Source organism: Nocardia sp. NPDC047038, assembly GCF_040644075.1.
Lineage (GTDB): Bacteria > Actinomycetota > Actinomycetes > Mycobacteriales > Mycobacteriaceae > Nocardia > Nocardia sichangensis.
In genome coordinates, this window is record NZ_JBEYVQ010000009.1 from 57,672 (window position 1) to 288,357 (window position 230,686).

Consider the following 230,686-nt stretch of genomic DNA (forward strand, 5'->3'; position numbering starts at 1 on the left):
CCGCCTTCGTCGACACCCAGCCCCGTCTCCGCAAACGGCTCGAGGATCAGCTCGGCCGTCCACGAACCGATCTGGTGCTGACCACGGCGAACGCGATCGGCAACGCCCTGGGCAACAGTGCGGCGGCGGGCACGGCGAATCTGGTGATCGACGCGGTGCACCGCGGTTTCACGCTGACCGAATCGCTCACCCGCTACGTGCAATGGCAGGACTGGGAGGCCGAGATCGACCGCCGCCCAGCGGAAGTGTGCGACCCGCTGACCCCGCCCGACCGTGTGGTCCAGATGCCGCAGGGCCCGATCGAACGGGTTGCCGACGAAACGGCCGCGGGTGCGCTGGCGGGCGCGGTCACCTCCGTCCTCGGCGGACGTGGCCTGTTCGGCGCGGCCGACGCACTGGAACTCGGAGCGCCCAAGGCGGCGCGGGCCAGCCGCGAGGCCTACGGCGCGCTGGTCTCCACGATGCTGGGCCGCGCGGGTGTGCTGACGCTGCACCCGCGGGTGTGGCGGCGGCTGGACCGCCTGTCGGCGCTGGTCATCGATGGAGAATCGCTGCTGACCACACGGCGTCTGGTCCTCGAGGCCGAAGCGACCGACCCGAGATGGTCGGTCGCCGAGGTATGGAGCGCGAGCCAGCGACTGCTGTGGGAGCACGAGACCGGCGAAAGCCGCGACGACGCGCAGCCCGACCACACCGGCCGCTACCTGTCGGCCGGCGGCCACCGCAGACTGGTGCACCCCGCGACCGGAAAACCCGACGACGGTGTGACGCGCCGCCCAGTGTGGCGCGAATTCCACGACAACGGCACATCGGTCGGGCGGGTCCTGGTCGGCCGGGAACTCGACCGGCGGGCATACGCGCTGCTGGGCCGGGCGCGCAGCGCGGGCCTGCGCGTGACGCTCGCCGCGAGCGCCGACGCCGCCGAGTTGCGGTCCATGGCCGACGAATTCGTCTCCCCGTCCACGTCGATGAGCGGGCTGGTGCGCTCTCTGCAGCAGGACGGTCACGTCGTCGCCGTGTTGAGTCCCCGCGCGCACAAGGCGCTGGCCCACGCCGACGTCGCGATCGGTCTGGCCGTGCGGGAAGACAACGCGCTGCAGATGCCGTGGACCGCCGACGCAGTCTGCCGCGACCTCGCACAGGCCGACCGCGTCCTCGCCGCCGTCGCTCCGGCCCGTCAGGTGAGCGAACGCGGCCGCTCACTGGCCCTGTCCGGCGCGGCGCTGGGCGGTCTACTGCTCGCGGTCGCCCCGGACAGCGCGGGCCGCTCGTCGCCCATGACCGCCGCCCACTACACCGGTCTGCTCACCGGCGCCTACACCGGATGGCGTTCGGCGCGCACCGCCCCACCGGCCACGCTCGCACCGTTGCTGCCCTGGCACGCCCTCGAACCCCAAGAGGTGCTGAGCCGGTTGCCGCGGCCGCTCGCGGTGCCCGAGCGCGCCCGGCCCGGCGCGGTCGCCCGCATCCCCGGCGTGAGCGTCATCGCGGCGGCGGCGTCGTTCGCCGGTCAGTTGCGCCGGGAACTCGCCGATCCGCTCACCCCGATCCTCGGCGTCGGCGCGGTCGCCACCGCGGTGCTCGGCGCGCCGTCGGACGCGGTGCTGCTGTCGTCGGTGCTCGGCGTCAACGCGCTGGTCTCCGCCTGGCAGCGCCAGCGCGCGGAGAACGCGCTGTTCCGCCTGTTCGAAGGCGAGCAGCTCAGCGCCCGCGTGATCGACCGCGCCGACCTCGACACCGCCGAACCGCGCGAGCACCTGGTGCCCGCCGACGTCCTCGAACTCGGCGACGTGATCGTGCTGCGAGCCGGGGAAGTGGTCCCCGCCGATGCCCGGCTGCTGCGCGCGGACGATCTGGAAATGGACGAATCCGGCCTCACCGGCGAATCGATCACCGTCGAGAAACAGGTCGCGGCGACCCCGGGCCGGGCGCTGGCCGAGCGCGCCTGCATGGTCTTCGAAGGCAGCACCGTGGTCAACGGCACCGGGCGAGCGATCGTCGTGGCCGTCGGTCACGACACCCAGGCCGGCCGCGCCGCCGCCGGTGCCATCCCGCCGGAAAAGGCCGGTGTGCAGGCGCAATTGCGCCGCCTGACCGACCGGGCCCTGCCGTTGACGCTCAGCGGCGGCGGCATCGTCACCGGACTGGGCATGCTGCGCGGCAGGCCGCTGCGCACCGCGATCGCCGACGGCGTGGCGGTCGCGGTCGCCGCGGTCCCCGAAGGACTGCCGCTGGTGGCCACGGTCGCTCAGCTCGCCGCCGCCCGCAGGCTGTCGCGACACGGCGTGCTGGTGCGCGCCAGCCGCACCGTCGAGGCACTGGGGCGGGTGGACACCCTGTGCTTCGACAAGACCGGCACCCTCACCGAGGGGCGGCTGCGCCTGACCACACTCGCCGATCTCGACGAGCAGTGGCCCGCCGACGCCGACTGCGAGCACGCGCACCGCCTGCTGCGGGCCGCGACCCGCGCCTGCCCCGATCCCGCCGAGGGCCCGATCGTGCACGCCACCGACCGCGCGGTGGTCGAGGCCGCGGCCGAGGCGCTCGGCGACGACCCCCGCCGCTGGGACGCGATCGAGGAGATCCCGTTCGAATCCAACCGCGGCTACGCCGCCACCCTCGGCCACACCTCCCGCAAACTGCGGCTGATCGTGAAGGGCGCCCCCGAAGTGGTGCTCTCGCGCTGCACCGGCGTGCGGATCGACGAGACCGACCATCCCTTCGACGACCGCCTGCGTCAACGCGCCGAACAGGTGGTTCGCGATCTGGCCGAGCAGGGCTTGCGGGTGCTGGTGGTGGCCCGGCGCGACCTGCCGACCGAACCCGACGACGTCGAGGCGGCGGTCGCCGAACTGAGTCTGCTCGGCTTCATCGGCCTCGCCGACGCCCCGCGCCCGCAGACGGTGCCGCTGGTCACCGCGTTGCAGCGCAACGGAATCAGCGTCCGCATGATCACCGGCGACCACCCGGTGACCGCGGCGGCGGTGGCCCGCCAGCTCGGCATCGAGGCGGGGGAGGTGGTGACCGGCGCGGATCTCGACCGTCTGGACGAGACCGCGCGTGCGGAACTGATCGAGCAGAGCACGGTGTTCGCTCGCGTCAGCCCGGAACACAAGGTGCGCATCGTGGCGGCGCTGCGCCGCGCGGGACATGTGGTCGGGATGACCGGCGACGGCAGCAACGACGCCGCCGCGATCCGCACCGCCGACGTCGGAATCGGTTTGGCCGCACAGGGTTCGGTCGCCGCCCGCAACGCCGCCGACATGGTGCTCACCCATCCCGACCCCCTGGTGCTGTTGCACGCCCTCGTCGAAGGCCGCGGCATGTGGCAGCGGGTCACCGACGCCGTCGGCGTGCTGGTCGGCGGCAACGCAGGCGAGGTCGCCTTCACGCTGTACGGCACCGCCGTCAGCGGCCAGGCGCCGCTGGGCACCCGGCAGTTCCTGCTGGTGAACATGCTCACCGACATGTTCCCCGCCATGGCGCTGGCGCTGTCGCGGGAACGGGACGCGGTCGATCCCGACGACACCGACGACCCGCAGGCCCAAGCGCAGCGCGCGGCGGAGCGGCTGGCCGAGCTGCCGCCCGCGCGCCTGGGCCCCGACCTGCTGCACACGCTCGGCGTCCGCGGCGTCGCCACGGCCACCAGCGCCTCGGTCGCCTGGACCCTCGGCCGGATGACCGGCACGCAGCGCCGCGCCGCCACCATCGGCCTGGTCGCGCTCATCGGCACACAGCTGGGTCAGACGCTGGTCTCCGGTTACCGCAGCCCGTTGGTGTGGCTCACCACGGCCGCCAGCGGTGCGGTGCTCGGCGCGGTGGTGATGACACCGGGACTGTGCGGCTACTTCGGTTGCCGCCCGCTGGATCCGGTCGGCTGGGGGATCGCGACCACCTGCGCGACCACCGCCACCGTCGCCGCGGTGCTGGTTCCGCGGCTGCTGCCCCCACCGGAATCGGAGTAGCAGCGGCGCGCTGATTGGCGTCCGTCCGCCCGGGTACCCGCCGGGCGACGGACCTCGCCACGGGCACATGATCCCCGGTCCGCGCGGCGACCCGGCGGCCGGTCGCCCAGGGCACGAAAACCTGAGCCCACGAACGCATTCCACAGCGACAGAAACGAGTGTTGCGATGACCGACCAGGATGTCGTCGACCTGCTCACCGCCCAGCACGAGGAGATCCGCACGCTGCTGGCGCGACTGAAGTCGGGTAACGACGGGAAACAGGACTTGTTCACCGAGTTGGTGCGGTTGCTGGCCGTGCACGAGAGCGCCGAGGAGGAGGTCGTGCATCCGGTCGCCGGACGGGCCCGGTTCGGCGCCGACGCCGACATCGTGCAACCGCGGCTGGAGGAGGAGAACGCGGCCAAACGCGCGCTGGCCGACCTCTACGACCTCGGGGTGGACCATCCCGAGTTCGATGCCCGGCTCGCCGAATTCGCCGACGCGGTGGACGAGCACGCCGCGCACGAGGAGGCCGAGGAATTCGCTCTGCTGCGCGCCCAGTTCTCCAGCAGCCAGCTCCAGCGGATGGCCGGATCGCTGCGGGCCGCCGAGGCCGTGGCGCCCACCCGGCCGCACCCGCACGCGGGGGAGTCCGCGCTCGCGAACCTGGCGGCGGGCCCGCCGCTGGCGCTGTTCGACCGCGCCCGCGACGCGGTGCGCGACTGGCGCCGCCAGCACGACAGCTGAACCACCCACAGCCCCGAAACGCCAGAAGGAGGACCGACATGGGGTTTCCCGAGCAGCAGCAGAAAGTCCCCGGTATCCAGGCCAAGATGACTCCGGTGCCGGATTGCGGTGAGGACAGCTACCGCGGTTCCGGCAAACTGACCGGCAAGGCCGCCGTCGTCACCGGCGCCGACAGCGGCATCGGGCGGGCGGTGGCGATCGCCTACGCGCGTGAAGGCGCGGACGTATTGATCTCCTACCTCGACGAGGACGAGGACGCGAAGGAAGTCGCCGATCTGGTGACGCAGGCCGGACGCAAAGCCGTGCTCGTGCCCGGCGACCTGTCCGAAGCCGCCCACTGCCGCGCCGTCATCGACCGGGCAGTACGGGAATTCGGCAAGATCGACGTCCTGGTGAGCAACGCGGCGTTCCAGATGACGCACGAGACCCTGGAAGAGATCAGCGACGAGGAGTTCGAGCACACCGTCAAGCTGAACATCAACGCCTACTTCTACCTGGTGAAGGCGGCGCTGCCGCACATGCCGCCGGGGTCGTCGATCATCGGCAGTTCTTCGGTGAATTCCGACATGCCCTCGCCCACCCTGGCTCCGTACGCGGCGACCAAAGCCGCCATCGCGAACTTCTCCGCCAGCCTCGCGCAGCTACTGGGTGAGCGCGGGATCCGGGTCAACAGCGTTGCGCCGGGACCGATCTGGACTCCGTTGATCCCGTCCACCATGCCGGTGGAGAAGGTCACCCACTTCGGGGACGACACCCCGCTGGGCCGCGCCGGTCAACCGGCCGAACTGGCGCCCACCTACGTCATGCTGGCCTCCGACGACGGCAGCTATGTCTCGGGCGCTCGGATCGCCGTCACCGGCGGCAGGCCGATCCTGTGACCCTCGGCGCGCGATAGCCCCACGGTCGGCCGATCTCCCGGATCGGCCGACCGCCGGTGGCGGCGGGTCACAGCATCGTCACCACGAGCCCGACCGCGACGGCGACGAACAGCAGGATCACCAGCGCCCCGATGAGCATCGCCAGCACGCCGGTGACCGGGAAGTGGTGTCGGGTGCTCGGCTCCGGCGCGGACAGACCGGACGTCTGCGGGGTGTCCGGTGGTGTGGCGCCGGGCGACACCCCGCCGCCGGGTTCCAGGTCGGGAGTTTTCGCGGGGTCGGGGTCCATCGCGTTCATAGCCGCTCCCTACTCGCCGTCGTTTCCGGGTGCCTCGGGTGCGTCGGGCCGTTTGCCGGACCTCTTGCGATACAGGATCACCGCGCCGACCAGCACCGCGAGTCCGAGAATCACCAACAGTTCCATGGCAGGGGCCTACCCGGTATCCGCGTGCCCAATCGAGAGGGGCTGCCGGTCACCTGCCGATGATCACGTAGTGACCGGCGGTCTCCTGGAACTCGACGGCGTCGGCGATCGCCGCGTCGTCGAGCGCGGGGCTACCGTCCGCGACGACGAGCAGCTTGTCGTCATCGTCGTAGAACCGGTGGATGATCCCCACACAGCGTCCGCGGGCGAAGACCAGAGGTTCGGACGGTCCGAGGAAGTAGCCGTCGAGTTCTTGTCCGTCGGGGGCGCGGGTGAGCGGAACGTATCCGTAGTTGACGAGATAGCGGAATCCGCATCGCGGATGGTGGCTGCCGTACGGGCGGTCGATGACCAGATCCACTGTGCGGCCGAGGAATAGACGCGCCAACCGCAGCGATTCGGAGTCCTCGAGTTTCACCGGATCGGTCACCCGCCCCAGGCTACGGCAGATCGATCATGCCGTGGCGCGCGAGCCACGGGCGGCGGCAGGCCGGTCGATCGGGCGCTCCGCTTCGCCCTTCCCGCCCGGCCGCCACACCTGTACGCTATGACCGACCGGTCGGTCATAGCGTGTTCAGTGAAGGAGTAGCAGGTGCGAACCTTGCTTCGATTTGCCGCATCGACGGCCACCGCCGCGGTGTGCCTCCTGGGAGCCGCGCCCGTCGCCGGGGCGCAGGAGCCCGCGAGCGTTCCCTACAGCTATCTGGCGGGGTTGGCCGCGCAGCTGGCGGCGCCGGGGGCGCCCCCGCCGGGAGCCAACGATTGGACCTGCCACCCGGGTGCCGCACATCCGAATCCCGTGGTGTTGCTGCACGGCCTGGGCAACGAGACGGTGAGCTGGCAGACCCTGTCGCCGTTGCTGGCGGCCGCCGGATACTGCGTGTACACCACCACCTACGGCACCGGTGCGTTCGGTCCGGCGCTGGGCGCGGTGGCGCCGGTCCCCGAGAGCGCCCGCCAGATCGGAGCGTTCATCGACCGCGTCCTGGCCGCCACCGGCGCGGCGAAGGTCGATGTCGTGGGGCATTCGATGGGCGGTGCGGTGCCGTTCTACTACTTCCACCACCTCGGCGGCGCCGGAAAGGTCGCACGCCACATCGGGCTGGGCGCTCCTTATCACGGGTCGACGCTCAGCGGCGCCGACACCGCGGCGAAGCCCCTGCGGGATCTGCCGGGCACCGCGGACGCCATCGCCGACTGCGGCCCCTGCCAGATGTCGCCGGACTCGCCGTTTCTGCGGGAGTTGAAAGCTGACGCCCGGCTGGTGCCCGATGTGCAGTTCGTCAGCATCGTCAGCCGCTACGACGAGATCGCCACGCCCTACACCACCGGCATGCTCGACGGGCCGAACGCCCGCAACATCGTGCTGCAGGACGTGTGCGCCACCGACTACTCCGAACACTACGGGCTCACCTCCGATCCGGTCGCGGTGCGCGAAGTGCTCGACGCGCTGGATCCCGAGCACGCCCGGTCGGTGGAATGCCCGGTGGTCGCGCCGATCGTGGGACCGCTCACCTCGGTGGCCGGGTCGTGAGGTCGGCCGAGCCCGGCCGCAAGGCACTGCTGCACGCGGGCCGCACCCTGCTGGGGGAGGCGGATCTGGCCAAACTGTCGGTGAACGCGATCGTCGCGCAGGCGAACATGGCCAAAGGCAGCTTCTATCAGCACTGGTCCAGCCGCGGCGACTACATCCGAGCGCTGCACCACGCTTTCCACGAGGACTTGTTCGCCCAGGTGCTGGACACCGTCTCCGGCACGCCGCCGGGTATCGAGCGGCTGACCGCGGGTATGCACGCCTACCTCGACGGCTGCCTGGCCCAGCCGGCGACGAAGGCGCTGCTGATCCAGGCGCGCTCCGAAGCGGGCCTCGGTGAGCAGGTCGCGGCGCGCAATCGGCAAGCCGCGCTGGTCATCACGGACGATCTCGCCGCCGCCGGGTGGGCGGACCCGGAACCGGTCGCGACGCTGATCGTGGCCGCGATCGCCGATATCGCGCTCGCGGAGCTGACCGCCTCGCGGACCCGCCCGGACCTGCGTGCGGCCTTGGTACGCCTGGCCACCGGACACCGCGGCAACGGGGTAGCCGAACGGTAGCCGAGGCATTGCGTGTGGGCGTGGGCTGGAGGAAGGTGAGTATGTCCGGTGGCGCCACCGGGGCGCCGCCATGAGCAGTCGGGAGGTGGCCCGTGTACGCACGTTCCAGCACAATCGCGGCCCAGCCGTCATCGATGGACGACGGGATCGCATACCTCCGCGATGAAGTGATGTCGAATCTGCCGGAGCTGCAGGGGTGGGTCGGCATGTCGTTGCTGGTGAACCGGTCGACGGGACGTTGCATCGCTACGACCTCGTGGGAATCGCGGGAGGCATTGCATGCCAGCAGAGGACGGGCCCAGCAACTGCGCGACGGCCTGGCCCGCCGACTCGGCGGCGGGGTGGAGCGCGTCGAGGAATGGGACATCGCGGCGATGCACCGCGACCATCCCGCCGGCGACGCCGCCTGCGCCAGGTGCAGTTGGGTGCAGGTCGACCCGGGGCAGGTCGAGCGCCTGATCGACACGTTCCGGATGGAAGTGCTGCCGCAGATCGAGACGCTCGACGGATTCTGCAGCGCCAGCCTGTTCGTCGACCGGGACAGCGGCCGAGGGGTGGGCGCGATGGTGTGGGCGACTCGCGAGGCGATGGACGCCACCCGCGAGCACAGCACTCGGATCAGGAGCGCGGCGACTCAGCGAGTCGGCGCCAACGTGCTCGAGGTGGGGGAGTTCGAGCTGGCGTTCGCGCATCTGCGCGTCCCCGAAATGGCCTGACAGCGCCCGAGTTCCGGCCGGAGCACACGCTTCCGGCCGGACATTCGTGTTCCCGCGCGGGCACGGCGACCGGAACGGCCAGGACGCCGCAGGTATCGGCGGCCCTTACCCGAGAGGTAATGGCCGCGACGGCCGGCCGTTCGTAGGATCGGGGCGTGACTACCCCAACGGCAGGTGACCTGCTGCGACATTGGCGCCTGGAACGCAGGCTGAGCCAGCTGGAGCTGGCCGGACGGGCCGACACCTCGGCGCGGCACCTGAGCTTCATCGAAACCGGGCGCGCCACCCCGAGCCGCACCATGATCGTGCACCTGTCGGAGCATCTGGAGATCCCGTTGCGCGAACGCAACCGCGTCCTGCTGGCCGCGGGCTACGCGCCCGCCTACGCGCAGCCCGGTCTGGACACTCCGGCCATGAACGCCGTCCGCGGCGCCATGCGCCAGATCCTCGCGGGCCACGAGCCCTACCCCGCGCTGGCCATCGATCAGAACTGGACGATGATCGACGCCAACAGCGGCGTGGCCGTGCTCATCGCGGACATCGATCCGGCACTGACGAAACCGCCGGTGAACGCGCTGCGGCTGAGCCTGCACCCCGACGGCATGGCCGGCCGCATCCGCAACCTCGCCGAATGGCGTGGCCACATCCTCGCCCGTCTGGCGCGCCAAGTAGAGGTCACCGGCGCCAGGGACCTGGCCGACCTGCTCGAGGAGCTGCGGTCCTACCCCGGTGGCGAAGTGGAGCTCACCGTGCCCGAACCCGACCAGGCGGTGGTGCCGCTGCGGATCGAGCACGACGGCAACGAGTTGTCCTTCCTCAGCGTCACGACGGTGTTCGGCACCCCGATGAACGTCACCGTCGCCGAACTGGCCATCGAGTCGTTCTTCCCCGCCGACGAGGACACCATGAAACGGCTCACCGCGGGCGCCCGGTGAGCCGCGCGGCCCAGCTGTCGGCCCTGCTGGACGCGCCCGTCCGCGCCGTCACCGATCTCGGCGCCCGCCATGCGTGGACGCTGCACCGCGCCGAAACAGCCGACGGCAGAACGGTTTTCGTGAAGGCTTCGGCCGCGCCGACATCCGTCTTCTCGGCCGAAGCTGCGGGCCTGTCCTGGCTGCGCGCCACCGCGCCCGACCCGGCCGGGGCCTTGCTGCCGCAGGTCCTGGCCGCCGACGACCGGACACTGGTGCTGCCCTGGCTGGAGGAGACCGGACCCACCCCAGCGGCCGCCGAGCGATTCGGCCGTGAACTGGCCGCGCTGCACGCCGCCCGCGCCGAGCAGTTCGGGGCCCCGTGGGAAGGCTGGATCGCCAGCCTGCCGCTGCCCAACACCCCGACCGACGGCCCGTGGTCGCGGTGGTACGCCGAGCAGCGCCTCGCGCCCTACCTCGCCCGGGCGGCGGCGGCGCTCGGCTCCGACGGCACCCGCCTGATCGAACGCGTCATCGATCGCATCGATGAGCTGGCCGGCCCCGCCGAACCACCGATCCGCATCCACGGCGATCTCTGGTCGGGCAACATCGTGTGGACGCGGGAACGGGCGATGCTCGTCGACCCCGCCGCGCACGCGGGCCACCGCGAGACCGACCTGGCCATGCTCGCCCTCTTCGGCGCTCCACACCTGGACCGTATCCGCGCCGCCTACCACGAAACCCACCCGCCGGCCGACGGATGGCGCACCCGCACGCCGCTGCACCAGCTGCATCCGCTGCTGGTGCACGTCGCGCTGTTCGGCGCGGGCTACCGAGCGCGGACCCTCGCCGCGGCCGCCGCCGCGCTCGGGTCCTGACCCGCGCCCGGCGTCACCCGTTGACCCGGGCGATGACCTTCTCCGCGAAGCGGGACAGGCTGGCGATCTTGGTCTCCAGCGGCTCGGTGTCCTGCTCGGTGGTGTAGGGGAGCCGGAAGCCGACGATCACATCGGTGACCCCTTTGTCCTCGAGACGTTTGATCCCGTCGACAGTGAAACCGTCCAGCGAGATGACGTGCACCTCGAAGTCCTTGCGGGTGCCGTACTCCGCGCGCAACGTGTCCAATTCGCCCAGCAGCCGGTCCAATTCGGCGCCCTCGCCACCGGCGTGCATCCACCCGTCGCCGCGCTGCGCGGCCCGGCGCAACGCGGGCCTGCTGTGGCCGCCGATCAGGATCGGCACCGGTTCGGTCGGCACCGGGCTGATCTTGATCGGCGGAATGTCGTAGAACTGCCCGTGGTATTCGAAGTACCCGCCTGCCGAAAGTCCGCGCACGATGTCGATGCATTCGTCCATCCGCGCGCCGCGCTTGTCGAACGGCACCCCCATGATCTCGAAATCGTCCGGCCACGGGCTGATGCCGACACCGAGCCCGAACCGGTTGCCGCTCAGCGCGGCCACCGACGCGGCCTGCTTGGCCACCAGCACGGGCGGGCGAATCGGCAGCTTCAGCACGAACGGCGTGAACCGCAGCGTGGTGGTCACCGCCGCCATCGCCGCGCTGAGCACGAATGCCTCGACGAACGGCTTGTCCTCCAGGAACTCCCGGTTCCCGTCGGGGGTGTAGGGATATTTCGCGTCGGACTCCTTCGGGTACGCCACACTGTCGGCGACCGCCATGGAGGTGTAGCCCGCCTCCTCGGCGGCCTTGGCCAGAGCGAGGTAATACGACGGGTCGGTCATCGTCTCGGCGTAGGTGAAACGCATGGTGCCTGCCTTCCTGGCGCGTCGAGCGCGCCGCGCGGGTCCCGGGCGGTTGCCGAGACGTGAGGGGAACTGCCGCAGGCGCGACCGTGCCGCCGCGACGGCATCGCGGACTGCCGTGGGCCGCCGCCTACTGCCATGGGTTGGTGAATCCTTCCGGAATCAAATGGTCGAACAGCGCTCGCATCTGCGGTGACAACCGCAGCAGTTCGATGTGCGAGCCGATCGGCCCGCCCTCGAGATAGGCGAACTCCATCCCGACGCCGTCGAACCGGCCGCGCGCGGTGATCTCGATACCGGTCGCGGCGGCCTCGGCGAGCGCGGCGTCGTAGTCCTCGGGCACCCAGGCGGCGTGATGCAGTCCGGGGCCGACCCGATCGAGATGCTCGGCGTACAGGCTCACCCCGCCACGCGGCTCGATCAGCTCCAACTGCTGGCCACCCGCATAGCCGAGCGCCACACCGATCGTGTAATCGGCCGGGGCCCCGCGCAATTCGGCCGCATCGGGCCCGAAGTGGACCTCCGGAATGGTGAACCATTCACCGACTCCGTACCGGGTGGTGAACGTCTCACGAGCCGAAGCCAGATCACCCACCACCCAGCACAATTGGAAGATCGGGCCGCCTGTGATCATCGGCGGCCTCCGAGACGGCTCAGCAGACCCGGACACCACCGGTGTGCGGCGACCACCGCCCTGTTGTAATGCGGAAACACGATGTAGGGCCGGTTCTTCCGCATGCCACGCAGGATGTGCCGCGCGGCCCGTTCGGAGCCGGTCATCCCGATCGGCGTCCGGCGCAACGGTTCGCGATAGGAGTACCCGGGCAGGTCGATCCCGGAATCGACGATGTCGGTCGCGACCCCGCCGGGCACGGCCAGGCTCACGCGGACACCGGCGGCGGCCGCTTCGACGCGCAGCGCGGTGCTGAGCCCGACCACCGCGTGCTCGGTCATCGCGTACGCGGCCGACGGCGCCACCGGTGTCAATCCGGCCAGCGACGCCACGTTGACGATGTGGCCGGAGCCCTGCGCGCGCATCAGTGGATAGGCGTGGCGCGTCGCGTGCACCACGCCCCACAGGTTCACGTCCACGAGCCGCTGCCACTGCGGCAACGGCATGTGCTCGGCGGCGCCGCCCACACGGATGCCCGCGTTGTTGAACAGGAAGTCGATGCGCCCCAGCTCGGCCACGGCGCCGTGCACCAAGCGGCGCATCTGGTCGTCGTCGGAGACGTCGACGACCTGGGTGTGGATCGCGGTATCGGCGGCCAGCCCGACCAGCCCGGCGGCGTCGATGTCAGCGGCCACCACCGCGACGCCCCGCGCGGCCAACAGGCGGCACAGCGCGGCGCCGAGGCCGGACGCGGCACCGGTGACCACCGCCACATTATCCACGCCGTTTAATTAATCATCTGTGTTTAACATCGTCAATACTCGTGTTTAGTAGAGTGCGTGCATGCCGAGCGACGAATCGCGCACCGCCTTGCTCGACGCCGGAGAACGCCTCATCGCCGAACGCGGCCTCGACGTGCCGCTGCGCGACATCGCCGCCGCCGCGGGCCAGCGCAACAACTCCGCCGTGCACTACTACTTCGATTCGCGCACCGGACTGATCGAGGCCATCGTCGAGCGCCGGATGAACTGGCTCGAACAGCGGCGCATGCAGCTGCTGGCCGCCCACGAGGCCGACGGCCGCACCAACGACGTGCACACCCTCGTCGCCATGCTCGCGACCCCGATCCTCGAACTGCTCGGCCACGACCGGGTGACCCATCTGGGCCGGTTCCTGGAAGTGGTACGCACCCATCCCGTCGTGGCGGACGCGCACCGTCTCGCCGACGCCGACCGCGCTGCCGTCCGCATCATCGCCACCCGCCTCGACGCCGCGCTGACCGCTCTGCCGCGGCGGCTGCGCAGGCAACGCCTGGAAACCATGGCCACCGTCATGTTCGCGTTGATCGCCGACTACGAACGCACCCTGGAAGCGGGGGTGCGCACCGCCCACCCCGGGGACGCCGCGGAGATCGTGGACATGATCGTCGCCATGCTCACCGTGCCCGTCCCCGAGCGCACGGCCACCGCGCCGGGGCACTGACAACGGCACCCCTCAACCCAGCACCGGCCGTGTACCCGGGGCGACGGCCAGCTGCCGACGCACTTGCGGCCCCGCGGTATCGGGGAACCGTCGGTGCAGTCGGTCGATATAGCGGCGCACCACGCACAATTCGCTGTACAGCTCGTGCCGCGCGGCGGGATCGTGGCGGTAAGTGGATTCGATTTCCCGCGCCAACGTCCGGGCCTGCCGGGTCAGCAACTCCAAGAAGACCCGAGCCTGGGCGAGGTCGGCGTCGTATTCCATTCGGTAGGCCGATCTGTCGTTCGATTCCTGTATCGGTCGCCCAGCGCTCCCCGTGCCGCGGTCCTCGGCCGATCGGAGCAGAACATGATGCTAACCGAGCCCCAGCCCCTCGGTCGCCGAAACGGAACCGTTCGACCGCTATCGCCTGGCGATCACGTCCGCACTCGTCGACCGAACGCCGTCGGCGGGGATGCGCCGTGCCGGACTCGGTCGGATACCGCTCGCGCGTATGGTGATCGTATGGGCGTCATCGGGGAGCTGTTTCCTGGCAAGAAGCTGAACCATCAGGGAAGCGAGGACAGCGACGGGCAGACCCATACACCGCGGTTCGACATCGATCTCGACACCGGAGTGGTACGGGTGCCGCGCGCGGACCGGACCCCTGCCGAGGACCACGGCGACGGGCGAGAACAGGCCTAGGATCGGCCCCGGTGTACGAAGCCATGCCACATCACCTCTGTGGCACCGCCCCGCAAATTCCGCTCGGACAGAAAACATCTCGCTGATCGCAACCCGTTACGACAGCGGTGCGCACCGGTAGCGTCGCCGCAATGGGCAAAGTTGGTGGGCGACGACGGCCCCTGAAGACCGTCACGGGAGTCAGCGGTGCGGTCAGCGTGTACGCGGCGGCCATCGATCCGTCCGCCACGACGATCGCGTCATCGATCGATATCGCGAAAATCGCCGAACAACACAAATTCGACGCCCTCTTCGCCGCCGACCTGCTCAGTTTCGGCGCACAAGGCGCCATCGGCGCCCAGGAACCGTTGATCTTCCTGTCCGCGCTGAGCGCCGTCACCTCGCACGTCGGCCTCATCGCCACGGTGACCACCACCTTCCACCACCCCTACAACCTCGCCCGGCTCTTCGGCACCCTCGACCACATCAGCAACGGCCGCGCGGCATGGAACGCGGTGACTTCCTCGGTGGGGGAGGAGAACTACGGCGACCAGGATCTGCCGAGTCCCGAAGACCGGTATGCCCGCGCCACCGAATCCCTCGAGGTGGTCAACGCCCTGTTCGACAGCTGGCAGTCCGGCGCGCTGACTCCCGACGGGCACGGCGGCGCGATCCTGGACGCCACCCGCGTGCGGCCCATCGATCACGCCGGGCGGTACTTCACCGTCCGTGGACCGCTGAACATCCCGCCCCTACCGCAGCGCAGACCCGTGCAATTCCAGGCCGGGCAATCGGCGGGCGGCATCGAACTGGGCGCGCGATTCGCCGAGGTCGTGTTCACCTCACTGCCGACCCTCGAAGACGCGGTCACCTACACCAAACGCATTCGCGCACGCGCGAGCGAACTCGGCCGCGCCGAAGGCCTGCCGCTGATCATGAGCTCGTTCCACGCCACCTACGGCGCCACCGAAGCCGAAGCGAAGCGCCTCGCGCGGGAACAGGCCGAGGCGACCGACTTCGAAGCGGGACGCGCCGCCCTCGCCGACATGCTCGGCGGCGGCGTCGACCTGTCCGGCCTGCCGCTGGACAAGCCCCTCCCGGACAACGTGCTCCCCGATGTGGCCTCCGTGCACCGCCGACGCGGCCGCGTGGAGATCTTCAGCAACTTCGCACGGTCGGGAAAGACACTGCGAGAGCTGATCATCGCCGCCAAAGACACCGGCCACTGGGCCGTCGCGGGCACCCCCGAACAACTCGCCGACGCGATCGAAGAACGCTACGACGCAGGCGTTCTCGATGTGATCTCCCTCGGCGGACTCGCCGACGAACGCACCCGCGACTTCGTCGTCAACGGACTGCTGCCCGAACTACGCCGCCGCGGCATCACCGGCTCCGACTACGTCGGCGCGACCTTCCGCGAAAACCTCGAACTACCCCCGCTACCGGACTGACACGTGCGGCACGCAGCCGCTGTCACATCAACTCGGCGAGATGGGCGCGCGACCACGCGCACATACCGTGCACCAGCCGCAGCAACTCGTCTCCCGCAGGGGTGAGGGAATACTCCACCCGAGGATTGGCCGTGTGGTGATCGCGCCGCGCGACCAAACCCTCCCGTTCCAGCGAACGCAGTGTCTCGGTCAGCATCTTGTAGCTCACGCCCTCGATCGACCGATGCAACTCGCCGAAACGGCGTTCGCCGTCCCCGATCTCCTCGAGCACCCGCAACGCCCACTTCGTCGACAGCGCCGCGAAAACACGCCGGGCGACCGCCCTGGCCTGCTGCTCCTCGGTCTCGGACATCCTCACCACTCACCTTCGAGTGCGTACTGCCGGTCGTGCCGATCCGCGCCTAGCGTCGGACCGGTGCGCATCCTGAAAACCTATGCCAGAGTCTTCGTCACCGACCTCGACACCGCCCTGCCGACCTACGAACGGCTGGCCGGAGCGAAGGCCGATCTCCGTTTCGGCTTCGAGCGCGCCGAACTCGCCGCCGTCGGCGACTTCCTGCTCATCGCGGGCCACCCGGACGATGTCGAGCGCTACCGGACCACCGTCGGCCCGATCATCGTCGATGATCTCGACGCTCTGCTGCGGACGGTGACCGACTACGGCGCTGAACTCATCGCAGGACCACTCACCAGCGCCACCGGGACATTCGTCTACGTCCGGCATGCCGACGGAGCCGAGCTGGAATATGTGCAGTGGTCGCCCGAGACACGAACGCGCGTACTGGGACCGGACCACACCATCGGACGCTAGCGGGTGAGGACCGGCGTCGACCGATGCCCTGAGGTTTCCGGCCGCGGCGGGTTCGTGTTCCGCACCCACGTGACGTTGGCGACCAAGTCGTCATCGAAGACCAGTTCGTCCCACAGCAGCCGCTCGGCGGCGTCCGGCGTCGGCTGTACCGCCGGACGCGGCGCCACCGCGACGGCCGCGGGCTGCTCGGGCTCGGCGGGCGGCGGCGTCACCAACCACGACAGGGCCCGCATCGGGCTGAGGCCGTAGCGGCGAGCGCCCTGCGCGATCGCGGCCACCGCGGCGGCGCAGCTCAGCACGCCGGCGACCAACGCCACGGGCGTGAGTCCGGCGCTGGCCATACGCCGTTCGCCGCTGCCCGACCCGCCCTCGCCGAAGATACGGTGCAGCAACCCCGCGCCGAGACCTTCACCCGGATCGACCAGGATCCGCAATTCCGGCCCCCTGGCATCCAGGTACAGCAAGGCGCTCAGCACCACGATCGCCGCCAGCACACTGGAGCCGACCACCAGGTGCGCGAACCCGCGGGTCCGCAACCGCAGCTGCGCCACCACCGCGAACACGGTGACGACCATCGCTGCCGCGGCCAGCAGACCCCAGGCGCCGCTGATGTTCACGTCACGGAACTTCGACACCGACCACTCGTCGAAACCATTGGTCGCCCCGGTCACCCGGCCGAACGCGTCGGAGCGCGCCTCGCCACCCGAACCCGACGCCGAAAGCCACGGCTGGAACAGCAAGGCGAAGCCGACCGCGCTCGCGGTCGCGGCGAACAAGAAGCCCCAATCCACACCCCGTGGTGGCGTCGCCCCGCGTCCGGTGCCTCCGGAGCCACGGCTCCGACGGTCGCGCGTTTTGCTTGCCTGCCAAGGGGTTGGTTGTACCATTGCTCCAGTTTCGCCGGTGCCGCATGAATAACCTTGCCGCCCAGAGCAATAACAGTGGAATTGCCCCAGAAGCCGAATATCGCGGCACATCGATAAAGATGTAATTCGATCGGGCATCATCGGCCATCGACGAAAATCACCGTAAGCAGCTGCGCGACAGCAGGCAAGCGTGATCGATCTCCCACGCATCGCCGCAGCTCCCACGGCCTACCGACGAAGAGCGACCCAACCGGCGAGTAACTTTTCGCGCACGGCGTTGAACTCGACATTCGCAGATTTCACCGCAACGATGCCCAACGCTGCGCGCCCCGATTGCTGTGACACGCTTAACAAGACAGCACTAGGACGTCGGTCACAAAATTCACGCGGCACGAACTCGACACGGCCGGAAATTCGCGAATCCCCGCCGCCCGAACGCATTCCCAGCAACACCGCCCGAAGCGGACATCCCGCCGCTAGCGCCCCTCCGCGGCCGCACGCGCATCCGCCACCGCCCGGGCGATCCGCGCCAGACGCTCCTCCGGCACCTCCACCGCGCCGTCGGCATCGACCAGCACCGCGGTCGGATAGATGTCGCGCAACAGATCCGGGCCACCCGTCGCGGTATCGTCATCGGCCGCGTCGAACAGCGCCTGCACCGCCAGACGCAACGCCGCCTCCGCATCGATCGCACGGTGATAGGTCTTCTTCAACGACGACTTCGCGAACACCGACCCCGAACCGACCGCCGTGTAACCGAAACGCTCCTCCTGCCGACCACCCACCGCGTCATACGACACGATCCGCCCCGCCCGCTCCGGCTCTACAGCGTCCGGGTCGTAGCCGACCAGCACCGGGATCACCGCCATATCCTGCAGCGCCGCAGGCAGATTCGCCCGCACCATCGCCGACAACTTCGTGGCCTTGCCGTCGAACGTCAGCGACGCTCCCTCGATCTTCTCGTAATGCTCGAGCTCCACCGCGAACAACCGGATCATCTCCACCGCCATCCCGACCGTGCCCGCGAAACCCGCCGCCGAATACGTGTCGGTGACGAACACCTTCTGCATATCGCGCGTCGACACCAGATGCGCCATCGTGCCCCGCCGATCACCCGCCACCAGCACACCACCGCGATAACCGATCGCGACGATCGTCGTCCCGTGCGGCGCGACACCACTCGCGCCACCGCCGAAATCCGGATCCGGCAACAACCGCGGCGCATACCGGCGCAGATACTCCGAAAAGGACGCCGCCGGGTACCGCAAGCCGAGCGGCAGGTGACTATCGGTCGTCATGAATCACCTCTCCGGGCGGAGCGTGCCCCACCCGCGAACGCGTGCACTTCCGCCCGACGTTACCGGAACCCCACCACCACCCGGCGACAACCGCGCTAGGCCGGATCCTCCCCGACACAGGTCTCCGCCGCATCGATGTGGACACAGGGAACCGGAGCCCGCGTCGGCCGATAATCCGGCGCCACACCACCCGCGCGGATCAGCCGGGCATACGCGTCGACCCCATCGGTCGGGCGGCGCGCCAACGTCGGATCGGTCAGCACATCGACCGTATAGAGCCCGAACCGCGGCGCATAGGAACCCCACTCATAGTTGTCCGTCAGACTCCAATAGTTGTAGCCGACCACATTCATCCCATCGGCCTTCGCCCGCTGCAGCCAATACACCGTGTCCCGCAGATGATCGGCGCGGGTATACCCATCCGGGCGCACCTGCCCGTTCTCCGTCGGAAGCCCGTTCTCCACCACATACAGCGGCCGCCCCGGAAACTGGCGCGCGTAATGCCGCAACGCGTAGTAGATACCCTCCGGATGCACCGGCAGCTCCCACATCGGCGGACCCCCCTCCACACCGCCCTGCGCCGCCTCCCCGGTCTGCGGCAACGGAGCGAAGTAATAGTCCAGACCGATGAAGTCCAACTTCGCCGAAATCCGGTCCACGATCGGCTGATTCACCTCCGTCTCCGCACCCGCCACATACCCCAGATTGCTGGTCACCTGAGCACCCGGCCGATAACCGTGGATGACGTCGTAGATCTCGTTGTGCGCCTGCGCGATCCGATCCAGCATCACCGGCGCCTCATCGACACCGATCCCGCCCGTGCGCAACTCGGTGCCGACATACGCCACAGGCTCGTTGAACGTCACCCACAGCGGATCACGCGAGGCATACCGCTGCACCACCTTGCGCATATTCGCCAGCCAATCCTCCACCATGCCCGGATCGCGCCACCCGCCCCGATCCACCGCCCACCCCGGATACACCCAGTGATCCAACGTCAGCATCGGCCGCATCCCCGCCCCGACGATCCGGGCGATCACATCGTCGTAGAACCCGAACGCCGCCTCATCCCAGGCATGCGGCGCCGGCTGCAACCGCGCCCACTCGATACCCACCCGATACACCCGCACACCCAGCCGCGCCGCCAGATCGATATCGGTGAGATAGCGGCGAGCGAAGTCCACCGAATCCAGATACGGATCCGCCGTCCCACCCGACGCGATGAAACGCGACCAGTTGCTGTCCGGCGCATGACCCTCGGACTGAAACCCCGACGACGCCACGCCCCACAAGAAATCCCTACCGAACGCGGGCAACTCCCGGCCCGGCTGAGCAGCGGAAACCCCCGAAGCCATCAGCATCGCCGCAGCGGCCGACAACGCGGCGAACCCGCGCCGGTGAGTGCGTGTACGCATCGCCGTAGCGTAACTGTGAGATTGCTGGTGACCGGGGGAAGAACTCGCGTGTCGTAGATCCCACAACCGTCACAATCCGGGCCCACCCCAACCCCGACCGCCGCGCCAACTCCACGCCCACGGCGAACCATCCTCCGCCGCACTCGCCGACCTCGCGGTATTCGACCCGGCCGCAATAGTTCTCGCCTCCTCCGCTGCCGAAGGCCCGCCCCCAGGATCACCATGACCGACAGTCATAGCCCCATCCTCCCAGCGCGTCCCCAGGAAACGCCGCACAACATCACACAAGCGAATCAATTGACCGAGCGCATCCGCCGCCGATCGACCAGACTTGCCCAGGTGACCAGATACGCATTCGATGCCGACCGCGCCGCCCTCGTCGCCACCTGGGCGACCGGACGAGGCGACCTCGCCCAGACGGTGGCCACCCTGCCCCCGCAGGTGACCACGGACCAGGCAACCGATCTGGCGTCGAACCTCACCACCCTCTCGCGGTTCCAATGGCGCACCTACACCCACCCCGCCAGCGCCGCAGGCGACCCCGACGTCCCCAACAGCGAAGCATGGCGCCGCGCCGAAGAACGCCGCAACTTCAAAGAAGTCGAAGCCGGACTGCGCAATCCCCACCTGCCCACCGACGAAGGACTGCTCGTCTCCTACAGCGGCGTCGTCGAATCCGCCCACCGCATCGGCCGCACCCTGCACGACATCGACCACGCCGCCCTGCTCGAAACCGTCGCCGCCGAGGTACGCACCGAACAGGAAGCCATCGAATCCGCCGAACGCGGCGACCTCTCCGGCCGCGCCCGCCAAGCCGTCGAACTGTCCCGCCCCGACGTATCCCCGGCCCAGGTCCACGCCGCCGACGCACTCCTGCGCAACGACCCACTCGGCAGCATCGAACTGTTCACCGAACTCGACCCCGCCTCCGCCTCCGTCGCCGCGGCACACTGGCTCTACGCCGCCGCCGAAGTCGCAGGCGAGGCCGCGAACGTAGCCACCACCGACGTCGTCGCCGAAGCCGACGACATCGAAGCACTCCAAGTCGAGACACCCACCCTCGTCCTCGAACGACTCGCCGCAGGCGACACCCCGACCGAAGTCGTCCTCGACCTGATCGCCGAAGCGATGGCCGTCCACGAAGGCCGCGTCCCGGCCCCCTGGAGCCTCGTCGCCCGCGTCGCCGACATCGAAGCCCAAGCCCACCGATTCGGCGTCGACGCCGACACCCGCGAAGCAATGCTCACCAGCTTCCGCATCAGCCGACTCGACCCCGCCCGCCCCGCTCTCGACCTCTTGGAAGACCTCCTCGACGGCATCCGCGGCTGCCTGCTGCTCTACGCCGCCCACACCGAGCACGACGACGCCGAAACCGAAACCCGCTTCGCCGAAGACGTGCGCCTCGAAGCCGACGCCGACCCCGAAGACCTTCTCTGAACGCCGAGGCGGGGCACGGCCACGCCCTGCCCCGCCGGGAGTTCAGCGAGAAACTTCTTCGGACCCAGCCGATTCCGAGGCCAACCAGGTACGCAACGCGCGGTAGACCGCCGCGTGATTGAGCAACGTGAAGTGATGCGCCGACGCGACATGCATACCTTTGTCGACATCGAACCCGATGCGCCGGGTCCGAGCCCGGCCCGAGCCACTCGGTGTGAGAACCAGCCCGTCACCGATCACACGCCCCAGCGGATGCCGCGAATTCCGCGTGACCGCGGCGGTAACGAAATAATGCTCCGCGTCCCGCAGCAGCGGAACCTCCCGAACCACCCGGCGACGCAGCGCATCGGCGTCCAGATCACGCCAATCCTCGTCCACCAGGGAGCCGTCCCGAAGGTCCCGGATACCCGCGCTGCGGCGACGCAACAGCCGCCCGAACGGACGAGTTTCCGGAAACCGCACCAGCGCCGCCGACGCGTAATGCACCAACTGCTCCAGCGGCGCGCCCATATGCGGTGAACCCAGGCACACCACGTGGCGCACCCGCCGCACCCACGGCACCCCGGCTTCACTCGCCACAAAGCACGCACCCCGGGCGACCAACCCACCCATCGAATGACCTACCAGCGACACTCGCTCGATCGGCACCGGCCACCCGTCGACCAAGCCCTGCATCAGCTCGCTGAACTGCGCCGCGTTCTCCGAGATGTGCAGACCGGTGTTGTACCGGACCTGCAACGACGTACATCCCGTATCGGACTCCAGACGCTCGGCATAGGTCGGCCCGCCGCCCAAACCCCACGCGTGCTCGGTTTCCACCAAGCCGTGCAAGAACACCACGACGTGCGCGGCGGGCCGTTGAACGCGCGCACCGACGAGCTCCGCGGGCACGGGAGCGCCGTCGATCCGGAACGTCATCGGCCCGGCCAGAATCGGCCGCGTCCGTTCGAGATCATCACCGATCAAACCCTGCAGCGCGGCCAGCAATCCCGAGCCGTACACCGTGCGTGACGGTGCGACGCCGGGCAGATCCGCTGCCCGTTCCGCGACCATGCCCGCCGCCACCCCGGATCCACCGACCGCGCGGTAGACGCTCTCCGCGATCGCATCGTGCATCAACTCGACCGGAGCCGCCGCAGGCCCCACGCCCCACCGCACCGCCGCGAACACGCGGTGCGCGATCGCCCGGTGCACGGCCGCGATCCCGTCGACCGCACCGCCGAGTTCGTCACCGGCCAGCCGGGCCAGCGCCCTGACCTCCGCTTGCCGCTGCGGCACATCCTTCGTCACAACCTCAGTGTACAAGTGTGCACTGAAAGTGAACCCTACGGCACCCGCGACACAGCCACCGCCGCCTCGGTGAGACTGCCCAGATACAGCACGCCGTCCTGCTCGACCACGCCGGTCACCATCGAATAGTCGGTGCCCTCGACCTGAAGGTCGTGCACGACGTTGCCGTCGAAATCGACCGCCAGCACCCACACCGTCCGCGCAGGCTTCGGCTGCACCCACTTCGGCAGCGTCCACACGATGCGCCGCAGAATGCCAGGCAGCGGAAGCAGGCGATCCAGCAACGGATTACGCGGCGAAGGAAGCGTGATCCAGATCAGGCCGTCGCTGCCGAGGCCCAGGTTGTCCGGGAATCCGGGCAGATTCTCGATCAACCGTTCCTGCGTTCCCGCCTTCGGGCCGGTCAGCCAATAGCGCGTGAGACGGTAGCCGCCGGTCTCCGCGACGACCACGCTGGAGCGATCGGGCGCCAGGACGACACCGTTGGCGAATTGCAGATCGTCGATGAGCGTCTCCACGTTGCCCGCGGGGTCCCGGCGGAACAGGCGACCCGTGCCGGAGTGCTCCAGGATGTCACCCATGTACTCGTCGAGCGAGTACCGGCGCGACGACGCCGAGAAGTAGATCGTGCCGTCGGCATCGCGCACCACATTGCTGGCGAACCGTAGTCGCTCGCCGTCGATTTCGTCGACCAGGACGTTCAGCCCGCCCTCGGCGTCCAGCTCCAGCAGTCCACGTTCGAAATCGCAGATCAGCACGCGCCCGTCGGCGTCGGCGTGCAGACCGAGCGGGCGGCCTCCGGTGTTCGCGAGTTCGCGGACGTCGCCGGTCGCCGGATCGATGCTGAGGACCGCACCGCCTTCGACGCCCGCGATGATCCTGCCGTCGGGGGAGAGGACGACATCTTCCGGGCCGGCACCAGGCAGCTCGAGGCGCCGGATGTCGGGAAGAGGTGGAGCACTACGAGTTCGATGCGCTCGTGCGGGGGAGCGCGGTGGTGTCCAGCGTTGCGGCTGCATGGTCGAGGCGAGCATGGCATCAGGGTAGCCGGGGGAGTGCGGAGGTCTCGGGAGAAATGGTGCGCGGTCGGGGACCGCTTATGGGCGGAGGCGGAGGTGCCAAGGACGGATGCGTGCGGACTGCGAGTAAAAACATGTCGCTACGTAGATATGCGCATCTACTAATGTTACCCGATCATTCCAGCCAAACTCACTCAACCCGAACAGGCCAAAGCAGCATTGAAGAGGGAGGGGAGCGCGCGAGATCGGCGACGACTACGCGGAGCGGAACGAACGGCCTCTCACGCTGCTGCGCAGGCCGCCTGTCGCGGCAATCGCGCCGCCGGGAGCGCGGCGGCCTGGGCAGCGGCATCGAGACGTCAGGGCTGGTGGGTGATGGTGTACCAGAGAATTGCCAGGGTACCGACCGTGAAAAGCGGTGCGATGATGAAGGTTTCGACCTTGTTCCCGGTGCGCTCGATGACGGGAAGGCTGACTCGTAGGCCGAAAGGCCAGAACAGGCGGCAGCCGCGCTCGGTGAGGCAGTCGCCGAGCAGGTGGGCCAGTGCGCCGAGTCCGACCGCGAACGGCAGCCAGACCGGCTTGTCGGCGATCCAATGTTCCATGGCGAACGTGCCCGCGGAGGCGAGTACGACGATCGGTCCCCATGCCTTGAAGTTGTTGCCGGACGGGCACAGATGCAGTGCGCGCACAGCCAGGGCGAGGAGGAAGAAGACCAGGCTCAGGGTGAACCAGTGCCCGAGCCAGTGCTCGCCGGCCCACGTGCCGTAGGCGGCGGCCGCGACGAAGGCCAGGGAGTGCGTGGCGCCGCGATGGCCGCCGGAGGCCCAGGAGATGAGCTTGCATGCGGTGTGCGTGATCGGACCCAAAGTGTGCGAGATGGTCCCGTCGGGGTGGTCCGCGTCTGGCAGCAGTGCGGCCCCGGCCGTGAGAAAGACGCCGAGCAACAGGTCGACGGTACCGAGGTGTCCCGTCGCATCCTGGAGAGCCGGAAACGTCAAGATCGTGACCGGTAGCGTCGCCGCTGCCGCCGACCAGGCCAACGCGCCACTGGTCGCATGTGAATGTCCAAGCACGATTCGAACGTTAGTTCAGCTTGCTATCGGTTCGCGAATGCCGCTGTGCGAGGTCGGAAGTCGTGCGTGAAGCGTGTCCTGCGTTCGGGCTTGCGCGGAAATGAGGTGGGGGAGTGCTGGTAAGAGTCGTGGCGATGCGTAAAACGTTCTGTAGGTGGACAATCCGGTTCAGCGCGGGATGCTGGCGTGAGAACTGTTCATGCATACCTCGCGACATCATGAGCGTCGCTTGAAGCGATCCGTGGTGCACGTGCATTAGCGCGCGAAGGAAAAATTGCGATACGTTCCTTTGCGTATATATGCATGATTCCCACCTACCGTCGAAGTTCCGACCCAGCCGGACTCAAACCAAAGCAGCATCGAGGCCGGGGGACCAGGCGTGATGTGAATCCAGTGCTAGAGGACGTCGCCGATGGCAACAGTCGCTGCGGCCATGATCCGGCGCGCGAGGTCGGATCCGTCGACCGGGCCGGTGGTGTCGACGGCGACGACCGGCGTGAGCGCGAGCGGTTCGGCCAGGCGCGCCCAGTGGTCCCAGTCGTGCGCGAGGTGCGCGTCGTCGTGGTACAGGGCGGCACGTGTACGGCCGCGGTATCGGTCGCGGGCGAGCTCCGGCGGAACCGAGCACCAGACCTCCACTGCTCGCGTCGCGCCCGACTTCACGATGCCGTTGGCGGCGTAGCGCGCATCTCGGGGTTTGAACCACCACGAGTCGATCAGCGCGACACCGGGAAGCGCGGCGGCCAGCGCCCAGGCGGCCTCTGTCGCGATCGCCCCGATATTCGGTAGTACCGCGGTGTGATCGAGCCCTGAGCCCAGCGCCTCTTTGATGGCGTCCCGCGTGATCAAGTGCGCACCGAGTTCGAGCGCCAGCGCCGGAGCCAAGGTGGACTTCCCGGAGCCTGGTAGTCCGTTGACGAGAACGAGTAGTTCGCAGATGGCGACGAACCTCCGGGGCGATCGAGAAGAACAAGTCGGCGGGCCTGATTCTCGTTGCGCATCGCCATGACCGGCAAGCCGGAAGGGAGGAGTGTTCGGCCAGTGAACCTTTCGCCGATGGTTCCCAGACCTGGGGATCTCACTTCGCACTCCGCGCATACGCTGCATCGCATAGCGCTAGATGATCGATAGCTGTATCTCGATCCGGACGTCTGGACGGAGCGTGGCAAATGTCTGGTTTCGATCAGATCGGCTCAACCAGTGGTAGGCCCTGCGGAGGAGGTTGTGGTGGGTGAGGGGCGCGGAGTTCATCTGTGCGGCAGTGTGCCGTTGGCGGATGCGGAAACAGTCTTCACCGAGGCGGCGCGGCGAATCGGCAAGCACTTGAAGCGCATTCCGGATGGGGAGACCGGAGTTCGGGACAACTGGGTAGTGTGGCAGTTGCCCAAGATGCAGGCGCATCCGGACCTGGAAACCATTCCGCCGCCGAGCCCCGAGTACGGGCCGAGCGAGCGGGTGCGGCCCAAGCCCGGCATGGACCCGGCGTCGATCGACTTCGGTCCCTTGGGTTACGCGGAGGCGGCGCTGGAATCCTGGCGAGTCTTCCACCGGCTGCGTGAGGACGGGACGATCCCCGCGGGCATTCGGTTCCAGGTGAGCTTGCCAACGCCTATCGCGGTGATCGGTGCGTTCGTCGCGGGTCCGCAGGGCGAGTTGGAGCGCAGGTACGAGGCGCGGCTGCTCGACGAACTCGCCGTCATCCTCGGCACGATCCCGGCGGAAGACCTTGCGGTGCAGTGGGATGCCGCGGTGGAGTTCGCGATCTTCGAGGGCGTCTTCCCGTCGTGGTTCGGCTCCGACTATCCGACGCAGCTCGAGGAAGTGGGGCGGCGGCTCGTTCGGTTGGGCGGTGCTGTGCCCGAGTCGGTGGATCTTGGTTATCACCTCTGCTACGGCGATTTCGGTCACCGGCACTTCGCCGAACCCGCCGATACCGGCAAGCTGGCTGCGGTCGCCGGCCGTATCCTGGGCGGGCTGGAGCGGCGGGTCGACTGGATTCACCTGCCGGTTCCGCGCTCGCGTACCGATGCCGACTATTTCAAGCCTCTCGCCGATCTTGTTTTGCCATCTGGAACGGACTTGCACCTCGGGCTGGTGCACGCCACCGACGGCCGTGCCGGCGCGCTGGCGCGGATCGAAGCTGCCCGCTCGGTGGTCGGCGAGTTCGGCATCGCCACCGAGTGCGGTATGGGCCGCCGTCCGGCCGGTCAGATTTCCACGTTGCTGGATCTGCACGCGGAACTCGCGGACTTGCTGGCTTGAATCCGCCTCCTCGACGCCGGGCCATATTTCAGGGTTGGGCCCGGCGCCGAGCCGCGAACCGGCGCGGACACCGACCACGACCACATCGTCGTAACGCACGGCTACGCGCTGACATTCGTCATCACCACGTGGATGATGCTGCCGGTGGAGGCTGGCGGTTTCGTGTCGTTCGCAATCGCGCGATGCTCAGCCTCGCCGATACGTCTCACTTGGACGCGCCGGGAGATGAGGCTTCTTCGAACCGGAGGAGCGGTTACCAGTCCTCTAGTTGACATAATGTTGATTATCGGCGCAATTTTGGGGCGGTTCGCAGCAGTGATTGTGCAGCGTATTCGTTGTCTGTCTGTCCGATCCGGTAAGGCGAGAGTGATTCGGTGAGTTCGAGGGCTGTCGGGCTTCTGCTGCGATTCCGGGAGTGACCTGATTGCGTAACCTGCTGCATGCAGATTGTGCATCGCCATTTTGTCACTGTGACGTATTGCGTGGCCAGGTGCGCGCCGATACGAAGAACTTGGCAAATATGCCGTCGACGTATGACGCTGTGCGGCAGTGGATGATTGGTCGGCGACGTCGTGGAACGAACGGTTGGGCGACGTCGCCCGCATCGTTGCGGACCTGCCCCCTACCCCAGGATGGCAGCTCTGCCCTCGGGCAAGGTGGTAGAGACGAACGAATCCGGTCTCGACAAACAAGAGGGCACCCATGCACTGGGCTGTAGAACGGCTGAGCCGAATCATGCCGCCGCCCCCGGATGGCGGCGACCTGGTCGACTGGGACGCGCTGCGTGTCGAGACCGGATGGGAACTGCCAGCTGACTATCGCGGCTTCGTCGCGGTGTATGGGATGGGGGCGATCAGTGACTCGATCGGCATCAGCGCGCCCCACTTCGAGGGCTCTCCGTATGAGGACCAGATGTTGTTCCGCGCCGAGCAGCGGGTCGCGGACGGGGAGCTGACCTGGGCGTCGAACGAGGCAGGTGACGACTTCCTGTGGCGATGCGTCGGCGAGCCAGAGCGGTGGGAGGTGATCTTCCGGCCCAGGAGCCGTGGCCAGGACCACAGATACGACATGGGAATGGCCGAGTTCCTGCTGCGCCTGGTGCGGGGCGAGATTTATCCGCCGCTGGAGGCCGAACTCGCGATGCCGGCCACGTTCGAGTCGTGGCGGGAAGAAGAAAGGCGTCTACTCGACGTCGATGGCAACCTTGAAGGCTTCTGATCGCCTTGCAAGGCCTTTCGTACCGTGATGTCGAGCGCTCGGGTGCGGAGGTGCGACGACCGCTGTTGGAGTGGGTTGGTTGACGAGTCTTGGAATTTTCCTAGATCGGGCTCGTTGGGGCTAGCGGCGGGCTCGGTGGATCGGGATGGCGAGGAAGTGCGGCGGGTGTAACCGCATGGTGTTGCTGGATGGCTGTCGTCGCACAGTCCAGTGTTCGGTGATTGGCTCTGGCTGTGGGGGCCAGTTGCGGGCACGCTGGGTCGGTGCTGGTTCGTCGGTTGGTCGCGTTGTATGTCGGTTTGTGGTTGTACGGGTTCTCGATGGCGGTGATGGTGCGGGCGGGGCTCGGGCTGGATCCGTGGGATGTGTTTCATCAGGGTGTGGCGCGGCATGTGCCGATCAGTTTCGGTGCCGTCACGGCACTGACCGGTGTCGCGGTGCTGTTGGCTTGGATTCCGCTGCGACAGTTGCCGGGTCTGGGCACGGTGAGCAATGTCGTGGTGATCGCCGTGTCGGTCGATGCCGGGCTCGCCTGGCTGCCGTCGTGGGATGCGCTGGCGGTGCGGGCCGGTGCCATGGGGGCCGCTGTCGTGTTGAACGCGGTGGCGAGTGTGTTGTACATCGGCGCGGGTATGGGTCCGGGCCCGCGGGATGGACTGATGACTGGACTGGTCCGGTGCACCGGGCGATCGGTGTGGGTGGTGCGCACGGCGATCGAGGTGACGGTGTTGACGACGGGATTGGTTCTCGGCGGCAGCGTCGGTGTGGGGACCTTGGTCTACGCCTTCGGGATCGGGCCGCTGATCCACCTGATGATCCCTGCGGTGAACCGATTCCTGCCGGGGTTTTCGCCGTCGAAGCCGGTGCTTGCCGTCGGCGGTGAAGTGGTGGAAGTTCCGGCCGGGTAGCTCGACTCCCCTACTCCCCTTCGAAGCGTCTTCGAATCGTCACGGTGACGAAAGGGTGTGACTTCGATGTCGGGTCAGCGGTGTGGTCCGAAGCTCACCTCGGCGAGCCGGTCCAACTCGTGAAGCGCCGCATCGTGTGGCAGAACTGGAACGATGCCCAGCAATGTGCGGTGAATTCCCAACTCCGCCAGGTATTCCAGTTGGTGGCGCTGTGGTTGGAACAGTGTCGCGATCACCGGCACCGGCGCTCGACCGTGACGGTCGGCGAGGGCCTGTAGTTCGCGGATCCCCCTCGCCAGCTCGTCGAGTGGCAGGCCGACGGGGGCCAACCATCCGTCGGCGTGGTCGAGGATGCGTTGGTGTGTGGATGGTCCCCAGCCGCCGAGCCACACCGGGGGGCGCGGCTGCTGGACTGGCTTCGGCCACGAGTACAGCGGGTCGAAATCGACGAAGTCGCCGTGGAATTCGGCTTGTCGGTGGGTCCAGATGTTTGTCATCGCAAGGAGTCGTTCGCGCTGTAGCGCAACTCGTGTTCTGGGATCGGTGCCGTGGTTGCGCATCTCTTCACGCAGCCAGCCGACGCCGACGCCGAGTTCGAACCGTCCTCCCGAGGCCAGGTCCAGGCTCGCCACCTCCTTGGCGAGAATGATCGGATCGCGTTGGACGACCAGCGTTACGGCCGTGCCGATCCGTAACCGTTGTGTCGCGGCGGCTGCGAACGACAATGTGACGAACGGGTCGAGATTGCGGTGGTAGTCGTGTGGGATCTCGTCGCCACCGGGGTATGGCGTGGTGACCGTGACCGGTATGTGCGTGTGCTCGGCGACGAACAGCGACTCGAAGCCGCGGTCTTCCACTGCCCGGGCGAGGTCGGCCGGGCCGATGCTTTCGTCGGTCACGCCGGTGAAGATTCCGATCTGCATTGGGCTACGGTAAACATTGACGCCAGCGTTAAGGTCAAGGTCGGGGTGAGTGGAATGCGGATCGGTGAACTAGCGCAGCGCACTGGTTGCAGCACGAGGGCATTGCGCTATTACGAGCGGCAGGGTTTGCTGACGGCAGCGCGTGGCGGCAACGGCTACCGCAGATTCGACGACTCCACCGTCGAGACCGTTCTTCGTATCCGTGCCCTTCTGGCAGCGGGGTTGCCCACCGATGTCATCCGTCGGGTACTGCCATGCGCCCGCGACACCGTTCCGCGGTTCGAGCCGTGTGCCGAGGTGGTAGCGATCTTGAAGTCGGAGATCGACCGAATGGACGCGCTTGCCGCGGATCTGGCGCGCTCCCGCCACCTGCTCGCCTCGATTCTGCTCGACTCCGGTGTACCGGTAGCGAGCGACCGCGCCGCGCAGAGCACGACGTAGCAACCGCGCGGTGCTGCGGATCCGGCACGACGTCCCGCGTCGTCTCACTGCGTGGGGCGCACCGAGTGGCCACGGCCGGGCACGATGGGAAACGAGACGCTGTCCGTCGGGGTGCTCGGGTCGATATGAGCACGTTTCGGGCGCAGGGGTGCGGCTGGCCGTACCTCGCCTGGTGACGGCGCATATCCTGCCGGTGGGTACTGTGGGCGGCCGCGCGGCGTGGTCACGTGCGAAACAGGTTGGTGCGAATAGTCTTCGGCGATTCGGTCGACGAAATGCGTGGCGGTGGAGCGCGCGTGTGAGTGACAATCCGGATGTGTCCGCTCTGATGCCCGATGTGGTCGCCGCCGAAGTGTTCGCAGCCGGGACGCAGCCCGCTTTGCGGGGTGAGACAGTGTTGTTGCGGCCTTGGACGAATGCCGACGCGGCGGTGATCCGGGCCGTCTACCAGGATCCGGATATCCAACGCTGGCATGTTCGCGATGTCGTCTCCGAGGCCGAGGCGCGGGAGTTGATCGCCCGCTGGCAGGCGGGGTGGAGCAATGGTGACGGCCCGCAGTGGGCTGTTGTCGTCGGTGACGTGGTGGCGGGCAGGGTCGGGTTGCGGCATATGGCACCGGCGGATGGCGTGGCGGGGATCGCGTACTGGACGGCTCCGGGATGGCGGGGCCGCGGCGTGACGCCCGCCGCGGTCGAGACGGTGACTCGGTGGGCGTTCGAGGTGGGTTTCCATCGGCTGGAGGTGTCGCACTCGGTGCGTAATGCCGCGTCCTGCCGGGCGGCGGTGAAGGCGGGATTCGCGCCGGAGGGTGTTCGGCGCAGTGCTGGGTTGCACGCGGACGGTTGGCACGACATGCATTTGCATGCCCGCCTCCGCCCGGCATAGATCCCTGTACGGAAGCAGCTGTCCCAGATAGCCTGTGGGAAGCGATCCGGCAGAAGGTGAAGATTCATGAGTGCTACCACCATTGCCCGGCAGTGCACGTTGTGTGAGGCGCACTGCGGAATTCTCGTCACGGTCTCCGGTGACCAGGTGACGCGGATCGAGGGCAATCCGCAGGACGTGCTGTCGAAGGGGTACATCTGCCCGAAGGCGACGGCGATGGGCGGGTTGCACCATGACCCGGATCGGTTGCGGACGCCGGTGCGGCGGGTGGGTTCGTCGTTCGAGCCGATCGGCTGGGACGAGGCATTCGACGAGATCGGTCGACGGTTGCGCGAGGTGCGTCGCGAGCACGGCAACAGCGCGATCGGCATGTATCTGGGGAATCCGGCCGCGCACAGCTCGTCGGTGCTGTACGCGGTGTTGCTGCGGTCGGTGCTGCTGACGCGGAACTTCTTCTCGGCGTCGTCGATCGATCAGTTCCCGCAGGAGTTCGTCGCGTGGCGGATGTTCGGCTCGAATGTGCTGATGCCGGTGACCGATATCGATCGGACCGACCGCCTGGTGATCCTGGGGGCGAATCCGGCGGTGTCGAACGGGTCGGTGACGACCATGCCGAATGCGAAGCAGCGGATCCGGGACGTGCGGCGGCGTGGTGGGAAGGTCGTGGTGATCGACCCTCGGCGGACCGAGACGGCGCGGCTGGCCGATCAGCATGTCGCGGTGGCTGCGGGCGGTGATGTGTATCTGCTGCTGGCGATGTTGCATGTGCTGGTCGCCGAGGGTCTGTGTGACGAGAAGGCGATTCGCGCGTCGAGTACCGGTTGGGAGCGGTTGCGTGCGCTGGTGGCCGAGGCGTCGCCGGAGCAGATGGCGCAGTACGCGGGCGTGGACGCGGAGACGATTCGCGGGCTGGCTCGGGAGCACGCGGCGGCGCCCTCGGCGGTGCTGTACGCGCGGATCGGGGTGTGCCAGCAGGTGACCGGCACGTTGACGCATTGGCTGGTGAACACGATCAACGCGGTGACGGGCAACTTGGATCGGGCGGGTGGGCAGATGTTCGCGACGCCGCCGATCGATGCGCCGCGGTATGCGAAGTACCTGCCGATGGGGTATGGGGCGTGGACCGACAGCTCCGGGACCTACAAGTCGTTCCGCTCGGAGTTGCCGGTGGCGGCGCTGGCGCAGGAGATGTCGGCCGAGGGGCCGGGCCGGATCCGCGCGATGATCACGTATGCGGGCAATCCGGTGTTGTCCACGCCGCAGCGCGGCCGGTTGGGGGCGGCGCTGGACGGGCTGGATTTCTATGTGGCCGTGGACATGTACGTCACGGAGACGACGCGGCACGCGGACATCATCCTGCCGCCGATCTCGCCGTTGGAGCGCGAGGATGTCAACATCCTGTTCCCGGTGTTCAGTGTGCGCAACAATCTGCGTTTCGACGCGCGCGTGTTCGAGCCGCCCGCCGATGGGCTGGAGGATTGGCAGATCATGGCGCGGTTGGTCACCGAGATGGTGCCGTTGCCCGCGCGGCGGCTCACCGCGCGGGTGCTCAACGCGGTGTTCGATCGGGTCAGCCCCGTGCGGATCGCCACGCTGGGGGTGGCGGCGGGGCCGTACGGGGTGTTGCGGCGGGGTCGCAAGGGTTTGACGGTGGGTAAGGCGCGTGCGGCGGCGGGCGGTATCGATCTGGGTCCGTTGCGGCCGAGGCTGCGGTCGCTGCTCGGGACGAAGGATCGGAAGGTGCATGTGGCGCCGGAGGATTTCGTGGCGGCCGCGCGTGAAGTTCTCGCGGCCGCGCAGCGGGGTGAGGCGGTGACCGCGCCTGCCGACGGCTACGACTTGAAGTTGATCGGTCGCCGTCATCTGCGCAGCAACAATTCGTGGCTGCACAATGTGCCGTCGATGGTGAAGGGGCGCGATCGTTGCACGGCGCTGATGCATCCGCAGGATGCGGCGGCGCGCGGGTTGCGCGACGGTGAGCCGGTGACGGTGCGTTCGCGCACCGGGGCGATCGTGGTGCCGTTGGAGGTCAGTGACGACATCCGGGCTGGGACGGTGGCGATCCCGCACGGGTGGGGACATCAGGAGCCGGGTGTCGGGTGGACGGTGGCGGCGTCGCTGCCGGGCGCGAATGTGAACCTGCTGCACGATCCGGCGGTGACCGACACGTTCTCGGGGACGGCGGCGGTGAACAACACGTGGGTGACGGTGACGCGGGCGTCGGTCGACTCGGGGGAGCGTGTGGACCTCAGCGAGCGCGAACCCGCGCCGACCGTTTGACGAGTGTGGACCGTCTGCTCGGCAGCGTGATCGCAATGGGATGGTCTGGCACTGTTACTTCCCGGCGCTGCCGAGGCAGAACCGATGCCGGTCACCGTCCAGGTGATGGAATGTGCCATATGCGGGCGGGGCGGCGGTGAGCTAGGCAAACCCTCCGCCCCCGCTCGAGCAGTATCTGCCCGCTATGGGGCTGGTCGTGCGGCACTTTCTATGCGGTAGAGCCCGAGCAGTCGCCGCTTTTCCGGTCGACCGGTGTGGTGTTCCCTCTGCGCACGGGAGGCGACCTGCGCGAGGTGGGTCATTTGCTCACCTGGTCGACGCGGGTGCCGTCCAGCCAGGGTTGGGGGTCGGCCAGGAACGGGGTGTCGGCGAGGCGGTCGAGGTCTTCGAAGAAGGCTTTGGTGGTGCGGGCGGCCGCGGTGGTGGTGCCGACGGAGACGAATCCGGCTTGTTCGGCGTCGAGGCCGCGGGAGAGGGATTTGTCGGAGCCGAAGTAGACGGCGCGTTTGAGTTCGGCGACGACGACCGGGTTGCGGGCGGCCAGCCGGGCCGCGGTGGCCTGGGTTTCGGTGAGCAGGTCCTCGGCCGGCAGTACGCGGTTCACCAGGCCGAGACGCAGCGCTTCCTGGGCGGTGAACGGCGTGCCTTCGAGGGTGACCTCGATGGCTTTGGCGGCGCCGAGCAGGCGGGTGAGGCGTTGGGTCGCGCCGCCGCCGGGAATGAGGTTGGCCAGCGTCTCGATCTGGCCCAAGCGCACGTGGTCGGCGTCGGCGGCGTAGCGCAGATCGCAGGCCAGCGCGATCTCGTGCCCGCCGCCGAGTGCGGGTCCGTTGATGGCGGCGAGGTAGGCGACGCCGGAGCGGTTCATCCGCAAGGTGGTGCGTTTCCAGCGGTAACCCCAGACCAGGCCCGCACCGAGACCGCCGCCGTGGCGTTCGACCAGGTCGGTGGCGCCGGGAACGTGCAGGACGGCAGCGGCGGCGCGCAGGAACGGTGCGGCGGCGCGAGCGGGGACGAAGGGGCGTGGTTTCTCGATCATGCCGCCGAGGGCGGCGGGGTCGGCATGGGTGAGGAAGCGGCCGGGCAGTCCTCCGGTGAGCACGACCGCGCCCACGGTGTCGTCGATATCGACCGCGGCGGTGAGAAGGTCCAGGTCGCGGACGACCGCGGTGGTGACGAAGTTCCACGGGGGCGCGACCACACGCGCGGTGAGTACCCGCCCGGACTGGTCGAGTTCGATGGTTTCCAGGGGCAGGTCGGCGGCGGACATCGGCGGCTCCTTCGGTGCGCATGTCAGCGGTCGGTACGCGAGAACGGTTCCACGCGAACGCGTTTCGGAAGCGGTCCAGCGCGGTCGTGGACTACACCCTGATGTTGCGGACCGGCCGGGCCGGTCCGCAACATCGGTCAGGCCGTGGGCTTGTGGACGCGGGTGTCGTGGAATTCCAGGAATGCCGTGAGGGTCTGCTCGGGTGCCTCCAGTTGCGGGTAGTGGCCGATTCGCGACAGTTCCACGACATCGGGGTCGGTGATCAGTTCGCGGTAGCGGTGCACCATGTGGCCGCCGGAGACGGGATCGGACAGGCCGTCGACGAGCCGGACGGGGACCTGGGCCTGCTGCAGTGCGCCCACCCAGCGCTTGCGCTGCTTGCGGCGTTCGGCCATGTAGCGGATGAGTTTGTGGCCGTTGCTCTTGCCGTGCCTGCTGCACCACAGCAGCCAGAACTGGTGCAGTTCGATGTCGGTGGGTTTGGTGTCGGGCCCGAATACCGCGGCCAAGCTGTGGTGGAAGGTGCGTTCGCTGCCCAGGACGCCGACCAGCGGGCCGAGCGGGCTCGCCAGCAGCCGCTGCACCGGGCGGGGGCGGTGTGTTTCGGGGAACAAGCCGCCGTTGAGCAGGCACACCGACTCGATCACCAGGGATTCGTCGCCGGCGGCGCGGCGTTCGGCGTCGCGGGCCACAAGCTCCTGGGCGACGGTGTCGCCGTAGTCGTGGGCGAGGATGTGGTATCGGCTGATGCCCTGTTCCCGCAGCAGGTTCTCGTGGATGTCGGCTTGGTCGGTGATGCGGTAGTCGTAGTGGCGGGGTTTGGCCGACCAGCCGAAGCCGATCATGTCGGGGGCGATGACCCTGGCGAATCGTTCGCACAGGCCCGGCCAGATCCGATGCCAGTCCCAGGACGCGGTGGGAAATCCGTGGATGCACACCAGCGTCCCGTGGGTGCCTGCGCCTCCGTCGCGCCAGAAGATCTGGTGGCCGCGATGAGTGTGGCGTCGTCCGTTCGCCCGCCAGGACGCGAACTCCTCCATGTCTACCTCCTTGTCGTCGACAAGCATGGCGCGTGTGTGCGCCCGGGCACAGTAGTTCGGTCGGCCGTGCACGTGTCATCTACCGCGCCGGCCGATAGCCGATCGTGCGCTCTGCGAGAATTTCACCGTGCATGTCGCGATCGGCCTGGTTGTTCTCGTCGCGTCGGCGGCCGCGTTGGCGGCGCTGGCGCGACGGTTCGGGATCTCCGAACCGCTGGTACTGACGGTGGGCGGGGTGGCGGCGTCGTATCTGCCGTTCGTGCCGGAGATCCATTTGGAGCCGGAGATCATTCTGCTCGGTTTCCTGCCTCCTTTGCTGTATACCGCCGCGATCCGCACGTCGCTGGTGGATTTCCGGGCGAATGCGCGCACGATCGGGTTGTTGTCGGTGGGGTTGGTGTTGTTCACGACCTTCGCCGTGGCGGTGGTGGTGTGGTGGTTGCTGCCGGTGCCGTTCGCGGTCGCTGTCGCGCTGGGTGCGGTGGTGGCTCCGCCGGATGCGGTGGCCGCCACGGCGGTGGCGCGGCGGATCGGGATGCCGCGGCGGATCGTGACGATCCTGGAGGACGAGTCGCTGTTCAACGACGCGACCGCGCTGGTGGCGTTGCGGACGGCGCTGGCGGCGATGGTGGGCACGGTGTCGGTGTGGGCGGCGGGCGCCGATTTCGCGCTGGCGGCCGGTGGCGGCGCGGCGGTGGGAGTGGTGGTGGCCTATCTGCTGGCGATGTTGCGGCGGCGGATCACCGACCCGGTGATGGACACGACGTTGTCGTTCCTGGCGCCGTTCGCGGCGTATCTGCCCGCCGAGGGCATTCACGCCTCGGGGGTGATCGCGGTGGTCGTGTGCGGGATGATCCTCGGGCACAATGCGCCGGTGTGGCAGAGCGCCGCGTCGCGGATCGCCGAGCGCATCAATTGGCGCACGATCCAGTTCATCCTGGAGAGCGCGGTGTTCGTGCTGATCGGGTTGCAGGTGCGCGGCATCGTGGAGGGTGCTTGGCACAGCGAGCTCGACCACGCCACCCTGCTGTGGTCGGCGGTGGCGGTGCTGGCCGCGACGATGTTGGCGCGTCCGGTCTGGGTGTTCGGGTCGTCGTTGTTGTCGCGCAGTCTCGGTGGTGGCGAGGCGGTGCCGGTGAGTCATCTGGTGGTGGTGTCGTGGGCGGGGATGCGGGGGGTGGTGACGTTGGCGGCGGTGCTGCTGCTGCCGCAGGACACTCCGTTGCTGGCCGTGCTGCGGCTGCTGGCGCTGGTGGTGGTGGCGGGAACGCTGCTGGTGCAAGGCACGTCGTTGCCGTGGCTGGTGCGGTGGCTGCGGTTGCGCGCGCCCAGTCGCGCCGAGGACGCGTTGCAGAAGGCCAACGTGTTGCAGCAGGCGACCGCGGCCGGTTTGGCCGCTCTCGAGCGGGAAGTCACGCCGGACACGCCGCCGGGGGTGGTGCAGACGTTGCGTGATCGCGTCCTGTGGAAGGCCAACGCCGCCTGGGAGCGGTTGGGGCGGGCGGAGTCGGAGCTGGTGACACCCACCGCGGAGTACCGGCGGCTGCGGTTGGCGATGTTGCAGGCCGAACGCGAAACCGTCTTGCGCGTACGGGATTCGGGCGCCGTCGACTACGAGATCCTGCAGCATGTGCTGGCGCAGTTGGATCTCGAGGAGTCGATCATCGATCGCTACGACGAGACCGAGGAAGAACGGGTCGAACCGCTGGCGGCGGCGGGGGCCGACGACGCTTGCGCGCATCTGCGGGACGCGCCGCTGGTGCGTGCGCACGGCGGGCCGGACGAATGCGGCGAATGTCTCGCGGAGGGACTGGCGTGGGTGCATCTGCGGATGTGCTTGTCGTGCGGGCACATTGCCTGCTGCGACTCTTCTCCGGGCAATCACGCGACCAAGCACTACGGCGCCAGCGGGCATCCGGTGATGCGCAGTGTGGAGCCGGGAGAGGCGTGGCGCTGGTGCTATGTCGACGAGCTGCTCGGTTAGCCGGAGTGGGTCAGCGCTGCGCGTGGGAGTAGATCAGGCGCGCGTATTCGGCCAGCAGCTGGTCCAGTGACAGGTTCTCCCCGCCCGCGGCGATCTGCTGGTAGCCGACGAGCATCGCCATGCCCAGTGAGGTGACCACGGCGGCGGTGTCGTCGTCGCCGACGACCCCCTTGATCGCTTTGTGCACGGTGCGCCTGCGGGATTCGTCGACGCGCTTGAGTGCGAGGTTGACCGATTCGTCGTTGGCCGCCCAGGCGCGGATGGCGGCTTCGGCGGAATGGTGCAGTCCGGCGGCGAGGTCGGACATGGCGCGGATGTCGTCATCGGGGTTGCCCTGGTTGAACGGCATGGTGCCCAGGATGCGCACCTGGCGGTTCTCCCAGTGTTCGAGCAGGGCGTCGACGAATCCTTGCCAACTGCCGAAGTGGTGGTAGAACGATCCGCTGGTGACGCCGAGCTGCCGGCACAGGACGCCGATGTTGAGACCTTTGAAGCCGAGTTCGGCGAGCACTTCCAAGCCGGTGTCGAAGTACTGCTCCTTGGTGACCACTCGTGACATACGCGCGCCGTTCTCTTCGTTCGGTCAGGGGGAGGGACCGAACAGTACCCCATCGTAGCGTCGGCTGGACCGACCTCGGGAAGTACCGATGCGTACGCCGAGAAGACGCTTCGGTACCTGTTACCTGCTGAAATATTTAGCGCGCGTGGGTGGATCGCGCGCGGAGCTGCTCAGCGAGGTGCCCGAAGGTGTCGCCGCCGAGCTGGCCGCCACCGACGCGGTGCTTGTCGAGTCGCTGGTGCGGCTGTCGCGGCAGTTGTGGCAGCGCAGCGCTGCGGCCACCGTGCGGGGCGCACTCGAAATTGCTGCGTCGCAAGAATTCCCCCTCTTTCCGTGGGTTGGTAATTCCTGATGGATTGCTGTGTTGCGCCTTTTCCTCGGCTTCACGGTGAAGTCGTCGGCGGAATGCGGCACGGTGGGAGCGGGAATCTTTTCATCGGACCGGGTGATGGCCGAAGCCGGAGAGATGGCGATGAACCCCAGCTCAGCGCGTATCAGAGGTGGAACACCGGCGGTTACCCCGTCCGGTGCAGGCCGGTTTCTGTTTATTCATTCCTTGTTCACGAGAAAGACGATCGCGTCATACACGCTGCTGACTTCGTGTTTTCTACCGAAAGGGAGCGATCGTGGAATTGCTGACAGTTCTCGCCGACCTCATGACCGCCGTGTTCCAAGCCGGTAGCGGCAGCGCGGCCTGACCCGCCCCGCCGCGGCGGTCGGTCCGCGACCCCATCGCCCGGCGCGGCGGAATCCGCACGGCCGGAATCACCGATCCCGTTGCCGGAGAAGTGGTTCGGTCGTGCGCGGACGAACCGGTCGTGGATCCGGAAACGGGCGAAAACGCCCCGCCGAGCACGGTCGGACACCTACGGTCTGGGAAAGCCGGGTGTACCGAACGGGGTTGTGCGATGACCGAACCGAACACGTCCTGCGCCGCGTTCCAGCACAGCGCCGCGATCGATCCGGACGCGGTGGCCGTCCGGTCCATCGGCGGCGGACGAACGCTCACCTGGCGCGTGTACGCCGAAGAAGTGCGCGCGGTCGCGGCGGGCCTGGCCGCGCTGGGTGTCGGCCGCGGCGACACGGTGGCGTTGATGATGGGCAACCGGGTGGAGTTCTATCCCCTGGAAGTCGGCGCGCAGCACACCGGCGCGACCTCGTTCTCGGTGTACAACACCCTCTCGCCCGAACAACTGACCTACGTGTTCGCCAACGCGGGCAATCGGGTGGTGATCTGCGAGCAGCAGTACCTCGAGCGGATCCGTGCCTGCGGCACGCCGATCGAGACCATCGTCTGCATCGACGCCACGCCCGAGGGCGCCGTGGGGCTCGATGAACTGAAAGCCATGGGCCGCCCCGATTTCGACTTCGAGGCGACCTGGCGGGCCGTGCGGCCCGACGACGTGCTCACCCTCGTCTACACCTCCGGCACCACCGGCAACCCCAAGGGTGTGGAGATCACCCACGCCAATCTGCTGGCCGAAGCGCGAGCGTTCCACGCGGTGCTGCCGGTGGAGTTCGGCGACCGGCAGACCTCCTACCTGCCTTCGGCGCACATGGCCGACCGGTTCTGCTCGCTGTATCTGCAGCAGGTGTACGGCACGCAGATCACCGTGGTGCCCGACCGGTCGCTGCTGCCGGCCGCGTTGGCCGACGTGCACCCCACCATCTGGGGCGCGGTGCCGCGGGTGTGGGAGAAACTGAAGGCCGCTATCGAGTTCTCCGTCACCGCCGAACCCGACGACGCCCGGCGCGGGGCGCTGCGGTGGGCGCTGGACGTGGCGGCGCGCAAGGCCGACGCCCAGCTGCGCGGCGAACCGATCGATGACCAGCTGGCGGCCGAATGGGCGCGGGCCGACGAGCAGGTGCTGTCGGCGTTGCGCGCCGGAATCGGCCTGGACCGACTGAAGTGGGCGATGTCGGGCGCCGCGCCGATTCCACCGCAGACCCTCGGGTTCTTCTTCGGCATCGGCATCCCGATCTCGGAGATCTGGGGCATGTCCGAACTGACCTGCGTGGCCAGCGCCTGCTCGCCGGAGCAGGCGCGGCTGGGTTCGGTGGGCCGGATGCTGCCGGGAATGCAGTGGCGGATCGCCGAGGACGGGGAATTCCTGGTGCGCGGGCCACTGGTGATGAAGGGCTACCGCAAACAGCCGCGGCAGACCGCCGAAGCGCTCGACCCGGACGGGTGGCTGCACACCGGCGACATCATGTCCGTCGACGCCGAGGGGTATCTGCGGGTGGTCGACCGCAAGAAAGAGCTGATCATCAACTCGGCGGGCAAGAACATGTCCCCGGCCAACATCGAGAACGCGATCAAGGCCTCGACGCCGCTGGTGGGCGCCATCGCCACCATCGGGGACGCGCGCCCGTACAACACGGCGCTGATCGTCATCGACGCCGAGACCGCGGCACTGTATGCCGCCGAGCACGCGCTGCCGGATGCCTCGGCGGCGGCGTTGGCGGCCGAGGACGGGGTGATCGCCGCGATCGCGCGCGGCGTGGCGGCGGGCAACGCCACGTTGTCGCGGGTCGAGCAGATCAAACGGTTCACCGTGCTGCCGGTGTTCTGGGAGCCCGGCGGCGACGAGGTCACCTTGACGATGAAGTTGCGGCGCAAGCCGATCGCCGACAAGTACGCCGAGCAGATCGCACAGCTCTACGCCGAAGACCTCGCCGCGACCGTGCACGAACCCGACGGGCAGCGATCCCGCGCCGGCGGCGCGGACACGCTCACAGCTGGAAGGTGAGCCGCTGCGGGCGCACGTAGTCGGCCGGATCGTGCAGGGTGCGCAGTTCCGGTCGCCGTGGCGCGGTGATCCGTTCCAGTTCCGCGCGCAACGGTGCGTCGTAGGTCGCCGCGCTCGCGGTGAGTCCGGGCAGCCAGTTGTCGTGATGGCTCGGCACGAACAGCGCGGGGGTGAGGGCTTCGATGTAGGTGCGGGGATCGCGCAGCCCGTTGCTGATCTGGTTGTAGCCCTGCACCGCGCCGATCTGCACGTCGGTGGCCGGGAGCGCGGCGAGGGTGTCGAAGACCTGCGGGGCGCGTTCGGTGAGCGGTCCGGTCGAGTCGTGCCACACCAGGCACAAGCCCGGCACCCGGAACTGGTACAGCAGCACCCCTCCTTCGGGGTCGCGCAGCCGCGGCACACCTTGCAGCAGACCGCTCAGCGTCGGCGGGTGGGTCAGCACGATGCCCGGTTGCGGGCGGGGAAAGAAGCGCGGTGATCCGCCGACGGGATCGGGCGGGGTGCGTGCGGAGTGCAGGTGCCGCACGACGGTCACCTCGACCGCGCCCACAGCGAAATCCTCCCGGGTGCCGATCGCGGTGCCCGCGTCACCGTGCACGGCGGTGGGGAACGCTGGATCGGTGACCTGTGCGGCGATGCTCGCGCAGTGCTCGGCGGTGCCGTGTACGACCGCGCCGCTGGCCTGGGCGATGCGTCCGGCGTCGGCGGCGTGGTCGAAGTGGCCGTGGCCGATGAAGATCGCCGCAGGTGCCAGGTCCACCAGGTCCTGCGGGGTGGCGGGGACGTAACCGGTGCTGGTCAGCCGGGGCACCCACGCGTCGAGCAGGAACACCGAACCGCCGATGGCCAGGGCGAAGGTGGTGCAGCCGACCCACGACAGCACGACCCGGTCGGTGCGCAGGGCGCCGGTCTGCGGGTCGACGGTGTCGGCGCCGAAGAAGCGGGCGCGCGCGGCGATCGTGCGCGGGTCGGCGGGATCGGCCGCCGGCCGCAAGACGCCTGCGCTGAGGGAGGTCAGTTTGCCGCCAGGGCCGAACAGGCCGAGGCCGGGAAGCTTGCACACCCCCGTACCCCATCACGTGCGGGGGATGCGGGCAAGAGACCGGCTACAGGCGTACGCCCAGCAGGGCGTCGACGGCGGTGGTGATCAGCGTGGGGGCGTCGGTGTCCTGGCCGCCGTAGTCCAGTGCCTGGCGGGCCCAGTTGTCGAGGGCGTCGAGCGCCTTGGGGGTGTCCAGATCGTCGGCCAGGTGCTGGCGCAGGCGGGCGACGGTGTCGGTGGCCGACGGGCCCGCGGGCAACGCGGTGGCTTCGCGCCACAGCTCCAAGCGCTGCTGCGCCCGCTCGAGCAGGGCGTCGGTCCACATCCGGTCTTGCCGGTAGTGGCCGGCCAGCAGGCCGAGGCGGATGGCGGCCGGGTCGACGCCGCCGCGGCGCAGCGTGGACACCAGCACGAGGTTGCCGCGGGACTTCGACATCTTCTCCCCGTCCAGCCCGATCAGGCCGGCGTGCACGTAGTGGCGGGCGAAGCGGCGGCCGGCGATGAGCGACTCGGCGTGCGCGGCGGAGTATTCGTGGTGGGGGTAGATCAGGTCACTGCCGCCGCCCTGGATGTCGAATTCCGGGCCGATGCGGTTCAACGCGATCGCCGAACACTCGATGTGCCAGCCGGGTCGGCCCGGGCCGAACGGGGCGGGCCAGGACGGCTCGCCGGGCCGCGCCGAGCGCCACAGCAGCGCGTCGATGGTGTCGCGTTTACCGGGACGGTCCGGGTCGCCGCCGCGTTCGGCGAACAGCCGCTGCATGGTGGCGCGGTCGTAGCCGGATTCGTAACCGAACTGGTCGGTGGCGTCGGCGCGGAAGTAGATGTCGGGGTACTCGGCGTCGTCGACGACGTAGGCGGCGCCGGAAGCCAGCAGTTTCTGCACGAATTCGACGACCTCGTCGACGGATTCGACGGCGCCGACGTAGTCGCGGGGCGGCACGATCCGCAGCGCGGCCATGTCCTCACGGAACAGGTCGGTCTCCGCCGCGCCGAGGTCGCGCCAGTCCACGCCGTCGCGGGCGGCGCGTTCGAACAGCGGGTCGTCGACGTCGGTGACGTTCTGCACGTAGTGCACGTCGTGGCCCGCGTCGCGCCACAGCCGGTTGACCAGGTCGAAGGTCAGGTAGGTGGCGGCGTGCCCGAGGTGGGTGGCGTCGTAGGGGGTGATGCCGCAGACGTACATGGTGGCGGTGGGGCCGGGGGTGACCGGGCGCACCAGACGGTCGGCGGTGTCGTACAACCGCAACGGCGGTCCTGCTCCAGGGACGGTGGGGAGGGCGGTATCGGACCAGGACTGCATGCTTACGAGGGTAAAGGTGTGGTGGAGATCATCGGCCCCCGGCCCGGTCGCCGCGCCCATGCGGCCGGTAGGGTCGCCTGCCGCGACCTGCGTCTTCCAGCAAATCGTGGGATGTCAATAATTACGGTTTCGCTGAATCAGCTGTCGGTGCCGCGGGTGGGATCGGTGACGGTGTTGGGGCCGATCGCGAACGTCCCGTCCAGTTCGGGGATGTCGGGATCGGTGTCGGCGAGTGCGAGCTGAGTGAATTCGCCGCGCGCGACGTCGAACTCGAGTTCGTGATAAGCGACCGTATCGCCCCAGTCCGCGGAAGGCAACGAGATGAACCGCATGGTGAACCGCCCGGAGTCCACCGAACCCTCGGTCATGACGTAGACGCCGAAGTGGTTCTCCCCCGCCGAGCTCAGCCAGTAGACGCCGTTGTCGTAGAGGTGCAGGTCGGTGTCGGGGTAGGGCTTCTTGTCGTAGAGGTGCACGTAGTGCAATGCGATGCGGTAGGTCGGCGCGCCGACGGCGACCCGCACCACCGGCGCCGCGCGATCGGGAGTGGAGTGGGGCATCGCGTCCTCCTCGTCGTCGCGCCGAGCGCTCGAAGCTTCAACTGTGCCAGGAAACCCCGCGCACGGCAGCGGTGGCGATCAGAACGCCGGCCACGGAATGGGCCGGGAGGTGCGCGGCAGCGGCATCACCGGGTCGTCGAGCACCTGCTGGGTGCGTTCGATCAACGCGTCGATCTCGGCGTCGGTGATGTGCTCGCCGAGCGTGTCGGCGAACGCGCCCGGCAACTGCTTGGCGAAGGCGGTGATGTCGGCGATCAGCCCGTCGTCGATGGGCTGCCCGGCCCAGCCCCACAGCACCGTGCGCAGTTTGTGGTCGGTGTGCAAGCAGATGCCGTGGTCGACGCCGTAGACCTGCCCGTCCACCCCTTCCAGCGCGTGCCCGCCCTTGCGGTCGGCGTTGTTGAGCAGGACGTCCAGCACCGCCATGCGCTGTAACCGCGGATCGTCGGCGTGGATCAGCGACACTTCGTTGCCGACGTCGTCCACCGCGCGCAGCACCTCGCGGAAGCCGTCGGGCACCGCGCCCGCGGGGCACAGGTCGATCAGGTCGAGGCGGTCGCCGCGGTCGGTGTGGTTGTCGACGCCCACGACCCAGCGTTGCACCATGCCGAAGCCGAAAGGGCCGTCGCGCAAGATGGTTTCGGGGATCACGCCCCAGCCGATCGCCTCGGAGATCAGATACGAGGCCACCTCGCGCCCGGCCAGGGTGCCGTCGGGGAAATCCCACAGCGGTCGTTCGCCGCGGATCGGTTTGTAGACCACCCGCAGGGGTGTCTCGCCGGTGGCGGTGTCGTTCACGTCGCAGACCAGGGTGACGTTGCTGGCGGTGCTGACCCGCCCGATCACGGTCAGTTCACCGTTGTGGAATCCGTCCCCGGCCTCGGCCACCGAATCACTCCTCCATTTCGGCCGCGCCGAAGATCTCACCGCGTTTGTAGCCGTTGGTGCGCACGCACATGTGCCCGCGCGCCGACAGCGGCTCACCGCACAGCGGGCACGGCGGGCGGCCCGCCGCGATCACCCGGGTGGAGCGCAGCGCGAATTCGCGGGCTTGGATCGGGGTGAGGAACACCCGCACCGCGTCGGGCCCCTCTTCGGTGTCGTCGAGGACCACCGACTCGTCGACCTCGGTCTCGGTGATCGCCAGCAGTTCCACCACCACCGCGCCCGCGTCGGCGTCCCAGCCCAGGCCCATGGTGCCGACACGGAACTCGGCGTCGATGGGGGTGACCAGCGGTGCGTTGTCGGCGACGTCCTCGGCCTGCGGGGGCACTTCGGCGCCGAAGCGGCGCGCGACCTCGTCCAGCAGCAGACCCATCCGGTCGGCGAGCACCTTGACCTGCTGCTTTTCCAGCAGCACGCTGACCACGCGCGGTTCCTGCACGGCCTGCAGATAGAACGCGCGATCGCCCGGCTCACCGACGGTCCCGGCGACGAAACGATCGGGGGTGCGGAATACATGGATTGCGCGTGACACATGCACCTCCTGATATGACCCTGATCGACTACCCGCGGCGCGGGGATTCCATACAACGACCGCTCGGTTGTTTACAAGGAATCTCGACGCTCCGCATTCCCATTATCCGCACTTGCGCTATTGCCGAGCTCGCCACCGGGGACTGGTCCGGAGACGTCGGGTCCCGGCGTCGACGACGACGCCGCTTGCTGTTGAGCGCCGGAGGCGGCGAGGGCCGACAGGTCGGCGCCGGTGTCGTTGAGCCGCCACACGTACGGGGCGGTCGGGGTGTAGCGCACGACGCTGAGCGAGGCCGGTTCGACGAGGATCCGCTGGAAGCCGTCGAGGTGGATGCCCAGGGCGTCGGCGAGTACCGACTTGATCACGTCGCCGTGGGTGCACGCCACCCACAGTGCGTCGCGGCCGTGCTGGGTGGCCAGGGCGCGGTCGTGTTCGCGGATCGCGGCGACCGCGCGGGCTTGTACTTGCGCCAGCCCTTCTCCGCCGGGGAACACCGCGCCGGAGGCGTGCCGTTGCACGACCTTCCACAGCGGTTCCTCCAGGAGTTCGGCGATGGGCCGCCCGGTCCACTCGCCGTAGTCCACCTCGAGCAGCCGGTCGTCGAATACCGGTTCCAGCCCGAACTTTTCCGCCAGCGGCGCGACCGTGCGCTGGCAGCGCAGCAGCGGGGAGTGCACGATTCGTTCGATCGGCAGCCCGGCCAGTCGTTCGGCCACGGCCCTCGCCTGCTCCTCGCCGCGCTCGGTGAGCTCGACGCCGGTGCTGCGACCGGCCAGGGTGCGGGCGGTGTTCGAGGTCGACACACCGTGCCGCAACAGGATCACCGTCATGCGGTCAGCCTAGCGATCATGTCGCCGAGACCACCCCGCCCGCCAGCAGACCCATGAGGATCGCGCCCAGCACGATGCGGTAGCCGACGAACCAGTACAGCGAGTGGCGTGCCACGAAACGCAGCAGCCACGCCACCGACGCGTAGCCGACCGCGAACGCCAGCACGGTGGCCACCAGCAGTTGCGGTCCGCTGGCGTTGAGGCCCTCACCAGCGGGTTCGAACGCGTCCGGCAGGCTGAACAGGCCCGAGGCGGTCACGGCCGGGATGGCCAGCAGGAACGAAAACCGTACGGCCGCTTCGCGCTCCAAGCCCAAAAACAGGCCCGCGGTGGAGGTGGCGCCCGAGCGCGAGACACCGGGGATCAGCGCCAGGCACTGCGCGAAACCCATGGCCAGCCCGTCACGGGTGGTCAGTTGCTCGATCGGGCGATCCTTGCGGCCGAAGTGTTCACCGGCGGCGATGACCAGGGCGAAGAAGATCAGCATGAACGACACCAGCCACAGATTGCGGGCGCCGGTGCGGATCTCGTCTTTGAGCAAGAATCCCAGCACACCGATCGGGATGGTGGCGATGATCACATACCAGCCGATGCGGTAGTCGAGTTCGCGCTGGGCCTGTTCGTCGAAGACGCGCTTGTGGTCGGCGGTGATGACCGGAAGTCTCGTCGTGGGCTGATCGTGCAGCGGGATCTGCTGGCGGCCGCGCGTGGTCAGTTGCTCGCGCAGACCCGCGAACCAGGCCAACAGGATCCGCCAGATGTCCTTGGCGAAGTACACCAGCACCGCGGCCTCGGTGCCCAGCTGGGTGACCGCGGTGAACGAGGCGCCCGCGTCGTCGCCGAAGAAGACCGACGAGACGATGCGCAGATGCGCCGAGGAGGAGATCGGCAGGAACTCCGTCAGTCCCTGCACCAGACCCAGCACCAAGGCCTGCACCCAGGTCATCGACTCGCCTACCACGAACCATCCTCCACTTCCGCGCGGAATACGCGTCGCTACCTGGGCATTGGTGCGGCGATCGGTCGATTCTTCCTGACCACCGCGCCAATCACGCAGCGACAGTACAGTGTCGAGGCCGCGGCGGCGTGCCCGGCCGTGGCGCTGCCGCCGCCGCGCGGGTCGCGGGTGTGCTCGCCGCACCCGAGCGCGACCCACTGTGCTGGTGGCCGCCGAGTCGCGTATCCACACTCTAGGCTTGGCGCCGTGACGAATGCGCGGACACGGTGATGGAACAGCGGACGGTGGGCCGCAGCGGCCTGCGGGTGTCGCGGATGGGCCTGGCGACCCATACCTGGGGTGCGCACACCGACGCCGAGGACGCGGCGGGGCAACTGGTGGCGTTCGTGGAGGCGGGCGGCACACTGGTGGACACCTCCCCCGCCTACGCGGGCGGGGCCGCGCAGCGGATCCTGGCCGAATTGCTCGGTGACCTGGTCTCCCGCGACGAGCTGGTGCTCAGCGGTTGCGCCGGGATCGCGCCGTGGGGATTCGCCGCGGCGGGGATGCCGGAGGCGGCGCAGGTCACCGTGGACACCTCGCGGCGGGCGCTGCTGCGGCAGCTGGACCGCACGCTGCTGGAGTTCGGCACCGACCATCTCGACATCTGGAATGTCGCGGTGTGGGATCCGCGGACGCCGTTGGAGGAGGTCGCCTCCACGTTGGAGCAGGTGGTGCGCTCGGGCCGGGTGCGTTACGCGGGGGTGCGCGGGTTCGGGGCCTGGCAGCTGGCCAGTCTGGCCGCGGTGGCGCCGGTGACCGCGGCGCAGACGCCGTATTCGCTGCTGGCGCGGGGGGCGGAGACCGATGTCGTGCCCGCCGCGCGGTTCCACGGTGTCGGGGTGATCGCCTCGGCGCCGTTGGCGGGCGGCATCCTCACCGGCAAGTATCGCGACGGTGTTCCCGCTGATTCGCGCGGCGCCGACGAGGCGACCGCGGCGGAGATCCGCAGTGGTCTCGACGACCGCGCCACCCGGGTGGTGGATGCGCTGGTGACCGCCGCGGACGGGTTGGGCACCTCGCCGCTGGCGGTGGCGCTGGCCTGGATCCGGGACCGGCCGGGTGTGGCGAGCATGATCGTCGGCGCCCGCGATATCGGGCAGCTCACCGGCGTGCTGGCCGCCGAGACCCTGGAGTTGCCGCGGGCGATCGCCGCGGCCCTGGACGACGTCAGTGCACGCGCGGAGTGACACAGATTAGCCTTGCCTGCATGAGCACTGCAGCGGCCAGGGGTGGGAGTCGGATCCGAACCGGATGGCGGCGCGCCCTGCCGATGTTGTTCGCGGTGAGCTTGCTGGCGGTGGTGGTCGCGTGTGGCACCGACGCCGGGTCCTCGCACGGCGGGCACGGGCCGACGACGGCGACGCTGACCGATCTGGATCCGGTGCCCATCGGGCCGGAGCCAACGCCCACGCTGCCGGTGACGGTGCGTTCGTTCGACGGCGCCGAGGTGACCGTCACCGACGCCTCCCGGATCATCGCCGTGGATCGCTACGGCACCCTCGCCCAGATCGTGTACGCGCTCGGGCTGGGGCCCAAGCTGGTGGGCCGCAGCACCTCGGCGGCGTTTCCCGCGGTGCGGGATGTGCCGAACGTGGCCGGGGGCAACGGGTCGCTGAATGTGGAGTCGGTGCTGGCGATGCGGCCGTCGGTGTTCTTGACCGACACCACCAGCGCGGCGCCCGCGGTGCGTGAGCAGTTGCGTGCGGCGGGGGTCACGGTCGTGTACTTCGATCCGGAGCGCACGATGGACGGGGTGGTGCCGCAGATCGAGGCGGTCGCGGGCGCGTTGGGGGTGCCGCAGCGGGGGCAGGCGCTGGCGCAGCGAACCCGCGACGAGATCGCCGCCGCGAGCGCCGCGGTGCCCGCGCCGGACCCGCAGCTGACCATCGCGTTCCTGTATCTGCGTTCCACCGCGATCACGATGCTCGCCGGGCCCGGGTCGGGTGCGGACGCGTTGATCGCGGCGTTGCGTGCGCGGGACGCGGGCGCGGTGGCGGGGGTGAAAGAGCCGTTCACGGCGATCACCAGTGAGGCCATGATCGGCGCGGCGCCGGATGTGCTGCTGGTGATGTCGGACGGGTTGAAGTCCGTCGGCGGTGTGGAGGGGCTGGAAAAGGTGCCGGGGATCGCGCAGACCCCGGCGGGCCGCGACCGGCGTGTGGTGGACATGTCGGATGCGGTGCTGCTGAGTTTCGGGCCGAACACCGGCCGGGTGATCGCGGCGTTGAGCGCGGCGGTGTACGGCACCGGGCACGCATGAGCGTCTCGGAGACGGACACCGCGCGGCCGCCGGTGCCGCCGGTGTCGAAGTCGCGGGGCCGATCGCGGGTGCTGCTGGTGTTCGCGGTGGCGGTGGCCGGGCTGGTCGCGCTGGCGGTGGCGTCGGCGGCGATCGGTCAGGTGCCGACGACGCCCGCCGAGGTCGCGGGCAGCGTATTGCACCGGATCGGGCTGGATGTGGGGCCGATGCCCGCGCATCCTGCCGGTGAGGTGACGTTGTGGCAGGTGCGGTTCCCGCGGGTGGTGCTGGCGATGCTGGTCGGTGCGGCGCTGGCGACAGCGGGTGCGTTGTTGCAGGGTGTGTTCGCCAATCCGCTGGCCGAGCCGGGCGTGATCGGGGTGTCGGCGGGGGCCGCGGTCGGTGCGGGCACGGTCATCGTGGTGGGTGGGGCGTTCGTGGCGGCGTGGTCGGTGGCCGCGGCGGCGTTCGTGGCGGGGCTGGCGACCACGTTGCTGGTGTATCTGCTGGCGCGCTCGGGCGGGCGCACCGAGGTCGTCACGCTGGTGTTGACCGGTGTCGCGATCAACGCGTTCGCGGGCGGATTGATCGCGCTGCTGCTGTTCGTGGCCTCCCCCGCCGCGCGCGATCAGATCGTGTTCTGGCAACTGGGGTCGCTCAACGGGGCCACCTGGGAGTCGGTGGGTGTGGTCGCGCCGCTGGCCGCGGTCGGGGTGGCGGCGGCGGTGCTGCTGGCGCCGCGGCTGGATCTGCTGGCGCTCGGAGAGTCGGCGGCCCGCCATCTGGGTGTCGACGTGGAGCGGTTGCGGCGCAATGTGATCGTGGTGGTGGCGATCCTGGCCACCGCCGGTGTCGCGTTCACCGGGATCATCTTGTTCGTCGGTCTGATCGTGCCGCATCTGGTGCGGATGCTGGTCGGCCCTGCCCACCGGATCCTGATCCCGCTCAGCGCCGTCGTCGGCGCGGTGGTGTTGCTGGCCGCCGACGTCGCCGCCCGCTCCCTCGTCGACAACGCCGACCTGCCGCTGGGCATGCTCACCTCCCTCATCGGCGGCCCGGTCTTCTTCTACCTGCTGCGCCGCACCCGCGCCCGGGCCGGAGGCTGGGCATGAGCGGGCCGCGCCGAGTGGCGCATGGCTGCGGTGAACGCCGAGAAGACCTCTCGATGGTGTGCCACTGGACGGGAGATGTGGGGTGAAGGTGCGGGTTGTGCACGAGGTGCCGGGGTGGCCGCGGCGGGGAGATGTGACGGTGCGGGCGTCGGGGGTGAGTGTGGAGCGGCGCGGGGGCGGGCAGGCGCGGCGGGTGCTCGACGGTGTGGATTTCGAGGCGGTGGCGGGGCAGGTCGTCGCTCTCGTCGGGCCCAACGGGGCCGGTAAGTCGACGTTGCTGGCCGCGTTGGCCGGGGAGTTGGCGCCGAGCGCGGGGACGGTGGAGCTCGACGGGCAGCCGTTGGCGCACTGGACGACGTTGGACATGGCCCGGCGGCGGGCGGTGTTGCCGCAGACCCACACCGTCGGGTTCCCCTTCACCGCGCGGGAAGTGGTGGCGATGGGCCGCGCGCCGTGGGTGCGCACCGAACGCCGCGAACACGACGAGAAACAGATCGCCGCCGCGATGGCCGCCACCGATGTCGCTCATCTGGCCACGCGATCGTTCCCGACCCTGTCCGGTGGTGAACGCGCCCGGGTGGCGTTGGCGCGTGTGCTGGCGCAGGACACCGCCACCCTGCTGCTGGACGAGCCGACCGCCGCGCTGGACCTCGGCCATCAAGAGGCCGTGCTGCGTCTGGCCGCCGAGCGCGCCGACGACGGCGCCGCGGTGGTGGTCGTCTTGCACGATCTGGGTGTCGCGGCCGCCTACGCCGACCGCGTCGCGGTCCTGGACTCAGGTCGCATCGCCGCCGACGGTCCACCCCGTGAGGTGCTCACCACCGAACTGCTCACGCGGGTCTACCAGCACCCGGTCGAAGTGCTCGACCACCCGGTCACCGGGGCACAACTGGTGCTGCCGGTGCGCCGGTGACCGCAGCAGCGGCACCGCCTGCCGGGGTGCCGTCAGGGATCGTGTCCTCAGGTACATGACGAACCGTGACCACAGCTGTGGCAGTGCTCATGTCGCCAGGAAGGTTCTGATGGCTTCGTCGCTGGAGAGATGGTTGGCTCCGACGGTGACCTCGATCGTCGGGTAGTTTCTGCGCACGGCCTCGGCGATGCCGGCGAGCCGATCGGCGACTACTGCGGGGTCGCGTAGCGACTCTCGCCGAAGGCCGTCGAAGCCGGGGAATCCGTCGGCGACCAGGGTTACCTCGGGGTTGTCGATGATGTGGTCGTAGGTAACGATTGCCGGTGTCCTACCGCCAGATCAGTTTCAGCACCGCGGGTGTCAGCAGCATGCGGATGACGGTGGCGTCCAGGATCAGGGCGGCGATCATGCCGTAGGCGATGTATTTCATCAGCACCAGATCCGAGAACCCGAACGCACCGGTGACCACGATGAGGATCGCGGCGGCGGAGGTGATCACGCCGCCGGTGTGGGCGATGCCGTAGCGGATGGCCTCGGGTGCGTCCGCGCCGGCGGCACGCGCTTCCGACACCCGCGACAGTAGGAATACCTCGTAGTCGGTGGACAGCCCGAACACCACCGTCACGATCAGCGCCAGCACCGCGAACATCAGCGGTCCGGGCGTGAACTGGAAGATCCCCGCGCCGTGCCCCTCGACGAACATCCAGGTCAGCATGCCGAGGGTGGACACGAGGCTGAGCGCGCTCATGGCCACCGCTTTCAGCGCGAGCACCAGCGAGCGGAACGCCGCGTACATCAGCGCCAGTGCCGCGGCGACCAGGATGGCCAGCAGTACCGGCAGGCCGTCGAGCAGGCCGTTGATGCTGTCGCGTTCCAGGGCCGGCACGCCCGCGACCATCACCTGCGTGCCGGGCGGTTCGGGAATGGCGCGCAGTGCGGCGATCACCCGGTCGGCGTCGCGTTTGTCGGTCAGCCCGGCGGCGAGCACGTTGATGCCGTCCTTGGTGGGTGCGGCGGGTTCGAAGCGTCCGGTCAGGCCGGGGATCTGGTTGGCGGCGTAGCGGATGTCGCTCAACTGCTGTGGGTCGGCGCCGAGCACCACCAGTTTCAGTGGCTCGGTGCGGAAGCTGGGAAACAGGGCGTCGAAACGTTCCTGCGCCACTCGCGCCGGGTTGTCGTCGGACAGATAGCGTTCGCTCAGGCCGCCGAATTCGATGTGACGTATAGGGATGCTCAGCGCCAGCAGGGCCAGCACGATCGGCACGGCCACCGCCAGGGGGCGGCGCATCGCCCACAGCGCCAGGCGGGAGAAGAAACCGGCGTCGATCTGGGCCTCGGTCTTGCTGCGGGAGAAGCGTTTCCACCCCAGGAAGTCGATGCGGCGTCCGACGATGCTCAACGCCGCGGGCAGCGCGGTCACCGACAGCAGCGCCGCCAGCAGCACCGAGCTGATACCGCCCAGCGGCACCGAGCGCAGCACCCCGTTGGGGAAGATGAACAGCGCCCCGAGGCTGAGGGCGATGATCGCCGCGGAGAACAGCACGGTGCGCCCGGCGGTGGCGACGGTGCGGGCGGTGGCCTCTTCGACGGTGTGGCCCGCGGCGAGTTCCTCGCGGAAGCGGGTGACGGTGAACAGGCCGTAGTCGATCGCCAAGCCCAGGCTGACCAGGGTCATCACGGCGCTGGCGAAGACGTTGACGTCGAGGTGGTCGGTCAGCGCCCGCAGCGCGCCCTGGGTGCCCAGGATGGTCATGCCGCCGATGAGCACCGGCAGCAGCGCGCCGATCACGCCGCCGAACACGAAATACAGCAGGATCGCCACCAACGGCAGGGCGATCATTTCCGCGCGTTTGATGTCGCGTTGCATGCCGGTGTTGATGCCTTCGACGATCGGCTGCAATCCGGCCAGTTGCACGGTCGTGCCGCCCGGGCCGCCGCCTGCGCGTCCGGCGCCGAGATGGTCTTCGATCGCGGCGTAGTTCTGCACCGTCGCGGTGCCCGAACCGCGCAGGCCGACGCTGGCGAAGGCGTGGGTGTGCGTGGCGTCGGTGGCCTGGGCGGAGAACGGGCTGTCCCAGTAGCTGTCGATCTTCTGGATGCGGTCGGGGTAGGCGGCCAGCAATCCGGCCAGGTGCTGGGTGACCGGGCCGCGGACGGCCGGGTCGTCGACGGTGGCGCCGTCGGGTGCGGTGTAGAGCAGGATCAGGTCGCTGTCGGTGTCGCGGCCGAAGGTGCGGTCGGCCAGTTCGGCCGCGGCCACCGATTCGCTGCTCTCGTCGAACCAGCCCTCCTGGGTCAGCCGCCCGGCCAGGTCGCGGCCGTACCAGCCGGAGACCAGCACGAACAGTACGAACAGGGCGAGAACGAGGTAGCGGTTGCGGTGGACCCACCGCCCCCACCGCAGTGATCCGGAACGGCGCATCGCGTCGCGGGTCAGCCGCAGGCCGGGGTGCGGTAGTCGGCCGAGCGCAGGATGCCGCACAGGTCGGTGCGCGAGATCTTCCACTTGCCGTCGACGAGCACGAAGTGCACGACGGTGGTGCGGACCGCGGCGCCGGTTCCGTCCTTGTCCAGCCGCATGGTGGCGGTCAGGGTGCCGTCGTGGTTGTCGAACACCGGATCGGTGACGCCGTAGACGGCGCGCGGGTTGTCCTGCAGCGCCTTGTACATGTCGGGGATGGCCTGGCGGAAGGATTCCCCGTCCTCGATGAGGGCGGTGCGTTCGCTGTCGGGCAGCGCAGGGTCCAGTGCCCGCTTGATCTGGGCGTCCAGGTCGGCGGCGGTGGGCAGCGGCGGGTGGGCGGCACGGGAGGACACGGCGATCGAGGACGACAGCGACGCGTTCGCCGAGGACCGGGCGGCATCGACGGCGGCCTCGTCGGTTCCGGTGTCGCACGCGGCGACGACCGCCGTCAGCAGCAGACCGGCGGCGGTGAGCGCGGCGCGGGCGAGTGGTGTGTGGGTCATCACTTCCTACATACCTTCGATGACGGAGCTGATCCGTCCCAGCAGGGCACGCACGGTCGTGACGTCCCGTCCCGCGGCGGCCTCGATCGTCGCGGTGTCGGGGATCATATCCCGCACCAGGGCGGCGACACTGCGCTCGTCGTCGAGGTCGATGTCGGTGACCGTGGCGTCGGCGGTGGCGAGCACGTCCTCCGGGCCGGGGACGGCATCGCCCAGATCGCGGCGGTAGATCTCCAGTGTCAGGGTGGCGCGGACCGTGCGGAACGCGAAGGGGTGGCCCTCGGCGGTGGTCCCGAAGCCGTGCGCGTGGGGGCCTACGGTGATGTCGTCGATGACAAATCCCGACGTATGGTCGGCTTTCAACCCGGATCTCCCTGTATCGGACAGTGTGGTCTCCACCGTAGCCGCCGCCGCCGACATTCCGCTCGAGCCGCCACCCCGGTCGGTCGGTTGGTTGCCGCATCATGGTCAGATGGTGAGGTTGCGGAAAATTCGTCGGTAGAAGGAGTTCGGTGGATGCGTCCTCGCGGCTCGCTCGTCTCGGTGTTCGCGGGTGCGGCGGTGCTGGTGTTGCTGGCCGGCTGCTCCTCCGGCTCGGGCGGCCCTGATCTGCCGACCAGGGAACCGGCCACCCCCGCGGTCGCGCCTGCGGTGACGACGCCGCCGGTCGGGCGGGTGCTGCCCGCCGGTCCGCTGGCCGAGCTGCAAGCCGATTCCGGCGGCGGGCTGCTGGCCGGTCTGGACGGTTCGGTCCTCACCGTGCTCGATCCCGCCGCCGCCGCGCCGGTGGTGCGCACGGTGACGTTGCCCGATCGCGCGGGCGGTCTCACGCCGGGCAAGCCGGGTGAGATGCTGGCGGGCGCACCGGGGCGGGTGCTGCGAGTGGACCTCGCCTCCGGGGCGGTGTCCGCGGTGGCCGTCGACGGCGATGTGCGGTCGGTACGCGCACGCCCCGACGGCGGGTTGCTGGTCGGCACCGCCGACGGCCGGGTGCTGGACCTGGCATCCGACGGTGCGGTGACCCGCACGGTGTCCGGGCTCGTCTCCGCCGACGTGCTGGCCGAAGCCGGCGGGAACCTGACCGTGCTCGACCGGCATCAGACCGCCATTTTCGAACTCGACCCGGGCGAACAGCGCCCCGGATTGGCGCTGCGCGCCGGTGACGGGGCCACGCAGCTGATTCGTGACACGCGCGGACGGTTCGTGGTCACCGACACCGCGGGCGGCGAACTGCTGGTCTACACCGCGGGACCACTCGTGTTGCGGCAGCGTTTCCCGGTAGGATCTTCGCCTTACGCACTTGCCTACGATCAGCGGTCGGACACCGTGTGGGTGACGTGCACGCAGCGCAACGAGGTCGTCGGATTCGACCTGTCGACTGGTATACCGAAGGAAGTGGGCCGCTACGCCACCGTCAGGCAACCGAACTCGGTGGCTGTCGAGCAACGCACCGGTGATCTGTTCGTGGGGTCCGCGACCGGCGACGGTCTGCAACGGATCGGTGCGGACGATCGGAAGAGAGGGCACTGATGGCTCGGACACCACACGCGGACGAGGATTCCGCGGCATCTACCGAACCGGCAGCACATCGGGGGCGCGGGCGCGCACTGCCCGCGGGCTGGGAAACGACCAGCGACGACTACGAGTACGTGCCGTTGCGGCTGCCGCCGGATGTCACGCGGGTGACCGCGTCCATGCGGCTGGCGATCCAGGCGGAGTTCGGCGGCTGGGAACTCTCGCGGGTGCGCGCCTACACCGACGGCAGCAGGCGGGTGCTGCTGCGGCGGCGAAAATCCGCACTACTACCCCAGCCCGAACCCGGAATGTGAGCCGATGTACGCCCTGCTACTCCGACTGATGTTCCTGGTCGCGCCGGAACGCATCCACCACCTGGTCTTCGCGGTCATGCGGCTGGCCGCCTGGCTCGCGCCGCTGCGCTGGGCGATGAGCAAGGTCCTCGTCAGCCGCGATCCGATCCTGCGCGCCGAGGCGTTCGGGGTCGAGTTCCCCGCGCCGCTGGGACTGGCCGCCGGTTTCGACAAGAACGCCGACGGTGTGGATGCCTGGGCGCCGCTGGGGTTCGGTTTCGCCGAGATCGGCACCGTGACCGCGCAGCCGCAGCCGGGCAATCCGGCGCCGCGGCTGTTCCGGCTGCCCGCCGACCGCGCTCTGATCAATCGGATGGGGTTCAACAATCACGGCGCCGCCGCGGCCGCCGAACGGCTGCGTGCCCGGCGTGGTGGGGTGCCGATCGGCGCGAACATCGGCAAGACGAAGATCGTGGCGCCCGAGGCCGCGGCCGCGGACTACGCCACCAGCGCCGCGCTGCTGGGGCCGCTGGCCGATTTCGTCGTGGTCAACGTCAGCTCCCCCAACACGCCGGGCTTGCGGGATCTGCAGGCGGTGGAATCGCTGCGGCCGCTGCTGCGGGCGGTGCTGGACAGTGTGCGGGTGCCGGTGCTGGTGAAGATCGCGCCGGATCTGTCCGACGAGGACATCGACGCGGTCGCCGATCTGGCCGTGGAACTCGGCTTGGCGGGGATCGTGGCCACCAACACCACCATCCGCCGGGACGGTCTGCGCACCGACGCGGCGCAGGTGGCCGCTATGGGGGCGGGTGGCTTGTCCGGTCCGCCGGTCGCCGACCGTTCGCTCGAGGTGCTGCGGCGGCTGTACCGGCGGGTGGGTGACCGGCTGGTGCTGATCTCGGTCGGAGGTATCGAAACCGTCGACCAGGCGTGGGAACGCATCCTGGCCGGGGCGACGCTGTTGCAGGGCTACACCGGTTTCATCTACGGCGGCCCGTTCTGGATGCGCAGGATCCATCGTGGGCTGGCGCAGCGGTTGCGTGCCGGGGGCTATCGCAGCATCGGTGAGGCCGTCGGCGCGGAGCACAAAGCCCACGCCTGAATCAGGTGAGCTAGCCGAGCACGAACGGTGGTTCGGCAGTGCGGGTGCGCACTCGCCGGGATCGTGGTCGATGCCCCGGCGGTGTCGGATCTCCCTTCGGCCGCAATTGCTGGCCCAGCCGAGCGGCCATTCGCTTGGCGAGCAGGATCACCGCGTGGTCGCGCAAGATGCCCAGTTGGTCGGCATAGGCCTCGACGCGGGCCTGGGTCATGCGGTCGTGCACGACGTGCGGGTCGCTGAGCAGTTCGTCCAAAGACATCCCGGCCAGTGCCTGGCCCCGGGTCAGCCGCCGGTCCGGTAGCCAGCTCAGCCGCCAGCTGTCGGTCGCGTCGGTGTCGCGGTAGGCCGATTCCGGGGTTATGTCACTGGTCATCGTCCATTCGGTGGTGTGTATGGTCATCGCGGTCTCCGGTGCAACAGGTGGAGTGAGGCCGGCTCCAGGGTGCTGAGTTCGATGATCACGAATGCCTCCTGTCGTGCATCCGCTGGTGCGGCGCGGTGCAGGCGCCGCATCGTGTGTTCCGCCGGTCCGGCGGGCGCGGTGGGTGTGCCCGGGCCGGAGAAGTCCGCTGCCGGGCCGGGTGGTCCAGGGGGTGGCTCGCTGCTGTGCGGCGGCCGGGGGCACCGCGGTATCGGGCGAGTCGGTGGGCGTCGCGCGCCGAGGGTGGCGTGCGAGGCCGGATCGTCGCGGTGGCAGGCGCCACGACTGTGGGATTCGGGAAACGGAGTGGGTAGCGGCCGTCGGGCCGAGAGGCCGGGGGCGCTACGGCGTGTGGTCGGCGTACCGGTGTGCCGCCGCGAGGCGGGTGATGACCGGTGCGTTGCCGCGGGGAGCGTCCGGCGGCTGGTTCAGTCCCTCACCTGCTTGGGCACCAGCTCGGTATCGGATCCGCCGGAGCGGTGTCGCCGTCGCCGTCGCGGCTGCCGTATCTGAAGAATCATTCTCATCACCAGCCCTCCCGATGTGCCTGGTGGTGCGATGGGGATCGCCACATACAGTGTGGCATTTGCCGTTCCCCGCGCGCAATTGCCGTTGTAATTTGGTAATTGACAATTTGCCCGCTGGCTAAACCCGATTTGCGTGGCCAACATGCGCGCGACGGCCCGGTGTCGCGCCGATAGAGGAGGGTGGCATCGCCATGGTCCCGCAGGATTCGGGAATGGTTGCCGTTCGCAATATCCTCACCCGCCTGTGCAAACGCTCCGGCCTGAGCTCGGATCGGTTGCGCAGCACCGAGATCGACGTACTGCCCCTGCTGGATCTGCTGGCCGTGCGGCAGTACGCCCGGCGTGCGGGCGTCGACCGGGAAGAGGCGGTGCTGCCGCTGGTGCGCGAACTGGCGTTTCGCTTGGATCCCACCCACCGGCTCGTCGTCGACGCGGAACTGTCACTGGGGCTGTTGCGCGAAAACCCGCCTACCGGAGTGGATCCCGGCCGGCTCTACGCGCCGGACCTGGGTGAGCGGCGCGAATATCTCGCCGAGCGATGGGCGGTGTTGCACGAAGCTCTTGGGGCGCAACCGATTCCCGGCACACTGACGGTGCGCTCACTGCGTGGCGCCCCCGAGCGCCGGGCGTTCACCGAACTGGCCGCGCAACTGGCCACGGCATCGGTGTTCGACGGCGCGCACGTCGTCGACTTCGGTGCCGGGCCGGAAACCGCTGCGGCCGAAAAGGTTCCGGTGGACGACCGCAGTGTGGTCACGGTGATCGGCGACGCGGTCATCGACCACATGTACGTGGTCGACCGTATCCCCGGCTCCGGGGCGACCGCGCGCGGCAGCTACCGGGAGCATCCCGGCGGCAAGGGCCTCACCCGCGCCGTGGCCGCGGCCCGGCTGGGGCTGCGGGTGCGGTTGATCTCGGCGGTCGGCGACGACGACGCGGGCGATCGCATCCTGGAATACCTGCGCAGCGAACGCGTCGAGACCGAACTCGTCAAAGTGGTGCCTTTCGCGCCGACGCCCGTGACCGCGGTGATCGTGGCCCGCACCGGCGCGGCAAGCACGATCGGCTGCAAGGACGAGCGAATCCGGTTGAGCGCGCAGGAATTGCGCACCGACGCGATCCGTTCGGCGATCGCCACCGCGGACGCGGTGCTGCTGACGTTCGAGCAACCCACCGGCGTCATCGAGCAGATCATGGGGCAGCTGCGCGAACTGCCGCGGCGGCCGCTGGTGGTGGTGCATCCGGCGCCGCGATTGGAACGCCCGCAGTACCTGTATCAGCATCTCGGGGCGGTGGACTACCTCGTCGGCGGCGACAAGGACCTGCAAGCGCTGGCGATGGCAGGCGATGACGCGACCCGGTGTGGCGAGCCGACCGCCACACGGCTGCGCGCGCTCGGCGTCGGCGCGGTCTGCGCGATCCAGGATTTCCGGTGCGAGGTGTGGTCGGACCAGGTCAGCGACCGATTCCAGCCGTTCCCGACGGCGCTGGAGGACTCGGTGGGCGCTCACGCTGCCTTCTCCGCCGCCCTGGTATATCGTCTCGTTTCGACGCGCCGCCCCGCCGAACGCAACGACTACGTCTGGGCGACCGCCGCAATGGTGGCGACGCAATCGATCGGGGATGTCCCCGGGGCAATGCCACTGGTGAGTGAGGTCGAGCGAATTTACAAACTCGCTACGGAGGAGCATTGACCAAAGTTGTGGATCCTGCCGACACCGAGCATCGGTTCCGTCGCAACGGGCATGATCTGCGAGTTCGGGTGGTGGAGTTGACCGGGGAGGGCGAGAAGGGGCACCTGCTGCTGTTCGGCGCGGTCGCCGACGGCTGCCTGGTGCGGGTGCACTCGCGCTGCCTCTACGGAGAGGCGCTGCGGTCGCAGGACTGCGACTGCGGGCCGGAACTGGACAAGGCGCTGGATCTCATCCAGGCCGCGGGCTCGGGCGTGCTGGTCTACCTGGAACAGGAGGGCCGCGGCGCGGGCCTGATCGCCAAAGCGCTGGGCTACCGGGAAAGCGAGCGCTCGGGCGCGGATACCTTCTCGAGCTACGAAGCCCTCGGCTACCCCGCCGACGGGCGCACCTACGTGGCCACCGCTCGCGCACTGGCCGAACTCGGACTGCGTTCGGTGCAACTGTTGACCAACAATCCCGCCAAGGTCGAGGCCCTGCGGCAGGAAGGGTTGCGGGTCACCCCCGTGCCGTTGCGTACCCGGGCGCTGAGCGAACGCGCCCGCGAGTACCTCGAGGCCAAGCGCACTCGGCGCAAGCACTGGATCCCGACCGACTCCGCGCCGTGGGCGTTCGAGGAGCACGACAGCGCTCCCACCGGCGAATTGCGGGGGGCTGTGGACGCGGTCGTGCTCGCGCCCGGCGAGAACGTCCGTCCGCGTCCAGGGCCCGGCGCCGCGCCGGATCTGATCGGTGCCTGAAGGATTGTTGAAGTTTGCCCCACCCGGCTTCCCGCCTGTGGCTACCATGAGTGAGCCGCGCCACATGTGGCGCGCCGACTCGTAGGACTGACAGCGCCTTCGTCGCGCTGTGTCACGGCTTCGAGTCCTGGATCGGGCGTCGGCGCAGACCGGCGCCCGGTTCACGCCAGCGCTATCGGGAACAGGGATATGACGACAACAGAAATCGGATACGCGCATCAGTCGGGCAAAACGGTGTACACCGTTCCCGCCGCATTCCAGGAGACCGCGCGGCTGCGCCCCGACCAGATCGCCTTGCGCAAGGTGGGCGGCACCCAGCAGTACACCTGGCGCGAGTACGCCCAACGGGTGCGTTCGATCGCCGCGGGCCTGGCCGGGCTCGGCGTCGGCCACGGCGACACCGTCGGCATCATGCTCACCAACCGCCCCGAGTTCAATCTCGTCGACACCGCCGCCCTGCATCTGGGCGCCACCCCGTTCTCCGTCTACAACACCAGCTCCCCCGAGCAGATCACCCACCTGTTCACCAACGCGGGCAACAAAATCGTTGTGACAGAACAGGTCTTCCTCGACCGGATCATCGCCTCCGGCGTTCCGGTCGACCACATCATCCTGGTCGACGGCCCCGCCGAGGGCACCGTCACCCTGGAAGAGGTGGAGGCCGCGCCCGCCGCCGACTTCGATTTCGACGCCGCCTGGCAGGCCGTCGGCGCCGACGATTTGGCCACCCTGATCTACACCTCCGGCACCACCGGCCCGTCCAAGGGGGTGGAGATCACCCACCGCAACGTGCTCGCCCAGATCATCGTCCTGGTCAGTGGCCCGCTGCAGGTCGGCCTGGACGACCGGGTGGTGTCCTACCTGCCCGCCGCGCACGTCGCCGACCGGATCTCCGCCCACGCGCTCAACCTGCTCACCGGCATCCAGATCACCACTGTCCCCGACCCGCGCGAAGTCGCCGCCGCGCTGCCCGACGCGCGCCCGACCACCTTCTTCGGCGTCCCGCGCGTCTGGCAGAAGATCAAGGCCGGTGTCGAGGGCAAACTCGCCGAAGAACCGAGCCCGGTCAAGAAAGCGCTGGCCAACTGGGCGATCAGCACCGGAATCGCCGCCGCACGCGCCGATCTGGCGGGCAAAGGACGCAGTCCCCTGCTGAGCGCGCAGCATCGGATCGCCGAGACGCTGGTGCTGTCCAAGCTGCGCCACGCCTTGGGCCTGGATCACCTGAAAGTCGCCTCCTCCGGCGCCGCGCCCATCCCGCCGGAGACCCTGGAGTACTTCCTCGGCCTCGGCTTCACCGTCAGCGAGGTGTGGGGCATGTCGGAAACCACCGGCGTGGGCACCTACACCGAACTGGACAAGCCTCGCCCCGGTTCGGTCGGGCGCGCGGCCGACGGCGTGGAGGTGCGACTGGACGCCGACGGTGAGGTGCTGGTGCGCGGCGCGATCGTCACTCGCGGCTACCGCAACATGCCGGACAAGACCTCCGAGGCCATCGACTCCGACGGCTGGCTGCACACCGGCGACATCGGCACCTTCGACGCCGACGGTTACCTGCGGATCGTGGACCGCAAGAAGGAACTGATCATCAACGAAGGGGGCAAGAACATCGCCCCCAGCAACATCGAGAACTCGGTGAAGGCCGCCTCCTCGCTGATCGGTCAAGTCGTGGCCATCGGTGACGCCAAGCCCTACATCGCCGCCCTGATCGTGCTCGACCCCGACGTCGCCGCCCTGCGCGCCAAGGAACTCGACGCCACCGGCGAGGACATCGCCGCCCTGGCCGCCCGGCCGCAGATCGTCGAGGAAGTACTCGCCGCGGTCCAGGCGGGCAACGCCAAACTGTCCCGCGTGGAACAGATCAAACGCTTCACCGTCCTGGGCGCGGTCTGGGAACCCGGCGGCGACGAACTGACGCCGAAGATGTCGCTCAAACGCGCGCCCATCGCGGCCAAGTACAGCGCGGAGATCGAGGCGCTGTACGCCAAGGAACCCTCCGGCCAGGTGGTCAGCGTCAAGTAAGTCCGGCGAAAAGCGCTGTGGCCCAGAGCATCACGCCTGGGTCCATAGCGTTTTCGCGGTCCCCAGAGGCGACGATTGTGGCCACCCGTCATAGACTGTCGCCACGCGCGACGAGATCGACACTCAGAACCGTAGTTCGCCGACAGTGTTGAGATCGATGCCGTGCCGCGCGTAGATCTTGATCGTGTTCTCGCCGGTCAGATCGGCTTCGGTGTAGCCGAGCAGTCCGGCGATCCGAATGACGTCGTCCTTGGTCGCGGCTTCGATCTCGAGGTACGGCGGGATCCGCGGCCAGGTATCGATCTCGAGCTGCGCGCCGTCGAGGAGGAAGCTGATCCGCTTGGTCTCCTGATAGGACTTCGCGGTGAAACCCAGCATCTCGAGCAGGGCGTTGGCGGCGGCGAAGTCGTCGACGCTCACCTCGACTTCGTGGGTGCCGTCGATGGCGTCGCTGGTGATGTGCTTGACGGCGAGTGTGGTCCCATTGCCGTTGTCGCGCAGCCTGATCCACTTCGAGTCATCGCCCGGCGCGATGTCGTAGACGTAGCGGCGCATGAATCGCTCGCCGAGTTTCCGGCCGCCCTTGTCGATGATGTGCTGTTCGATGGCGCCGGGGTCGATGTCGAGAATCTTGGCTTCGTGCTCGATGGGCACTGCTGACTCCTGTTTCGGATAGGCGGTCGATCGAACTTACCCGCCGCGCGCCGCTGGTACTGCCACCTCCTGCTCAGCCGACCTTGTCGACTCGGGTCGTTGCCGCTGTGAGGGTCTTGCCTGCCGGGGTTTGCGGGCGCAGTTCGGCGACCGGGCTGCCGTCGAGGTCCAGGAGTGTGGAGCGCGGCTCGTTGCCGGTGAAGGCGTGGCGTTCTCCCCACTGCCGCAACGCGACAATCGTGGTGAAGAGGTCCTGTCCGGCTTCGGTGAGTTCGTAGATGTGCCGCTTGCCGCCGGGGTTCGGGCTGCTGGTGAGGATGCCGTAATCCACCAGCCGACGGAGGCGGTCGGCGAGGATGTTCCGCGCGATCCCCAGGCGCTGCTGGAACTCGGTGAACGCGGCAGCGCCGTCCATGGCCTCGCGCACGATCAGCAAGCTCCACCGATCACCCACCAGGTCGATCGTTCGGGCTACGGGGCAGGTGGGGTCCGTCCACTCGCGTGCGGAACCGAGCGGCGGCGTCATCGCACTCCTCCCTGTCGGTTGCAATACGAAACCATTATGCCTACGCTTCAATGGTTTCATTTTGCTACCAATTGTGGAGGTGTGGTGTCGACCGGAGTCACACGATCGCAGCGATGGATCCTGGCGCTGATCTGCGCCGTGGCGGTGTCGACCATCTACGCGATCCAGCCCGTAACCGAAGCAGCGGGACGGGATCTGGGGCTGTCGCCGCAGTCGCTGGGCGGGCTGGTCGCCGCCGGACAGATCGGCTACTTCGCCGGTCTGGTGGTCTTGGTGCCGCTCGGAGACGTGGTGAACCGCCGCCGCCTCATCACCGCGCATCTGGCACTCACCGCGGTGGGCACCGCTATCGCGGCCGCCGCACCGAACGGTGTTTCCGTGATGGCGGGGCTGGCGATCGCGGGGTTTTTCGCAGTCGTGGTGCAGGTGACGGTCGCGTATGTCGCTGCTGTCTCCGAGCCGGGCGAGCGGGGCCGCAATATCGGGGCCGTCACCTCGGGCGTGGTGATCGGCATTCTCGGTGTCCGTGTCCTCGCGGGCGCGCTGGGCGACACGGTCGGCTGGCGAGCGGTCTACGCGCTGCTCGCCGCGTCCTGTGCGGCGCTCGCCATCGCCGCCCGAGCGAGGCTCCACCCGGACCACAGGACGAGCGAGGTGCGATACACGCAGGTGCTGGCATCGATGGGGCGGCTCGTGCGCACAGATCGACTGTTGCTGAGCCGGGGCCTGATCGCCCTGTTCTTGTTCGCGTCCTTCGGGACCCTGTGGAGCGGGCTCGCGCTGCCACTCGGCGCCGAGCCGTGGAAGCTGGGCACCACCGAGATCGGGCTGTTCGGATTGGCCGGTCTGGTCGGAGCGCTCGGGGCCGCCCGTGCGGGACGATGGGCCGATTCCGGTCGCGCACAAACGATCACCGGCTGGTCACTTGCTCTGCTCACCGGCTCCTGGTTGCTCATCGCCCACGCCCGATCGAGCCTCTGGCCGCTCATCGCCGGTATCGTCCTGCTCGACTTCGCTGTCCAAGCCGTGCACGTGAGCAGCCAGCACCTGCTGACCACCGCCCATCCGAACCGCGCCAGCAGCGTCATCGGCGTCTACATGGCCTTCTACTCCCTCGGATCCGCCCTCGGCGCCATCACGACCACCTGGGCATACAGCTCGTGGGGATGGCTGGGCTCCTGCTGGGTCGGCGCGATCTACGCCCTGTCGGCACTGATCCTGTGGGGGCTGGGCCAGCTCGGCGGCATCGCGCGCCCCGCCGACTCGAGTGCCGAAGGCGCGCAAGCGCGGACGAACGCCGAGCCCCGGCTCTGGAGCCCACAGCCCACAGCTCGGCCCGCGAGCGCCCCGCGCTCTGAGCTGGAGTGCCGAGCCGGATCGTCGGAGCATCCTTGACGGGTGGCAGGCATCCGGCCTGCCACTCACGCCTGCGCGCTCGGCACGAAGCCGCCCCGACCCGCGGTGGTCGATGTTCGCGGGCTCACAGCCACAACTGCTTCGACCAGTCACCCCGAGCGCGATAGGCACGGCCATCGCCGATCTGCGTCATCCCGCCGGGAACGACATCCCCGTGGTAGGGGTACTGCTCCGTCACCGCCGCCAGCACGAACTCCAGGAAGCCGCCCTCGAACAGGTCCCACTCCCGCATCGAGTCGAACTTCGCGGCGACCGGCCACCGGTCCGAGTCCGGGCCCCGCATCAGCCAGAAGAACTGGTCGGAGCTCCAGTTGTTGCCCCACTTCAAAAGCCCGCCCTCGGCCGGGAACAGCGGATACGGGCACTCGTCGTAGTCCCCGCCCTGGTAGGCCTGGGCCAGCATGGCGCAGTATCCGTAGGGCTCCGTCGTGAAGTACAAGAATCCCTCGAAACCCAGCGGCGCCCCGATCTGGGGGCTGGGCGCTGCTGATGGTGTGTAGATGTGCAGCTCGTCCCTGATGCTCACCATCCCGTACCGGTCGGCGAACGCCCGGTAGTCCGCGGGCAGTTGGAAACCGATCGTCTCGGGCCCGAGCTCCCACGGAACCGGGACCACTCCGCCCACAGGCGGCGGCCCGATCACCGAGCCGAGCCGGTCCAGCATTTCCTCGATGTTCACGTCCACTCCCATCACCGTCCGTTCTCGCTGGAGGCTATCCACCTCCCAGAGTTGGAAGCACGGGGTCGGGTTCCGCTCGCCCTGATGTCCGAACGCACCCGCGACGGGCTGGCCGCAGCCAGAGCCCGAGGACCCACTGGCGGCCAGAACCCCGGACTCGGCCCCCGGCAGGTGGGTCCGGATCGGCAGATGTACGACAAAAGTGACTGATCACAGCCCTAGCGGCGCGCTTATCCGGAGCATCACCATCGGCCGCGAAGTCGCTGGATGTCCCAGCCCAGACCCCAAGTCGAACTGTTTTCGCCTGCCCGAGAGTTGATCAGTACGCCCACGAGCTGTTCAGTAGCCCCTGCGCCGCAGTAACGATGTCTGTAGCAAGCTGGGAAGGCGTGGCGGTTTGGTTGGCTTCCCAGTCGCTGTAGCGGTCGGTGAGCTCCAGCAGCGGGCGCAGCGATTGCGGCCGGTCGAGCTGCATCCAAGCCTGGGTCGCGATCAGTTCGGCACCGATCACGGGTGGCAGATGGCCCTGTGTGATCCGACGAAGCCACCATCGAACGAGCAGGTGCCGGACATCGCACTCATCGGTGGGAATCGTTGCCACGATGTCGAGTTCGTTCAGCACTCGGTCGAACAGGTCCTCGGCTAGATCGCTCTCTGCTCGGGTGAGTCCGCCGAGCAGAGGCAGGGACTCGCTGTCGATATCGAGAACCAGTGCGACGAGGGCAGCTTGGATGAGCTTTTCCGGTTCCACCGGGCGTCCGATGAGACGTTCCAGCGCCAGCATGCGCAGTTGTTCTACGGCCTGGTCGGGACTCACAGCGTAGGGATCAGACGGTGCGACGACCCGCAAGGTCGGTGGTCCGCCGCTGTCGCCGAGCAGGTAGTTCCAGAAGGGAACTGTTGCGTGAGCCAACTCGAGGTCGCTGGCCTGTCTCAGAAATTCATGCCGAAGATAGTCGGAAAGGTCCAGGCCGTAGTAGATCGCGTCGGTCCGGACAATCGACAGCACCGGGTGACCCCATTGCCCCGCGATGCCGGGCAGGAACCGATGACCGAAAACAGGAACCAGCCGCGGTGCGGCCTCGAGCCCGCGGCGCGCGATCCCCAGACATCGGATCGGATCAGCGGGCCGGTCACCCCATGCCGGGTGCCAGAAACCGTTGTGTTCAACGTCGAAAAGCACACCCTCGGCGGGTTGAGCGAGCCACGCACGCAAGACTTCCGTGTCGTCGCGTCGCCAGTCCGGCCAGCCTCGCCATCCGGACTCACCAGGCTCGTCCGCGGGAAGTCCGGCTGCCAGGAAGGCTCGGTGGTCGTCGGCGAATCGAAAGTTGTAGCGGGATTCGATGGTGTCGAATTCGCTGTCGGTCAGCCCCGGCGTGATTTCGGCCGGCAGCTGTCGCTGGAGCAGGCGGGCAGATTCGATCGAAAGCCTGTCACGCCGGTGCTCATCCATGGCCGCTCGAACACACCGCTACCCCGCTCCGCCCGAACGGGTTCGTTCCGATCCTCACGCGACCTCATTGTCCTCGGCTCCTTCATCGAACCGCCCGCCAGGCACGGGAAGGAACATGCCCGCCCCTCGCCGGCATCATGCACCCCGCACGCGGTTGCTGCCCGCCGTGTAACGAACCAGCAGGGGTCAACGCCGGTCTCGAGATGTCGACCCGCGCAGGAAATCGATGCCGCAAGAGGACACCGCTGAAACGCGTTGCCGCACAATGCGAATAGCTATCGGTGGTTCCTCAGCGCCGGATTCCGCGGTCTTGGACCTCAACCCCCTACCCGCCGACGATTCTGGCCAACGTCGGTTCCGCGGACAAGTCGGGGACACAGATCAATGAGGTGCTCTGCACCGCAAACGTGTACGGACCGGTAGGCCCCGGCGCCCGGCCCTTCGTGAAATCTGTCGAGCAACCGGGGCTGTCAGTCCGGTCGATCCATTCCCAGCGCAGATCTGAACGCAGGCAAAGCGTTTCATGGCTGGGGTGCCTGACGAGGTTCACGCTGCGCGTGGCCGTATGCGGCATACGGGGGATGGACGCATGCGGGTGCAAGCCGGCCGCAAGGACGGTGCAATCCCTGCCCAGCACTCTCGGCACCATGACAAAGTCAGTAACGATCATCGGCGCCGGACTCGGCGGACTCGCTCTGGCCCGCGTCCTGCACGTCCACGGCATCTCGGCCACGGTGTACGAGGCCGAACCGACCCCGACGGCACGCACGCAGGGCGGCATGCTCGACATCCACGACTACAACGGCCAACTCGCCATCGCGGCGGCCGGACTGATGGACGAATTCCGCGGCCTCATCCTGGAGGGCCGCCAGGCGATGCGGGTCCTCGACCCGAACGGGACCGTCCTGCTCGACAAACCCGACGACGGCACCGGTGGACGCCCCGAGGTGCAGCGTGGCGAACTGCGACAACTGCTGCTCGACTCGCTGCCGGCAGGCACCGTCCGATGGGGTCACAAATTCAGCGGCGCTCGCGCTCTCGGCGCGGGCCGCCACGAGGTGACCTTCGCCGATGGCAGCACGGTCGTCACGAGCCTGCTGGTCGGCGCCGACGGCGCGTGGTCACGGGTCCGGCCGCTGCTGTCCACCGCCGTACCCGACTACACCGGCGAGTCGTTCGTCGAGACCTACCTGTTCGACGCCGACACCCGTCATCCCGCCGCCGCGGAAGCGGTCGGCGGCGGGTCGCTGATGGCGCCCTCGCCGGGCCGAGAGATCCACGCGCACCGGGAAAGGGGCGACACCTTGCACGCCTACGTGGTGCTCGCCAGGCCGTACGACTGGTTCGCCGCCATCGATTTCACCGATGCCGCCGCGGCCACCGCACGGATCGCGCAGGAGTTCGACGGCTGGGCACCGGAACTCACCGCACTGATCACCGACGCCGACCTCCCGCCGGTCTGGCGCCCGCATTACACCCTGCCGATCGGGCACCGGTGGGATCGGATACCAGGGGTGACCCTGCTCGGCGACGCCGCCCACCTCATGCCCACGAACGGCGAAGGCGCCAACCTCGCCCTGCTCGACGGCGCCGAACTCGGCAACGCCCTCGCCGCGCACCCCGACGGCATCGAGACCGCCCTGAGCGAATACGAGCAGAACATGTTCGCCCGCAGCACCGAGGTCGCCATTCAAACCGCCGAGCTCTTCGGGGACCGGAACGACGGAACGGCCCAGGGCCTGGTCGCCGCGTTCACCGCACGCGAGCACACCCCCTGACCTCGAGCCACTCCGTCGGGCATTCGTACCTGACGCGGGCGCGCGTTGATCGGCCACCCAGCTTCGCTCCGGATCGGTGGAAAGACCAGGCTTGTCAACGCGCGCTCGCGCCGGACACCCACATCGACCAGCAGCTACCCGAACTTCGATGGTGGCGCGACTACGACCCGAACCCTGCCGGGCCGCAGCGCGTTCGGGCCGACTCTCACGGCTCCAGATACAACCGCTCGCACGGCAGGCGCGGATACCCGTCGGTGTCGTCCATCGACACCTCGACCGCGTCGTGCCAGTGCCGGGCACGCCACTCCTGCACGAACAAGCACGCGGCGGTCACGCAGGCGACGAAATCCATCCGGACGCCGTGCCAGAACACCGACAAATGGACATCCGGCTCGGACGGCAGCGGAGACACCCCGCGCTGATCGCCGTTCACCGTTGCGGCTCCGTAGCCGCATGTCGAACATGGAGATCGCAGCGTTCGCATCCGCCGATCCCGCAGTGCCTCAAGGTGTTCCACACCGCAGGCGCCTCATGCATACGCGATGCCCCGCTTCCGGCGAGCAATGCTTTCGGCCACGCATCCACGGATAGCGGCCACAACGACGCTTCCGGCGGGGCGAAAAGCGCTGGCGGGTCGAACTACCCAGGAACGGAACGTGGTCCCTTGATCGGCTGGACTCGGCAACGCCACGGTTCCGCCGGCGCACACCAGCGAGACATTGAGCCGGAACATCTCCGCGAACAGCGTGATGTCATCGGGAAGGTCGGGCTGCGTCAGATACGTCCACCGCTTCGACCGAGGATGCGACATGATCGGCCCGATAGCGTGGTGGTGCCGCTGCATCCATACCTTCACGTCCTGCCCCAATGCGGCGGGCATGATCACCGCCCACGCCACCCCCATGCGTAGCACTATGCGCCCGACCTGAGGCGGATCGACCTCCGCAGGCAGATCGCACACCTGCCGGTAGTAGGCGCACCGGGACAGCGGCGTGTTCCCGAAAAGTACCAGGCCCATCATCAAACCCCCTGCTCAGATCAATCGACGTGGAGATGCGCCCGGTACCGCGATATGCGGAAACCACCAGGAAGCGGGAGGGGGCACGCGGTGAGATTCGCGCTGAGCTCCCCCTGACCGGGCGCGTATTCAGCACACACTTCGGAGGCGTGGCGAGTAAGGTCGCAGCGGGTGTTGAAAGGTGGTGGATCGGCTTCTTCCGGTGACGAAATGGCGGGCGTGATGAACAGTGCGAACATGCACCTTTCCCAGTGGCTGGCCCGTTCCGGCTGGAGTCGCAGCGAATTGGCGCGCCGCGTGCGCACGCTGGCGGTCGAATGGGGCGAGCCCCAGATCAGGCCCGACGCGTCCAGCGTGCGGCGCTGGGTGGACGAGGGAGAACGCCCGCGCCCGCCGGTTCCGGCAATCCTCGCGGATCTGTTCTCGGCGCACTTCGGATATCGCGTGACGACCTATGACCTCGGTCTGGGTGAGATGCCGGCCGTTGACCGCGCCCTCGTTTACCACCCATCGTGGACACGGACACTGGAAGCGGTCGCAGACCTCGGGAGGGCAGACGTGGATCGCAGGAAGCTCCTTGCCACAGCTCCGTTCGCCGCCGTCGCGGCGATCGGGCCGTCCCGCGACTGGCTGCTGAACACTCTGGATCAGCTACCGGATGAACGTCGGCGAGTACGGCTCGAGGACGTCACCGCCGTGAAGAACATGTTCGGCACATTCCAAGAAATGGATATCTTCCAGGGCGGTGGCTCGGGGCGGCTGGTGCTGGCGGCCTACATGAACGAGCACGTGTACCCGCTGCTGCGGCGCACACACACAGAAGACGTCCGCGTGGCGCTGTGCGGTGCGGCGGCCGAACAGACCTACCTGCTCGGATGGATGGCGTTCGACAACGGCGAGCACGGCACGGCGCAGCGGTATCTGATCCAGGCGCTGCGCTTGGCCGAAGAGTCACGTGATCCCGCGCTCGGCGCGCACGTCCTCGCCGGACTCGCCGACCAGGCGACCTTGCTCGGGCATCCATACGAAGGCCGACGCCTCGCCCAGGCGGGTCGCCAAGGCCTGGCGAAGGTCGACGCGCCCGCTTGCCTCGCGGACTTGTGGACCTTGGAGGCCCGCTCGCTCGCCGTCATCGGTGACAAGACAGGTGCCGCGCGTGCGATCAACGCCGCGGAAAACGCGTTCGCTCGCATCGAGCCCGATCGCGAACCCGAATGGGCACTGTTCATCGATCAGGCATACATCTGCGGTGAGTGGGCGAACGCGTTTCGCGATCTGGGACAGCCGGAACAAGCCGCATCGCACGCCCGCCGATCGATCGCCTACGCCCGTGCGCAGAACCGAGCACGGCGAGGAGCGCTCTCGCACGCCGCGCTCGCGGTCACCCACCTGCAACGACGCGACCTCGAGGCCGCTCACGCCACCGGCGTGCGGACACTGGATCTCGCCCGAAAGGTGAAGTCCTCTCGCTCAGTGGAAGCCGTGCGCGACATCCAACGGCGCATGGTCGCTTTCGGTCCACATCCTTTGGTCGCGGACTTCGCCGAACGCACACGATCTCTTCTCGCGGCCTGATCGCGCAGCACCTGGATGGAAGGCAGCATACGCAACCAGCGCCGTCGACTTCCCTGTGCCGGACATGCCTGTCACCAAGATCACCGCCACGAACGAATCGTAGGGAGACGCCGCTGCTCGGCTCGCCCTCGGATCAGCCCGGCTAGCCCAATTGCTCGACTGCGAAGCCGACCAGTAGCACGGCAAATCCGCCGATCTCACCGACGATCAACGCGGCGAGGACGAAACGCATCGACGGCGGCGGGTTGCGCATCTGGTTGTCGGTCTCGCGCTGCAGTCCGAGCCGGATGTAGTTCGCGATCGTCACCACGAACAACAGGATGATCGCACCCGCCGCGATGGCGTTCACCGCCGTCGGCCAGCCGGACAGTTCGACGAACCACGCGATCAATCCGGTCGCGAACGAATACAGCAACGCGGCCCGGTGGGCGATGTCGACGTACGGGTGGGCCAGACCGTCCGGTGAAGTGGTCATCGCCTGCCACTTCCACACACCGAGCACCAGCGCCCACAGGAAGATGAGCCCGGCGAAGAAGAGCACCCAGGCGGTTTCCGTGCGAATGATCACGTTCTTACCCTCATCAATCCGTCGCGCCCACCTGGGCGGCTGTCCAGCGGCAGCGTAGCGCCTGGATAAGCGCCTGGGAATACCGCGGCGGCGCAGTCCTGTCCTGGGCGGCGCGCTCTGGCTACGCCGATTTAAGGCCTGACAGCATGGGCATCATGAGTTCCGCCGCAACTGACCCGCGCTCGTTCCCGAGCTTCTCGTCACGGACCAGGTGAGAACGGCGGCAGGGCTGCCCGCGTCCGGCCCCCAGGGCGGAGACAGACCACTGGAATGCCAGCTCCTGCCATCAGAGTGCGCGAAAGACCGCACTTGACAACGATTCCCGAGGGCGCAGGCGAATCCGGCTCGGCCTTCAGGGCCGATTCGGCCGGTCGGTGACGGCCCGTGCGACGGCGTGCACGGCCGCGAGCGTGGTGGGCAGCAACACCGCGCTGCCCAGCCAGGTGTGGGCGTCGTCGCGCCGAACTCCGGCCCGGCCCAACGTTCGCCAGGCCCACAGCGAGAACGGAATGACCACCGTCGGCGCGGTCGCCACCCCGGGCGTATAGCCTCGGTGCGCCACGGTGAGCGCGAGATGACCGACGCCGTGGACGCCGAAGCCGAGCAGCGTGGCTTGAAAGAACCGGGAGCCGCCGCCGGTCCGCGCGCCTGCGGCCGAGGCCGCCAACACGATCAGCCCCATCAGTGAGATGGCCACCCGCGAGTGCGCGGGCGAGACCTCCGTTCGAAGCCATACCGGCCCCGGCAGCGGCTTGCCGCCCTTGGCTGCGTTGGTTCGCGACCACCGCGACATCGTGAACCACTCTTCGGCGTCGTTGGCCAACCAGGCCAGGAACAGCCCCCACGTCACGGATTTCCGCATCGTGATCAACCCACTTTCATTACGTGATGTAACGTAACTATATGACGACAGGGCGACCCCGCAACAGTGAGATAGACCAGGCAATCATCGCCGCGACGATCGACCTGCTGATCGCGTCGGGCTACGCCGATCTCACGATCGAGGCGGTCGCCTCCCGCGCGCGGATCGGCAGGCCCACGGTGTATCGGCGCTGGTCGACCAAGGACGAACTCGTAGTGCGCGCACTCATCGAGGCGGTTCCGCCGTTGGAGGTGCCCGACACCGGCGACGCGTTGCGCGACCTCACCGAACTCGCCGTCACCTTCGTGACCCGACTGGCCGCGTCACCACTCGGGCGAGTGGTGCTCGCGGTGCACGCCGACGTCGGCCGCAACGCCACGCTCGCCGGTCAACTGCGCGAGCATTACCTGCGACCGCGAAACGACGTGATCACCGCCGTGATCGAGCGTGCCCGCCAACAAGGCGGGCTGCGCCCCGACCTGCCGACCGAGACTGTCCGCGACCTCGTGTTCGGCCCACTGGTCTATCACTGGTTGATCACCAGCGAACCCATGGACCGGACCACCGCGGACACCCTGGTCGCGGCAACACGCCGCGCGATCAGTAACTGAGGCCACCAGTCATCGGTGAAGACCCCGGTTGCCCGAGAACCAGCAATTCCCGAGCTTGTTGAGCCATATCCGCCCGATTACGGCGGCAGTAAGCGCTCCGTGCCCCACTGAACCCATGTGCCGACGAGAAACGAGTCGACACTGGAACTGCCGACGGGCCGGATCAAGTCGCACGCCCGAGTTCGCCATACGGCACCAGATGGTCGCGATCCACCGTGCTCTGCCAGCCCCGCTCGGTCGCCGCCAGGGCGTGGCCGCTCGCGGCGGGATCCCTCGGCCACGGCTCGCGCAGGTGGATCTGGATATCGTCCTGCAGAACCTGCACGAGCTCCATCGCGAACCCTTCGGCAGTCGTACTGCCCGGGTCGCTGGGATCCAGGGCTATGGTCGTGCCGACCTCCGGCACCGAAGTGCTCACCCACGCCGTCGGGATCGGACGCCCCGCCAGCTCGTGGAAGCGGCGCCACTGTTCGGGGTACTCGGTGCCGACCTTTGCCGAGAAGCCGAGGGACCGTTCGATATCGGCAGCGAGCAGGCGCGCGCCTCGGACCGCTTCAGAGATGTCCATAAAGTGATTCTCGACGGCACATGCCGATTCGCGCCCGTGAATTCCTGTTGCATGAGCGCTGCCAGCAGGAAGCACCGTGGCCCCGAGCGTTTCGCTCAGGGCCACGATCGTGCCGCGGTTCCTACTTCTGCTCGTAGGTGGCGATCAGGGTCGCACGAGCCAGCGTGTGGGAGAACAGGTTGAAGCCCAGGTAGGCGGGGCTGGCGGTCTCATCGATGCCCAGGCTGTCGACGTCGACGGCGTGCACGACGATGAAGTAGCGGTGCGGGCCGTGCCCGGGCGGAGGGGCCGCGCCGACGAAGCCGTGGAAGCCGCCGTCATTGCGCAGGGTGATCGAACCGGTCGGCATCGCGCCGCCCTCTTCGCCGCTGCCCGCGCCCGCGGGCAGGGAGGTCGCGCTCACGGGGATGTCGGCGACGACCCAATGCCAGAAGCCGGAGGCGGTGGGTGCGTCGGGGTCGTACACCGTCACCGCGAAACTCTTGGTCTCCGCAGGGAAACCCGACCAGGACAGCTGCGGGGAGATGTCCTGGCCACCCGCCCCGAAGATGCCGCTGACCTGCTCATTTTTGAACGGCTGCCCGTCGGTGACGTCGTCGGAGGTGAGCGTGAACGACGGCACCTGCGGAAGCGCGTCGTAGGGGTTGAAGGTCATGAAACCTCTCTTCCGGATCGGATCAGCTGTGCAGTAGGAAGTGTTCCAGCACGCGGGTGCCGAATTCGAGGGCCTCCACCGGCACCCGCTCGTCGACGCCGTGGAACAGGGCGGTGAAGTCCAGCTCCGGCGGCAGCTGCAACGGCGCGAAACCGAAGCAGCGAATACCCAAGCGGGCGAACGCCTTCGCATCCGTCCCGCCGGAGAGCATGTAGGGCACGGTGCGGCCGCGCGGGTCGTGGGCCAGCACGGCGTTGTTCATCGCCTCGACCAGATCGCCGTCGAAGGTCGTCTCGTAGGAGTCGAGCTTGGTGATCCACTCGCGTTCGACGTCGGGGCCGATCAGCTCGTCCACCTCCCGCTCGAACTCAGCCTGCCGTCCGGGAACCACACGGCAGTCCACCACCGCCTCGGCGGTCTGCGGGATCACGTTGGCCTTGTAACCGGCCTGCAGCATGGTGGGGTTCGCCGTGTCGCGCAGGGTCGCGCCGATGATGCGGGAGATGGTGCCCAGCTTCGCCAGCTGGCCCTCGATGTCGGGACTCGCCGGATCGAACTCCAGACCCGTCTCCTCGGCGACGGCGGCGAGGAACGCGGCCACCGAATCCGACAGCACCAACGGGAAGGTGTGTTTGCCCAGACGGGCCACCGCGTCGGCGAGGATGGTGACGGCGTTGTCCTCGTGCAGGAATGAGCCGTGGCCCGCGCGGGCCTTGGCGCGCAACCGCATCCAGCCAAGGCCCTTCTCGGCGGTCTCCACCAGATACAGCCTGCGTTCGGTGCCGTCGGGCCGCGGCACGGTCAACGAGAACCCGCCGACCTCCCCCACCGCCTCGGTGATGCCGTCGAACAGATCGGGGCGGTTGTCCACCAGCCACTGCGAACCCCACTTGCCGCCGTTCTCCTCGTCGGCGAGGAAGGCGAAGACCAGATCGCGCGGCGGCACCGTGCCCTCGAGCTTGAACTGGCGGGCCACCGCCAGCGCCATCCCGACCATGTCCTTCATGTCGATCGCGCCGCGACCCCACACGTAGCCGTCGCGCACCGCACCGGAGAACGGGTGCACGCTCCAGTCCGAGGCCTCGGCGGGCACCACGTCCAGATGCCCGTGGATCATCAGCGCGCCGCGACTCGGGTCGGCTCCCTCCAGCCGCGCGAAGACGTTGCCGCGCCCCTCCGCGCCGGACTCGACGTACTCGGTGACATACCCCGCTTGATGCAGTTGGTCGGCCACCCACTGCGCACACTCGCGCTCCCCCTTGGTGGTGGCCAGGTCGCCGGTGTTGGAGGTGTCGAAGCGGATCAGCGTGCTGACCAGCTCCACCACTTCCGACACCGCGCGGGAGTTTCTGTTCGGGTCGAATCCTTCGCCAGTTGCGGACACGCTCCCTTTCCTACCACCCGCGCGGCAGGGCGAACGCGCGGACGGGTGTCACGGCGAGGCGACGCGGCCCGCACGGTGCGCGATCACCTTCGACAGGGTTGTCATCAGAGTGATCGGAACTCACACCGGATCGGGCGGCTGGACCTTGTCGGGGAACACCACCCGCACGAAGGCCCAGAACCGGAACACCATCCCCAGCGCGGTGCCGATCAACTGGGCGGCCACGAAGTCGGCCACGTTCTGGGTGAAGCGGGAGACCTCGGGCACCTCGAGATGCAGCACGTACCGCGACACCCACAGCGGCGCGGTGTTGATCGCGACAGCAAGGAAGCTGACCAGGTAGAACAGCGCGGCCTCGTGATGACCGCGCCGCCCACCGCGTTCGTCGAAGGACCACTGCTTGTTGAGCACATATGACAGCGTGATCGCCGCCAGCACAGCGACCACTTTCGCCGTCACCGGATGCGGCTCGAGCACAGTGCTCTTCAAGGTCAGGAAAACCGCGGTGTCCAGCGTGAACGCTGCGACACCGACGGAAGCGAATCGGAATAGTTCTCGACGCCGTGCCTCGCCCCCCAGCGCGGACGTCACCCGGGCGAAAACGGGGCGTTCGGAAAACAGCACAGGTAAAGTCTCCGACACATGTCCCGACCCCACAACAAGATCGGCAGATTCACCGCACCGCCTGTTGCGCGAGTGCACGGTCGGTGGATCGCGGGCAGGTGAGTAGCGTGAAAAAGACCAAGCGGCACACGGGTTCTCGGCCGGACCGCGTCGGCGCGGAGCCGATCGCCGTGATCGGCATGAGCTGTCGCTTCGCCGGCGGCGCCGATTCTCCGGAAGCGTTGTGGCGGTTGCTGATCGAGGAGACCGACGCGATCGCCGACGAACCGCCGCCCGGCCGCTGGTCCGGCGACCACCGCGGGCGCGATCGTGCCGCCGCGGGCAAGACGGTGTCGGTCGCGGGCGGGTATGTGGCGGATGTCGCCGGTTTCGACGCCGAATTCTTCGGGATCACCCCGCGTGAGGCAGCCGATATGGATCCCCAGCAGCGCTTGGCGCTCGAATTGGCCTGGGAAGCCTTCGAAGACGCGGCGATCCGGCCCGACCGGGTGCCGGACACCGGGGTGTATTTCGCCAACAAATTCAACGATTATCGCGCCGTCAAACTCGCCAGGGGCGCCACCGCCATCACCCCGTTCACCAGCACCGGAGATGTCGAGGGTGTGATCGCCAACCGGGTGTCGTACTTCCTGGGTTTCGACGGTCCCAGCATGACCGTGAACGCCTCCTGCGCCGGATCGCTGGTGGCGGTGCACCTGGCCTGCCAGGCGTTGCGGACGGGTGAGAGCGCGCTGGCCGTCGCCGGTGGCGTGCAACTGAATCTGATACCGGAGACCGCGATCGGGTTGTCCGCGCTGGGTGTGCTGTCCGCACGCGGCCGGTCACACACCTTCGACGCCTCCGCCGACGGCTACGTGCGCGGCGAAGGCGGTGCGGTCGTCGTGCTCAAGCCGCTGCGACAAGCGTTGCGCGACGGCGACCGCGTCTACTGCACCCTGCTGGGTAGTGCCACCAACAACAACGGCAGGCACCGCTCCATGCCCGCCAGCAGCGCCGACGGTCAACGGCAGCTATTGCGGCGGGCCTGCGCGCGAGCGGGTGTGGACGCCTCGACGATCGACTACGTCGAGGCGCACGGCACCGGCACCGCCGTCGGCGACCGCGCCGAATTGACCGCACTGGCAGAGGTTTACGGCACCGGCAGGCCGCCCGGCGCACCGCTGATCGTCGGCTCGGTCAAAACCAATATCGGACACACCGAAGCAGCCGCGGGCATGGCCGGACTGGTGAAAGTCGCACTCGCCCTGTCGCATCGCCGGATCCCGCGCAGCCTGCACTTCGACCACGCACCCGCGGAATTCGATCCCGCCGCGACGGGAGTGCGCGTGGCCGACACCGCGATGGCGTGGCCGCGGCACGACGCCCCCGCGCGCGCCGCGGTGAGCGCGTTCGGTTTCGGCGGCTCGAACGCCCACGTCATCGCCGAAGCGGCACCCGCGCACGATCCGGTCGATGACAGCGACGTCTCGCAGCGGCTGGTGGTGCTGTCCGCCCGCACCGAAGCCGCGCTGCGGGAACACGCTCATCGGCTGCGTGAGCGCCTCGTGCGCGACCCTGACATCCGCCTGAACGACCTCGCGCACACGCTTGCCACGAGAACCGCCTTCCAGCATCGAATTTCGACGGTCGCCGACAACATGGGCCAAGTTGTCGAATTCCTCGACGACTACCTCGCCCGCGCTGGGGACACCGAGGGAGACGACAACGAGGCGCTGAATCTGCTGCTGGCGGCGGCTCTGCGTCCCGGCACAGTGGACCACCGCGACCTACTGCACGCGGTGGGAAGGCTGTTCGAGCGTGGCATCGAACCCGACTGGACTGCCGTGACCCCGGCGGGCCGCCCGGTCTCGCTGCCCACCTATCCGTTCCAGCGCGAACGGTATTGGGCGGGCCCGCAGGCCCGCGGCGAGGCACCCGGGTCGCCCTCGTGGGACGCGGTGCCCATCGAAATCGCTGCCACTACCCGCATTTCGAGTCCAAGATCTCAGTCCGCGGCGGTCGCAGCGTCGGGCCCAACTGCCGAATCGGTCGATTCCATCGCGATGATCGACGACTCGGCGGCGCGCCCCGTGGCGATCGCGTCCAGTGACCCCACACGTTCCTCCGCGCCCGGCGTCGCGGCGCTCGCCGCCCTGGTCACCACCGAACTGGCCGAAGTCGTCGGCATCGAGCCCGACCGGGTGGCCGCCCGGCAGAATTTCGAACAGCTCGGAATCGGCTCGGTGCACGCCGTGGAGCTGTCGGCCCGCCTCGGAGCCCGCCTCGGCATCGAGGTCCCCGCCGCCGTCATCTGGGGCTGCCCCACCGTGGAGCTGTTGGCTGCCGAACTGCACGCCCGCCTCGAACCCGCGAACCCGGCGACGGTGCCCCCGGAACCGACTGCGTCGGCGGCGGACCCGCGACCGCCGGTGCAGGAGGAAGCTCTGTCGACCGCTGAACTGCTCGCATTGAGCCGGGAATTGCTCGGCTGAACCGAAATCGCGAGCGAGAGCATCTGCGGTGCAGTCGATTCGCGCTTTCGCTGCGGTCGATCGCACGCTCGTCCGGCCTGCGGGAGATCAGCCGGAGAGGTGGGACAGCGCGACGTCCTCGCAGTGGTCCGATCAGTGGGTTCGGGTGGTGCGCGTGGGTGCCGATAGGTGCCCTCGCGGGAAGATCCCACGACCTGGTCCACCTGGCGCGCCCTGCGTCCACACATCGACGCACTCCTCAGCTACACCACTACCGACACCGTCCCCGGCATTATGGGATGCACCAGGTGGGGCGGGACTACGCCGTGGGCGTTTCAGTGCGGCTGATCGCGCGCGGGATTTCGAGGGCGGCCAGTTTGTCGGGGTTGCGGATGCCGTAGCCGCTGACGATCTGGTCGTCGGCGATGTCGAACACGAGGACGGCTTCCAGTTTGTCGCCGATATAGCACGCGAGTGCCGGTTGGCTGTTGCAGTTCACTGTCTCGATGCGTACTTCCGGTCGCCGCTGCGCGTATTTGAAGACCGCCATGAGAATCGCGCCCACTCGTTCGGCGCCGACCATGACCAGCTCCGGCAGTGCGGTCACCTTGCCGCCGCTGTCAGTGGTCCAGGTGATGTCCGGCGCGAGCAGCGACAGCAAGCCTTCCATGTCCCCTGTGGTCGCGGCCGTGATGAAGCGTTCGGTGACCGCGGCGGTTCGGACGGTGTCGACGGGGCCGTAGCGCTTGCGCCGGGAATGGACATGGTTGCGGGCGCGGCGGGCGGTCTGATGCACGGCGTCGACGGATTTTCCTGTCGCGGAGGCAATTTCGTCGTAGTCGAAGCCGAAGACCTCACGCAGCACGAAGACCGCCCGCTCGGTGGGGGTGAGCGTTTCCAGCACGATCAGCATCCCCATCGAGACCGATTCGGTGAGTACCACATCGCTCGAGGCGTCACCGTCGGTGAGCAGCAGCGGCTCGGGCAGCCACGGTCCGACGTACTCCTCGCGACGACTGGCGCCGGCCCGCAACGCATTCAGCGCCTGCCGCGTGACGAGCTGGGCCAGATAAGATTTCGTATCCCGGACCGTGGCCAGGTCCACCCCCCGCCACCGTAGATAGCTGTCCTGCAGCACGTCGTCGGCTTCGGTTGCCGAGCCCAGGATTTCGTAGACGATGGTGAACAGCAGCGGTCGCAGGTGAACGAAACGCTCGGTGTGCTCGTCGGTGGAGGTCACGGCTTCGCAACTCCCTGCGGCTCGGCTGCGCTCAGATCCTTACGCCTGCCCAAGCCCAGGAAGGTCGGGATCGCGCCGGGTTTGCGGGCTTCCTTGCGGATGGTCCCGATCGGGCCCGCGAGACCCACCCGTTCCTTGATCCACCCGGCAGTTCGCCCGCCGAGATACATCGGCACGGGTGTGTCGTCACGCCGGCTGAATTGCATCGCACCCGCGCGGCTACCCAAACCCACGGTGCAGGCGGTGAAGGCCACGTCCAGCACAGCAGGTTCGTCCCCGGCGATGCGGGCCAGTACATTGTCGGCGGCCTGCGCGCCCAAGGGTTGGGCGGCATAGCAGCTCATCCGCAGTGGGCGGCCCGATGGCGCGACCGCGTCCCCGGCGGCGACGATGCGTTCGTCATCGAGACTGGTCAACGTCTCGTCGGTCAGCAGCCGGCCCAGGTCATCGGTGCGCAGCCCACTGCGTGCCGCCAGTTCGGGCACCCCGAATCCGGCGGTCCAGATCGTGATCGCACCGGGCAGCACTTCACCGTCGGTCAGGACGACCCCGTCGCGCCGCACCTCGCCCACCCGCGCTTGCTCACGCACCTCGACTCCATTCTCTGATAACCACTTCGCCACCGATCGCCGGGCCGGATTCGAGAAGTTCGCCGCCAACTTACCGCCACCCACCAGTGTCACGGTACGGCCCTGCTCCACGAGTTCGGCGGCGGTCTCGATGCCGGTGAGCCCGCCGCCGACGACGACAATCGGCGCCTGGACCGGAACGTCCGCCAGCGCCGCGCGCAGCCGCTGGGCGTGTTCGAATTCGGCGATCGGGTAGGCGAATTCGGTGGCACCGGGCACCGACGCCGGCACGGCGGCGGTGCTGCCGACCGCGTAGACCACGTAGTCGTAGTCGAGCGCGCGCCCCGAACCCAGTTCCACCCGGCGGGCGGCGGTATCGATGCGGATGGCACGGTCGACGATCATCCGCACCCCGGCGCCGAGCAGTGTGTCGTAGTCGATGGCAGCCTCATGGGTACCGGCCACGAACTGGTGCAACCGCATGCGCTCGACGAACCGCGGACGCGGATTGACCAGTGTGATCTCGACATCGCGCCGCAGCCGCAGCCGATTGGCCGCCACGGTACCGGCGTACCCGCCGCCGATCACAACCACTTTGGTGATGGCATTGAAATCAGTCATGCCCTTCAGACACGCCACACCGTCCAGATCTGACACGAAGTGACAGCCGTCACATTCACAGCCCGTCGCCAGCCCGCCGAGATCGTCGGCTCGCGTCCAGGCGGAGTGCACGAATCGGCAATACAGGGCGGCCTGCGGGTCCTCCCAACGCAGGTTATCGCGTCGCCGATCTGGAACATGTTCACTCAGAGGATGACGGCTTCCGGCGGCCCCAGCCTCGCCGCGGGGCGGTCCGATGACGGATGTAGAACAACAGACCTCGACGCTGCGGTTCGGCACTGGTCGCCCGGCTGGGGTGCTGTCGAGATTCACGCGCGCCATATCGAGCGTGTTGAGATTCGCGACCAAGGTGGTGCCGAGATTCGCGACCAGAACCACCCGCATGCCGGAGAGCTGAAACGCATCGGATGACCCCTCACAGCGGTTCCTGAAGCGTGTCCGGCGGCATGTCTGATGTCAGGCTGACACCCCTGCACCCGGCGGCTCAGGTCAACTCGCTTCGGATGCCGACTTCCGCCTTCGGTATGCGCGCTGTCGACAAGCGTTAACGGGTGGCTTCACGTCGCCGTCGCGGCAGCATCGCCGCAGGCTGGTTCGGATGTCACCCCGGGTAACAGCCCATTATCCGGGGCGGTGCCGGAGTCGGTGGCCGGGGACCGTGGAGGTCAGATGTTGAAGCGGCCGGCGAAGCCTCGGAGGGGAAGGTCGGCGCTGGTGATGATGCCGGGTCGGGCGGCGACGACGGATTTGATGGCGTTGAGGGCGGGCAGGCCGGTGACGGTCATGCCGATGGAGGCGAAGTTCTCCGGTTTCGACAGGTCGAAGCCCTTGCGCGGGAGGATCATGTGCTTGCTGTAGATGTTGGGGTCGCCGGTGACCTGGGTGATGTAGCAGCCCTTGATGTTCCATGCGGGGTCGGTTTGCGGGGTCATCTGCCATTCGAGGTGGGTCTCCACTCGCGCGACGCCGTCGACCATGCCTTGGTATTTGATGTAGTTCGCACCCAGTGAGCCCTTGGGCATGAAGTACCAGCCGAGGTCGACGTCCTTGGTGCAGGCGCCGAGTTCGTAGCTGAATTTCACCTCGTCGAGTTCCAGGCCGAAGGCGTCGGCCATGAGGTAGACCGAATCGGCGAACACGGCGGTGTATTTGTAGAGCGAATCGGGGATGGTCGGATCGTCGATCGGGCGGCCGTAGCCGACGGCCTTCCAGGTGTCCACGGAGTGATGGCAGGACACATCCACGGATTCGGTGACGGTGACGTTCTCGATGTCGGCGACGTCGGCGGTGTGCACGATGCCCAGGATCTGGCACAGGCCCGGATTCATGCCGGTGCCGTAGAACGTGGAATTGCCGCGCTCGCAGGCCGCTTGGATGACCTCGCTGACCTTGCGGCCCGAGGGATGTGAGTGGTTGCGGTCGCGGTGGAAGCCGGTGATCCAGTCCGCGGTGGTCACCACGTCGATGCCGGCCTCGAGCACTTTTTCGTAGAGGTCCTCGTCGGGGAACACGCCGTGGAAGGTGAGCACGTCGGGGCGGGCGGCGATGATCTCCTCGACCGTGCCGGTGGCGACCACACCGATCGGGTCCAGACCGACGATCTCGCCCGCGTCGCGTCCGATCTTGTCCGGCGAATAGCAGTGCAGCCCGACCAGCTCGAGATCGCGGTGGTTGCGGATGCGGCCGATCATCTCGGTGCCGAGGTTGCCGGTGGCGACCTGGAATACCCGGATCTTGTCGGAGGTGCTCATGAGCAGTGCCTTTCTGGCTGTTACGTTTTCGCGTCGGTACTGGGTCGGGTTCAGGCGGTGGTGGGCGCCGGGCGCACGGCGCCGCTGTCGGGGTGACGTGGGTCGGTGCCCGCGGGTCCGCCGTCGGGGTAGAACTGCACGGCCCATTCGCGCAGCGCCTTGAAGCCCTTGAACTCCTTCTGCGACAGGGCGGGCGGGTCGGAGTAGCGCTGATGCGCCCAGATGTGGATGTCGGCTTCGAACTGCTCGATGACGAATCCGGCCATGGTCGTGCCGTAGCGGCCGATCTCGGGGCGTTCGTCGCCGGGCTTGCGGCCGATCCACACGGTGAAGCGCACATCGGAGGTGTATTCGTCGACCGGTGTCACCGCGGGCATGGTGCGGTTGTCGACCATGCCCCAGCTCTTGGTGATCGAACAGCCCAAGCCGGCGTTGATCGATTCCACACCACTGTTGACCTGGTCCTCGGCGATGTCCTCGTCGAAGGCGATGGTGAAATCGACGTAGGACACCGGGCCGGAGAAATCGTGACGGGTGAACTCCGGCACGAACGGCGTCTTGTGCACCACCTTGAAGTGCGCGAAGTCGACGCCGTTCTCCATCACATATTGCGGATGCAGTTCCAGGCCCGGCCGGAACAATGTCGCGGCAGGCACCGGCGGGTAGTAGTCCGCGGCGGTCTTGCCGTCACCGAACGCTTCGAACATGTCCGGCACCTCGAAATATGGTGCGCGGCCCGCGGTGTCGTACCAGATCCACACCGCCTCGTTACGTTCGACGACGGGGTAGCTGCGGATGCGGCGGCCCTTGTTCGGGTGGGACTCGTAGGGGATGCACACATTGCGGCCCTCGCGGTTCCATTCCCAGCCGTGGAACGGGCACACCAGGTTCTCGCCCTGAACCTGCCCGCCATAGCCCAGGTGCGCGCCGAGGTGCTCGCAGTAGGCGTCGAAGACCGCGAGGTCGCCGGCAGCCGACCGCCACGCCACCATCTCACGCCCGAAGTACTTCATCCTGTGCACCGCACCGACCTCGATCTCGGTGCACCACGCGACCTGGAACCATCCCGTCGGCTCCATCGACAGCGGTGGTTTGGCCATATCGATCCTCCACGTCTTCGCGGGCTGTCCGTGTCGGCGCGGACCGTCGGTTCCACGCCCGGCGAACACGACAATAGAACCCTCTTTGAAAGAATACAAGAAGGTTAGTTGAAACTGGATTCTCCAGGTCGGTCGAGGTAGCATCGGCCCTCGTGACGGAGGCAGCGGCAGGCATGAGGCGCGCGAACAAGCGCGGGATCCAATCGCGGGAAGCCATGCTCGACGCGGCGATCGCCTCGCTGTCGACCGGGGACCCCGCCGCGGTTTCCGGCAACCGGATCGCCCGCGACATCGGCGCGACCTGGGGAGTCGTCAAATATCAGTTCGGCGACATCGACGGCCTGTGGGCCGCGGTCCTGCGCTACACCGCCGACAAGCGCGGGGACCTGCCCGCAGCAGCCAAACCGGACGGCCCCCTGCGCGAACGCGTCGCCGCGCTCATCCACGCGATGGCCATCGGATTGCGCCGCCCCGAGTCTTTGGCCATCGAGACGCTGCGGGCGGCGCTGCCCCGCGACCACGCCGAACTCGAACGCGACTACCCGCTCACCGCCGCCGAGCTGGCGTCCTGGAAACCGCACTGGGACGACGCATGCCAGCGGGCCTTCGCTGATCTGGAACTCGATCCGGTCAAGGTGCGCCGGGTCGCGGCGCTGATCCCGGCCGCCATGCGCGGCATCACCTCCGAGCGAACTCTCGGCACATACGGCGACCTCGACGACGCTATCGAAGCGCTCATCGGCGGCATAGTCGCCTACCTCGAAGACTGAACCGGGTCTCGACCGCACTCATCAGCCGCGGTCCCTACCGCGGACAAGCCCGCCGGATGTGGTGAAGAGCAGGTGTGCCGCACGGGTGATGGTGTGGCGGATGTCGGCGGTGTTGGCGGGGTTGGTGGTCAGGTCGAGCAGGCATGTGGTCAGGACGTGGCCGAGGATCAGGGCCTGGTCGTGGTCGTCGGTCCAGTCGGGGTCGGCCAGCGCGGCGCGGACGAGTTCGGTGAACAGTGGCCGCCAGACCCTGATGCCGGGTCCGTCGCCGGAGTGCACGGAGTTCATTCCGGCTTGCAAGAGGTTGCGGTCCTCGGCGGCCCAATCGATGAACTGGGAGAACGCGGAGGCGATCCGGTCGGCGGGCTCGGCGGCGGGGTCCGCGGGCAGCCGCTCGAGACGGTCGAGGGTGTCCAGGGCCCAGTCGGCCATGAGGTGCTGGATCAGGCCGTCCTTGGAACTGAAGTAGCGGTACACGGTGACCGGGGTTGTGCCGGCCTCGGCGGCGACCTCGCGGATCGTGACGCCCTTGTAGCCGTGCCGGGAGGCCATCGCGCGTGCGACGGCGGCGATCTCGGCGCGGCGTGCGCGTTCGGCGGGACCGAATTCGCGGACCACGCGCAGGGAGTCGCGGGACTCGCGCAGCAGGGCAGCAGTGTCATCGACCACCCTTGCAGGGTACCGCAACCCTTTCACACGTTGTATAACGTGTTATAGAACGTGTGTAAGTATGGTGCCGGTCATGAAGACTGTTCCCGATGTGTTCTCCCCCGAGGCATTGCAGGACCCGTATCCGCTGCTCGAGCGGTTGCGTGTCGCTGGGGATGTGCATTTTCTGGCTGATCAGCAGGTGTATGTGGTGCTCGGGTTCGAGGCCATCCGTACCGTGCTGGCTGATCCGCAGACCTATTCGAGCAATCTGGTCGCGGTGTTGTCGGCGGCGGCGGGGTCGGCGACGGTGTCGGTGGCCGAGGCCGGGGCCGGGGTGGATGTGCTGGCGACCGCGGATCCGCCCGCGCACACCGCGCAGCGGGCGCTGGTGATGTCGCGGTTCAGCCCGCGTGCGGTGGCCGAGACGAGCGAGCTGATCGATGCCGCGATCGCCCCGGCGGTGGCCGGGCTGGTCGCTGCTGGCGGCGGCGACTGGATGGCCGCGGTCGCGCACCGTGTGCCGGTGCAGGTGATCGGTGAGCTGATCGGGCTCCCACGCGGTGACCATCAGCAACTCACCGAGTGGTCGGACGCGGCGATCGATCTGGTGTCCGGTGTGGCCAGTCCCGACCGTTTCGGGCAGGCCGCGCTCGCGGTACTGGAGTTCGCCCGGTATCTGGGCGAGCGAATCGATCAGGCCCGCCCCGATAACGACACCGGGATACTCAGCAGCGTCGCCGCTGCGGTCGCCTCGGGAACCCTGACCCGCGATCAGGGCGCGATGCTGCTGGTGCAGCTGGTCACCGCGGGTGCGGAGTCGACCGCGAGCCTTCTGGGCACCGCGGTGCGGCTGGTGGCCCGCGATGAGCACCTGCAAGCCACGCTGCGCGCCGAGCCCGACCGGATCGCCGCGCTGGTGGAGGAAGCGGTGCGGATCGAAAGCCCGTTCCGGGGCCACTTCCGTGTCACCACCGCACCGACTCGCCTGGCCGGGGTGGAACTGGAACAGGGCGCGCGACTGATGCTGATGTGGGGCGCGTCCAACCGCGACCCGCGCATCTTCGAACACCCCGAGCGGGTCGACCTCGACCGTGCCCAGCCGAAACTGCATCACAGCTTCGGCCGCGGCATCCACTTCTGCCTCGGCGCCCACCTCGCCCGCAAAGAAGCCCACCAGGCCGTGCTGGCACTGCTGGACGCCACCGCCACCGTCACACCGCGCGACCGCGAACCGGCCTACGTCCCCAGTCTGATCGTGCGCCGCCTGGCGCATCTGCACCTGTCGGTCACCCCCGCATGACCGCCGCACCGAACCCACAGACCCTCGGCTCGGTATCGGGACCGATCACTCGACTTCGCGACCACCGCCACTACCACCCCGACCTGCGCCCCTACGCGCTGGTCCTACCCCGCGAGACCATAAGCCCCCGCACGCTGCCGCTCATGCGCCGCATCGCCGCACACATCCGGCCCCATCCCGCCGCTACGGTCATCGATCTCGACCAAGGTGTGCGGGTCCGCGTGTTCGGCACGACCGACCACCAGGCACCGGGGCCGGCATTGCTATGGATCCACGGCGGCGGCTACGTCTTCGGCACCGCCGCCCAGGACGACCGCTGGTGTCACCAGATCGCCACCCGCACAGGAGTTCTCGTCGCCTCCGTCGACTACCGGCTCGCCCCCGAACACCCCTACCCGGCAGCACTACACGACTGCCACCTCGCCCTGAAATGGCTGGCATCCCGGCCCGGCGTCGATCCCGGCCGCATCATCCTCGCCGGAGCCAGCGCCGGCGGCGGCCTCGCCGCCGCACTCGCCGCGCACACCCGCGACCACGGACCCGTGATCCCGGTACGACAACTGCTGCTCTATCCCATGCTCGACCACACCCCACTGCCGGACACCAGCACCTGGCATCGACTGTGGGGACCGCGCAGCAACGCCTGCGCCTGGCACAGCTATCTCACAGGCGCCGATCCCGCCGACGCGGTGCCCGCTCATCGCCGCGATCTCACCGGACTACCCCCGGCGTGGATCGCCGTCGGCGATCTCGACCTGCTCCACGACCAGAATGTTCGCTACCACCGGGCACTGACCGGCGCCGGGGTCGACAGCCAGTTCACTGTCATCCCAGGCGCCTTCCACGGCTTCGACACCGTCGCACCTGGCACCGCGATCACCCGACACCTGCACCGCGACGCCTTGCACGCAATCCACATCGCCGCGACGACACCGCCGTGACGATGAATCCGGGCCCAGCCCACCCGCACGCCGGGCTGGGGCCACGGGACTGTCGGAATCGCCACTCCCATGTCTTGCGTCAACCTCTTGGCAGGATCTGCGCGGTTACATGGCTGGGGAGATCCGTCATGGCCGGTCGGTGGTGCCGAGGGCCGATCTGTGGATCCGGGTATCTGAAGAGTGCGAGGATTGTGCAAGGGTGAGCGAGCATCGTTCTAATGTTTTCGCAGGTCAGCTTGTTTGAATGGTTCGTCTGTTTTCGTCACGCCCCGGGAGTTCCGTGGATGTTCATCGAGAGGCTCGAACGATGACTGCTCGTATGGAAGGAACTGTTGCCCTGATCACCGGGGCCTCCAGCGGCATCGGCGCCGCCGCTGCGTCGGAGCTCGCCCGCGAGGGCGCGTCCGTGGCCTTGGTCGGCCGGCGTAAGGATCGGCTCACCGATCTCGCCGCGGAGATCACCGACGCTGGCGGGAGGGCCTTGGTCGTGCCCGCCGACATCACCGACGCCCAAGCCGCCGCAGAAGCCGTGGAGCGCGCCGTCGCGGAATTGGGCCGTCTGGACACCCTGGTCAACAATGCTGGCCTGATGCTGCTCGGCCCGGCTCCTGGCGCGGACCTCAACGACTGGCGCCGCATGATCGACATCAATCTCATGGGCCTGATGTACTGCGCGCACGCCGCTACCCCGCATTTGGTCCAGGCGGCCGCCCAGGGACCACGCCAGGTTGCCGACATCGTCAACATCGGCTCGCTGGCCGGACGCGGCGCCTTCGCCCTAGCCGCGGTGTATTGCGCGACGAAATTTGGAGTCGGCGCCTTCAGCGAGGCGCTGCGCCAGGAATTGGCACGCCAACATGTCCGGGTTTCGGTCATCGAGCCCGGCAGTGTCGATACCGAACTGCGCGACCACAATTCGGCCGCAGTCAAGGAGCGGCTCGACGATGCCTTCGGCGACATCGAACGATTGCAGGCACACGACATCGCCGATTCGGTGAGCTACATCGTGACCCGCCCGCGGCACGTGGCCGTAGCCGAGTTGCTAGTTCGTCCGACCGAACAGGTCTGACCATCACACCTGGATCAGGACGATGTCAGCGAACCGAACCAAGGCCTCACTGCTCGAAGAGCTCTGTGTGCTGCTGGCCCGCCATGCCCGAGACGACGCGACCACCGCGATCGCGGATCTGCTGGTCGGCCGGGAGGAGTCGGACATGCCGCCTCCGCCGTCCATGGGCGGGACGCGCATGACGCTGATCGCCCAGGGCGCAAAGCGTCTCGCCTACGGCGAGCAGGTGTACGACTACCGTGCCGGGCAGTGCCTTGTGGCGTCGGTCGCGGTGCCCCTGAAATGTCAGTTCATCGACGCCACCCCCGAACGTCCGGTCCTGGGTTTGTGCCTGCGGCTGCAGCCCGCGCAGGTCGCCGAAATGATGGTGCAAGCCCCGCGCGGCACCTTTCCCGACGGCGATGACATCACCTCGCCCGCAGTCGTTTTCGCCGAGGCGTCGGTCGAACTCCTCGACGCCACCGTGCGGTTGGTGCGACTGCTCGACCAGCCACGCGACCGGGACGTGCTGGCACCCCTGGTCAAACGAGAGATCCTGTGGCGCCTGATCACCGGCGAGCACGGCCCGATCGTCCGCCGGATCGGCCTCACCGACCCGCGCTTCTCTCCGATCGCCGAAGCGGTGCAGTGGATTCGGCACAACTATCGTGCGCCGTTTCGGGTCGAGGACCTGGCGGAGCGCATCGGAATGAGTCCCTCGGCCTTCCATCGGAATTTCCAGGCCGTCACCCGAACCACGCCCATCCAATACCAGAAAAAGCTCAGACTTCAGCAGGCGCGCCTGCTGCTGGCGGCAAATCCCGGGGATGTCGCCCGCATCGGGTACCTCGTCGGGTACGACAGCCCCTCCCAGTTCAGCCGGGAATACCGCCGCATGTTCGGCACGCCACCCAGCCAAGACGGAATCCGGTTCGCGCCGCGAGCCGACGACGACACAGATTGACCGTCGGAGCAGACCATCCACGCCCGCGCGGGCAGCCTTACCCAGGAGCGAGATATGACATGGAGTGAGATCGGCGCAGGCAAATACGCGATGCTGACTACATACAGGAAGGACGGTAGCCCGGTCGGGTCACCGGTCTGGCCGGCTGCGCAGGACGATCGAATCGTGGTGGCCGCCAACGGCGATAGCTGGAAGATCAAACGCATCCGGCGCAACCCGAACGTGACGCTGCAGCTCTGCAATGCCCGGGGCACCACAACACGAGGCGACGTGGTCGACGGCCACGCCGAGATCATCGACACAGCCGAAACGCAGCGGGTGCGCGCGTTGATCCGCAAGAAATACGGAATCGTCGGCGCCCTCGTTTCCTGGACAGGCAAGCTCCGGGGCCCGGACAACACCGTCGCCATCGCCATCACACCTGCCGCGCCACGGGCCTAGCGCGATCACGGCGCCACTTATCGACCGGTCTTCCGCGGCTCGCTACTGGTATACGCCGCGCGGTCACTCCTAGGCATACTTGGCCGCGATCGGTTCGAACCGGTCGACCTTCGGTGACGGCCACGGACCGTGCGGCAGGTCCCCGTCGCGAAGCCGGGCCCGGAAACCAGGAGTTATGCTGCCTGCGGTCCGGGTGGCCGGGTCTAGAAGGGGGCCATAGGTGTTGAGGCAGCACGAGTCGTTCGCCGGCTACGTGATCGAGGGCGTGCTCGGGCAAGGCGGTATGGGCACCGTCTATCTGGCGCGGCACCCGCGCCTGCCGCGGCTGGTGGCGCTCAAACTGCTCAATCGCGCGGTGTCCGAGGACGAGGAGCTGCGCAGGCGGTTCGAACAGGAAGCCAATGTGGTTGCGCGCCTGGAGCATCCGGGCATCGTCGGCGTCTACGACCGCGGCACCGAGGACGGGCACCTGTGGATTTCCATGCAGTACGTCCGTGGCACCGACGCTGCGCGGCTCGACCCCCGGAGCACCCGCCCCGAACAGGTCCTGCGGATCGTCGGCGATACGGCGAAGGCGCTGGACTACGCCCACAGCCGAGGTGTGCTGCATCGCGACATCAAACCGGCCAACATCCTGATCGCCGAACCGGAAGCCGGTCGCGAAACACATGCTCTGCTCACCGATTTCGGGATCGCGCGGATACTCGACGCCGATACCAAACTGACCGCCACCGGAACGTTCACCGCCACACTCGCCTACGCCTCGCCGGAGCAACTGTCCGGTGAGCCGGTCGATCACCGCGCCGATCAATACTCCCTCGGGTGCACCCTCTACACGATGCTGGCGGGGCAACCACCGTTCCCCTCGACCAATCCCGGTCAAATCGTCGCCGGACACATCGCCAAGCCGGTGCCGCGCCTCAGCGAAACCCGCCCCGAGTTGCCACGACGACTCGACGAGGTGATCGCCCGCGCCCTGGCCAAGCACCGCGACGAACGATTCGCCAGCTGCGGCGACTTCGCCGCGGCCGCGGCGGCGGCTCTGCGCGGCGACGCTCCCGCCGTGGCGCCCGCGCCGACTTTCGTCAACCAACGCTCGGCCCACCCCGCCACGGCGGTCGACCCGTGGCCGCGTTCGGCCCCGACCCTGCTCAACCAGCCTTCGGAGCCCCGGCGGCGCGCCGAACACCTACCGCCGCTGCAACCGCTCACGCCCATCCACGATCCGGCCCGGCCATCCGGCGTCGTTCCCAGGATCGGCGCTGTCGTCGCGTTCGGCTTCGGGCTGGTCTTCTGCCTGATCGTCGCCAACGGGGTGATGGAACTGACGACCCCGCACATCGAATACGGTCACCGCCAGACGCTGCGTGAGGTCGCACGCGAACTTCTCCTCCCCATGGCGATTTCCACCACGATGGCGCTGTTGCTGCTCGGCGGCTCGATCGCACTGTTCCGGCGCAAGCGCGCGGGCCGCGTCGCCGTCGCGCTGGGTACCGGGATCATCACGCTGGTCGGCTTGGTCGGAGTCGGAGCCGGCCTTACCGGTGACAGCCGCGCCAGGGATCTGATCTTCGTCGGTACGGTCCTGCTGTTCTCCTGTACGGGGCTGCTGTGCACGGTGTCCCCCGCGACCAGGCGCTGGCTCGCCGACAAGCGACCCAGGAACCGGCCATGAGCCCCGGAGGTTTCTAGGGCACCACGACAAGCTTTCCGGTGGCCCCGTTGTCCTCCATGTACCGATGGGCTGCGACGATGTCGCCCAGACCGAAGACACGGTCGAGGTTGGGTCGATAGACACCGGCCTCGACTTCGTCGACGACGCGCTGCAGCACGGCCGCGCCCGCGCTGCCCTTCAGGTTGTCGCTGTGGAAAGCCGTCAGTTTGGTTCCGGACGGGATCATCGCTATCGGTTCGAAGTCCGAGATCAGCCACCCACTCAGCGAACCCGCCACACATACCGTGCCGCCCCGGCGGACCAGGCGCAGCGAGTCCACCGCCGTGCGCGCTCCGACGAGATCCAGCACGTAGTCGGGCCCTTCGGGCCAGACCGCCTGCACGCCGGCCGCCAGCGACCCGCCGTCGTCGACGAGTACGTGGTCGACGCCGATCGCGGTCAGCGCGTCGATCTTGTCGTGCCGTCGGGTCGTGGCAGCGATCTCGACGCCGCGGCCGGACGCGATCGACGCTGCCGCCATACCCACCGACGATGTCCCACCGCGAATCAGCAACCGCCCCTGGCTATCCGCCACGATGCCCAATGCGTCGAGTGAGCCCTGCGCGGTCAAGTATGTCTCGGGCAGTGCGGCCAAGACCTCCCACGGCAGCCTGGTGGTGACCGGCATCAGCAGCGAATTCGGCAACAACGCGTACTGCGCGTAGCCGCCGTCGAACTCCCGGCCCATCTCACCCATCACCGCCGCGACGGTCGCGCCCACCGGCAACATGGGATCGGTCGAGGCTGCCACGATGCCCACACATTCGATTCCGAGCACACGGGGGAACCGGACGTTCGGGGAATGTCCCTGACGAGTTCGCAGCTCCGATCGGTTCAAGCCCGCGCCCTTCACCCGCACCAGGCTCCAGCCCTCCCGAACCGCTGGTACCGGTAGCTCACGGATCTCCAGTACCTCCGGGTCACCCGCCCGTACACAGACGGCCGCTCGCATCGTCGTACTCGTCGTCTCACACCGCATCGGGGCGGCGGTGCTGGCTGAATGGAGGTCATTGCGCATGCGTCCACTGTCGCCAGCCGATCGTGTGGCCGTCTACCGATAGAATGCCAACTCATGCCCGTTGGCCGCCAACTTCCCCGGCTCGGCCCGACATCCCAGCTGTGGCCGTCCGGAGGGGTGCACCTGTGGCCGTCGGGGGGAACGAGCTCGGTGCACTCCCATCCGCGTGGACACCTGGTCTACGCGGCTCGCGGCGTTCTGTCCGTGCACACCGAACGGGGCACATCGATCGTTCCAGCCAATCGAATCGCGTGGACCCCTGCCGAGTTCACGCACTACCATCGGGCGCACGGCGACACCGACATGCGGATCGTCTTCCTACCCCCATCCCAGGCGCGGCTCGTGCCGGACCGTCCCGCCGTGTTCCTGGCTTCCGGCCTCGCCCGCGAAATCCTGCTCACCCTCACGAGCCCACGCGACCACGACCGCGCCGCGCGCGCTCGCCTTCGCCGCGTCCTCGTCGATGAACTCCAGGAAGCACACGAACAGCCACTCGTGCTGCCGAAACCCCATGACGACCGGTTGCAAGCGATTGCGCGGATCCTCTCCGAGAACCCCGCGGACAACACGTCACTGGCCGAACTCGGGCGCACGATCGGAGCCAGTGCCCGCAGCCTCAGCCGCCTGTTCCACAACGAACTCGGCATGACCTTCTACGAGTGGCGCACCCAGCTCCGCGTCTACCACGCACTCGTCCTGCTCGCCGACGGCCACGACACCACCCGCGTCGCCCACGCCTGCGGCTGGGCGAACCCCAGCAGCTTCATCGCCGCTTTCACCAACCTCGTCGGCACCACCCCGGGCCGCTACCGCACCACTCCATGACCTCGGCGCCACATCACAAGGCCCCGCCCGTTGGTGGCGACCAACGACGTCGACCCGACGACGGGGCGAGCGCGCGCTGGTAGCGCTCGCTGATCGTCCGCAGGGTCCGCACCAGTTCGGGTGAGTCCACGATCTCGAAGTCGGCTCCCAGCAGCCCGAGGTAGAGCGCCAGCATTTCCGGATGGTCGGAGCCGGGTTCGAACGCGCACCGGTCCTCGCTCAACGGCTCGACGTCGACGGGAATCGGGAGTCGGCTGCGCACGTGATCCGCGGGCGCGTGCACGATCACCCTGGCGCGGAAGCGCCACGTCGACTCGCCGATTCCGCGGGCGACTCGTGCGGTGATCTCATGGTCGGGCGGCAGCGGCCGCGGCGTGAAGCGGGGGCCGGTCGGTGTGCGGGGCCGCATCCTGTCGACGCGAAAGGTCCGCCAGTCGACGCGGTCGAGGTCCCAGGCCATCAGGTACCAGCGTTGTCGATCGTTGATCAGGCGATAGGGCTCCACCGAACGCCGACCGGCGGCCCCCGAATGCGTCTGGTAGTCGAACCGCAGTCGTTCATGGTCGCGGCAGGCGTCGGCGATCACGGTCAGCGCATCCGGGTCGACGAGCGGGCCGCGCGGGGGAAGCGCGAGAGTATGCGACCCGAAGGCGTCGACGCGACGGCGCAGCCGCGACGGCAATATCTGTTGCAGTTTCGTCAGTGCACGCAACGAGGTCTCCTCGATGCCCGCGATGGAACCGGCTGCGGCGCTGCGCATCCCGATTGCGATCGCGACCGCTTCGTCGTCGTCGAGCAGCAGCGGCGGCAGCGCACCTCCGACACCCAGTCGGTATCCACCGTCGACACCCGGCCGAGCCTCGACTGGATAGCCGAGCCGTCGCAGGCGGTCGACGTCGTTGCGGACGGTGCGCACGGTGACCTCCAGTCGAGCGGCCAACTCGGGTCCGGTCCAGTCGCGGCGCGCTTGCAGCAGGGAAAGCAGACGAAGCAGTCGTGCCGAGGTTTCGAACATTGATCGATCTTCTCCCGAATTGAGGAACCAAACTTTCCGCAATGGCACCTACCGTATGTTTCACCGGCGCGAAACGCTCGCCCGAGCCGACAGAGAGAATCCCAATGAGTGGCGCAATCCAGCCCTTTCGCATCCACATCGCGCAGTCCGATCTCGATTACCTGCACCATCGGCTCGCCGATGCCCGCTGGCCGGCCGAGTTGCCCGATGCCGGCTGGAACCGCGGCATACCGCAGCTCTACCTGAAGGAGCTGGCCGAATATTGGCGCACCGGCTACGACTGGCGTGCGCAGGAAGCCGCGCTCAATTCCTACCCGCAGTTCACGACCGAGATCTACGGCCAGCGCATTCATTTCCTGCACGTCCGCTCCGGCCGAGCGGACGCGACGCCACTGCTGATCACCCACGGCTATCCCAGCTCGGTCGCCGAATTCCTCCACCTCATCGAGCCTTTGGTCGACCCGGCCGAGGGGCCTGCGTTCCATGTGGTCGCGCCGTCGTTGCCCGGTTATGCCTTCTCCACTCCGCTCAGCGCGACCGGCTGGGCGATGGGCCGCACCGCGGACGCGTGGATCGAGCTGATGCGCAGGCTGGGCTACCAGCGCTACGGGGTTCACGGCGGCGACGTCGGCGCAGGCATATCCGGCCTGGTCGGTGCCCGCGACAGCGAGCATGTCATCGGCGTCCACGTCGTGACCGATCCGCTGACCGCCGCCAATGTGGCGACGTTCATTCCCGGAATGGCCGAGCGCCTCGATGCCGACGACCCGGTCGACAAGCTGATCCTCGAGCGCATGGAGGCGTTCCGCAAGGAGGGTTCCGGATACTTGTCGATCCAGCAGAGCCGACCGCAGACCATCGGTTACGGCCTCGTCGATTCGCCGCTACTGCAGCTGGCGTGGATCGCCGAGAAGTTCGAGGAATGGACCGACTTGCCGATCGATCGCGACCAATTGCTCACTACCATCAGCCTTTACTGGTTCACCGGAGCGGGCATCACCGCGGCGCACACCCTCTATGACCAAGCGCACTCCTCGGATTGGGGCGCGCCCGCGGTACCGCAGGGTTTCGCGGTGTTCAGTGCGGACGAGACCGTGCGCAAGGTGGTCCCTGCGCCGCCGGACGCGCACTGGACCGAATTCGAGCACGGCCTGCACTTCCCGGCCATGGAGGCGCCGGCTCAACTGGCAGCTGATCTGCGAACATTCTTCGAACATCTGCGATAGCCCGAACCCGATGGAGTAATCGCAGCTGTTGCGCTGTGCACACTGCCTCGGCTCGGGTTCGTGCCGGACAAGGTGTCGACGGCGCCGCCGGTAGCGGTGGCCCGGCTGGCTACCGAGCTGAACGTCGATGCGAGCGCGATCGGTTCCTACGGCGTTTATTCGCTATTTAGCTATGGTGCTAAATTGCAAACATGACCGAGTTCGGGCCTGAAGAGGAAGCCGGGGTGTTCCGCGCGCTGGCCGACTCCACGCGTCGACAGATCTTGGAGGACCTCCGCTCCGGCGAGTTGACCGCGGGTGATATCGCCGCGAGGTTTCCGATCAGCGGCCCCTCGATCTCCCGGCATCTGGGCGTACTCAAGGCAGCCGGGCTCGTCCGAGAGCGACGAGCCGCCAATCGAATCTTCTACTCGCTTGTCGAGGAACGACTGGCGCTGTGTGTCGGCAGGTTCCTCAGCGCGATCTGCCCGGAGCAGGTCATCGTCAGGCAGCGCAGACTGCGAACCACCAAGAACAGGGGAACCTGATGAGACCTCCGCGGCTGTCCAGCGTCGTCGAGCGACGCCTTCTAGTCAATTACCGAGTCGACCCTGACGCCGCCGCGAGCTTGGTGCCGCCGCCGATGCGACCTCAATTGGTTGGCGGTCGGGCGGTTGCCGGCATCTGCCTGATCCGCCTCGGACAGCTCCGGCCCAGTCGGCTACCCGGCTGGGTCGGGCTGCGCAGCGAAAACGCGGCACATCGCATCGCGGTCGAGTGGGATGGTCCGCAGGGACGCTCGACCGGTGTGTACATCCCGCGCCGCGACAGCGGTTCGGCGATCAATGTCCTTGCCGGTGGCCGATTGTTTCCGGGTGAGCACAGTTTGGCGCGATTCGACGTGCGGGAAACAGCGCAGGACCTGCATGTGGCCTTCACCAGTCAGGACAAGACGGTCTCCGTGAGCGTGGACGTCCGGACCGCCGAGCGGTTCCAAGGAAGTGAACTGTTCGCCGATCTGGCGCAGGCATCGGACTTCTTTCGGCGTGGCTCGGCCGGATTCTCGGCCACGCGTGGCGGTCGATGCCTTGATGGGCTCGAACTCCAGACGGACGCATGGCAAGTCGAGCCGGTCGATATCCAATCGGTTCGGTCTACGGTCTTCGACGACCGGGACCGGTTCCCGCCAGGCAGCGCGGTGCTCGACTGCGCCTTACTCATGCGGCAGGTGCCGGCGACCTGGCACCCCCTTCCGCCGCTGCGGGTCGACGCCGGCTCCACGCCTGCAGGGAGTAGCGCACATCTGGAATGAGTGCACTGCGCCAGTCATCGGGCGGGTAGCACCGGATCCAGCTCCCCGTACACGGCAGTTTCATCAGCGCGACTTTCCGCGCCGAAGTCGAGTGCCTTCTCGCGGTGCGCACAGCTGGACGGGTTGCCGGTCACCGATGTGTCGCCGAAGTGTCACGGTCGCGGTGGCTGTCGACCGGGCCTGTGGCCGCGGTGAACTCGGTGCGGCCGGCGAACAGTGGTGCCGATCAGAGGCGTGTCGCGGTGCGGACGAGGTCGGCAACAGCTTTGGATCTGCTGTGTGGCGGCCAGGCGATGACGGTCGTGACCACCGGTGCGTCCGGCACCGCCACCACGGCATGATCGTCGCGTAGCTGAGTTCGCAGCGACTCGGGCACGACCGCGCAGGCCAGTCCGAGCGCGATCAGTTGGAGCAGTTGGGTATGGTCGCGCACCCGCGGGCCGGGGCCGTCCGGATAACTTCCATCCCGTCGCGGCCAGCGCGGCAGAGGCAGATCCGTCTGGGCGTCGAGCTCGGCGAACGATAGATGCGCCCGGTCGGCGAGGGGATGACCCGCGGGCAGGACCACCACCTGCTGTTCAGTATGCAGATCCTCGGTGTCGAATCCGGCTGTCGTGTCGTAGGGCCGGTGTAGCAGCGCAACGTCGGCACGCCCGTTGCGCAGCAGACTTTCCGGTTCGCCGGGCCCGCACAGCATCACCTCGACGGCCACGGCGCCCGGTTCGGCGGCGTAGGCGTCCAGCAGCTTCGACAACAGTTCCCTGGACGCGCCGGCCTTGGTGACCAGCACCACACCCGGCTGGTCGGCCGCGGCGCGGCGGGTGCGGCGCTCGGCGGCTTCGACCGCGTCGAGCGCGGTCCGGGCCTCGCGCAGCAGCACCGTCCCGGCCTCGGTCAAGGCGATGGCGCGAGCGGTGCGGTGCAGCAGAACGACTCCGAGCCGCCGCTCGAGCTGCTGGATGGCTCGCGACAGTGGTGGTTGCGCCATGGAGAGCCGTTGCGCCGCCCGCCCGAAGTGCAACTCCTCGGCGACGGCGACGAAATATCGCATCTCCCGCGTCTCCACCAGGCCATGGTAACCGGCGATGACCTCGACCGATACCCGTGCGGTATCGACGCAAACCCGACCGGTCTTGGACGCCGCACCCGCAACCGCAGCAGGATCGACGGTGTGAGTGAACAGACGATCGCGCTGGTGACCGGCGCGAACAAGGGAATCGGATACGAGATCGCCGCCGGCCTGGGCGCGTTCGGCTGGCGAATCGGTGTGGGCGCGCGAGATCGGCAACGCCGCGACACCGCGGTGGAGAAGCTACGCGCGGCCGGGACCGATGCGTTCGGTGTGCCGCTCGACGTGACCGACGACGCGAGTGTGGCCGCGGCGGCCGAATTGATCGCCGACCAGGCCGGCGGGCTCGACGTCCTGGTCAACAACGCCGCGATCACCGGCGACCTGCCGCAGACACCGACCACCGTCGATCCCGCCACCGTGCGAATCGTCGTGGAAACCAACGTGATCGGGGTCATTCGGGTCACCAACGCGATGCTGCCGATGCTGCGCGCCTCGGCCTCACCGCGAATCGTCAACATGTCCAGCAGCGTCGGCTCGCTCGCCCTGCAAACCACACCCGGCATCGACATGGGCCCGGTTCCCGCCGCCTACTTGGCGTCGAAGACCTTCCTCAACGCCCTCACGATCCAATACGTCAAGGAACTCAGCGACACCAAAATCCTGATCAACTCCGGCTGCCCCGGCTTCACCGCCACCGACCTCAACGGCTTTCGCGGCGTCCGCACACCGCAACAGGGCGCGGCGATCGCGATTCACCTCGCGACCCTGCCCGACGACGGACCGACCGGCGGATTCTTCGACGACGCCGGAACAGTGCCCTGGTGACAAGAACACCGGCGCCCACCGTTCCCGTTCTCGACGTCAGCTGCGCGCCGCGCGCCGAGGGAGAAGCAAGACCATGACAAAGGCAGTCAGATACGACGAGTTCGGCGGAATCGAGGTCTTGCGGGTCGACGACGTCGACCGGCCCGTACCCGAGGACGGGCAGGTCCTCGTGCAGGTAAGGGCGGCTGGCATCAATCCCGGTGAGGCGGCCATCCGCACCGGCGCGATGGCCGAGATCTTTCCCTCGACATTTCCCTCCGGGCAGGGCAGCGACCTCGCTGGGGTTGTCGCCGAGGTCGGCGCCGGAGTCGACCGATTCTCGGTCGGCGACGAGGTGATCGGGTTCTCCGAGAAGCGGGCCGCCCAGGCCGAGCTGGTCCTGGTCGACGTCGACAACCTCACACCCAAACCGCGCAACGTCTCATGGGAGGTGGCGGGCGGCCTCTACGTCGCCGGCGTGACCGCCTGGCGGGCAGTGCATTCCGTACAGCTCGAGCAGGGTGAGGCCGTTGTGGTATCCGCGGCGGCCGGCGGAGTCGGCTCGCTCGCCGTACAGCTCGCTCGCCGTGCCGGAGCCACCGTCATCGGCCTGGCGAGCGAGCGCAACCACGAATGGCTGCAAAGCCACGGCGTGATACCGGTCGCCTACGGAGCCGGCGCCGCCGAACGGATCGAGACCGCCGCACCGGCCGGCGTCGACGCCTTCATCGACACCTACGGCGGCGGCTACGTCGAGCTGGCCCTGGCTCTCGGCGTCTCGGTCGAACGGATCGACACCATCGCCGATTTCGCGGCAGCCGCGAAGTACGGAGTCAAAACCGAACCCGGAACCGACGCCAGGCCGGGCGCCGAGGTGCTCGCCGAATTGGCCGCCCTGATCGCCGACGGACACCTCGAAGTCCCGATCGCGAACGTCTACCCGTTGGCGCAGGTCCGCCAGGCCTACACCGAACTCGAACGCCGCCACACCCATGGCAAAATCGTGCTCGAGCCCTGACCTGCACCAACACAATGCGCCCCGACCCAGAGGCACTGCTCAACCGTAGGGTGAGTCAGGTCGGCCCAAGCCCGCCCCGCGCACAGCGCCGACATCAACTTATTCGGCGCGATCGAGGTCGATATCGAAGGTGAACTCGCCCAGCTCGGACCGACCGGCTACCGGCCGCTACACGTACGAGACACCCTCTTCTGATCCCATCGCAGAACTCCGTGCGACTCTCATCGGCCTCCTGCCGATGCGCGATCGGGTTCTGAGTCGCTATCAGTCGGAGATTCTCCGAACGTGATTGAGCAGGTCGCTCGGATCACTACTCCCAAGGGTAGCGGCCCGCTTCGTATGCAGCTGCCTCGTCCTTGTCGTGCAGGAAGCGCGGGTGCGTGTCATGCCGGAGCGAGGTGTCGCTGATCGGGTATGGGTGCCACTGGTTGCGGAGGAGCTTGAGCAGGAATTCGGCCATACCGCACGGGTATACGGTCCACTCTGGATTCAAGCGTGTGTAGACCGCGACCGGCCATTGGTCCGGGTCCGGGTCTGTGGTGATCCAGCACAAAGTGTCGGCCGCGGCTGTTCCGCCCCAGATGAGCAGGTCCTCCAACCGATACCGGCCTTGGTCGGCGAGGGCCCACCGGTTCACTCCTTCGTCGGTGAGCGCGCTCTCCGAGAGCCTCGAGACATTGGATATCTGTGACTCGGCCGAAGAGACAGCGGGGGTGAGAACACCGACCACATCTTCGATCCCGCCGCTGCCGAAGGCCGCGATGAAGGCTCGGTAATCGGCCGGGAAGGAGGTTCCGTAGACGTGCTCCGCTGCACCCCAGTCGATGGAGTCCCCGCACGTGGGCCCGATACAAGACAGCATTCTGGTGAGATTCGCCAGAATGGCGGGCTGGTCCTCGCTCATGCTCCCGTCCACATCGGGTCGGGGCTGGCCTTGCTCATATTGTGGCATTGTTCCGTCTCGTTTGTCGAACTGTGTCCGCTTGGTTCTCGGCGAATGCTATGGCACCGGTACGACATATCCGTCGACACGAAAACAATGGAACTGCGCCTGTGCCAGAAGGCTTTCCAGTTTCATAGGCACGCCGGTGGGGGCTGACCCGCCACTACGCCATATCCGTTAATTTTTCGGCGATTACTACCGGAACCCCGACCGGTGGCGAGCTGAACTCAGCACGCCACCCGTCCTGACCAGGTGCCCGCGGCTGCTTGGACTGGCCTGCTCACTCCTTGCACGCCGCCGAGTTCGGCACGCCCTTCGGCAACTCCGCGTTTATCGGCACGTCTGCTCCGGCAGGCGAGGTCAGGTCGTCACGGGTTCGGTGACGCGGCGGACCGGGCGGATGCGGATGCCGAACTCCGGGCGCAGGTTCACCGAAGCCAGCGGCACCACCGGGTGGGTGTCGTCGAGTTCGAGGCGGAAACGCTGCACCGTCATGGCCAGGATCAGCACCATCTCCGTCATCGACATGTCCTTGCCCAGGCAGATGCGCGGGCCGCCGGAGAACGGGAAGAACGCGAACTTGTGCCGTTCGGCCACGGCGGCGTCGGCGAAACGCTCCGGACGGAACTGCTCCGGGTCGTCCCACAGACGTTTGTCGCGGTGGACGTAGTACATGCACAATGTGACCCGCGCGCCCGCGGGCACGTGGTAGCCACCGATCTCGTCATCGGCGATCGGCGTGCGTTCGACGATCCAGGCGGGCGGATACAGCCGCATCGTCTCCTCGATCACCATGCGGCAGTAGCTGAGCTGTCCGAGATCGGCGAAGGTGGGCGTGCGGTCGCCGATCACGGAGCGCACCTCCTCGGCCAGTCGCTCTTGGATCTCGGGATGGGTGGCCAGCAGGTAGCACGCCCACGACAGCGCGTTGGCCGGTGACTCGTGACCGGCCACCAGCAAGGTCTTGATCTCGTTGAGCAAGTCCTCCTCCCGCATGCCCTGCCCGCCCTCGTCGCGAGCGCGCACCAGCGCGGTGAGCACGTCGCTGGTGTCGCCGCCGCGGCGGCGTTCGTCGATGAGATGGCGCACCACGTCGTCGAGTTCGCCGACCTTGCGCGCGACCCGGCGTGCCTCCGGCGTCGGGAACGACTGCGGTAGCTTCACCGGCGCGTTCACCCGCTTCATGATGAGCGCGAACGCCGCGCGCATCGCGTCGGTCACCTGTGTGGTGTCGGTGGACAGGTCGATGCCGAACAGGATCCGGCCGGTCACCGCGAGCAGCAGCTTGACGTAGTCGTCGTAGATGTCGCGGAATTCTCCGGCCGCGGCGTCCCAGCTGTCGAGCATCGCCGCGGCGCTGTCGGTGATGTCGTCGGCGAAACCCTTGACGTGCGAGTGGGAGAACGCCGGGGAGATGAGTTTGCGCTGTCTACGCCAGTACTCCAGGTTGTTGGTGGTCAGCTGCCCGTCGCCGAGCAGGATGCTGAACTCGTCGTAGATCGGGCTCTTGCGATAGTTGGTGTAATTGTCCTTGAGGACGTACTCGGTCATCGCCGGATCCGCGACGAGGTAGACCAGCATCGGGCCCGCCTTGACCCGCACGACGTCGCCGTAGCCGTCCAGCAACGCGCCCACCGTCGTCAGCGGGTTCTTCGCCAGTTTCGGTAGCATGCGTCCGGTTTCCACCAGACCGGGCCCGGGTGCTTTCATGGTCCGACCTTTCACTTCAAGAGCTTGGCGTGCTTGCGCAGCTGGTTCACGTAGTCCTGTTTCTCCACCACCAGTGGGTACTGGTCGGCGTGATAGAGCCGCAGCCCGGCGTACAGGTCGGGCTGGCGGCCCTGGGTGGCGCGGTCGAAACGCTCCACCCGCACCGGGTCGTTCGCCTTGGCGCGCAGATATTCGGCGACCAACTCGGCCTGCTTCTCGTAGACGTCCCAGTGCGAGCCGATCGGGCGCACCATCCCGATCACGAACAAGTCGCGGGTGTGCGGCGGAAAGATGTTGAGATACAAACCCGGTCGCAGGCTGCCGTCGGCCCAGTTCAACAGAGTTCGGTCGACGACGGGGTAGTTCGGCACGAACCCGGTGGCCAGCACCACCAGGTCGACCTTCTCCTCGGTGCCGTCGGCGAACGTCACCCGGTCGTCGTCGATCGATGTGACGTCGGGTTTGGGTGTGATGTCGCCGTGTGTGTAGTAGTGGTGCAACTGGTCGCCGAGCATCGGGATGACGATGCCCTCGGCGAAATCGGGCACCGGAAGCCCGAACGAGCGGGAGCGGCCGCGCAGATAGGAGAACAGCCGCTCGAAGGCCCGCTTGCGCAGCGGCCGCCACATCCGGCCCTGCAGCATGCTGTCGGTCGGGCGGCCCAGCATGTACTTCGGCATGCAGTAGAACCCGCGCCTACTGCTGTGCAGGGTCAGCGCGGCGTTGACCGCGCAATCGGACAGGATGTCGGCCGCCGACTGTCCGGCCCCGATCACCAGCACCCGCTTGCCGAGCACCTGTTCGGGATCGCGGTACTCGCTCGAATGCAGCACGGGCACCGTGCCCGAGCCGGGGATGTCGATGCGGCGCGGGGTGCGGTCGTGGCCGGTGGCGATGACGACTCCCGCGTAGCGTCGCTCGGATCCGTCGGCCAGCGTCACCGACCAGCCGTCATCGCCGGGCTCGACGTGCTGCACCGCGGTGTTGAACCGGATGCGCGGCCACAGCTCGAAAGCGTCGGCGTAGGCGTTGAGGTAGCGCAGCACGAGTTCGTGCCCGGGATAGTCGGGATAGTCCTCGGGCATCGGAAACCCCGAAAACGCCTGCACCCCTTTGGAAGCGATCACGTGCGTGTTGCGGCTGACCGGCGAGTCGGGGCGCCGGGCGTCCCAGATCCCGCCGATACCGTCGGCCGCTTCGAGTACCTCGAAATCCAAGCCGTGCGCGGCGAATTCGCGTGCGGTCGCCAGACCGGCCGCGCCGGCGCCGATCACGCAATAGGTGCTCATGCCGCGGAGACCCGTTCCGTTCGCGGGGAGTCCTCCTGCGGCGGCGCGGGTTCCGGCTCGGTGCCCGCGCTCGCCCGCCAGGCCACGAAGAAGCAGGCCACGTAGATGATCGTCTGCGCCACCAGCGTGAAGTAGACGTTCTCGTTGTAGACCGCGATGATCAGCCAGGCCACTGTCAGCAGGGCGACGGTGCGTTTGCCGCCGCGCATCAGCCCCGCGTACACCGCCAGCATCCACACCGCGCCCACCGCGATGTACACCCACGGCCCGAACGGCGCGCGGAACGACGCCAGCGTCAGCACCGCCAGCCAGATGGCCAGCTGCTCGGCGCGCACCCGCGGCCCTTCGGCCCCCGCCGACAGCCGCCGGTGGATGCGCACCGCGGTGACCGCCACCAGGATCAGCAGCAGCAAGGTGTAGACGTTGGTGATCAGGCGAGCGGGACCGACAGGATCGCCGATGTCCCAGCCCATGATGTTCGCCTTGTAGGGCAGCCCGAACGGCGAATAGTTGACCAGCTGATTGGCGCGTTCGACCAGCACGAACTGGTGGAACTCCCCGCTGGCCAGCCGCTTCCAGGTGCCGTCGGACAAGAACTGCCGCCACGGCTCCCAACCGAAGATCGCCAACGTCGCCAGCGAATACAGGCCGCCGAACACGGCCGTCCAGGCCGCGGGCCGCCAGCGCCGCTGGACCAGCAGATAGACCAGCAGAATCGCCGGGGACACCTTGGCGACGATCGCGAACGCCAGCGCCGCGCCGCCGAAGATGTTGCGCCGCAGATGGAAAAGCGCCATCGCGCCCGCACCGCCGACATACAGCACCAGCACGTGGACGTTGCCGATCTGCATGGTCGCCAGCGTCGGCAGGCTGATCCACACCACCGGGGTCAGCGCCGCCAGCACCCCGCCCTGCCTGCCGCCGATCCAGCGGGCGATGGCGAACATGGCCACCAGCACGATCGCCACGTACAGCGAGTAGTACAGCGCCCGCAGCGTGGCGAAGTCGTGGCTGAACAGCAGCAGCAATCGCGGCAGCAGCAGGAACGGCGGCGGGTAGAGGTAGGCGTCGCGATCCTGCGGTGTCACCGCGGGCAGGATCGAATCCGCCTGGGGCGACTCGTAGCGGTGACGGTCGTAGAGACCGGCCGGGTCGTGTTCGGCCATGAGCGCGCCGCTGATGTAGCCGGACAGGTGGGTCTTCTTGACCAGGAAGTCGTCGTCGGCCGACAGCGAGGCGTCCACGTTGTCGGCGTCGAGGATGAACTGCGTCAACCGGGCCAGGACCGCGACGACGAGCACGATCACCAGGCTCCACAGCACCCGCACCACGATCGGTTTGCTGCGCACCACCTCCCGCCACTCGTCGGGCACCCTCGGCACGAACAGCACGAACAGCACCGCCGCGCACACGATGCCGAGCACGGCGGTCACGGGGCCCGGTAGGCCGGTGAGCGCGAGCACGATCATCACGACGGGGACGAGAATGCCGACCACGAACACCGCGTACATCGCGGCGTAGTAGTCGAGCGAACCACGGAACCTGGTCCATGTCCTGGATATCATCTGCAACCTACGGCTTTCGGTTCCCGCGCCGCCCGGTTCGGGCCGCGCGGACGGTCTATCTGGTCGCTGCTCCGGCGTGCTCGGCCAGCAGCGGAACAACCTGGGACACCACGTCGCCCGGTGCGGGCGCGGCGCGCAGGTCGGCGCCGATCTGTTCGGCGGCGGCGCGGAAGCGCGGCTCGCGCAGCAGCGTGCGGATCGCGGTGGTGAGCGCCTCGACGTCGCCTTGCCCGGCAGCGGTCTCTGCGGTCAGCCCGGCCCCACTGCGGACCAGGCCTCTGGCGTAATCGAACTGGTCGAACATCTGTGGCAGCACCAACTGCGGCAGGCCGAACCAGCCTGCGGTGAGGCCGGTGGTCGAGCCGCCGTGGTGCACGAGCAGATCGCAGCCCGGCAGGAAGAGGTTCAGCGGAACCTCTTCCACGACACGGACATGGCCGGGCAGTTCGCCGACCGTGGCCCGGTCCGGTGCCGAGAGCGCGACGACGACCTCGGCGTCGTCGACGGCGGCCAGCGCGGCGAGCACGGACTCCAGCGGCCGGGGACCGGTCAGGCCGAGCGTGCTGCCGCCCATGCAGACCGCGATCCGTTTGCGGCCGTGCTCGTTGCGGTGCCACGGCGGCAGCACGCCGGTGCCGTTGAACGGGACGTAGCCCAGCCGGATGCTCGGCGCGGCGTCGGGCGCTTGCAGCCGCGGCGGGCAGATGTCGAGCACGGCGACCGGGTCGGCCAGCCGAGTGCCCGCCTCCTCGGCGAGTGCGGCGGTGCGGTCGGTGAAGGGACCGCCGGTGGGGTCGATGCCCCAGCGGTGCACCAGCACCGGCAGATCCAGTTGCGCGCCGAGCGCGCGGCCGATGGTGGCCAGCGGGTCGGTGAGGATCACCTCCGCGCCCCAGTCGGTGGCCACCGCGGCGAACGTCTCGAGGTACTGGCGGGCGTGGTTGTGCCAATTCTGCGCGGCGATCTGCCACAGGCCCTGTCCGCTGGACTGGTCGCGGTCGGCGAACAGCGGCAGCGGGAACATGCCCGGGTTCACCTGGGTACGCAACTGGTCCATCGGCACGTTCAGCGCGGTCACCTCGACGGCGTTGAGCCCCGAGCGCAGCGCGGTCGCCGTCACGTCGTCGCGCGAGGCGACCAGCACTTCGTGGCCTGCCTGGCGCAGCGCCCAGCAGAACGGCACCATCGCCAGCAGATGGCCCGACGAGGGCACCGGCACGACTAGAAACTTCATCCGATCACTCCTTCGGCTTCATCCACTCCATCGGATTGGTGTGCCGAGGCACCCATGATGGAGCCGATTGCTCGGCATTGCGGCGTTTTTCGATCACCACGATGTTGTGGTAGAAGTGCAGCGCCCCGATCCAGTCGTCGAAAGCGCCTGCCGCTCGGCCGGATTCCTTCTCGAATTCCTGGTGGTGCAGGGCGTCCACCAGGGTTTTCAGGTAACCGATGGTGGTGGCCGGATCGTCGGTCGCGGTGCTGCTTCCGCCCCAGCCCGACCAGTAGGAGGTCTGCGTGTCCTCCACCACGTACAGTCCGCCCGGCCGCAGGTGGGCGAACAGCGCACCGAACGAGGCGATCACGTCGCCGCTGATGTGGCTGCCGTCGTCGATGATGATGTCGAACGGGCCGAGCGAGTTGCCGAGCCCGTCGAGGAACGCCGGATCGCCCTGATCGCCGCGCAGGGGTTGCAGGCGCGGCTCGGCGATGCCGGATTTGTCGAAGTAGTCCAGCCCGAACACCAGGCCGCGGCGGAAGTACTGCTTCCACATCCGCAGCGACGCGCCGCCGACGTCGGGGGCGGTGTATCCGCCGATGCCCAGTTCGAGGATGCGGATCCGGCTGTCGCGCAGCGGCGCGAAATGCCGCTCGTAGTGCTGGGTGTACCAGTGCCCGCCCCACTTGTCCGAACCGAAGTGCAGCGACAGCGCGTCGAGGTCGTAGTGGTGGGGACGGCAGGCGGTGACGATGCGGTCGGCGGCGACGGCGGCGGCGTCGCGGGCCAATCGCCACGGGTCGTCCGGCGCGAAACTGCCCGGGCCCGGCTCGTCCTTGATCGTGATGGCGCGGGTGCCGAGGGCAGCGTCGGGCGGTCCGTAGACCGCGCGCAGCAACTCCACCAGATCCTGGCGCACCACCAGCCACGGGTCCTCCAGGGTGCCCGGCGCGATCGCGGGGTCGTCGGCGCCGAAGGTGACCAGGTAGTCCAGCTGTTTGCCCTCGTGGGTCAGCTCGAACACCGCGGTCACCGGTTGTCCAGGGCGCGCGCCGTAGCCCGCGCGCCAGGCGATCTCCTTCAGCACCGCGTCGGCGACGGTCTCGGTGCCGATCTCGCCGATCCGGGCGGCGGTCTCCTCGGGGACGCCGTCGGCGACGGAGATCAAGTGGGCGGCGAGAACGTTCTCGTCGTTCAGGGTCACGTCATCCATCCGTTCCGCCGGTGCGTACCGGCCTCGATTGCTCAGCAAGGCGCACGCCCTCGGCGACGAGCATGGCCCGCACCATGCCGTGGAAATCCACCGAAGGGCGCCACCCGGTCCGCGCGCGCAACTTCCTCGACTCACCCACGCGCGGTCGCCCGCCGCGGGTGAGCACCGAGGACCGTTCGCGGACATGGTCGTGCCAGTCCAGTCCGGCCATGCCGAACGCCGCCGCGCAGAACTGCGCGACCGTGTGGTGTTCGCCGGTGGCGACGACGAACTCCTCCGGCTCGTCGAGCGCCAGGATCCGCGTCATCGCCTCGACGTAGTCCGGCGCGTATCCCCAGTCGGCGCCCGCGTCCAGCCTGCCCACCTCCACCGTGCCGGTCTCACCGCGCTGGATCCGGGCGACGGCGCGCACGATCTTGCGGGTGACGAATTTCTCTGCACGCAGCGGAGATTCGTGGTTGAACAGGATCCCGGCCGCCGCGAAGACGCCGCGGGCACGGTAGGCGCGGCAGGCCAGCAGGCCGGCCGCCTTGGTCACCCCGTAGATGGAGTCCGGCCGCAGCCCGCTGTTCTCGTCGCACACCGCGTCGCCGTCGGAGCCGAAGACGTGCGACGAGGCCGCGTAGAACAGGCGGGTGCCGGTGCGGTGGCGATCGATCGCCTCCGCGAAATGCTGCACCGGCAGCGTATTCACCCGATGCGAGGCGCGGGCCAGCTCGTGCGGGTCGCCGTGGTCGTCCTGCGAGGAATGTTGCACCGCCGCCAGCAGGTAGACCTGCCGGGGGCGTTCGGCGGCGACGAGTTCCTCGACCGCGGCGGCGTCGGTGATGTCGACCGGGCCGTCGCGGCCGATGCGCAGCACGCGCTCGCCGCGCCCGGCGAGCAGGTCCGACAGCAGCGTGCCGTCCTGCCCGGCCGCGCCCGTGACGACGATGGTCATCTCACACCACGTCCAGTTCCGGCAGCGGGAACACCAACCGCCCGCCCGCCGCGCGGAAAGCGCTCTCCCGCTCCAGCATCATGGTGCGGAAATGCCAGGGCAGCACGAAGAACTGGTCGGGCGCCATGGCACGCGCCTGCTCCTCGGACACGATCGGGATCGCGCTGCCGGGGGTGAACTTGCCGAACTTGTCGTCGTTGACCTCCGCGATGCACGCCAGATCCTCCGGCCCGATCCCGCAGTGCTGCAGCACCACATTGCCTTTCGTGGAGGCTCCGTACCCGAGCGTGCGCAGACCGGCCTTGCGGGAGCGGTCGAAGAACTCCCGGACCTGTTCGCGATGCTGGTCGACCCGTTTGGCGAATTCCGCGTACGGCTGCGAGGTGTGCAACCCGAGCGCGGACTCCTCGTGGCGCATCCGATCCAGCGCGGCGGCGTCGGCAGGCGAGGCGACCCCTTGCTTGCCGAGTGTGAGTGCGAAGCTGCCGCCGTTGACGGTATTGCGTTCCACCTCGAGCACCACGAACCCGCACCGCCGCGCCATCCACTCGATCTGGTCGAGGGTGTAGTACTCGAGGTGCTCGTGACAGATGGTGTCGTAGGAGGTGGTGGCCAGCATCGCGGGCAGATAGCTCTGTTCGAGCACCCAGATGCCGTCGTCGGCGAGGTTGTCGTACACCGCGCGCATGAACTCCAGCGGGCGCGGGACGTCGTAGAACATGGCGATCGAGGTGATCACCTTGGCCCGCCGCCCCTCGAGCACCGATTCGGCCAGCTCGTGGTCGAAGTAGCCGGTCACCAACCGCACGTGCGGCGGATAGAACCGGCGGAACTTCTCCCCCAGCGGGTCGATGCCCAGAATCGTCGCCGACCCTTCCGGATAGGCGCGCAGCAACGTCGCGTCGTTGCTGCCGATGTCGATCACCACGTCGTCCGGTGACAGCGGCACCCGCTGCCGGATCCTGTCCACCCGGTGGGCGAGGTGCTCGATCATCGATCGATTCAGCCCGGAGCGGTATCCGTAGCCGGGCGAATACATTTCGCCGAAGTCCGCGGTGTGGCGCAACTGCACCAGCCCGCACTCCTCGCTGCCTTCGGGCACGCAGCGCACCAACTCCAAGGGGTAGCGCGGCACCTCGGTGGGATCGGTGGCCGGGAACACTCCCGTCAACGCCATCGTGCCGAGGTCGACGACCGTTTCGAGCCGGGTGTTCCCGCACACCCGGCAGCCCTGCACCGCCACTGCTTGCGTCACGCGTTCTCCATATCGTGGGCGACCATCAACTCGACGAGTTCGGTGAAACTCGTCCGGGGCTGCCACCCGAGCTTCTCGCGCGCCTTGCTCGGGTCACCGGTGAGATGATGCACCTCTGCGGGGCGGAAATAGGTCGGATCGACCTCGACGAGCACTCGCGAGGTTCGCCGGTCGATCCCCTTCTCGGTCAATCCGGTTCCTTCCCAGATCAATTCGACACCGGTGGCGGCGAACGCGGTCTCGCACAGCTCGCGCACGCTGTGCGTCTCGCCGGTGGCGATCACGTAGTCGTCGGGTTCGGACTGTTGCAGCATGAGCCACATCGCCTCGACGTACTCCTTGGCGTATCCCCAGTCCCGGCGGGCGTCCAGGTTGCCGATGAACAACTTCTCCTGTTTGCCCTGCGCGATGCGCACCGCGCCCCTTGTCACCTTGCGGGTGACGAAAACCTCGCCGCGCCTAGGTGATTCGTGGTTGAACAAGGTGCCGTTGACCGTGTACATCCCGTAGGCCTCGCGGTGATTGACCGTGATCCAGTACGCGTACAGCTTCGCCACCGCGTACGGCGAGCGCGGATGGAACGGCGTGCGCTCACTGAGCGCCACGTCGTGCAGGCCGCCGTAGAGCTCCGAGGACGAAGCCTGGTAGAACCGGGTCGCGATGCCGGTCTTGCGGATGGCGTCCAGGATGCGCAGTGTGCCGATCGCGTTGGTCTCCGCGGTGAACTCCGGGATCTGGAACGAGATGTGCACGTGCGACTGCGCGCCCAGGTTGTAGATCTCCGCCGGTCGTACGTCCTCCAGGATCCGGTTGAGACTGCTGGAATCCATCAGATCCCCGTAGTGCAGGAACAGCCGGCGTTGGGAATGGGTATCGGAATACAGGTGGTCTATGCGGTCGGTATTGAAATTCGACGCACGCCTGACAATCCCGTGCACCTCATATCCTTGCTGCAACAGGAATTCTGTCAGATAAGACCCGTCCTGGCCGGTGATGCCGGTTATCAGTGCCTTTCTCATCAAACCTCCAGCCCCGAGACTAACCGGTCGTCAAATGGCGGGCAATACCTATCTTTCGGCCGCCGCCGGTATTAGAATTCGATTGCATGAGCGCGGCCTCCGAAAAAACTCTGGTAATGATTCCGACGTACAACGAGCGTCGCAACGTGGGCCCGTTGCTCGCTCAGATCTTGGAACAGGGCTCCGATTTCGACGTCCTGTTCGTCGACGACAATTCCCCGGACGGCACCGGAGATCTGCTCGATGAGCTGGCCCGACAGCACGCGCCCCGCATCCACGTGCTGCACAGGGCGGGACGGCAGGGCGTGGGCTCCGCACACCAGGCCGGTATCCGCTGGGCATACGCGCAGGGATATGCGCACATCATCACGATGGATTCCGATTTCGCGCATCCGCCGTCGTATCTTCCGGCATTGCGCGCCGCTTCCGACGGTTTCGACATCGTGGTCGGATCGCGCTATCTGAAAGAGGACAGCCTCGCCGACTGGACTCCCTTCCGCAAGGTCCTCACCCGGGTCGGGCATTTTCTCACCGTGACACTGCTGCGGATGCCCTACGATGCCACCGGCGCGTTCCGATACTACCGGTTGGACACGGTTCCGGTGGCGGCTTTCGATCGCGTTCGCTCGAACGGCTACTCCTTCTTCTTCGAAAGTCTCTACATCCTCGCCGCCAATGGTTTCCGGATCGAACAGGTGCCGATCCACGTCCTCAACCGCACCGCGGGCGCCTCCAAGATGCGCACCCGCGATGTCGCGACCAGCGTGCGTTTCCTGCTGGTGCTGTGCGCGGAGAAGTACCTGCGCCCCGGCAGGCATCGCGTCACCTCGCCCGCGCATCGCTGACCCTCCGCCCGGCCAGCCAGTCGATCACCGCCGCCGCCTCCGGCCAGTCCGGGCCGGTGGCGGTGGTCGGGAACTGGTCGTCGACAACATCTTTGGCGAACTGCGAGGACGAGCCCACCGCGTCGCGTACCTCCGCCAGCGTCACGGTGGTGCGTGCGCCGACCTCGCGCAGGCCGGTGTCCTCCAGGTGGGCGGCGATCCAGTCGGCGCACCAGTCCACCGGGGCGAAACTCTGCCGGGAGCGGCCGCTGGCGAACACCGGACGGTCGGCGGCCATGTCGGCCAGCACACCCTTGCGGTAGTCGCCGCCGTACATCGGTCCGAGCCGGACGACGAAAGTGTCGCGGCCGGAACACATTCGCTCGGCCTCCGCGCGATGGCGGCCGTAGACCGTGTCCAGCTGGGTCCGTGCGGAGATGCTGCTGATCTGCACGAACCGGTCCCAGCGCCACTGCTCGCGCAGCAGGCGCGTCTTGTCCACCGTCTCCCGGCGATCGTCGCCGGGATGCTGCTCGGCCCAGAACCGCTTCGACGGGCAGGCGGCGTTGATCAGTACGTCGTAACGACCTGCCGTGCAGTGGGATTCGTGGTCGTCGCGCACCACGGGCACGACCTCCCATCGCCGCGTCCTGCCGAGCGCCTCGACCAGTGCGGCGCCCACGTATCCCGCGGCGCCGAGCACCGCCACCCGCATCCCGCTCATGCGAGGTCCTGTCCGGCACGGGCGGCCGCGCTGGTCGGCCGCACCGGTATTCGGCCGCTCACGACTTGCCTTCCAAGGTGTGCGGCAGCGGCGCCACCTGCACGATCGGCGGATCGCACTCGTCCCACGGCTTGGTCAGCATCGCGACGAAGGTCAGCGGGGTGATCGAGTACACGGTGTGCATCACCCCGATCGGCGTGCGCGTGCAGATGCCCTTGCCCACATGGATGAACTCCTCCGGGCAGTCCGGATCCTCGTAGTCGTCCTTGGTCACCAGCACGCCGTTGCCCTCGACGAACAGCAGGTACTCGACGAAATGCGGGTGGTAGTGCAGGCCGCGCACCTTGCCGGGGTGCATGTAGATCAGGTTGAACTCGAGCAGGGGTTCCGGCGGGACCCAGGTGAAAATGCCACCGCGCCCGTCGCGGACGGTGTCGAGGTTGCACGACGGGGTGAGGACTTCGACCTTCATTACTGCATCCCTTCATCAGGCGGATACCGCGTCGGGGCGGACAGCGGCGAGCTTGTCCGCGAGCGAGTCGAGCAGCGCTGCCCGCTGCTCGACGAGAAAGAAGTGGTCGCCGGGCAGCAGTTCGGTGGAGCGCAGTCCAGGCAGGACGTCGCGCCAGGCCTCCAGCTGGGAGGCCGCGACCTGGCGGTCGTCGCGACCACCGAACAGGTGGGCCGGGCACGACGGCGCGGCGGCGGGTGTGAATCGGTAGTCGTCGAAGATCTCGAAGTCGCTGCGCAACGCGGGCAGGAACAGCGCCATCACCTCCGGGGTCTCGCGCACTTCCGGCGGGATGCCGCCGTAATGGCCTACGGCCGCGACGAACTCGTGGTCCGGTAGCTCCGACAACCGACCCGGCCTGGGGAGATGCGGGGCCACCGCGCCACCGAGGAACAACGCGCGTGGCGCGATCCCCTCGGGCAGGCGGCGGGCGACCTCGTAGGCGGCCAGCGCGCCGAGGCTGTGGCCGAAGAACGCGAACGGAAGATCGGTCAGCGGCAGCACCGCTGTCAACGCGGTCTCGACCAGATCGGTGAATCGCCGGATCGGCGTCTGCGCCAGATGCCGTTGGCGGGCGGGCAGTTCCAGAACGCACAGCTCGATCCAGTCGGGCAGCTGGCGCCGCCACGGCGTGTAGGCCGCCGCCTTGCCGCCTGCGAAGGGCCAGCAGAACAACCGCAGGCTCGGCGTCGCGGCGCTCTTGCGATGGATGGTCAGCCCTTGCGCCTCGCGAATTGGTTGCGCCGCAGCCGCCGTCGGAGAGGTCATCGCAGCCGGAGCGGGTTCCGGTGCGACCGGCATAGCCGTTCTCGGTGTGACCGGCGCAGCCGCTGTCAGTGCGGCTGCCGAGGAAATCGCCGAGACCGTCTCAGCCCGAGCGGCTTTCGACAGGGGCAGCGCACGTACATCAGCTACCGTCGCGATCCGGGTCACCGGGGCATCCAGCGTCGCGAAGAACTTCGACAGCGGTGCCGACGGGCCCACCTCGTAGCGGGGTGTGCCCGAGCGCAGCAACGCTCGCATGTTCGCCGTCCAGCGCACCGGGGCGGAGATCTGGCGGACCAGATGCTCGGCGAGGGTTTCGGGCCGATGGAACTCCCCGGTGTAGTTCGAGGTCACCGCGACCGCGCGCTCGGCCCGCATGCGCGGTGCGCATTCGGCCAGATGCCCCGCGAACTCGTCCTCGATGCCGCGCATCCAGCGGGAGTGGAACGGCGCGCTGACCCGCAACGGGACGAACCTCAGTTCCGGGAAGCGCTCGCCGAGCACGACACGGGCGGCCGCGACAGCGTCGCGTTCACCGCTGATGACCAGCTGATCGGTGGAATTGTCGTTGGCCACCTCGACGCCCGCCTCGGCCACCAGATCCGCCACCCCCGAGTCGGCGATGCCCGGCAGGATCAGCGCGGCCATCGCGCCCGCGCCCTCCGGCACGGCCTGCTGCATCAGCGCGCCGCGCGTGCGCACCAGCCGTACCCCGTCGGCGAGTTCGAAGACGCCGGCCGCGACCAGCGCGGCGTACTCGCCGAGACTGTGCCCGCCGAAAGCGACCGGTTGCCAGCCGGATTCGCTCACCAGCACCCGGTAGGCGGCGATCTCCATAGTCAGCACGCACGGCTGGGTGTACTCGGTGCGATGCAGTCGCGGATCCCGCTCGACGCAGATCCGCAGCAGGTCCTCGCCCACCGCGGCGCTCGCCTCGGCGAAAGTGTCTCGCGCGAGCGGGAATTCGGCGCAGAAATCCGCTCCCATCCCGGTGCGCTGCGCACCCTGCCCCGGGAAGACGATCGTGCAGCTCACCGCAGCACCTCCGCGGTCGGCTCGGCCCCGCGGGGTGCGGGGATGTAGCCCACCTCGGCGCAGTGCGCCAGGTACACCCGCACCAGGTCCTCGGTCGGCGGGCAGTCGATGCCCGCCGCGCCGAGCACCCGCCGGGTGTAGGTGCAGTCGGCGTAGGAACTCTCCTCGTAGTGGATGGTGCCGAACAGTTCGATGCCGTACTTGAACATCTCCAGGGTCTGGCTGTCGTACACCTCGTCGGTGCCCAGCCGGTAGATCTGCCGGTCGGTGGCCCTGCGGTGGAATTCCTCCAGCGGCACCAACGCCACCTCGTACCCGGCACGCTGGACGTAGCGGACCACATCGTAGTAGCGCCGGATGTCCGGATTGGTCAGGTGGTAGGTCTCCCGGTAGGTGGCGCGGCGCGTGGCGATGTGCACGATCGCGGCGCTGACGTAGTCGACCGGACTGATGTCCCAGTGCACCGGCGTCAGCATCGTCTCGCCGGTCTCGATCATCGTCTTGAGGATGTCGTAGTACGCGCCTTTGACGCTGACCTCGGAGAACGGGTACCGGCCGGTCCGGCTGTCGCCCATGATGTTGCCGGGGCGAACGATGTCCCACAGCAGTCCGCGTTCGCTCGCCTCCCGGATCAGCTTCTCCGACTCGTATTTGGTCTGCTGGTAGGGCAGATGGTCGTAGCCCTGGCCCAGTTCGAGATCCCGCTCGGTGAACGGCGGGTTGTTGAAGTTGAGCCGATCGCCCAGCGCGCTGAAACTCGACACGTACACGAGGTACTTGCCGCGCGAGCGCAACGCGAATTCCACCGCGCGACGGGTTCCTTCGACGTTGATCGGGGCCAGGGCGTCGTAGAAGGTGACCAAGGTGGTGCGGCCCGCGGCGTGGATGGTCAAGTCCACGTCGTCGGCCAGCCGCCGCCAGGTGACCTCGTCCAGGCCGAGCCGTTCGCTGGAGACGTCGCCGAGCACCGCGGTGACGCGCTGCGCGAACGCCTCGTCGAGGGTCGACTCCGGGTCGTAGGTGCTCAGGAAGTGCTTGATCCGCCGCTCGGCCGCGTCCACGGTCTTGCCGCGCACCAGGCAGGTCACCCGGACGTCGGTGCGGGTGAGCAGATCGTGCAGCAGCTTGCCGCCCAGCACGCCGGTCACGCCGGTGATGAAGACCGACCGCACCGGGATCGGGACCTCCGTCGTCACTACGGGGATGTCCTGCTGGGCCGCTGTGGCCGCGGCGGCCACGGTCGGGCGCGGAGCGTCGTCGTGTGCCGTGCCGGAGATGATGCCTTCGGCCACCAAATAGTGCGACAGCGACGCGATCGTCGGATGCAGCTCGGTCGATTCCGCCGGGATCTTGACGTCGTAGTGCTTCATCAGCCGGTTGAGCATTCGGACGGTGGCCACCGAGTCGAATCCGAAGTCGGCGAATTCCGCGTCGAGGTCGAGCTCGGCCGGGTCGGACTTGGTCAGATCGGCGAAGATCTCCCGGATGTGCTCGGCGAGCCGGTCGCACAACTCGCTGTCGAATTCGTCACCGGAGGACTCGGTGACGGCCGGTGCGGCGACTTCGGCGGTGGGCGTTTCGACCGGTTCCGGCGGTGCCGCAACGTCCTGAAGCGCTGTGCCGTTCGGTGAGTGCCCGTTGCGCTGCTCCGACTGCGGTGGCTCGATCTCCTGCGTGACCACCGTCTTCGCGACCACGTGCGGTGTTCGTCTGCGGTAGTCCTCGGGCACGATCCAGTACCTGCGCCGGGCGAACGGATAACCGGGCAGACCCACGATCCGGCCGAACGGCTGCTCGTAGCCCTGTTCCCAGTCCACGGTCCATCCGCCTGCCCACAGTTCGGCGACTCGCGGCAGGTTGCCCGACCGCAGCAGGGCGCGCACTTCGGCGCGGTCGGCATCCGATTCGCCGGGCAGCTCGTCGAGGTCGCGGTGGGTGCGGGCCACGCCGCGGAAGACCAGTAGTCCCTCCGCCGGTGCGGGTGCGCCGGCATCGGCTGTGCTGTCGAGTAGTTCGACGAGTTCGGCCGTCGAGGTGGCGACCACCGCGAGGCGATGTTCGAACGGTGTCCGGCCGACGGCCAGCGTCCACGCCACATCGGGCAGGGCGAGCGGGTGATCGCGCAGCCGATCGGCGGTGCGGGCGGCCAGCTCCGCGAGCCGGTCGGCGTCGCGGGCGGACAACACCACGATCCTCGGCCGCCCATCTTCCGGCGTTGCCGCGACGGGCTCGGCGTCGGTGAGGATCATGTGGGCGTTGGAGCCTCCCGCGCCGAACGAGCTGACGGCGGTGACGCGTGGTGTGCCGTCGCCGGGGCGTGGCCAGGGTGTGGGCCGATCGATGACGTGGAACGGTGTCGCCGCGAAGTCGATTCCCGGGTTCGGTGGATCGCTGTGCAGGTTGGGCGCGATGGTGTCGTGGCGCAGTTGCAGCAGCGCCTTGACCACGCCCGCCGCGCCCGCCGCCGCCTCCAGATGTCCGACACTGGATTTCGCCGAGCCGATGCCGCAGTAGCCCTGCTCCGCTGTCGAGCGCCGATAGGCCTTGGTGAGGGCCGCGATCTCGATCGGGTCGCCCAGCGCGGTACCGGTGCCGTGGGCTTCCACGTAGCCGATGTCGGCCGCGTCGACGCGTGCCGCGGTCAGGGCTCGGCTGATGAGGTCGGCCTGGGCGACTGGGTTGGGGACGGTGAACCCGTTGGTGCGTCCGCCGTGGTTGACGGTGCTGCCTCGGATCACGCCGTAAACGCGGTCACCGTCGGCGCGTGCGTGCCGCAGCGGTTTGAGGACCAACGTGACCACACCCTCGCCCGGCACGTAGCCGTCGCCGCCCGCGCCGAACGTCCGGCAGCGGCCGTCGGTGGATGCCCAGCGGCCGTAGCCGAGCAGCAAGTACTTGCCGGGATGGATGGACACGTTCACCCCACCGGCCAGCGCGTAGGCCGCTTCGCCGCGGCGCAGACTCTCGCAGGCCAGATGCAGCGCGGTCAGCGATGCCGAGCACGCCGTGTCGACCGCGAGAGACGGGCCGGTGAAGCCGAAGTGGTAGGACACCCGATTCGCCACCGCGAAATACCCCGAGATCGGCACGCCGACGAACGCCTGGTACTCGGCGTAGCCGACCCCGGCGAAGACGCCGGCATCCGGCAGGCCGCGTGCGGCGGCGCTGCGGCGTACCCGATCGGGCGAGTAACCCGCGTCTTCCAGAGCCGCCCAGGAGGTTTCGAGGAACAGCCGTTGCTGCGGGTCCATCTCCTCGGCGTCTTTGGGGGTGATGCCGAAGAAGCGAGCGTCGAACTTGTCGACGTCATCGATGAATCCGCCCCAGCGCGCGTAGGTGGTGCCCGGTTCGTCGGGATCGTCGGACAGGTATTCGCGGTGATCCCAGCGTTGCGGCGGCACCTCGACGATGCAGTCGCGACCGGCGACCAGGTTGGCCCAGAACTCCTCGATGTCCCCCGCCATCGGGAACTTGCCCGCCATGCCGATGACGGCGATGTCCTCGGCGTCGTCCGCGTCGTCGGCGGAATGCTCGGCGGGAGCGGTGGGCTCGGAGGCGACCGAGCCTGCCGACGCGGGTGCGCCGCCGGATGCCGCGGTTGCGGTCGTCGTGTCGTCGGTGATGGCGGCCAGACGCGGCCCGTGCTCGTCGGCGAGGTAGCCCGCGAGGTCGCGGACGGTCTGGTATTCGAACATCAGCGTGCTCGGCATCGGTCCGAAATCGGTTTCCAGCCGGTCGTTCATCTTGCTGATCAGCACCGAGTCGATGCCATAGTCCTGCAATGGGATTCGGGTGCGGATCCGCTGCGGGTCGAGTCGGCAGTACTCGGCGAGCAGGCCTTTGAGGTAGGTCTCGGCGGACTGCCGTCGCTGCGTGGGGTCCGGCGGTGCGGGCAGGGCATGATCAGGCGCCGCAGGTCCACGAACTCGATCGTCGGCAGCGTTCTGGAGCGCGCTGTTGTCCTGGAGCGCAGCGGCCGTCTGTGTCGTGGGCACCGACGAGCCTCCGACAGCCTGCGAGGATGTCGCGGGTCCATCGAGTGCCGTCTCGACCATGGACGTGCCGGATGCCACCGCTGCGGCGGTGCTGAGCTCGCGGGGCGCCGCGCCGGTCGATGGGGCTGCGGTGCGCTGCGTCGCGGCGAGGTCCTGGGCTTCGCCGACAACGGAACTGTGCGACGGGCGCGCCGTGTGCTCGGACGAAGGGGCGCTCATGTCCGGTGCCCAGCACCGTTCCCGGTCGAACTCGTAGCCGGGCAGATGGATACGGCGCGCGGCCGGGTCGGCCCAGCCCGCATGTGAGACGTGCCCGCCCTCGACCCATTGCCGTGCCACCGCCTCCGGGTCGTCCAGCACGGTGGCAGTGTCGCGGTCCGCGGCGGGGGTGTCGGTCGTTCCGGTGTAGACCCCGGCAGGCCGGTCGCCGTCGGCGAAGGCGGCAAGCCGGGCCACGACCGCATCCACCGAATCCCCGACCACCGCGAGCCGATGCTCGAATTCGCTGCGCCCGACCGCGAGCGTGCGCGCGACGTCGGCGAGCGACAAATTCGGATGCGCCGTGAGCTGCCTGCGCAGCGTCCGCGCCATCCGCGACAGGCTCGTAGCGCTGCGCGCGGAGAGCACCACCACCTGCGGTTCCCCGGGCCCCGCACGCCGTGCGGTCGCTACGGCCGGTGCGCCGTCGACCACCAGGTGCGCGTTGGTGCCGCTGAAACCGAAGGAACTGATCGCGGCTCGGCGTGGCGCGCCGTCCCAGGCGCGCAGTTCGGTGTTGACGAAGAACGGCGACTGCTCCAATCCGAGCAGCGGATTCACCGAAGCGACGTGCAGCGACGGCGGCACCTGTCCGGCGCGCATGGCCAGCAGCACCTTGAACAGGCTCGCCATGCCCGCGGCGTGCGAGGCGTGCCCGATGTTCGATTTCACCGATCCCACCGGGATGACGCCGACCGCGTCGGTGTAGCGACGGAACGCCGCGGTGAGTGCCTCGAGTTCGATCGGGTCGCCCAACCGCGTTCCGGTGCCGTGCGTTTCGACGTAACCGATGGTGGACGGATCGATCCCGCCGTCGCGATACACCGCCAGTTCCAGTTCGGTCTGCGAGCGAACGCTGGGTGCGGTGATGCCGTTGGTGCGGCCGTCGTGGTTGACGCCGATCCCGCGGATCACCCCGTGGATCGGGTCGCCGTCGCGTTCGGCGGCGGCCAACGGCTTGAGCACCACCACGCCGACACCCTCCGCGATCACGAAACCGTCGGCGTCGGCATCGAAACTCGCGCATCGCCCGCGTGGTGAGAGCATGCCCATCGATGAGGCGAGCAGGTGGTATTCGGGTGTCACGAACACCGCGACACCCCCGGCCAGCGCCAGCTCCGACTCCCCCGCGGCGAGACTGCGGCATGCCTGGTGCAACGCGACCAGCGCCGAGGAACAGGCGGTGTCCAGACCGAGGCACGGGCCGGTGAGATCCAGGTGATAGGCCACGCGGGCAGGCAGGATGGCCGGGCTGTTACCGGTGAACACGTGATGGGAGCCGACCGTTCCGCGGTTGCGCAGCAGGGTGGCGTAGTCCGATCCGGGAGACCCGGCGAAAACGCCGCAGCGGGTGCGCCGCAACGACTTCGGGTCGATGGCGGCGTCTTCCAGGGCCAGCCAGCTGTGTTCCAGGAACAGCCGCTGCTGCGGGTCCATGTAATCGGCTTCGGCAGGCACTATGTCGAAGAACGCCGGATCGAACTCCTCGACGCCGTCGAGGAAGCCGCCCCACTTGGAGTAGGTCTTGCCCGGCGTCGCCAGGCCGGGACGGAAATGCTCGGCGATCGGCCAGCGTCCGGCGGGGATCTCGGTCACCGCGTCCCGCCCTGTGGCGAGATCGCGCCAGAACTCCTCGAGGTTCGCCGCGCCCGGGAACTGCCCGGACATGCCGATGATGGCGATGTCCATCGATGTTGACCTTTCGCTGGGCCGTGCGGGCGGCGCGGTGGCGGTTCGAGGAGCGGAAGCGGGCGCGCCGGCGACGGCAGACCCGCCGCCGTCCGCCGAAGCGCCTTGTTCGGCCATGTGCCTGCTGAGCAGCCGCACCGACGGATGGTCGAACACCACCGTGGGTCGCAGCGCCAAGTCGTAGCGGGCGTTGACTCGATCGATGATCTTCACCGCGAGAATGGAATCGACGCCGTAGTCCGACAGCGGCAGCTCCGCGCGCACCTCGCCGCGCCCGACACCGAGGCCCTCGGCGACGAGGGCGACGAGCTCGGCTTCCAGGGCGGCCGCACCACTCACGGTGGCCGGTTGCGCGTCCGGCGGCGCACCGGCGGGCGGGTTCCCGGTATCGGCGAGGCCGACTCGCGCGGTGGCGGGCTGCACATCGGCCGGGGGTAAGGCGACAGTGGGCAGCGTGGTGGCGCTGACCGCGGCCAGCACCCGGAAACTCGGCTCCGGGTCCTCCGACAGGCCGGGACCCCAGGCGCGGATTCCAGAGAAACCCGCCGCACTCAGGGCGTCCCGCCACTGCGATTCGGACAGCAACGGCGAATACGGGAGACGCGCCTCGGGATCGCGATACGCGTGCCAGCCCTCCAGCAGGCCGAACGTCAGCGCGAGAACCTCGAGGTCGGCGGTCGCTTCGGTACAGGCGAGCACGCCACCGGGCGCGAGCAGCCGCCGGACGTTGCGCAACGTCGCGCCGATCGACCGCGTCGCGTGCAGGACGTTGGCGCAGATCACCAGATCGGCCTGGTGTGCGGGGAAGCCTTGCGCGATCGGATCCGCCTCGATGTCCAGCACCCCGAACCGCACGTTCGACCGCGTACCGAAGGTGCGTCGGCCGTGCGCGACGAAACTGTGCGACACGTCGGTGTAGTGATAGTCGAACGCGATCCCGCGTTCGGCGAGCGCGTCGAGCACCGCGTGCGTGGAACCGCCGGTGCCTGCACCGACTTCCACGATCCGCACCGGCCGGGTCTCGCCATGCCGCTGCGCCACGGCCGACACCAATCCGGCGAGCAATCCGTTGGTGAAGTCGTAGGCGGCGTTGCCGCGATAGATCGCGCCGACCAGTTCGAGGTCCCCGCCAGGGAACAGCACCTCGGTCGCGGACATTTCGCCGCGCAGTACGCGCGGATAGGCGGCCAGGCAGGCATCGAGCAGGGCCACGTACGGTTCGGTCTCCGGGAAGCGCGCGAGCAAGTCCGCGCGCATCCCGCTGGTGCCCGGTGGTGGGCCGGCGACTTCGATCCGGCCCTCATGCCATCGCACCAGCCCATGTCGCCGCAGGATATCCAGGCAGCTCGTGCGTAGCCGGTCGAATTCGGGCCGCAAACCAAGGCGCGCGTCCAGCGACCGCACGGTCCACTCCCCCGGCGTGAGCCCCATTCCGGCGAAGGTGGCGAACAGCAGCATCGCCGCGTAGCGGCCGAGTTCGGCCTTACCGGGCTCCACTGTGCCCGCGGGCTGGATGGACGCGTCGAACCGCTCCGCCGCGGCATCGAATCCCAAGCGCGGCGGTGCGATGATCCAGTAGTCGGTGCGCTCGAATGGATAGCCGGGCAGCGGGATTCGCTGGCGCGGCCCGCCGCGTCCACGCCAGTCGACGTCGGCGCCCGCGACCCACTGCCTGGCCAGCTCTCGGTCGTCCGCCGCGGGCGCGTACAGCGGTGGCCGGGTGTGTGCGTCGACGCTGCCGGTGACCACGGGGCCGAGCTGGTCGGCGCCGAACTGATCGAGCGCGTCGGCCACCTCGAGCGGCGAGGACGCGACCACCGCGAGCCGGTGGGCCAGTGCGGGCCTGCCCACTTGCAAGGTGCGCACCGCGTCGAGGAAATCCGCTGGATCGAGGGTGCGGAAGTGCCGTGCCATGATTTCGGCATAGCGGCGCAGCCGCTCCGGAGTGCGCGCGGACAGCACGAAGATCTCGGGTTCACCGGTGGCGCCCGGACGCACTCGGTCGTCGATGAACTCCGCGAGCACCACGTGAGCGTTGGCGCCGCCCGCCCCGAAGGCGCTGATACCCGCGTGCCGCGCCACCGCGACGCCGTCTACGGTGCGGCGCGGCCAATCCTCCAGTTCACGCGGTAAGCGGAACGGCACCGAGTTGAACGCGATGGCCGGATTGACCTGTGCGGCATGCAATGTCGGCGCGATCCGGCCGTGACGCAGCTGCAACAGCACCCGGGTGAGACCAGCGACGCCCGCAGCCGCTTCCAGGTGGCCGATGTTCGACTTCGTCGACCCGAGTGCGCGGGAGCGGCTGCCGTCGGCCCTGCCGAAAGCGGCGGCCAGCCCGGCTATTTCGATCGGATCGCCGAGCGGTGTCCCGGTTCCGTGCGCCTCGAGGTAGTCGATCGCGGCGGGGTCGACCCCGGCAGCGCGCAGGGCCTCGCCGATCACGTCGGCTTGCGCCCCTGGATGCGGCACGCTGTACCCGGAGGTCTGCCCGCCGTGATTCACCGCGCTGCCGAGGATCAGGCCGTGGATGGTGTCGCCGTCGGCGCGGGCGGCCGACAGCGGCTTCAGATACAGCGCCCCGACGCCTTCGCCGGGCACATAGCCGTCGGCGCTCGCGGCGAAGGGCCTGCACCGGCCGCTCTCGGACATCATGCCCAGGCTGTGCAGCAGCAGGAATTTGTCCTCGTGCAGCAACAGGTTCACCCCGCCGACGAGCGCCGCGTCGCATTCGCCGTCGAGCAGGCTGCGCCGCGCCAGATGCAGTGCGGTCAGCGACGCCGAACACGCGGTGTCCACGGTGAGGCTCGGTCCACGCAGACCGAGGGTGTAGGAGGTGCGGTTGGCGATCGACGACGGGATCGAGGCCACCGCGACCGGATCGCCGTCGCGGCTGGCCGCCACTCCGAGCAGCCGGTAGTCGCTCCAGGTGGCGCCTACGAACACACCCACCCGGCGGTCGCGCACGGCCGGGTCGGTGTGGTGGTAACCGGCGTGCTCGAGCGCCGCGTAGGCCTGCTGCAGGAACAACCGCTCCTGCGGGTCCAGCAGCGGCGCCTGAACCGGCGGGATGCGGAAGAACTGGGGGTCGAAACCACCCACGTCACGCAGGAATCCGCCGGTCATCGGTGGCGCGCCGGGCGTGCCTCGCACGGAGGTGAGCCACCAGCGTTCGGCGGGGACCGGGCCGACCGCGTCGTGTCCGTCGCGCAGATTGCGCCAGAACTCCTCGATGTCCTCCGCGTCGGGGTAGCGGCCGCTGATTCCGACGATCGCGATGGGCTCCTCGACGGACTTGCGATGCTCGTCGACCGGCACGGTCGCGTGATGCGCGTCGCCCTGCGCGGATGGCGCGTCGGACGGTGCGGTTGCCGGTTGTAGTCGTGCTCGCAGGATGTCGCTGTCGCCCCATACCGCGGCCAGTTGTGCGCGGTGGAGCGTCGCGCAGGACAACAGCAGGTCCAGTCCGGTCGCGGTGGGCAGCAGTCCCACACCGGCGCGCCGCAGCGCGGCGATCTGCTCGGCGGGCGGACGCATACCGCCTTCGGCCCACAGCGGCCAGCCGATGCTGATCGTCCTGCTTCCGGCTAGGTCGCGCTGTTCGGCGAAGACGTCGAGATAGCGGTTGGCCGCCGCGTAATCGGCTTGCCCCGGGTTGCCCAGCACCGCGGAGACCGAGGAGAACAACACGGTCAGGCGGGTCTCCGGCAGCGTCCGCGTCAAGTGCTCGACGCCGTAGACCTTCGGTGCGAGAACGGTTCTCGCGTCGTCGCGGCTGCTGCCGGACAGCAGTCCGTCGCGCAACTGACCCGCACCGTGGTAGAGCACGTCGACCGGCCCGAAGGTGGCGTGGGCGATCGCGGCGACGCGTTCGGCGTCGGCCGCGATCGACACGTCGGCGCGCACGTGTACGGCTTCCGCGCCGAGTTCGCCGAGCTCGGCCAGCAGTCCCGCGGCCGACGCGTCGAGCGGACGGCGCGATACCAGCACCAGCCGTGCGCTGTACTCGGCGGCGAGGCGGCGGGCCAGGTGACGGGCGATCCCGCCGAATCCACCGGTGACGACGACCACCGACCCCGTGCGCAGCACCGCGTCGCCGGAACTCGGCGTGGCATCGGTGAGCGGGCGGGTCCGGCGGATCCGGCGTTCTGCGCCGTGGTAGCGGATCTCGGTGGCGGGGTCGCGTTCGTCGACGCCCAGCTCGGTGGCCACGATGTCGTCGATCGGACGGGCGGGGTCGCGTTGGATGGCCCGCAGCGACGGTTGCGGCTGCTCGAGCCGCAGTGTGCGGGCCGCACCGCCCAGGAGGGCGCAACTCGATTCACCCGCGGGTGTCGCCGGTGTGAGAGCCAGCACCAGGCGCACCGGCGGTTCGGACACTCCCGCGACCGCGCGCAGCAGATCGCGCAGCGGCAGGTACACCCGTTCGATCAGCGCCTGCGGGTCACTGTCTGTCGTCGTTTCGGGCCACAGGTACACCGCGGCGTCGAAGCGCAGCCGCCGGGCCGTCAGCTGGTCGACCAGCGACTCCATGTGCCGTGCGTCCGCCGGGTCGACGACGAAAGCGTGTGTTCCGGAGACGAACTCGCCACCGGGACGGACCCGGATGACAGTCGCGGCCGCGCCGTGCGGGTAAGGGTGCTCGGCGGTATCGAAGACGAGCAGGCTGGTGGGTTCCCGACGCGTATGCGCGGTGGTGTCGGGCTCCCAGTCGAACCCGAAAACGACGAGGTCGTCTGCCACTACGGATTCCGGCGACGCGACCTGGTCCACTGTCGGCGGGCCCGCCACCTCGGCGATCACGGTGGATTCGGCGGGCACGGTGTCCGGGGTCGACGTGGCGGGGCGGTAGTTCGCGCCGACGATGTCGGCGAGATGTCCGGCGAGCGCGTCGATGGTCTGGTACTCGAACAGCAGCGTCGGATACAGCGGCTCGCCGACTCTCGCCTCCAACTCGGCGGTCAGCCGCAGTAGACGACCGGAATCCAATCCGAGCTCGTAGAACCCGACGTCGGTGGCGATCCCCGCGGCGTCGGCGGCGAGTTCACCGGCCACGAGAGCGGCCAGATCGGCGGTGATCACCGCACGCGGATCACCCGAGGCCACCGGCACCGTCGTCGGTCGCGGCGTGGCTTGTCCCGTGGGTGCTGCCTGCGGTCGCGTCAGCAACCGCTGGATATCCGCGCTGCCACGCACACGCTTGGACGTCAGCCGATACCGCGCCACCGGCGCCCCGTCCCGGTCGTAGAGCGCCACATCGGCTTCGAGCAGGTCCCCGCCGTGCCCGCCACCGCGGACCGCCGCTCGCACGAGCACCTCCTCGGGCGTCGCGCGCCAGGCGCGGACGTCGCCGAAGAAGATGGGGATGAACGCGCTGTCGTCGTCCACGCCGAGCCGCTGCGGATCGATGAACGGCACGATCGTGGAGGCGTCCAGGAACGTGGGGTGCAGCAGGAAGCCGGGCAGATGCGCCGCGGCCTCCGCGCCGAGACCGAGCGTCGCGGTGACCACATCGTCGCGTCGAGCGAAATGTCCAGTGGCGCGCATGAATTCGCGATGATCGATACCGCGGCCGCCGGTCTGGGCGTACAGCTCCGCCATGCCACGCGCACGCGACGCCGCCCGCAACTCGGCCGCATCGATCCCCGGCGGCTGATCGGAGGAAGCAGACCGCACCACAACGCATTCCGCGACAGGCTCGATCGCGCCGACCGGCACGCCTTTCGCGTCCAGGCTCTGGACGTCGATGGCGATCCGGCCGGTCGGACGATCCACGCGGAACGCGATGCGCACCGCGCCGTCGTCGGCGAGGGCGACCGGACGCTGGAACAACGCCTCTCGGATCGTCAGCTCGCCGGGCCGGTACCCCGCCGCCATCGCCGCGCGCAGGATCATGTCGAGATACACCACGCCCGGCAGGATCCGCACACCGTGCACGCGATGGTCGCGCACCACCGGGTCCTCGGCGCGCAGGGTGGTGGCGAAGCTGTCCAATTCGATCCCGCTCATCGCAGCGGCTCCACCTGGAGGAACGACGGTGCGGGCGCGCTGATCGGCACCACGATCCGCGGCGCGGGCTCCGTCGATGTGCTGGGAACCGTTTTCGGCAGCATGAAGCTCCTCTTGCGGAAGGCGGGTGGATCCAGGGGGTGGCGTGTCGGACGGTGCCCATCGGGCGCCTGCTCGACGATGAGGTGGGCATTGGTGCCGCCGAAGCCGAACGAGCTGACGCCCGCCGCGCGGGGCCTGCCGTCGGCCGGCCGCCACGGGCGCAGTTCTCGGTTGACCTGCAGCGGCGATCCGGCGAACTGGAATCGCGGATTGAGGTTGTCGCAGTGCAGCGACGGCGGCAGCGCCGCGTGGTGCACGGCCAGGATCGTCTTGACCGCCCCGGCGATGCCCGCCGCGGACAGCAGGTGCCCGATATTGGTTTTCACGCTGCCGACCGCGCACGGCTCCGGGCCGCGCGACCGGTCGCCCAGCACAGTCGCCAACCCCTTCAGTTCGATGGGGTCGCCGATCATGGTGCCGGTGCCGTGCGCCTCCAGATACGACAGCGCGTCCGGGGACATCCCCGCCACTTCGAGCGCCGCGGTGACCACCTCGATCTGCGCCCGCATGTTGGGTGTGGTGATGCCCATCGTGTGCCCGTCGTTGCCGATCGCCGAACCGCGCAGCACCGCGTAGACCCGATCGCCGTCGGCGAGCGCGTCGTCCAGCCGCTTGAGCATCAGCAGCGCCGCGCCCTCGCCCGGCACGAAACCGTCGGCGTCCTCGGAGAACGTCGCGCACCGCCCGTTCGGCGAGAGCACACCCGCCGCCGACAACGTGACGAACAGCATCTCGTCGAGCAGCACTTCCACCCCACCGGCCAGCGCCGCGTCGACCTCGCCCGCCCGCAACGCCTGGCAGGCCAGATGCACCGACAGCAACGACGACGAGCACGCGCTGTCGAGCACGACATTGCCCGCGTGCCAGTCGAAGAAGTCCGAGATGCGCGCGGCGATGAAGTTCTGCCCGATGCCGATGATGGTGTGCCGGTCGGCGACCGGGATGCGGTTGAAGTAATTCGCCGCCCTGCTGCCGGCGTAGACGCCGACTCGCTTGCCCGCCAACTCTTCGCGCCGGTATCCGGCGTCGGTGGTTGCCAGCACCGACGTCTCGAGCAGCAGCCGCTGCAACGGGTCCATCTGCCAAGCGAGCTCGTCGGTGACCCCGAAATACTGCGGATCGAACAGATCGACACCGTCGACGAACCCGCCCCATTTGCTGTTGGTCAGACCGGGCCCGCCGCCAGGGCGGTAGAACCGGGCGGGATCCCAGCGAGCCGGGTCCACCTCCCGGATGCCGGAGGCGCCCGTGGCGAGCAGGCGCCAGAACGCGTCCGGGGTGTCGCCGCCCGGAAGGCGGCAACCGATGCCGACCACGCCGATGGGCTCGGCTGCCCGGCCACGGCGGGCGTCGGCCGCCCAGGTGGCCGCACCGGGACGGGATGTCCCGCTGTCGGGTGTGCGTTGATGATCAGCCGGTGGCCGCTGCGGATCGGCCGGTGGATCCGGCGGCGCTTCGGGCGCGAAACGTTCCGGGAACTGCTCGGTCAACAGACCCGCCAAGTCGTCCAGGGTCGGAAACTCCAGTACCAGCGCCGGGTCGAAGGGCGCGTCGACGACCTGCTCGATCCGGCGCACCGCCGAGGCGATCAACACCGAATCCGCGCCGTACTCCTCGAACCGTTTGTCGCCCTCGAAGCGGGCGGGGGCCAATTTCAGTTCGTCGGAGAAGATGCGCAGCAATTCCTGATACGCCGCCGCGGAGCCGTTCGCCGCCGTGGGCCGCGCGGTCGGCACGGGCGCCACCTCTGCTGCAGGTCGACTCGTCTGTGTCGAAAGATGAAGTGCCGCACCGTGGTAGGGCAAGACCACCGGAGCGGGTAGACTCAGTGCCGCGTCGAGTAGTTCGAATCCTTCCTCGGCGCTGAGGGTGGGCAGGCCGGTGGCGCGGTAGGCCGCGCTGGTCACCTCGCCGAACCCGGTGTCACGGAACGACGGCCAATTGATCGACCGGAACCAGTGTCGTCCCAGGGCGTGCTGGGCCTCGGCGAAGCGGTCGAGGTGCGCGTTGGCCATCGCGTAGTCCGACAGGCCCACCGACAAGCCGGGCAGCACGGCCGACACCGAGGAGAACAAGACGAAGAAGTCGGGACGGTCGGCGGCCAGAACGTCGGCGAGGACCGCGGTGCCCCCCAATTTGGGCGCGAGCACGGTCGCGACGGCGTCGCCTGTCTTGCGCACGAACGCCGGGCTCTCCGCGGATACGCTTCCCGCGCAGTGCAGCACGCCGCCGATCGGGCCCAGCTCGTTGCGCACTCGGTCGAAGAAGCCGGACAAGCCCGCCTCGTCGGTGAGGCTGCCGAAGTAGGTGCGCACGGCGACGCCGCGGTCACGCAACTGCACCAGCCGCCCAACCTTCTCCGCCTCGGGGCCGGTTCCGGCAGCGACCCGGTCCCACTCCGTCTGCGGCGGTAGCGGTTCCCGGCCGAGGACGGCCAAGCGGCGCGCTCCGCGTTCGACCAACGCCGCCGCGAACGCCGCACCCAGTCCGCGCGTGCCGCCGGTCACCACATAGGTGCGGGCGGGATCCACCACCAGACCGTCGCGTGCTGTCGCGTCGGTGAGTTCGACGGCTTCGCGTATTCCACCGCGATACCGCACCCGCGGCGCGCTGTCCTCGGTGGCCGCGCTCTCCGCGCCCAGTATCGCCAGCAATCGCGCGGGATCGGCGCACACCGCGTCGCGCTCGTCACCTATATGGACGCTCCGTGTGCGCACGTCGCGGATCTCCACGGCGAGCGCGGCGACCAGGCCGCCCAGCGGCGCGGACTCCGGGCCGTCCGCGCCGGGGTGTCCGGCGGCGATGTGCAGCAGCGCGAGCGAACCGGCGCGCGCCTCGATCGCGCCTTGGTAGAACCCCATTCGGCCGAGGTCGCCGGTGGGTCGTCCGGTCGCCGCGGGTACGAGATCGCACACATCGAGGACGCAGTCGGTGTCGGGATAACGGGCCGCGAGCGCCCGGCCGAGCGCAGCGCCCGCGTCGAAGTCGTCGCGGTGCAGGTCGCCCGGTAGTTCGGAGAGCCGCACCAGGCGGCCCGGATCACCGGTAGCGGCGGTCAGCGCCTCCACCAGGTGGTGCGGGGTTCGCGCGTCGTATACCAGCAGGGCGCGGCGGGAACGCAGGTCACCGCCGGGCAGCGCAGCTTCTCGCCAGACCGGGACCAGCAACCGTTGCGCTGCTGCCCGGCGGGTCGGCGCGGACTCCCGCATCCCGGCCTCCGTCTCGAATCCGCCCGTCGAAAGCTCCGACAACGGCTCGAGTGCGAGCCATTGCGCTGATACGGGTTGCGGTGCTCCCGCTTGGAGCCTGGCCTGCCCATTCAGCGCGGGTTGCGCGACCGGAACAGGTCCCGAAGTCGACGTGGGCTGCGGCAGCGAGGTGTTGTCCGGCGTGAATGTGGACTGGTCACTGTGCCCGGCACCCGGTTCCACGCTGGGCGTGACGTCCGGAATCCAGTACCGCTCACGGGCGAACGGGTACGTGGGCGCGGGAATACGGCGTCGCGGTCCCGGATCACGGACGGTGGCCCAATCGAGGTCCTTACCGCCGAGCCAACGCGCGATCCGGGAATCCTCCGCCGCGTCCCGGCACGACCTGGCGCCCGGCACGTCCTCGACCCAGGCGCGGACCGCGGCGCGCAACTGGCCGATGTCGCGCGCGACGAACGCGGCGCGCGCGCTGCCCGCCTGCCGACCCACCTGCATGGTGAAGGCCAGATCGGCGAGGTTCGGCTGCTGCCCGGCGAGAAAACGGTCCAGCGCGGTGACGTACTCCGTGAGCCGCTCGCCGTCGCGCGCGGAGACCGGGACGACCTGACCGCCGCTGAACCGCGTCTGCGGCCTGCGATCCACGTACTCCTCGATCACCACGTTCGCGTTGGCCCCACCTGCCCCGAACGAACTCACCGTCGCCCGGCGCGGCCGCGCCGGATCTCCGCCGGGCCATGGCAGCGGGCGGGACGGGATTCGGAACGGTGTGGCCGCGAAGTCGATGTTCGGGTTGGGCGGCGTGGCGTGCAGCGACGGCACGATGGTCCGGTGGCGCAACTGCAGGAGCACCTTCGTCAGCGCCGCGACACCGGCCGCGGCCTCGAGGTGGCCGACATTGGACTTCACCGAACCGATCGGCAGCTCGGTCACGCCGGACGTGCCGAACACCTTTGCCAGACCGGCGATTTCGATCGGGTCGCCCAGCGCGGTGCCGGTGCCGTGCGCTTCGACGTAGGAGACCGACGCCGGGTCCACGCCACCGCTGCGCAGCGCCGAGCGGATCACCGCCGCCTGCACGTCGGGATTGGGCACCGTGAACCCGTTGACCCGGCCGCCGTGGTTGATCGCGGTGCCCTTGATGACGCCGTAGATGGTGTCGCCGTCGGCTTCGGCGTCGGCCAGCGGCCGCAGCACCAGCGCCCCCACACCCTCACTGGCCACATACCCGTCGCCCCCTGCGCCGAAGGAACGGCAGCGGCCGTCGGTGGAGGCGAACTGCCCCTGGCTGAGCGCGACGAACTTGTACGGGTGCAGTGACAGATTGACGCCGCCGACCAGCGCCAGCCTGCATTCGCCGGTCCGGATGCTCTGGCAGGCCAGGTGCAGTGCGGTGAGCGAGGACGAGCACGCCGTGTCCACCGCCATGCTCGGCCCTTGGAAGTCCAGGGCGTGCGAGACACGATTCGGGATGCTCCAGAACGTCGACCCGGGCAGCGTGCCGCGCCCGAGCCGGGACTCCTCGGCCCCGAACATCTGATAGGTGCCCCACATGACACCGACGAACACACCGGCCTGCTCCGGACGCAGGCCGCCACGGGCCAGGTCGGCCCGGGAGTGTCCGGCGTCTTCCAATGCGGCCCAAGCGGTTTGCAGGAACAGCCGCTCTTGCGGGTCCAGGATCTCCGCCTCGCGCGGGGAGATGGCGAAGAACAGCGGATCGAAGCAGTCGACGTCGTCGAGGAACCCGCCCCACTTGGTGTACGCGGTGAAGGGGTTGTGGCGGTCGGGGACGAAATAGCGGCTGTGATCCCACCGCTGCCGCGGGATCTCGGTGACGCAGTCGCGTCCCTCGACCAGCACCCGCCAATACTCGTCGAGCCCGTCCGCGCCCGGGTAGCGTCCGCTCACGCCCACGATCGCGATGTCCCCCACCGCGTCCGTGTGGTGATCGGTGTTCGAGATGGCGGCCGCGGTCGGTGTCTCGCGCGATGCGAACGACTCGGCCGACGCATGTCGAACCTCCTGCCGACCGACGCTGGGCGCGGACGACCCGAACGGGTCTGCTGATGCGTGCGCGGTCACGGGCCGCCGGTCGCGCGAAGCCGAGCGGTCGGCAGCGGCCGCGTCGTTTGTGCCGGTCTGGTGAGTGCGCGGGGCAGTATCCGTTGCCCGCGGCGGCACGGTCGCGACGCCGTTCGACATCGGCACGGTGCCGCCCACGGCCATCTCCACGTTCAGCCGGGGAGCGGGCGTCCGCGCCGCCGTCCGATCGGAGGAATCGCCATTGCTGTCGATCGGCGGCGGCGCGGACGGCGCTTGCGCGGAGGCCAGCCGCACCAGCAGGCCGACCACCGCGCGCGGGGTGGGGTACTCGAAAGCCAGGGTGGCGGGCAGGCGGTGACCGCTCGAGCGCGACAGTTCGTCGCGGATCTCGAGCGCCGCGACCGAGTCCAGCCCGAGTTCGTGCAGCGGCCGATCGAGATCATCGCCGGGCGCCAACCCGAGACAGCGGCGCACCAGCGCCTCCGTCCGCGCGGACAGCTCGGCGGCCGAATCTATTGGTGTGGACGCATTTTCGATCGGCGCGACGAAGTCCAGCAGCACGTCCGGCACGTCGGCGGCGGTCATACCCGACATCGTCAACGGCATAGTGGTGACCGCCGGAGCCGCGGAACCGATCAGTTCGGCGAGCGTGTCGAAAGCCCGGTCGGGCCGCAGCAGGCCGTAACCACGGCGGGCCAGCCGTTGCACCGCGCCGCTGCTGAGCCGCTCGACCATTCCCGTGTCCGCCCACGGGCCCCACGCGATCGACAGCGCGGGCGTGCTAGACGCGCCGCGCGACTCGGCCACGCCGTCGAGGAAGGCGTTCGCGGCGGCGTAGCCGGCCTGACCGGGCAGTCCGACCACTGCCGCGGCCGAGGAGAACAGCAAGAAGAATCGCAAGGACCGGCTCTCGGTCAGCTCGTGCAGATGCCATGCCCCGAACGTCTTCGGCGCGAGCACCCGCCCGACCCGTGCGGCCGTCTGCTCGGCGATCACGCCGTCGTCGAGCACCCCGGCCAGGTGCACCACGCCCGCCAGCGGCGGCAGCTCACGGTCGATCCACGTCAGCGTGGCCGCCACGGCCGTACGGTCGGCGACGTCGAGCGACCGCACCTCGATCCGAGCGCCACGCCCCCGCAATTCGGCGATGACGGACTCCGCTCGAGCATCGGGCGCGGACCTCCCGGCGAGAACCAGGTCCGGCCAACCCCGATCGACGAACCAGCGCGCCAGCCGCAGACCGACCCCACCCAGGCCACCGGTGATCAGCACCGTCCCACCCGCGCCGGAGGCGACCGTCGGCGCGCTGGGCACTGCCAACGGCACGAGCCGAGGCACCCGACGACGCCCCTGACGCAGCGCGAGCTGCCGCGGCGACGAGGGTGTCACGAACGTGTCGACCACGGAACGAACGTCGGCATCCTTATCGAGATCGATTACATGACAGCCCATTTCGCGGTGTTCGAGCTGCGCGCCGCGGGCGAATCCCCACAGCGCCGACTGCTGCGGCGCCACCCGATCGGAAGGCTCGACTCGCTGACCGTGACGGGTGAGCAGCCACACCGCCGGTTCTCCGGCCAGCGCCGCGGCCTGCACGAGATGCAGCGCGCCCACCACCAGACGTTCCGCGGCCACCGGTGCGGGCGCGTCCTCGTCGGACAGCGCGACCGCGGAGACGATCCCGCGCAGCGGTGCGCGACCGTCAGCCACCGCGCCGAGCAACGCCCGCACGGCCGCGGGCACGCCGAGATCGATCTCGAACTCGTCTTCCCCGCGGAACCTGAACCCGTCACCGGGCCTGGCGACTACACACTCCCCGCCACGTGCCCGCAAGTCGTCCGCGACATCGTCGGCGAAGCTTCCGGGCGCACCGATGACGAGCCAGCGCCCGGCCGCGGAGGCCGGTGCCGCCGGGCCGGTCTCCCGCCAGTCGATACGGTAGGTGTCCGCGACCGACCGATCGGGGAACGCCGGGGCGGACGACTGCCCGGCCGAATTCGGCGTGGGCATCACTCGCAATCCGTTCGCGACCAGCACCGCAGAGCCCTCCTCATCGAGCAGTCGAACATCGGCGACACACAGCTGCGGCGTCTGCTCGAGGACGCGCACATGGCCGAATCGAACGGTGCCCGCCGCGGCGGAGACGAGTACCTGGTCCACCGCGAACGGCACCCACGTCTGCTCGTCGGCCCGCGGCGACATCGCCGCGTAGGTGGCTTGGAACGCCGCGTCCAGCAGAACCGGGTGCACCGCCCCAGGGCCGGTATCGGTATCGAAATCCGACAACGTGGCCAAGGCTTCGCGCCGACCCAGGCGCAGGCCGACGACACGGCGGAACGCCGGTCCGTAAGGCAGGCCCGCGCGGGTCAGCCGTTGGTAGAACTCCGCTGCGGCCAGGTGTTCCGGGCAGGCGCCGAGAATCTCCCCGAGAGAGGCACCATCCGGGATCCGGTGCGTTCCGGTGCTGACATGGGCGCGGGCGTGTGTGCCCGAGCTTTCTGTCCGCACGTGCGCCGCGAATCCGTCGGCGGCCGGGTCGAAGACGATTCGTACCTGCTGCGGGCCGGTCAGCGCGAGTCCGCTGGTGATCACGAGGTCATCGATCGCGACGACGTCACCGGCGACGAGTCCGCGCGCGATGTCGGCGATGGTGGCGACGAACCAGGCGCCCGGCACGACAACAGTCCGATCCACGACATGGTCGGCCAGATATGACGGAGAATCCGGCCCGAGCGTCAGATCGAAATTCGTTGCGGTGCTGCTCGATATCGAATGATCTGCCTGCCGGGCCGCAGCCGCAGCGATCTCTTGCCGCGTCCGAAGACCCGCATAAGGGACGGCATCCACCTCGGCCGACGGAGGCGCGGCCCGGAGGTGCGTCAGAGGATTCGGCTCGGCTGCGACGCCCGATCCTGGGACCGTCTCGTGACCGCGAGTCGGATGGGTCGTGACGCTGCGATCCGATAGCTCGGCATTATGCGTCGAAACCATCGAGTGTCCTGCGCCGGCGGCCTCGGAGTGCGAAAGGACTGCGTCGACCGGACGCGTCGAGTAGCCCACGGCGGGTGTCGGTGCGGTTCCGGGCTCCGCCGAGACGCTGCCCGACCGCATGGAGATAAGCGTGTGCCCGTCGCCAGCGCTGCTCGGTGCCGCCACAACGGCGTAGGACCGGGATTCGACCCAATAGCGTTGCCGCTGGAAAGGATACGTCGGGGCGAGCACGCGCCGACGATCGTGCGGACGGTGCACCTGCTCCCAGTCCACCGCCACGCCCCCGACATACAGGCGTCCCAGCGCCGTCATCATCGTTTCGCGATCACCACGGCCGCGACGCAGCGACGCGACGAACCGCGCCGAGTCACCCAGCACGCGCCCGCCGAGCGCGGACAACGTCGGATGCGGCCCGATTTCGAGGAACTCGTCGATCCCCAGCTCGGCCAGCGCCCGCAAGCCCTGTGCGAACCGGACCGGCTGACGCGCATGCCGCGCCCAGTACCGCGGGTCGAGTTCGCCCGGGCGCAGCACCGCACCGGTGAGGTTGGAGATCAGCGGAATCGCGGGATCGGACAGCCTCGCCCGGGACGCCGCCGCGGCGAGGTCGTCGAGAATCGGGTCCATCGCCGCGGAGTGGAAGGCGTGCGAGACGGTGAGATCGGCGGCCCGTATACCGTCGGCCGACAACTGCTCGCGCAGCGGATCGAGTGCGGCTCGCGGTCCGGCGACCACCACCTGAGCCGGTCCGTTGTATCCCGCGATCGACACCGCGGGCGCATACCGTGCGACGAGCGGCGAGATCTGCTCGGCGGGGGCGTCGACGGCCACCATCGCGCCTCCGTCCGGCAGGCGCTGCATCAGGCGACCGCGCACGGCCACGAGCCGCAGGGCGTCCTCCACGCTCATCGCCCCGGCGGCGCAGGCCGCGACGTATTCCCCGACGCTGTGCCCGAGCACCGCCGCTGGGGCGATCCCCCACGACCGCCACAGCTCCCACAGCGCCCACTCGACCGCGAACAACACCGGCTGGGTGAACACCGTGCGACGCAACAGCTCCGGACCGTGATCGCCGTAGACGGCCTCGATCAGCCCGATACCGTCCGCGATCGGCCCGAGCACCGCGTCACAGTGTCGCAGCGCGTCGCGGAAGACCGGTTCGGAGTCGAACAACTCGCGTGCCATGCCCGGGTACTGCGATCCCTGCCCGGTGAACAGCAGCGCCACCTTCGCGCGCGCGGTTCGCTCCACCCGGCCACGGATCGGAATCGGCCCACGCAGCTCTCGTGCCGCGACGGCGCTGGTGTCGGCGACCACCGCGAGCCGTTCTTCGAAGTGTGTCCGCGCGGTCGCGGCGGTGTAGGCCAGATCGCCGAGTGTCGCCTGCGCCGAGTCGATTCGGTCTGCCCAGCGCCGCGCGCTGTCGGCGAGGGCGGTCTCGTCGCGCGCGGAGAGGACGAGTACCTGCGCGGTCGGCGATTCCGGTCGCGGCGCGGGTACCGGATCACCCTGCGCCAGGATGACGTGCGCATTGGTGCCGCTCATCCCGAAAGAGCTGACCCCGATCGCCGGTTCGTGCCCGGTGCGCGGCCAATCCCGCGCCTCGCGCACGACTTCCAACGGCAGCCCGGACCAGTCGATCAGCGGGTTCGGAGTGTGGAAGTGCAAGCTCGGCGGGATCCGACGGTGCTGCAACATGAGCACGGCTTTGATGACGCCCGCGACACCTGCCGCCGCCTCGGTGTGCCCGATATTGGTTTTCACCGACCCGATGAGCAGAGGCTGCGTGCGGCCCGATCCGTACACCTCGGCCAGCGCGGTGGCCTCGATCGGATCGCCGAGCGGGGTGCCGGTGCCGTGTGCCTCGACGTAGTCCACCGTGTCCGGCCGCAGGCCCGCCCGTTCCAGCGCGTCGGTGATGACGCGCTGCTGGGCCGGGCCGTTGGGTGCGGTGAGACCGTTGGACCGTCCATCGTGATTCACCGCGACGCCGCGCACGATCGCCAGCACCCGATCGCCGTTGCGCCGGGCCTGCGACAGCCGGGTCAGCACCAGCACGCCGCAGCCGTCGGCGCGGACGTAGCCGTTGGCGTCGGCGTCGAACGCTCGCGAGCGTCCATCGGGCGACAGCGAGGCCAGACGGCAGAAACCGATGGTGGTCTCCGGAGCCAGCTGGAGGTTCACCCCGCCCACCAGTGCCAGATCGCAACGGCCCGCTCGCAGCCCGTCTTCCGCCGCTTGCAGCGCCACCAGCGAGGAGGAGCATGCCGTGTCCAGCGTCATCGCCGGGCCCTGCAGCCCGAGAACGTAGGCCAAGCGTCCGGCCGCGACGCTCGGCGCCGAACCGATCACCGAGTAGGCGCCGATCGCGGTCGGATGGTCGGCTCGGGTCGGCGTGGCCGGATATTCGCTGAAGCACAGTCCGACGAACACGCCGGTGCGGCTGCCCGCCAACGCGCCAGGTGCGCGGCCCGAGCGCTCCAGCGCCTCCCACGTGGTTTCGAGCAGCAGGCGTTGCTGCGGGTCCATCGCGCGTGCCTCCGCCGCGCCGATACCGAAGAACGCGGGGTCGAACTCGTCGGCGTCGTCGACGAAACCGCCCCAGCGGGTGTACATCGTGCCCAGAGACGCCGGGTCCGGGTCGTAGTAGGCGTCGATGTCCCAGCGCTGCGGCGGCACCTCGGTGATCGCGTCGCGTCCGTGCCACAGCAGGTCCCAGAAGTCCTCCGGTGTGCGCACCCCGCCGGGGAAACGACAGCTCATGCCGACGATGACGATCGGGTCGTCGTCGGGCCGGTCGCTCTCGAAGTCGATGCCCGGCGAAACATCCTGTCTCGCAAACCGTTCTGGTGGAGCCGCGATCGGGTACCGCTGCGTGGGTGCGACCGGGTTCACCTCGTCAGCGACCGGGGGCACATCAGCCGCGACCAAGGGCGCGTCAGCGGGCACCGGGGACACGTCGGCCGCGACAGCGGACACGTCCGCCGCAGGCAAGAGCACGTCAGCCGCGACCACAGGCACGTCGGCGACGACCGGGGGCGCCTCAGCCCCGGCGGGGGACAAATCGTCAGCCCCGGCCAGAGGCAAATCGGCCGCGTACGAGGGCGCATCAGCGGCGATCACGTTCGCGCCGCCGGCGGGAGCGGCTGTGCCTCCGCTGGGAGCGGCTGCGCCCTTGCGGTGCAGGAACCGCGCCATCTCACGCACGGTCGGATAGTCGAAGACGAGCCCGGCAGGCAGCGGCACTCCGACCTCGACGGCGAGTGCGGCCCGCAGTTCCATTCCGGTCAGGGAGTCGACGCCCGTGTCGTGCAGTGGCAGATCAGGATCGAGTTCGCCCGCGCGATCGAGTACCCGCATCGCGACGCGCTGGACGAGCGCCTCCCACGGTGCGAGATCGTCGGACGCCGACTGCGTTCGCGGTACCCCGGTGGTCTCCGGTGGAATCGTCGGCGGTACGGCCGGCGCGATCTGCGGCATGCGCTGCGCATACCACCGCTCGGGCACGAATTCGAAGACGCCAGGGGCAGCACTGTCGTGCCGGACGAGGTGCTCCAGCGCCGCGGCCGCGTCGCCCGCGGACAGCGGAGGCAGCCCGCGCCGCACGAGACGTGCGGTGACGTCGGGCCGATCGGCGGCCATGCCCACGTCGGCGAACGGCCCCCATCCGATGCTCAGCGCGGGCAGTCCCTCGGCACGCCGCCGCCAGGCCAGCGCATCCAATGCCGCGTTGGCCGCGGCGTAATTCGCCTGGCCAGGGGTGCCGAGTACGCCCGCAACGGAGGAGTAGGTGATGAAGAGTTCGATCGGTTGATCGCGGGTGAGCTCATCGAGGTGGCGCGCCGCATGGTATTTGGGTCCGAGCACGGTCTCGAACCGCGACCAGGTCTGCTCGCTGATCACGCCGTCGTCGAGCACTCCCGCGCAGTGGACCACGCCGCGCAGTGGCGGGAATCCGGATTCCGAAATGCCTTGCAGCAGTTCCGCGACGGCCGCGCGGTCGCCGACATCCGCCTGCCGCGCCGTCACTCGAGCGCCGGTGCCGCGCAGCGATTCCAGCAGCCGTTCCCCTGCCGGATCCGGCGCGCGTCTGCCTACCAGCACCAAATGCCGTGCTCCACGGTCGGCCAGCCAGTGCGCGGCCTCGGCGCCGAGGCCGCCGAACCCTCCCGTCACAAGATAGGTGCCATCGGGCAACTGGTCGCCGCCCGCGGCAACCGGGACGTCTTTGCCGAGCAGGACGACGCGACCGGGATGATCTCGTTGCGACATGGCGCGGAACGCCTCGGCGGCACGATCGATGCCGTAGGCCGCGTGCGGCAGCGTGGTCAAAGCGCGCTGCTCGAACAGTGCCAGCACACTGCGCAAGGCAGCGCCCAGTCGCCGCGGGTCGATAGTGGCCGGATCGAAGGTCCGGTGGTCGACATCCGCATGCCGATGCACCGTTCCGGTCTGCACCGGGTCGACGATCTCGACGAATCGGCCTCCCGCATGCAGTACTTCGGATGCGTGTGCGGCGAAGCCGTCCCCCGAGGTGTGCACGACGACGTCCAGTCCATGCCCGGCGGTCGCCGCCCGAACCCGTTCGCCCAACTCGTGGCTGCGCCAGGTATGGATCTGTGTGACCGGCAGACCCGCGTTCCGCGCCCAGCGACACAGCGCGGCGGTCGCGCACACCTGCGCTCCGGCGTGCATGGCGAGCTGGACCGCGGCCATGCCGATGCCATCGGCGGGGCCGTGGACGAGCACCCGGTCCCCGGCGCGCAGACCGCCGAGGTCGAACAGCGCGTGCCAGGCGGTGGTGAAGGCGTAGGGCACGGTCGCGCCGTCGGCGAAGGGCAGGTCGTCCGGCAGCCGGGCCACCATGGCCTGGTCCACCGTCACGTGGCGGGCGAAACTGCCGGCCGCCAAGGCGACGACGCGGTCACCGACCGCGAATTGCTCGACCCCGGCACCAATCGCGGTGATCCGGCCCGCGCACTCGGAACCCAGCGGTCCCGCCCCATCCGGATGGATGCCCGAGGCCACCCAGAGGTCGTGGGCGTTGAGGCCGGTGGCGGCGACGACGATTTCGACTTCCCCGGCTGACGGTGCGCGTCGGATACCGGGCTCCAACCGCATCCGTTCGAACTCGCCGGAACGGTGCGCGACCAACCGGTAGTCGGTGGACGCGAGGCCTTCGGCGACGCGCGCGGTCAGCCAACGGCCGTCGCGGAGGGCGAATTCGCCTGCGGCGCGGCCGCTGAGCAAACCATCGACGATCGGGGCGCTGTCCACGATGGTTTCGGCGGGCAGGTCCAGCAATCGGCATCCGAACTCGGGGTGCTCGGTGGCCAGCGTGCGTCCGAAACCCCACAGCAGAGCTTGATCGGGGTCCGGACGGTCGGTCGGGGTGACGCGCTGGGCGTTCACGGTCAGCAACCAGAGTGCGGCAGGCCGGTGCACTGCCGAGTCCAGAGCGCGCGTCAACCGCAGGGCGGCTTCGATGCGAACCTGGGCAGGAGCCGCCGTCCACGCGAAGGCTATGCCTTGAAACGAATTCGCGGCCTCGGAAGACAGGATTTCGTCGGCTGCGTGCCCGTCCTCGGGGCGAATCGTCACGATTTCAGCGCCCCGCGCGCTCAATCCGGCGGCGACAGCGTCCCCGACCGCTCCGTCACCGAAGATCAGCCATCGACCCGCAGGTTCCCCGCGCAAGCCACCCTCGACAGGCGCCCATTCCACGTGATGCAGCAGACGTGCGAGTCTTGTCGAGTCCGACTCCGCAGGAGACGATTTCGACACGGTGTCGAACTTCGCGGCCAGCAGGCTCACACCCTGAACGCTGGCGAGCGGCCGCCCGGACTCCGAGTACAGCGTGGCGTCACCGACGATGATCCGCCTCCCTCGTTCGGTCACCCGCACCCGGCACCGCACGGTCGCATCCCCCGCCGTCGGGTTGCCGAAGAATCGGACACGATCGATCTCCGACGGCAAGAACAACTCCTCGCCCCCGGTAGCCGTCACCACGATGCTGTGCAGACAGGCATCGAGCAGGATCGGATCGAGCGCCGTGCCGTCACCGGCCAACCGGAACACCGTCTCGGCCTCGGTGGCGCTGATCCGCCGGAACTCCAGGGCGCAGCGGTAGTCAGGGCCCAGGTCTAGGCCCAGCCGGGCGAGAGTGTCGTAGTAGGCGGTCCAGATGCGCGCATCGGAATGAGCGGAGTCTGCCGCATACGGTTTCACCGGCTCAGGCTGCGCCGCAGTGAGTGTCGCTTGCGCATAACCGGCTCGGGCGTTGTCGGAGCCGAGGAAGCGCACATCGTGGCCGTCCGGGCCGGGTTCGACCACGACCCGCACCACTGCTTCGGCGGTGACCTCCAACGGCGTGATCAGCCGCAGCTTCCTGACTTCCCATGCCCCGGGCAGTCGAGCGGCGATCTCGTTCAGCTGAACGCTCAGCCACGCCGCGGGCACTGTCGGCAGACCACGCAGCCGATGTCCTGCGAACATCTCCGGGGTGAGCCGCAGGGTGCGTGGTGCGTGTGCGTCGTCCCGGCGCGGCGTCAGCTCCAACCAATGCCGTTTGCGCTGGAACGGGTAGGCCGGGATGTCGACATGTCGCCAATGGTGACCGGAATAGACGGCACCCCAATCGATCTCGGCGCCATCGACATACCGTCGAGCCAGTTCGAGCGACCCGCTCGACACTTCAGTGACCGACCCGCTCACTGTGACCCCGGAGGCGACGTTCTCGAGCGCGGCACGCAGCTGCGCGGCAGTGTCGAAACTGATCGCCACGCGCTCACCGAAGTGTGTTCGGCCCAGCGCGGCGCGCGCACACAGATCCACCAATGCGATCTCGGGGTGGGCGACGATGAGATCCCGGTAGCGAGCCGCCAGTTCGCGTAGGGCATCGGCGCTTTTCGCCGACAGGACCAGCAAATGAGGCCCGGCATCGTCGGGGGCATCGGCCTCCGAGACCTGTGGCGGTTCTTCGATCACCACGTGCGCGTTCGTCCCGCTGATCCCGAAGGCGCTCACCCCCGCCCGCCGGGGCCGTCGAGAACGCCGCCACGGTCGCTCTTCGGCGACCACCCGGATAGCGACCGAATCCCAGTCGATATGCGGATTGCCCGAACGGAAATGCAGCGAGGCGGGAATGCGCTCGTGGCGCATCGACTCGATCACCTTGATGATGTTCGCGATGCCCGCCGCCGCCTGGGTGTGCCCGAGATTCGACTTCACCGACCCGATCCACAGCGGCGTGGTTTCGGTGCGACCCTCCCCTAGGGCTGCGGCCAGGGCGTTCACTTCGATCGGATCACCGAGTGCCGTGCCGGTGCCGTGTGTCTCGACGTAATCGATGTCCCCCGCCTCGACGGCCGCGTCCGCCAGCGCCGCGCGGATGACCCGTTCCTGCGCCGGACCGTTGGGTGCGCTCAATCCCTGGCTGCGGCCGTCGGAATTGACCGCGGAGCCGCGCACCAGCCCCAGCACCCGATCGCCGTCCCGCCGCGCGTCCGCCAGCCGCTTGAGCACGAGCATTCCCGCGCCGTCACTCCAGACGACGCCGTCGGCGCGTGCGTCGAAGCTCTTGCACCGGCCATCGGCGGCCAGGCCGCGCGCCCGCGCGAAGTAGATGTCGAGCGAAGGCGTCAGCACCACGGTGGCGCCGCCTGCCAGCGCCAGATCGCATTCGCCGCTGCGCAGACTGCGCACCGCGGTGTGGACGGTCACCAGCGACGAGGAGCACGCGGTATCGATGGTGAGGCTCGGCCCCTGCGCGCCGAGGAAATACGACAGCCGGCCGGAGGCGACGCTGGAGAGGTTTCCGGTGCCGAACCAGGCATCGGGCGCGAGGTCGGCCCGCGCCATCCGTTCGGCGTAGTCGTTGGACATCACACCGACGAAGACGCCGGTCCGGCTGCCCTCCAGACGGCTCGCCGGATAACCGGCGTGTTCGAGCGCCTCCCACGCCGTTTCGAGCAGCAGCCGCTGCTGCGGGTCCAGCATCCGCGCCTCGCCGACGGAGATGTCGAAGAATCCGGCATCGAAATCCTCGACACCATCGACGAAACCGCCCCAGCGGGTGTAAGTCTTGCCGTCGGCATCCGGGTCCGGATCGAAGACGGCGTCCACGTCCCAGCGGTGCGCGGGTACCTCGGTCACCGCGTCGGTTTCGGTGGTCAGCAGGCGCCACAGATCGGCGGGTCCGCGCACGCCGCCGGGATAACGGCAGCCGACGCCGACGATCGCGATCGCGTCGGCGTAATCGTCCGGGGCAGGCTCGGCTTCGCGCGCTGTGAGCTGAGACACGTTCGGTGTACTAGGTGTAACCGGAAGTTTCGTTGGGTATACCGGGGCTGTGAGCTGCTCGGAGATGCGCGTGGTCGGTCGCTGTTCGGCCTGCTGCTGCCCTGCCGTGCGGCCGGGGGCGGACGTGGCGCCGAGCCGGGCGATCTCCTCCGAGACCGCGGCGACCGTCGGATGATCGAACAGCAGCGTCGCCGGAAGTCGCATCCCCAGATCCGCGGACAGCGCGTTGCGCAGCTCGACCGCCATCATCGAATCGAGCCCGAGTTCTCGCAGCGGCGTGCGGTCGGAAACCGCTGTCGTGCGGCCGAGTGCCGTCATGGCGTGGGTGCGCACCCGTTCCCGCAGTTCCGCCGGATCGCGCGAATCCTGGGATTCGACCGCGTCGATCGGTTCCGGCTCCGCCGAAACCTCTGTGGCGGCGGGAAAGACCGACACGACTCCCTCCGCCGACAGCAGCCAACGCAGTGCTCGGACACCGTCTTCGGCGGCCAGTTCGCCGACACCGTGGCGTGCCCACGCGCGGCGGGCGGCGTCGCTCAGCCCTTCGGCCATGCCGGTGCCCGCCCACGGCCCCCACGCGATGCTCAGGGCAGGCAGTCCTCGAGCCAGCCGCAGGCGGGCGAGGGCATCGAGATACGCGTTCGCCGCGGCGTAATTGCCCTGCCCGGCGGTGCCCACCACGGCGCTGACCGAGGAGAACAACACGAACAGATCGAGCGGCTGTCCCGCGGTCAGCTCGTGCAGGTGCCACGCGCCCGCGACCTTTCCCGCGAACGCCCGGTCGATGTGCCCGGCGGTCTGCTCGAACAACAGGGCGTCGTCCAGAACTCCCGCACAGTGCACGACCCCGGCCAGCCTCGGCAACTCCACACCGAAGCGGCTGATCAGGCGGGACAACGCATTCCGGTCTTCGACATCGACCACCGCGGTCTCGACTCGCGCCCCCGAAGCCGCGATCCGCGCCATCTCCCGCTCGTCTCGCGAGGTCGGGCCGCTGCGCCCGGCCAGCACGATCGTGCCCGCGCCGGCCTCGGCCAGCGTCCGCGCGGCAGTCAACCCCAGCGCGCCACGTCCGCCGGTGATCAGATACGCACCGCCACGCTTCACCTCGGGCGCCCCGCCCGGTTCGTCGGAGGGCTGCATCCGCATCGTGTAACGGTGACGCCCGCGCAGCGCGATCGCGGAATCCGTGGCGCCGGAGCGAATCTCGTCCACCAAGCGGTGGTCGTCGCAGCGCGCGTCCGCGGGCAGGTCGATCAGGCGGCACCGCAACTCGGGCAGTTCGGTGCGCGTCACCGCACCCAATCCCCACAGGGTCGCGGCGGCCGGACGCACGGGTTCCCCGGCGAGTGCTCCGGTCGCCCCCATCGTCACCAGGTACAACGGTGCGTCGGAAACCAGCCGAGCCATCCGTTGCACCACCGCGAGCGCGAATCGCGTTTCCACCCGTGCCGATTCGGCGCTGTCGTCCGCTTCGGCATCGGCGAGGTAGATCACCGCACGGTCGTCGCCGGGCCACACGCCCGGATCCGTCGTACGCTCCACGGATACCGCATCGGTACCCGCGGCGCGCAACGCGGCGGCAAGCCGGTCCGCCTGCTGCCCGACGCCGACCACCAACGCGGCGGCGGGCGCCCGTCCGCTCGGCGACGCCACGACGCGCTCCCAGGTCGGACGGTGGGTAAAGCCGGACATGCTATCCCGATCCTGCGGCTGCCCGGCAGTGCCGGACTCGGCGAACCATACGTCTTCGATATCGCAGACCACCGCGCCCGCGGTATCGAAGACCGTCAGCCGAACGGTGCGGCCGGTGCGCTCGGCCAGCGCCCACGCCGTTGCCCCCGCACCCTGGCCGGACAGACGCAGACCGCCGATACCCACCGGCAGACGCGCCGCGTCGCCATCTGCGGACACCAACGCGAGACCGGTCTGGATCGCGGCGTCGAGCAGACACGGCAGCCAGGCGTCCGGTTCGTCGGCGAGTTCCGCCGGGCGCCTCAGTTCGGCGAGCACGCGGCCCTCGCCGGACCACAATCGCGTGATCCAGCGGAATCGCGGGCCGAAAGTCAATCCGGCATCGGCACACCGGCGGTAGAAAGCCGCGACATTCTCTTCGGTGGACAGCGCGAGCCGAGCCGCGGACAGTTCGTCGGAATCGCGGGGTCGATTCGTGGCGGCTCGAACCGTCGCGGACACTGCGGTGACCGCGCCCTCGTCGACGTGGAACCGCACCTCGGCGCGATCGCCCGCATCGGAGACCAGCGGCTCGGACAACTCCTCGAGCGGCACCGGTCGCGCGGCGACGAAGTCGATCAGCTCGCGGCCTGCGCCTCCGGCCGCACGCAATGCGCGCAACGCGAGCTCCGCCGCGGGCACCACCGCACGGTCGCGGAAGCGATGCTCGGCGAGATATCCCGTGCTCGGCGACGCGCTCTCGATCGGCACAAAGACCCGCTCTCGTTCGAAGGGGTAGGTGGGCAGGCCGTTGCGCCTGCGCGCGTCCAGCGGAACCACTGCGCTCCAGTCGATTTCAACGCCCAGGCGATACAGCTCGCCGAGCCCGGTCAACAGCACCTCGTCGTCGGTGGACGTCCGGCGCATGCTCGGCACCCACAACGCGGCGGGGTCGGTGTGCCGCCCGAATTCCGACAGCACCGGATGCGGTCCCACCTCGAGGTAGACATCCATGCCCGACTCGGCGGCCGAGCGCACACCCTCGGCGAAACGGACGGTGCCACGGGCATGCGCGCGCCAGTACGCCGCATCCATGAGGCCCTCGATCCGCGTGCCGGTCACGTTCGACACCAGCGGAATCGTCGCCGCGCGCGGCACGGGAACCAACTCGGCGACCCTGGCTTCGAAGTCGTCGAGCATCGGATCCAGCAGGGGCGAGTGGAACGCCGCCGTCCCGGGCAGCCGCACGGCACGGATCGACCGTTCCTCGGCAGCCCGCACAACCCGCTGCACCCCGTCCACCGATCCCGATACGACGAATTGCCCGGGGCTGTTGACCGCCGCGACCGACACACTCGCCGAGAGCTCGTCCAACAGTGTTTCGAACTCCACGGGCGCGGCGAAGACCGCCGCCATCGCCCCTTGCTGCGCCACTGCCTGCATCAACCGGCCCCGTTCGGCAGCCAGACGCAAACCGGTGGCGAGATCGAACACGCCCGCGACGGTCGCCGCGACCAGTTCACCGAGGCTGTGCCCCAACACGACGTCGGGGCGAACGCCGAACGCCGACCACAGCTCGGCGCAGGCCCATTCGAGCGCGAACAAGGCCGGTTGCGCGTACTCGGTCCGGGCCAGCGCATCGTCGTCCGCCTCGAACAGCACCGACCGCAGACGTAGGCCGTCGCGAAGCGGTCCCAACAACTCGTCGCACTGGTCGAGCGCCGTGCGGAAAGCCGGGTACCTGCGGTCGAGCGCCGCGCCCATCCCGGCGTACTGTGCGCCCTGCCCGGTGAACAGCATCGCGACCCGCGGCTTGCCCGGATCCGGATCGATGGACCGATCTGACGGTGCCGCGAGATCGCGCGCCGCTTCCTCGGCTGTCCTGGCCACGACCGCTCGCCGGTACGCGAAATGCGTGCGTCCCAGCGCCGCGGTGGCGGCGACGTCGGCGAGCGGCATCTCCTGCCGGTCCAACTGCTCCGCATAGCGGTGGGCCAGCGCATCGAGGGCCGACCTGGTGCGCGCCGAAATAACCAACAGCGCAGGCTCATTCGGATCGGCACGCGCCAGGGGCTCGGGTGCCTGCTCCAGCACCACATGTGCGTTGGTGCCTGCGAATCCGAACGAACTCACCCCTGCCAATCGCGGCTGTCGCGTCCGCGGCCAGGCGACGTCGTCGGTCGGCACCGCCAGCGCCGTGCCGTCGAGCCTGATCTTCGGGTTCATTGTGGCGAAATCGTGCTGACGTGGAATTCGTTCGTGCTGCATCTGCAGCACCACCTTGATCAGCCCGGCGACGCCCGCGGCCGCCTCGAGGTGGCCGATCTGCGACTTCACCGAACCGAGCTGGCACACCGACCCATCCGCACGTGGCACGCCGACCACCTGCGACAACGCCTCGATCTCGATCGGATCGCCCAGCGGCGTGCCCGTGCCGTGCGTCTCGATGTAGCCGATCCGATCGGCGGCGCACCCGGCGTCGGTCAACGCGTCGCGCAGCAACTCGCGTTGTGCCGTCGGATTCGGTGCGGTCAGCCCCATGGAACGACCGTCGTGGTTCACACTCGAGCCTCGGACGAGCGCCCTGATCTCGTCGCCATCGGCGAGCGCCCGCGAAAGCGTCTTCAGCACAACCACACCCGCGCCCTCGCCGCGCACATACCCGTTCGCGCGCGCGTCGAAGGGACGACAGTGCCCATCCGGAGAGAGCGCGCCCATGCGGGCCAGCGCCTCCGAAGTCAGCTCGGATTGCAGCAGATTCACTCCGCCCGCCAACGCGACGTCGCACTCCCCAGCCCGCAGACTGCGACACGCCTGATGCACCGCCACCAGCGACGACGAGCACGCGGTGTCGATCGCCACTGCGGGACCACGCAATCCGAGCACGTAGGACACCCGCCCCGCCACGATGCTCGACATCGTCCCGGTGAGCGTGTGCGCGTCCACCGAACTCACCCAGTCCGGTGTGATCGTGCGCTGGTATTCCTGCCAGCTGACACCGAGGAACACCCCCGTGCGGGCCGCGGCCGGGCCACCCGGCACCAGTGCGGCGTCTTCCATTGCCGCCCAAGCCACTTCGAGCGCCAGCCGCTGTTGCGGATCCATCGACGCCGCCTCGCGCGGTGCGATCCCGAAGAACTCCGCGTCCATCGCATCGATCGGACCTGCGAGCAGCCCGGCTCGCCGCCGCGCCCGTCGAGGCGCCGAATCCGTTACTACCCAACGGTTCTCCGGCGCCTCGACGATCGCGTCGCGGCCCGAGGACAGCAGTTCCCAGTACTGCTGCGGGGATTCCGCGCCGCCGGGAAAGCGACAGCCGATTCCCACGATGGCGATCGGCTCGCGCTGCGGCCGCGCCTCCAACTCCTGAATCCGGCGGAGCGCCCGCGTCAGCAAGACCCGTAGGCCGTACCCATCATCCGACATCTGCGAAGCCACCCACATCTTGCAAAAGTTGTGACGTGGAACATACGACGCGCCCGGTTAGGCGTCAATTACCTACGGTGTGCACAAAATTAACTCAAGTTACCAACTAGTAGCTTGATCTTCCGCTGAACCATGTTGCCCAAGTGAAACATTCACTTTTGAAGGATTCACTTCCGAGCTACTCATGCACCCGCCGCGCGCCGATCCGATCGATCCGCTCCCGCCCCCACGCACCCAGCGGCTCCAGCGCGGTGTTCAGCGCGACACCGATCTCGGTCAACCGGTACTCCACCCGCGGCGGCACTTCCCGATAGACGGTCCTGTCGACGATGCCGTCCTCCTCCAGCTCCCGCAGCTGCTGGATGAGCATCTTCTCCGAGACACCGGGCAGCCCCTTGCGGAGCTCGCCGAAGCGCCGAACCCGGTGGTTGTCCAACTCCCAGAGAATCAGCGCCTTCCACTTGCCGCCGACGACATCCATCGCCGCATCGATCCCGCAGAAGTACGGCCCCGACCGCTTCGAGCCCATCGTCCACCCTCTCCACCTGTTCACAAACCATTCGGTAAGTACCCCACAAAATAGTAGGTACTTGCCCGCCCGCCGGTCGTCGAGCAGTCTTGATTTCAGCGCGCTGACCAGGACCTTCCCGACCCCAAAGGAGCTGAACCCGCAATGGCGGAGACCACGAAGACCCCGGTGACCATCCTGGGACTCGGCGCGATGGGGCAGGCGCTCGCCGCGACCTTCCTGAAGGCGGGGCTGCCGACCACCGTGTGGAACCGCACCCCCGGCAAGGACGCCGACCTCCGCGCCGCCGGAGCCACGAGCGTCGCCACCATCGCCGAGGCGATCGACACCGACGGCCCGATCATCGCCGTACTGCTCGACCACGCATCAGTGCACGCCACCCTCGACCCGGTAGCCCACCGACTGGCCGGACGGCAACTGATCAACCTCACCAGCACCGCCCCCAACGAGGCCCGCGAACTCGCCGCCTGGGCGGCCCGTCACGACTGCGAGTACCTCGACGGCGGCATCATGGCGATACCACCCATGATCGGACAGCCGGGCGCGTCCATCCTCTACAGCGGCTCACAGACGGTCTTCGACGCACACCACGAATCCCTCGAATTACTCGCTGCCGCAGAACACTTGGGCGACGACGCAGGCCTCGCCTCGACCTACGACTTCGCCCTGCTGGCGGCCATGTACGCCATGTTCGGCGGCTTCCTGCACGGCGCGGCCATGATGCGGTCGGTCGGCGTCCCCGCCGCCGAATTCGGCCGGCGAGCCGCCGCATGGCTCAACGCGATGACCCAATCCTTGCCGCACCAAGGCGCCGTCATCGACACCGCCACCTACACCGAACCCATCCAGTCCATCGCCTTCCACAAAGCCGCACTCGACGCGATCAACCGCGCCAGCCGCGACGCCCACGTCACCCTCGACTTCATCGCCCCCTTGAAAACCCTCCTCGACCGCCAAGTAGCCGACGGCCGAGGAGCCCTCGGCTTCGAACGCACTTTCGAAGAACTTCTCTGATCCGTCGTGTGGGCCGCACTCCTTCCACCAGTGCGGCCCACACGCCCGCCGCCCGCAAACGCTCAAGAATCCGCAGGTCAAGCCGCGATTTGGTCCACACGGAGATGATCCGATAATCTTGCTGGGCACACCGGTCCGGGTGGCGGAATGGCAGACGCGCTAGCTTGAGGTGCTAGTGCCCTTTATCGGGCGTGGGGGTTCAAGTCCCCCTCCGGACATTCAATGACACGGTTCTGTGGCAGATTTGCCACAGAACCGTGTTTTTTTTGGCCTTTAACCAGGCTCCGGACCCGTTTTCGGCGGCAGGATTGCCGCGCGGTGGTGTCATTGAACGGCTCGGACACGGCCCTGGTGTCGCTGTGGCTGACACGAGGGATCCGTCGCCGTGGCTGCGCGCGGGCCTGTATCCGTTCCCCGTGGCAGAGCATGTCCGACCCGGATCACCTTCAGCCCGATGACCTGGGTAGAAGTCGTCACGGTGGATCTGGCTTGAAGATCTTGACCGTGCTGTGGCGAACATCGGATGATGGACACCTGACAGTGGTGATGGTCACCGCGAGCCGTGAAGTATTCCCGGTTCGAGCCGGTCGGTCGACCACCCGGTCCAGCGCAGTCGGCGCTGGTGCCGTCCCCGAGCGTCTTCCAGCCAATCAGCCCTGCCGTTCGCGGGCACCGTCACTTCACCTCGTGTTGAGGAGCACCGTGAGTTTCGACGAAGTCCCCATCACACCACCCCCGCTCCCCCATCAGCCGCCGATACTCGACCGCAGCGCCGGGGATGCCGGCCGCTCACCGGCTGGTTCTCCCCGGCTCGGTGAGTACATCGACCGGGTGCGTAGGAAGGTCCCGCCGAAGACGCTGAGGACCTACGACTCGGCATGGCGTGCGATCAGTCAGGTATGGGGCGACCGAGTGTTGAACGAGCCGACGGCGAGGGAGATTGAAGAGCTGATGGATGCGCATCAGATCCGTTCCCGCGCTCGCGCCAACTCCCGTGGCGGAGAGTCCGCCGCGGAGAATCTGCTGTCGGCGTTACGGCACATCTACAAGCACGCCGAACGTGACAGGCTCATCGATCCCTCCAGTAATCCCGCGGCGGCAGCAAGGCTTCCAGGCCGACGCGCCGGCAAAGGCGATGTTCTGACCAGCGAGCAGCTGCGGGAAGTTATTCGCGTTGCTTCTTCGACCGGTGATGACCCCGAGCTGGACCAACTGATCGTCCACCTGCACATCCAAACCGCAAGTGACCGGCAACCTGTCATCGATCTGGCGCTTCACGACCTCGACCACGACAACTGCCTGGTGCGGTTGCGGACGCGCGGCGGCGGGTTTCACTGGCATCCGGTCTCGCCCCGCCTGATGGCCGCGCTGGGAAGGCATGTCGAACGTCGCGGAGGTGTGAACGCTACACATCGCGTACTGCGTAAACGAAACGGCCGGCCGATCAGCTACAGGCGCTACGACGGGTTGTGGATGCGAGTCCGCGAGAACCTGCCGTGGGCAAAGGAATTGGAGGTCACCACCTACTCGATCACGGAGACCGTGCGTGTGCACGTCCGCCAGTTGTTCGGGGAGACGGTCGAGCGGGTCTATATCGGCCAGCACCACGACGACACCGCTGTACTAACCCACCTGCGTGGTGATGTCATCGAAGCACTCATGACGATCACCGGCGAACCCCACCCCCTTGCCAGGACCAAACGGCCCCAGGGCTCACCGGGTCGGTAGACGAACGCGTCAGAGGACTCCAGCGAACCAACCTCCCGTGGGATCAAGTCAACTGCGCCGATTCGCGGGCCGGCTGAGCATCCACGCGGGCGCGGCGGTGTACGACACCATTGCTCTAGCAGATCACCGAGCTGGTCGACGCCGCCCCGCACAGCCGCGAGGACCAGCGCCTGCGCTTCGAGATGTCCTCGATGACCGATTCCCTGTTCAGCGTCGCCGCCGGATCGCCGGGAACCAGCGTGGAACTGGACCGACAGCAGTACACGATCAAGCGCACCGAACTGGGCAAGGCGCTGGCCCGCGCGGGCCTTGATCCGGACGTGCAGCAGCGGATCCGGACCTCGTCGACGACTGCGCCCGCCAGGCCGGGGAACTCGGCCGCGATACTGCCGCGCGTCGCCAGCAGTGGGGGCAAGACCGCCAACATCGTCGCCGCCCGTGACGACGCGATCGCGCAGCGCCAGGCCGCGGCCGCCGACCGCAGCCCGAGCCCCGCTTGGGACGCAGCTGCGCGAGCAGGCCCGACCGTGCCGCGTAAGCCGCCTCCCCTGCCCCAGCCCGTTCGGCAGCACGGCGGCCGGTGCACACGTCGGGGGTCCAGCGGTGACCGACACCGAAGCCGTCGACTTGCACGTCATCGCCCGCCTCGACGATCCTGCTGGTGCGGTCGCCGATCTCTACGCCTGCGAGTTGTTCTACAGCGACGACGGGAGCGTCTACGGCCGTCACGTCAGCTGCCGGTGGGAATCCGTTCCCGCCGCCCCGGGCGCCCCGGTCAGTCTGGACGCGCTCGACGACGCGCTCACCGCCGCCGGGTACACCCGCACCGGTGAGTGGCGGAAGACCACCAGCTCCGGTGCGGTGCGGTACTTCACCGTCGCCACGATCGGAATCGAGGACATCTGGTGACGACACCGCAGAGAACCCGGCTGCGTGCGCTCGCTGTGTGGTGGCGCGGCCTGCGTCACGAGGTCGTGCACGCGCGGCGGCTGCGGCGGGCGCTGCTGCGCGCCGACCTAGCCGGGCGGGGTATGGCGCACACCACGGCAGGGACGCGGTCACCGTGCGTGTGGACGGGCTGCGGTTCGACGTGTACTCCGGGCTTCGCGAAGACGCCCACTTGACCTGGGTGGTCGACCATCCGCACGCCGAACTCGACGACGAGCACCCCGGCCATGAGATCGGTCGTTGCCGCGGCTTCCGCTTAGCAACACCGACCGCGGCCGCAACCGCACCAGCGGGTCACCGACCAACCATGCCTGCTCGCGCCAGTAGTCACACGCGGCGCGCAGCGCGGCCAGGCGCACGTTGAACGTCTGCGCCGACGCCTCCTCCAGCGGGTGCGGAACCGGGCCGCGACCCGGTCCGGATCCAGCAGCGCCGGATGCAATCCGCACCGAACTCGGAGACCAGCGCGGTCAGCGCGGTGCGGTAGCCGCGGCGGGTGTTGGCGGCGGTCACCGTGTGCAGGTACGCCTCGATCGCGGCGTCGAGGCGCATCCCGGCCCGCAACGGGCGCACCACCCGCGACTCACCCATGCCGAGCCGCCGTCTGGGGGCCGGGTGTGGAGTTTTCCGCCGTTCGATTCATCGGTGTCTCCCGGCCCAAGTCGTAGATGTCGAGAGCCTGTTGACGTCGTTGCCGCAGCTGCAGGCCACCCACTTCTCGCCCCCGATGCAGCAGCCCGTGGCGGTCGCACTCTTCATCCAGTGAAGCGGTGTAAGTCTCGGCGTCTACCGCCTCCGTGCGCACACCATGGGTGAGCTGGTGAGCTGCATCCGGTCGGTGTACGCCGCCCCACAGCTCAACAGCGTCGCTCCTGGGTGTCCAGAGGACGAAGACGGCGACTTGCCAAGACGTCTCTGGGCCACTGGGTATGGGTATGGGTGAGTACAGCGCCTCGATCAAGAAACCCCAGCTCACAGGCCATTCCAGATGGAACACAAATGGAAATTGGGGTATGGTGGCTGTACCCACATGGGTAGCCATGGGTGGTTATGGGTAGGTACCCAGTGCCTACTCACGTGGTGTCCACAGCCCCTGGAACGTGGGAAAGGGCCCGGAGCCACTGTTGGTAGCAGTGGCCGAGCCCTAACCCGTGCAGGAGAACTGTTCGCGATCTCGCTGTCAGAGGCCGATAATCGCGTGCAGAGCCCAAGCCGCCAGTTCGGTGGTCACCTTGACCGCCGGGCTGGCGGTGACGTTTTCAGCCACATGCGGCAGGTACCGCGTCGCCAGGTCCACAACGTTCGTCACGGTGCGCAACCAGAGCGCGAGCTCCAGCCACTTCTTGACGGTGCCGTTCCGGTCGGGCCGGGACGGGTTCGACTGGGGCGCCTCCATAGGCACCACCTCCATCATCATCCTGCGTGTATCCGCCGACGTGTCGCGACGGATGGAGCCGCCCCACGAAGTGGAGGGGCTCTAGCAGTCGCGGCTCGCGCGAATGGGCACGCACAGATGCGATTTCGATGGGCTCAGAAGAGCCGGCCGAACAGGAATGAGTTTACAGCGGCCGCCGACTTACAACCCACCTCCGACATCTCTCTCCAATCCACCTGAACTTCGACACTGGCTGCTGCGCAAGACGTCGAAAGCCCAAGCTGGTTCATTGTTTCTGCACCGCGGATCCCTTGCAGCGTGAGATCACCGCCAGCGCAGGGTCGGCCGAGCCTTCGTCCAGTGCCTCGTCCTCGTCCGCATTGCTCGACGTAGGTGGTCACGATTCGCGGCGCGTGGAATCTCAGCCCCTTCGTCGAACCCTGCGGCCACGGCTCGCTCAGTTCGGGCGCTCTCCTTAGGAGTTCTACCGGTATCCGGCCAAACACTGGATCCACCTGCGCACCACCAATCCGATCGAGTCGACCTTCGCCACCGTCCGACTACGCACCAAGGTCACCAAGGGGCCGGGCTCCCGCGCCGCCGGAATCGCCATGGCCTACAGACTGATCGGGGCCGCCCAATCCCGCTGGCGCAAGTTCAACGCCCCCGAACTGGTCGCGCTCGTGCGCAACGGAGCCCTGTCCCACAACGGCAAAGCTCCTCGAACGGCCCGTCGACATCACACCGACCAAACCAGCCGCCAACTCATCCGGACAGGAGGTCGCCTAAAACATACCGATCCACAGCCTGTGGATAGGCCTACCCGCGGCCCCTGTTTTGATCAGGTGTCCGTGACCGCCCCGATGCACCGTTCACCTATAAGTAGGTTTTGACAATATCTCTCGATCGCCTTCGCGATCGGTCCACCGCACGGAAAATAGCTCGTGCAGCCAATTTCTGAGAGGAGGCCAGGTCACCACAAGATCGTGGCTCAGCTGTATCTTGTAGCGGTCTATGGTGATCAGTCGTGCTCCGACCATGATGCCGAGCACCCCTGCTGCGTCGCTGACCAATTCCGGCGCATCCTGGAGGGGGATGCGCCGACGGATGTACCCGATATCTGTGTGGACATCGACCAAGAGCAACAGGATTCGCTTCGCCTCGGAACGTTCGCGGCGAGACATCGCTGTCCAGGCGGCTTCGGCCATTGCGTGGACCACGCCCTCGGCTCCGCCCAGCCTGCGGTAGCTGTCCATATCACTACGCACTCCGCGCAGGTTCGAAGCCATCGAACTCAGAGTTCGTGCGAGGATCGGCAATTCGCCCGGTTCGCGTCCGAACTTCTCTGCATCGCCTCGTATTCCACAAATTGTCGCGATCAGTGCCTCCTCGACGCCCGAGGCGTCTCCTCTGCTCTTCTTGCCCATGCCCACCTGAATGAATGCGCGGAGCTCGGCTGTGGTCATTGGTTCGAGTTGGTACCGTCGATTTTCCAAAGCGTCGGCCAGCAGTGGGTAGCTGTAGCAGCTGGGGATGTAGCTGCTACGCAAGCAGATCAGCACAACCACAACCTCGGCCAGTTCCGCCAGCAGCGCAACTATCTCGTCTCTGGCAGCCGACGGAACCGAAGCGGTGAAGATCGCCTCGAATTGGTCGACGACGACCAATCCGGTGATGCCCGCCGGTACCTGATCCGTTGACACCTGCCCCCGCTGGCCCCTATCTAGGTGGCGGAGTTCGGAGAGAATCGATGCAAGTGTCGACACCGAATCACGACTTATGACGGTGGAGCGGACCGAAAACGGCTGTGTCTCACTCTCCTCCAGTGCAGGCACCAGGCCGGCCGCGAGCAACGAGGTCTTGCCGACCCCGCTTGCACCGGTTAGCGTAATCACGCGGTCCTCTCGTCCTCCTCCCGTCGCGTCACCCACCATCTCTGTCAAAGATCTGATCGCAGTCTCCCGACCGGAGGGCAACGCCAGGCTCTCCGGAGGACAGGACGCGACCGCAGACGCCCGCTGCTTCCGCCTGTCGCGCAACGTGTTGGTTCGAGCGACCTGTACCCGGTCCCATAGTCGCTTCCACTCTCGCACGTTCAGTGCGACACCAGTTACATTGCCACGTCTACGAGCGGCGTCGATGAGCGTCAGCAGCACTGGATATAGTGTGTCGAACCGGGCTGGCACGTTCCGGCCGGCTTTCCAGTCACTGATCCGCTGGGCCGTCACCAATACCGAACCACCTGGTGCCCGACCCGCCTGAGCCCTGTATTGCGCCTTCATAGCCAGCGACCGCAGTGATGGACGGCCCGCCGCTTCATACAGCACGTTCAACTGTTCCACGAACGCTTCCCGGGGCGACACCGGACCACGGTTTGCCAACTCGACCATCTCAGCATTTGTCATTAGTAACCCCCACCGGAGTCTGTCCGGTTCAATCCCGCCGAGCGTTGTGCCCGGCCCCTACATAGACTTCGACGCGCCGCAGGCCTATCCGGTTCCTCTGGTAGGCAGGATTTTTCGCTTGAGACCATCCCGCCGAGACCACGCACCCGGACCGCCTCGTCAAGGTCTCATCGCAGACCTGACCGGCACCGACATGGTCGTCGCCGCCGATGCAGAGATACTGTCGGTGACGAACCTCACCGCACTCGACGAGGCCGCTGCAAGTTCATCGTCGGGTCTCGGCAAGTCAAAGCGCCAGGCGATCTGGCCTCCCACTTCATCGACACCGTCACACCCCGGCGCGCCGGGACCACGGTCAACAGCATCAACAAGCGTGCCGAACCGGTCCGGACGCCCACCGGCGAGAAAGCACGGCGAGCGGTCTGGCACTACAGCGCGGCACGCGCCCGCCGCGACACCATCACCCTCAACGCCCAGGAAGCGCAGGCGCGGGCAGCGGTCGACGGCAGCAAACCCGCGAAATCGACACGGTTCGTGAAAGTCGCCGGCACCGACCGATCGGTGGACGAGGCATCCCTGACCAGGGGGCGATCCGCTCAGCGACCGCCGCGCCCCAACGCGGCGAATCGGATCGACCTACACGCGCGAAAGCAGTCCGAAAAGCGCGTGTAGGGGCATGTGGGGCCAGCTCCGGGGGAGCTGGATCAGAGGTGGTATCCCTCGCGAGCCGTGGCCGTGCGGCGTTCGACTCCGAGGGGTGAACCGCGAGGGATTCCGATTCCCCACACCCTCCCGCCACGGGATTGCGGCGGATGCAACGTGAGTGAGGGGCGGGGAAGTCTTCACATACCGGCGGCGGAGAGCACCGGTAATTCCGTGGTCACGGCGGCGGCGTCCTCGGCGCGTTTCATCGCCATCAGCACCGTGCGCAGCGACGCGACCAGGGCTAGACCAAAAGGCTGGCAAACGCGATCTTTGAATACCTGGAGATGTTCCACAACCGTCGCCGCCGTCATTCGACTCTGGGTATGCTGTCCCCGATCGAGTACGAGATGATGCAGTCATCCATCCAACCCGTGGCCTGAAGTCCACTATGTCGACTCCACGAAACCGGGGAACATCAGATCTTCGCGGGCGGCCAGTCGGGGGTGCGGCCCATGCCGATGCTCGGCCAACTCGCCCTGGCCACCGCCGCCCTGCGCAACTACGCGCTCACCCTGAACGCCGCACTCGCCGACCGCGGCGTCTACGCGGGCACGCTCACGATCGGCGGATTGGTGGAACGCGGCGACATCCACGCGATGGTCACCGCCGACCCCGCGAAATACGGCGCCGCCGACGGCCACACCCTCGACCCGGACCACCTGGCCGACGCCGCCTGGGATATGTACCGCACCCGCGACCGCGCGAAGCGGGTATTCGACGCCCTCGGCGGGTGACAGTGGCCGTGGACGCCCCGCGGCCCGATCGCTCAGGCGGGCGCGGAGATCACCAGCCGATGTCCGTCCGGGAGTTCGAAGACGAATTCTCGAGTACCCCAGGGCTGTTCGGCGGGCTCCTGGATGATCGAGCTCTCGGCGTCGACGGCCCGAGCGTATACCGCCTCGAAGGCGGGACCGACCTCCACGGTGAGTATGACGTCCGACTTCGGCGGTTCGTTCGAGCGGATCAACCGAATTCGCGGACCGACGCTCCACGGACTCAGCGTCATTCCCACCACCACCGCGGGCTCCCCTACCGCGTAGCGCGTTTCGGCGTCGAGCACACTCGACAGCAGGCGTTGCGCGGCGGCCACGTCGGTGACGGCTACCACCAGTTCGGTGTTCAGTACGGTCTGCGATTCCCGCTCCCTCGATCGCCCGAGGACGACCACCTCATGCGGCTGCGGGCGATGCGGGTAGCGCTGGGACAGCCGGCCGCGGTCGGTGAGTCCGATGCGCCGCGCCACCGCGAGCGAGCGGACATTGGTGGCCTCCACCCAGGCTTCGACGCGCTCGAGGTCGTATTCCGTGAAGGCGTGGTCGATGACGGCCGCCGCGGCTTCGCCCGCGAAACCCTGGCCCCAGGACGACCTTCGCAGCAGCCACGTCAGGCCGGGGATCCCGACTCCGCCCAGCAGCCCCGCGATGCCGAGCGGATCGTCCTCGCCGGTGCGCCGGATGGTGAAGATGCGCGCACCGTCCCCACTCGCACTCTGCGCCAACTGGTTTCGAGTGGCGGCGACGTCCTCGCACACCGGCGTATTCCACCACCGCATGACCTCCGGATCACCGAACCCTCGGTGCAGACCCACCGCGTCCCGATCCGGATCGAACGCGGCGAGGGTGAGCCGGGCGGTATGGATGGCGCTCACGAGATGGGCTCCTTCGCAACGGTATTCGGGTCGGCACGACGCCACACCACACCGTCGCCGTGCGATTCGGCGCCGGTGGCGCCTGCCAGGTTGAGGTAGCGCTGTAGTTCGCCGCGCAACCCCGGATCCGGGTACATGACCAATTCCTGTCCCCGCGCCTCGACCCGGTCGATCCGCAGTTCACGCACGAACTCGGCCGCCTGCTCCTCGAAGCTGCGGCGTTGCGTGAGCAAGCGCTCACGGCGCTCGCTGTCCAGCTCGGGATGGAAGACGTCGAGGATCAGCACGATCCGATCCTCGGTGCCGCGATGCCATACCTCGTGCTCGAACGCGTCATCGAACACCAGGCATTTTCCTTCCTCCCAGCGCATTTCACGGTCCGCGACGCGCAGAGACGGCCCCGGCGGCACGATGATCGGGAAGTGGACGCGCAGCACCGCGTTCGTGGGGCCGCAGTGCGGGGTGATGTGGGTACCCGGCGTGAGTCGAGAGTAGCTGACCAACCCGGGGCCGAGGGTGGTGATGTCGGGGATCCGCGCCACGATGTCGGCGGTGACCGGGAACAGCGCGCAGATGTCGTCCTGCCTCATGCCGGCACGGAACAGATGCGCCTGCTCCCATTCGCCCCGGCGGATCAGCGCGCGCTCCTCGGCGGTGGGCCGCAGCGGATCGTGTGACGCCCGCAGCACGCGCTCCAGCTCGTCGCGAATCGGCCGGTAGTTCTCCTCGAGCAGGCCGATGAACCAGAACTGCGCAGGGTCGTGGATCGGCGCCACGCTCAGTCCCGGGAAGTGGTCGCGGGCCCGCTGCATCGGATGCGTCCAGACGCCCTGCTGCACAGCCTGTTCGGCGCATTCCGCAGCCTGTTCGGGCCTGCCCGCGTAGTGCCATGCGTCGATCAGGCTCGTGTACTGCTTGCGCAGCACCTGCATGAGGTAGGCCTGGATGCCGACATCGCTCATGGTCCGGGCCGCCAACCGGCGGAATCCAGACGGGCGCGGGTGGACGATACGTCGACCAACGTGGCTCGCAGGCGCGTGCCCCGCGCGGGCGCCGAGGGCGGGAGCATGATCTTGCACCGGCGTAACCAGCCGGAACCATCCGGGTTCGGGGTGCTCAGATACAGGAATCGCTGACCGGGCGTGCCGTGGACGAACGGGCCGGAGAAATCCGGATCGCCTTCTCGGCCCGCGCGCACATCGAGTTTCGCCGCGTAGCGCACACCTTCGCCGTCGCGCTCGCCGGAGGTGAGCTCACCCGATTTGTCTTGCAGGCCCGCGGTATCCGCGACGCGGCCGTCCGAACAGTACAGTTCCACCCGCAGCACCCGCGTCATGGCCGATCCGTCGCTTCCACGGAGGCGACCAGGTCGAGTTCGTCCGGCACGGCGAAGCCTAGTGCGCGAGCGCAGAATTCGCTCCACTCCGGGGTGATGTCGGACCACAGCACCTCCTCGCCGGGCCAGATCGCGCGGGTGACGCTGAGATCGTCGTGCAGGAAGACCACGGTGTCGTCGGCGGCTCGCGCGCCCTCGGACCGCGACCAGCCGGGAAACTCGCGCAGCGCCGCCACCGTATACGCGCGACAGTAGGGCCGCCAGCCCCGCGCACCCTCGCCGGTCAGCTCCCGTAACAGGCGCGCCACCGCGACCTGCCCCGCCGCGGCCGCGATCTCATACGCGGAGCGGCCGTCCTGGCCGGTGGCACGCGGATCGGCCCCGGCGTCGAGCAGTGCCCGAACTCGCGCCGTATCGCCGGCGGCGGCCGCGCGGTCTAAGGCGCGCCAGCCGTGCTCATCCCGAATTTCCTTGATTCCCGACTCTTCCACGGTCATTCGATGATCCTTTGCCATTCGAGTGGGCCTCGTCAGCCCTCTTCCACAAAATGCACACAATTGCCCGCCGGGTCGCGTAGTGCGAATTCTCGGCCCCACGGATTATCGAGGATTTCGGTGAGCGCCGCACCGGCCTTCTCGAAGCCGACCGGCACGGCGGCACTCCATTCCCGAAACAGTCCGTCCACCTCGCGCACCCGGATCCACGCCTGCGTATTGTCCGGCACCTCTTGGCTTTCCACTGCACTGATATGCAGAACCACATCGTCGCGCGCCACGATGGCGAATCCCTCACCCGCATGCGTGATCGAGAAACCCAGGGTACTTCCCCAGAATTTTAGATTCGAATTCACATCGAGCGCCGTGAGTACAGGAATCGCACCGACCAACGTTGACACCATCGAATGTCCTTTCGGATATGTAGCTCTTTTTAATGTCGAAAACAGCACGTCAACCCCACGTTTGATAGGACAGGCTACCATGACGCAACTCGACTGCGGTAGTTCTCAATTCGCGCAGATAACGACGGACCAAACGGGCGGCACCGCGGTCGGGGAAAAGGGTGATATCGCCGGATTCGGAGGTGTCGGCCATCCGAACCCGGTCGATTCCCAGCTCACGCATGTACGCCGCCATCCGGTCGGCGACCGTCTGCGAACCGGCGGAGAGCCGTCGGTGCACTGCCGGATCCAGTTCCGGATGCGGCACATCCAGCAGCAGCACCACGCGCGGTTCGACGCCGTCGTGCCACACCTCGTGCTCGAAGGAGTCGTCGAAGACCAGACAACGTCCCCGTCGCCAGGTCAGATACTGCCCGCCGACTCGCAGCCGTGGCCCCTGCGGCACGCGCACGCCGAGGTGAACGCGCAGCCGCGCGTTGGATCCGCCGCAGTGCGGCACGATGTGCGCGCCCGGATACAGCCACGACAGCGTCACCACGCCCGCGCCGCTGGTCGCCTCGGGAATCCCGGCGACGATGTCGGCGGTCACCGGGAAGCGGGCGCAGACCTCGTCGAAGCGCACGCCCGCCTCGTAGAAGACCACCTGTTCCCAGCGCCCACGCTCCAACAACGGCTCCTCGACCGGGAGGAATCCCGCGCTGCCCGCCGCGGTCACCGCGTCCACCTCGGCGCTGATCCGCTCCGCATGCTCCTCGAGGTAGGCGGTGAACCAGAACCGCGACGGGTCGAACACCGGGTGCGGGTCCAGTTCGGGCAGGTAGTGCACGGGTCGCTGCTCGACATCACGCCAGATGCCCTGTCGCACGGCCAGATCGGCCAGTTCCCCGGCTGCCTCGTGGTCGCCGTGCTCCTGCATCGCGCTGATCAGCGCGCTGTAGTGCGCCCGCACGGCCTGCTGGCGACTGATCGGTTCGGTACGCATATGGTTCGGCCTCTCTACGCGGCGATTCGGCTGCGTTCCGGATCGAGTCCGGTCGCCGTGGTGTGGGCGAGGTGGTCGATGTACGCGGCATCAGCGCCCCGCCGATCGGCGCGGCCAACCGCTACGGCTCGTCGAGCGCAGAAGTGACACTTCGACGAACAGAACGGACTGTGCCCGTCGCGCGCGAGATCCATATTTCGTTCGCCGCGCACCGCGTCGACGATGCCTGTCGGCGGGCTCTGTGGCGTGATCCGGTCCGAAACGACCGGGCTGGCGGTGGTCATGGGGTGTCTCCCGTTTCCGCGGCGTATCCGGCGCCCCGCGCCGCACGCACGCGCTCGATGATTCCGGAGGTTGACAGCTGTTCGACCAGCGGCAACAGCACCACCTCCCCTCCGAGTCGCCGCACCAGCTCGGCCTCGGGCAGCGCGACATCGGTGTAGTCGGCGCCCTTGACGTACACGTGCGGGCGAATGGTCTCGATGAGATCTGTGGGCCGGTCCCCCTCGAACGGAACGACCAGGTCCACGCAACTCAACGCCGCCAGCACGCGCATCCGCTCCGACAGCGTGCTGACCGGCCGCTGATCCCCTTTGAGCCTGCGCACGCTCGCATCGGAGTTCACGCCGACGACCAACAGGTCACCGAGTTCTTTCGCGCGGCCGAGCAGCGATACATGTCCGCCGTGCAGGATGTCGAAACAGCCGTTGGTGAAGACCACGCGCCGCCCGTGCCGGGCGTTCTCGGCGCATCGGCGCGCGAGATCGCCCAGGTCGGCGATGCGAGCGGTCCCGGATACGCGCTGATCCAGTTCCGCCGCGCGGCACAGTGCGGTTCCGGGGCTCGCGACCGCGATATCCGCCGCCGCCGTGGCGAATTCGGCTGCGGTCGCCGGATCCGCGTGGGCCGCCAGCGCCAGTGCCAGCGCCGCGGTGAAGGTGTCGCCCGCGCCCACCGAGGATCGCGCGCGCTCGGCGCCCGCGTAGGTGCGTACCGGCGGGCGGTCGCGTCCGATCAGCAGCGCGCCGTCGCGGTCGAGGGTCAGCGCGACGTAGTCGGCGCCGGTACGGCTGAGCAGGGTATCGGCGAGCCTGTGCGCGTAGCGCACCCGATCGGCGGCATCGGTGATGTCGGGGCGATCGGCCGTCCGCAACGCCTCGCGGTAGTTCGGCTTCACCGCCGTCGGGCGCAGATCGCGCAAGGCGGCGGGGTCGCGGGAATCCACCACGAGAACCGCGGGTCCGCGCACCCGCCGGTCGGCCAGCGCGTCGATCACCGCGGGCACCAGCACCCCCGAACCGTTGTCCGACACCACGATCGCATCGGCGCGGGGCAGCGCTTCGTCGACGCGCTCGATCACCGCGCGCCCGGAGCCTGCCGAGATGGGTTCCGCGCCACCGTGATCGAGCCGCACCACCATCTGTTCCCCGGCGAAGACCCGATTCCGGACGGGCGTGACCCAGCCCGGTTCGTGGATCGCGCCCGCGGATTCCACCTCGCCCGCGCGCAGCAGGGCCGCGAGCCGGTATCCGGCCGGGTCCGCGCCGAGCACCGTCACCAATTCGCTCGCCGCGCCGAGCGCGTGCGCGTTCATCGCGACATTGGCCGCGCCGCCGCATCGATCGGCCTCGACCCGCACCGTGACCGCGGGCACCGGGGCCTCCCGGCACAATCGGCCGCTGGCGCCGGTGGTGTAGCGGTCGAGGATCGCGTCACCCACCACCAGGAGGCGCAGGCACGCGACATCGTCGAGCAGACCGCGCAGACCGGCTCGCACCGAGGCCGCCGCGGTCACGACGCGCCCCGCTTGCCCACGATGTGGCTGGGGAAGGCCAGATAGTCGAGATCGCACGTCAGCAGGGTCCGCACGGCGTCGGCCGGTGTCTCGACCACCGGCTCACCCCGAGTGTTCAGGCTGGTGTTCAACACCATCGGGATCCTGGTGCGGGCCTCGAACGCGGCGATCATGTCGTAGTACGCGGGGTTGTCCGCCCGCGTCACGGTCTGGATGCGCGAGGTCCCGTCGACGTGTGTGACGGCCGGGACCTCGGCCGCGCGGCGCACCGTGGCCGTGCGCAGCATGTACGGACTGTCGCGCAGGCCGAACCATTCCGTGGCGCGGTGGTTGTGCACCGACGGCGCGAACGGGCGGAAGGTCTCGCGGAACTTCACTCGCGTGTTGAGCCGGTCGGCCATCGCCGGATCCCGGGGGTCGGCCACGATGCTGCGATGGCCCAGCGCGCGCGGCCCGACCTCGCTCGCACCGTCGAACCAGCCGATCACCGCGCCCGCCGCGACCAGTTCGGCCACGCGGTCGGCGCGCAGGCGCGGATCGGAGACCTCCGCTACGACGAGCCGATCGCGGACCGGGTCCAGCGCCCGCCGCACGGCGGTGTCGTCGTAGGTGCGAATCGAATACATCTGTCCGGCGGGAGTGTGCTCGCGACGCGGGTTGCCGAGCACGTGATGCCAGTACCACAGCGCGGCGCCGATCGCGGTGCCGTCGTCGCCGCAGGCCGGGTGGAAGTGGATGCGCTCGAAATCGGACGCGGCGAATGCGGATTCGGTGGCCACGGCATTGAGCGCGGTACCGCCGGACAGGCAGAGCACCTGCTCGATCCCGTGTCGTGCCACGATCGGCGCGAGATCGGTGAATACCGCGGCCAGTTGCCGTTCCAAGCCGACCTGAACGAAATACGCCAGAGCCGCGTTCATCTCCTGTCCGGCCACCCGGACCGGTGCGCGATACCGATCGGCCAGGGCGATCAACTGCTCGAGGTCGACCGGCTCCCGCTCGGGGTCGATCGGCTCGGCGGGCCTGCCGAAGGGAGCCAGCCCCATGACCTTTCCCGCGCCGACGAGGCTGGAGCCGAACAACAGTTCCGACACCGAGCAGTAGCCGATATTGGCGTTGAACCACCGGTCGTAGTCGCGGCGCAGTTCGAACAGTTCGCTGTCGCGGCCGAGGAACGCGCGGCAACCGGTCGGGTCGATCGCCAGCACCGCGGCCGAGTCGAACGGCGAGGTGTAATAGGCGGTCGCGGCATGGATCAGGTGGTGGTCGGGGTTCACCGTGCACGGAATCCGTTGTCCCGCTATGGAGACCGTGGCATTGCACTGGTCGGTCCAGAACTCGATCCAGGTTTCCTTCAGATCCGATCCGTGCATCTTCACGATGTCCGGCGAGTCCATGAGGTGCAGGTTGCACAGCAGCACATGGTCGATCTCGGACAGCTCAAGTCCGGCCTGGCCGAGGAGTTCGTCCAGATCCTCGGAGCGCAGCCCCGGGTGTTTCTTCAACCGGGAGAACCGTTCGGTGTTGACGTATGCCGCGATCTCGCCGTCGCGCAGGACGACCGCAGCGCCGTCGTGATTGAAGTTGATCGAGACAATGGTGCGCACCATCATCGTTGGGTCCTTTCCAGTCGCGTCGCCAGGATCTCGTCCACCGCGCGCCACACGGTGGCGACGGGCAGTTCGGTGAGACAGCGGGGATAGGGGCCGTCGGGGCCGAGATAGCGGATCGAGCAGTCGTATTCGCAGCGACGTTCGGCGACCGCGGCGGCGGTGTGCCGGATCCGACGGCACGACGCGGGCACCGAGACACCCCGATGGCGCGGATATACGCGGGTCCACAGCCATTCGGTGTCGGTGGGTCCGTACAGCACGACCGCCGGTGTCCGCAGGGCGGCGGACAGATGCGCGGGCGCGGAATCGTTGCCGATCAGCAGGTCGGCCGCGGCGAGAAGATTGAGTGTCCGGTTCAGCGGCAGGCCGACCGCCAGTTGTACCGCCGCCGCGGGCCGCTCGGCCCGGATCAGCCGCCGCAGCAGGCTCGATTCGGTCTGTTCGGCGGCATCGCCGAGCAGGTAGGTCGTCGCGCCCGCGTCCGCGAGGCGCACGCACACCTCGGCGTACCGGTCGAGCGGCCAGCGCCGGTTCCAGTGCGGCGCACCGCCGGGATGCACCACGACCAGCGGCCGCCCGACGGCGACATCGACGACCTGCTCGCTGCGCAGAGGCAGCGGCGGAACCGTCTCACCCGGGCGCGGACTCGCGGGCAGCCCGATCGCGCGCGCCAGCGCGCAGGCGTAGTCGTACAGGTCGGAGACCCCGCCCACGGTGCGGCCGGGGCGAATCGGATGGGTGGTCGCCGCATCGCCTTCGCCCCCCGAGAGCACTGCGAGGCGTACCGGTATCGCCGCGTCACGCGCCGTCGTCGCGTCCAGGCCGACGCTGTCGGGATCCACCACGCACACCCGGAAAGCGCCGCGCGCCAGCCATCGCGTGAACGCCTGCCACTCGCGCGCGGCGCGGTCGCCGTCCGGACAGCACACCACGGTGTCGGCGTAGGTGTGCTCGGTCAGGAATTCCGTGTTGCGACGGTAGACGGACTCGCCCACGACCAGGGTGATCTCGGAGGCGGGGTACGCCGAGCGCAGCAGGGCCAGCATGATGTTGCGCTGCACCAGATCTCCGAGTCCCGGGCCGCGCAGATCCGCGAAGACCACGACCCGGGCGGTCATCAAGATGCCCGTTCGAGCCGACCCCGGCCCGCGAGGTCGGGCAACTCGATCACGGCGACGCACCGCACTTCCTCGAAATCCAGGGTCAGGGCACCCGTCAGGCGCACGGTTCCCGTTCCGGCGCCGAGATCGGCCCCGGACAGATCGCAGCCGTCGGCGTCCACGTCGATGCCGAGTTCGGTGCCGCCCTCGGTGTCGGTGAACCGGAGGAAGACGTAGCCGTCGGCGAGTGCCGCTTCCAGGGCCGCCACCATGTTGTCGGGCCGCGACGCGACCTCTACGGGGTGGTCGGCGGCGCACAGTCGATCCACCAGCGACGGCCCGGATGGTTCGGTGAACTCCGCCGCGGCGTCGTCGGCGTCGTGCTCGTGCGCGGCCATGTGCTCGCGCAGACTGCGCGGGCGCATATCGGTCCACACCTCGTCGATGTGGGACAGGCAGTCTTCCATCGTTCCGGTGTGGCCGGTGGCGCGCCAGCCGGACGGGATCTCCTGCTCGGCCCACCAGATCGAGTACTGCTCCTCGTCGTTGATGACGACGTGGTAGATCTGTTCCGGCGCTTCGGTGGTGGGCGTGTCGAGGATTTCGGTCATCGGATTCTCCTTCAGGTTTGTCGTTGGTTCGAGGGGGTCGGCATGGGGGCCAGTGGTTGTCCCGGGTCCGTGATCGCCGTCTCGACGGCGGCGGCGAGGTCGGGCAGCAGTGCGGCGGCGGCGGGATCGAGGTGATGCAGCAGCACCACGGTGCGGTCGGGACCGGATTCGCCCACCCGCAGGTCGAGCCGGGTGCCGTCCCAGTGCGGAGACGCGACCGGCACATCGCCGCCGAGCAGGTCGGCTTCCCGGAACAGTTCGATGGATAGCCCCAGATCCGCGAGGGACCGCTCGCCTCTGGTGGCCGCGCTGGAGGGGGCGGCGCGGCAGATGTGCACGGCCGTGTCCCAGCGCGCGGCGGCGCGGTGTGGGGAGGCGACGCCGGAATCCACCGCGATGTCCACGATGTCGTAGTAGGGCAGGTAGTGCACCAGCGCATCGAGAACAGCGGCTTGCGTGCGCAGCATGATGTCGGCGAAACCGGGCCGAGTCGTCGGCGGCGGAGACACGTCGAGCACCACGTGATCGGTGAACGGACCGAGGATCGGCCCCATCTTCAGGTGCTGACGCAGGTCCACATCGACGCGCAGTCGACCCGATCCGAGGTCGGGGTTCTGCCGCAGCAGCCAGGCCAGCAGGGCGGACAGGCCGAAGGATCCGTTGTCGCCGAGCGCCCCCCTTGCCTCGGTGAACGCCCGCCAGCGATCCCCGGCGAGTTCGAGCCGGGCGGTGTGCGGAGTCCACGACCGCGCGTCCGGGGGGTCCGGGGTCGAGGGCAGCGCGTGCAGACGCCGGGCCCACCAGTCGCGTCGGCTTGGCGGAATGCGATCGATCGCGGCTCGGTGCTGTTCGACCCCCGTGGTGAAATCGGGGATCTGGGAGGCCCGGAACCGGCCGAAATAGGCCTGCCAGATCGCGCCGAGCACTGCATATCTCGACCGCGCGTCGAGGATCAGCTCGTGTGCGACGACCGCCAGCACCACCTCGTGCGCGCTCAGCCGCATCACGTGGAACCGCACCAGCGCGTCGTGTTCGAGGTCGGTTGGCCGCTGCCGGTCGGCGCGCAGGAGTTCCACGGCCCAGGTCCGCGGTCGTTCGCTACCGCGCAGGTCGGTGCGCTGGACGCGCTGCGCCCGGCCGCCGACGCCGTTCAGCGGCAATACCAGTGCGGTGCCGTCGTCGGCGAAGGCGGCGGTGAGCAGGGGTAGCGCGGACACCACCTCCTCGATCGCCCGGATCAGGCGGTCGTCATCGATACGGCCGCTGCCGAGCAGGCCGCGCGCGCCGAACGCGAGGGCGGGCGGCGCCTCTCGGTACCAATGCCACGCGCGCAGCTGCAACGGGGCCGCTGGTAGGTATCCGGGTGTGGTCATGGCCGCACCTCCGAGTCGCGCACCCGCGACCACCGCAGGGCGCCCGCCATACCGACGAGCACGCGACGCGGGCCGGTGAACGGTTCTCGTCCGTGCGCCGCCAGCAGATTGTCGACCAGCAGGACGTCGCCCGCCTGCCAGTCGACAACGGACCGCTCGGCGTCGTAGGCCGCGCTCAGGTGCGCCAGCACCTCGGGTTCGATCGGCGAGCCGTCACCGTAGTAGCTGTTGTTCGGCAGGTCGGATTCGGGCAGTTGGTCCAGCAACGTCTCGCGCAGCGCCGCGGGCAGGCTCAGGACGTGGAAGAAGGCGGCGTGATTGAACCAGACCCGTTCCCCGGTGACCGGATGCCGCGCCAGCGCGGGACGCACCTGACTCGTGCGCAGCCGGTCGCCGGGCAGCCACGCGAGGTCGATATCGTGCGCCGCGCAGTAGTCGCGCACCGCCGCCGGATCGTCGGTGCCGAACGCCTCGGACCACGACACCCCCAGTCCCGCCGCGTAATTGCGCACATAGCAGACGCCGCCGCGAGCGAACCGGTCGACCACCGCCGGATCCAGCCGGGACAGGATCGCGCGGGTGTCCGCGACCGGTGTCGCGCCGCCCGACGCGGGTGGGCGCACACAACAGAACACCAGGGCGCCGGGAAACCGCGCCTGATAGGAGTTCTCGTTGTGCAGGGCGATCCGCTGATCGGCCGGATGGTCGGTGGCGGTGTAGATCCGGTCACCGACCTCGGTGCGGGGTGTGGAACGTTCCAGGTACGGCAGCGGTTCGCCGCTCAGGCCGCGCACCACCGCGCCGAAATCCGATCCCCCGACCCCGAATCCGCGCAACAGCACCGCACCGGCCCGATGCAGCCAGCCGGTCACGCGGTCGCGATGCTCGTGTGCCCACGCGGCGAGGTCGATGCCGTCGTGCACCGGTCGCACGATCAGCGGCGGCCGGGGATTCGCGCCGTTCCGGTCCGGCCGCACCCAGTCGACCGAGTCCACGCTCACCGCCCGACGTCGGCCGCGAGCCGGTCCCGCCGCTGTCACACGTCCTCCGCCGGGCAGCCGCCGAAGATCGCGTGCAGGAAACGGTCGTCGGGCCCCAGCCGCAATACCTCGGTGAGGGGCTGGGTATCCATCGTCCCGACCGGGCACAGGCCCAGCCCGAGCCCCGCCGCCGCGGTCATCAGCAGTTGCGTCATCGCACCCGCCTCGAACATCGCGAAGCCCTCGGACAACGGGCCGTAGAGCGGTGTGATGGCGGGCATCCGCGCGATCAGATACAGCGTGAAGGCGGATTCGGCGTGGCTGCGCCGGTTGATCTCCGCGTGCGCGTGCGCCATTGCGCTGCAGGCGCCCGACTCCAGCGGCACCAGGCAGTTGCGCTCCGGGTGGTAGTAGTAGGCGCCGCCGGGCAATTCGCGGACGCGGCCCGGTTCGACCACGAGGTAGGCCGTCACCGGGTAGGCGGATCCGGCGGACGGGTACGCGCGCCGCGACTCGTGCTCGATCCGGCGCAGCAGGCCGAGCAGCCCGGCCAGCGCGGCGAACTCCACCGGACGCCGATCGAAGCGGCGATGCGTCCGGCGTGTGACGGGCCGGTCGGCCCGTTCGGCGCGCAGGTCGATCGCCGCCGCGGTGTCGAACTCGTGGCGGACCCCGTGCGCGGCGTCCTTGAACTGCTGACGCTCGACCACGCCGGTCAGTGTGCTGTCCGTCGCGGCAGGCGCGCTCGCGGCCACGGCGGGCGGCGTGCCGGGGCGGGTGCCGTTGACCAGCTCGCCGCTGACGATGACCGCGATGGACGGGAACCGCAGCAACTGCTCTACGTCGACGACTATCCCGCGTTCCTCCTCGAGGATCGTCGCGAGGCGGACCAGTTCCACCGAAGTGGCGCCGAGGTCGCGCAGATCCATGTTCGGCTCGATATCGCCGACGCCGAGCACCCGGCATACGATCGTCGTCACCTCGCGGGTCAGCGTGGCGGTGTCGTCGGCCTGTCCCGTCGTCGCCGAGCCGGTCGCGTCCACCGCGGCGGGCGCTTCCTCGGGCCGGGGCGGCACCCGTCGCGCCAGCGCGGCGCGGTCGACCCGGCCGTCCGGTAGCAGCGGGAATCGCGTCACGACCTCGATCCGGCGCGGCAGCAGATAGGGAGAAAGTCTGCGGCGCAGGCGATCCAGCAATCGATCGCCATCGGTGTCGGATTCCGGTGCGAGCCGGGCGAATCCGACGGATGCGGCGGCGTCGTCGACCGGGACCACGACGGCGGCCAGCACGTCGTCCAGGCCCGAAAGCGCCACCTCGGCATCCTGCATGTACAACGGTCGTCCGAACACGGTGACCTGCGCCGACTCGTAACCGACGACTTCGACCGCGCCGTTGGGCAGCAACCGGCCGAAAGCACCGGTCGCCACCAGCGTCCGCTCGGTCTCCGGATGCGAGATCGTCGGGCGGTACTCCATTCCGGCTCCGACGGCGGGCAGCGCGCACAGACCACTGAAGTAGATCCGCCCCGTCACCCAGATCGGGCACGGCGCCATCGTGTCGGACAGGATATGAACGCGCTGATTCGGCAGCGGTCTGCCGATCGGTACCGAACGCCACTGCTCCGCCGCCTCATCACCGACCGGCCCCGCGCTGACCCACAGCCCCGGCACCCGCGCGGCGCCGAGATGCCACACCTCGGGTTCGACGGTCGCCCGGTCGCGCAGCCTTCGCACCAGTTCCGGCGCCAGGCGCTCGCCGCCGAGCAGGAACACCCGCAACGATTCCGGAACAGCGGCATCCGCTTCGGCGAGATGGTCGGTGAACATCCCGAGCAGAGTCGGGCTGGAATGCCACAGGGTGATCTCGTGGTCGCGGACGAGCGCGGTCCAGGCGGCCGGGTCGGCGAGGTCGATATCCGCGCAGACGACCGCGGTAGCGCCGAGCAGCAGGGTGGCGAATACCTCGAACAGTCCCATCCCGGTACCGGGCGGCGCGAGCGCGAGGACGCGGTCACCCGCACCGGCCCCGACCCGATCGGCGACGCCGGTGACCATCGCGACGACCTCCCGATGGCTCAGCACGACCGGTCTGCCGCCGTCGTCGATGATCAGGCACGCCTGCTCCGGGGTGCGCGGCGCCTGCGGCGCCGGCGTGGCGCCGCCGGATGTCTCGGTGATCGGTACGGCGGTGAGCCCGGCGGGCCAGTCGAGCCGGTCGGCCAGCCACCACTGGGTCAGCACCACGGTCGCGCCGGATCGGCCCGCTTGCTGCCATCGGGCGATCCGATCGGTTTCCGGCGCCACCCCGATGACCACGCCGCCCATTCGCAGGACCGCGGCGACGGCGACGAAATACTCCCAGCCCGGCTCGAAGCAGCAGACCACTCGGTCGCCCGCGCCTACACCGGCGGCGGTCAATCGCGTCGCGACCTCGGCGGCGCCCGCGAGCAAGCGCGCGCGGCAGAGCACCCGGTCGGGAGTCACCACCGCGGCCGCGTCGCCGGGCACGTCGGCGGTCTCGATCAGCACCGAGAGCGCGTGCTCCGGCATCGGCGCGTCGGTGTCGTTGAGGGTGTCGACCAACTCCCGCTGGTCGGCGGAGAACAGCGATAGTGCCGATTCGGCTGTCATCGATGAGTACCTTTCTCTTTTTCGGCGTCCGCGTCCCCCGCTCGGGCCACCAGATCGGCGAGTACCTGTTCGAAAGCGGCGAACATGGCCTCGACCAGACCGGGCGGCAGGGCGGCGCTGAGGTAGTCCCAGGTGCACACCAATCGGCCCGCCTCCTCGCTGATCTGGTGATCGAGCAGCACCTGCGGCGTCTGGCTCACCGCGTACACCGGGCGGGCGCGCCAGCGCGGCACGTCGTCCTCGCGGGCCGACGGGCCGGTCAGCAGTGTGCTGGTGAAGACGACCGGCATGAGCACGTCGGGGCCGCGCTCCCGGCGCAACATGCGCAACACCTCGACGCCGGAGACCGTGCGGTGCTCGAGATCGCGCCAGATCTGTTCCTGCACCGCGCGCGCCATCCGCGGCACCGGCGTCGAGGCATCCACGGCGAGCAGCGTGGTCGACGTGAAATCGCCGACGACCGCGTCGATCGCGGGATGCAGCGGCAGCCGGTTGAAGGTGGTGAGATTGAGGGTGAACCGCGGGGACGCGCTCCACACCGCGAGCACGCGCGCGAACGCCGCGCAGATCACCGCCGTCGGTGTGACGCCGGTCCTGGCGCACCAGTCGCGCAGCGCGGTCCACGGGGCGGCGTCGAGTTCGGTGCTCAGCCGCTCGAACCGCGGTTCGAGCGGCACGACGGCGTCGCCGGTTCGCGGTAGCGCGGGCGCCGGGGGCAACTCGGCCAGCCGATCCCGCCAGTAGCGCAGCGCCGCACGCCGCACCGGGGCGTCGCGCGCCGCGTGCACCGTCTGCACGTAATCGCGGAAACTGCACGGCAATTGAGGCAGTTCGAGACTCGGGTCGTGGTAGAAGGCCAGCAACTCGTCGGCTAGGACGCGGGTGCTGTGCGCGTCGGCGATCAACAGGTCCAAACCGAGGTGAAAGCGCGTGCGCACGGCGTCGAGTCGATGGATGCGCACCTCGAACAGGGGCCACCGGGCGGGATCGCGCACCTCGTGCGACATCGACGCGCGGACCTCGGCCAAACGCGCGGCGGCGGTGTCCTCGGGCACCGCGCGCAGGTCCGCGTGTCGCACCCGCACCGGCGGCACCTCGGCGAGTACCTGCTGGTATCCGTCGGCCCGGACGATGGTGCGCAGGGCGTCGTGCCGGTCGACCAGTCGTCGCAGAGCGCGTTCCAGATGGATGGGGTCCAGATCCTCCACCTCGAGTTCGACGTAACTGTGGGTGGCGACGCCACCGAGCGCGGCGGTGGTGCGCCGCCCGAGCCAGTAGGCCTGCTGGATGTCGGTGAGCGGGAAGGGTTCGAAGCGGCCGTTCGGATCGGGACGCAGCGCGGGCAGGGTCTCGGCCGGGTCGGCGGGGCGCAGTCGCTGTTCGGCGATCACCGTCGCCAGCGCCGACAGGGTCGGCTCATCGAGCAGCCGCACCAGGGGAACGCGCACGCCGAGGCGTTGGTGCACGAGGTCGAGCAATCGAATGGCCTGCAAGGAGGTGCCGCCGAGAACGAAGAAGCTGTCGTTGGGACCGATTTCGTCGATCTTGAGCACTTCGCGCCACAGCGCCGCGAGATCACCGGTGGCGGCGCCAGAGTCCGCCGACGCGCGCCCCCGACTGTGCCGCTCGGCCAGTCGGATCAGCTCCGCGCGATCCACTTTTCCGTTGGCGGTCAACGGAAGTCGGGGCACCGCGTGCAGCGCGCCCGGTACGAGGTAGGCGGGCAGCAGACCGGTGAGCCCGCGGCGCAGGTCCGCGGGATCGGGTGCGGTATCGCCCGCCGCCGTGACGAATCCGGCCAGCCGCTGGGAGCCTCCCGGGGCGCCGAGAGCCACCACGGCGGCGCGCCCGACCCCGGGCTGTCGTTCCAGCACCGACTCGATCTCGCCGAGTTCCACCCGGAATCCGTTGATCTTGACCTGATTGTCTTCGCGGCCGAGGAATTCGAGGGTGCCGTCGGCGCGGTAGCGGGCTAGATCGCCGGTGCGATAACGGCGTTCGCCCGATACCGGGTCGATGAGGAAACTTCGTGCCGTGCGCCGCGGATCGCCCCAATAGCCGAGTGCGACACCGGTGCCGCCGATGTACAGATCACCCGGCACCCAGTCCGGGCGCGGTCGCAGCGCGCGATCGAGCACGTGCATGGTCTGGTTGTCCATCGGGATGCCGTAGGGGATGCTGCGCCAGGTGGGGTCGACGGCACCGATGGGGTACCACACGGACCAGATCGAGCCCTCGGTGGCGCCGCCGAGGCTGACGACCTCGGCCGAGGGGGCCAGCGCGCGAATCCGGCCCGGCAGGTCGAGCGCGATCCAATCGCCGCTGAGCAGCACCACTCGCAGCGTGCGCAGCGCGTGCGGGGCGAGCGGACCCGCGTATCCGGTCAGCACATCGGCCAGCGCGGGCACCGAATTCCAGAGGGTGACGCGTTCGCGCGCGATCAGTTCCGCCCAGTGCGCCGGGTCGCGGCGGCGGTCGCCCTCGGGCATCACCACCGCGCCCCCAACGGAGAGGACACCAAAGATGTCGTAGACGGCGAGATCGAAACCGAGCGGTGACACCGCGAGCACGCGATCGTCGGGGCCGATGCCGAACCGGCGGTTCACACTGTCGACGGTGTTGGCGGCGCCGCGGTGATCGATCATCACACCCTTGGGCTCTCCGGTTGATCCGGAGGTGAAGATCACGTAGGCCAGACTGTCGAGCGCCGCTGCCGCCGGAGCGGGTGTGCGCGGCAGCGGCAGCGCGTCGTCGTCGACCGCCACGCACGAGACCCCCGGCGCGTAGTCCGCTCCGGCATCGGCACGGGTGATGCAGACGACCCGCGCCGTGGCACGCTCGATCAACTGATCTCGCCGCGCCACCGGCGATTTGGGATCGATCGGCACGAACGCCGCACCCGACTCGAGTACGCCGAGCACCGCCACCACCAGCTGCCACCCCTTGCCGACGACGACCGCCACGGGTTCGCCGCGGCACACGCCGAAGTCACGCAGCGCCGCGCCCACGCGGCGGGCGCGGTCGGCCAGCTCGTGATAGGTCAGCCGCACCGCACCGTCGATCACCGCGGTGCGCGCGCCAAATCGGTCCGCGGCGGCGAATACCGTGTCGTGCAGGCACATCGTCGGCAGCGGGGCGGCGGTCGCGTTGACCCGCTCGCGGCGCGCCAGGTGAGCGGCGGGGACGACGACCGGCGCGCGCCTGCGCCAGTCGCCCTCGGCCAGCCACTCCAGCAGTTCCCGGTACGCGTCGAACATCGCGTCGAGCACACCGGGAGCGAACAGCTCCGCCACCGTGTCCCAGTTGAAGACCAGGTCCCCGCGCTGTTCGCCCACCTGGTGGTCGAGATACACCTGGGGTGTCTGGGTGATGCCGAACACCGAATCACCCAGCGACCAGGTGTCCTCATCATCGGGTCGCAGCGGTGGCAGGTCGAGATTGGAGGTGAACACCACCGGGCTGGTGAGTCTCGGGCGGGTGCCGTGGTGCGCCGCGCGTTCCCGCGCCACCGCCACACCGCTGACCTGCGAGTGGTCCAGATCGCGCCACAGCCGTTCCTGCAACGCCCCGGCCCGTTCCAGGAACGACCCGGATGCGGTGTGGTCGACCTCGAGCAGAGTCAGCGACGTGAAGTCCCCGACGATCTCGGCCACCCTCGGGTGTATCGGTTCGCGCCGGAACACGGTGAGGGTCAGCGTGTAGTGCGGGGCGCGGCTCCAGGCGGTCAGGATTTCGGCGAACGCGGAGAGCAATACCGCCGACGCGCTGAGCCCGGCGGCCGCGGCGCGGGCCTTGAGCGCCGACCATCGCGGCGCGGGCATCGACCCGGCCCTGCGCTCGAAACGCGGGAGGACCACCGATTCCGGCGTCGCCGTGAGCGGCAGGGCGGGCCCTTCCGGCAGTTCCGGTGCTCGCTCGCGCCAATACTCCAGCGCCGCAGTGTATTCGGGGGTGTCTCGGCGCGCCGTCTCGGCGAGTACGTAATCGCGGAAGGTGACGGGCACGGTGTCGGGCGCGTAGTCGGGGTCCCGGTACCGGCGACCCAGTTCGGTCAGGATCAGGCCGACGCTGTAGGCGTCGCAGATCAACGCGTCGATCCCGGCGTGCACGACGGTGTGCGCCGGGCACCGCGACACGCGCACGTCGAACAGCGGCCAGCGATCCGCGGGCAGCACCTGATGAGACATCTCCTCCCGCAGCGCGAGCAGGCGGCGTTCGCGGTCCGATTCGGACAGTTCGCGCAGATCCTGCACCGCGATCCGATACGGCGGCACCTGCGCCGACACCTGCTGGGTGCCGTCGACGCGCACGACGGCACGGAGCATCGGGTGCCGGTCGATCACCGCGCGCAGTGCCGCGCTGAACCGATCGAGGTGCAGCTCGTCGGCCACCAGTTCGAAGTACGCGTGCGTGGCGACCGCGCCCAGTTCCAGGCTGGCGTCGCGGCCGACCAGGTATGCCTGTTGAACATCGGTCAGCGGGAAGGGTTCCCCGGCCGCCGCCGGATCGGTCGACACGGCCGGTGGGGCGGAACCGGCGGTGCCGCGCTCCCCGGCGTCGATCATCCGCGCCAGCGCGGCCACCGTCGGCGCGGCGAAGACGTCGCGCATGCCGACCGCGACGTCGCAGCGGCGGCGGATGGCGGCTGCTACCCGCGCGGCCGCCACCGAATGCCCGCCGAGGGCGAAGAAGTCGTCGTCGCGGCACGGTCGGGTACCGGGTGTCAGCAGTTCCTCGAAGATCTCGGCAACTACGGTCTCGGTCCCGGCGCGCGGCAGTTCTCCCGCGGTGCGCTCCCGCACCGGTTCGGGATCGGGCAGCCGTCGCCGGTCGATCTTGCCGCCCGCGGTTCGCGGCAGCGCGGCGAGCCGGACCAGCAGATCCGGGATGAGATATCCGGGCAGCCGGTTGCGCAGCCGGTCGAGAATGTCGGTGAGATCCACGGATTCGTCGCAGACGAGATATCCCGCCAGGATCGGGTCACCGCCCGGACCCGGCCGCGCGGCGACCGCGGCCGACCGCACACCGGGCAGGCCCAGCAGCGCGACCTCCACCTCACCGGGCTCGATCCGGTGCCCGCGTACCTGCACCTGGGCGTCGAGCCTGCCGAGATAGTCCAGGGCGCCGTCGGCGCGCGGCCGCACGGCGTCACCGGTGCGGAACAGCCGGGCGCCGCGCGGTCCGTGCGGATCGGGCCGGAAGACCGCCGCGGTGGCGCCCGGTCTCCGATGGTAGCCGCGGGCCACGCAGTCGCCGCCCACCGACAACTCACCGCGCACCAGCGGCGCGACCGGCCGCAGCCGATCGTTGTACACCCGGGCGCTCACCCCGGCGATCGGGACGCCGATCGGTGGGCGGCCGCCGCCGTCGCCGATCTCGGCCGCGGTCGCGTCGGCCGACACCTCCGACGACCCGTAGAGGTTGACCAGGGTGCGGCCCGGTAGGTGTCGGTGGAAGCGGCGAACGAGGTGTTCGTCCAACGCCTCCCCGCTTACCACGCACAGCCGCAGCGTGGGCACCCGGTGGCCGAGATCGGGCACCTCGTCGAGCAGCGCGGAGATCAGCGAGGGCACCGCCACCAGGCGGGTCACCCGGAACCGCGCCAGCCCGCGCGCCAGCCGCGCCGGATCCTGGGCCTCGTCCGGCCCAAGCACCAGCAACGGGACGCCTGCGGCCAGCGGGCCGAACGTCTCCCAGATCGAATCCACGAATCCCGGCGCGGTTTTCGCGACGCAGACCTCACCGGGCCGGAACGGGTAGGCGGATTCGGACCAGCGCACCCTGTTCACCGCGCCCCGGTGCAGGCCGAGGACGCCCTTGGGTGTGCCCGTCGACCCGGAGGTGTACAGCAGGTAGGCCGCGTTGTCGGCGCGCGCCCGATACCGCGGCAACGCGGGGAGTTCTTCCGCCGCGGCGGAGAATGTCCGCTCGTCGAGCGACAGCACCGCGCCGCGGTATCCGGGTATCGGCCCGGCGTCCGCGACGACGACGCAGCGCGGTCCGGCGTCCGTGATCAGTTCGGCGAGCCGCACCTCGGGATGCGCTGGATCCAGCGGCACGTACACCGCGCCCGCCTCGAGCACGGCCAGCGTCGCCACCACCGACTCCATCGAACGTGGCAGCAGCACCGCCACGCGGTCCTCGGGACGCACCCCGATGGCGTGCAATCGGCGCGCCAGCCGGTGCGCGCGCACACCGAGTTGCCGGTAGGTGAGCTGCCGCGCTCCGTCCAACAGCGCCACGGCGTCCGGGGTGCGGCGCGCCTGCCGCTCGACCAGGCCGTGCAAGGTCGGCTCGACGGGAGGGGCCGGTAGGCGCACGGGAACGACGGCCGGACTCGGAAGCAGCCGATCGCAGGGCACGCGGGGATCGTCGGCGATCCGCTCCAGCGCGAATCCGAGCTGTCCGGCGAGCGCACGCACCGTCGGTGCGGTGAACACCCCGGTGTCGTAGTGGAACGCGATCTGCATGCCGTCGCCGCGCTGCCGTATCTCGATCACCAGATCGAAGTGGGTCGCGCCGAGGTCGACGTGCTCGATCTCGACCGACACGTCGGGCAGATCCAGGCGCGGCGGTTCCGGTTGCAGCACACAGACCACCCGGACCAGCGGATACCGGGCGCCGTGGACCCGGGCCAGCTCCTCGAACGGCATTTCCTGATGGGCCTGCGCGGCGAGCGCGCGCTCGCGGACATGCCGCCACAGCCGCTCGAACGTGTCCGCCGATTCGGCGGCGAATCGCAGCGGCAGCACGTCGATGAAGCAGCCGATCAACCGCTCCAGGTCGACCCGAAGCCGTCCGGCGACCAGGGTGCCGACCACGATGTCGGACTGCCCGGTCACCGCGCGCAACTGCGCGACGATGGCGGCGAGCACGAGCATGAACATCGAGCCGCCCGCCTGTCGCCGGTGCTCGGCGAGCCGGTCGGTGACGTGGGCTGGTACCAGCACGATCTCGTCGGCGCTCGCGCCGCGGCGGCCGTCGCCGTGCCTGCCGACATCGCCCGGCAGGTCGAGTTCGGGCGCCCCGCGCAGATAGTCGTCCCAGAATCGGGACAGTTCGCCGTATTCGGGCCCCGCCAGCCGCCCGCGCTGCCAGGCGGCGTAGTCGCGGTAGGTGATCGCCAGGTCCGGCAGCGCGGCGGGACGGCCCTGCCGCAGCTCCCGGTACGCCCGCGACAACTCCTCGATCAGCACCGAGTTGGACCAGCCGTCGGTCGCGATGTGATGCAGGACCAGCAGCAGTATGTGTTCGTCGGATGCGGTGCGCAGCAGCGTCACCCGGATCATCGGCGGGCGCGACAGCTCGAACGGACGCCGCGCCTCGGCCCGCAACAGCGGCTCGGGAGAGCTCGCGCATTCGGTCAGATCGACCAGACGCCAGGGTATTTCGACGCGGTCGTGCACGATTTGGCGCAGGGCGTCCGAGTCGAGCCGGTACGCGGTGCGCAAGGTCTCGTGCCGCCGCACCACCTCTCTCATCGCGGCGCGCAACGCGATCGGGTGCACGACGCCGCGCAGGCGCACCGCGACGGCGTAATTGCCCGCCGCGGGCGACATCTGGTGTAGCGCCCACATGCGGCGCTGCGCCGCCGACACCGCCGACGGGCCCGCGTCGGTCACCCGGGACACGGCGCCGCGTCGGTTCGCGCGCTCCCGCAGGGCCCGCTCGAACCGCGCCCTGGCCTCGGGCGGCAGCGCGGCGATGCGCTCGGCCACCCCGGGGTCGAGAACGATTCCGTTGCCGTGCGGCATATCCGGCTCGTTCATTACGCGGCCCCGCTCGTCGCGGTCGCCGGTTCGGCCGTACTCATCCCGAATTCCTCCCCCAGTACCGCGATCGACGCGGCCAATTGCAACAACGGCTCGGCGGACGCGCGCTGCCCGGCCGGGCGCGCGGCGGTTCGATCCAGCAGCCGCCGCACCGCCGCGGGATCGAAGAACGGGTTCGCGCGCAGCGCGGCGGTGTCGCCGAGTTCCCGCAGCACCGCGATCAGGTCGTCCTCGCGCAGTACGGGCGGGGCGAAGAACCCTCGTTTGCCCCCCGCCGCCACCTCCCCTGGTATCCGGTCGGCCAGCGCGGCGCGCAGCGGGTATTTGCTCGCGCCGTCGAACATGTAGCGACGCAGCGGGGTTCGCGCCGCGATCGCGAACAGTCGGTGATCGAGGAACGGCAACCGGGTCTCCACCGCGTTGGCCGCGTCGAGGCGTTCAGCGAGCAGGATGTAGTTCGGCAGTCGGGTTTTCACGAACAGATACATCGACCGGTGCAGCCGCCCGCGGCCCCGCAACCGGTCGCCCGCGTCGGCGAGCAGCGGCGCGCACGCGTCGGTGTGATCGAGTTCGGCCGCGAACTCGGGACGCAGGATCGCGCGCACCGGCGCGGTGACCGCGAGGTGGCGATCGAGCACCCAGGTCGGGATGTCACCGAAGGTGTCGAGCAGCGTGCGCAGATACGGGGGCGCGATGGCCTCGAGCCGCGAGTAGCCGTGCCGCGCGCGCTCGGCAAGCCGAGGGTCGAGATCCAGCGCGATATCCCGGTGGAACTGCGGGTATCCGGCGAACAACTCGTCGCCGCCCTCACCGCCGAGCGCGACCTTGAATCCGTGCTCGCTGATCGCCCGGCTGTGCAGTAGGCGCGCCACCCCGTGCGCGTTCTCCAGCACCTGCTCCCCCGCGCGCACCGTGGCGCGCAACAGCTCGGCGTAATCGGCGGGCCGGTAGTCGACGTAGTGGTGGGTGAGCCCCAGCGTGGCGGCGGTGCGCGCGGCGCGGGCGCTCTCGTCGAAATCGGCGGCCGGGAACCGGACCGTGTACGCGGTCACCGGCCCGCCGCGCGCGGCGGTGGCCACCACGGCGGTCGAGTCGATGCCGCCGCTGAGGTGATAGGCGACCTGCGTATCGGCGATCGTGCGTACCGCGACCGCGTCATCGATCGCCGCGCGCAGATCGGCTACGTGATGGTCCCAGTCGACGGTGTCGCCGGCTCGATCCTCGGTAGGCGGGTAGTCCGGATCCCAGTACGAGCGCACGGTGACACCGCGTGGCCCCGCGGTCAGATAGCACCCGGGCGGAACCTGGCGGACGCCCGCGAACAACGTCCGGTCCGGCGGCAGACCGAGTTGTAGATGCGCGGCGAACGCGCCAGAATCCCATCGCGCGGGCACCCCGCAGGCGAGCAGCGCCTTGATCTCCGAGGCCAGCAGCAACCGGCCCCGATGCCGCGCGTAGTACAGGGGTTTGACGCCGAATCGGTCGCGGGCGGCGAACAGTTCCCGCGTGCGGTCATCCCAGATGACGAACGCGAATTCGCCGCGCAGTCGCGCGAGCAGACCCGTGCCGTGGCGCGCGAACAGCGGCAACGCGATCTCGCTGTCGCTGCCGGTACGCAGCCGGTGCCCGGCGGCGATCAGTTCGCGCCGGAGTTCGCGATAGCCGTAGAACTCGCCGTTGGTGACCAGGCGCAACCTGCCGGTCTCATCGGCCATCGGCTGTGCGCCGGTGCGCGGGTCCATCACGGCCAGCCGGGTGTGCCCGAGCGCCGCGACCCCGTCCGGCGCGCACCAGATCCCGCGACCGTCGGGCCCTCGAGCCCGGAGTCGATCCAGGCCCGGCCGCACCGACTCTTCGACGAGTCCGCCCTCGGGTGCGTAGATCGCCACGATGCCGCACATGTCAGCTCACCAGTTCCCCACCGGTCGTCGACCTTTCCGGCCGCGGCACGACGAAGGTCAGCACCATCAGCGGCTGCGCCGAGTCGTTCCAGGCCACCCGCGCGGCACCCGCGTCGAAGGCCACGCACTCGCCCGCACGCCACGACACCGTCGCGGCGTCCACCCGCATTCCCGCCCCCTCGGGCACCTGGAGACCGAATTCGACCCGCGTACCGGAGGCGCCGCTGTCGCCCGCTCGGCACGGACCCGGCGGCAGGATCGCGAGTTCCACGGTGCTGTCCGGCAACAGCAGCGCCTCCGGGATAGCGGAGACGGTGGCGACCGTGGCGGGGCACATCCGCAACGCCGTCTCCGTCCACGCACCGGACGCGAACAGCGGGATACGCCGCCACCCACCGGCCTTGGGGCCCGCCGTGCGCTCGGCCTGCGCGTCGAGTCGCTCCGCCTCCGCGCGCAAACGCGCGTGACCGCCGGACAATTCGGCGCCGAACCACAGTTCGGGGGAAGCGATCTCGGACGCGGCAGCTGACCCGTCCCCGGTGATGACCCGGCGCAGCCTTCGCACCTCCGCCGCGCGCTGATCCCGGGTCCGCAGGAACAGCGCGTGATCGGCGAACGAGGTATCGCGGGTCAGGCGATGCCGCTGATAGGTGGCGTCGAACGGAGCCTTGTAGTCCTGATAGTGTAGGTGTTCCACGAACACCCCCGGCACCGGGAACAGCCTGCCCACGCGCTCGGCTATGTCGAACAGCCAGATCTCCACCTCCCACTGCCGGAAGATCTCCGGCGTGAAGTAGCCGACCGTCTCGTACCAGGTGCGGCTGAGGATGGGGAAATCGCAGGAGCCGTCGAGATATTGACCGGCGTCGAAGTACAGGCACCACACCTCGTCCGGGTACAGCCGGGCCAAATGGGCCGCGCGGGAATCCAGGATCTGATCCCAGGCGTAGTCGACGTAGGCCTGATCGTCGTTCGCCATCATCAGCAGATCGCCGGTGGACGCGCGCGCCAGCCGATTCCACGCCGCGGGTACGCCGATCGGTGGACCGACGACGAGATCGCACCGCCCGAGTGCGCCGAAACGAACCCGACTGCGGGCGAACAGCTCCCGATAGGCGTCGAGTTGGGGATCGTCGTCGTCGACGTAGAACAGCGCCTCGATCCGGCCCGGCGCCGCCGCGGTGCGGCACACGCTGTCCAGGAAGCCGCTCACGTTGTCGACCCGTTCCCGGGTGGGGCACAGCAGCGACAACGACCGGGTCGGGCCCGCCCCGGCGTCGGGCCGCCAGGGGTGGCGCAGCCGGGAGCCGAGCCGCCGCGGCTCGAGGCGCAGCAGGTGGTGGGCCCGCCTGCGCGCCCGCAGGCTCGCGTTGACCGTCGACACGATCCACTCGTCGCGCTCGTCACGCAGCGCCCGAGTGGCCGCGTCCTGTAGCCGGGCGTCCCGGTAGCGGGTCAGATGCCCGAGCAGTAGCCGGGCCAACCGCAGGCCCGCGGATTGCCGATCATCCATCACGCACCGCCCCGCACGAGATCGCGGGTTCCGGTGACGTCGCGTTCGATCCATTCGTAGGTGTGCCGCAATCCGTCCGCCAGCGAGGTGCGCGGCGCCCAGCCCAATGTCGCCTGGCACAGGTCGTTGTCCGAACTGCGACCGAGCGGACCCACCGGCTTGTCCGGCAGGTACCGGAAGGTGACGGATTTCCCCGCGGTGTGCGCGATTCGGGACACCAGATCGGCGATCGTGACGCGTTCGATGGAGCCCAGATTGATTGGCGCCGGCGCGCTCGACCGCGACAGCCGCCACAGTCCCTCGACGCAATCGTCGACGTAGCAGTAGGAGCGGGTCTGTTGCCCGTCGCCCCAGACCTCGATCTCGCCGCCCGTGCTCGGCAGGCGAGCCACCTTGCCGCAAAGCATGGACAGCGATTTGGCGCGCAGCCCCTCGTAGCAGCCCCACGGACCGTAGATCGCGTGCAGCCGGGCGATCTTGATATCCATCCCGTGCGCCGCGCGGAAACTGTCGCAGAGGATTTCGGTGGTGAGCTTCTCCCAGCCGTATTCCATGTCGGGATCGGCGGGGAACACGTCAGCCTCGCGCAGTGCGGGCGCGTCCGGGCGATTCTGCAAATACCCGGGATAGACGCACGCGGAGGAGGTGTACACCAGGGTGCTCGTCGCCGACCGTCGGCAGGCCTCCACGGTGTTCGTGGAGATCAGCAGGTTGTCGTGCATGATCTCGGCGGGCGCCGCGTGGGTCCAGCCGATCCCGCCCATATTCGCGGCCAGCGCGAACACCACATCGGCGCCCGCCAGCACCTCGGCCGCGGCGTCGGGCTGCCGCAGATCCGCGAGGACGAATTCGTCGGCGGTAGTCTCGGTGAATTCCGGGTACTTCAGGTCGACCCCGCGCACCCGGCAACCATGCCGCTGAAGATAGGGCACTAGATGACTTCCGATGAAGCCGCCCGCGCCCGTCACCACTGTTCGCATCATCGCTTTCCTTCCGATCCCGGGGTGAGTGATGCCGCGACCCGCCTGCGCGCGGTGGCCAACCCCTGTAGTGAACGTTCTCGCCGTGCCGCCACCGCGTCGTCGCGCTGTCGCGTCAACCGCTCGCTCATCCGATCGGTCAGCGCGCCCAGACTCGTATTCGGCTCGGCGGCAAAGGTTTGCGAGTAGTCGAGCAGCGCCGCCAAAAGCGTCTCGACGCGCGCGCGAGTCAACCGAGCGGGGTCGTAGCGCACCCGCAGCACCGGTGTCGGACGCACCGCCACCTCCAGGACCAGCGGATAGCCCTCATCGATGTGGGCCCGCACCGCACTCACCCGCAGTCGCGCCGACGGTGCGTCGATATCGATGCGCGGCGGGAAATTCTCCACCACGACGATGCTGTCGAACAGGCCCGATCGACCGCCCCCGGCGGCCCGCTCCACCCAGCTCAGCGGAACCTGCTGGTGTTCGACGAGTTCTCCGATGCCCGCGCCGGTCCGCGCGGGCCAATCCCGCACCGCCGTCGCGTCGGTGAAACCCAACCGCAGCGGCAAGGTGTTGACGAACATGCCGACCATGTCATTGGCGCCCGGAACCTGCGCGGGCCGCCCTGACACGGTGACACCGAAGACCACGTCCCGGCGTTCGTGCAGCGCGCCGAGCAACAGCCCCCAACCGCCGATGACGGCGGCGGCGAAGGTCGCACCCGTCTCCCGGCATCGGGCCCGCACCGCCGCGGCGAGTTCGTCCGGAATACGCAGCACCGCTTCCTCTCTACGCACCGCGACCACCCGGCCGTCGACGCATCCGGGACCGGCGATGGGAGTGGGGCCAGCGAGATCGGCCAGGCGGCCCCGCCAGTACCGTTCGTCGCGGTCGGGGTCGCGGTGGGCATACCACCGCAGATAGTCGGAGAAGTCCGCTCGCCGCGGCACCTGGACTGCGACGTCGCGCAGCGCGGCGTCGTAGCATTCGAAGACATCGCGCAACACCAACTGTTGGGACCAGCCGTCGAGGATCAGGTGGTGATGTGTCCACACGCAGCGCCGCACCCGCTCGGATTCGCGGAATACCGTCAGCCGCAGCAGCGGCGGCGCGGACAGGTCGAAACCACGATCCCGATCGGCGTCGAGGAATCGCGAGAGCTCGGCGGCGCGCTGCGCCTCCTCCATCCCACGGTGATCGACGAATTCGAGCGCTAACTCCACGGTTTCGCGCACGGCCTGCCGCGGTGCGGCCCCGTCGGCGAAGCCGAAACCGACCCGCAGCGCCGGATGCGCGGCCACCACCCGCCGCCAGGCCAGCGCGAAGGCGGCCTCGTCCAGCGGTCCGCGCAGGACGCAATCGACCTGAACCACGTAGGCGCCCGGCGAACTGCCGCCGACCGAGTGATACAGCATGCCCTGCTGCATCGGCCCCAGCGGCAGATCCTGAACCGGTTCTCCCGCAGCGGGTTCCGGATGCGAATCGATCGGTTCGACGAGATCGGCCACCGCCCGGATGGTTCGGTGGTCGAGCAGATCCTGGGCCATCAGCTGCCATCCGGCCGCGCGCAGGCGGGCGATGATCACCACCGCGTGCACCGAATCGCCGCCGAGCCGGAAATAGTCGTCGTCGATGCCGACCGGCGCCACTTCGAGGACCGAGGCCAGCAGGTCGGCGAGCGTGTGCTCCACCGCGGTGCGCGGCGCGACATACGCGGCGTCGCTGGGATCGGCCTCGGGAACCAGTGTTTCGTCGGCCAGCCACAGTGCCAGCAACTCGGCGCGCTTATCGGCGCGCCGGATCTCCTCTGCCATCAGGCTTCTCCTGTTCCAGTGGTTCGGGCGGTGGCGCGCGCGTCCGACAGCAGCCGTTCGACTTCGGCGGCGGACAGGGTCGCGATCCGCTCGGCCAGCGCCGCCGCCCGGCCCGATCGCGCCGATTCGGGCAGTGCGCGGTGATCGACCTTGCCGTTCGCGGTAACGGGCAGCCGAGAGACCCGCACCGACTGGTCGGGGACCGCGAAGTGCGGGAGTCGCCCCCGCAGCCACGCGCCCAGTTCGGTCCCGTCGGCATCGCCCACCCAGTAGGCAGTGGTGCGCAACCTGCCGCCGGGGCCCTGTGAGGTGAGCACCACCGCCTGCCGTACCTCGGGGTGCGCCATCAGCGCGGCCTCGATCTCGCCGAGTTCCACCCGGTGCCCGCGAATCTTGACCTGTCGGTCCGCGCGGCCGAGATACCGGAGATCTCCGTCCGGCAGTCGCAGGCCGAGATCGCCGGTGCGGTACCGACGGGCGCCGGTGGCGTGCGGATCCGGCCCGAAGGCCGCGGCGGTCGCCGCGGGCGCGCCGAGATAGCCGCGCGTCGTGCCGATTCCGCCGATGTACAACTCTCCCGCGACGCCGGGCGCGGCCTCGTGCCGATGGTCGACCACTCGCACATCGGCACCCGCGATCGGCCGTCCGATGGGCACGGGACCTTCGGCGGGCTCGGGCGCCCCGGGCGCGATGCCGTGGACGGTGCAGCCCACGATCGTCTCGGTCGGCCCGTACTCGTTGAACACCGTCGCATCCGGTGCGATCGTCCGTACCCCCCGGATATGCGCGAGGTGCAACTGTTCTCCGCCGACGACGACGGTACGCAGCCCGGTGCGCGCGTCGGCGCCGAGTTGCTCCACCACTGCGGACAGGTGCGTCGGGGTGAGTTTCACCAGGGTGCAGCGTCCGGTGGCCAGCGCCCGCCCGAGGGTGCCCGGATCGTCGTCGGGATACAGGTGCACCGTGCCGCCCGCCGTCAGCGGGGCCAGCAGCGCGGTGACGGTGAGGTCGAAGGCGAGCGGGGAGGTGACGGGTGCGACGGTGTCGGTGTCGATCCGATAGTGCTCGACGGCCCAGCGCAGGTAATTCGCCAGCCCGCGATGCGGAACGCCGACCAGTTTCGGCGTGCCGGTCGAACCGGAAGTCGGCATCACACAGGCGAGTTCGAGCCCATGATCCCGACCGCGCGGTATCGGGACGCCGGGACGGACACTGTCGTCGGACCGCACGATCGGCAGGTCCCGCGCCCACTCCGGCGCCGCCCCGGACGGGATCAGCACCGATGCCGACGCGGCGCGGCACAACTCGCGCAGGCGGTGCGGCGGCTGGCGCGGATCGAGCGGAAGGTACGCCGCACCGGAACGCAGGACTCCCAGCAGCGCGATCACGGTCTTCACGCGCCGGGTGCCCGGGATGGCGACCACCGAGTCACGGCCGATCCCGGCCGATCGCAGCGCCGCGGCGGGTCGCGCCGACCGCGCCCACAGACCGGCGTAGCTGAGATGCGCACCGGCCTCGACCACGGCTATGTGGTCGGGTGCGCGGCGCACCGCCGCGCCGATGAGCGCCGCCACGTGCGCCGGGCCGGACGCCGCAGCCGGTGCGGACGCGCGCGCGGAATCCACGACGTCGCCGGGGCGGTCCGAGGACGAACGGGCCATCGCCACCAGGGCGCCCTCGTAGCACGCGGCGATGAATTCGACCTGTTCGGCGCCGAATTCGGCCGGATCGACGTCGAGCAGCAACCGCAGCTCGCCCGACCACGCGTCGGTGTTGAAATGGGCCGTCAAAGGCACGTAGGTCTGATCCGGCGCGCGCAGATCCGAGACGGACACCCCGTCGAGCCGCTCGTAGACGTGGAAATGGGTGTAGGCGAACAACGTGTCGAACAGCCGCGCGGCCCCGTGCTCTCGCTGGAGTTGGGCCAGCGGATACCGGCGGAAGGGCCACAGCGCCGCCTCGGCCGCGTGTGCCGAGGTCACCAGTTCGGCACGGCTGTCCACCGCGTCCACCGCGACGCGCAGGGGCACGATGTTGTTGAACACGCCGACCACCCGGTCACCGTCGGCGCGTTCGGGGCGACCGTGGCATTCCACCCCGGTCAGTACCTCGGCACTGCCGGTCAGCGCCCGCAGCACCTCGAGGTGAACGCCGAGCAGCACGTGTTTGCGACCGACCCCGAGTGTCGCGGCGAGTTCGTCGAGCGCGTCGCGGACCGCGCCGTCGATCGCGACGACCCGCCTGGCCTGCCGTTCCAGCGCGCGGCGCGGGCGCGGGTATCCGGGCAGGCGCGGCAGCGCGCAGCGTTCGGCGTCCGCGAGCTGCCCCGCCCAGAACCGGCGGTGTTCGGGTGAGGCGAGAGCCGCACGTTCCAGCGCGACGAAATCGCGGTAGTCGACGTCGGGCGCGGCGATCCGCGCACCCGCATAGTCGCGCAGGAGTTCGGTGAGCACCGTCGCGACGCACCAGCCGTCCAGACCGAAACTGGCTATGGTCAAGCGGAATTCGGCGCCGAGGAGATGCACCGTGAAGCGAGCCAGCGGTCCGCGTTCGAGATCGAACCCGCGCCCGCGTTCGGCCTCGAGCCAACGCGCGAACTCGGTCTCGGCCTCGGCCGCCGCCGTGAGATCGACGAAACTCAGTGGGGTGACCACCTCGGTCGCCACCACCTGCACCGGTTCGGCGTAGCTCACCAGGTCGAACGACGAACGCAGATACCGGTGCCGTAGCATCACCCGTCCGGTCGCGGCCGTGAGGCGTGCCCGGTCCAGCGGGCGGTGCACGGCGATGCTGGTCACGTAGACCTCGTAGGCGGGGTCGGTGTCGTGGTGGAACAACAGCGCCCGCTGCGCCATGCTGATCGGGTAGGCGTCCTGCGCACCCGGTCGTCGCGCCGCTTCCGGGCACAACTCGAACGGTGCTGTCGCCACCCCCGTTTCATCGGACTCCCGGCGGTCCGGATCGTCCAGGCGGCGCGCCACGGCGCGGACGGTGCGGTGTTCGAGCAGTTCGGCGACGGTCACCGCGAACCCGGCGGCGCGCGCGGCCGCGACCACCCTGATCGCGCGGATAGAATCGCCGCCGAGCGCGAAGAAATCGGTGCCGAGATCGATCGCGGCCGCTCCCAACTGCTCCGACCAGATCGCCGCCAGCCTGGATTCGGTCGCCGTCGACGGAGTCTCGGCGACCGCGCGCCGCGCGGACGGCTCCGGCAGGGCGCCGAGGTCGAGTTTGCCGCTCGAACGCAGCGGCAACGCGTCGAGCAGCACAACGGCGGCGGGTACCAGGGCGCCGGGCAACCGGTCGGCCAGCCAGTAGCGCAGGTGTTCGCCGGTCACCACGGTTTCCGACGGTTCCACGACCGCGTAGCCGATCAACCGGTCGGCGCGCGCGACCACCGCCGCGTCGCGGATATCGGCGCGTCCGCGCAGCATCGCGGCCACTTCGCCGGGCTCGACGCGGACACCGCCGATCTTCACCTGATCGTCACGCCTGCCCAGGTACTCCAGCCGTCCGTCCGCGTCGCGCCGGGCCAGATCGCCGGTACGGTAGCGTCGCGCGCCCGGGAGCGCGGGATCCGGGACGAAACTCGCCGCGGTCGCCGCGGGCCGGTTCGCGTAACCGCGGGCCAGGCCGACCCCGCCCAGATAGAGTTCGCCGACGAACAGATCCGGCACCGCCCGCCCGGACGCGTCGACCACCGCGCAGGTGGTGTTCGCGATCGGCCGTCCGATCGGCACCGCGTCGTATTCTCCCGGCACACACTCCCATTCGGTGACGTCTATGGACGCCTCGGTGGGGCCGTACAGGTTGTGCAGCGCCGCGCCGCCGGTCGCGTGGAAGCGGCGCACGAGATCCGGCGCCAGCGCCTCACCGCTGCACAGCACCCGCAGCGGATACCGCGCCGAACCGTCGCGGGCACGCTCGGCGAGGTAGGGCGCGAGCATCGACGGCACGAAATGCGCCGTGGAGATCCGGTGCCGAGTGATGAGCCGGTGTAGGTGAACCGGATCGCGATGCCCCCCGGGCCGGGCGATCACCACCTGTCCACCGGATACGAGGGGCCACAACAGCTCCCATACCGACACGTCGAAGGTGACCGGCGTCTTGTGCAGCACCGCGGCGGCGGCTTCGTCGCCGAATCGTTCTCGCATCCACTGGATCCGGTTGACGATGCCGCGGTGGGGAACCAGCACGCCCTTGGGCGCACCCGTCGAGCCCGACGTGTACAGCAGGTAAGCGGTCTGTTCCGGATGCACGGCCGCGACCAGTTCCCGGCCCGGCGTCGCCTCTGCCGTCGTCATCGCGCGGATGCCGAATCCGCTCGCCCGCCGCAGCAGCGTCGGGTGGGTCAGGATCAGTCGGGCGCCGCTGTCGGCCAGGGTGGCCGCCAGCCGCCGATCGGGATCGGCGGGATCGAGCGGTAAGACCGCGCCGCCGCCGGCCAGCACGGCCAGATAGCCGATCGGCAGATCCGCGCCGCGCTCCAGCAACAAGGCGACCGGCTCGCCCGGTCGCATGCCCCGGTCCCGCAGCGCGGCCGCGAGGGCGGTCGCCCGCCGCCAGAGTGTGCCGTAGCTGATGACCCGCTCGCCGTCGGCGGTCTCCGCGACGACCGCGATCGCGTCGGGACGCGATCGCGCGATCGCGCCGACTAGATCGTGCAAACCCGCGTGCGCGGGCCGGGATCGACGCGGCCCGCTCAGCGTCCGGCGAGCGGCGTGGCCCGGCGGGTCGATCTCATCGACCGAGCGGCCCGGATCGCGGCCGATCACCTCGAGAACCCGCAGCAGCCACGCGCTCAGCGCGTCCATCGTCGCGGGGGTGAACAGGTCGGTCCGGTACTCCCAGACACCGACCAGTTCGCCGTCGATCTCGGCCACCGACAGCGTGAGGTCCAGTTGCGACCAGCGCCGCGGGACCGGAATCACCGCGGCGGTCCGGCCCGCGAACGACAGGGGACCCGGTACGCCCAGCGCCAGCGCTCGCAGGCCGTCCTCGGGCGATCCGTGCTCCTGCTGCATCACGAACATGGCCTGCACCAGCGTCGGCCGCGCGGGGTCGCGTACCGGATCGAGTTCCGCGACAAGCCGATCCATCGGCACACCGGTGTGCGCGAGCGCGTCGAGGACTTCGCGCCGGGCGCGTCGCATCAGCTCGCGCGCCGATTCGCCGGGGCGCAGGCGGGAACGAATCGGCAGCACCCGCGCCAGGTAGCCGATCGCGTCCGCGTCCTCGGCCGCGGCACGCCCCGCGGTCACGGTGGCGACGGTCAGATCGGGCTGCGCGCAATAGCGGTGCAGCAGAAGTCGCCACGCCGCGAACACCGCGGTGAACATCGTGCTGCGCTGCGCGGTCGCCGAGGCGCGCAGCGCGGCGGTGGATCGCGCGGGCAGCCGGAAGATGTGGGTCGCGCCCTCGGCGGTGCGTCGCAGCGGCCGACGGCGCGCGGGCGGCAGATCCAGCATGGTCGGCGCGTCGGCGAAGTGGTCGCGCCAGAACGCCATCTCGGAATCACCGGGCTCGACGTCGGATTCGCCCGCGCCGGCGCGACCGGAGAGCGGTTCGCCGCGATATCCCCGGCCCAGCTCCCGTATCAGCACGACCAGAGACCAGAAATCGACGATCAGATGGTGGGCGACCAGCATTAGGACGTCTCCGCGCGCGCCTCGGCGCAACAGCACGATCCGCAACAGTGGACCCGCCGCGAGGTCGAACGGCTCGTCCGCGTGATCGGCCAGCCGCCGGGCGAACGCCTCGGGGTCGTCGTTGGCGGCCTGCTCGACCACCGGCTCCGGCCGCGGGCCGTCGGGCTTCGACATCGGGATGCCGTCGCGGACCGCGAATCTCGTGCGCAACCGGGGATGCCGGTCGATCAGCGCGTAGACCGCGGCGCGCAACGCAGCCGGATCCAGCGGCGCGTCGAAGGACAGCGCACGGGCCAGATGGTAGGCGGCCGAGCCGGGCACGGCCTGCTGTTCGAACCACAGTGCCCCCTGTGCGCCGGATAGCGGACGCCACCGGGCGTCGTGCTCCACCCGGGCGACCGGCTCCGCGGTCGTCGTCAGTATCCGGGTCGCCAGCTCCCGGATCGAGATATTCGACAGCAATGTGGCCTGGTCGATCGTCACCCCGTATTCGGCGTCGACGCGATGTCCGAGTTCGACAAGGGCGATCGAGGTGACGCCGAGCGATACCGGCGGGTCGTCCAGCGACACCGGGCCGAGTACACCGGCCCGATGCGCCAACGTGTCCCGCAGCGCCGCGGCCAGCACGACGACCCGTTCGGCATCGGGTAGCCCGGCCAGTTCCGCCGCCGCAGGCAGGTTCGGCGCCGCGGCGGCGGAGTCGAACACGAACCGCGCGATGACCGGCAGTGTGCCCGCGGCGTAGGCGGCCCGGCACGCGTGCCGCATAACCTTCCCGCTGGTGGTTTTCGGTATCGAGCCCCGAGCGACGAAGGCGATCTCGTCGACGACCACACCGTGCCGTTGGGTGATCGCCCGCCGCACTGCGTCGGCCACCCGCGCCGGTTCCGCGACCTCGGCACGCAGCTCGTAGCACAGCGCGATTCCCCGCGCCGGGCCCTCCCACGTGTCCGACAGTGCGAAGACCGCCCCGCAGCTGGGTCGCAGTGCCGAATTCGCTTGTTCGGCGGTCCATTCCAGATCGTGCGGGTAGTGGTTGGCGCCGTGCACCACCAGCAGGTCCCGGCACCGGCCGGTGACATACAACTCGCCCGCGCGCAGGCAACCGAGGTCACCCGTGCGCAGGTAGGGACCGTCCGGGCCGATCCGTGCGGCGAGCACCGACCGCGTCTGCTCTGGATCGTCCGCGTACGCGCCCGCGACACCGGGACCGCGGACCCACACCTCGCCCACCGCACCGTCCGGGCACGGACTCAGCGTGTCCGGGTCGACTATCCGAATCTCGGTCCCCGGTACGACGCGGCCGGAGCTGACCAATTCGGTATCCGCGGCATCGGTGTGGACCGCCGGTTCGACGGTGCCCGCCCGCAATGCCGCGGCGTCGGCGCGCAGCACCGTCGGCGGGGCGTCCCTCGGCGCCGCGGCCACCATCAGCGTCGCCTCGGCCAGACCGTAGCAGGGCAGGAATGCCGCATCGCGAAAACCGTTCGGCGCAAACTTTTCCGCGAACTTGCGCAGGGTGGCCGCGCGCACCGGCTCGGCGCCGTTGAACGCCACCCGCCAGCCGGACAGATCCAGACCGGACCGCTGCCGCTCGGTGATCTTCGCGGCGCACAGCTCGTAGGCGAAATTCGGTCCGCCGCTGGTGTGCGCGCGGTATCTGTCGATCGCGCGCAGCCATCGGCTCGGGTCGCCGAGGAACGCCGCAGGCGGCATCAGTACCGACCGTGCGCCGAGGAACAGCGGTTGCAACACATTCGCGATCAGGCCCATGTCGTGGTAAAGCGGCAGCCAGCCGACGAATGTGGACTCCCGGTCGTGGCCACAGGCCAGGCGGATGGCGTCCTCGTTGGCCATGATGTTGGCGTGGCTCACGACCACACCGCGCGGCGCGCGGGTGGAACCCGAGGTGTATTGCAGCACCGCCGGATCGGTGTCGTGCAGCGTGGGCGGCCGCCAGTGGGCGGCCGCGTCGTCGGGCACGTCGGCGACATCGAGTCGATGCCCGCCCGGTTCGTCGCCGCCGCTGTCCGGCGCGGTGCGCGCGGCCAGGATCAGCGCGGGCGCCGCGGCCTCGGTCACCGCCGCGAGCCGCCGCGCGCTCGCCGGGCGGTCGGGCGCGTCGGCGGGTACCACGATCGCCCCCGCGTACAGGCAGCCCAGCACCGACTGCACGTAGGCCGCACCGGACGGATAGGCGACAAGGACCCGTCGTCCGGCCGTGCCCCGGTCGGTGAGGACCGCGGCGATCGCCCGCGCCCGCAGGTCGATCGCCGCGAAATCGAATCGCCTGCCCTCCTCTCGCCCATCGGGCAGGAACAGATACGCGGGCCGGTCGGGAGTCGTCTCGGCGTGCGCACGGGCGACGTCGACGATGGTGCGCGTGTGGTTCACGGCCATCACGGTTCCTCTTCTGCGGGCGGGCGCGGTTCGGCGACGAGGTCGGCGTGGGTTTCGGCCTCGCGCAGGGCTTCGAGGATGTCGGCCTCGGTGATGCGCGCCTGCTCCTCGAGCTCCTCGTCCAGCGTTCGGGCGAGGGTGGCGACATCCAGCGAGCGATGGATCCGACGTACCGGCAGATCCACCCGGAATGCCTCGATCAGGCGGGCGTGCAACTGGATCAGTCGCAGCGAATCCCCGCCGAGGTCGAAGAAGTTGTCGTGCGCTCCGACGACCCCGACGCCGAGGGTCTCGGACACGATGGCAGCGACCCGCCGCTCGGTCGCGGTGTCGGCGAGCCTCGAACCCGGTGTACGCGCCGCGGGTTGCGGAAGCGCGGCGACATCGCGTTTTCCATTCCTGGTCAGGGGAATTCGATCCACGAAGACCAGATGCGCCGGGATCATGTGCCGGGGCAGCCGATCGGCCAGGAATGCGCGCAAGGCCGTGCGCGCCCGCGGTGCGGCCGCGGCAGCGTCGTCCATCCCGTCGACGGACACCAGATAGGCGATCAGTTCGGCGTGGTCGTCCCGCACCCGCGCGACCACCGCGGCGGAGCCGACCGAGGGATGTGCCAGCACGGCCGCCTCGATCGCGCCCGTCTCCACCCGGTGACCGCGGATCTTGACCTGCTGGTCGATCCGCCCCAGGTAGTCGAGTTCGGCGCCGGGCAGCACCCGCGCCACATCGCCGGACCGATATACCCGCGCACCATCCCCGGCGGGACGGAACCGCCGTGCCGTCGGACCGGGACGGCCGAGGTACCCGCGCGCCACACCGGCACCGCCGACGACGATTTCGCCCCTGCCGCCGATCGCCATCCGCCCGCCGACCTCGTCGGCCACGATCACCCGCTGCCCCGGCAGCGGCGATCCGATCGGACTGCGGGCCGCGCCGGTGACATCGGCGCGGCGCAGTGTGCGGTGGGTGGCGTGCACGGTAGTCTCGGTGATCCCGTACATGTTCACCAGGCGCGCGGCTCGCCCATCGGCCGCGTCGAACCACGCGGCCAGGTCGGCGACCGCGAGCGCCTCACCGCCGAGGACGACCAATTCCATTGCGCCGCTACACTGTTTGGCCACCAGAGGTTGCAGGTAGCGCCATGCGCTCGGCGTCTGTCCGAGTACCGCGACCCGTTCGGTGCGTATCAGCCGCCACAGCGTCGTGGGGTCGCGGCGCACCTTCGGCGGCACAATCGCCAGTCGCCCGCCCGAGGTGAGCGCGCCCCACATCTCCCACACCGAGAAGTCGAAGGCCGCACTGTGCGTCAGTGCCCAGACCCGGGGCGCCGCGGTCTCGGCGAGCGCCCCGCGACAGGCCGCGAGCATCGCCGTGACGTTGGCATGGGTTACCGCGACGCCTTTGGGTTCCCCGGTAGAGCCGGAGGTGTAGACGACGTAGGCGAGGTTGGCGGGCAGGGCCGGGCGCGGCCGCGCGGTCGGGCCTGCCTCGGTCGGGTCTTCAAGCCGGTCGATACGGAGGCAACCGATACCGTGGCGCTCGAACTCGCGCGCGGCGTCCGCGCTGTCGGTGACGACCATCGGGGCCGCGGCGTCGGTGAGGATCGCGTGGACGCGCTCGGGCGGGTCGTCCGGGTCCAGCGGCAGATACGCCGCCCCCGCGCGGAGGATGCCAAGGGCGCCCACCACCAGATCGATACCGGGATCGACCAGCAGGCCCACTCGTTCCTCGGTCCGAATTTTCCTGCGCCACAGTGTGTCTGCCAGTCGATCGGCCCGCCGCGCCAGTGCCCGATAGGTCAGCTGTCGCGCACCACAGGACACGGCGATCGCGTCGGGTGTCGCAGCGACGGTCGCGGCGACCAGATCGGTCAGTGTCCGCGCAGGCGGCGGTACCGCCGCGGTGGAATCCGATTCCGCCGCACCGAGCGCGCGCTCCAGGTCGGACAGCCTGGTGCGCGGATCCCGTAGGCCCGCGCGCAGGATCTCGTGCACGCGCCGCCGCAACTCCTCGGCGAGTCCGGCAGGCACCCGCCGTGGATCGAACTCCCACTCCAGATCGATCGTCTCCACGTTGTCGGTGGCGGTGAGCAGCAACGGGAATTTCGGAGCGACCGGCGGCGACGGCTCGACCATGGCGGCCACGCCCGGCAGGCGGACCGCGTGGGCCGGGGTGTTCTGATACGCGAACGCCACTTCGAACAGCGGGTTGGCGGACAAGGCGCGCTCCGGTCGCACCAACTCCAACACCCGCTCGAAGGGCATGTCCTGTCCGGCCAGCGCGACGCGCACCGTGTCGTGCGTCCGCCGCACCAGTTCCCGCAGAGTGCCCGAGCCCGTGAAATCCAGCCGCACCGGAAGGGTATTCACGAAGCATCCGATCATCGGCTCCAGTTCCGGTGCCGCGCGCCCGGTGACCGGGGTGCCGATCACCAGATCGCGCTGTCCGGACATACTCGCCAGCGCCAGCCCGTACACCGCGAACAACACCGTGAAAACGGTGGTCTGTGCGTCGGCCGCCCACTCGCGCAACCCCGCGGTCGTCCGCAGTGCCACCTCGGAACCGAGCACCCGCGCGGCGGTCGGTCCGGCGTCGGGATCGACGGGGTCGAGCAGGTCGTAGCTCGTTGGCGCCGAATCGAATTCGCGCCAGGGACCGGGATCGAGGGAACTCACTCGGGCGCGTTGCCACGCGGCGAAATCGCCGTACCGGACCGGTAGTTCGGCGACCACCGGGGGACGGCCGCGGACGTGGGCCGCGTACGCGGACCCGAGTTCGGTGAACAGCACCCCGAGCGACCAGCCATCCCAGGCGACGTGATGACGGGTGAGCAGCAGGGTGTGCCGCTCGGGATCGTGGCGCAGCAACCGGGCGCGCAGGACGGGTCCGGTGGCCAGATCGAACGGGCGAATCGCCTCGGCCGCCGCCAGTTGCGCGCACACGGCCGCGGCGCTCGCCGCGGGCAGCCCGGACAGGTCGGTGACCGGCAGCGGCGGCGCGACATACTCCCCGACAACGGGTTCCGGTCGGCCGCGGCGAACGACATATCGGGTGCGCAGCACGTCGTGGCGGCGCACGATCTCGCCGAGCGCCCACCGCAGCGCGCCAACCTGTAGTTTGCCGCGCAAGGTGATGCGCAACGGCAGATGGTAGGCGCTGCCGCCGGGATCGAACTGGTGCAGCAGCCAGAACCGCTCCTGCGCGTACGACAGCGGCGGCGTGCCCTCATGCCGCGTCACGGTGTGTCGGCCGCGCAGGTGCGCGAGGATTTCCGGTTTGCGGTTCCCGATGGCTGCGAGTAGTTCATCGCTCAGCCCGCCGCGCGGAGCGCTGCACCGCAATCGATCACCGGTCGCGGTCACGATCACGTCTCTGGCCGCTAATCCGGCCAGGAATTGCGCGATGTCCGCTGACGCGCCGTTCACAGGATCACCTCGTCCCGGTCGATACCCACCCCGGTCGCGTGGGCGACCGCCGCGCCGAGCCCGGCCACGGTCGGCCGCTCGAATAGTTCGGCTACCGACACCTCGGCGCCGAGTTCACCGCGCACCATCGCCAGCAGCCGCAGTGCCACTAGCGAGTCGCCGCCCAGCGCGAAGAAGTCGTCATCGCGCCCGATCCGGTCGTAGCCGAGCAATTCGGCGTACCACCGGGCCAGCGTTCGCTCCGTCTCCGACGCGGGCGCGGCGTAACTCGCGTGCAATCTGTCCCTGCGGTGCCCACCGGCCATGCTGAGTCTGCTCACCGTGCCCAGGTGATCCCCGGTGCTGAAGTCCCGGTGGCGGTCGAGCAGATCACCGAGATCGCGGGTGGACACCAGGATCTGCGGACCCAGCCGGTGGTCGAGGACACGGCGCAGCACTTCGACACCCTGTTCGGGTGTCAGCGCGCCGAGCAGATCATCGGACGGGCGCACCGGCGGTTCTGCCCCCGGGGGCGTCCGATCGTCGACGCGGTAGCGTCGCGCCAGCCGTCGCTGTGCGGCGGCCCACATCCCCGAGTGCTGCCAGTCGGTCCAGGCGATAGCCACCGTGTGGCCCGCGCGACGCGCGGATCGGGCCGCGGCGAAGGCCTGTAGGTACTCATTTCCCGCGACATAGCCGATCTCGCCGAACTTCAGCTTGTGCAGCACCGTCCCGAGCGACGAGCAGAGCACGAAGAAGTCGAGCGCGCGATCACCGAGTACCGCATCGAGCACCGCGGTGCCCTGCACCTTGGCGGCGATCGCCGCGGTGGTGTCGGCGTGTGTGCGGCGCTGCACCATGCCGCCGAGGTCGGGCACTCCGGCCGCGTGCACGACTCCAGTGATCGGGCCGAAGCGGCGTTCGGCGGCGTCGACGGCGGCCCGCACCGCGGCGGCGTCGGTCAGGTCGGCACGGACCACGAGTACGTCGCCACCGGCGTCGGTGATCGCCCGCAGGCGGCGAATGGCGATCGCGTCCGGATCGTCCTCGGCGTGCTCGCGCAGGTACCGAGACCACTGCTCGACCTCGGGGAATGCCCGCCGTCGCAGCAACACCACGCGCGCGGGCAGACGGCCGAGGAATTCGGCGATGTGCGTGCCGATTCCGCCGAGCCCCCCACAGATCAGGTAGACACCGTCCCGGCGCGGCGGCCACGGGATATCCGCGGCCGGAAGCGGGCACCGCAGGTGATCGGGCTGGAAGCGTCGCCTGCCGCGGTAGGCGACGATCGCGGACTCGGCGGCGCACGCCAGTTCCGCGACGAGGTAGCCCGCGAATTCGTCGGGATCGAATCCGCGCGCCTGCGCGTCGACAGCCGTGCAGGCGAGCCAGGGGTATTCGCGCGGCAGCACCTTCACCGCGGCCAGGACCGTGGCGTATTCGGGATGGGCGAGGTCATCGCCGAGCACATCCTGGGTCCCCGCCGTAGCCACCACCAAGCGGACCGGATGGTGTCGCGGACGCGATCCGAGCGCCCGCGCCAGCCGAATGAGACTGTGCAGTCCGCGGTCCTGTGCCTGCGACACCGCGACGGGGTCCGCGCTCGGTCCGGTGCGGAGCGCCGCGTCCAGGGCCGCGAGATGTACGACGAACTGGACGTCCGCGGTGTCCTCCGGCAGGAGTTCCGCGTTCGGGTCCCTGCGGATCACCCGCACGCCGAGCGCCTCCAGTCGGGCAGCGACCGCCGCGCCCACCGGACCGCCCCCATCCGCTTCGTACAGCAGGCAGATCCCCGCGATATCCGGATCTCGCGTCGGGAGCGCGGGCGCGTGCCGCCAACTCGGGCGGTATCCCCAGTCCGTCACATCCGGGCGCTCTCTCTGCGGCACAGTGCTTTCCGACGCCACGGGTGCGCGCGCCAACAGCAGCACACTGTCGCGCGGCCCGCTTGCGGGGGTGAGCGCCTCGACTTCGTCGAAACCGGCGACGGTGAGTGCCGCGCGCCAACCGTCCGAGTCCAGCAGCGGGCCGGTGCGGCGCATTCCGTCGGTATGGTCCCACCAGCCCGGCGACAGACCCCAGATCATCGACACCCACGGGTCGTCGGCGACGGTCTCGATCAGCGCCAGCACACCGCCGGGTGCGAGCAGTGCGCGCAGATGCGCGAGCGCCGTCGGAATGTCGGGGGTGGCGTGCACCACGTCCAACCCGCACACCAGGTCGTAGGCGAGCTCCGACATCCCTTGCGCCACAGGGTCTTTCGCGATGTCGAAGATTCCGGTGTCGACGTGTTCGAGTCCCGCGCGCCGTGCGTGCGCGGCGATCCGGTCGGTGAATACCGGCGAGATGTCGGTGGCGTGATACCGCAGCCGTCCCGCCGCCCGCGACACCAGATGCCGGGTCAGCGTTCCCGCCCCGGCGCCGATCTCGACAACGCGCACAGCGTCGGGACCGTCGAGCCGGTCGAGCATCGCGGCGACGGCCCGCACCAGCGGAATGGTGGCCCGGTGTTCCACGGTCCGCTCCCCCAACGTGCGCTCGAGAAGTTCGGCGTCACCGCGCGGATACAGCACGCCCAGCGCGGCCCCCGCCCGCGACAGGGCCACCGGGTAGGCCGCGGCGCAATGCGTGAGCAGTTCGACCATCCCGGTGAATTCCGGATGCTCGCGCACGATCCGCGCGGCCTGCTCCTCCGGGTCCGGCAGCGGCGAGGGATCGGTGAAGACGATGGTGTCACCGGAACGACTCAGTGCCCCCGCCGATTCGGCGAGTTCGACCAGGAAGGCGCGGAACCGCTCGAACTCGGGCCGTACCCCCAGCGCCGCGCGCGTTCCCGGCGCGCAGGTCGAGCGCAGATAGCGATCGGCCAGCGCCGCACACAGGTCGGTCAACCCGGCACGCAGCCCCGCGTATTCGTCGATGCCACGAACTATCCCGAATTCATTGCGGAACAGAGCTTCTCGCGCGGCAGCGATCGCGTCCGGAACCGAGTCCGCCACACCCGCGGGTCGCGCGGCGGAAGCCAAATCCGCCACACTCGCACGTTCCACGGCGGAGTTCGCGGCGGCAGCCGAATCTGGCACGCTCGCGGGTTCCGTCGGTGACTCCGGGTCGATCCAATAGCGCTGCCGCTGGAATGGGTAGGCGGGCAGCCAGGTGCGGCGGGTTTGTTCGGTGCGCTGGAATGCCGCGCGGTCCACCGGACATCCGGCCGTCCACAACGCGGCCACCGTCGCAACGACAGCGTCGACCTCGCGGCCGCGCCCGCCGGTTCGTGCCGAGGGCAGGCAGGCGACCGCCCGATGCTCCGGTTCGCCGGGCAATCTGCGGGCGAGGCGCGCCAGCCCGGTATCCGGACCGACCTCGATCAGCGTCGCCGCCCCTGGCTCGAGGCAGCGGGCCAGCCCCGCCCCGAAGCGCACCGGGGCGCGCAACTGGTCGAGCCAGTATCGCGGTGTCGTAACCCGGGTTCCACTCGCCCAGGTTCCCGTGACGCTCGAGACGTACGGCATCGTCGGCGCCCGGAACTCGGTCCGGGCGAGTTCGTCTCGGAACGCGCCGAGCATCGGCTCGACGGCCGCGGTGTGGAACGCGTGCTCGATGTCCAGCAGCCGCGCGGGTACCTCGCGCCGGGCCAGCTCGGCTGCCAGCGCGGCGACCGAGGCCGGATCGCCCGCCGCCACACATCGGTCCACCGCGTTCACGGCCGCGATCTCGACACCCTCGGGCAGCAGTTCGCGCAACCGCTCGGGATCGAGCGACACCGCGAGCATGCGTCCTGGCGGCAGTGCCGCTGCGAGGCGACCCCGCGCCGATACCAGGCGCACCGCGTCGGGCAGGCTCAGCACACCGGCGACGGTGGCGGCGGCGTACTCGCCGAGACTGTGCCCAAGCATCGCCGCGGGCGTGATCCCCCAGTCCCGCAACGTGACCGCCAGGCAGTACTCGACCGCGAACAGTGCCACCTGCTCGTGTGGCGCGGGAGCACCCGGCGTCTCCGTGCGCGCGAGTTCGGCGCGCAGGTCGACGCCGAGCGCGCTCAGTAGCCGGTCGCATTCGTCCAGATGCGCGCCGAAGGTCGCGTCCCGCTCCGCCAACTCCATTGCCATGCCCGGGTAGCGGCCGCCCTGACCGGGGAAGACGAAGACCGGCCGAGGGGCTGCGGCGTCCGCGCGCGAGGCGAACACCGGAAGTTCCTGTGCCCCGGTAGGTTCCGGCGATTCGCCCGCCGCGACCCGATCCAACGCGGTCACGGCATCCCCGGTATCACGGCAAAGCACCGCGAGCCGATGACCGAAGGGCCGCCTACCCGCCAGTGTCGTCGCGACATCGGCCGAATCGATCTCGGGCCGCGCGCGCAGGTAGTCGGCGAGTTCGCGCGCCGACGCCGTCAACGCGGATTCGGTACGAGCACTGAGCATCAGCGTGTGCACTCCGCGCCGTCGATCCGGCGGCGGCTCCGAAGCCTGCGGCTGTTCGAGCACCACGTGGACGTTGGTGCCGCCGACGCCGAAAGAACTCACCCCGGCGCGCCGCGGCTGCGCCGCATGCCAGGGCACGGTGGCGTCCGCGACGAAGAACGGCGTCGCGGCGAAGTCGATCCGGGGATTCGCGCGGCGGTAGTGCAGGCTGCCCGGGATGATTCCGTCGCGCACGGTGAGTATCGCCTTGATCAGTCCGGCGATGCCCGACGCGGCGTCCAGGTGCCCGATGGAGGATTTCACCGAACCGAGCGCGCAATAGCCGGTGCGGTCCCCGCCCAGCCGGAAGGCACGGGTCAGCGCCGCCACCTCGATGGGGTCGCCCACTTCGGTACCGGCGCCGTGTGCTTCGACGTAGCCGATGGTGTCGGCGCCGACACCGGCGGCGGCGTGGGCCTCGGCGATCACCGCGCTCTGCCCGGTCACGCTGGGCGCGGTGTATCCGGCCTTTGCGGCCCCGTCGTTGTTCACCGCCGATCCGAGTATCACCGCGTGCACCCGATCCCCGTCGCGGACCGCGTCGGAGAGGCGTTTGAGCAGAACGACCCCGACGCCGCTGCCGCCGACCGTGCCCCGCGCGGTCTCGTCGAAGGGGGCGCAGCGCCCGTCCGGTGAATAGATTCCGTCTTCGGCGTAGACGTAGCCCTGTCCTTGCGGAACCAGCAGCGACACCCCGCCCGCCAGCGCCATATCGCATTCGAACGATTCCAGGCTGCGGCATGCCAGGTGCACCGCGGCCAACGACGACGAACAGGCCGACCCGACGGCGTAACTGGGCCCGGTGAGGCCGAGCTTGTGCGAGACGGTGGTGGCGGCGAAATCCTTGTCGTTGTGCACCAGGAGCGACAGCCCGCCGACGCGGCGCACCAGGTCGGGGTCGGGCAGCAGCTGACGGATCAGATAGGAACTCATCGCCGAGGCCAGGAATACCCCGACCGGGCCGAGGTCCGCGGACGGTTCGTATCCCGAGGAGTCGAACGCCGCCCACGCGGTCTCGAGCGCGACGCGATGCTGGGGATCCATGATCGCGGCTTCCCGCGGCGAGTAGCCGAAGAACTCCGCGTCGAAGCCCGCGATGTCGTCGAGCTTGCCCTCGGCCCCGACGAACCGCGGATCCGTCGTGCCGTCGGGTTTATCGAACCGGGTGATGCCTTCCCGCCCGGCGAGCAGGTTGTCCCAGAAGGCGGTCACGTCCGCCGCGCCGGGGAACCGGCAGGCCAGACCCACGACCGCGATCGACTCGATCATCGCGCGACCTCCGTTCGACGCGCCCGCGCCGCGGCACGGCGGCGCAGACCGCGGGCCTGGGCCGTGGACAGCGGCGCCGAGTCGTCGGCGAGGTCGGAGCCGTCGAGGAATACGGCGAGTTCGGCGACCGTCGGATACCGGAACAGGTCGACCAGGGTCACCGACAGCCCGAGTCCGTCGCGCAACCGCGTCTGCAATCCGAGGAGCAGCAAGGACGTGCCTCCCGTTTCGAAAAATCCCCGATGCCGATCGACCGTGTCGCGGCCGAGCACCGCCGACCATGCCCGCGCCACCGCGTCTTCGGTCGCCGAACCGGAGGGACGGTCGGCCGCGCCGGAGGTGGGCGCCGATTCGGCGAGTCGTATCAGCGCCGCCCGATCGAGTTTGCCGGTGCCGGTGTGGGGCAGTTGCGCCACGATCACGATGCGCGCGGGCACCAGCGGCGCCGCCACCATGTCGCGCAACCGCGCGGACACGTCCGCGGCCACCGGGGCGACCTCGTCTGCGTGGGTGACGAATCCGACCAACAGTCGGTGCGCGCCGGTGCCGCACGCCACCACGGCCGCGCCGCGTACGCCGGGAATCCGCCGAAGCGCGGCCTCCACCTCGCCGGGTTCGATACGCACCCCGCGCACCTGCACCTGCGTATCGCGGCGACCGAGGAAGAACAGGCGACCGTCGCGGCGGCGGGCAAGATCGCCGGTGTGATAGACCCGCCGTCCGTGCGCGTGCGGATCGGGGCGGAAGTTCGCCGCAGTGCGCGCGGGATCGCGCAGGTAGCCGCGGGCCAGGGTGTGGCCGCCGATCACCACCTCACCGATGACTTCGGGCGGTACGGGGCGGCCGGCGGAGTCGGCGACCCAGACCGCGGCGGGCGTGATCGCGGTGCCGATCGACGGTGTGGCCCCCACCGTCTCGGGTACGACGGCGCGGGTGGCGTAGGTGGTGGCCTCCGACGGGCCGTACAGGTTGCGGACCTTCGCGTCGGGGTGGGCCGCGCGCAGAGCGCGCACCAGGTCGGCGGTCAGCGGTTCGCCTGCCAGGTTGACCGCGCGCAGGCCCGCGGGGATGGCGCGCGCGTCGAGCAGCGCCTCGACCGCGGCGGGCACGGTGTTCAACAGTGTCGCCTGCCCCGCCCACGGCGTGCGCCCGGATTCACCCAGGGTGAGCGCCGATTCGGCCAGGACGACCGTCGTCCCTCGGGTCAGGGGAACGAACAGTTCGAAGATCGACAGATCGAAGCCGATCGATGTGGTCGCGAGCACCACCGACAGTTCGTTTTCGTCGAATTCGGCGTGGCACCAGCGCACGAACGCGGCGGCGCCACCGTGTTCGATCGCCACGCCCTTCGGCGCGCCCGTCGACCCCGACGTGTAGAGCACGTAAGCGAGCGCCGCGGCGGGCACCGGCAGTCCGAGATCGTCGGGCGCGTGCCGGATCAGGTCGGGATCGTGCGGTGAGACCACCACCGGTACCGGGAGTTCGGCTCCGGAATCCGCGTCGGCGATGGCCAATTCGACTTCGGCGGTGGCGAGCAGGCCTCGAACCCGCTCGGCGGGTTGATCCTCGGTCACCGGCAGGTACGCCGCACCCGCCTTGAGCACGGCCAGCAACGCGACGACGAGTTCGACCGTGCGCGGCATCAGGACCGCGACCACGCTTCCGGCCCGGCAACCACGTCGCCGCAACTCGCGGGCCAGCCGGTTGGCCCCGGCGTTCAGGGACCGGTAACTGACGTGCCGGGTGCCTTCGACCAGCGCGACCGCGTCCGGTGCCGCCGCCACGGCCAGTTCGAACAGACGATGTACCGGCGGCGTATCGCGATACCGCCCCGGATGCGTCTGCCCACGCAGCCGGGCCAGATCCCGCGGCCCGAGCAGGGGCAACCGGCTCACCGCGGTATCCGGCTCCCGAAGCGCCCCGTCCAGCAGGGTGCGCAAGTAGCCGGTCACCGTGGCCAACAGGGACTTTCCACAGTGTGCCGCGTCGGCGTCCAGGATCACCGCCGGACCGGCGGGACCGTCCGTCACGGTGACGGTGAGCTCGTATTTGGCCCCCGCCGGCGCCACCTCGATGACCTCGCCGCGGATTCCGGGCAGTTCCGGCGCGGCGGGTCGCTTCTGGTAGGCGAGCAACACCCCGAACAGGGGGGTGGAATGGCGATCTCGGGGCACACCGGCCAATTCGACGATCCGGTCGAACGGGGTGTGCCGGTATTCGAGCGCGTCCAGGACCAGATCACACATCTGTTCCACCAGGTGCTCGAACGACGGGTCACCGGACAGCCGCAACCGCAGCGGCACCGTGTTCACCGCCATACCGACCACCGAGGAACTGTCGTCGGTACGTTGGTCGACCGGTGTACCGATCACCAGATCGCGCTGTCCGCCGAATCGGGTCAGCAGACAGAACAACGCGGTCGCCACCACCGCGAACCGGGTGACGCCCAGGCGGTGACACAACCGATCGAGCCGCGACTGATCGGCGACGGTGAACCGACTGCTCACCACCTCGTCGGCCGCGGCGGACGAGGCGCCGAACAGCCCCGTATACGCGGGAACGTCTCGCACGACGTCGCGCCAGAACGGCGTCCCGGCGTCGGCGAGTTCCGGCTCTCGACGTACCAGGGCTTCGAAACTCGGTGCCGGGTCGCGCAATTGGTCCGGTCGACCGGTTCGGGCCGCCCGATACGCGGCGCTCAGTTCGGCGCACACCAGCTCGAGCGACGCGCCGTCGAACACGATGTGGTGCGCCGCCGCGACCAGTACGGCCCGCTGTGGCGTGGGCCTCAGCAACCACCAGGCGAACGCGGGTTCCGCGTCGAGCGCGAACGGTCGCCGCGCGATGGCGCGCAGCATCCGGTCGACGTCCGCGCGCCCGCAATCGACCAGGCGCAGCGGGGGAATCGGCCCGTCGAACCACTGCCACGGCCGGTCTGCGTCGACGCCGAACCTGGCGCGCAACGCCTCGTGCCGACGACCGATCCGCGACACCGCCGCGCGCAGCGCGACGACATCCAGCGGACCGGTGAGCTCGATCGCGCTACAGATGTTGTAGGCCGCCGAATCCGGCGCGAGCTGATGCAGAAACCACAGCCGCCGCTGCGCGGACGCGAGCGGGCTGCCCGCGTCCGACGTCGCGCCGCGCGGTGATTCGACGGCCGATCCGATCATGAGCGAGCGACCTCGACCGACACCGGTCGGGCCTCGTCGACCACCCGGGCGAAATCGGCCACGGTCGGGGATTTGAACAGTCGGCGAACCGACAGTTTGACCCCGAATACGCGGGTGGTCGCGGCGATCACCTGCATGGCCCGCAACGACTCGCCGCCCAGTTCGAAGAACAGGTCTGCGGTACCGACCCGGTCCACCTTCAGCACCTTCGCCCAGATCGCCGCGACGGCCTGTTCGGTCTCGGTGCGCGGCGCCACATATTCGCGGCGTCCGGCGAGATCGGCGCGGGTGGGTTGCGGCAACGCGCGCTGGTCGACCTTGCCGGTCGGGGTGAGCGGCACACTGTCGAGCACCACGCACGCGGTCGGCACCATGTACTTCGGCAGCCGGTCGCGCACGTACTGTTGTAGTTCGGACGCGTCGGGACGCCCCTGCACCGTCGGGAGCAGATACGCGATCAGCGCCTTGTCCGAAGGGGTTTCGCCGCGCACCGTCACGATGGCCCGGCTCACCTCGGGGTGGGTCTCCAGCACGGCCTCGATCTCGCCCGGTTCCACCCGGAACCCGCGGATCTTCACCTGATGGTCGGTGCGACCGAGGAACTCCACCTGTCCGTCGTCGAGGAAACGGCCCAGATCGCCTGTCGCGTACCGACGGTCGCCGGCTGCGGCGGGGTCGGGTCGAAAGGCCCGCGCCGTCTCCGCAGGCCGCCCCGCGTACCCGCGGGCCACCCCGGCGCCACCGATGTACAGCTCGCCCGCCACCCCGACCGGCACCGGCCTGCCGTGCGGATCGAGCACCTCGGCGCGCACGCCCGCGACCGGAGTGCCGATCGGCACCTGCGTGCGGTCGGTCGGGTCGCCGGGCGCGGCGAACGACACCGTCGACCAGACCGTGGCCTCGGTCGGCCCGTACTCGTTGGCCAGTCGCGCCGACGGCGCCGCCGTGGCGCAGGTGTCCGACAGTGTCCGCGGGCACGGTTCACCGGCCGCGACGATCGTGCGAAGGGAATCGAGCCACCCGCGCTCGGCCTGGTCGAACAGCGGCGCCAGCAGCGACGGGATGGCTAGCGTATGGGTGGGTCGCTGGCGTGCGACGACGGCGGCCAGACTCGCGGGTTCGATCTGCAACCCCTCCGCGGGCAACACCAGGGTGCCGCCGCGGGTGAGCGTCCAGAAGATCCCGGCCACCGAGCTGTCGAACGCGAAGGAGGACAGCAGCAGGAATCGTTCGGGGTCGGTCCCGTACGCGGCGGTGCGCGCCGCCAACGACGCCACCACATTGCGATGAGTCACCACAACACCTTTGGGCTGCCCGGTGGAACCGGAGGTGAAGATCACGTAGGCGGCGTTGTCGGGGACCGTCCCGGCGGCCACCGGATGCGCCGGACGGTCCGCGCAGAACATCAGGCCCGGATCCACCGCGAGCACGTCGGCCCGGTCGCCGAGCCGGTCCCGCAGATGTCGCTGGGCCACGACCGCCGTCACGTCCACCGCGGCGAGCAGGGCCGCGATCCGCTCGTCCGGCTGTCCCGGATCCAACGGCAGGTAGGCGGCGCCGGAGGCGAGTACGCCGACCAGACAGACGATCTGCTCGACCGACCGCTCCGCCAGCACCGCCACCGGGCGCTCGGGCCCGGCACCGCCCTCGCGCAGCGCATGCGCCAATCGGTTCGCCCGGCGATCCAGTTCACCGTAGGTGAGCGCCGAACCGTCCAACTGTACCGCGACCGCGTCGGGGCGCAGTACGGCCTGCTCGTGGATCAACTCGTGCAGGCATCGCTCATCGGGTACCGCCCGCGGCCCGGCCACGAAACGCTCCAGCGCGGCCCGGTCACGCGCGGACAGCAGCGGCTCGGTGTCGTACCGCGCGTCCGGGTCGGCCGCCATCGCCGCGAGCACCTGGGCGTAGCAGTCGCGAACGCTGTCCATCAACTCGCCGGAGAATTGCAGGCCGTCGTACTCGATCCTGACCTCGAGGTGACCGGTGTCCCGATTCAGCCGGAAGATGCCGCAGAACGGGAAGGTCGACTCGCCGTACAGTTCGTCGGCCACGTGCTCGACGCCGCGATCCTTCCACCGGTCGAGCACGCCGAACACGTGGTAGTTGGTGAAGAAGAACAGCGCCTCGGCCAGCGGCTCGTTGCCCTGATGGCGTTTGAGCTCGGCCATCGGCAGCCGCCGGTACGGCAGCGAGGCCTGTTCGGCGACCAGCGTGGCGGCGATCAGGTCGCGCCAGGTGCCACCGGTCATCCGTACCCGCAGCGCCAGACTGTTGACGAACAGCCCGATCGCAGTACTGCCGTCGGCGGTTTCGGGCCTGCCGTTGGTGACGGTGTAGGTCAGCGTGTCCTCGTGCCCGCCGTAGGCCGACATCACGGCGAGGTGCGCGGCCATCAGCACGCTCTTGAGCGGCACCGCCCGGGCCGCGGCCAGTCCCTTCAGCCGCTCCGACAACTCCACCGGCACCGGCACCGCGATCCGGACGATCTCGCGGTCGCCCTTGTCCGCGCGCGGACCACCCGACATCCTCGGCAACCGCATCAGCGTGGCGTCGGCCAGGTAGGAATCCCAGAACTCGTAGTTGCGCTGGTCCTCGAGCGCCGTCAACTCCAGGGCGACCGCGTCGCGCATGGTCGATGTCGGCGGCCGGATCGCGATCGGCTCGTCGAAGACCAGCGAGAAGTAGTGACTGAACAACTCGGTGATCATCAACGCCTCGCTCCAGCCGTCGACGATCTCGTGATGGAAGCCGTAGGTGAACTGGAACAGATCCGGCCCCAGTTCGTGGATCATGAAGCGGATCAGCGGATATTCATCCAGTTCGAATCCGCGCTGTTTCTCCCGGTCGATCCATTCGTCGATCCGCGCGCCCTGCTCGGACTCGCCGAGGTCGCGCAGATCATCGTGGTACAGCGGCGTCGCGTACTCGCCGTGCACCAGTTGCAGCGGCCTGCTGTAGGTGGCCATGTCGAACGAGGTCCGCAACATGGGATGGCGTTCCAGCAGTTGGCGGATCACCGTGCGCATCACCTCGAGATGCAGCGGCGCCCGCAGGCGCACCGAGGCGATGGCGTGGTAAACGGCCGACTTCGCCGCGAAGTCCCGGTGGAAGATCATGCCCTCCTGCAACAGGTTCAGCGGGAACGCGTCCTGAACCTCCGCCGGCAAACGTTCACGATCGGCCGGGTCGATCAACTCGAACGGCTCGGTCGCCGCGACCGTCTCCGGCGCGGTGCGGCCGTCGAGATGGGTCGCGCACTGCCGCACGGTCGGAAACCGGTGCAGATCGGCGACGGTGACTTCGACACCTCGGGCCTGCGCGCGACTGGCGACCATGACACTGCGGATCGAGTCGCCGCCGAGGGCGAAATAGTTGTCGTCGATGCCGACCCGCTGGACACCGAGCACCGTGGCCATCGCCCCGGCCAGGATCTCTTCGGTGGCGGTACGCGCGGCGACGAAGGCCGAGAACTCCGGCTGCCTACTCGCGGGCCGGGGCAGCGCCGCCCGATCCAGTTTGCCGTTCGCGGTTTCCGGCAGCGCCTCGAGTATCATGAAGGCCGCCGGAATCAGCTGCGCGGGCAACCTGTTACTGCAGAATTCGGCCAGTACGCCGGGCTGCGGCGCCGCCCCCGGCGCGGGTACCACGTAGGCGACCAGCATCGGTTCACCGGCCAGCGGCGAGGACCCGCCGGGATCCTCGTCGGTGCGGGCCGTCACCACCGCCCGCACCACGGTGTCGTGGTCGAGCAGCACCTGTTCGATCTCCGCGGGTTCGATGCGGACGCCGCGGATCTTGACCTGTTCGTCGGCGCGGCCGAGATATTCCAGAATTCCGTCGGGCCGCCTGCGAGCCAGATCGCCGGTCCGGTAGTACCGCCCGCCGTCGAGAACGACGAAGCGCCGCGCGGTCTGTTCCGGCCGAGCCAGATAGCCCTGCGCCACCCCGGCGCCACCCAGGTAGATCTCGCCGACCATGCCGTCGGCGACCGGCTGCCTGCGCGGATCCAGCAGCGCCACCTCGGTATTGGCGATCGGCGAACCGATCGGCACCGGTCCGGTGTGCGGAGTGTCCGCACCGACGAGATAGGCGACGCTGCCGACGACCGTCTCGGTCGGCCCGTACTCGTTGACGACGCGGGCCCCGCCCGCCCGGAACAATTCGACGCTCTCCGCGCGCAGGGCCTCACCGCCGACCACCAGGGTGCGGACCCGGCCGGTCAGCTCGGCCGGATCGAGCAGTTGATTCAGCACGTCGAGGTGGGTGGGGGTCAGCTTGACCAGGGTCAGATCGGTGCGTGCGCGCAACTGCGCCACCAGGCCGTTCAAGCCCGCGCGCTCCGGAACCAGGATCACCCGCTGCCCGGTGGTCAGCGGAGCGAGCAATGTCGTGAGCGTGAGATCGAAACCGATGGAGGACGCGACAACCGCGCCGGATCCTTCCGCCATCCGGTAGGTCCGCGCCGCCCACGACAGGTAATTGGCCAGACCGGCGTGGGTGAGCTGGACGCCGTTGGGCGCACCGGTGGTGCCGGAGGTGTACATGACGTAGGCGAGGCCGTCCATGTCCACCCGCACCGGATCGGCGGGGGCGAGGCCGTCCGATCCGCTCGATTCGTCGTCCACCGCGAGCATCGCCGCGCCGCCGGGATCGGTGCGGTCGAGGCGTTCTCGTTCGGTGAGCAGCACCGTCGCCGCCGTCTCCGTCAGCACGAAGGCCAGTCGGGCCGAAGGATGTTCGATATCGACGGGGACGAACGCCGCCCCGGCTCGCAGCACGGCCAGCAGCGCGACCGGCAGCGCCGCAGTGCGCCCGATGTTCACCACGACCCGGTCACCCGGACGCACTCCGAGCTCGATCAGCCGGGCCGCCAGCCGCGCGGCTCGCCCATCGAGTCGGGCGTAGGTGAGTTCGCCGTCGGCGGCCTCCACCGCGACGGCGTCGGGTGTGCGGCGCGCCTGCTCGGCGACGCCGATGTGCACCGGGTTGTCGGGCACGTCCTGCACCGGTCCCCGGCCCGTCGCGGCGGCCCGCTCCCGCTGCGCGACCGGGAGCATGCCTAGCTGGGTCACCGTCGCCTCCGGGTTCGCCACCGCCGCGGCGAGCAGCGCGAGCAGGCATTCGGTCAACGATTCGGCCACGCCCGCTTCGACGCGCGCGTCGTCGTAGCCGGTCTCGATGTCCACCCGCCCCGCGCCGAGCATGAAACGGATCCGGACCATCGCGTCCGCGGACGCGTTCTCCGCGACCGGGGTGAACGTGACCGCATCCGCGGCCTGCGGCGACGCGATCTCGGTGACCTCGACGGCGAACGAGGTCCACGGCTCGGCCGCGATCCCCGGCCGCGCGGCGGGATCCAGATGGTCGATACGCGCGACCCATTCGGCGCGCCGCGCGGCGGCCTCGCCGACGGCGGCCCGCACGGGCAGTTGCCCGTCGAACGCGCACACCATCGGGACGACCCGCTCGAATCCGCCGACGGCCTCGCGCAGGGTGGGATGCGAGCGCGCGGCGGTGACCGCCGCGACGCTCACCGGCCGCTCTCCGGCGAACCGCCACACCAGCACCTCCGACAGTCCGGCGAGCAGCTCCGATGTCGTGTGCTCCCACTGTGTCGCGAGGAAGTTCAGCCCGGACCACAGTTCGCCGGTGACCGTCGCGTGACTCGAACGCCAGTCCCCCCCACCCGAACCCGCCGTGCCGCGCCACCCTGCCTCGGTCGCCTGATCGAGGTATCTCGTCCACGCGGCACGGTCCGGTGCGTGTTCCGCGTCGGCCAGCAGTTCGCCGTGCCAGGTGGCGAAGTCGGCGTATTGCAGGGGCGGTTCGGCATCGGCTCGCGCGCCACCTTCGTAGCGGGCCACCACCTCGCGCGACACGACGCGCAGCGATTCCGGATCGACCACCAGGGCGTGACCGGTGAGGATCAGCCACGAGCCATCCCTCCCGGTCGCGAGCAGCGCGCGGAACGCGGGGCCCGCCACCGGGTCCAGCGCGGCCCGTTCCCGCCGGCAGATCGCCTCCGGGCCCGCCGCGGGCGATGTCGCCCGTACCAGCGGCGCCGCGGTGTCGTCGATCACCTGCACCGGCAGACCGCGTCCCGGTCCCGGGACGAACCTCGTGCGCAACGCCTCGTGCCGGTCGGCGACCGCGCTCACGGCGGCGGCCAACCGATCCGCGTCGAGCGGGCCTTCGATCTGGACGGCCAGTTGCGCGAACGGTTCCACCCCCGAGGCGATCCGCCGTGCCCAGACCCGCCGCTGGGTCGGCGCGGTCCGGAATCCGGTGCCCGCCCCATCCGCTCTCGATGAGACCGGATTCGAGCTCACTGTGGTCACTGCGTTGTTCCTCCCTGGCTTCGGGGTTCTCCGCCACTGACGGCCTGCACCCGCAATGCGGAATCGGTCGCGATCTCCTGCTCGGTGAACAGGCACTCGCGCAGGGCGTTACGTGCGAACAGATCCTGTTGATCGGCGAAATACGGCGAGGCCGGATCGGTGGACTGGGCAAAGGTGAGCAGTCCCCTGGCACGCGGTCCACGGTCGGTGAACTCGACGGCGAGCACGAAACTGGTGCCCTCGTTCACGACGTAGCCGTCGGTGGTCAGATCACTGTCGTGAAGCGGCTGTCCGGCCGAGAGCACCGGCTCCCGTGATGTGCCCGGCCGCGGGTTGTACCGGACGATGTCGGTCACGCCCAGTTCGTCCACGGACCCCGGCACGGGAAACCACCGATCCCCCTTGCGGGTGCGCTGCACCTGTCCCAGCGGCACGTCCACCGGCAGACCGGCCGCCGTCATGCTCCGCACCGCCCCGGCTAGCGCCGTACGCGCCAGGGCGGGATCCATGCGCGGGTCGCGCGGTGTGCCGAGCGGATCGGCCGGGTCGAACCCGGTCGCGAATACGGTGCTACCGGCGCCGAACATGTCCGGGTAGGACTTCGACAACCCGCGCATCGTCTCCCGCCACAGCACCGCGCCCCGACTGTCGACGTCGAATCCGCCGTCCCATTCCGACAGCACCGCACACCCTTTCGTCAGATCGACCGGCCCTTCGGGCAGGTTCGTCGTCGTCGCGGCGGTGTCCGCGCAGGCGGCGCGCACCACGGGCAGCAGCAGCCGCGAAACGAGCGACCGGTTCGACAGGGCCGCGGCGCTCAGCTCGGACAGGTCGATCTTGCGGTCGGCGCCCGCGACCTCGCCCAGCCTCGCTCCGGTGAACATCGACCCGGTCAGCCGGGCACGCGGGTCCAGTTCGGTGCGCTCGGGGCCGAGCAGCGGGGTGTAGCCCTCGAGCCTGCGGGACGGATGCGCGACCCAGTGGCTGTTGTTCGCGTTGAACACCACATCGCGGTCGGTCAGCCGGGGCCAACCCCGCGGCGGCAGCAGTCCCGGGGCGGGCGCGCCGTCCTCGACGCGCCAGTCGTTGTCCGGATCGCTGCCGTCGAGCAGCCGCAGCGGATCCGTCTCCCAGGCCCGCACCGCCGCGGGCCCGAGATTCGGTGTCGCCGACGCGTTACCGAACCAGACCCGGCCCGCGCTGTCCGCCGCGACGGTCTGCACCCACGCGGTGCCGTACCGCAGATGTATCCGCTCGGCCTCGGCCACATCCCGGGCGCGGTCTAGCGCCAGCCAGAACGGCAGCAGCCGGTCGTTGTCGAGATTGGCGTCACGCAGGGTCACCGCGTGCCGCGCCGTCCAGTCGAGCCGAGGAATCTCCGCGCCACCGGTGAGCACCGGCCCGTAACGGGTGGACCACAGGGTTCGGGTCACCCGCTCGAGCCGCCCGTCCGCGGCGAGCACATCGATGACGACGTCCTTGCGCCCCATCTGCTCGACCGCGTCGCCGATCCGATAGCTGGTGGGGTCACCGGGAGTCAGCTCGACCGAGTACAGCGCGAACCGATAGCCGGGCGCGACCATATGCGTCCAGGCCAGGTTGTCGTTGAACCCGATCTGTATACCTGGCATCCCTCCCAAGCTGACGCCGTAGACGTTCAGCATGCCCGGGATCGTCAGTTGCGCCTCCCAGAAGCGGCTTTCGCCCTGCCAGGGGTAGTGCGGACCGGCGATGAGCGCACCGCGCCCGCTCGCGGTGAGTTCCCCACCCAGCGCCCATCCGTTGCTGCCGAGGCCGTTACCGGTCGCGGCGGGCCCGTCGAGTCGCGTGTCCGGGCTCTGACGCTGTTCCTGCGACGGTCCGTCGCCCGGCGGCCTGGCCGCCGCGATCGCGCGCAACAACATGCCGCTGCTCGCGCTGATCGCGAGATCCCGCTCATAGGCCAGTATCTCGACCGCGGTGACGGGTCCGACCCACTCCTGCCCGGCACACCAGCCCCGCGCGCCGTGCCGAGCCAGCGCCGAATTGAACCCCGCCGCATAGCCTTCCACCATGGCGCGCGCGTCGGCAGGCAACCGCGACAGTTGCTCGAGGCCGCGTCCGATCAGATCCAGTCCGCGGTAGGCGGCGTCCGAGGTCAGGTTCTCCCCGTCCCCGCCGCCCCGGCCGAACCACCGTGACCGCTCCGCGCGCACCTTGACGATCTGATCGACCAGATCACACGAGCGATCCTCGGCGTAGGCCCAGCCCTGCCCGAACCCGAGCCCGCCGTAATCGAACGCCAGAATATGCGCGATCCCATGCGAGGTGCGCCGGATGACCGCGCGGTAGCCCCCGTCCCCCGCCACGTCCCGGTAGTCGACCGGCGCGGGCGCGGGGGAGACCGTGGCCAGCAGCACCAGCACGAGACCCGCGCACCACAGGAACCGACGCATCAGCCCCTCCCCACCGCGGTCCCCGACGGACACAGCCGCCGGATCGCGCCCGCGAGAATGTCGCGTGCGTGGGATTCGGCGATGCTGCTCGGTCGATAGCTCAACCGGATGTCCAATCGCGGCGCCGACTCCACGATCTCAAGCGACAGCGCGGCGGGCAGCCACCCCGCGCCGTCGTGCGGCGGATGGAAGTGCCCCGAACGCACCCGCAGATCGCCACCGACACCCGGCGCCGACGAAACCGCACGGGCCGGAATGTAATTCACGAGGATGTCGAACACTCGTCCACCGTCGGCGCGGGCGCTGTCGAACAGCGTTTCGAACACATCGAACTTGCGTCGCGGCTCCATGTGCGCATGTGCCGACGCCGCCAGGGTTTCCCGGCGGACCTGGTCCGCGATCGAGTGCCCCGCCGCTCGATCCAGCATCAACGGGACGAGACCGGCGAACATCCCCACGGTGCCCCGGTCGGCCTTGCGCCGCGAATCCGCGAATGTCCACAGACAGATTCGCTCCGAACCCGACACCGCCAGAAGGGATTCCGCGAACGTGGCGATCACCAGCTGCGCCATCGACATCCGGCGCGACGCCGCGGCCGCGCGGAGTCGCCGAAGCGGATCGTCGCGCAGTGCCTCCGACAGCGTCGCGCTGTCGCCGAGTACCGGCATGCTCGAACCGGATTCGGGAAAACATCGACTGCTCGGGTAGCGCCGCAGCACGGACCGCCACCAAGACGAGTTCTCGTCCAACATGCCCGGCGTGACCCGGGCCCGCTGGCGGCGTGCCGCGGCCAGGAAGGAGACGGATTCCGACGCAGGGGCACGATGCGCGAGAATTCGCGCCAACTCGCGTTCGATGAGGAACAGGCCCGTGCCGTCGACGACGAGGTGGCCGAAGGTGAGCAGCAGCGCATGGTGGTCCTCGCGCAGCCGCAGCAGCCGGAATCGAAAATTGCCGGCCGCCCCCGTGCCGAGGCGATCGTTGAGATCGGCGGCGTAGGTCAAACCGACGTAACGGGCGAACTGCTCGCGATCATCGGCGCGGACCTCCCGCAACTCGACGATTCGCGCGTCCGCCGTCGGTGGCTCCCACTCCTGGTGCGCCGAGCCGCCCTCGGACACCACCCGCACCGCCAGCGCGTCGTGGCGCTCGACGACTTCCCGCAGCGCCGATACCAGCCGAGCGACCTCGAGCCGTCCCGAGATCTCGTAGGAGATACCGACATTGTCGTATCCGCCCGTCTGCCCGGCGCGCAGGTAGACGTCGTGCTGCTCGAACGTCAGCGGTGCGCGGTCGATCCCGGCCGTCACAGCGCGGCCCCCACCAGATTCGCCACCGACCGCACGGACACACCGGCCTCGAGCAGTTCCAGCACGTCGATGTCGACTCCGCTCCAGTGCCGGACCATTTCGATGATCTCGACCGCGTCGGCCGAGTCGCCACCTATGTCGAACAGGTCCGACTCCGGTTCGACAGGGCGGCCGAGCACCTGTTCGAAGATCGAGGCGACCCGCGATCGCACCGAATCGACGGTCTCCGTTGAATCGTTCACGACGCCGGAACCCGTCCCTCGGCGGCGCCCGCGACATCCCGCGCGCTCTGCACGTCGAGTTCGTCGGGGGTGCCCTGCCACACGATCTCGCCGTGGCGCAGCACGATGACCGAATGCGCGCGATCCAGCACGCTGAGCCGATGCGCCACGACGATCAATGTGATTCCGGTGTCGATGAGTTCGGCGAACACCCGTCGTTCGGTGGCGGGGTCGAGCGCGCCGGTGGCCTCGTCGAGAATCAGCAGGCCGGGTTGTTTGATCAGGGCCCGCGCCAGCGCGATGCGCTGCCGCTGACCTCCTGACATGCCCGAACCGGACGGTCCGACGGGGGTGTGGTAACCCAGCGGCATCGCCATGATGTCGTCGTGCACCTGAGCCTGTTCGGCCGCCCGCCGCACATGTTCGGCGGTGGCCATCGGCGCACCGAGGGTGATGTTGTCCAGGATCGTTCCCGCGAACAGTCCGGCGTTCTGGTTCACGTAGCCGATCCCCGACCGATACGCGCGCACGTCGATGTCCGCGAGATCGATGCCACCGACCGATATCCGGCCGTCCTGCGGTGTATGCATGCCCGCGATCAGCATCGCCACCGTCGATTTGCCCGAGCCGGACGCGCCGAGCACGGCGAGGAATCGACCGGCGGCCACATCGACTGAGACATCGCGCACCGCGGCATCGTTGCCCCCGGGGTAGCGGTAGCCGACCGATTCGCACCGCACGGAAAAGGGCCGCTCCGAGGGAGCTTGCCCGCGGGTCGAGCCCCCACCCTCCGGATCAGCTGTCAGCATGTCGTCGAGCCGAGCGAACAATCCGCTCATCGAGGCGAGTTGCATTCCCGAATTCAGCAACGTCGTCGCCGGGGCGAACACCCCGATGGTCAGCGCGGTGAACGCCAATGTCTCGCCGAGCGAGGCCGTCCCGTTCAACACCGCACGCGTACCGAAGAGCAGCAGCACCAGTGGCGCCGCGAACAGCAGGGTGTTTCCGCACGCGGCGAACAGGTCGAGGCTGCGCCGGGTCAGCAACTTCATGTTGACCTCCGAAACCAGCGTGTGGCTCCACCGTTCGGCCGCGATGTCCTCGTCGCCGCCGCTTTTCAGGGTGGCGATGCCATCGAGGAGATCGATCAATTCGTCCTGACTGCGCGCCTGGCTCTCCAGCACCTGCGGACCGAGATGCGCCTGATTGCGCCAGCCGAACACCAACACGGCGATCTGGATCACGAGCAGCGCCGACGCCACCAGCGCCAATCTCGCGTCCAGAAACCACATCACGACGAAGTAGCCGAGCATCGCCACGGAATCCACCGCCGCCGCGACCACTGTGATACCGAGCACCTGGTTCACGGCGCTCACGGTGCGCACCCGCATCGCGAGATCACCCGGTCGTCGCACCGTGAAGTACTCGTAGGGCAGTGAGACCAGATGCTGCAGCACCCCGATCGTCACCGTTTTGTCGGCCCGCGCCTGATGGCCCGCGAACATCCAGGACCGTATCCATTGCAGGCCGAACACGAGAGCGATCAGCAGCGCCACCACCACCGCGAGCCGCCCGAGGGACGCCGCACCCCGCTGCGGCAACACCGTGTCCACGACATAGGCCGTGGCTCCCGGCATGGCGAACTGCAAGGCCATCAGCCCGAACGACACCAGCGCCAGCCGCGCCAACGTGGACCGGTCGGGCACCATATAACGCAGGCTCCGCCACGACCCCCGCCGCACGCCGACACCAACCCGAGGGGCCCGCAACGGGGGCGAGAACTCGATCGCGATACCGGTGAACGATTCGGCCACCATCGGATACGACAGTCTCCGCCGCCCGTAAGCGGGGTCGACCACGAAGACCGAGGTGCGAGTCGCCCGCTCGAGCACCACGAAATGTCGGAACTCCCAGAACAGAATCGATCCCGGTGGCAGCGCCCGCAACGCGCCCTGCGTCACCGAGACGCCGCGCCCGTGCAGTCCGTAGCCGCGCGCCACCTCGAGCACGGTGCGCGCCGAGGTCCCCCGAGGACCGGAATCCACCTGCTCGCGCAGACGCGCCAGCGGTACGTCGACACCGTGGTAGGCCAGCGTCATCGCCAAACAGGCGGGTGCGCAGTCACTCGCCTGCGTCTGCGGCCGATACGGAATGCGATACCGAAATCCCCTGGCGTCGGCGCAGAATTCACGCACGGTTCGGCGCGAACTCGCCCACGTTTCATCGTGGCCGAGAACCGGCCCGAGTAGCCGATCGCGACGCAGCGCCCGAATAGCTTGAGCACGAAATATAGCCGCCGCCGGTGCTGCCGCACCCCCGTGTGCGGCAGCACCACCGCGGTCTTCCTCCGCTTCCGGTGTTTTCTCCGGCATTCCCCGCCCCGTGCTGTTTCGTGCCCGAATATCGATGTTCGCGTCGCGCCCGCGGAAATGCTGGTGGCGAACGAGCTCGCCACCAGCATCTCGACTTAAAGCCCGACGGGCGCCGGCGAAGATGGGTTATTCGCCACTTCGTAGGATCCGCCCGTGATCTCTGCCAACTGGTCATCCGACAGATCGCGAATATCGACGATCTCGAAGTCCGATTCCATAGTGCTTCCCTCCTTTCCATTCCGATCCAATTGCCGACATGCGCCGACGTTTTCGGTGATATCCGGCGCATCGCTGAGCGACACCGCGCAGATGGGCAGCGGTCGACATACTGTTCGAATTTCCAGCAATCAAGGCGATCAGCACTGGACTTCTCGTACCCGAACGCTACGTCCCGAGGTCGACACCGACAACCAATCGGCCGACGCCGCACCGAAAACGACTAGGTCACAGCGCCTTTTCGACTGTCCGGTCCGGACAGTCGTCCCACCGAGTGGCCACCTCGCGCACCGCAGATCGTCACCGGTCACGAGACAGCCCCCTACCGGACTCGCTCAGGACCCCGGCTCATCGTCTCCGAGGGCGCGACGACCGGAAGCGCCGCTTCCTCGTCGGCCCCACCGCAGGCCTTGACGGTTGCGCGCGGATATGCGGAAACTGTTGCTAAGCAAAGTGTTTCGGGCAGGTCGCAAACTTGATCGCCCGGCGGCACAGCGAGCCAACCACGCCGCGAAGATTGGTCGACTGCTCGAACGTGAGCGTGAACTGTGGATGGTCGCCACAGGCACGGTGGGCCGCATCCGCGATGAATGCAGGCTGCACCGGGCTACTTGCCCCGTCGTAGACGATCCGGTCGAGCGTGAGGTGAAGTCCGTCAATCGGCGTCGCGTCGAAGTAGGCCGGATCGATCGCCTGCCGGCACGTTTTCGTCAGGGCGTGCAGTTCCGGCGCGTGCTCGAACGTCAGGAACCAGTAAGTGACCGAGCGGGCCGCTGTGCCCTTCACGAGGGTGCAGGCGTACGTCGTCTGTCGTGCTCGTCATCGCTCCTCGTGGCCGCTTGCCAGTACATCCTCCACCGTCCGCAGTTCCGGTGTCGTTCCCCACCAGCCGTTCGACGGTTTCCAGCCAACGCCGACGCCTGCTGCGCGGCCACCCCGACCAACTCGCCTTGTTCGTCACCGAACAGGCACCGTACCGACGGTTGGCCATCCGGCCGCGAAGCCTCTCGAATCGGGCCACACTGAACGGCGGGGTTTGTTGACCAACCCGTCGGGGTCGACCCGACCCCGACCCCGACGGAGAAGGGAGGAGATCGCAGTGCCGCTCCTCTAAGACCTGGGTGCGAAGGTGTAACCAACGCAGGGAATCTCATACCGGCATGGACCGGCCCCAAGAGTTGCAGGAACATCTTTTGACCGATCGACTCGGATGTCAAGGTGGCCGAATGACCTCCGTATTGGTTCGGGCTGGCGTCGACCAGCGTGGACCGGCATCGCTCTACATCGCAACTGACAGCCGCCTGAGCTGGTCTCCCGGAGGGGTCAGATGGGACCAGGGCCGCAAGGCATTCGCTTGCGTTGAGCAGCCGTTTATCTTCGGCTACTGGGGCGACGTATTGTTCCCGGCACTTGCTCTACCGTTGATACAGGATCAAATCAACCGAGGACTGGTTGCTGCGACTCCAGGATTTCGTGCGCATGGAGTGATCGAACACGCCCTCCGAGGACTTTGGTCTGACTACCCGGCTCGCCAACGCCGAGAACTCGGAATCGTGATTGGCAGCCGATCGGGCACCAAAATGGAATCCCGGTTTCTCCTAACGGTCATGAGTTACTCGAAGACCGGCGACAGATAGGATGTCGTGCAGATTCCGATGCCCGACCACTCCGCCGCGCTGCACATCGCAGGCAGCGGTGCCAATGAGATCCGCAAAGCTCAACAGTTCTGGGATATCAGCCAAGCCAGAAACACAAGTCGGGCTGTCTTCGGTGCATTCTGTGAATCGCTCGCAACAGGTGGCGACATCAATTCTGGTGGAGCTCCGCAGGTCGTCGGGCTTCGTCGGATTGGCCCTGCGATGACTATCGGTGTCGTCTACAAGGGTCGCAGATACATAGCGGGCCGCTCGGTCAGCCCGTCGGAAGCTGAGTCTATGACCGCCTTGCCTTGGTCCAATGAGCTGTTCGAGATTGTTGATCCGAAGCGGAAGAAGCGTAGAGTCGGAGCCCAGGTTCACTTGCCACGAATTGGCGATCCGGCTCAGAGGCATATTTGACCTGGATGCGCCCCCACGCGATGATTGCTGAACGAGACTCTTCGGACCCGGATTTCGCTCTTTGTCTTAGACATTGTCTCATGTCGCCTCAAGGAACGCGGGATCGTTGGGCGCACCGTCCATCTCACCCTCACCGCGCTCACCGTCTTCTACACCTGGCTCGGCCTGGGCGCGCCGGCCACACCGCGGGTGGTGGTGGAGCCGATCAACCCCCGCACCCTCGGCCCCGCCGAACAACGCGCCCTGCTGCGCGCCGCGGCGGCGCGCGTTCGCGATGATCGTCCTGGGCCTGGACGCCCGGCCACGGAAGTCCGAGATCGCCGCCCTAGCGTTGACCGGCCTGGATCTGGCCGACTGGCCCGGCGCCCTCGCGATCACCGCCGCCACCGGCAGCACGCGCACCGTGCCGTTGCAGCCGGGCACCCGCGCCGCGCTGGTCGCCTGGCTGGCCGAACGCCGCCGCCTGCTACGCGACCACCCCGAGCGGGTCGCGCTGTTTCTCACCGAGCAGGTGCCGCACCGGCGCCTGGCGGTGCGCGCCGTCGACGACGACGCCGTCCGCGCCGTCGACGACGACGCCGTCCGCGCCGTCGACGACGTCGGCGCCGACGCCGGCGTCGATGTCTCGCCGGGCACGCTCCGCGCCACTGCCGAACAGCGCATGTTGCGCGAAGGGCTGCCCCCGGCGGTCGTCGCTGCCCGGCTCGGGCAGCAGGCACCCGACCGCGACCGGGTCCGGGCCCTGCTCGGCGACGCCGCGGCGCGTCCGCGTAACCGTCTCGCGCTCAACGGCAGTGAGCATCAGCCCTACACCGAATCCCGCGGCCGCTACTGGGATCTGGCGGTGACCGAGCCCCCCACGAGCGCGGGGATCTCACGCTGCTTCGCTGCGCTGTCGAAAGCCATCGCGCGTCGCGGCGCGATCGCCGACAGCATCCGGCCCGTATCGTTGAGGTGGAAGCACGACAACGTGGCGGATCTGATCCTGCGGTACGAGGACACCGGCCGGTGCTACCAGCTGGAAACGATCGTCCCCACCGACAGCGACCTCGACAACGGAAACTACTTGCTTCCCGCACACTTCGGCACCGGTCTGCCGGTGAAACTATCCAGCCCCGAGCAATACGCCGCCGGAGCAATCGCTCACCTGCGAGACATGGGCGCCAACGAAATCCCGAACCAGGGACAGGTAACCACATGCCCATGACATCGACCGCAGCCCTAACTCCGGGGCGCCAACGCCACCTGGGATGGGTGTACCTGTCAAGGCGCCAGGCACAGCGGCGCGGAATCCGGCGGTTATGCCCTGGCTCACGTGACCCTGCAGTGCACCGCCGAAAATCGACTCGGCACCCGTGACGGGACCCAGTGGATTGGTCCACCGGGTCTGTGAGTCAGTTATCGGTGGTCGCAGGTTGCAGCGTATCCGGCCGGGGTGCGGTAGCCCAGGGCGGAACCTTCTCGAATCGTCTCGCTCGTCACTTCGCGGTGCAGCCGGTCGACGAGGTGGTGGACCCGACTGGCGCCGGCGATGCCTTTACGATGTACTTCGCAGCCTCGAAGGTCACTGGATCATCGATCGAACGGGCAATAAAGAATGCCCCTGCAGCCGCGGCTTATTCGATTCAGCGGTCCGGGGATGCGAGTCCATGCCGCCCGGTGCCGTTGGCCGGTAGAGACGTAGCCCTCCCAGGTGCCGGTTATCCCGTCAGGCGAACAAGCCCGCAACCCGGTCGACTGACGCAACCAGTCCTTGAACTTCGCCCGGTGCCGGTCCATCTCGTGCCGGTTCAGCCTCGTCCAGTCGCTCTCCCGTCGAGTCCTACCCACCATCTGGTCCCTCTCCTCCAGTCCCGGTTTGCCCCGCCGACCAGCCTTACCCACCCAACTGTCTGCACTACCTCGAAAACCGCTGGTCGGCGGGGCAAGCCGGGGCGAACGGCAGGTTGCGGATGGCAGTCCATACACGGCTGTCCGTAGTTGGCCCTGGTTCGACCCACCGCAAGCTAAGGCACTCGAACCTGACGGTTGCTAGCGGCTCGAAGCGGTGATCACGCGTTCGCGCCCGTACGGAGTGTGAGGACAAGCTTGGGCGGGATACGGTATACGGGGGCCGGGGGTCGGACAACTGATCTATTGTGCGACGTTATGGGGACCTTCTTTGACCTCTTTAACCGCTTGGACGTCAACCCTGCAATGCGGGGCAAGGAGTTCGAGCATCTCTGCAAGTGGTTCTTAACCAATGACCCGACCTATAAGGCCACGCTGCGACGGGTCTGGTTGTGGGATGACTGGCCGGGCCGCTGGGCTGCCGACGCTGGCATCGACCTGGTTGCCGAGGACCACGAGGGGAAACTCTGGGCCATCCAGGCCAAAGCTTATGCTCCAGATCGCCCTGTCACCAAAAATGATGTAAACAAGTTCCTTGCCGAGTCGTCGCGTGCGGTCTTTTCCTTCCGGCTCCTGATCGCCACTACCGACAAGCTGCACCATATCGCTCGTCGAACGATTAATGACCAAGAAAAGCGCGTCAGCTTTGTTGGTTTGAGTAACCTAATGACATCGAAGGTGGACTGGCCGAGCGAGCCGACGAACCTGCGGCCCGTGCCGCCACCGAAGCCGGCCAGGCCGCATGACTACCAGCGGGAAGCGATACGCAACGTCCTCATGGGCTTTCGGACCGCAGATCGGGGGCAGCTCATCATGGCCTGCGGCACCGGCAAGACCCTGACGTCCTTGTTCATCAAGGAGAAACTGAACGCTGAGCGGACTCTCGTCCTGCTGCCGTCGCTGTCACTGCTCAAGCAGACGATGCTGACCTGGCAGATCCATGCTAAGAATTCGTTCGAGTTTCTACCTGTCTGCTCCGACGAAACCGTTGCTGAGAACGCCGATGAAGCGGTGATCCACACGAGCGAGCTGGGTGTGCCTGTTACGACCGAACCCGCTGAGATAGCGGCGTTCCTGCGTCGGCGGTCGGGAGCACGCGTGGTCTTTTCGACGTATCAATCATCTCCGCAGATTGCCGCCGCCTTCGCACTTGGGCGGCTACCCGCGTTCGACCTGGTGGTCGCCGACGAGGCGCACAGGATCGCCGGTGATGATTCCACTGTCTTTGCAACGGTTCTCGACGCTGACGCTATCAAGGCTCGTCGCCGCCTGTTCATGACCGCCACCCCCCGTTACTACACCGGTCGCGTCCGGAAGGCTGCGCAGGACGCGGAGATGGAAGTCGCATCGATGGACGATCCGACGAGATTCGGGGAGGTGTTCCACCGATTGAATTTCGGTGAAGCCATCAGCCGGAAACTCCTCACCGACTATCAGGTCGCAATCGTCGGCGTGGACGACACGACGTACCGGGAGTGGGCGGAAAAAGGCGCCCTGGTGATACGCGAGGGCAAGGCCACCAACGCCCGCATCCTTGCGAGCCAGATCGGGCTGGCCAAGGCGATGCACAAGTATGACCTGCGCCGGATCATCAGCTTTCATTCCCGCGTCGCTCGGGCCCGCGAGTTCGCATCCGAGCTGCCGGAGGTCATCGAGTGGATGCCGGCCCGCCAGCGCCCGAAGGGCACACTGTGGACTGGATATGCATCTGGAGAGATGACCGCCGGTGAGCGTCACATCCGGCTCCGGCGGCTGCACCAGCTCGAAGACGGTGAGCGCGGTCTATTGGCTAACGCGCGGTGCCTCTCCGAGGGCGTTGATGTCCCGGCCCTCGATGGTGTCGCCTTCATCGACCCCCGCCGCAGCGAGGTGGATATCGTACAGGCGGTCGGCAGGGCGATACGGCTGGCGGAGGATAAGACCGTCGGAACGATCGTCATTCCGGTGTTCATCGACACTGAGACGGACCCCGAGACGGCGCTTAACGACTCCTCCTTCAAGCCGGTGTGGGATGTCATCAATGCGCTACGGGCACACGATGAGGAGCTGGCCGAGGAGATCGACGCTATCCGTCGGGAGCTCGGCAGGAACGGCGGTCGCGGAAGGATTCCGAACAAGATTCACTTCGACGTATCGCGCAGGGTGAGTGCGAGTTTCGTCCACGCCTTTGACGTTCGGCTGGTCGAGAGAACCAGTGCGAAATGGGAGTTCTGGTACGGGCTGATGAGCAAATTCGTTGACGAGCATGGTCATGCCAACGTCCCGTTCCCCTACACGGTCGGCGAGTACAACCTCCGGAGCTGGGTCGCCACTCAGCGCGGGTTATATCGACGAGGACAACTGTCGGAAGAACGCATCCGGGAACTCGAAGCTCTGCCGGAGTGGTCGTGGGACCTCCTTGAGGACACTTGGCAGCAGAACTACAACGCACTCAGGCAGTTCGCTGAACGGGTCGGGCACGCCCGCGTTTCACAGAGGCACGTCGAGAACCGGCTTGCCCTTGGGACGTGGGTGGCGGTTCAACGCAGAAACCGCGAGGAGATGTCCTCGGAGCGACAGGCACTGCTGGAAGCTCTCCCTGGATGGTCATGGGACCCATTCACCGACCGCTGGGAGAAGGCGTATTCCGTCTTGGTGAAGTTCACCGAACGCGAAGGTCATGCCCGTGTCCCTAACTCACACCGTGAGAGCGGTGTCCTACTGGGGAAATGGGTGACACACCAACGCAGCAAGCGGGACAAGCTCACTGTCGAACAGCGGAAGCGGCTAGAGGCTCTTCCAGGCTGGAACTGGGACGCGCGGTCGGATATGTGGCACCGCAAGTTCGCGCTCCTGCAACAGTTCCAGCGGCGGGAAGGACACGCTTTGGTTCCACAAGGACACATCGAGGACGGCACCAGGCTCGGAACATGGGTCAACGAGCAACGGAACAGAAGAGACGAGATCAGTGCCGAGCGGCGCGCGCTGCTAGAGTCCGTGCCCGGCTGGGCGTGGGATCCGCACGCCGCAGCGTGGGAACGCGGATACCGCGCCTTAGTCGAGTTTGCCCAACGCGAGCGTCACGCACGTGTCCCCGCCGAACACGTCGAGGCCGGCGTGAAACTCGGCGGATGGGTAATGGAGCAGCGGGCGAACAAAGAAACGATGCCCAAGGAACGCAGGAAGAAACTCGAAGCGGTTCCCGGCTGGAGTTGGAACTCCATCGAGGACACCTGGATGGAATACCTGGGTCTGCTGCAAGTCTTCGCTGCCAGAGAGGGACACACCAACGTCCCCGTAAACCACATCGAGAACGGATTGAAACTCGGACAGTGGACACGGCTTCGGCGACGTGAGCACATGAAACTCACGCCGCAGAGGCAGGCTCTATTAGAAGCAATTCCAGGCTGGTACTGGGGTACGAAGTCGGACTACATCTGGAGCCAGAAATATGGGCTTCTGGAGCAGTTCGTCGCCCGTGAAGGCCACGCGCGCGTCCCCGACGGTCATATCGAAGGTGGCGTGAGGCTCGGCGGTTGGGTCAGAGAACAGCGGGCGGAGAGAACAAACCTTACGGCCGAACGCAAAGCCAAACTGGAAGCCTTACCAGGGTGGAGCTGGACCTTGTCCCAGGACGTGTGGGATGAAAGGTACAACCTCTTGAAGAAGTACGCCGCGCGAGAGGGGCACTCCCGGGTCCCACAGAGTCACATCGAGGACGGAGTGGCTCTCGGTTCATGGGTCTCGGTTCAGCGGCAGAAGCAAGACAGGTTGTCTCCGGGGCGCCGGGCGAAGCTGGAGAATCTCCCCGGTTGGGCGTGGAGCCCGCATGATGCACGGTGGGATAGCACATACGAGGTCCTTCGGGAGTACATCAAGGAGTACAACACGAGTCGTGTGCCGTATGACCGCAGGTACAAGGGTGCGAAGCTCGGCAACTGGGTAAGCGTCCAGCGCAGCAACTACGCGAAGGGCAAGCTGAGCGCGGAGCGTCAACACAGACTGGAGAAGCTCACGGGCTGGGAGTGGACAACTTCGTAGCCATAGCGTCGGAAGGAAATCATTTGATGATGGCGAAGGTGCGTCACGGCGGCGCGCACTGCACGACGTCAAACGCTACGGGTCGCGAGTCATCCGGCTGCGTCGGCGCGTGAGCACGGCTATACCGCGTCCAGGGGCCGGACCCGGGAGGGTGTGGTGAAGATGTGCCGGGCCGCGAACACGTAACTGACCAAGCGGGTTACGATGGCAATGATCGCAACCGAAATTCTGGTGCCGATTATCGCCAGCTTCGGCACACTGATGCAGTGGGATATGTCGACGATCCGGAGGGATACAAGCGGGCAGTCGAAGCCAAGCTGCAGCCAGAGAACATCCGGTTTGCCTTGATGTTCGCCAGCCTGCTCCAGCTGATCCATGAGCGGCTGAAACTGGTGGTGCTTGACGAGGTTCGAGAATTCTACAGCGTGGGCTGCGATGACTCCGGCCGCGGCATCGTCAACGAGGACGCCTACCAGCGCAACGTGCTGGGTCTGGCGCCGAAGAACAAGTTTCGGGCCTCGCTGCTCTGGCTGGTCGAGTCCGAAGCCATCACCATGGTGCAGGCGGATCGGCTGAACGATATCTACGACCATCGGCACGCGGTCGCCCACGAACTCATCAAGTACATCGTCGATCCGGACGAGCGGCTCGACACCGATCTGTTTGTCGAGGCAGTGGAGATCCTGAAGGCCATCAAGCGGTTTTGGGCAGGCATCATGGTGTACACGACGATCGACAACCCGCCGGAAGTCGATCTAGATCAGGTTCTCGCACTCGACATGATGGTGCTGCAGCACTGTGTGGACGCGGTGATCGAGGGGACGCGGGAACGCGCCAGCGAGTAACGGCGACGGAATCGGCCGCGAATGCCTACACATGGCCTCCGCAGGCGGATTTCGTGTCAGCATAGGCGCGCCACACTTTCCTGCGTGCAACCTGGACCGGGCTGCGGCACAGTCGGTATGCGGACTCCTACTGACGGGACCCCGCGGATTGGTCCATCGGGTGTGTGAGTCGGTTATCGGTGGATGCAGGTTGCAGCGTATCCGGCCGGGGTGCGGTAGCCCAGGGCGGAATGTCGTCTGTGGTGGTTGTATTCGTGTTTCCAGTCGCTGATCACTACCCGAGCCTTGGTCAGCGACCAGAAGCTGTTGATGTTGAGGCATTCATCGCGCAGTCGGCCGTTGAACGACTCGATGTAGCCGTTGCGCCAGGGCTGCCCGGGCGGAATGAACGCCAGCCCGATCTGTTCACCAGCCCAGTCTCGGATCGCAGTGCAGGCGAGTTCGGGGCCGTTGTCGCAGCGCAGCACCGCCGGATAGCCGCGGTCGACGGCGATGCGGTCGAGTTCATCGATCAACCTGTCCGCCGTGATCGAGCGTTCCACCAGCCCGCCGAGGCATTCGCGGGTGTGTTCGTCGACGATCGAGACGATCTTCACCGGTCTGCCGTCCTCGGTGGCGTCGAACTGGAAATCGACCGCCCACACCTGGTTCGGGGCGTCGGCGGTCGATGACTCGGCAGTGGAGGCGCCGAGGCGTTTGCGGCGGCGCCGTTGCGGCACCCGTAGCCCTTCCTCCCGCCACAAGCGTTGAACCTTCTTGTGATTGACGATCCAGCCTTCGTCGCGGGCCTGGTGGTAGGCGCGGCGGAACCCTTGCCGCGGGTGCGCCCGCGCCCACTCCCGCAGCCACTCCCGTAATGCCGCGTCGGGGTCGGTGTCGGTCTGGTCGGCCGGTGGCCGTCGT

162 protein-coding genes, 1 tRNA gene and 5 pseudogenes (2 of these 168 only partly in view) are annotated in these 230,686 nt (G+C 68.8%); 67 read left to right on the forward strand and 101 right to left on the reverse strand.

Going from position 1 to position 230,686, the window contains the following annotated elements:
* The 3 genes from ABZ824_RS26510 to ABZ824_RS26520 form a co-directional block, all read left to right on the forward strand.
* Positions 1–3,965, forward strand: partial view of a cation-translocating P-type ATPase gene (locus ABZ824_RS26510; protein ID WP_356966030.1) — the 3' portion only. It extends 640 nt beyond the left edge of the window; the window shows 3,965 of its 4,605 coding nt (coding positions 641–4,605); its start codon lies beyond the left edge, outside the window; it ends in the stop codon at positions 3,963–3,965.
* Positions 3,966–4,131: 166 nt separating this feature from the next.
* The gene (locus ABZ824_RS26515; RefSeq protein WP_355078048.1) at positions 4,132–4,692 is read left to right on the forward strand and encodes a hemerythrin domain-containing protein; all 561 of its coding nucleotides are present in this window, start codon (positions 4,132–4,134) and stop codon (positions 4,690–4,692) included.
* A 38-nt stretch (positions 4,693–4,730) separates the two neighbouring features.
* A complete protein-coding gene (locus tag ABZ824_RS26520; RefSeq protein WP_355078047.1) occupies positions 4,731–5,570 on the forward strand; it encodes an SDR family oxidoreductase in 840 nt (279 codons plus the stop codon).
* Positions 5,571–5,637: 67 nt separating this feature from the next.
* On the opposite strand, the gene ABZ824_RS26525 is transcribed toward ABZ824_RS26520, so the two are convergent.
* Genes ABZ824_RS26525 through ABZ824_RS26535 form a run of 3 tightly spaced genes read right to left on the reverse strand, consistent with a single transcriptional unit; the run spans position 5,638 to position 6,424 of the window.
* Complete coding sequence (locus tag ABZ824_RS26525) at positions 5,638–5,868, reverse strand: DUF6480 family protein (RefSeq protein ID WP_355078046.1); 231 nt, start codon at positions 5,866–5,868, stop codon at positions 5,638–5,640.
* 9 nt (positions 5,869–5,877) lie between these two features.
* Entirely contained in the window at positions 5,878–5,994 is a 117-nt protein-coding gene (locus tag ABZ824_RS26530; RefSeq protein ID WP_355078045.1) for an LPXTG cell wall anchor domain-containing protein, read from the reverse strand.
* A gap of 49 nt (positions 5,995–6,043) precedes the next feature.
* A complete protein-coding gene (locus ABZ824_RS26535) occupies positions 6,044–6,424 on the reverse strand; it encodes an inorganic diphosphatase (protein WP_355078044.1) in 381 nt (126 codons plus the stop codon).
* A gap of 162 nt (positions 6,425–6,586) precedes the next feature.
* Here ABZ824_RS26535 and ABZ824_RS26540 point away from each other — a divergent pair, with 162 nt between their 5' ends.
* The 5 genes from ABZ824_RS26540 to ABZ824_RS26560 all read left to right on the forward strand — a co-directional run bounded on the left by ABZ824_RS26540 (position 6,587) and on the right by ABZ824_RS26560 (position 10,593).
* Positions 6,587–7,528 (forward strand): alpha/beta fold hydrolase, encoded by a 942-nt coding sequence (locus ABZ824_RS26540; RefSeq protein ID WP_356966034.1) that lies wholly within the window; start codon positions 6,587–6,589, stop codon positions 7,526–7,528.
* Positions 7,525–8,088: a helix-turn-helix domain-containing protein gene (locus tag ABZ824_RS26545; protein ID WP_356966036.1), complete on the forward strand. Its 564-nt coding sequence runs from the start codon at positions 7,525–7,527 to the stop codon at positions 8,086–8,088. The genes ABZ824_RS26540 and ABZ824_RS26545 overlap by 4 nt, the downstream gene beginning before the upstream one ends.
* A gap of 92 nt (positions 8,089–8,180) precedes the next feature.
* Complete coding sequence (locus tag ABZ824_RS26550; RefSeq protein ID WP_356966038.1) at positions 8,181–8,804, forward strand: hypothetical protein; 624 nt, start codon at positions 8,181–8,183, stop codon at positions 8,802–8,804.
* 155 nt (positions 8,805–8,959) lie between these two features.
* Positions 8,960–9,739, forward strand: coding sequence for a helix-turn-helix transcriptional regulator (locus tag ABZ824_RS26555; protein ID WP_356966040.1), 780 nt, complete (start codon positions 8,960–8,962; stop codon positions 9,737–9,739).
* Positions 9,736–10,593, forward strand: coding sequence for a fructosamine kinase family protein (locus tag ABZ824_RS26560; RefSeq protein WP_356966042.1), 858 nt, complete (start codon positions 9,736–9,738; stop codon positions 10,591–10,593). The genes ABZ824_RS26555 and ABZ824_RS26560 overlap by 4 nt, the downstream gene beginning before the upstream one ends.
* Positions 10,594–10,606: 13 nt before the next feature.
* Here the strand turns inward: ABZ824_RS26560 and ABZ824_RS26565 are convergent, their stop codons facing one another.
* The 3 genes from ABZ824_RS26565 to ABZ824_RS26575 form a co-directional block, all read right to left on the reverse strand.
* Positions 10,607–11,482, reverse strand: coding sequence for a TIGR03619 family F420-dependent LLM class oxidoreductase (locus ABZ824_RS26565; protein ID WP_356966044.1), 876 nt, complete (start codon positions 11,480–11,482; stop codon positions 10,607–10,609).
* Positions 11,483–11,609: 127 nt separating this feature from the next.
* Positions 11,610–12,113, reverse strand: a complete 504-nt coding sequence (locus ABZ824_RS26570; protein WP_356966046.1) for a VOC family protein — start codon at positions 12,111–12,113, stop codon at positions 11,610–11,612.
* Positions 12,110–12,859, reverse strand: a complete 750-nt coding sequence (locus tag ABZ824_RS26575) for an SDR family NAD(P)-dependent oxidoreductase (RefSeq protein ID WP_356966048.1) — start codon at positions 12,857–12,859, stop codon at positions 12,110–12,112. Before ABZ824_RS26575 ends, ABZ824_RS26570 begins: the two co-directional genes overlap by 4 nt.
* A gap of 76 nt (positions 12,860–12,935) precedes the next feature.
* On the opposite strand from ABZ824_RS26575, the gene ABZ824_RS26580 reads away from it, so the two are divergent.
* Complete coding sequence (locus ABZ824_RS26580) at positions 12,936–13,574, forward strand: TetR family transcriptional regulator (protein ID WP_355078036.1); 639 nt, start codon at positions 12,936–12,938, stop codon at positions 13,572–13,574.
* A 12-nt stretch (positions 13,575–13,586) separates the two neighbouring features.
* Here ABZ824_RS26580 and ABZ824_RS26585 read toward each other — a convergent pair whose 3' ends face one another.
* A complete protein-coding gene (locus ABZ824_RS26585; RefSeq protein ID WP_356966050.1) occupies positions 13,587–13,838 on the reverse strand; it encodes a hypothetical protein in 252 nt (83 codons plus the stop codon).
* A 240-nt stretch (positions 13,839–14,078) separates the two neighbouring features.
* Here ABZ824_RS26585 and ABZ824_RS26590 point away from each other — a divergent pair, with 240 nt between their 5' ends.
* Together ABZ824_RS26590 and ABZ824_RS26595 are read left to right on the forward strand one after the other, a co-directional pair.
* A complete protein-coding gene (locus ABZ824_RS26590) occupies positions 14,079–14,258 on the forward strand; it encodes a hypothetical protein (protein WP_356966052.1) in 180 nt (59 codons plus the stop codon).
* Positions 14,259–14,389: 131 nt separating this feature from the next.
* Complete coding sequence (locus ABZ824_RS26595; protein WP_356966054.1) at positions 14,390–15,688, forward strand: NtaA/DmoA family FMN-dependent monooxygenase; 1,299 nt, start codon at positions 14,390–14,392, stop codon at positions 15,686–15,688.
* A 22-nt stretch (positions 15,689–15,710) separates the two neighbouring features.
* Here ABZ824_RS26595 and ABZ824_RS26600 read toward each other — a convergent pair whose 3' ends face one another.
* Positions 15,711–16,040 (reverse strand): helix-turn-helix domain-containing protein, encoded by a 330-nt coding sequence (locus ABZ824_RS26600; protein ID WP_355078032.1) that lies wholly within the window; start codon positions 16,038–16,040, stop codon positions 15,711–15,713.
* A gap of 63 nt (positions 16,041–16,103) precedes the next feature.
* Between ABZ824_RS26600 and ABZ824_RS26605 the strand changes: the two genes are divergently transcribed.
* Entirely contained in the window at positions 16,104–16,499 is a 396-nt protein-coding gene (locus ABZ824_RS26605) for a VOC family protein (protein WP_356966057.1), read from the forward strand.
* Here the strand turns inward: ABZ824_RS26605 and ABZ824_RS26610 are convergent.
* The 3 genes from ABZ824_RS26610 to ABZ824_RS26620 form a co-directional block, all read right to left on the reverse strand.
* Complete coding sequence (locus ABZ824_RS26610) at positions 16,496–17,275, reverse strand: hypothetical protein (RefSeq protein ID WP_356966059.1); 780 nt, start codon at positions 17,273–17,275, stop codon at positions 16,496–16,498. The two genes, ABZ824_RS26605 and ABZ824_RS26610, sit on opposite strands and share 4 nt — an antisense overlap.
* 566 nt (positions 17,276–17,841) lie before the next feature.
* A complete protein-coding gene (prcB, locus tag ABZ824_RS26615; protein WP_356966061.1) occupies positions 17,842–18,663 on the reverse strand; it encodes a proteasome subunit beta in 822 nt (273 codons plus the stop codon).
* A gap of 95 nt (positions 18,664–18,758) precedes the next feature.
* Positions 18,759–20,078 (reverse strand): family 1 glycosylhydrolase, encoded by a 1,320-nt coding sequence (locus ABZ824_RS26620; RefSeq protein ID WP_356966063.1) that lies wholly within the window; start codon positions 20,076–20,078, stop codon positions 18,759–18,761.
* A gap of 339 nt (positions 20,079–20,417) precedes the next feature.
* Between ABZ824_RS26620 and ABZ824_RS26625 the strand changes: the two genes are divergently transcribed.
* Positions 20,418–21,515, forward strand: coding sequence for a hypothetical protein (locus ABZ824_RS26625; protein WP_356966065.1), 1,098 nt, complete (start codon positions 20,418–20,420; stop codon positions 21,513–21,515).
* 42 nt (positions 21,516–21,557) lie between these two features.
* On the opposite strand, the gene ABZ824_RS26630 is transcribed toward ABZ824_RS26625, so the two are convergent.
* From ABZ824_RS26630 to ABZ824_RS26645, 4 genes are all read right to left on the reverse strand, one after another.
* The gene (locus ABZ824_RS26630) at positions 21,558–22,805 is read right to left on the reverse strand and encodes an alpha/beta fold hydrolase (RefSeq protein ID WP_356966067.1); all 1,248 of its coding nucleotides are present in this window, start codon (positions 22,803–22,805) and stop codon (positions 21,558–21,560) included.
* A gap of 35 nt (positions 22,806–22,840) precedes the next feature.
* Positions 22,841–23,839, reverse strand: a complete 999-nt coding sequence (locus tag ABZ824_RS26635) for an SMP-30/gluconolactonase/LRE family protein (protein WP_356966068.1) — start codon at positions 23,837–23,839, stop codon at positions 22,841–22,843.
* A 344-nt stretch (positions 23,840–24,183) separates the two neighbouring features.
* Positions 24,184–24,900 carry a metal-dependent hydrolase gene (locus ABZ824_RS26640; protein ID WP_356966070.1) on the reverse strand — a complete coding sequence of 239 codons (717 nt, stop codon included), beginning with the start codon at positions 24,898–24,900 and terminating at the stop codon, positions 24,184–24,186.
* Positions 24,901–25,296: 396 nt separating this feature from the next.
* On the reverse strand, positions 25,297–26,007 hold the full coding sequence (locus ABZ824_RS26645; RefSeq protein ID WP_356966072.1) for an AAA family ATPase: 711 nt from the start codon (positions 26,005–26,007) through the stop codon (positions 25,297–25,299).
* 120 nt (positions 26,008–26,127) lie between these two features.
* On the opposite strand from ABZ824_RS26645, the gene ABZ824_RS26650 reads away from it, so the two are divergent.
* The 3 genes from ABZ824_RS26650 to ABZ824_RS26660 all read left to right on the forward strand — a co-directional run bounded on the left by ABZ824_RS26650 (position 26,128) and on the right by ABZ824_RS26660 (position 29,288).
* Entirely contained in the window at positions 26,128–27,162 is a 1,035-nt protein-coding gene (locus ABZ824_RS26650; RefSeq protein ID WP_356966074.1) for a hypothetical protein, read from the forward strand.
* Positions 27,163–27,897: 735 nt separating this feature from the next.
* Positions 27,898–28,380, forward strand: a complete 483-nt coding sequence (locus tag ABZ824_RS26655; RefSeq protein ID WP_356966076.1) for a hypothetical protein — start codon at positions 27,898–27,900, stop codon at positions 28,378–28,380.
* Positions 28,381–28,643: 263 nt separating this feature from the next.
* On the forward strand, positions 28,644–29,288 hold the full coding sequence (locus ABZ824_RS26660) for a hypothetical protein (protein WP_356966078.1): 645 nt from the start codon (positions 28,644–28,646) through the stop codon (positions 29,286–29,288).
* 74 nt (positions 29,289–29,362) lie between these two features.
* Here the strand turns inward: ABZ824_RS26660 and ABZ824_RS26665 are convergent, their stop codons facing one another.
* A complete protein-coding gene (locus ABZ824_RS26665; RefSeq protein WP_356966080.1) occupies positions 29,363–30,211 on the reverse strand; it encodes an LLM class F420-dependent oxidoreductase in 849 nt (282 codons plus the stop codon).
* A gap of 54 nt (positions 30,212–30,265) precedes the next feature.
* On the opposite strand from ABZ824_RS26665, the gene ABZ824_RS26670 reads away from it, so the two are divergent.
* The 3 genes from ABZ824_RS26670 (at position 30,266) to ABZ824_RS26680 (ending at position 33,818) form a co-directional block, all read left to right on the forward strand.
* Positions 30,266–30,652: a MerR family transcriptional regulator gene (locus tag ABZ824_RS26670; protein WP_356966082.1), complete on the forward strand. Its 387-nt coding sequence runs from the start codon at positions 30,266–30,268 to the stop codon at positions 30,650–30,652.
* A 298-nt stretch (positions 30,653–30,950) separates the two neighbouring features.
* Positions 30,951–31,538: a GNAT family N-acetyltransferase gene (locus ABZ824_RS26675; RefSeq protein ID WP_356966084.1), complete on the forward strand. Its 588-nt coding sequence runs from the start codon at positions 30,951–30,953 to the stop codon at positions 31,536–31,538.
* A 66-nt stretch (positions 31,539–31,604) separates the two neighbouring features.
* The gene (locus ABZ824_RS26680; protein WP_356966086.1) at positions 31,605–33,818 is read left to right on the forward strand and encodes a molybdopterin oxidoreductase family protein; all 2,214 of its coding nucleotides are present in this window, start codon (positions 31,605–31,607) and stop codon (positions 33,816–33,818) included.
* Between the two features lie 298 nt (positions 33,819–34,116).
* On the opposite strand, the gene ABZ824_RS26685 is transcribed toward ABZ824_RS26680, so the two are convergent.
* Together ABZ824_RS26685 and ABZ824_RS26690 are read right to left on the reverse strand one after the other, a co-directional pair.
* The gene (locus ABZ824_RS26685; RefSeq protein WP_355078016.1) at positions 34,117–35,088 is read right to left on the reverse strand and encodes an enoyl-CoA hydratase-related protein; all 972 of its coding nucleotides are present in this window, start codon (positions 35,086–35,088) and stop codon (positions 34,117–34,119) included.
* 137 nt (positions 35,089–35,225) lie between these two features.
* The gene (locus ABZ824_RS26690; protein WP_356966088.1) at positions 35,226–36,128 is read right to left on the reverse strand and encodes an alpha/beta hydrolase; all 903 of its coding nucleotides are present in this window, start codon (positions 36,126–36,128) and stop codon (positions 35,226–35,228) included.
* 127 nt (positions 36,129–36,255) lie between these two features.
* Here ABZ824_RS26690 and ABZ824_RS26695 point away from each other — a divergent pair, with 127 nt between their 5' ends.
* Positions 36,256–38,112 carry a Na+/H+ antiporter gene (locus ABZ824_RS26695; RefSeq protein ID WP_356966090.1) on the forward strand — a complete coding sequence of 619 codons (1,857 nt, stop codon included), beginning with the start codon at positions 36,256–36,258 and terminating at the stop codon, positions 38,110–38,112.
* Between the two features lie 10 nt (positions 38,113–38,122).
* On the opposite strand, the gene ABZ824_RS26700 is transcribed toward ABZ824_RS26695, so the two are convergent.
* Complete coding sequence (locus ABZ824_RS26700; RefSeq protein ID WP_355078013.1) at positions 38,123–38,671, reverse strand: TetR/AcrR family transcriptional regulator; 549 nt, start codon at positions 38,669–38,671, stop codon at positions 38,123–38,125.
* Between the two features lie 88 nt (positions 38,672–38,759).
* On the opposite strand from ABZ824_RS26700, the gene ABZ824_RS26705 reads away from it, so the two are divergent.
* Positions 38,760–39,023 (forward strand): hypothetical protein, encoded by a 264-nt coding sequence (locus tag ABZ824_RS26705; protein ID WP_356966092.1) that lies wholly within the window; start codon positions 38,760–38,762, stop codon positions 39,021–39,023.
* A 556-nt stretch (positions 39,024–39,579) separates the two neighbouring features.
* The gene (gene fadD11 / locus ABZ824_RS26710) at positions 39,580–41,421 is read left to right on the forward strand and encodes a fatty acid--CoA ligase FadD11 (protein WP_356966094.1); all 1,842 of its coding nucleotides are present in this window, start codon (positions 39,580–39,582) and stop codon (positions 41,419–41,421) included.
* Here fadD11 and ABZ824_RS26715 read toward each other — a convergent pair.
* From ABZ824_RS26715 to ABZ824_RS26745, 7 genes are all read right to left on the reverse strand, one after another.
* Positions 41,405–42,484 carry an MBL fold metallo-hydrolase gene (locus tag ABZ824_RS26715; RefSeq protein WP_356966095.1) on the reverse strand — a complete coding sequence of 360 codons (1,080 nt, stop codon included), beginning with the start codon at positions 42,482–42,484 and terminating at the stop codon, positions 41,405–41,407. The two genes, fadD11 and ABZ824_RS26715, sit on opposite strands and share 17 nt — an antisense overlap.
* A 43-nt stretch (positions 42,485–42,527) precedes the next feature.
* On the reverse strand, positions 42,528–43,766 hold the full coding sequence (gene mshC / locus ABZ824_RS26720; protein ID WP_356966097.1) for a cysteine--1-D-myo-inosityl 2-amino-2-deoxy-alpha-D-glucopyranoside ligase: 1,239 nt from the start codon (positions 43,764–43,766) through the stop codon (positions 42,528–42,530).
* A gap of 137 nt (positions 43,767–43,903) precedes the next feature.
* Positions 43,904–44,326 carry a hypothetical protein gene (locus ABZ824_RS26725; RefSeq protein WP_355078009.1) on the reverse strand — a complete coding sequence of 141 codons (423 nt, stop codon included), beginning with the start codon at positions 44,324–44,326 and terminating at the stop codon, positions 43,904–43,906.
* 78 nt (positions 44,327–44,404) lie between these two features.
* Positions 44,405–45,214 (reverse strand): SCO1664 family protein, encoded by an 810-nt coding sequence (locus ABZ824_RS26730; RefSeq protein ID WP_356966099.1) that lies wholly within the window; start codon positions 45,212–45,214, stop codon positions 44,405–44,407.
* 4 nt (positions 45,215–45,218) lie between these two features.
* Complete coding sequence (locus ABZ824_RS26735) at positions 45,219–45,803, reverse strand: DUF3090 domain-containing protein (protein WP_355078007.1); 585 nt, start codon at positions 45,801–45,803, stop codon at positions 45,219–45,221.
* A gap of 71 nt (positions 45,804–45,874) precedes the next feature.
* Entirely contained in the window at positions 45,875–46,633 is a 759-nt protein-coding gene (locus tag ABZ824_RS26740; protein WP_356966101.1) for a histidine phosphatase family protein, read from the reverse strand.
* Between the two features lie 16 nt (positions 46,634–46,649).
* A complete protein-coding gene (locus tag ABZ824_RS26745) occupies positions 46,650–47,579 on the reverse strand; it encodes an undecaprenyl-diphosphate phosphatase (protein ID WP_355078058.1) in 930 nt (309 codons plus the stop codon).
* A gap of 281 nt (positions 47,580–47,860) precedes the next feature.
* On the opposite strand from ABZ824_RS26745, the gene ABZ824_RS26750 reads away from it, so the two are divergent.
* From ABZ824_RS26750 to ABZ824_RS26765, 4 genes are all read left to right on the forward strand, one after another.
* Entirely contained in the window at positions 47,861–48,820 is a 960-nt protein-coding gene (locus tag ABZ824_RS26750; RefSeq protein WP_355078005.1) for an aldo/keto reductase, read from the forward strand.
* Between the two features lie 83 nt (positions 48,821–48,903).
* On the forward strand, positions 48,904–49,893 hold the full coding sequence (locus ABZ824_RS26755) for an ABC transporter substrate-binding protein (RefSeq protein ID WP_356966337.1): 990 nt from the start codon (positions 48,904–48,906) through the stop codon (positions 49,891–49,893).
* Positions 49,890–50,984 (forward strand): iron ABC transporter permease, encoded by a 1,095-nt coding sequence (locus ABZ824_RS26760; RefSeq protein ID WP_356966104.1) that lies wholly within the window; start codon positions 49,890–49,892, stop codon positions 50,982–50,984. The genes ABZ824_RS26755 and ABZ824_RS26760 overlap by 4 nt, the downstream gene beginning before the upstream one ends.
* A gap of 82 nt (positions 50,985–51,066) precedes the next feature.
* On the forward strand, positions 51,067–51,897 hold the full coding sequence (locus ABZ824_RS26765; protein WP_355078003.1) for a heme ABC transporter ATP-binding protein: 831 nt from the start codon (positions 51,067–51,069) through the stop codon (positions 51,895–51,897).
* 328 nt (positions 51,898–52,225) lie between these two features.
* Here ABZ824_RS26765 and ABZ824_RS26770 read toward each other — a convergent pair whose 3' ends face one another.
* The 3 genes from ABZ824_RS26770 to ABZ824_RS26780 are packed head-to-tail and all read right to left on the reverse strand — an operon-like array spanning position 52,226 to position 55,227.
* Positions 52,226–54,379, reverse strand: coding sequence for an MMPL family transporter (locus ABZ824_RS26770; protein ID WP_356966106.1), 2,154 nt, complete (start codon positions 54,377–54,379; stop codon positions 52,226–52,228).
* Positions 54,331–54,864, reverse strand: coding sequence for a hypothetical protein (locus ABZ824_RS26775; protein ID WP_356966108.1), 534 nt, complete (start codon positions 54,862–54,864; stop codon positions 54,331–54,333). Before ABZ824_RS26775 ends, ABZ824_RS26770 begins: the two co-directional genes overlap by 49 nt.
* Positions 54,865–54,870: 6 nt before the next feature.
* On the reverse strand, positions 54,871–55,227 hold the full coding sequence (locus ABZ824_RS26780) for a hypothetical protein (RefSeq protein WP_356966110.1): 357 nt from the start codon (positions 55,225–55,227) through the stop codon (positions 54,871–54,873).
* 153 nt (positions 55,228–55,380) lie between these two features.
* On the opposite strand from ABZ824_RS26780, the gene ABZ824_RS26785 reads away from it, so the two are divergent.
* The 3 genes from ABZ824_RS26785 to ABZ824_RS26795 are packed head-to-tail and all read left to right on the forward strand — an operon-like array spanning position 55,381 to position 57,774.
* The gene (locus ABZ824_RS26785) at positions 55,381–56,394 is read left to right on the forward strand and encodes a hypothetical protein (RefSeq protein ID WP_356966111.1); all 1,014 of its coding nucleotides are present in this window, start codon (positions 55,381–55,383) and stop codon (positions 56,392–56,394) included.
* Positions 56,394–56,693: a DUF5703 family protein gene (locus tag ABZ824_RS26790; RefSeq protein WP_355077997.1), complete on the forward strand. Its 300-nt coding sequence runs from the start codon at positions 56,394–56,396 to the stop codon at positions 56,691–56,693. Before ABZ824_RS26785 ends, ABZ824_RS26790 begins: the two co-directional genes overlap by 1 nt.
* A 4-nt stretch (positions 56,694–56,697) precedes the next feature.
* On the forward strand, positions 56,698–57,774 hold the full coding sequence (locus tag ABZ824_RS26795; RefSeq protein ID WP_356966113.1) for a quinone-dependent dihydroorotate dehydrogenase: 1,077 nt from the start codon (positions 56,698–56,700) through the stop codon (positions 57,772–57,774).
* A gap of 10 nt (positions 57,775–57,784) precedes the next feature.
* On the opposite strand, the gene ABZ824_RS26800 is transcribed toward ABZ824_RS26795, so the two are convergent.
* Positions 57,785–58,174, reverse strand: a complete 390-nt coding sequence (locus ABZ824_RS26800) for a hypothetical protein (protein ID WP_355077995.1) — start codon at positions 58,172–58,174, stop codon at positions 57,785–57,787.
* 760 nt (positions 58,175–58,934) lie between these two features.
* Here ABZ824_RS26800 and ABZ824_RS26805 point away from each other — a divergent pair.
* The 3 genes from ABZ824_RS26805 (at position 58,935) to ABZ824_RS26815 (ending at position 63,175) form a co-directional block, all read left to right on the forward strand.
* A complete protein-coding gene (locus ABZ824_RS26805) occupies positions 58,935–60,416 on the forward strand; it encodes a PfkB family carbohydrate kinase (RefSeq protein ID WP_356966115.1) in 1,482 nt (493 codons plus the stop codon).
* Entirely contained in the window at positions 60,413–61,153 is a 741-nt protein-coding gene (gene ribA, locus ABZ824_RS26810; RefSeq protein WP_356966117.1) for a GTP cyclohydrolase II RibA, read from the forward strand. The genes ABZ824_RS26805 and ribA overlap by 4 nt, the downstream gene beginning before the upstream one ends.
* Positions 61,154–61,342: 189 nt before the next feature.
* Complete coding sequence (locus ABZ824_RS26815) at positions 61,343–63,175, forward strand: long-chain fatty acid--CoA ligase (RefSeq protein ID WP_356966119.1); 1,833 nt, start codon at positions 61,343–61,345, stop codon at positions 63,173–63,175.
* 123 nt (positions 63,176–63,298) lie between these two features.
* On the opposite strand, the gene ABZ824_RS26820 is transcribed toward ABZ824_RS26815, so the two are convergent.
* The gene (locus ABZ824_RS26820) at positions 63,299–63,829 is read right to left on the reverse strand and encodes a CYTH domain-containing protein (protein WP_356966121.1); all 531 of its coding nucleotides are present in this window, start codon (positions 63,827–63,829) and stop codon (positions 63,299–63,301) included.
* A gap of 73 nt (positions 63,830–63,902) precedes the next feature.
* Positions 63,903–64,355: a helix-turn-helix domain-containing protein gene (locus ABZ824_RS26825; protein WP_356966123.1), complete on the reverse strand. Its 453-nt coding sequence runs from the start codon at positions 64,353–64,355 to the stop codon at positions 63,903–63,905.
* Positions 64,356–64,439: 84 nt separating this feature from the next.
* On the opposite strand from ABZ824_RS26825, the gene ABZ824_RS26830 reads away from it, so the two are divergent.
* A complete protein-coding gene (locus tag ABZ824_RS26830; RefSeq protein ID WP_356966125.1) occupies positions 64,440–65,750 on the forward strand; it encodes an MFS transporter in 1,311 nt (436 codons plus the stop codon).
* A gap of 85 nt (positions 65,751–65,835) precedes the next feature.
* Here the strand turns inward: ABZ824_RS26830 and ABZ824_RS26835 are convergent, their stop codons facing one another.
* A complete protein-coding gene (locus tag ABZ824_RS26835; RefSeq protein ID WP_356966127.1) occupies positions 65,836–66,450 on the reverse strand; it encodes a hypothetical protein in 615 nt (204 codons plus the stop codon).
* 319 nt (positions 66,451–66,769) lie between these two features.
* On the reverse strand, positions 66,770–67,906 hold the full coding sequence (locus tag ABZ824_RS26840) for a hypothetical protein (protein WP_356966128.1): 1,137 nt from the start codon (positions 67,904–67,906) through the stop codon (positions 66,770–66,772).
* 647 nt (positions 67,907–68,553) lie between these two features.
* On the opposite strand from ABZ824_RS26840, the gene ABZ824_RS26845 reads away from it, so the two are divergent.
* Positions 68,554–69,684, forward strand: coding sequence for an FAD-dependent monooxygenase (locus tag ABZ824_RS26845; RefSeq protein ID WP_356966130.1), 1,131 nt, complete (start codon positions 68,554–68,556; stop codon positions 69,682–69,684).
* Positions 69,685–69,889: 205 nt separating this feature from the next.
* Here ABZ824_RS26845 and ABZ824_RS26850 read toward each other — a convergent pair whose 3' ends face one another.
* Together ABZ824_RS26850 and ABZ824_RS26855 are read right to left on the reverse strand one after the other, a co-directional pair.
* Positions 69,890–70,117 carry a hypothetical protein gene (locus ABZ824_RS26850; protein ID WP_355077987.1) on the reverse strand — a complete coding sequence of 76 codons (228 nt, stop codon included), beginning with the start codon at positions 70,115–70,117 and terminating at the stop codon, positions 69,890–69,892.
* 96 nt (positions 70,118–70,213) lie between these two features.
* Entirely contained in the window at positions 70,214–70,570 is a 357-nt protein-coding gene (locus tag ABZ824_RS26855; protein ID WP_356966132.1) for a hypothetical protein, read from the reverse strand.
* Positions 70,571–70,939: 369 nt separating this feature from the next.
* Between ABZ824_RS26855 and ABZ824_RS26860 the strand changes: the two genes are divergently transcribed.
* Positions 70,940–72,277, forward strand: a complete 1,338-nt coding sequence (locus ABZ824_RS26860) for a hypothetical protein (RefSeq protein ID WP_356966134.1) — start codon at positions 70,940–70,942, stop codon at positions 72,275–72,277.
* 142 nt (positions 72,278–72,419) lie between these two features.
* Here the strand turns inward: ABZ824_RS26860 and ABZ824_RS26865 are convergent, their stop codons facing one another.
* Positions 72,420–72,839, reverse strand: a complete 420-nt coding sequence (locus ABZ824_RS26865) for a hypothetical protein (protein ID WP_356966338.1) — start codon at positions 72,837–72,839, stop codon at positions 72,420–72,422.
* Between the two features lie 358 nt (positions 72,840–73,197).
* On the reverse strand, positions 73,198–73,707 hold the full coding sequence (locus ABZ824_RS26870) for an HXXEE domain-containing protein (RefSeq protein ID WP_356966136.1): 510 nt from the start codon (positions 73,705–73,707) through the stop codon (positions 73,198–73,200).
* Positions 73,708–73,748: 41 nt separating this feature from the next.
* Between ABZ824_RS26870 and ABZ824_RS26875 the strand changes: the two genes are divergently transcribed.
* Positions 73,749–74,318: a TetR/AcrR family transcriptional regulator gene (locus ABZ824_RS26875; protein WP_356966138.1), complete on the forward strand. Its 570-nt coding sequence runs from the start codon at positions 73,749–73,751 to the stop codon at positions 74,316–74,318.
* A gap of 163 nt (positions 74,319–74,481) precedes the next feature.
* On the opposite strand, the gene ABZ824_RS26880 is transcribed toward ABZ824_RS26875, so the two are convergent.
* From ABZ824_RS26880 to ABZ824_RS26895, 4 genes are all read right to left on the reverse strand, one after another.
* Positions 74,482–74,991 (reverse strand): hypothetical protein, encoded by a 510-nt coding sequence (locus tag ABZ824_RS26880; protein WP_356966140.1) that lies wholly within the window; start codon positions 74,989–74,991, stop codon positions 74,482–74,484.
* Positions 74,992–75,007: 16 nt separating this feature from the next.
* Positions 75,008–75,541, reverse strand: coding sequence for a YbhB/YbcL family Raf kinase inhibitor-like protein (locus ABZ824_RS26885; RefSeq protein WP_356966142.1), 534 nt, complete (start codon positions 75,539–75,541; stop codon positions 75,008–75,010).
* A 22-nt stretch (positions 75,542–75,563) separates the two neighbouring features.
* Positions 75,564–76,925, reverse strand: a complete 1,362-nt coding sequence (locus ABZ824_RS26890) for a M20/M25/M40 family metallo-hydrolase (protein ID WP_356966143.1) — start codon at positions 76,923–76,925, stop codon at positions 75,564–75,566.
* Positions 76,926–77,045: 120 nt separating this feature from the next.
* Positions 77,046–77,549, reverse strand: coding sequence for a GtrA family protein (locus ABZ824_RS26895; protein WP_355077980.1), 504 nt, complete (start codon positions 77,547–77,549; stop codon positions 77,046–77,048).
* 107 nt (positions 77,550–77,656) lie between these two features.
* Between ABZ824_RS26895 and ABZ824_RS26900 the strand changes: the two genes are divergently transcribed.
* Positions 77,657–80,020 carry a beta-ketoacyl synthase N-terminal-like domain-containing protein gene (locus ABZ824_RS26900; RefSeq protein WP_356966146.1) on the forward strand — a complete coding sequence of 788 codons (2,364 nt, stop codon included), beginning with the start codon at positions 77,657–77,659 and terminating at the stop codon, positions 80,018–80,020.
* Between the two features lie 298 nt (positions 80,021–80,318).
* Here ABZ824_RS26900 and sigJ read toward each other — a convergent pair whose 3' ends face one another.
* Positions 80,319–81,239 carry an RNA polymerase sigma factor SigJ gene (gene sigJ / locus ABZ824_RS26905; RefSeq protein WP_356966148.1) on the reverse strand — a complete coding sequence of 307 codons (921 nt, stop codon included), beginning with the start codon at positions 81,237–81,239 and terminating at the stop codon, positions 80,319–80,321.
* A complete protein-coding gene (locus tag ABZ824_RS26910; RefSeq protein WP_356966150.1) occupies positions 81,236–82,429 on the reverse strand; it encodes an FAD-dependent oxidoreductase in 1,194 nt (397 codons plus the stop codon). The genes sigJ and ABZ824_RS26910 overlap by 4 nt, the downstream gene beginning before the upstream one ends.
* Positions 82,430–82,621: 192 nt before the next feature.
* Between ABZ824_RS26910 and ABZ824_RS26915 the strand changes: the two genes are divergently transcribed.
* Positions 82,622–82,840 (forward strand): hypothetical protein, encoded by a 219-nt coding sequence (locus ABZ824_RS26915; protein WP_356966152.1) that lies wholly within the window; start codon positions 82,622–82,624, stop codon positions 82,838–82,840.
* 254 nt (positions 82,841–83,094) lie between these two features.
* Here the strand turns inward: ABZ824_RS26915 and ABZ824_RS26920 are convergent, their stop codons facing one another.
* Together ABZ824_RS26920 and ABZ824_RS26925 are read right to left on the reverse strand one after the other, a co-directional pair.
* A complete protein-coding gene (locus ABZ824_RS26920) occupies positions 83,095–84,180 on the reverse strand; it encodes a dihydrodipicolinate reductase (RefSeq protein WP_356966154.1) in 1,086 nt (361 codons plus the stop codon).
* Between the two features lie 50 nt (positions 84,181–84,230).
* Entirely contained in the window at positions 84,231–85,280 is a 1,050-nt protein-coding gene (locus ABZ824_RS26925; protein WP_356966156.1) for a Rieske 2Fe-2S domain-containing protein, read from the reverse strand.
* A gap of 152 nt (positions 85,281–85,432) precedes the next feature.
* Between ABZ824_RS26925 and ABZ824_RS26930 the strand changes: the two genes are divergently transcribed.
* A complete protein-coding gene (locus tag ABZ824_RS26930) occupies positions 85,433–86,050 on the forward strand; it encodes a TetR/AcrR family transcriptional regulator (RefSeq protein ID WP_356966157.1) in 618 nt (205 codons plus the stop codon).
* A gap of 21 nt (positions 86,051–86,071) precedes the next feature.
* Here ABZ824_RS26930 and ABZ824_RS26935 read toward each other — a convergent pair whose 3' ends face one another.
* A complete protein-coding gene (locus tag ABZ824_RS26935) occupies positions 86,072–86,719 on the reverse strand; it encodes a TetR/AcrR family transcriptional regulator (RefSeq protein ID WP_356966159.1) in 648 nt (215 codons plus the stop codon).
* A 73-nt stretch (positions 86,720–86,792) separates the two neighbouring features.
* Between ABZ824_RS26935 and ABZ824_RS26940 the strand changes: the two genes are divergently transcribed.
* From ABZ824_RS26940 to ABZ824_RS26965, 6 genes are all read left to right on the forward strand, one after another.
* On the forward strand, positions 86,793–88,001 hold the full coding sequence (locus tag ABZ824_RS26940) for a cytochrome P450 (protein ID WP_356966161.1): 1,209 nt from the start codon (positions 86,793–86,795) through the stop codon (positions 87,999–88,001).
* Positions 87,998–88,942, forward strand: a complete 945-nt coding sequence (locus tag ABZ824_RS26945) for an alpha/beta hydrolase (protein WP_356966163.1) — start codon at positions 87,998–88,000, stop codon at positions 88,940–88,942. The genes ABZ824_RS26940 and ABZ824_RS26945 overlap by 4 nt, the downstream gene beginning before the upstream one ends.
* A 307-nt stretch (positions 88,943–89,249) precedes the next feature.
* On the forward strand, positions 89,250–90,011 hold the full coding sequence (locus ABZ824_RS26950; protein WP_356966165.1) for an SDR family NAD(P)-dependent oxidoreductase: 762 nt from the start codon (positions 89,250–89,252) through the stop codon (positions 90,009–90,011).
* Between the two features lie 22 nt (positions 90,012–90,033).
* A complete protein-coding gene (locus tag ABZ824_RS26955) occupies positions 90,034–90,954 on the forward strand; it encodes an AraC family transcriptional regulator (protein ID WP_356966167.1) in 921 nt (306 codons plus the stop codon).
* A 54-nt stretch (positions 90,955–91,008) separates the two neighbouring features.
* Positions 91,009–91,395, forward strand: a complete 387-nt coding sequence (locus ABZ824_RS26960) for a PPOX class F420-dependent oxidoreductase (RefSeq protein WP_356966169.1) — start codon at positions 91,009–91,011, stop codon at positions 91,393–91,395.
* A gap of 220 nt (positions 91,396–91,615) precedes the next feature.
* A complete protein-coding gene (locus ABZ824_RS26965) occupies positions 91,616–93,070 on the forward strand; it encodes a serine/threonine-protein kinase (RefSeq protein WP_356966170.1) in 1,455 nt (484 codons plus the stop codon).
* Between the two features lie 13 nt (positions 93,071–93,083).
* Here ABZ824_RS26965 and ABZ824_RS26970 read toward each other — a convergent pair whose 3' ends face one another.
* Positions 93,084–94,127, reverse strand: coding sequence for a zinc-binding dehydrogenase (locus ABZ824_RS26970; RefSeq protein WP_356966172.1), 1,044 nt, complete (start codon positions 94,125–94,127; stop codon positions 93,084–93,086).
* A gap of 54 nt (positions 94,128–94,181) precedes the next feature.
* Here ABZ824_RS26970 and ABZ824_RS26975 point away from each other — a divergent pair, with 54 nt between their 5' ends.
* Positions 94,182–94,952, forward strand: a complete 771-nt coding sequence (locus ABZ824_RS26975; protein WP_356966174.1) for a helix-turn-helix transcriptional regulator — start codon at positions 94,182–94,184, stop codon at positions 94,950–94,952.
* Positions 94,953–94,965: 13 nt separating this feature from the next.
* Here ABZ824_RS26975 and ABZ824_RS26980 read toward each other — a convergent pair whose 3' ends face one another.
* Positions 94,966–95,967, reverse strand: coding sequence for a YafY family protein (locus ABZ824_RS26980; RefSeq protein WP_356966176.1), 1,002 nt, complete (start codon positions 95,965–95,967; stop codon positions 94,966–94,968).
* 104 nt (positions 95,968–96,071) lie between these two features.
* Here ABZ824_RS26980 and ABZ824_RS26985 point away from each other — a divergent pair, with 104 nt between their 5' ends.
* From ABZ824_RS26985 to ABZ824_RS27000, 4 genes are read left to right on the forward strand one after another with little or no spacing between them, the layout of a single operon-like run.
* Positions 96,072–97,193: an epoxide hydrolase family protein gene (locus tag ABZ824_RS26985; protein ID WP_356966178.1), complete on the forward strand. Its 1,122-nt coding sequence runs from the start codon at positions 96,072–96,074 to the stop codon at positions 97,191–97,193.
* Positions 97,194–97,253: 60 nt separating this feature from the next.
* Positions 97,254–97,388 (forward strand): hypothetical protein, encoded by a 135-nt coding sequence (locus tag ABZ824_RS26990; protein WP_356966180.1) that lies wholly within the window; start codon positions 97,254–97,256, stop codon positions 97,386–97,388.
* Positions 97,385–97,720, forward strand: coding sequence for a metalloregulator ArsR/SmtB family transcription factor (locus ABZ824_RS26995; protein WP_355077971.1), 336 nt, complete (start codon positions 97,385–97,387; stop codon positions 97,718–97,720). The genes ABZ824_RS26990 and ABZ824_RS26995 overlap by 4 nt, the downstream gene beginning before the upstream one ends.
* Positions 97,720–98,484: a DUF2071 domain-containing protein gene (locus ABZ824_RS27000; protein ID WP_356966182.1), complete on the forward strand. Its 765-nt coding sequence runs from the start codon at positions 97,720–97,722 to the stop codon at positions 98,482–98,484. The genes ABZ824_RS26995 and ABZ824_RS27000 overlap by 1 nt, the downstream gene beginning before the upstream one ends.
* 226 nt (positions 98,485–98,710) lie before the next feature.
* Here ABZ824_RS27000 and ABZ824_RS27005 read toward each other — a convergent pair whose 3' ends face one another.
* Positions 98,711–99,550, reverse strand: coding sequence for a LysR family transcriptional regulator (locus ABZ824_RS27005; RefSeq protein ID WP_356966184.1), 840 nt, complete (start codon positions 99,548–99,550; stop codon positions 98,711–98,713).
* Between the two features lie 105 nt (positions 99,551–99,655).
* Between ABZ824_RS27005 and ABZ824_RS27010 the strand changes: the two genes are divergently transcribed.
* On the forward strand, positions 99,656–100,381 hold the full coding sequence (locus ABZ824_RS27010; RefSeq protein WP_356966186.1) for an SDR family oxidoreductase: 726 nt from the start codon (positions 99,656–99,658) through the stop codon (positions 100,379–100,381).
* A gap of 73 nt (positions 100,382–100,454) precedes the next feature.
* Positions 100,455–101,378, forward strand: coding sequence for an NADP-dependent oxidoreductase (locus ABZ824_RS27015; protein WP_356966188.1), 924 nt, complete (start codon positions 100,455–100,457; stop codon positions 101,376–101,378).
* Between the two features lie 310 nt (positions 101,379–101,688).
* On the opposite strand, the gene ABZ824_RS27020 is transcribed toward ABZ824_RS27015, so the two are convergent.
* The 9 genes from ABZ824_RS27020 to gmd form a co-directional block, all read right to left on the reverse strand.
* A complete protein-coding gene (locus tag ABZ824_RS27020; RefSeq protein WP_356966190.1) occupies positions 101,689–102,282 on the reverse strand; it encodes a hypothetical protein in 594 nt (197 codons plus the stop codon).
* A 399-nt stretch (positions 102,283–102,681) separates the two neighbouring features.
* Entirely contained in the window at positions 102,682–104,031 is a 1,350-nt protein-coding gene (locus ABZ824_RS27025) for a cytochrome P450 (protein ID WP_356966192.1), read from the reverse strand.
* Positions 104,032–104,042: 11 nt separating this feature from the next.
* The gene (locus ABZ824_RS27030; RefSeq protein ID WP_356966194.1) at positions 104,043–105,320 is read right to left on the reverse strand and encodes an NAD(P)-binding domain-containing protein; all 1,278 of its coding nucleotides are present in this window, start codon (positions 105,318–105,320) and stop codon (positions 104,043–104,045) included.
* A complete protein-coding gene (locus ABZ824_RS27035) occupies positions 105,317–106,885 on the reverse strand; it encodes a glycosyltransferase family 87 protein (protein WP_356966196.1) in 1,569 nt (522 codons plus the stop codon). The genes ABZ824_RS27030 and ABZ824_RS27035 overlap by 4 nt, the downstream gene beginning before the upstream one ends.
* A gap of 55 nt (positions 106,886–106,940) precedes the next feature.
* Entirely contained in the window at positions 106,941–108,119 is a 1,179-nt protein-coding gene (locus tag ABZ824_RS27040; protein ID WP_356966198.1) for a nucleotide disphospho-sugar-binding domain-containing protein, read from the reverse strand.
* 4 nt (positions 108,120–108,123) lie between these two features.
* Positions 108,124–109,308 (reverse strand): class I SAM-dependent methyltransferase, encoded by a 1,185-nt coding sequence (locus tag ABZ824_RS27045; RefSeq protein WP_356966200.1) that lies wholly within the window; start codon positions 109,306–109,308, stop codon positions 108,124–108,126.
* Position 109,309: 1 nt separating this feature from the next.
* Positions 109,310–110,257, reverse strand: a complete 948-nt coding sequence (locus tag ABZ824_RS27050; protein WP_356966202.1) for a GDP-mannose 4,6-dehydratase — start codon at positions 110,255–110,257, stop codon at positions 109,310–109,312.
* A 1-nt stretch (position 110,258) separates the two neighbouring features.
* Positions 110,259–111,512 carry a class I SAM-dependent methyltransferase gene (locus ABZ824_RS27055; RefSeq protein WP_356966203.1) on the reverse strand — a complete coding sequence of 418 codons (1,254 nt, stop codon included), beginning with the start codon at positions 111,510–111,512 and terminating at the stop codon, positions 110,259–110,261.
* The gene (gene gmd, locus ABZ824_RS27060; RefSeq protein WP_355077957.1) at positions 111,509–112,531 is read right to left on the reverse strand and encodes a GDP-mannose 4,6-dehydratase; all 1,023 of its coding nucleotides are present in this window, start codon (positions 112,529–112,531) and stop codon (positions 111,509–111,511) included. The genes ABZ824_RS27055 and gmd overlap by 4 nt, the downstream gene beginning before the upstream one ends.
* Before the next feature lie 86 nt (positions 112,532–112,617).
* Here gmd and ABZ824_RS27065 point away from each other — a divergent pair, with 86 nt between their 5' ends.
* Positions 112,618–113,376: a polyprenol monophosphomannose synthase gene (locus ABZ824_RS27065; protein WP_356966205.1), complete on the forward strand. Its 759-nt coding sequence runs from the start codon at positions 112,618–112,620 to the stop codon at positions 113,374–113,376.
* On the opposite strand, the gene ABZ824_RS27070 is transcribed toward ABZ824_RS27065, so the two are convergent.
* The 6 genes from ABZ824_RS27070 to ABZ824_RS27095 form a co-directional block, all read right to left on the reverse strand.
* The gene (locus ABZ824_RS27070; protein ID WP_356966207.1) at positions 113,354–114,079 is read right to left on the reverse strand and encodes a hypothetical protein; all 726 of its coding nucleotides are present in this window, start codon (positions 114,077–114,079) and stop codon (positions 113,354–113,356) included. The genes ABZ824_RS27065 and ABZ824_RS27070 overlap by 23 nt on opposite strands.
* A gap of 58 nt (positions 114,080–114,137) precedes the next feature.
* On the reverse strand, positions 114,138–114,551 hold the full coding sequence (locus ABZ824_RS27075) for a hypothetical protein (RefSeq protein ID WP_356966209.1): 414 nt from the start codon (positions 114,549–114,551) through the stop codon (positions 114,138–114,140).
* A 15-nt stretch (positions 114,552–114,566) separates the two neighbouring features.
* Positions 114,567–116,390, reverse strand: coding sequence for a thioesterase domain-containing protein (locus tag ABZ824_RS27080; RefSeq protein ID WP_356966210.1), 1,824 nt, complete (start codon positions 116,388–116,390; stop codon positions 114,567–114,569).
* Positions 116,387–128,341 carry a thioester reductase domain-containing protein gene (locus tag ABZ824_RS27085; RefSeq protein WP_356966212.1) on the reverse strand — a complete coding sequence of 3,985 codons (11,955 nt, stop codon included), beginning with the start codon at positions 128,339–128,341 and terminating at the stop codon, positions 116,387–116,389. The genes ABZ824_RS27080 and ABZ824_RS27085 overlap by 4 nt, the downstream gene beginning before the upstream one ends.
* Complete coding sequence (locus tag ABZ824_RS27090) at positions 128,338–150,087, reverse strand: SDR family NAD(P)-dependent oxidoreductase (RefSeq protein WP_356966214.1); 21,750 nt, start codon at positions 150,085–150,087, stop codon at positions 128,338–128,340. Before ABZ824_RS27090 ends, ABZ824_RS27085 begins: the two co-directional genes overlap by 4 nt.
* 178 nt (positions 150,088–150,265) lie before the next feature.
* Positions 150,266–150,616, reverse strand: a complete 351-nt coding sequence (locus ABZ824_RS27095; RefSeq protein ID WP_356966216.1) for a helix-turn-helix domain-containing protein — start codon at positions 150,614–150,616, stop codon at positions 150,266–150,268.
* Positions 150,617–150,760: 144 nt separating this feature from the next.
* Between ABZ824_RS27095 and ABZ824_RS27100 the strand changes: the two genes are divergently transcribed.
* From ABZ824_RS27100 to ABZ824_RS27110, 3 genes are all read left to right on the forward strand, one after another.
* Positions 150,761–151,630 (forward strand): NAD(P)-binding domain-containing protein, encoded by an 870-nt coding sequence (locus ABZ824_RS27100; RefSeq protein ID WP_356966218.1) that lies wholly within the window; start codon positions 150,761–150,763, stop codon positions 151,628–151,630.
* Between the two features lie 133 nt (positions 151,631–151,763).
* Positions 151,764–151,848, forward strand: a tRNA-Leu gene (locus ABZ824_RS27105).
* A gap of 271 nt (positions 151,849–152,119) precedes the next feature.
* Entirely contained in the window at positions 152,120–153,358 is a 1,239-nt protein-coding gene (locus tag ABZ824_RS27110) for a site-specific integrase (RefSeq protein ID WP_356966220.1), read from the forward strand.
* A gap of 115 nt (positions 153,359–153,473) precedes the next feature.
* Here ABZ824_RS27110 and ABZ824_RS27115 read toward each other — a convergent pair whose 3' ends face one another.
* A complete protein-coding gene (locus tag ABZ824_RS27115; RefSeq protein ID WP_356966222.1) occupies positions 153,474–153,785 on the reverse strand; it encodes a hypothetical protein in 312 nt (103 codons plus the stop codon).
* A 176-nt stretch (positions 153,786–153,961) separates the two neighbouring features.
* Here ABZ824_RS27115 and ABZ824_RS27120 point away from each other — a divergent pair, with 176 nt between their 5' ends.
* A complete protein-coding gene (locus ABZ824_RS27120; RefSeq protein WP_356966224.1) occupies positions 153,962–154,267 on the forward strand; it encodes a hypothetical protein in 306 nt (101 codons plus the stop codon).
* Positions 154,264–154,482, forward strand: a complete 219-nt coding sequence (locus ABZ824_RS27125) for a hypothetical protein (protein ID WP_356966225.1) — start codon at positions 154,264–154,266, stop codon at positions 154,480–154,482. Before ABZ824_RS27120 ends, ABZ824_RS27125 begins: the two co-directional genes overlap by 4 nt.
* 151 nt (positions 154,483–154,633) lie before the next feature.
* On the opposite strand, the gene ABZ824_RS27130 is transcribed toward ABZ824_RS27125, so the two are convergent.
* Positions 154,634–154,897, reverse strand: a complete 264-nt coding sequence (locus ABZ824_RS27130; RefSeq protein ID WP_356966227.1) for a hypothetical protein — start codon at positions 154,895–154,897, stop codon at positions 154,634–154,636.
* A gap of 589 nt (positions 154,898–155,486) precedes the next feature.
* Positions 155,487–155,702, reverse strand: coding sequence for a hypothetical protein (locus tag ABZ824_RS27135; RefSeq protein WP_356966229.1), 216 nt, complete (start codon positions 155,700–155,702; stop codon positions 155,487–155,489).
* Positions 155,703–156,160: 458 nt separating this feature from the next.
* Between ABZ824_RS27135 and ABZ824_RS27140 the strand changes: the two are divergent.
* A pseudogene (locus tag ABZ824_RS27140) lies at positions 156,161–156,470 on the forward strand (IS256 family transposase); the annotation flags it as partial.
* 83 nt (positions 156,471–156,553) lie between these two features.
* Here the strand turns inward: ABZ824_RS27140 and ABZ824_RS27145 are convergent.
* Positions 156,554–158,071 (reverse strand): hypothetical protein, encoded by a 1,518-nt coding sequence (locus tag ABZ824_RS27145; protein ID WP_356966231.1) that lies wholly within the window; start codon positions 158,069–158,071, stop codon positions 156,554–156,556.
* A 190-nt stretch (positions 158,072–158,261) separates the two neighbouring features.
* Here ABZ824_RS27145 and ABZ824_RS27150 point away from each other — a divergent pair.
* A pseudogene (locus ABZ824_RS27150) lies at positions 158,262–158,665 on the forward strand (IS1634 family transposase); the annotation flags it as partial.
* Between the two features lie 263 nt (positions 158,666–158,928).
* Here the strand turns inward: ABZ824_RS27150 and ABZ824_RS27155 are convergent.
* Entirely contained in the window at positions 158,929–159,102 is a 174-nt protein-coding gene (locus ABZ824_RS27155; protein ID WP_356966233.1) for a hypothetical protein, read from the reverse strand.
* On the opposite strand from ABZ824_RS27155, the pseudogene ABZ824_RS27160 reads away from it, so the two are divergent.
* Together ABZ824_RS27160 and ABZ824_RS27165 are read left to right on the forward strand one after the other, a co-directional pair.
* A pseudogene (locus tag ABZ824_RS27160) lies at positions 159,055–159,171 on the forward strand (IS3 family transposase); the annotation flags it as partial. The gene ABZ824_RS27155 and the pseudogene ABZ824_RS27160 overlap by 48 nt on opposite strands.
* Positions 159,172–159,243: 72 nt before the next feature.
* Entirely contained in the window at positions 159,244–159,525 is a 282-nt protein-coding gene (locus ABZ824_RS27165) for a hypothetical protein (protein WP_356966235.1), read from the forward strand.
* Positions 159,526–159,557: 32 nt separating this feature from the next.
* On the opposite strand, the gene ABZ824_RS27170 is transcribed toward ABZ824_RS27165, so the two are convergent.
* From ABZ824_RS27170 to ABZ824_RS27315, 30 genes and pseudogenes are all read right to left on the reverse strand, one after another.
* Positions 159,558–160,439, reverse strand: coding sequence for a GNAT family N-acetyltransferase (locus ABZ824_RS27170; protein ID WP_356966237.1), 882 nt, complete (start codon positions 160,437–160,439; stop codon positions 159,558–159,560).
* Positions 160,436–161,401: an aspartyl/asparaginyl beta-hydroxylase domain-containing protein gene (locus ABZ824_RS27175; RefSeq protein WP_356966239.1), complete on the reverse strand. Its 966-nt coding sequence runs from the start codon at positions 161,399–161,401 to the stop codon at positions 160,436–160,438. The genes ABZ824_RS27170 and ABZ824_RS27175 overlap by 4 nt, the downstream gene beginning before the upstream one ends.
* On the reverse strand, positions 161,398–161,775 hold the full coding sequence (locus tag ABZ824_RS27180) for a DUF5990 family protein (RefSeq protein WP_356966241.1): 378 nt from the start codon (positions 161,773–161,775) through the stop codon (positions 161,398–161,400). The genes ABZ824_RS27175 and ABZ824_RS27180 overlap by 4 nt, the downstream gene beginning before the upstream one ends.
* The gene (locus ABZ824_RS27185) at positions 161,772–162,272 is read right to left on the reverse strand and encodes an ankyrin repeat domain-containing protein (protein WP_356966243.1); all 501 of its coding nucleotides are present in this window, start codon (positions 162,270–162,272) and stop codon (positions 161,772–161,774) included. Before ABZ824_RS27185 ends, ABZ824_RS27180 begins: the two co-directional genes overlap by 4 nt.
* Positions 162,273–162,304: 32 nt before the next feature.
* A complete protein-coding gene (locus tag ABZ824_RS27190) occupies positions 162,305–162,673 on the reverse strand; it encodes a VOC family protein (RefSeq protein ID WP_356966244.1) in 369 nt (122 codons plus the stop codon).
* 49 nt (positions 162,674–162,722) lie between these two features.
* Positions 162,723–163,655 carry an aspartyl/asparaginyl beta-hydroxylase domain-containing protein gene (locus ABZ824_RS27195; protein WP_356966246.1) on the reverse strand — a complete coding sequence of 311 codons (933 nt, stop codon included), beginning with the start codon at positions 163,653–163,655 and terminating at the stop codon, positions 162,723–162,725.
* Positions 163,656–163,669: 14 nt separating this feature from the next.
* A complete protein-coding gene (locus ABZ824_RS27200; RefSeq protein ID WP_356966248.1) occupies positions 163,670–163,939 on the reverse strand; it encodes a hypothetical protein in 270 nt (89 codons plus the stop codon).
* Positions 163,936–165,450, reverse strand: a complete 1,515-nt coding sequence (gene rfaE2 / locus ABZ824_RS27205) for a D-glycero-beta-D-manno-heptose 1-phosphate adenylyltransferase (RefSeq protein WP_356966250.1) — start codon at positions 165,448–165,450, stop codon at positions 163,936–163,938. Before rfaE2 ends, ABZ824_RS27200 begins: the two co-directional genes overlap by 4 nt.
* Positions 165,447–167,063: a carbamoyltransferase C-terminal domain-containing protein gene (locus ABZ824_RS27210; protein WP_356966252.1), complete on the reverse strand. Its 1,617-nt coding sequence runs from the start codon at positions 167,061–167,063 to the stop codon at positions 165,447–165,449. Before ABZ824_RS27210 ends, rfaE2 begins: the two co-directional genes overlap by 4 nt.
* Positions 167,060–168,181 carry a glycosyltransferase family 9 protein gene (locus ABZ824_RS27215; RefSeq protein ID WP_356966254.1) on the reverse strand — a complete coding sequence of 374 codons (1,122 nt, stop codon included), beginning with the start codon at positions 168,179–168,181 and terminating at the stop codon, positions 167,060–167,062. Before ABZ824_RS27215 ends, ABZ824_RS27210 begins: the two co-directional genes overlap by 4 nt.
* A gap of 374 nt (positions 168,182–168,555) precedes the next feature.
* A pseudogene (locus ABZ824_RS27220) lies at positions 168,556–168,774 on the reverse strand (MbtH family NRPS accessory protein); the annotation flags it as partial.
* A gap of 11 nt (positions 168,775–168,785) precedes the next feature.
* A complete protein-coding gene (locus ABZ824_RS27225) occupies positions 168,786–170,147 on the reverse strand; it encodes a condensation domain-containing protein (RefSeq protein WP_356966256.1) in 1,362 nt (453 codons plus the stop codon).
* The gene (locus ABZ824_RS27230) at positions 170,144–171,148 is read right to left on the reverse strand and encodes a TauD/TfdA family dioxygenase (protein WP_356966258.1); all 1,005 of its coding nucleotides are present in this window, start codon (positions 171,146–171,148) and stop codon (positions 170,144–170,146) included. The genes ABZ824_RS27225 and ABZ824_RS27230 overlap by 4 nt, the downstream gene beginning before the upstream one ends.
* Before the next feature lie 35 nt (positions 171,149–171,183).
* On the reverse strand, positions 171,184–173,757 hold the full coding sequence (locus tag ABZ824_RS27235; RefSeq protein WP_356966260.1) for an AMP-binding protein: 2,574 nt from the start codon (positions 173,755–173,757) through the stop codon (positions 171,184–171,186).
* A complete protein-coding gene (locus tag ABZ824_RS27240) occupies positions 173,754–181,526 on the reverse strand; it encodes an amino acid adenylation domain-containing protein (protein WP_356966262.1) in 7,773 nt (2,590 codons plus the stop codon). The genes ABZ824_RS27235 and ABZ824_RS27240 overlap by 4 nt, the downstream gene beginning before the upstream one ends.
* Positions 181,526–183,418, reverse strand: coding sequence for an asparagine synthase (glutamine-hydrolyzing) (gene asnB, locus ABZ824_RS27245; RefSeq protein WP_356966264.1), 1,893 nt, complete (start codon positions 183,416–183,418; stop codon positions 181,526–181,528). Before asnB ends, ABZ824_RS27240 begins: the two co-directional genes overlap by 1 nt.
* A 13-nt stretch (positions 183,419–183,431) precedes the next feature.
* Positions 183,432–184,943, reverse strand: coding sequence for an aspartyl/asparaginyl beta-hydroxylase domain-containing protein (locus tag ABZ824_RS27250; RefSeq protein ID WP_356966266.1), 1,512 nt, complete (start codon positions 184,941–184,943; stop codon positions 183,432–183,434).
* Positions 184,943–185,926, reverse strand: coding sequence for an NAD-dependent epimerase/dehydratase family protein (locus ABZ824_RS27255; protein ID WP_356966268.1), 984 nt, complete (start codon positions 185,924–185,926; stop codon positions 184,943–184,945). Before ABZ824_RS27255 ends, ABZ824_RS27250 begins: the two co-directional genes overlap by 1 nt.
* A complete protein-coding gene (locus ABZ824_RS27260) occupies positions 185,923–187,722 on the reverse strand; it encodes a condensation domain-containing protein (protein ID WP_356966270.1) in 1,800 nt (599 codons plus the stop codon). Before ABZ824_RS27260 ends, ABZ824_RS27255 begins: the two co-directional genes overlap by 4 nt.
* A complete protein-coding gene (locus tag ABZ824_RS27265; protein WP_356966272.1) occupies positions 187,722–195,770 on the reverse strand; it encodes an amino acid adenylation domain-containing protein in 8,049 nt (2,682 codons plus the stop codon). The genes ABZ824_RS27260 and ABZ824_RS27265 overlap by 1 nt, the downstream gene beginning before the upstream one ends.
* The gene (locus tag ABZ824_RS27270; RefSeq protein WP_356966274.1) at positions 195,770–199,195 is read right to left on the reverse strand and encodes an amino acid adenylation domain-containing protein; all 3,426 of its coding nucleotides are present in this window, start codon (positions 199,193–199,195) and stop codon (positions 195,770–195,772) included. Before ABZ824_RS27270 ends, ABZ824_RS27265 begins: the two co-directional genes overlap by 1 nt.
* A complete protein-coding gene (locus ABZ824_RS27275) occupies positions 199,192–204,903 on the reverse strand; it encodes an SDR family NAD(P)-dependent oxidoreductase (protein WP_356966276.1) in 5,712 nt (1,903 codons plus the stop codon). The genes ABZ824_RS27270 and ABZ824_RS27275 overlap by 4 nt, the downstream gene beginning before the upstream one ends.
* A complete protein-coding gene (locus ABZ824_RS27280; RefSeq protein ID WP_356966278.1) occupies positions 204,900–208,076 on the reverse strand; it encodes an amino acid adenylation domain-containing protein in 3,177 nt (1,058 codons plus the stop codon). The genes ABZ824_RS27275 and ABZ824_RS27280 overlap by 4 nt, the downstream gene beginning before the upstream one ends.
* Positions 208,073–214,417: an amino acid adenylation domain-containing protein gene (locus ABZ824_RS27285; RefSeq protein WP_356966280.1), complete on the reverse strand. Its 6,345-nt coding sequence runs from the start codon at positions 214,415–214,417 to the stop codon at positions 208,073–208,075. Before ABZ824_RS27285 ends, ABZ824_RS27280 begins: the two co-directional genes overlap by 4 nt.
* On the reverse strand, positions 214,414–216,852 hold the full coding sequence (locus tag ABZ824_RS27290) for a penicillin acylase family protein (RefSeq protein WP_356966282.1): 2,439 nt from the start codon (positions 216,850–216,852) through the stop codon (positions 214,414–214,416). The genes ABZ824_RS27285 and ABZ824_RS27290 overlap by 4 nt, the downstream gene beginning before the upstream one ends.
* Positions 216,852–218,162 carry a condensation domain-containing protein gene (locus ABZ824_RS27295; protein WP_356966283.1) on the reverse strand — a complete coding sequence of 437 codons (1,311 nt, stop codon included), beginning with the start codon at positions 218,160–218,162 and terminating at the stop codon, positions 216,852–216,854. Before ABZ824_RS27295 ends, ABZ824_RS27290 begins: the two co-directional genes overlap by 1 nt.
* On the reverse strand, positions 218,159–218,404 hold the full coding sequence (locus tag ABZ824_RS27300) for an acyl carrier protein (protein WP_356966285.1): 246 nt from the start codon (positions 218,402–218,404) through the stop codon (positions 218,159–218,161). The genes ABZ824_RS27295 and ABZ824_RS27300 overlap by 4 nt, the downstream gene beginning before the upstream one ends.
* A complete protein-coding gene (locus tag ABZ824_RS27305; protein ID WP_356966287.1) occupies positions 218,401–220,755 on the reverse strand; it encodes a peptidase domain-containing ABC transporter in 2,355 nt (784 codons plus the stop codon). Before ABZ824_RS27305 ends, ABZ824_RS27300 begins: the two co-directional genes overlap by 4 nt.
* Positions 220,756–220,850: 95 nt before the next feature.
* Positions 220,851–221,057 (reverse strand): hypothetical protein, encoded by a 207-nt coding sequence (locus ABZ824_RS27310; protein ID WP_356966289.1) that lies wholly within the window; start codon positions 221,055–221,057, stop codon positions 220,851–220,853.
* Positions 221,058–221,415: 358 nt separating this feature from the next.
* On the reverse strand, positions 221,416–221,757 hold the full coding sequence (locus ABZ824_RS27315) for a hypothetical protein (protein WP_356966291.1): 342 nt from the start codon (positions 221,755–221,757) through the stop codon (positions 221,416–221,418).
* An 857-nt stretch (positions 221,758–222,614) separates the two neighbouring features.
* Here ABZ824_RS27315 and ABZ824_RS27320 point away from each other — a divergent pair.
* The 5 genes from ABZ824_RS27320 (at position 222,615) to ABZ824_RS27340 (ending at position 229,783) form a co-directional block, all read left to right on the forward strand.
* Positions 222,615–223,028 carry a hypothetical protein gene (locus tag ABZ824_RS27320; RefSeq protein ID WP_356966293.1) on the forward strand — a complete coding sequence of 138 codons (414 nt, stop codon included), beginning with the start codon at positions 222,615–222,617 and terminating at the stop codon, positions 223,026–223,028.
* A gap of 274 nt (positions 223,029–223,302) precedes the next feature.
* A complete protein-coding gene (locus ABZ824_RS27325) occupies positions 223,303–224,235 on the forward strand; it encodes a tyrosine-type recombinase/integrase (RefSeq protein WP_356966294.1) in 933 nt (310 codons plus the stop codon).
* A gap of 197 nt (positions 224,236–224,432) precedes the next feature.
* Positions 224,433–225,008 carry a PfkB family carbohydrate kinase gene (locus ABZ824_RS27330; RefSeq protein ID WP_356966340.1) on the forward strand — a complete coding sequence of 192 codons (576 nt, stop codon included), beginning with the start codon at positions 224,433–224,435 and terminating at the stop codon, positions 225,006–225,008.
* A gap of 168 nt (positions 225,009–225,176) precedes the next feature.
* Complete coding sequence (locus ABZ824_RS27335) at positions 225,177–228,938, forward strand: Helicase associated domain protein (protein ID WP_356966295.1); 3,762 nt, start codon at positions 225,177–225,179, stop codon at positions 228,936–228,938.
* A 266-nt stretch (positions 228,939–229,204) separates the two neighbouring features.
* Positions 229,205–229,783: a hypothetical protein gene (locus ABZ824_RS27340; RefSeq protein WP_356966297.1), complete on the forward strand. Its 579-nt coding sequence runs from the start codon at positions 229,205–229,207 to the stop codon at positions 229,781–229,783.
* A gap of 173 nt (positions 229,784–229,956) precedes the next feature.
* Here ABZ824_RS27340 and ABZ824_RS27345 read toward each other — a convergent pair.
* Positions 229,957–230,686 (reverse strand): annotated as a pseudogene (locus tag ABZ824_RS27345) (IS3 family transposase) (it continues 388 nt past the right edge of the window).

Bases quoted from the DNA above. Each gene is read 5' to 3' on its own strand.
- ABZ824_RS27030 (WP_356966194.1), bottom strand. From the start codon at position 105,320: ATGAGCACCTATTGCGTGATCGGCGCCGGCGCGGCCGGTCTGGCGACC.
- ABZ824_RS27190 (WP_356966244.1), bottom strand. From the start codon at position 162,673: ATGGTGTCAACGTTGGTCGGTGCGATTCCTGTACTCACGGCGCTCGAT.
- ABZ824_RS27215 (WP_356966254.1), bottom strand. From the start codon at position 168,181: ATGACCGCCCGGGTCGTGGTCTTCGCGGATCTGCGCGGCCCGGGACTC.
- ABZ824_RS27335 (WP_356966295.1), top strand. From the start codon at position 225,177: ATGGGGACCTTCTTTGACCTCTTTAACCGCTTGGACGTCAACCCTGCA.
- ABZ824_RS26725 (WP_355078009.1), bottom strand. From the start codon at position 44,326: ATGCCCCACTCCACTCCCGATCGCGCGGCGCCGGTGGTGCGGGTCGCC.
- ABZ824_RS26790 (WP_355077997.1), top strand. From the start codon at position 56,394: ATGGCTCGGACACCACACGCGGACGAGGATTCCGCGGCATCTACCGAA.
- ABZ824_RS26600 (WP_355078032.1), bottom strand. From the start codon at position 16,040: ATGTCCGAGACCGAGGAGCAGCAGGCCAGGGCGGTCGCCCGGCGTGTT.
- ABZ824_RS27305 (WP_356966287.1), bottom strand. From the start codon at position 220,755: ATGCCGGAGAAAACACCGGAAGCGGAGGAAGACCGCGGTGGTGCTGCC.
- ABZ824_RS27275 (WP_356966276.1), bottom strand. From the start codon at position 204,903: ATGATCGAGTCGATCGCGGTCGTGGGTCTGGCCTGCCGGTTCCCCGGC.
- ABZ824_RS27065 (WP_356966205.1), top strand. From the start codon at position 112,618: ATGAGCGCGGCCTCCGAAAAAACTCTGGTAATGATTCCGACGTACAAC.
- ABZ824_RS27000 (WP_356966182.1), top strand. From the start codon at position 97,720: ATGAGACCTCCGCGGCTGTCCAGCGTCGTCGAGCGACGCCTTCTAGTC.
- ABZ824_RS26740 (WP_356966101.1), bottom strand. From the start codon at position 46,633: ATGACGGTGATCCTGTTGCGGCACGGTGTGTCGACCTCGAACACCGCC.
- ABZ824_RS26750 (WP_355078005.1), top strand. From the start codon at position 47,861: ATGGAACAGCGGACGGTGGGCCGCAGCGGCCTGCGGGTGTCGCGGATG.
- fadD11 (WP_356966094.1), top strand. From the start codon at position 39,580: ATGACCGAACCGAACACGTCCTGCGCCGCGTTCCAGCACAGCGCCGCG.
- ABZ824_RS26920 (WP_356966154.1), bottom strand. From the start codon at position 84,180: ATGAGCACCTCCGACAAGATCCGGGTATTCCAGGTCGCCACCGGCAAC.
- gmd (WP_355077957.1), bottom strand. From the start codon at position 112,531: ATGAGAAAGGCACTGATAACCGGCATCACCGGCCAGGACGGGTCTTAT.
- ABZ824_RS26520 (WP_355078047.1), top strand. From the start codon at position 4,731: ATGGGGTTTCCCGAGCAGCAGCAGAAAGTCCCCGGTATCCAGGCCAAG.
- ABZ824_RS27100 (WP_356966218.1), top strand. From the start codon at position 150,761: ATGGCGGAGACCACGAAGACCCCGGTGACCATCCTGGGACTCGGCGCG.
- ABZ824_RS27050 (WP_356966202.1), bottom strand. From the start codon at position 110,257: ATGACCATCGTCGTCACGGGCGCGGCCGGGCAGGACGGCACGCTGCTG.
- ABZ824_RS26530 (WP_355078045.1), bottom strand. From the start codon at position 5,994: ATGGAACTGTTGGTGATTCTCGGACTCGCGGTGCTGGTCGGCGCGGTG.
- ABZ824_RS26995 (WP_355077971.1), top strand. From the start codon at position 97,385: ATGACCGAGTTCGGGCCTGAAGAGGAAGCCGGGGTGTTCCGCGCGCTG.
- ABZ824_RS26670 (WP_356966082.1), top strand. From the start codon at position 30,266: ATGCGGATCGGTGAACTAGCGCAGCGCACTGGTTGCAGCACGAGGGCA.
- ABZ824_RS26910 (WP_356966150.1), bottom strand. From the start codon at position 82,429: ATGACTGATTTCAATGCCATCACCAAAGTGGTTGTGATCGGCGGCGGG.
- ABZ824_RS26840 (WP_356966128.1), bottom strand. From the start codon at position 67,906: ATGGATGAGCACCGGCGTGACAGGCTTTCGATCGAATCTGCCCGCCTG.
- ABZ824_RS27115 (WP_356966222.1), bottom strand. From the start codon at position 153,785: ATGTTGGCGGTCTTGCCCCCACTGCTGGCGACGCGCGGCAGTATCGCG.
- ABZ824_RS27290 (WP_356966282.1), bottom strand. From the start codon at position 216,852: ATGCGTCGGTTCCTGTGGTGCGCGGGTCTCGTGCTGGTGCTGCTGGCC.
- ABZ824_RS26955 (WP_356966167.1), top strand. From the start codon at position 90,034: ATGTCAGCGAACCGAACCAAGGCCTCACTGCTCGAAGAGCTCTGTGTG.
- ABZ824_RS26515 (WP_355078048.1), top strand. From the start codon at position 4,132: ATGACCGACCAGGATGTCGTCGACCTGCTCACCGCCCAGCACGAGGAG.
- ABZ824_RS26595 (WP_356966054.1), top strand. From the start codon at position 14,390: ATGGGCAAAGTTGGTGGGCGACGACGGCCCCTGAAGACCGTCACGGGA.
- ABZ824_RS27225 (WP_356966256.1), bottom strand. From the start codon at position 170,147: ATGACCACACCCGGATACCTACCAGCGGCCCCGTTGCAGCTGCGCGCG.
- ABZ824_RS26635 (WP_356966068.1), bottom strand. From the start codon at position 23,839: ATGCTCGCCTCGACCATGCAGCCGCAACGCTGGACACCACCGCGCTCC.
- ABZ824_RS26785 (WP_356966111.1), top strand. From the start codon at position 55,381: ATGCGTCCTCGCGGCTCGCTCGTCTCGGTGTTCGCGGGTGCGGCGGTG.
- ABZ824_RS26950 (WP_356966165.1), top strand. From the start codon at position 89,250: ATGACTGCTCGTATGGAAGGAACTGTTGCCCTGATCACCGGGGCCTCC.
- ABZ824_RS26620 (WP_356966063.1), bottom strand. From the start codon at position 20,078: ATGCGTACACGCACTCACCGGCGCGGGTTCGCCGCGTTGTCGGCCGCT.
- ABZ824_RS26760 (WP_356966104.1), top strand. From the start codon at position 49,890: ATGAGCGTCTCGGAGACGGACACCGCGCGGCCGCCGGTGCCGCCGGTG.
- ABZ824_RS26645 (WP_356966072.1), bottom strand. From the start codon at position 26,007: ATGCAGCGTATGCGCGGAGTGCGAAGTGAGATCCCCAGGTCTGGGAAC.
- ABZ824_RS26565 (WP_356966044.1), bottom strand. From the start codon at position 11,482: ATGCGTTTCACCTACGCCGAGACGATGACCGACCCGTCGTATTACCTC.
- ABZ824_RS26755 (WP_356966337.1), top strand. From the start codon at position 48,904: ATGTTGTTCGCGGTGAGCTTGCTGGCGGTGGTGGTCGCGTGTGGCACC.
- ABZ824_RS27135 (WP_356966229.1), bottom strand. From the start codon at position 155,702: ATGGAGGCGCCCCAGTCGAACCCGTCCCGGCCCGACCGGAACGGCACC.
- ABZ824_RS26925 (WP_356966156.1), bottom strand. From the start codon at position 85,280: ATGGCCAAACCACCGCTGTCGATGGAGCCGACGGGATGGTTCCAGGTC.
- ABZ824_RS26885 (WP_356966142.1), bottom strand. From the start codon at position 75,541: ATGACCTTCAACCCCTACGACGCGCTTCCGCAGGTGCCGTCGTTCACG.
- ABZ824_RS27085 (WP_356966212.1), bottom strand. From the start codon at position 128,341: ATGAGCGGGATCGAATTGGACAGCTTCGCCACCACCCTGCGCGCCGAG.
- mshC (WP_356966097.1), bottom strand. From the start codon at position 43,766: ATGCAGTCCTGGTCCGATACCGCCCTCCCCACCGTCCCTGGAGCAGGA.
- ABZ824_RS27185 (WP_356966243.1), bottom strand. From the start codon at position 162,272: ATGACCGTGGAAGAGTCGGGAATCAAGGAAATTCGGGATGAGCACGGC.
- ABZ824_RS27070 (WP_356966207.1), bottom strand. From the start codon at position 114,079: ATGAGCGGGATGCGGGTGGCGGTGCTCGGCGCCGCGGGATACGTGGGC.
- ABZ824_RS27280 (WP_356966278.1), bottom strand. From the start codon at position 208,076: ATGATCGGATCGGCCGTCGAATCACCGCGCGGCGCGACGTCGGACGCG.
- ABZ824_RS27015 (WP_356966188.1), top strand. From the start codon at position 100,455: ATGACAAAGGCAGTCAGATACGACGAGTTCGGCGGAATCGAGGTCTTG.
- ABZ824_RS26795 (WP_356966113.1), top strand. From the start codon at position 56,698: ATGTACGCCCTGCTACTCCGACTGATGTTCCTGGTCGCGCCGGAACGC.
- ABZ824_RS27095 (WP_356966216.1), bottom strand. From the start codon at position 150,616: ATGGGCTCGAAGCGGTCGGGGCCGTACTTCTGCGGGATCGATGCGGCG.
- ABZ824_RS26945 (WP_356966163.1), top strand. From the start codon at position 87,998: ATGACCGCCGCACCGAACCCACAGACCCTCGGCTCGGTATCGGGACCG.
- ABZ824_RS27075 (WP_356966209.1), bottom strand. From the start codon at position 114,551: ATGAAGGTCGAAGTCCTCACCCCGTCGTGCAACCTCGACACCGTCCGC.
- ABZ824_RS27040 (WP_356966198.1), bottom strand. From the start codon at position 108,119: ATGAAGTTTCTAGTCGTGCCGGTGCCCTCGTCGGGCCATCTGCTGGCG.
- ABZ824_RS26815 (WP_356966119.1), top strand. From the start codon at position 61,343: ATGACGACAACAGAAATCGGATACGCGCATCAGTCGGGCAAAACGGTG.
- ABZ824_RS27130 (WP_356966227.1), bottom strand. From the start codon at position 154,897: ATGGGTGAGTCGCGGGTGGTGCGCCCGTTGCGGGCCGGGATGCGCCTC.
- ABZ824_RS26915 (WP_356966152.1), top strand. From the start codon at position 82,622: ATGACGGCTTCCGGCGGCCCCAGCCTCGCCGCGGGGCGGTCCGATGAC.
- ABZ824_RS26665 (WP_356966080.1), bottom strand. From the start codon at position 30,211: ATGCAGATCGGAATCTTCACCGGCGTGACCGACGAAAGCATCGGCCCG.
- ABZ824_RS26860 (WP_356966134.1), top strand. From the start codon at position 70,940: ATGCACCTTTCCCAGTGGCTGGCCCGTTCCGGCTGGAGTCGCAGCGAA.
- ABZ824_RS26975 (WP_356966174.1), top strand. From the start codon at position 94,182: ATGCCCGTTGGCCGCCAACTTCCCCGGCTCGGCCCGACATCCCAGCTG.
- ABZ824_RS26970 (WP_356966172.1), bottom strand. From the start codon at position 94,127: ATGCGCAATGACCTCCATTCAGCCAGCACCGCCGCCCCGATGCGGTGT.
- ABZ824_RS27265 (WP_356966272.1), bottom strand. From the start codon at position 195,770: ATGGCCGTGAACCACACGCGCACCATCGTCGACGTCGCCCGTGCGCAC.
- ABZ824_RS26590 (WP_356966052.1), top strand. From the start codon at position 14,079: ATGGGCGTCATCGGGGAGCTGTTTCCTGGCAAGAAGCTGAACCATCAG.
- ABZ824_RS26960 (WP_356966169.1), top strand. From the start codon at position 91,009: ATGACATGGAGTGAGATCGGCGCAGGCAAATACGCGATGCTGACTACA.
- ABZ824_RS26980 (WP_356966176.1), bottom strand. From the start codon at position 95,967: ATGTTCGAAACCTCGGCACGACTGCTTCGTCTGCTTTCCCTGCTGCAA.
- ABZ824_RS26940 (WP_356966161.1), top strand. From the start codon at position 86,793: ATGAAGACTGTTCCCGATGTGTTCTCCCCCGAGGCATTGCAGGACCCG.
- ABZ824_RS27165 (WP_356966235.1), top strand. From the start codon at position 159,244: ATGCCGATGCTCGGCCAACTCGCCCTGGCCACCGCCGCCCTGCGCAAC.
- ABZ824_RS26705 (WP_356966092.1), top strand. From the start codon at position 38,760: ATGCGTACGCCGAGAAGACGCTTCGGTACCTGTTACCTGCTGAAATAT.
- ABZ824_RS26700 (WP_355078013.1), bottom strand. From the start codon at position 38,671: ATGTCACGAGTGGTCACCAAGGAGCAGTACTTCGACACCGGCTTGGAA.
- ABZ824_RS27250 (WP_356966266.1), bottom strand. From the start codon at position 184,943: ATGGATGATCGGCAATCCGCGGGCCTGCGGTTGGCCCGGCTACTGCTC.
- ABZ824_RS26875 (WP_356966138.1), top strand. From the start codon at position 73,749: ATGACGACAGGGCGACCCCGCAACAGTGAGATAGACCAGGCAATCATC.
- ABZ824_RS27035 (WP_356966196.1), bottom strand. From the start codon at position 106,885: ATGATATCCAGGACATGGACCAGGTTCCGTGGTTCGCTCGACTACTAC.
- ABZ824_RS26685 (WP_355078016.1), bottom strand. From the start codon at position 35,088: ATGTCCGCCGCCGACCTGCCCCTGGAAACCATCGAACTCGACCAGTCC.
- ABZ824_RS26985 (WP_356966178.1), top strand. From the start codon at position 96,072: ATGAGTGGCGCAATCCAGCCCTTTCGCATCCACATCGCGCAGTCCGAT.
- ABZ824_RS26805 (WP_356966115.1), top strand. From the start codon at position 58,935: ATGGTTGCCGTTCGCAATATCCTCACCCGCCTGTGCAAACGCTCCGGC.
- ABZ824_RS27260 (WP_356966270.1), bottom strand. From the start codon at position 187,722: ATGGCAGAGGAGATCCGGCGCGCCGATAAGCGCGCCGAGTTGCTGGCA.
- ABZ824_RS26800 (WP_355077995.1), bottom strand. From the start codon at position 58,174: ATGACCATACACACCACCGAATGGACGATGACCAGTGACATAACCCCG.
- ABZ824_RS27090 (WP_356966214.1), bottom strand. From the start codon at position 150,087: ATGTCGGATGATGGGTACGGCCTACGGGTCTTGCTGACGCGGGCGCTC.
- ABZ824_RS27180 (WP_356966241.1), bottom strand. From the start codon at position 161,775: ATGACGCGGGTGCTGCGGGTGGAACTGTACTGTTCGGACGGCCGCGTC.
- ABZ824_RS27020 (WP_356966190.1), bottom strand. From the start codon at position 102,282: ATGAGCGAGGACCAGCCCGCCATTCTGGCGAATCTCACCAGAATGCTG.
- ABZ824_RS26570 (WP_356966046.1), bottom strand. From the start codon at position 12,113: ATGATCACAGGCGGCCCGATCTTCCAATTGTGCTGGGTGGTGGGTGAT.
- ABZ824_RS27210 (WP_356966252.1), bottom strand. From the start codon at position 167,063: ATGATGGTGCGCACCATTGTCTCGATCAACTTCAATCACGACGGCGCT.
- ABZ824_RS26525 (WP_355078046.1), bottom strand. From the start codon at position 5,868: ATGAACGCGATGGACCCCGACCCCGCGAAAACTCCCGACCTGGAACCC.
- ABZ824_RS26745 (WP_355078058.1), bottom strand. From the start codon at position 47,579: ATGACCTGGGTGCAGGCCTTGGTGCTGGGTCTGGTGCAGGGACTGACG.
- ABZ824_RS27195 (WP_356966246.1), bottom strand. From the start codon at position 163,655: ATGCGTACCGAACCGATCAGTCGCCAGCAGGCCGTGCGGGCGCACTAC.
- ABZ824_RS26680 (WP_356966086.1), top strand. From the start codon at position 31,605: ATGAGTGCTACCACCATTGCCCGGCAGTGCACGTTGTGTGAGGCGCAC.
- ABZ824_RS26585 (WP_356966050.1), bottom strand. From the start codon at position 13,838: ATGGAATACGACGCCGACCTCGCCCAGGCTCGGGTCTTCTTGGAGTTG.
- ABZ824_RS26825 (WP_356966123.1), bottom strand. From the start codon at position 64,355: ATGACGCCGCCGCTCGGTTCCGCACGCGAGTGGACGGACCCCACCTGC.
- ABZ824_RS27145 (WP_356966231.1), bottom strand. From the start codon at position 158,071: ATGGTCGAGTTGGCAAACCGTGGTCCGGTGTCGCCCCGGGAAGCGTTC.
- ABZ824_RS27240 (WP_356966262.1), bottom strand. From the start codon at position 181,526: ATGAACGAGCCGGATATGCCGCACGGCAACGGAATCGTTCTCGACCCC.
- ABZ824_RS27025 (WP_356966192.1), bottom strand. From the start codon at position 104,031: ATGAAAGCACCCGGGCCCGGTCTGGTGGAAACCGGACGCATGCTACCG.
- ABZ824_RS26580 (WP_355078036.1), top strand. From the start codon at position 12,936: ATGCCGAGCGACGAATCGCGCACCGCCTTGCTCGACGCCGGAGAACGC.
- ABZ824_RS26690 (WP_356966088.1), bottom strand. From the start codon at position 36,128: ATGGAGGAGTTCGCGTCCTGGCGGGCGAACGGACGACGCCACACTCAT.
- ABZ824_RS26775 (WP_356966108.1), bottom strand. From the start codon at position 54,864: ATGACCCACACACCACTCGCCCGCGCCGCGCTCACCGCCGCCGGTCTG.
- ABZ824_RS26655 (WP_356966076.1), top strand. From the start codon at position 27,898: ATGCCGCCGCCCCCGGATGGCGGCGACCTGGTCGACTGGGACGCGCTG.
- ABZ824_RS26845 (WP_356966130.1), top strand. From the start codon at position 68,554: ATGACAAAGTCAGTAACGATCATCGGCGCCGGACTCGGCGGACTCGCT.
- prcB (WP_356966061.1), bottom strand. From the start codon at position 18,663: ATGACGACCGATAGTCACCTGCCGCTCGGCTTGCGGTACCCGGCGGCG.
- ABZ824_RS27255 (WP_356966268.1), bottom strand. From the start codon at position 185,926: ATGATGCGAACAGTGGTGACGGGCGCGGGCGGCTTCATCGGAAGTCAT.
- ABZ824_RS27235 (WP_356966260.1), bottom strand. From the start codon at position 173,757: ATGACAGCCGAATCGGCACTATCGCTGTTCTCCGCCGACCAGCGGGAG.
- ABZ824_RS27325 (WP_356966294.1), top strand. From the start codon at position 223,303: ATGATCGTCCTGGGCCTGGACGCCCGGCCACGGAAGTCCGAGATCGCC.
- ABZ824_RS26870 (WP_356966136.1), bottom strand. From the start codon at position 73,707: ATGCGGAAATCCGTGACGTGGGGGCTGTTCCTGGCCTGGTTGGCCAAC.
- ABZ824_RS27200 (WP_356966248.1), bottom strand. From the start codon at position 163,939: ATGACCACCGCCAGCCCGGTCGTTTCGGACCGGATCACGCCACAGAGC.
- ABZ824_RS27175 (WP_356966239.1), bottom strand. From the start codon at position 161,401: ATGAGCGATGTCGGCATCCAGGCCTACCTCATGCAGGTGCTGCGCAAG.
- ABZ824_RS27155 (WP_356966233.1), bottom strand. From the start codon at position 159,102: ATGACGGCGGCGACGGTTGTGGAACATCTCCAGGTATTCAAAGATCGC.